Here is a 230,686-nt window from a genome sequence, read left to right as displayed (position 1 = left end):
CCGCCCGGCCCCATCACCATGCGAAGAGGTTGGCACCGCTTCGAGCAGATGGCTCTCGGTTGGAGGCTCCGAGAAGTGTGCACGCCTTAGCCTGGAGGGGGAGGGTAAGAAAGCTACGACCCGCCCCCCGCCGTCCCCGAGCTCACCGGGGCCAGCGCATCTTCCCGGCAGCGCCAGCCGTCGGCGGCTTTCACGAAAGCGAACGTCCGCTGGATCCTCAAGCGACGCGTGACGTTGAAGGCCTCGCCGGAGCGCTCCTTGGTGCCGGCGCCTGCCTGCGGGCGGCCCGTCCCGGCGTCCCAGCAGGTGCCGGTGCAGGTGGTCGCGACCTTGCTGCAGGTGGTGAAGGGCGCCAGCACGGCCATCTCGATCTCGCCGGTGACTTGCGCCTCCTGCTCGCTCATCTGGCTGTCGAGCGCATAGACGCGGTTGATGCGGAGGAAGTTGCCGCAGGAATTGGCCGCATGGATTCGCGCGGCGCAGAAATCGACCGCATCGGTATCGGGCGAGCGCGCCGCAACCTGACGGCCGAACACCTTTTTGGGATCGCCCTTCGCGCTACGGATCTCCTCGCTCTTGTGCTTGAGATAGTCGGCGAGACAGCCTTCCGCGGATTCGAGCTCGGCAAGCGGCACGTTCTCCTTGCCGACCAGATTGCACATGCGGTCGCGCTCGCGCGTCCAGCGGCCGTATTCGGCGAAGGCAAAGCGTGCCGCGGTCGGGTCGAGCTTGCCGATCAGGCCGAGCACCTGGCCGTTGAGCTCGGTCTCGGTGAGCGCCAGCGCCGGGTCCGCGCAGATCAGCGCGCCGGCGGCAGTGTTGGCCGCGAGACAGTCGAAATCCGCGTCGCGCAGGATCGCGGCACGCTCCTCGGTCACCTTGAGCAGGCACGCCTTCACCCGGTCGAAATCGTCGGTGCGGACCGCGGTCTGGCCGACGATGCCGCAGCCGAGGTTGCGCTGTCGGATCCAGATCGCGTTTTCCTCGATCGCGGGCAGGCGATCGGGCAAGCGGGCGAGCCGCGCCTCGATCGCCGCGCTCAGCCTTTCGGCGGCGGCGGCAAGCTCGGCATCGCCGCAGAACAATTGGTTGCCGGGGTCGCGAATCGACTGGCAATTGTTCCTGGCGAAAAGCGGCAGCCGGCCGGCGATGGAGCGGTCGGAGGGGCCGGATTGCGCCAAGCCTGGCGCCGCGGGCAATGCCAGCAGCGCAAGCACAGACAGCACGATGAACCGCATTCCAGTCGCCCCCGCACAGACGGTGCCATGCTAGCGTTCCCGAGCGTGCAGTGGAATGGGGTTGTGGGGAAATCTACGTACGGCCCGTTACCCCATCTACGAGGCTACAGGATCAATCAGGGCGCCTCGGCGGCGACCATCGAGAACCGCACCGGCTCGTCGACATATTTCAACACGGCCGACTGGTAGAGCACGAACAGCGGCTGGTAGCTCCGCGCGGCGTCGTCCTCGACCATCGCCATGCGGCGGTTGTCGAGCATCAGCCAGTGGCCGTCGCGCCTTGCGGCGACAACCGCGTGCTCTTCGCCGGCCCTGACGTCGCGCACCACGACGATGCGGAGGTCGTCGGCTGCAACGCCCGCAAGGCGCAGCGCGGCAAGCTTGGCGATGGCGTAGTCTTCGCAGTCGCCGGCGCCGCGCGCGAAGGTCGCCAGCGGCGAACTCCAGACATCGTCTGCACCGTCGTCGGCGGGGCGGATGGCGAGGTTGATGGCACGGTTGGTCTCGCCGAGCCGGGCGCGGCCGTCGCGGGCGCGGGCCTGGTCGACGATGGCGAGCAGCTTCAGCGCCGCGGGCGAGGCGCAATTGTCGCGGTCGCCGTCGCAGAGCGCGAGCTGCACCATGTCGTCATCGAGGTTGTCTTTCAGCGCCGCCCATTTCTGCCGCAGGCTGCCGCCGGAGATGGCGAACGCGAATACGCCGAACGGCTCGGCGGATTTGCGGACGAGTACGCCCGCTCCGGGCGACAGCAGCGTGCCGGCGCGGAGCTCGGCGGCCGATCCGAGCAGGACCAATCCGCACAGGATAAGGATTGCGCGCCAGGCGCGCGAGCGAGCAGCGGTCTCCATCTGACATCCCCTTCCGGCTTCGCGAGGTCCCCTCGACCTCGACGCGCCAGGCTTTGTTGCTTTCGCGGAGATAGTGCGAGGCGGGCCGTTTTGTTCTGCTTAACGCGCGCGGCAAGGCCCCCAAAACCGCGGGACAGGCTGAAATCCGTCTGCCCAAATTGCGTAAAATTTGACGATTCGCCCGTCAGGAGGGCGCCCGCTGCCGCGAAATGGAAGCAATTGCGGACAGAAGTTGCGCGGCTGCCGATTCTGCGGCCTATGGCTAACAGCCCGTTATTTCGCGGGTTCTGTTAGTTAGATCACAGATTTAGCTCCGTATTTGCCGCAGGATGCTGCAGAGCATCACGAACAAAAGATGACGAGAGTATCTACTGTCAGACCTATACGACAGATTACTTTGGATGACTGGAAATGCAGGCAGATGAGCCCAATTCGACTTTTGGATGCTTCGAGAATTACTTCAGCTTCTCTGTGCCGGCGCTGCGCGCATGGGTTCCTATGGCCAAGTGACGCGAAATCACACAAGCAATAGATGGTTTCGCTAACGACTTGGTAATGCTAAGCAAGCTTAGACGGTCGATACTTTCATAAATATTAACCTTTTTACGGTGCCCGTTGAATTACCCTGGCAAGTTTGACGCCGCGATCTCCATTGACGGTCAGGGTTCCCACTCGCCCGCCGACCCTCATGTCGATTCCTTTACCGGCAAGCCCTTCATCGCCAAGGCGCATGGCCACGTGCCTGACGGTGCGGTCGTCGTTCCCGATGCCAGCCTGATCTTCAACGGCGACTTCAAGCGCGCCGGCCTCGATCTCGTGCTGTCCCACGACGGGCACGAGTTCGTCGTTCACGACTATTTCAGAGGCGACAAGCGCGCGGCGGTAGCTTCGCCCGATGGCGCCCACCTCACCGGCGACGTCGTCAACGCGCTCGCGGGGCATGTGCAATACGCGCAGGCCGCGTCCGGCATTGCCGCGGCCCAGGTCATCGGCCACGTCACCAAGCTCGTCGGCAGTGCGACCGCGATCCGCAATGGCGTTTCCGTCATTCTCAACAACGGCGACAATGTCGAGAAGGGCGACGTGGTCTCGACCGGCGCCGATTCGACCCTCGGCATCACCTTCATCGATGGCACCGTGTTCGGCCTGTCCTCCAATGCGCGGATGGTGCTGAACGAGATGGTCTACGACCCCAACGGGTCGAGCAATTCCTCGCTGCTGAGCCTCGTCGCCGGCACCATCACCTTCGTCGCCGGCGAGACCGCCAAGCACGGCGACATGAAGATCGACACGCCGGTCGCCACCATGGGTATCCGCGGCACGGCCGTGCTGACCCAGATCAACTTCGTCGTTCCCGCCGGCGGCGGCGATCCGCAGCCGCAGGCCAGCTTCCAGGTGCTGGTCGAGCCGAACGGCACCACCGGCTCCTACATCCTGTTCGACAAGGTCACGCTGCTGCCGATCGCGACGGTCAACCAGGCCGGCCAGATGATCCAGATCAGCGGCGGCAACGTCTCGATCGGCAACGCGCTGATGTCGCCGGACATCCAGAAGCTGATCACCGACGTGTTCACGCTGAAGTTCACCGACAACAACACCAACACCAAGCTGACCACGAACTTCACCGACACGATCACGCAGACCGGCAATATTGTCGTGATCAAGACGGACACCGGCGCGACCGCGACCGCGACCTTCACGAACCTCAATCCGCAGCCCTCGACGGGGCCCGGCCAAAGTACGCCGACCAGCAGCCGCTTTCCCGGCCCGCCGGATGCGCGCAGCCTCGATGCCAACGGCAACGTGAAGACGGCATTCGCGCTGACCGAGCGTGCGGACACGACCGGCGATAGCACGCATTCCGACACGGTCTCCGGCCGGATCACCTTCGTCGATCAAAACCTCGGCGATCGGCCGACGGTGTCGATCAGCCTCGCCGACGCGCCGAACTACGTCTACAAGAACGCCGGCCAGCAGGACGTCACCGGCACGCTCTCCGCGCTCCAGAAGCAGGACATCGCGGCGACGCAGATCGATATCAACGTCGCGGCCGACGCCGGCAACAACAACAACGGTTCGGCGGTCTGGACCTACACGATCCCCGACCACGTCTTCGACTTTCTCGCGGCCGGCGAAACGCTGACGCTGACCTACAGGGTCCGCGTCAACGACAATTTCGCGGTCAACCCCGAATCCTCGTTCATCGACATCACCATCACCATCACCGGCACCAACGACAAGCCGGTGATCACCACCAGCGTGCCGGTCATCACCTTCGAAGGCGGCACCAGCGTGCCCGGCGGTCCGCTCAGCAGCGACGTTCCGACCTCGGGCACACTGAGCTTCAAGGATGTCGACCTCACCGACACGCATACGGTGTCGGTGAAGCTCACCAGCGCGACCATGCCCGACGGCACCGTGCCGCCAGGCCCGCTCGCGGCGTTCGAGAAGGCGATGTCGGTCTCGATCGCGGCGGGCGCCGACAGCACCGGGGACGGCACCGGCACGATCGACTGGTCGCTGGCCGATCTGCCGGTCTATCTCGCCGACTTCATCCCGAAGGGCGAGGTGCTGACACTGGTCTACACCGTGACGCTCACGGACGCGCAGGGCGCCACCTCGCAGCAGACCATCACCGTCACGATTACGGGCACGGACGCGCCCGCGGTGGTGTGGATCGCGACCGACAGGGCCGGTGCGCCCTCGGGCGGGTTCTGGAAGGATGCGGCCAATTGGGAAACCGGGACGGTCCCGACCATCAATGACGACGTCATCGTCATCACCGATCAGCTGCACGGCCTCACACCGTCCTATCCGGTGACGATCGACGCGGCGGCTTACGCCAAGTCGATCACGATGAACGACTTTGGCGGCCCGCCGCCGGAAGTGATCAACAAGAGCTCGCTGACCGTCGCGGGCGCGCTCAACATGAGCGCGGACTCGATCCTCACCAACGCCGCGGCCGGCACGATGTCGGTCGGCGGCAAGGCCGAGATCCTCGATACCAGCGTGCTCACCAATGCGGGCTATTTGACGCTCGCGGGCGGCGGCGATCTCGCTGCCGGCACCACTATCACCAATTCCGGCATGATCGAGCTCTCCGCCGGCACGCTGAAGACGCTCGCCACGATCCACAATGCCGGCGGCACGCTGAAGGCCGACGGCGGCACGACGCTGATCGTCGACGGCGCAACGGTCGACGGCGGCACCGTCACCATTCTGGGCACGCTGGAGCTCGACGGCGCCAGCCTGATCGAGCACGGCACGCTCAATAATTCCGGCGCGGTCAACGTCAAGGGCACGGCCGAGTTCGCCCACGAGACCGTCTCCAACACCGCCACCGGCACGATCAAGGTGCTGGCCAATGGCTGGCTGACCATCGATCAGGGCTCCGTCGTCACCAACACCGGCAACGTCACCGTCGACGCCAGCGGCAAGCTGACGGTCAACGGCGCGAGCATCAGCGGCGCCGGCACCGTCACCGGCAATGGCGAGATCGACCTGACCGGCGGCGCCGTGCTGAGCGGCGGCATCCTGAATAACAACGCGGCCCTCAACGTCAGCGGCGCCGACAACGCGCTGGACGATGAGACCGTCGCCAATGCCGGCACCATCGAGGTGCTGGCCAACGGTGCGCTCGCCATCGGCCAAGGCTCGACCGTCGACAATGCGAGCGGCAACCTCATCGTCGACGGCAATGCCGCGCTGACGCTGGACCACGCCACGATCAGCGGCGGCGCCATCAAGGGCGCCGGCACGATCGACGTCACCGGCGCCAGCAGGATCGACGGCGGGGCGACGCTCAGCATCAGCACGGTCACCGCCGACGCGGCCCTGACGCTGGACGGCGTCACCGTCTCCGGCACGGATATCACCGACAAGTCCAGCGTCACCATCGACGGCACCGTCAAGCTCAAGGACGGCGCCACGATCAAGGGTGGCCCGATCACCAACAATGGCACGCTCGAGATCGCGGGCGCTGCGACGCTGCTCAATGATCTCGTCACCAATACCGGCCACACCATCACGGTCGACGGCGGCCAGACGCTGACGCTGTCCGGCACCGAGATCTCGGGCGGCACCATCGACAATTACAGCGGCGTGCAGGGTGGCACCATCGACCTCGCCGGCAACAGCAAGATCGACGGCAATGCCACCTTGAACAAGGGCGCTGTCACGGTCGGAAACGGCTTCACGCTGACGTTCGGCGATGCGACCATTGCGGGCAGCGCGATCGCCAACCACGGCACCGTGAAAGTCGATGCGAGCAAAAAGCTGACGCTCGTCGGGGCGAGCCTCACCGGTGGAGCACTCGCCGTCACCGGCACGCTGGCCTCGTCCGGTACCAGCACGGTGACCGATGCGTCCGTCATGAACAACGGCCTGATCGAGGCGATTGGCGGCGTGCTGACGCTTGCCGCAACGACCTCGGCCAGCATCGCCAATGCGGACACGCTTCGCGCCAATGGGGCCGAGCTCGACATCGACCATGAGGCCGTCACCAACACCGGCACGCTGGCGGCGATCGGCGGCGGCACGCTGAAGCTGACCGCGCTGACGGTGACCAATACCGGCGGCACGGTGTCGGTCGAATCGGACTCCACGCTCGATCTCGTCGGCGCGACCGTCGACGGCGGCACGGTGACGATCGCGGGCACGCTGGAATCGACCGGCACGAGCGCCATCAACGATGCCGATATCTCCAACACCGGCACGATCTCGGTCACCAGCGGCACGCTGACGATCGATCCTGCCGTGATTCACACCATCACGAATCGCCACCTGCTTCAGGCGAGTGGTGGCGTGCTCGATATTTCAGGTGATCTGGTCGTTAGCACCGCCGATATCAAGGCGGTCAACGGCGGCACCCTGAAACTTGCGACGGTCACGGTCACCAACACCGGCGGAACGGTCACGGTCGACGGCACGTCAAAACTCTATCTGACCGACGTCTCGATCAATGGCGGCAGCCTGAGCAATGCCGGCAATCTCTACAGCGTCTCCGGCTCCAACACGGTCTCGGCGGCCGTCACCAACACCGGCACCGGCACCATCGAAGTGCAGGCCGGCACGCTCAACCTGTCAGGCGGCCTCAGCGGCGTCGGCACGCTGATTATCGACGACGGCGCGACGCTGGAGCTTGCCGGGGCGACGGCGCAGACCATCACGTTCGCCGGCGGCACCGACACGCTTCAGCTCGACAAGGTCGCGGGCCAGAGCTTTACCGGCACCATCGCCGGTCAGTCGTCGACAGGCGGCACGTTCACGATCACGGGCGGAGCCGACATCACGACGTCGAGCGGCAACGCGCTCGGCTTCACCGCGTCGGGCGGCACGGTGGCGAGGCCTGCCGACATCATTCTTACGCCCATGGGAACGCTGACCGGCGCGGCTAGTGGCGTCGTCGTGACGCAGAACGGCACCGGCGACATCTCGCTGGCCGCGCGCGGAAACATCACGGGCCTCGCCGGCAACGGCATCACGCTGCGCGACAGCGCCACCGGCGTCGGCAACATCACGGTCGACAATCACACCGGCAAGGCGACCGGCACCGGCGCGAATTCGGCCGGCATCCTCGTCGAAAATCTGAACAGCGGCAACGGCGGCGACATCTCGGTCACCCAGATCGAAGGCGCCGAAGGCGGCGGCTACGGCATCGACGCCACCACGCAGGGCAACGGCAACATCCGCATCGACGCCGGCGGCGCGATCAAGGGCGGCTTGGTCTACGGCATCCGGTCGCGCAGCTACGGCAGCGGCAATCAGACGGTCGCCACCGAGGCCGGCAGCGTCATCACCTCCGCGAGCTCCGGCATCGTCGCCGTGAATCGTGCGACGTCGATCGATGCGTCCGACAACAGTACGATCACGATCAACGCCTACGGCACCATCAATTCCGGCAGCAGCCTCAATCTGAGCAACAATGCGCCAGCCGGCATCCAGACCGGCTACACTGGCGCCACGAACGGGACCAATGCGAACACCGATGTCAACGGCACGGTCGTCGTCAACAACCACGCCAACATTACCGCGGCGGCCGGCTACGGGATCCACGCCTATAATTACGGGAACGGCGACGTCACGGTGACGAGCTTTGCCGGCACGACGATCTCCGTCGCCGGCACCGGAAGCATGGGCATCAACGCCACGGCCCTGAGCGGCGGCGCCGGCAACGTGACGGTCACGCTCGGAGAGAACGTCACGATCTCGGGTGCGACGAGCTACGGCATCAGGGCCTTCAGCCTCGACCAGGGCGACACCAGCGTCACCCTGGCAAAGGGCGACAACATCACCTCAGGCAGCTCCGGCATCGTCGCCGTCAACTTTGCGACTGCGATCGCGGATGGCGTCGACAGCACGATCTCGGTCGAGGCGCATGGCACAATTCATTCCGGCGCGACACTGAACAACGACGGCACCACGCCGGGCGGCATCATCGCCGGCTACAAGCCCGGCGGGACCGGCGCCTTCTCGAATGCGGTCAACGGCGACGTCATCGTCGACAGCGATGCGAAGATCACCGCGGATGCGGGCTATGGCATCGAGGCATTCACCTGGGGCGTCGGCGACATCACGGTCACGACCGGCCAGAATTCGGAAGTCACCGCCGCCGGCACGGCGATCGGCGCGTTCGATCACGGCGGCGGCGATGTGAGCGTCACCAATCACGGTTCGGCGACTGGCGCGGTTGCTCTGGGCGTCGTGGCGGTCGGAGCGGGCGACGTCACCATCCTTAACGACGGCAAACTCACCGCCACGGGGACAGCTGGCATCGTCGTCACCCAGAACGACACCGGCGAGTCGGGCAATCCGGCCGCGACCGGCTCGACTCACATCACCAATAGCGGGTCGGTCGTCGGAGCGAGCGGCCATTACGCGATCTTCATCCAGGAGAACACGGCCGGCGGCGCCGCCGTGATCGACAATTCCGGCACGATCGGCCCGGACGGCACCGCTGGCGTCACGGCGACGACCTATGCCATCGCCGAGACCGGCGGCCCCATCACGATCAACAACTCCCACCACATCAACGGCAACATCTCGGTTGCGCATGCCACCTTCAACAACGGTGCGCACGGCACCTGGACCGTCGCTGGAACCAGCGTGTTCGGCAAGCTGTCCTCGATCGTCAACGAGGGTGTCATCGACCTGCTCAATGGCGCCAAGATTTCCGGGGCCGGCCTGAGCATCAGCAACTCCCATGAGATCGACAGCTGGGGCACCGCGTCGATCTCGGGCACCATCGCCAACACCGGCACCATCGAGGTCCATGACGGCGCCCTGACGCTGTTCGGCTCGCTGTCCGGCACCGGCTCGGTCACCGTCGATGCCGGCGCCTTGCTGAAGCTCGATGGCACGGTCTCGCAAACGATCACGCTTGCCGGCGACGGCGCCGAGCTTCAGATCGACACGGCGAGCTTCGGCGGATCGATCGCGGCGTTGTCGGCGACCGACACGATCGATCTGTCGACCATCAAATACGGGCTCGGCACCAGCGCGGTCTATGCCGCCAATGCCGACCCCTCGACCGGCGGCGTGCTGACCGTGACCGACGCCGACGGCCACCACATCAGCCTGACCCTGACCGGCGCCGACTACAGCCATGCCCATTTCGCCGGCAGCGACGACGGCACCGGGCACACGCTGATCACGCTGAACGCCGCTGACGACGCACCGGCGCTCGACACGGCCGCGGCGACGCTGACCGCGAGCTTCCCCGAGCGCGAGAACACGACCGACGATTCCACGCCCAACCCGGCCCCTGCCGCGACCGGCTCGATCCACTTCACCGACATCGATCTGACCGACCGGCCGGCCGCGACGGTCATCGAGCAGACCGTGACCCTGCTCGCCGCGGATGGCACCACCGACCTCACGGCCTCGCTCACGACCGACGAGATCGCCGCGTTGAAGCACGCGCTGACCTATCAGCAGACCGGCAACAACAACGGCACCGTCACCTGGAACTATTCGATCGCCGACAACAAGCTCGATTTCCTTGGGTCGGACCAGAAGGTGAAGGTGGTCTCCACCATCACGCTCGATGACGGCTCCGGCCAGACGGTTGCGGCCGATGTCACCGTCACGATCTCAGGCAAGAACGACGCGCCCACCGTGGCAGCGGTGACCACGGGGCCGCTCGTGGACACGCCCGCGACCGACAGCTTCTCGAACATCACGGGGACGCTGGTCGGGACCGATGCCGACCATGGCGAGACGGCGACGCTGAAATATGCCGTGCTGGATGCGGCCAGCCACGCCGTGACGACGGTCGAGGGCCACTATGGCGCGCTGACGGTCTGCGACGACGGCAGCTACAAATACGTCCCCGACCCAGCGGCGATCAACGCGCTGTCGGAAGGCGAGTATACCGATACTTTCATCGTCCAGACCAAGGACGCGCAGGGCGCCACCGGCACGGCCTCGTTCAAGGTGAACGTGACCGGCGCCAACGACGCGCCGGTGATCACGGTCGAAAGCGGCGACAGCGCCTGCGCTACCACGAACGAGACCAATGCGGGGCAGGCCGTTCACGGCACGCTGACCTTGTCGGATGCCGACACCGCCGATCACGTGAGCGTCGCGCTCGATCACGTCACCGTCTCTCTCGACGGTGTCCTGCAGACCGACGGTATCGGCGGGCTTTCAAACGCGGACCTGCTGAACTATCTCACTTTGCCGCCCGGCGACATCCTGAACGGCACCGCCACGCACGCCCAGTTCACCTGGGACTTCAATTCGGGCAGCCAGGCCTTCGACTTCCTCGCCGCCGGCCAGACGCTGTCGCTGCAATACACCATCGTGCCCAATGACGATCACACGACCGGTGCGGGTGAAACCATCACCATCAACATCGCCGGCAGCAACGACGCACCGACGCTGGACGATGCCACGCTCGCGTCCGTCGCCGGCAACGAGAGCGATCCGCACGGAAGCGCGATCGGCGATCTGTTCGCGGACAAGTTCCACGACGTCGACGCCGGTGCGAGCTTCAAGGCGATTGCGGTCAGCGCCGACAACGCCACCTCGGACCAGGGCGTCTGGCAGTACGAGATCGCCGGCACCGACCAGTGGGTCGATATTTCCGGCGTCAGCGATGCCAGCGCGCTGGTGCTGAGCACCGACACGTTGATCCGCTTCGTCCCGGCGACGGGCTTTAGCGGTACGCCGGGCACGCTCGACGTCCACGCGCTCGACGATACTTATTCCGGTGCCGTCACGGGCGATGTAGCGGTTTCAATCGACATCAGCGGCGCCGGGCACGGCGGCACCACGCCGGTGTCGGACCAGGCCGCCTCGATCGGCACCGACGTCACGGTGCCGTCGGCCGCGGTCACGCTCGACGGTGTCGACCGCGATGGCAACGCGGTCGAGAACACCACGCTGGTCGCGCATGTCAACGACGTCGATGCGCCTACCGGCAGCGGCATTGTCTACAATTTCGAGGTGTTCGAGGCGGACCACTCCGGCTGGGTCTCCGTCCAGCACGGCAACAGCAACAGCTATACGCCGACGGAATCCGTCGAAGGCGAGCAGATCCGGGTCGAGGTCACCTATACCGACACGCACGGCCAGCCGCAGGACTTCATTGTCCCGGCCGGCACGGTGCAGGACGACCCGAACGAGAGCGCCCATGTCGACCTCACCGGACTCGACGGCGACAATGCGGTCGACGGCACGCCGGTGGTCGCGACGGTGACCGACGATGATGCGCCGAGCGGCAGCGGAATCACCTATATTTTCCAGACCTACGATGTGAACACGTCGAGCTGGAGCATCGTGCAGCAGGGCGGCGGCAACAGCTACACGCCGGGCGAATCCGATGACGGCAAGTCGCTCAAGATCGACGTGCAGTTCACCGATACGCACGGCAATTTCGAGACCGGCACCGCCTCGGCCGGAATAGTGCAGGCTGCCGCTCCCGAACCGCCGCCGGTCGTGCAGGACTTCACCGCGGACGCGCAAGTCTCGTCGGGTTTGGACTCGATCAGCGGCACGCTGCCGGGCACGGTCGACCAGACCGTGATCGGCGTCAGCACCGACGGCGTCAACTTCACGCCGGTGACGCTGGATATGTCCGGCAAGGTCACGGGCACCTACTTCAATTTCACCGTCGGCGCGGACGGAACCGATACGCTGCAGGTCGGCGTGCCCTCCTATCCGGACGCGGCCTCGCTGATCGCGGCGATCGAGGGCAACGAGCACAATTCAACGCCGCTGACTGAAACCTTCTATTACGAGCTCAAGGATGGGGACGGCAATCTCACCATCGACGATATCACCTTCAATCTCACCGACCTGACCTTCACCGGCGAAATTGCGTCGCACACTACGGTCGGCACGCCGGTGTCGCTCGGTTCACTCCAGGTGCATGATTGGGGCGTGACGCAAGGCTTCGACCCGTCGATGCTGTCGGTGACGGTGCATGTCAGCGCCGGCGTGCTCTGGTCCTCGCAGTTCCCGACGCCCGGCAGCTCGGAGACCTTCGCCGACGACCAGACCGTTACCATCACTGGCGACCAGTTCCAGATCGAAGCCGATCTCGCCAATCTCAACCTGACGAGCTTCGCTCCCGGTGAGATCGACGTCCTGATCAGCGGCGTCGACGGGCCGGCGCGGACCCCGACCTACTCCGCGGGTTCGATCGATGTGTCGAGCCCCGGCTACATCAACATCTGGACCGGCGCCGCCGCTGACCAAAGCTGGAACACCAACGGCAATTGGAGCCTCGGGCATATCCCAACCGCATCCGAAACCGCCGTCCTCGACGCCAATGGCACGGTCCAGCTGGCCCTGGACGACAACGGCTACATCATTGGCGGCCTGTCGCTGAGCTTCACCACGGAGCTCGATATCGCCGGCACCGGGTACAATGCCGATGCTGGCGGCGTCGACAGCTATCTGCTCGTCAATGGGCAATTGACCAACGCGTCCACGATCCACGTTGTGGACGGCACCCTGGAGGCCTTCGGTCACGTCACCAACGTGGGCACCATCGTGGCCGACGGATCATATGCCATGCTCGATTTCGCCAACCTGACCGGTAGCGTCATCGACGGTGGTGACGACGGCGTCATCATGGCCGAAAACGGCGCGCAGATCGAGTTCGGCTACAACACTGTCAACGGCGGCGCGATCCTTTCCACGGGCGATGACTCCATCGTTCATTTCCAGCAGACGACCCTCAACGGCACCGAGCTCTACAGCAACGACAGTTCCAATTTCGAAGTCGACGGCCCGACGACCTTCAACGGTTCCGACAGCCCCATCTCGATCAGCGGCGCACTCGTCGTCGAGACCTACGGCAAGCTGGTGCTGGACGGCGCCGTGAACGACTTCGGCTGGATCGACAATGACGGCACGATGGTCGTCGAATCCGGCCTGACGGAGGTCAAGTTCGGCATCAGCGGTTCAGGTACCGTCGAGATCCTAGCCGGCACGCTCGAGGTCGGCGCCGATTCTGCCATCGCCGTCCAGTTCGTCGGCTCCGGCGCCGGCACGCTGCGCGTCGACTACGCCGCGCACTTCACGGGAACGGTGACCGGCTTCGGCTATGGCGACACCATCGATCTCGCCGTCAGCCCGGACAAGGTCTCGTTCGAGAGCAGCGAGGGCGGGCTCAAGGTCCATTACGGATCCGGCGACGGCGACTACTTCACCGTCACCGGCGGCTACGACGCGACCGGCTTCACGACGGCTGATGACGGCAACGGCGGCACTGACATCGTCTGGAGCCATCAGTCGCCGGTGATCGACACCACGCATTTCACGCATGTGCACGACGAGGCCACTAACACCGACACGCTGACGGACCTGTCGGTCGCGGGCTCATCGTCGGAAACCTACACGGTAAGCGCGGTGACGGCCGGCCTCGCCGACGGCACCGGCGTGACGCCATCCTACCTCGACGACCTCTCGCTGGATCAGCTCAACGACGATCTCGACAGCGGCGTCACCTATGATCCCGGCAGCACGCCGCCGACCAACGACAAGATCGCCTTCACGGTCACTGACAGTTTTGGCGCGAGCGACACCGTCAATTTCATCTTCAACGAGGGCGGCTCGGGTCCGGTGTTCCTCACCGGCACCACCGGCAAGGACATCATGTTCGCCTCCGAATCCAGCGATACGCTGGACGGCAATGGCGGGCAGGACCAGTTCGTGTTCACGCCGGGGGCCTCCTCGGACTCCGTACAGCACACCATCCTCGGCTTCGACACCACGCTCGACAAGATCGACCTGCGGCAGTTCGACAACATCAATTCGTTCAGCGACATCATCATCACCCAGCAGAACGCCGATGCGCTTGTCACGCTGGACAATCACGAGTCGATCCTGTTGAAGAACGTCGTTATCGGCAACCTTCACGCCAGCGACTTCATCGTCACGAACCATTCTGGTGGCGGCATCATCTAGAGCCGGGTGCCGGGCGGTCCGGGCGCGCAGATCCGCGGCAAAAAACCTGCGCCTTTCGGGAAACGGGGCATGGCCATTTGCTCGGCTTCGATCCAAGATCGGGCCAGCACGCGTGATCCAAGGCAAAAAGTCCGATCCAAATGAAGCGTCTCCAGATCCTGCGGCGGTGGTTTGCGCGCAAGCTCGGCTTTGCGCGGGCGATGTGCCTCGTGCTGCTGGTCGTGTTCGCCGGGCTGCGCCTGTGGGATCCGCCGCCGATCCAGGAATTGCGGCTGCGCACTTTTGACATGTTCCAGCTGATCGATCCGCGCCACAAGGCGGCGCGGCCGGTCACCATCGTCGACATCGATGACAAGAGCCTAGCAAAGCTCGGCCAGTGGCCGTGGCCGCGGACGCGGATCGCGGACATGATCCAGAACCTCACCAGCAACGGCGCCGTGGCGATCGGCTTCGACGTGGTGTTTTCGGAAGCCGACCGGCTCAATCCGGATCTGGTCGCGAGCCAGATGCGCTATCTCGACGATGCCACCCGCACCAGGCTGCGCGAGCTGCCAAGCAACGACCAGATCCTCGCCGAGGCAATCAAGCGCTCCCGCGTGGTGCTGGGCGAGACCGGGCAATCGGCGATCACCGCCGAGGTCGACAAGACGCTTCCCTTCACCGGTGTGGCGACGGTCGGTGAAGCGGAGGCCGAGCGCTTCCTGTTCGAATTCCCGGGTCTCTTGCGCAACGTGCCCGTCATCGAGAAGGTCGCGGCCGGCCGCGGCCTGTTCACCATCAGGACCGAGCGCGACGGCCTGATCCGGCGCGTGCCGATGATCATGCGCGCCCAGGGCAATATCATGCCCTCGCTCAGCCTCGAGATCCTGCGGGTGGTCACGGGGACGCCGACGCTGCTAGTGCGCACCGACAAGACCGGCATCCGCGCCGTCCGCATCAAGGGCGTCGAGATCCCGACCGACGAAAACGGTCAGCTCTGGGTGCATTATGCGCGGCAGGATCCCTCGATCTACGTCTCGGCGGCCGACGTGCTCGACAACGCCGTGTCGCCGAGCAAGATCGCCGGCAAGCTGGTGCTGATCGGTACCTCCGCCGTCGGCCTGAACGACATCAAGACCACGCCGGTGTCGCGGGCGATGCCGGGTGTCGAGATTCACGCTCAGGTGCTCGAAAGCGTGCTGACGGGCGCGGCGATCTCCCGGCCGAACTATGCGCTCGGCGTCGAGCTGATCACCGCGATGATCATCGGCCTGCTCGTCATCATCTTCACGCCGAATCTCGGTCCCGTCCGCCTCGTGCTCGCGGGGGCGATGTTCGCCGCCATCCTGATCGGCGTGTCCTGGTTCTTCTACGCGAAGTACCGCTACCTGATCGACTTCACCTATCCGCTGCTGTCGACCACGGCGATTTACCTGACGCTGATCTTCGCCAGCTTCGTGCGCGAGCAGCGCCAGCGCGTGCAGATCCGCGGCATGTTCGCGCAATACATGTCGCCGGTGCTGGTCGAGCAGCTCGCGCAGTCACCGGAGAAGCTGGTGCTCGGCGGCGAGGAGCGCGAGATGACGATCATGTTCTCCGACGTGCGCGGCTTCACCACGATCTCGGAGAGTTACAAGCACGATCCGCAGGGACTGATCGCGCTGATGAACCGCTTTCTGACCCCGCTCACCGACGTGATCATCGAGCGGAAGGGTTACATCGACAAGTACATGGGCGATGCCATCATGGCGTTCTGGAACGCGCCGCTCGACGATGCCGAGCACCAGGTCAACGCCTGCGAAGCCGCGATCCGGATGCTCGAGAAGATCGACGTCGTCAACAAGGAGCGCGAGCAGGAAGCGGCCGACGGCGGCCACGTCTACATCCCGCTCAATGTCGGCATCGGCCTCAACACCGGCATTGGCGTGGTCGGCAACATGGGCTCCGACCTGAAGAAAAACTATTCGGTGCTCGGCGACAGCGTGAATCTGGCCTCGCGCCTGGAAGGCCAGACCAAGGAGTACGGCTTTCCCATCATCGTCGGCTCCCGGACCGCGCTCGCTGCCAAGGACAGGTTCGCGATCCTCGAGCTCGACTTCATCATGGTCAAGGGCAAGACCGAACCGGAGGTGATCTACGCCATCGCCGGCCGCGAGGACGTGATGCATTCGGGCGCCTTCCAGCGCCTGCGCAACATCACCATCGAGATGCTCGGCTGCTACCGCAACCGCGACTGGCAGGGCGCGCTGGACGCGATCGAACGCGGCCGCAAGAGCGAGGATGCGGATACGCTGGAAAAGCTGTTCAAGCTCTACGAGGTGCGGATCAAGGATTTCCAGATCGATCCGCCGCCGGCGGAATGGAACGGCGCCTATGCGCTGCTGACCAAGTAGCCGGCCAGGACAATGACCGGCACGTCCGCCAGCCTGCAGGCGAAATTCCGCCAAGGACTCTCGCTTCATCGCCACGGTGACCTCGAAGGCGCCGAGCGCATCTATCGCGACGTGCTCGAAAGCCAGCCGGCGCATTTCGATTCCCTGCACATGCTGGGCCTGGCGGCGCTGCAGCGGGCCCGGACGGAGGCCGGCATCGCGCTGATCCAGCGCGCGATCGGCATCAATGATCGCGTCCCGGCTGCGCACAACAATCTCGGCAAGGGCTTTCTCGACCTGCAGCGGCCCGAGGCGGCGCTGCCGTGCTTCGACCGCGCGCTCGCACTCGACGCCGGTCATCGCGAGATCCATCTCAACCGCGCCAAGGCGCAACTCGCGCTGGGACGGTCGGACGAGGCCTTGGCGAGTTATCAGGACGCCCTGGCGCTGCAGCCGGACGCCGAGATCCATCGCAATTGCGGCAACATCCTCTATCGGCAGAAGCGCTACCGTGAGGCGCTCGCCGCCTACGACAGCGCCTGGCGGCTCAAGCCTGACCTGCTCGGCATCGAAGGCCATCGTCTCGACACCAGGCTGCATCTCGCCGACTGGAATGATCTCGACCAGGATGCCGCGTCTCTCGTGGCGTCGGTGAGGGCAGGAAAGCCCAGCACCCAGCCGTTCATCTTCCTCGCAGCCCCCGGCCAGGCCGCCGATCAACAGCAATGTGCGCGGCTGTGGGCGGAGCGCCTGCATCCACCGGCTGCAACGCCGCTGTCGCGCGGCGAGCGCTACGCGCACGAGCGTATCCGCATCGCCTATCTCTCGGCTGATTTTCGCGTGCACCCGATGGCGTTCCTGTTCGCCGGTCTGATCGAGCATCACGACCGGTCGCATTTCGACATCATCGGGATTTCGTTCGGCACCGACGACGGCTCCGAGATTCGGGCGCGCATCGAGACGGCGTTCGAGACCTTCGTCGATGCGAGGGCGATGAGCGAGCGGGAGATCGCGGCTTTGATCCGCGCGCGCGAGATCGACATCGCCGTCGACCTGATGGGCTACACCACGAATTCACGAACAGGCATTTTTGCGCAGCGCCCGGCGCCGGTGCAGGCGCAATATCTCGGTTTTCCCGGCACGATGGGCGCGCCCTATATCGATTACGTCATCGCCGATGGCGTCGTGGTACCGGCAGACGAGCGCGGCTTCTATTCGGAGAAGGTGGTGACGCTGCCTGACTGTTACTTCGTTAACGACGACAGGCGCGCCGTGGCCTCGCGCATTTTCAGCCGCGCGGAATTGGGGCTGCCGCCGGAGGATTTCGTGTTCTGCTGCTTCAACAGCACGCACAAGATCACGCCTGCGCTATTCGATCGCTGGATGCAGTTGCTCGCGGTGGTCGACGGCAGCGTGCTCTGGCTGCTGCGCGACAATGCCGATGCCGTGGACAATCTCAGGCGGGAAGCCTCGCATCGCGGCATCGATCCCGCCCGGCTGGTGTTTGCGGACCGCCTGCCGGCGCCTGAGCATCTGGCGCGGCATCGCGCTGCCGACCTGTTTCTGGACACGCTGCCCTACAATGCCCACACCACTGCGGCCGACGCCTTGTGGGCCGGCCTGCCGGTATTGACCTGTCTCGGCGCGACGTTTGCCGGGCGGGTCGCCGCCAGCATGCTGCGTGCGGTCGGCCTGCCCGAGCTGATCGCGCCGTCGCTCGACGATTACGAGCGGCTTGCGATCGCACTTGCGGTCGACCGGGAACGGCTCGCCGAGATCAGGGCGCGGCTCGCCCGTAACCGCCTGACGAAACCGCTGTTCGACACCGCGCTCTTCACCCGCCGCATGGAAGCCGCCTTTGCCGCGATGCACGCCCGGCACCAGGCAGGGCTGCCGCCGGATCATATCGAAATTCACCGCGCCGGATAGAATGGGGCCCGAGACCGCGTGCGCTGGCCAGGGAGGAAACTGCATGACGAGACCGACACCGAAAGAGATCAAGCCGATCGCGCAACTCGCGGGCGTTCCCGTAGACGATGAGATCGCAACGCGAATCTCCAACTCCATCGGGCCGGCATTCGAAGGCTTTGCGGCCATCGCCGGCACGCTGCCGTTCGATCTCGAGCCCGCGCTCTATCCGATCGCGCAAGCCACCAAGGTGTCGAAATGAGCCGTGAGCCCGCATTGATGACGCTCGCCGAGGTCGCGCGGGCGATCGCGATGAAACAGGTGTCCTCGCATGAGGTGACGCGCGCGCTGCTGCAGCGCATCGCGCTATGGCAGCCGCATCTCAACGCCTTCATGTCGATCGAACAGGAAGCCGTGCTGCAGGCGGCCGCCGCCGCCGACGCCGAGCTCGCCAAGGGTAATGTCCGCGGTCCGCTGCATGGCGTACCGCTTGCGCACAAGGATATGTATTACGACGCCGGCCATGTCGCGACCTGCGGCTCGCTGATCCGCCGCGATTTCGTCCCGACGGTGACGTCCACCGCCTTGCAGCGCCTGAAGGACGCCGGCCAGATCCGCCTCGGCACGCTGCATCTTTCCGAATTTGCTTACGGCCCGACCGGGCACAACGCCCATTACGGTCCAGTGCACAATCCCTGGAATGTCGCGCACATCACCGGCGGCTCCTCCTCCGGCTCCGGCTCGGCGGTCGCCGCACGGCTGACCTATGCGGCGCTGGGCTCGGACACCGGCGGCTCGATCCGCATGCCCGCGCATTTCTGCGGCGTCACGGGCCTGAAGACCACTGTCGGCCGCGTCAGCCGCGCCGGTGCGATGCCGCTGTCGCAGTCGCTCGACACGGTCGGCCCGCTCGCGCGCACCGCCGAGGACTGCGCGCTGCTGCTGGCGCTGATGGCCGGTGCCGATCCGGAAGATTCGACCTGCAGCCGCGAGCCGCTGTCGGACTATGTCGGCGCGACCAGGGGCTCGCTGAAGGGCCTGAAGATCGGTGTCCCCTCGTCGTTCTATGTCGACGATCTCGACAGCGAGGTCGCGCGCGTGCTGGACGAGACCATCGCGGTGCTCAAACGCGAGGGCGCCGACATCGTCACGGTTGAGCTACCGGATCAGCGGCAGCTCTCAGCGGCGAGCCAGCTCGTGCTCGCCGCGGAAGCTGCCGCCTTTCACAAGCGCTGGATGATCGAGCGCCCGCAGGATTACGGCGCGCAGGTCTTGATGCGGCTTCAGAACGGTCTCGCCGTGCCCGCCGTCACCTATCTCGAGGCGATGCGCTGGCGTGGCCCCGCGCTCGCCGCGCACAATGCGGCGACATCGGGCATCGACGCGGTCATCGCACCGGCCTCGCCCGTGCCGGCGCCGACGATCGAGGAGAGCGATGTCGGCGGCGGGCCGAATGCGCCGGCGCTGTTGCAGCGGCTGACGCTGTTCACCCGCCCGGTGAACTTCTTGGGTCTGCCGTCGCTCACTGTGCCCTCCGGCTTCACCAGGAGCGGCCTGCCTGTGGGCATGCAACTGATCGGCCGCTGCTTCGATGAGGCGACCCTGCTCACCATCGGTGCCGCCTTCCAGCGCGTCACTGACTATCACGATCGACTGCCGAAACTGCCGTCATGACAGCGGGGAGAGGGTGAAGAGCGGCGCGCGCGATTTTTCGAAAATCCTCTGCGTCAGCACGCAGTTGTCACAATCCGCCGCGAGCACCCTGGTAGAGACCATTCTACTGTGCATGGGGTTGTTTTCGATAATTTTGTCTTCGCAGCCGCAAGCGGGGCGCGGGGAACAGCATTCAGACCCCGTTCATCCCGGTTCCCGTTCCATGCGGCGTTCACGCCAGAGGGACTTAACTGATGTACATTTCCAACGAAGGCCTGCTTGTCATCCTGTTCGTCGGCCTCGTCGCCGGCTGGCTCGCCGGCAAGGTGGTGCGCGGAACCGGGTTCGGCATCATCGGCGACATCGCGATCGGCATCGCCGGCGCGCTGGTGGCGAGCTTCCTGTTTCCGAAGCTCGGCATCCGTCTCGGCACGGGTCTGGTGTCCGAGATCGTCTATTCCGCCATCGGCGCGGTGATCCTGCTGCTGGTGGTGCGGCTGGTTCGCGGCGGCGGCAGGTTCTAGCCGCCCCGTTCGGAACCTTCCGCCTCTCCCCGGGCTGGGGGAGGCGGAGACCTCTGCCATAAAAAGCCGCAAAGACTGTGAAATACCGGACTTGCGCGGCGCGCCACCAGGGGTAGATGTGACCCATCAGGGGCCGGGATTAATTCGGCTGTGCGCGTTGCAGGGAGAACACGATGTTAATCCTGGTCGAGTACCCCTGAACCGCCTGTGAAATCAGGGGCCGTGCCCCTTACCCGAAAGAGATCAGACTGATGGCAGCCATACCTGGCGTCCGCCGTTCAGAGCTCGGTGACGCCTTGCGCGCTTGTCGCACGGCCTTCATCGGCGTCGGCTTGATGAGCTGCATGATCAACCTGCTCTATCTGACCGGCTCGATCTTCATGCTGGAGGTCTATGACCGGGTGCTGCCGAGCCGCAGCGTTCCGACCCTGGTCGGCCTCATCATCCTCGCCAGCTTCCTCTACATGGCGCAGGGCGTGCTCGACATGATCCGCAACCGCATCCTGGGGCGGGTCGGTACCGCGTTGGATGAGGCGCTCAACAAGCGCGTGTTCGAGACTATCGTCCGCCTGCCGCTGCTGGTCGGCAGCCGCAACGAGGGCCTGCAGCCGCTGCGCGACCTCGACAATGTCCGCTCCTTCCTCGGCAGCATGGGCCCGAGCGCGTTCTTCGACCTGCCCTGGCTGCCGCTCTACCTCGCCATTTGCTTCGCCTTCCACGTCATGATCGGCGTCACCGCCTTGATCGGCGCCGTCATCCTGGTCGGGCTGACGCTGGTCACCGAATTCATGTCCCGCCAGCCGGCGAAGGAGGCGATGGGCCTTGCCGCCCAGCGCAACGATATCGCCGCTTCCAGCCGCCGCAACGCCGAAGTCATGGTGTCGATGGGCATGGCCGGCCGCATGAACCAGCGCTGGAGCGAGGCCAACGAAAAATATTTGGCCGGCAATCAGCGTGCGAGCGACGTCGCCGGCGGCCTGGGGGCGGTCGCAAAGGTGCTGCGCATGATGCTGCAATCGGCCGTGCTGGCGGTCGGCGCCTATCTCGTCATCAATCAGGAGGCGACCGCCGGCATCATCATCGCCGGCTCGATCCTCTCCGCCCGCGCGCTGGCGCCGGTCGATCTCGCCATCGCGCACTGGAAATCCTTCGTCGCGGCCCGCCAGAGCTGGCAGCGCCTCACCCGCCTTTTGGAGCAGATCCCCGCGCAGGCGATGCCGACCCAGCTGCAGGCGCCCGTCAGCCGCCTATCGGTTGAAGGCGTTGCCATGGTGGCGCCGGGCGACCAGCGCCTGATCGTGCAGGACGTCACCTTCGCGCTCGAAGCCGGCCACGGTCTCGGCGTGATCGGGCCGAGCGGTTCCGGCAAATCCTCGCTGATCCGCGCGCTGGTCGGGGTCTGGCAGCCCGTCCGCGGCAAGGTGCGGCTGGACGGCGCGGCGCTCGACCAATGGTCGTCCGACGCGCTCGGCCGCCACATCGGCTATCTGCCGCAGGACGTCGAGCTGTTCGGCGGCACCATCGCGCAGAACATCTGCCGGTTCGATCCCGAGGCGACGTCTGACGGCATCATCGCCGCGGCCAAGGAAGCCGGCGTGCACGAGATGATTATCAAGATGCGCGAGGGCTACAACACGCAGGTCGGCGAGCAGGGCACAGCACTCTCCGCCGGCCAGGCGCAACGGGTGGCGCTGGCGCGCGCGCTCTACGGCAATCCGTTCCTGGTCGTGCTCGACGAGCCCAATTCTAATCTCGACACCGAAGGCGACGAGGCCCTGACCCGCGCCATCCGTGGGGTGCGTGAGCGCGGCGCCATTGTCATCGTGGTGGCGCACCGCCCCATCGGCGTCGAGGCGGTCGACCAGATCCTGGTGCTGCGCGACGGCCGCATGCAGGCCTTCGGCCCGAAGGAGCAGGTGCTCGCACAGGTGCTCCAGCCGCGCGCGGTGCCGGTGGCGCCGATCAAGGTGGTCAGTGAAGCCGGAGCCAAGGCATGAGCACGATGGCCATTGGCGGCGGCAAGCCCGCTGCGAACAAGACCGTGCGGCAGTCGATCCGGTTTCATCTGATGCTCGGGCTTGGGATCGTGCTGGTCCTGGCCGTCGGTCTCGGCGGCTGGTCGTCGACCGTGATGATCTCCGGCGCGCTGATCGCGCCTGGCCAGATCGTGGTCGAATCCAACGTCAAGAAGGTGCAGCATCCGACCGGCGGCGTGGTCGGCGAGCTGCGCGCCCGCGACGGCGACGTGGTCAAGGCCGGGGACATCGTGGTGCGGCTCGACGATACCGTCACCAGGGCCAATCTCGCCATCGTTACCAAAAATCTCGACGCCGCGCTGGCGCGCACCGCGCGGCTTCAGGCCGAGCAGCGCGGTCTCGACAAGATCGAGTTCCCGCAATCTCTGCTCGATCGCGGCGACGATCCCGACGTCAGGGCGCTGCTCTCCGCCGAAACCAAGCTGTTCGACGTCCGCGTCAACGGCCGTGCCGGCCAGAAGGCGCAGCTCCGCGAGCGCGTCCTGCAGCTGAACGAGGAGATCGCGGGCCTCGCCGCTCAGGAGAAGGCCAAGGACAGGGAAATCGCCCTGGTGCAGCAGGAGCTCACCGGCGTGCGCGACCTCTACGACAAGCATCTGGTGCAGATCTCGCGCCTGACCACGCTGGAGCGCGACAGCGCCCGCCTCAACGGCGAGCGCGCGCAATACATCGCCTCGCGGGCCCAGGCCAAGGGCAAGATCACCGAGACCGAGCTTCAGATCATCCAGGTCGACAAGGACATGGTGAGCGAGGTCTCCAAGGATCTGCGCGAGACCAACGACAAGATCGGCGAGCTGATCGAGCGCAAGGTCGCCGCCGAGGACCAGCTCCGCCGCGTCGACATCCGCGCGCCGCAGGACGGCATGGTACTGCAATCGACGGTGCATACCGTCGGCGGCGTCGTCACCGCCGGCGACACACTGATGCTGATCGTGCCGCAGGCCGACGATCTCCAGGTCGAGGCCAAGGTCAATCCGGTCGACATCGACAAGCTCCAGATCGGCCAGAAGACGCTGCTGCGGCTGTCCGCCTTCAACCAGCGCACCACGCCGGAGCTCAACGGGGTCGTCAGCCGCGTCTCGCCTGACGTCACCACCGACCAGCGCACCGGGCAGAGCTATTACACCATCCGCGTCTCGATGCCGGCCGCAGAGATCGCCCGTCTCGGCGATGTTAAGATGATCCCCGGCATGCCCGTCGAAGCCTTCGTCCAGACCGGCGACCGCACCATGCTGTCGTATCTGATGAAGCCGCTGCACGACCAACTGATGCGGGCGTTCAGGGAGAAGTAACGCGCGACTTACCCTCCCCTGGAGGGGGAGGTCGATCGCGCAAAGCGCGAGCGGGTGGGGTGATGGTCTATCCACGCAGGAGGTGCTTGCGTGGAGGGTCATCACAACCCTGAGCGCGTCAGCTGGACCGTTTCCGTGGCTTCACCCCACCCCGCTACGCATTTCGCTCCGCTTCATGCGCAGCGACCCTCCCCCTCCAGGGAAGGGTAAGAAGCGCCGCAATGACGGCGTGGCTGCGAGTTTGCTATACTTGCAGCAGCAAACAGCAACCCGGCGGTCGACCCATGCAATCTCTCCCCACCATCGCGACCGAGTCCTTCAGCGATGCAGCGGGCGCGGTCGCCCGGCTCGAAGAGATCTACGAGCGCAACACCAAATTCCTGCGCGACCGGTTCGAGGCCTATGTCGGCGGCGAGGCGGTCACGGTGCGGGTGCGGGCCTATTATCCCTTCGTCCGTGTCACCACCGCGACGCATGCGCGGCTGGATTCGCGTCTGTCATACGGATTCGTCGCCGGCCCCGGCGTGCACGAGACCAGCGTGACGCGGCCGGATCTGTTCCGCGCCTACCTCACCGAGCAGATCGGCCTCCTGATCCAGAACCACGGCGTGCCGGTCGAGATCGGCGAATCCGCCGAGCCGATCCCGATCCACTTCGCCTATCGCCGCGACATCAACATCGAGGCCGCGATCACCACCAGCGAGAACTCACTCATCACGCGCTCGCTGCGCGACGCGTTCGACGTGCCGGATCTTGCCACCATGGACGATTCCATCGCCGACGGCACTTTCGAGCTCAAGCCCGGCGCGCCGGAACCGCTGTCGCTGTTTCGCGCCGCCCGCGTCGATTACTCGCTGCGCCGGCTCTATCACTACACCGGCACGGACCCCGAGCATTTCCAGAACTTCGTGATCTTCACCAACTACCAGTTCTATGTCGATGCCTTTGCGCAGCTCTGCCAACAGCGGCTCCAGTCCGGTGAGGCCGGTCTCGACTCCTTCGTCGCGCCAGGCAACGTGATCACCCGCAGCGGCGGTGCGACCAGCGGGGTGGCGCCGGTACGCGCACCGCAGATGCCGGCCTTTCATCTCGTCACGCCGGGCTATCGCGGCATCACCCTGATCAACATCGGCACCGGTCCTTCCAACGCGCGCAACGTCACCGATCATGTCGCGGTGCTGCGGCCGCATGCCTGGCTGATGCTCGGCCATTGCGCCGGCCTGCGCAACACGCAGCGGCTCGGCGACTATGTGCTCGCGCATGGCTATGTGCGGGAGGACCATGTGCTCGACCGCGAGCTGCCGCTCTGGGTGCCGATCCCGGCGCTGGCCGAGATGCAGGTTGCGCTCGAAGAAGCGGTGGAGGACGTCACTGGCCTCCAAGGCTTTGAGCTCAAACGCCTGATGCGCACCGGCACGGTGGCAAGTGTCGACAACCGCAATTGGGAAATTTCGGGCCCCGACGTGATCCGCCGCCTGTCGCAATCGCGCGCGGTCGCGCTCGATATGGAATCGGCCGCGATCGCCGCCAACGGCTACCGCTTCCGTGTCCCCTATGGCACGCTGCTCTGCGTCTCCGACAAGCCGCTGCACGGCGAAATCAAGCTCGCCGGCATGGCCAGCGAATTCTATCGCCGCCGCGTCGGCCAGCATCTCGAGATCGGCATGAAGGCGCTGGAGCGGTTGAAGCAGCAGGAATCGGAGCGTCTGCATTCGCGCAAGCTCCGCAGTTTCGCCGAGGTCGCGTTTCAGTAGGACGACGACGATCCTCTTTGCTGCTGACAAGCCGCGATATTTTCAGCATTGTCCGGCGCGGGGCTCGACCGGGACGATTTGATGCCGCTGACGCGCGACAGGATCATTGGCCATGACCTCGAACGGCTGGCCTTTCGCTTCACCATGCTGAACGATGGTGACGTCGTGGACTGTCAGATCAGCGACGCCGCGATGGATGAACTCGCGGGCATGCAGGGCACCGAAAGCAGCGCGCGCCAGGCGCAGTTCCTGTCGCTGCGCGAGACCATCGAGCGGATCGCATCGGATATCTATGACGAGGCGCCGCGGGTCCCCGGATATGTGGTGCGGATTTTCATGCGGCATTTGGCAATGTAGCTGCCGCTCCACTCTCCGCTGTCATGCCCCGGCTTGTCCGGGGCATCCAGTACGCCGCGGTCTATCAATTCAATCGCGACCGCCTCGGAGTGCTGGATCGCCCGGTCAAGCCGGGCGATGACAGCAGTTGGTGGCAAAGCTGTCCCGACTCACTTGAGCGGTGCAGCGGGATCACTCCTCCAGCTTCCTCAGCAACAGCCGCATCGCCGTCGTCGCGAACACCTGCATGTTCGCGAACCGGTCGCCGTTCGCCGTCTCCAGCGTCATCACCTCCGTCGCGGGGCCGGCGACTGCCATGCAGCTGTGACCGGCGGCATCGCCGTAGCGGTTGCCGGTGGGGCCGGCTGCGCCGGTCTCGGAGAGGCCCCAGTCCGAGCTGAAGCGGCTGCGCATCCGCTCGGCGAGCAGTTTCGCGTAGGGCTCCGACGAGGAGCGGAGGTCCTTCATTGCTTCATCCGAAATATCCATCAGCACGCGCCGCGCGTCGCGGGTGTAAACGACCGCGCCACCGAGGAAATAGGCGGACGCGCCAGGTACGGCGAGCAGGCTCGCCGCGATCAGGCCGCCGGCGGAGGATTCGGCGACAGCAATGGTCTGTTTGCGCGCGATCAGTTTGGCGGCAACCTGTTCGGCAATGCCGATGAGCTCTTTCATCCCTTTGACCCCTCATGCCTTCGCAACTGAGCTAAGCCTTCCTAGCATATGACAGAAGCTTTGCCTGAGTTGCAGGCGGCGGGCAGGCCTGCTTCAATGGCAGACAAGAAGAGACATGCGAAGAAGCGTGAGAAGGGAGACGTGATGGCGTCCCTGATCGCCGGTGGGGTGGATTGCGACGTGCATCCGGCCGTGCCGCATCTGACAAGCCTGCTGCCGTACCTGAACGACTACTGGCGCGATCAGGTGACGACCCGCGGCATGGTCGACCTTGTCTCGCAATCCTATCCGCAGAATTCGCCGATCGTGGCGCGCCCCGATTGGCGGCCCGAGAAGGGCAAGCCGGGCGAAAGCCTTGAGGACATGCAGCGCCATGTGCTCGATCCCTTCCAGCTCGACCTTGCCATTTGCAATCCGCTCTATGGCGTGCAGATGGTGTTTTCGGAGGACATGCAGGCGGCCTTCTGCCGCGCGCTGAACGACTGGCTTGTGAAGGAGTGGCTGGATCGCGATTCTCGGCTGCGCGGCTCGATCGTGATCCCGACGCAGAGCGTCGAGAAATCAGTCGCCGAGATCGAGCGCTGCGCACCGGACAAGCGCTTGGTGCAGGTGCTGATGCTTGTCATGGGCGACATCCCGCTTGGCAAGCGGGCGCTATGGCCGATCTATGAGGCCGCGGAACGCTTGGAACTTGCCGTCGGCATCCACGCCGGTTCCGCCTATCACAATCCACCGACTGCTGTGGGGTGGGGTTCCTATCACATCGAGGATTATGTCGGTCAGGCCCAGGCGTTCCAGACGCAGCTCACCAGCCTGATCGTCGAGGGCGTGTTCGCCAAATATCCGCGGCTGAAAATGGTGATGCTGGAATCCGGCGTGTCCTGGATCTCGCCTTATCTCTGGCGCCTGCACAAGTTCTGGCGCGGGGTGCGGATGGAGACGCCCTGGGTCGATCGCGCGCCGCTCGACATTGTGCGCAGCAACATCCGCTTCTCGTTGCAGCCATTTGATGCGCCGTCGGAACCTGAGACATTAATTCGCCTGTTTGAGCATATGCAGTCGGACGAATTGGTCCTATTCTCCACGGACTATCCGCACTGGCAGTTTGACGGCCAGGACGCGCTGCCGGAGGGTCTGTCCCCCGATCTCGTGCGCAAGATCATGATCGATAATCCGCATGCAACCTATCCCCGCCTGACGTGAGCCCGCTGCCAAAGGAGGCAAGGCGATGAATATCCAGTTCCGCGAGAGCCAAGAAGCCGCTTCCCCCCTGACGACAAAGACCGCGATTGCGGACTGCGACATCCATCCGGCACGCGCCACCCGCACCGAGCTTTATCCCTATCTCGCCAAACGCTGGCAGCATCACCTCGAAGTCTACGGTGTCCATGCCTATCAGGGCATGATGGAAGGCCCGCCCTATCCAAAAGCCCAGCCCAACGCCTCGCGCCGCGACGCCTATCCGCCGGAAGGCGGTCCACAGGGCTCTTCGCTCTCCTTCATGCAGCAGCAGCTGCTCGATCCCAACAACGTGCAACTCGGCGTGCTCAACCCGCTCAACACCGGGCAGGGCATCCGCAACCACGAGCTCTCGGCTGCGCTGTGCTCGGCGATCAACGACTGGCAGATCGACAAATGGACCAGCAAGGACAAACGGCTGAAGGCGTCCATCGTCGTCGGCAACGAGGACGGGCTGTCCGCCGCCGCCGAGATCCGCGAACGCGCCGGCGACAAGAATTTTGTCCAGGTGCTGCTGCTCAGCCGCAATGTCGAGCCGCTCGGGCAGCGCCGCTACTGGCCGATCTACCAGGCTGCGGAAGAGGCGGGACTTCCGGTCGGCGTGCACGCCTTCGGCTTCGGCGGCAATCCGATCACGCCGTCGGGCTGGCCGAGCTACTACATCGAGGAGATGGTCGGCCATTCGCAGTGCCAGCAATCGGCACTGGCCAGCCTCGTGCTGGAAGGCGTGTTCGAGCGCTTCCCGAAACTGAAGATGGTGATGATCGAGGCCGGCTTCGGCTGGGCGCCGTCGCTGGCCTGGCGGCTCGACAAGACCTGGCAGCGGCTGCGCAGCGAGGTGCCGCACGTCAAGCGCCCGCCGTCGGAATATATCCGCGAGCAGGTGTGGTGGACGACGCAGCCGATGGAAGACCCGGAGCGGCGCGAAGATCTGTTCGACGTCATCAAGTGGATTGGCTGGGACCGCCTCTTGTTCGCCACCGACTATCCGCATTGGGACTATGACGAGCCGTCGCGTGTCTTGCCGGCCGGCGTGAGCGAAGCCAATCGGGAGGCGTTTTACCTCGGCAATGCGAAGAAGCTGTACGGCATTTCCTGATGGCAAGACATGTCATCGCCCCGGTAGACGAAATGCCGCCCGGCACGCGAAAATTCCTGGAGATCGACGGACGGCCGATCGCGGTCTTCAACATCAAAGGCGAATATTTCGGCCTGATGAATCGCTGCCCGCATCAGGGCGCGGCCCTGTGCGAGGGCCCGCTGATCGGCCTCGCGCAATCGAAGGACCCCGGCGAGATCGAATATACCAAGCTCGGCGAGATCATCCGCTGCCCCTGGCACGGCTGGGAGTTCGACATCCGCACCGGCCAGTCCTACTGCGATCCCCGCCGCTTCCGCGTGAAGGCCTATCCGGCCCATGTCGAGCCCGGCGCGAGCGTGGTGAAGGGCCCGTATGTTGCGGAGACGATCCCGGTGAAGGTCGAGAGCGATTACGTGGTGGTGGAGTTGTAGTCCCCGCTGTCATTCCGGGGCGGTCCGCAGGACGGAATCCGGAATCTCGAGGTTCCGGGTTCGATGCTTTGCATCGCCCCGGAACGACACCGACATCAAAGCCCCGCCACCGGCTCCGCCACCGGATCATACGTCGGCACCGCCTTGCCGCCGCCGCGATAGACGATCAGCGCGGCGATGATGCCGAGCACGGCCGCGAACATCAGCCAGACGCCGGGCGCGGCCTTGTTGCCGGTGTAGCCGATCAGCAGGGTCGAGGCGAACGGCGTGAACGTGCCGAACAGGGCGGCCGCGAGCGCGAAGGCTAGCGAGAAGCAGGTCGTGCGCACATGCGCCGGCACGATCTCGACCAGCGCGCCGAGCATGGTGCCGCTGTACATGCCGAAATAGAACGAGAACATCATCTCGACGGTGAGCAGCTTGCCGAACGTCGGCGCAGCCACCAGCCAGCTCAGCGCCGGATAGGCGGTGAGCAGTGACAACGTGGCGATGCCGATCAGCACCGGCTTGCGGCCGATCCGGTCGGACAATGCGCCGCCGACCGGATTCCAGATGAAGTTGGTCACGGCCACGAGCAGCGTCACCAGCAGCGCATCCTGCGTCGACAGTTTCAGCACGGTCTTGCCGAAGGTCGGCGTGTACACCGTGACGAAATAGAACGTCGTCGTGGTCAGGATCGCGATCATCATGCCGAGGAGCACGATGCGCCAGTTGGCGAGCGCGGAGGCGAACACTTCGCTTGCGGTCGGATGCTTCTTCATCGCGAGGAACGCCGGCGTCTCCTCCAGCGTCCGCCGCAGGAAGAAGATCAGGGGAATGATCAGGCAGCCGACGAAGAACGGAATGCGCCAGCCCCAGGCGGCCACGGTGTCGGCCGGCATCACCTCGGAGAGGAGATAGCCGAGGATCGAAGCCACGAAGATCGCGACCTGCTGGCTCGAGGACTGGAACGAGGTGTAGAAACCGCGATTGCCGGGCGTCGAGATTTCCGCGAGATATACCGACACGCCGCCGAGCTCGACGCCGGCGGAGAAGCCTTGCAGCAGACGACCGATCAGCACGATGACCGGCGCCGCGATGCCGATGGTCGCATAGCTCGGGCAGAACGCGATCACGACCGTGCCGATGGCCATGATGCCGAGCGTGACGATCAGGCCCTGGCGGCGGCCGATGCGGTCGATGTAGGCGCCGAGCACGATCGCCCCGACCGGCCGCATCAGGGCGCCGAGCCAGAACACGCCGAAGGTGTTGAGCAGCGAGGCGGTCTCGTTGGTCGAGGGGAAGAACGCCTTGCCGATCGCGGCGGCATAGAAGCCGAACAGGAAGAAGTCGAACTGCTCGAGGAAATTGCCCGATGTGGCGCGCAGGATCGCGCCGATGCGCGACTTGATTGCGGGCGGATTGGTTGCTGGTCCAGCCATGGCGTTGCTCCCCTTCAAGACGTGGCCGGACCGGAACTGATTTCACGGCAAGGCGACAGATTGATGCTGCGACAATCTGCCGTACCCCTTCCCGCGCGAAACGCTGGGAGTCAATTGAATTTGCCGCGGAAGCTGATGATTTTCAGGTCTTATTTTGCGTTGCAGCGACGATCCATTGGCGGAACGCGGCGAGCTTCGGCGCCTCGCGGCGGCCTTCCGGCGCGACCAGGTAGAAGCCGGCATCGGCCGGCAGCGCGATCTTGAAGGGCACGACCAGCCGGCCCTTGGCGATATCGTCCTGGACGTAGGACGTCCGTCCCATCGCCACGCCGATGCCGTCGATCGCGGCCTGGATGGTCATGAAGATCATGTCGAAGGTGATGCCGGGCTGCCTGGCGATATCGGACGGCAGGCCCGCCGCGGTCAGCCACAGCCGCCAGTCGTCGCTATTGGCGTTGGAGGTGTGCAGCAGCGGGTAGCCGCGGAGATCCTCGGGTTGCCGGAGCGGCTTGTCGCCGCGCAGCAGTGACGGGCTGCACACCGGAAACAGCTCGTCGGCCATCAACCAGTCGGCGCGCAGGCCCGGCCACTGACCGCGGCCATAGCGGATCGCGGCGTCGACATTGTCGCGCTGGAAGTCGACGAGGCTGGTCGACGTCGTGATGCGGACGTCGATGCCGGGATGCTGCTCCTGGAAATCGGTTAGCCGGGGCAGCAGCCATTTGGCCGCGAGCGAAGCGAGGGTCGAGACCGTCAGCACCTTGTCGTCGTCCTTGCGCAGCAGGCGGTCGGTGGCAAGGCGCAGGTCGTTGAAGGCGGCGCGGACGCCCGGGAGGTAGTCGCGGGCCTCCGGCGTCAGGGCCAGCGCGCGGTTCTGCCGGATGAACAGGCGGATGCCGAGCTCCTCCTCGAGCCGGCGGATTTGATGGCTGATCGCGGTCTGCGTCACGTTCAGCTCGCTCGCCGCCAGCGTGAAGCTGAGATGGCGCGCGGCGGCCTCGAACGCCCGCAATCCGTTCAGGGAGGGCAATCTGGCAGTCATCTGGCAGCAGGATGCATGAGCTTATTTCATGCGAAAAGGTACAAATTGTCGTTTGTCGCAGCGCACTCACAGGCAGATATTAGCGGTCAAGTTAGCTCGAGGAGCTGAAAATGTCTACGCTGACCCAGAATTCAATGACAAATCATCATGCACCCGGCCTGATCCAGCAGGTCAGTGAGACGCTTCATGTCTGGCACGAGCGCTACCGCACCCGCCGCGAGCTCAGCAACTGGACCGCCCGCGATCTCCAGGATGTAGGCGTGTCCTGGACCGACATCGCCTTCGAGGCTGAAAAACCCTTCTGGCGGGCCTGATTGGCCGCCAGGCCGGCGCCGCCTAAACAGGGGCGCCGGCGGTCCTTTTTGCCCGGTCCTTTTGGGGCACGTGTCATGAGCACCCTCCGCCTGGACGACCTCAAGCAACATCGGGATGCGCTGCGCACCCGGCAGGGCGAGGCCCTCAACCTCCGCTTCGTCGAGCCGCGCGACACCGAGGAGTTCCAGCACTATTTCCGCTCGCTCTCGACCCGCTCCCGCTACAACCGCTTCTTTGGCGCGATCAGCGAATTGCCGAAGGGCCTGCTGAGCGAATTTCTCGACATTGGAGCGCACGACCGCTTCACGGTGGTTGCGACCATGATGGTCGATGATTTCGAGACCATTGTCGCCGAAGCGCGCTATGCCCTTCATGCCGAGACGTTGACGCTCGAGTTCGGCCTCTCGGTCGGCGACCGTTGGCAGGGCCACGGCATCGCCACCGCGCTGATGAAGAATCTGGAATGCCGCGCCGCCGCGCTCGGCGCCGAGCACATGTTCGGCGAGACGCTGCGCTCCAATGAAACCATGATCTCGCTCGCGCGCAAATCCGGCTTCGCCTTCATCAATCATCCTGACGACTGGAAGCTGGTGCGCTTCGACAAGGAGATCGACGTCGCGCCGAAGGACATTCCCTGCGCCAGCTGGCGCCTCGCCGCCCTTTCCCGTCAGGCCGCAAGCCCCTCAGCCTCGGCCTGACACCACTCCGAGCCCGGCCTGGCCAAGCCAGAGCCGGGCTTTTTTTCCGCCAGTGGTTCATTCCGGGGCGCGCGTAGCGCGAACCCGCAATCCATTTCACCGCGCGTCTTGCGGTCCAATGGATTCCGGGCTCGATGCTGCGCATCGCCCCGGAATGACAGCCGGTTAGGTCTGCCTGTCCTTGAGCATGGGCGCGTCCTACTTCCCCGTGAACACCGCCTTGCGCTTCTCGATGAAAGCCTGCACCGCCTCCTTGTGGTCGGCCGTCGTGGTGAGGCGGACCAGCCGTTCCGCTTCGTGGTCGCGGGCGGTCTCGAAGTCGAACAGCAGGGCCTCGTCGAGATTGTCCTTCATGTAGCGCAGCGCGAGGCGCGGGCCTTCGGCGAGCGACTTTGCCAGCGCGAAAGCCTCAGTCTGCAATTTGTCGTCGGGGACGACGCGGTTGACGAGGCCGATCGCCTCGGCCCGCGCGGCATCGACGCGATCGCCGGTGAACATTAATTCGCGCGCCCGCGCGGTGCCGACGAGCCGCGTCAGCAGCCAGGCGATGCCGTAATCGCCTGACAGCGCGACGCGGGCATAGCCGGTGGCGACGAACGCCGATTGCGCAGCGATGCGGATGTCGCAGGCCATGGCGATGGCGAGGCCGGCGCCGACCGCGGGACCCGGCAGGGCGGCAATGGTCGGCTTGCGCACCGACACCAGCGCGCCGGTGAGCAGCCGCTGCCGCTCCTGGAGATCGGCGACCTTCTCGTCAAAGGACATTTCGAGCTTCTTCGGGTCGCGATGCGCGCCCATGCCCTTGACGTTGCCGCCGGCGCAGAACGCCTGGCCCGCGCCGGTGATGAGCAGCGCGCCGACATCCGGGCTTTCGCCGCAGCTCCGGATCATCGTACGCAGCGCCGGCGTCAGCGTGTCCGACAGCGAATTGCGCGCCTCCGGCCGGTTCAGCGTGATCACCGCGACGCGGTCGCGGATGACGCAGAGCAGTTCGCTGGTGCCAGTGTCGATGGTGGTTTCCGTGGTCATGTCGCCTCCCTTTTTCCCGTCATTGCGAGCGAAGCGAAGCAATCCAGAACGTCTCCGCGGAAATAGTCTGGATTGGTCGCTTTGCTCCTCGCAATGACGGTTATTGTGACATTATCGTCTCAAAACTTCTCCACCCAGGGCCGCAGCTCCAATTCCCAGCTCCAGGCGCTGCGCGGCTGCTGCAATACGTTCCAGTAGCTCTCCGCAATGGCATCGGGATCGAGCATCGAATCCGGCTTGTCGGCTGGTTCGCCGCGCGCCGCGCTGCGGATGCCGCCGTCGATGACGAAATGCGCGACATGGATGCCTTGCGGCGAGAGTTCGCGCGCCATGCTTTGGGCGAGACCGCGCAGCGCGAACTTGCCCATCGCGAACGGCGCGGACTGCGCATAGCCCTTGACGCTGGCGGACGCGCCGGTGAACAGGATCGCGCCGTGCTGGTTCGGCAGCATGCGTTTGGCGGCCTGCTGCGCCACCAGGAAACCGCCATAGGCGCTGACTGCGATTGCGTTCGCGACGTCGGCCGGGACCAGGTCGACGAAGGGACCGCGCGAGCGGCCGCTGGCGTTGTAGACGACGAGGTCGGGCGTGCCGATCTCGCGCTCGACGAGGCCGAACAGGCGCTCGACCTCGTCAGGCTCGGCGGCGTTGCAGGCATAGGCTTTCGCACCGGTCTCGGTGCAGAGCGCGCCCAGCTTCTCGACCTTGCGTGCGGCCAGCGCGACGCGGATTCCTTTCGCGGACAACAGCCGCGCCAGCGAGGCGCTCAGGCCTTCGCCGGCGCCGACGATGAGGGCGATCTTGTATTTCGGATGTTCCATGGTGTGATCTCTGGCGTGATCTCTTGGGACGGGAAGCCGCTGATCTATGCATGGTCCCTACGGACAACCAGCCGGAGCGCCGGTCGGCCTGATCACAATTCCGCAGAGCGAATTGCTCTTTCAGGGCGATCATGCCTCCCTGACAATTTGCGGCTTTATCCGCCCTTGCGCCTGGAGCATGATCGACATCATTCAACGCGGCAAGCGATAAGAATTGCCGCCGGGCGGAAACGAAGAGGACGATCATGCACAAGCCGGTCACCGCGCAGCCAAACCGTGTCGCGGCCGAGCCATCCGGCCTGCTGGCGCCCGATACAACGGGCATGAACTTCTACCGCGCAGATCCCGCGTTGACGGATCTGCTTCGCATCCATCTGTCGGACAATCTGTTCCGTCACATCGAGCCGCATCTCGATCGCCTCGGCCAGCTTGCGGGAGGACGGCTCGATGAGTGCGCGCGGCTCGCCGATCGGCATACGCCGGTGCTGCACCAGCGCGACAAGTTCGGCCGCGACGTGCAGTGGATCGAATATCACCCGGCCTATCGCGAGCTGGAGAATGCCGCGTTCGGCGAATTCGGCATCCACGCGCTGTCGATCCGCAAGGGCATCATGGGCTGGCCGGACAAATATCCGGTCGTGGCCAAGCACGCCTTCACCTTCCTGTTCAACCAGACCGAATTCGGCATGGGCTGTCCGATCAACGTCACCGACGGCTGCGCAAAGCTGCTTGCGAATTTCGGCAGCGAGGCGCTGAAGGAAAAGTATCTCGACGGTCTCACCCAGACCGACATGAGCAAGCTGACGCAAGGAGGCCAGTTCATGACCGAGAAGGAAGGCGGCTCCGACGTCGGCACCCTCATGACGACGGCGGTGCAGGAGGGCGACCATTGGCGCCTCCACGGCGAAAAATGGTTCTGCTCGAACGCGGACGCCAAGGTCGTGATGCTGTTGGCGCGCCCCAAAGGCGCCGGCCCCGGCACGCGCGGCGTCGGCCTGTTCCTGATGCCGCGCTTCCTCGATGACGGCGCGCAGAACCACTACCGGATCGTGCGTCTGAAGGACAAGCTCGGCACCCGCTCGATGGCCTCGGGCGAGATCAAGCTTGAAGGCGCGATCGCCTACGCGGTTGGCAAGCTCGACCGCGGCTTCGTGCAGATGGCCGAGATGGTGAACTCGTCGCGGCTCTCCAACGGCGTCAAATCCACGGCGCTGATGCGCCGCGCCTATCACGACGCGATGACGGTGGCGAAGAACCGCGTCGTGTTCGGCAGCCGCATCATCGACCTGCCGCTCGGCCGGCGCCAGATGCTGAAGATCATGCTGCCGGTCGAGCAGGCGCTGTCGATGAGTTTCCTCACTGCCGACGCGCTCGACCGTGCCGAGGCCGGCAGCCAGGATGCCGCGGCGCTGCTGCGCATCCTCACCCCGACACTGAAATTCCGCGCCACGCGCGATGCGCGAAAGGTCTGCGGCGATGCGCTCGAGATGCGCGGCGGCATCGGCTATATCGAAGAATTCGCGACACCCCGGTTACTCCGCGATGCGCATCTCGGCTCGGTCTGGGAGGGCACTGGCAACATCGTGGCGATCGATGCGCTCCGCCGCGCGGTCGGCCGCCACGGCGCCGAATCTGCGCTGGCGGCCGATCTGCATGCGCGGCTCGACGACAGCGCCTCGGTGCCGCAGGTCTGGCGCGATAAATTGCGCGGGCTCGCCGATCGTGCCGTCGGCTTTGCGCGCGAAGTCGCAGGGAAGTCGGAGAACGAAGCCGACGCGCGTCGCGCCACCAGCCTGTTCTATCACGTTGCAAGCGCGGTGGCGCTGGCCTGGGAAGCGCATCGCATCCACGCCATGCGCGGCGATGCGCGCCGCCTGCTGCTGTCGCGGCTCGTGATTGACCATCGCGTGGCGCCGACCGATCCGTTCCGGCTGACGGAAAATGCCGCGCAGGCGAAGATCGCAGCACTGCTGCTCGGTGATCGCGATGCCGGGATGAGCGAGGTTGGCGAACTGGTTCTGGCAGCGTAGGCTCTTCACCTCTCCTTGTGGGAGAGGTGAAGAGCCGCACACAACGAAACAAAAACAACGAGGAAACATCGATGAAGGCCGCTGTCCTCCATGAAGTCAACCAGCCGCTCGTGATCGAGGATGTCAGCCTGCCGAAGCCTGGCCCGCGCGAGGTGCTGATCCGCACGGCGGTCGCCGGGCTCTGTCACTCCGACCTGCATTTCATGGAAGGGCTCTATCCGCATCCGCTGCCCGCGGTGCTTGGCCATGAGTCCGCCGGCATCGTCGAGCAGGTCGGCTCCGACGTCACCTACGTAAAGCCCGGTGACCACGTCGTCACCTGCCTGTCCGTATTCTGCGGCACCTGCGACAATTGCACCACGGGCCGCACCGTGCTCTGCACCGACACGACCGTGAAGATGCTGCCGGGGGTCTCCGACCGGATGCAGTGGTCGAAACCGGAGAAGCTGCACCAATTCTTCAACCTGTCGTCCTTCGCCGAGCAGATGCTGGTGCACGAGAACGCGATCGTCAAAATCAGGAAGGAGATGCCGCTCGATCTCGCCGCGCTGATCGGCTGCGGCGTCATCACCGGCTATGGCGCGGTGGTGAACACCGCGAAGGTGACGGCCGGCGAGACCGTGGCGGTGATCGGCTGCGGCGGCGTCGGGATGGCCGCGATCAACGGCGCGCAGATCGCCGGTGCCGGCCGCATCATCGCCATCGACACCAATCCGGCCAAGCTCCAGCTCGCGACCAAGCTGGGCGCGACCGACATCGTCAATCCGGCCGACGGCGACGTCGTGAAGCAGGTCCGCGATCTCACCAATGGCGGCGTGCAGCACTCCTTCGAAGTGCTCGGCCGCAAGGAGACCGCCGAGCAGGCCTTCGCCATGCTCGCCTCCGGCGGCACCGCCACCATCGTCGGCATGATCCCGTTCGGCCAGAAGATCGAGCTGCACGGTTTCGATTTCCTCAGGGAGCGCCGGATCCAGGGCTCCTCGATGGGCTCCAACCACTTTCGCGTCGACATGCCGCGCCTGGTCGACTTTTATCTTCGTGGCCGGCTGCACCTGGAAGACTGGATTTCGGCCAAGCTGAAGCTCTCCGAGATCAACGAGGGCTTTGCCAACATGAAAGCCGGCAAGACGCTGCGCAGTGTGATTGTGTTCGATAGCTGACGCTGGTGCTCGCGGCCGCCATTGTCGCTCCAAAAGAAATGTCATCGCCTGCGAAGGCGGGCGATCCAGTATTCCGCGGCGGCAGTTGTGTGAACTAACGCTCGCCGCGGAGTACTGGATGCCCCGGCCAAGCCGGGGCATGACAGCGGAGGGGGCGCGGCATCAATCGTCAAACATCTTCGGCGGCACGAAGCCGCCGAACTCGCGCTCGATCAGCTCGGCGAGCTTCAAGGGCGTGCGGTCCTCCAGCCAGGGGCCGACGATCTGGACGCCCACAGGCAGTCCGTCCGGCGCAAAGCCGGTCGGGATCGCGGTCGAGGGCAGGCCGGGAAGTGTGGCGATGCCGGGCCAGGCGAGCTGGTCGGGATAGACATGCTCCTTGCCGTCAATCTTGATCCGCCGTTGCTCCTGGTCGGGCAGATGGTCGTGCGGATAGGCCGGCGTCGGCATGATCGGGCAGATCACCGCGTCATATGTCTTGAACAGTTCCCGCCATTGTGCGCGCAGCCGCGTGCGCCCTGCGTTCGCGATCACCCAATCGCGATGGCTCAGCGCGGCGCCGCGCAGCCGCTCCGCCGCCAGGCTGTTGTCGCTTTCAGGGAGCGCGGCGGCGGCGGCCTTGGCATTGGCATACACATCAGGCGCAAAACTTGCGGCGAGGAACGACATCAGCATGCGCATATAGAGCCGTGACGATGCCGCGAAGTCCGGCAGCACTGGGCTGCTGCGCTCGATCTTGACGCCGGCCCTGGCCAGATTGTCCGCGAGCGTGTTGATGGTGCCCCGCACCGCCGTGTCGGTCGGCAGCACCGGATCGGTGTCGATCACCAGCACGCGAAAGTCCTTGAACGCGGCGTGCCGCGCAGCGGGCAGCTCGAGCTTGTAGGCAATGCCCGCCTCGATCGGATCGGGCCCGGCCATGACGTCGAGCAGCAGCGAGAGGTCGGCAGCGCTGCGCGCCATCGGACCGATCACCGAGAGATCGCGCTCGAACGGCAGCGGCGGCGCCGGCGGCGCGACATGGCCGCGCATCGCGACGAGGTTGAAGGTCGGCTTGTGCGCATAGATGCCACAGTGAAACGCCGGCACGCGCAGCGAGCCGCCGATGTCCGAGCCGATCGACAGCGGGCTGTAGCCTGCGGCGAGGGCGGCCGAGGAGCCGCCGGAGGAGCCGCCCGGCGTGCGGCCGAGATCATAAGGGTTGTTGGTGGTGCCGTAGATGTCGTTGTAGCTCTGCCAGTCGCCAAGCCCGAGCGGCACGTTGGTCTTGCCGATGACGATGCTGCCGGCATCCTTCACCCGCGTGATCGGCAGCGCGTCTTCTTTGGCGATGAAATCCTTCTGCGCGGGGATGCCCCAGGTGGTCGGCAGGCCGGCGACATTGTAGGATTCTTTTACGGTCATGGGCAGGCCGAGCAGCGGCTTGCGCTCGCCGCGCGCCAATGCGGCGTCGGCGTCACGCGCCGCACTCAGCGCGCGATCGAAATCCCGCACGCAGATCGCATTGATCTTGCCGTCGTGTCGCTCGATGCGGTCGATCGCATCCTGCGTGAGCTCGACCGCCGAGACCTTCCTTGCGGTCAACGCGGCCGACAGCTCGACCGCGCTCTTGAAACTCCATTCCGATTTGGCCACGACATGCTCCTGCGCTTCACTGGAGGGATGATGCGCAGTTTGGCGGAGGGCCGCAACTGCCGTTTGATGGCGATTGCCATGCGGAAAACTATCCCGGTAGCATCCGTTGCATCACGCGATCGCGATAGACGAAGATGTGCGCCAACGCGGCGGCGACGTGAATGCCGATCGTGACCAGCAGTGCCAGCTCCATGGCCTGGTGCAGGCCGTCGATTGTTCTTCCGGCGGCGGCGTTGTCGGACGCCAGCATCGGGAGCGGCACGAGGTAGAAGAACGACATAGACCAGCCGCGGAAGGACGCGAACAGCCAGCCGGACAGCGTGGTCGCGAGCACCAGCGCGTAGAGCAGCCAGTGCACGACTTCCGAGCTCAATCGCTGCCAGGCAGGCAGAGAGCTTTCCGGCGCGACCGGATGAGTGAGCCGCCAGACCAGGCGGATGGCGGTCAGGGCGAGGACCGTGATCCCGAACGATACATGAAATGTCATCGGGGCGCCGGGCGCCATGCCGCGGTGCAAATCGGGCATGAGCCATCCGATCGGGTATTGCACGGCCAGCAGTGCGACGATGAGCCAGTGGAAGACCTTGGCAGGCGTGCCGTAGTGCAGTCGGGCCGTCATGTGCTTGCTCGCGTCAAGAATCGAGGTCGATCAGGGTTGGAAGCTGTGCGCCGCATGCGGCGAGGCTCGCGGCAGCGACGGCGGATGCAAGACGCTTCATTACCGCCTACGCCGCCCCGATCAAGATCCCCACCGCCAGCACGATGACGCCGCCGAGCACGATCTGGAACACGGCCTGGAGGAACGGCGTGTCCATGTAGCGCGAGCGGATGAAGGCGATCGCCCAGAGTTCGAAGAACACGACGACGCCGGCGATCGCGGTCGCGATCCAGAACGCGTTGGGCCAGCTGTCGGGCACGAGATAGGGCGCGGTGTGGCCGAGACCGCCGAGCGCCGTCATCAAGCCGCAGGTGAGACCGCGCAGCCAGGGCGAGCCGCGTCCGCTGAGCAATCCGTCGTCGGACAGCGCCTCGGCAAAGCCCATGCTGATGCCGGCGCCGATCGAGGCGGCAAGGCCGACCAGGAATGTCTGCCAGTTCTGGTGCGTGGCGAAGGCGGCCGCGAACAGCGGCGCCAGGGTCGAGACCGATCCGTCCATCAAGCCGGCAAGGCCGGGCTGCACATATTGCAGCACGAACATCCTTCGCCGGGTGCGGTCTTCCTCGGCGCGCACGTCGGGTTTGAGGATCTCGTCGGTGAGCGCTGCCGCGCGGTTCTCGTGGTGCTTCTCTTCCTCGGCGAGATCGCCGAGCAGGCGACGCACGCCGACATCCTCGGCCTGCTCGGCGGCGCGCGCGTAGAAGCGCTCGGCCTCGAGCTCCATGGTCTCGACCTCTTTGCGGATCGTGTCGAGCGGCAGGTTTTTCGTCAACCAGATCGGGCGCCGGCGCAGGAAGCCTTTGACGTCCTCGCGGCGGATCGGCGGCAGATGCTGGCCGAACCGCTCCTCGTAGAGCTTCAGCAGCCGGTGCCGGTGGCCGCGCTCCTCCTCGGCCATCTCCTCGAAGATTTTTGCCGTGTCCGGGTAACGCTCGCGCAGGTCCTCGGCGAATGTCACGTAGATGCGGCTGTCCTCCTCCTCGGAGGAGATCGCGACCGCCAGCACCTCACGCTCGGTCAAATCGGCAAAATTCTTCACGGCGGCCCCGTCTGCATAGTTTAGAATAATTCTAAACTATATAGGACGCCGTGGTTCTGGGTCAAATCAGGCGGCTCTAGCCTTCGCCAGGAAGTCGAGCAGCAACCGGCTCACCTTGGCGGGTTGCTCCTGCTGCACCCAATGGCCGGCGCCGTCGACGAGATGGCAGCCCAGCAGGTTCGTGCAGCCGCGCCCCTGCATCGCCTCGAACACGCCGGGGCGCTGATAAGTGCCCCAATCCTGCTTGCCCGAGATGAAGCAGGAGGGCACGTCGATGCTGCGTCCCGCAAACAGCTGCATCTCGTTGTTGAGCATGCCCGAGGTGCCGTAGCGGTACCATTGCAGCCCGCCCTGAAATCCGGTGCGGGCGTATTCGGCGCTGTAATAGGCAAGCTCGTTGTCCGGCAGCCAGCGATTGGCGGCGATTGCGGCGGGCGAGGGCATCTCCTTCGCAACCGTCTCGGCCATGGTCTCGTGGAGGTCCATCACATAATAGGTCGGCAGCTTTGCCAGCTCACCGGCCGACCATGATTTCAGCGGATAAGGCTTATTGCCGGTCCAGTCCGCGCTCTTGTGATGATAATAGGCGCGCAGGAAATCATGCACGCCCTGCGGCGCATGCTGCATGTCGTCATTCGCTTCGCGTGTCGAATAGTACCATTGATAATGTTTGCGCGGGCGCGGCAAGGCCGCGAGCTCGCGATGCACGGGGTCTTCGATCGGCGGCTTCGCCGGTGCGTCGACCGTGCCAAATGGCAGCGGCGGCGCTCCGCCGAACGGCGCGCTCATCAGCGTCACCGAACGAAACACGTCGGGCCGGATCAGCGCGCACCAGGCCGCGACCGGGCTGCCGAAATCATGTCCGGCGAGATCAACCTGCCTGTAGCCGAACGCCGATACCAGGGCGAGCGCATCGCGCACCAGGTTGAGCAGCGAGAACGGCGTGAGATCGCCGTCGTAGTCAGCGCTCCATCCGGTGGTGCGGCCATAGCCGCGCTGGTCGGGCGCGATCACGTGATAACCAGCATCGGCGAGTGCGGGCATCACCTTGCGCCAGGAGAAGGCGAGCTCCGGAAAGCCGTGCAGCAGCAGGAGGCAGGGGCGGCCCCTGGTTTCGAAGCCGGCTTCCAGCACATGCATGCGCAAGCCGTTGACGCCGTCGACGTAACGCGAGCGGATGCCGGCGGGCAGGGGGATTTCGGGGAGCGCTGTCATCGTTTCCTCCGTGAGGCCGTTGTCACCCTCCCCTGGAGGGGTCCGGGACGAGCGTAGCTCGCCCGTGGTCGATCGCGCGCAGCGCGAGCGGGGTGGGGTGATCTCTCAGCACGGGCAGTATTGGATGAGGAGAGACCGTCACCCCACCTCGGTTCGCATTCCGCTTCGCTGCATGCGAACCGATCCTCCCCCTCCAGGGGAGGATGGGAGTTCGCGGCACGGCCGGCGCCAAATCACACCGCCGCGCAGACGAAGCCGTTGCCCTTGCGCCGGATCTTCCCCACCGACGGCGAGGGGAAATGCGCGGTGCAGCACAGCGTCTCGGTGTCGCAATAGCGCTCCAGAAAGCTGCGGCGCGTTTTCGCCGACTGCGCGGGATCGACGTCAAACTTCACCGATATCTCCGGGTAGAGGGTTTGGATCGGCGAGTGCATGAGGTCGCCGGAGAACACGGCATCGTCCTTGCCGCGGCCGAAGGCGAAGGCGACATGGCCCGGCGTGTGGCCCGGGGTCGGCAGGATGCGGACGTGATCGCCGATCTGGTGGTCATTGCCGACGATTTCGTGGCGTTTTGCCTCGACCACCGGCAGTACACTGTCCGCGAACGGCGGCACCTCCGCCTTCGCGTTCTGCTCGGACCAATAGTCGAATTCAGTCTTCGCGAACACATAGCGTGCCTTGGGGAAGGTCGGCACCCAGCGACCGTTCTCGAGCCGCGTATTCCAGCCGACGTGATCGACATGCAGATGGGTGCACATCACGAAATCGATGTCGTCGACGGAGAAGCCGGCGGCGCCGAGTGCGCGCAGGTAGGTGTCGTCGGTCTTCATGTTCCAGTTCGGTCGCGGCCGCGGCTTGTCGTTGCCGATGCAGCTGTCGACAAGGATGGTATGATGCGGCGTCTTGACCACATAGGACTGGAAGCAAAGCAGCAGCACATCGCTGTCGTCGAGCGCCTTGGCCTGCCGCATCCATGCGCGGTTCTCGGCCAGCACCTCGGCCGACAGTCCGGGGAGCATGTCCAGCGCCGGCAGGAAGCTGGTTTCCTGCTCGATGACGCGGTGGATGGTGAGATCGCCGGCCGCGTATTCTAGGCTCATGAGAACTCCCGCGATTACCGCATGATCCGGACCCGGAGGGCCGCGTTAGCGCAAAGTGTGGAGCGGTTTTCCGAAAAGATCATGCTCAAACTAAGTCGCCGGCGGCACCGAGATCTTCACGGAGGGCCGCTCCAGCATCTTCTGATGGAAGGCGTCGAGCTTCGGATAGGCCTTGCGCCAGCCGCAATCGGCGAAGCGGAAGTCGGCATAGCCGAGCACGCAAACAAGGCCGATCTGCGAGATGTCGAACGGGCCGTTCAGCACGTCAGGCATGTTCTCGAAGCGCGCCATGCCGGTCCAGGCCCGGTTCCAGTGATCGTCCGACCAGGCCTGCCATTGCAGGCCCTGCGGCCGCACCATCTTCTCATAGCGGCACAGCAGCATGGAATCGAGCATGCCGTTGATCAGCGCGTGATTGGTCTTGGCCTTCCAGCGCCGCGGGCCGTAATCGGGGATCAGGCTGCCGCCGGCCATCTCGTTGAGGTATTCGACGATGACGTAGGAATCCAGAATCACGTCGCCGTCATTGGTGATCAGCACCGGCAGCTTCTTCAGCGGTGTGATGCGCGAATAGTCCTCGTTGGCTGTGCCCGGCGCCACGGTGGCCGGCATCAATTCGATCTTGTCGATCAGTCCGAGCTCGATGGCGGCGATGCGCACCTTGCGGGCGAACGGAGAGGCTTGGGAGAACGAGAGTTTCATCGGAAATAACCTCTATCCAGACAGATGGTCCTCATCCTGAGGAGCGCGCCACTCGGCGCGCGTCTCGAAGGATGGCAGCGGGGAGGTGTTCTCTCGTCACCCGGCGTGAACGCCGGGCGACCGTGCTTGTGGCGCATCCTTCGAGACGCGCGCGTTGCGCGCTCCTCAGGATGAGGGCGATGACCTTACGCCGCCACGATCTCCTGCCTCTGCTCGCCGAGGCCCTCGATGCCGAGCGTCACGACGTCGCCGACATTGAGGAAGGTCGGCGGCTTCATGCCGAGGCCGACGCCGGGCGGGGTGCCCGTGGTGATGATGTCGCCCGGCAGCAGCGTCATGAACTGCGAGACATAGGACACGCATTTGGCCATCGAGAAGATCATGGTCGCGGTCGAGCCGGTCTGGCGACGCTGGCCGTTGACGTCGAGCCACATCGACAGGTTCTGCACGTCCTTGATTTCGTCCTTGGTGGCAAGCCACGGCCCGAGCGGGCCGAACGTGTCGTGCGACTTGCCCTTGGTCCATTGGCCCAGCCGCTCGGTCTGGAAGTTGCGTTCGGAGACGTCGTTGCAGACGCAATAGCCGGCGACATGGTTCAGCGCGTCGGCTTCCGACACATACTTGGCGCGGGTGCCGATGATGGCGGCGATCTCGACCTCCCAGTCGAGCTTGGTCGAGCCGCGCGGCTTCTCGACCGCGTCGTTCGGGCCGGACAGCGACGTGTTCGCCTTCATGAAGATGATCGGTTCGCTCGGGATCGCAGCGCCGGTCTCCTTGGCGTGGTCGCTGTAATTGAGGCCGATCGCGACGAATTTCGAGATCCCAGTGACCGGCGCGCCGAGGCGCGGCTTGCCGGTGACGGCCGGCAGCGAGGCGGGGTCGAGGGCGGCGAGCTTCTTCAAGGACTCGGGCGAATAGGCGTCGCCGGTCAGGTCCTTCAGATGCGCGGACAGGTCGCGCAATTGGCCGGATTTGTCGATCAGGCCGGGCTTTTCCGCACCCTTTTCGCCATAACGAACTAGCTTCATTCTCGTTTCTCCCTGAGATGGACCGATCGGTTAAATAGCTTCATGGAACAGGGCGGCGGGAAATTCAACCGCTCGAAGGCGTGCGTTTCCGCATTACACCCCCTCATCCTGAGGGCCCGCCGAAGGCGGGCGTCTCGAAGGATGGCCCGCGCCACAGTGGGGCCTTCATGGTTCGAGACGCGCGAAGACGCGCTCCTCACCATGAGGGTCGACGTCGTCACCCCAACGCCTCGAACCTGAACGCATCGCCGGCCCGCTTGATATGCCCGGCCGAAAAATGCCCGCCGATCACCAGCGTCGGCGTATCGGCAAACCGGGCGAACAATTCGCGCCGCGTCGCGGCCGACTGGGCCTGGTCGGAATCCGCAGTCGAGGACCAATCGAGATGCGCCATCTGGCAGGGATGGTGGGCGACGTCGCCGGTGAGCAACCCCTGTTCGCCGTCGGACTGGATCAAAATGCTCATATGGCCGGGGCTGTGGCCCGGGGTCGGGATCATGCTGATCTCGTCAGAGAGCCGATGGTCGCCCGGAATCAGATCGGCCCTGCCGGCATCGACGATCGGCTGTACGGAATCGCCAAAAACCGCCGCCTTGTCCGGCGCGGTGGAATGGTCGCGCCAGTGCTCGTATTCGATGCGGCCGAAGACGTAGCGCGCGTTCGGAAAGGCCGGCACCCATTTGCCGTCCACCAGCTTCGTATTCCAGCCGACGTGATCGACGTGAAGATGCGTGCACAGCACGGTGTCGATGCTGTCAGGGGGAAAGCCTGCCGCAATCATGGTCTCCAGAAACGGCGTGCTACGATGATTCCAGGTCGGGACGCTGCGGCCCTGCTTGTCGTTGCCAAGGCCGGTGTCGACGACGATACGGCGCGCCGGCGTCTCCACCACCAGCGAATGGATCGACATTTTCAGCCGGCCCTCTTCGGTGGCGAAGTGCGGGATCAGCCAGGGCAGCTTCTGGATTTCCGCGTTGCTCGCCAGCGGCAGGATGAAGCGGGTCGAGCCGACCGTCTCCAATTCCACGATCCTGGTGATTTTGACCCTGCCGACCGTCCAGCGCATGCGGTGTGCCCCATGTTCTTGTTTGGTGCCGAAAGATGCGCATTTTCCGGCTCGAAGCGCAATGGATCATCTGTCGTGATGTTGCGTTATCGAAGGAACCGGAACCACCAAGGGGAGCCCATGCCAGAGCTTGCCATTTCCGCCGACAAGGTCGCCTTCATCATCGAGAAGGCGCGCGAATTCGACGTCAAGGAATTGGACTCCGATCCGGAGTCCGGCTCGAATCCGACCGATGACGACGCGGTCGATGTTCTCGAGGACAACGGCTCCGATCCCGTGGGCAGCGAGCTCCGCAGCTTCATCGCGGCCCTGAACGAGGACGAGCAGGTCGATCTCGTCGCGCTGACGTGGCTCGGTCGCGGCGACGGCACGCTCGATGATTGGGACGATTTGCGCGCCCGCGCCGTGGAAGTGCGCGGCGAATATCGCAAGCCCCGGCACGAGACGGTGCAATACCTGCTCGGCGAGCCGATGCTGGGCGATCTGCTCGCGGACGGGCTCGACGAGTTCGGCATCGATTGGACCGACGAGCGCACGACGGCCGATTCGTCCGATCCCAGCGAGCGGGACGAGGACGAGATCACCAAGCGGTGAATGAACTTGCCTCCCCGCAAGAGCGAGGGCTATCGCATGTGACTTGCGGCAATGCCTCGCCGCACGCCTCTTCCTTCGAGACGACCGCTTCCAGCGGTCTCCTCAGGATGAGGCTGAGCAGCATTGGCGCTCGCTAGAATTGCTGCCGCATACTCCGCCCTCATCCTGAGGGCCCGCCGCAGGCGGGCGCCTCGAAGGATGGGCTGCGGGCGAGATGTCCCGCCCGCGAGAGCGGGGAGAAGCAGATCCTCAGAGCGTGCCCGGGAAGGCGCCACCATCCAGCAAAATATTCTGCCCGGTGATGAAGCCGGCCTTGGCGCCACAGAGGAAGGCGCAGGCATAGCCGAACTCGTCGGGCTGGCCGAAGCGGCCGGCCGGATTGAGCTTGGCGCGCTCGGCCAGGATCTGTTCGGGTGTCGTGCCGCGCTTATCGGCTTCCGCCTTGGCGGTGCCGGTCAGGCGATCGGTCTCGAACGGCCCCGGCAGCAGGCCGTTGATGGTGACGTTGTTGATCACGGTCTTGCGCGACAGGCCGGCGATGAAGCCGGTGAGGCCGGCGCGCGCGCCGTTCGAGAGGCCGAGGATGTCGATCGGCGCCTTCACCGCGGCCGACGTGATGTTGACGATGCGGCCGAACTTGCGCGCCATCATGCCGTCGACGGTTGCCTTGATCAGCTCGATCGGGGTCAGCATGTTGGCGTCGATCGCCTTGATCCAGTCGTCGCGGGTCCAGTTGCGGAAATCCCCGGGCGGCGGGCCGCCGGCATTGTTGATCAGGATGTCCGGCTCGGGGCAGGCCTTCAGCACGGCCTCCCGTCCCGCCGGCGTCGTGATGTCGCCGACGATCTCGGTGACGGTTACGTCGGGATAGGCCTTGCGGATCTCGTCGGCCGTCTTCTTCAGGGCCTCGGCGCCGCGCGCGGTCAGGGTAACGTGAACGCCGGCATCTGCCAGCGAGATGGCGCAAGCGCGGCCGAGGCCCTTGCTGGATGCGCAGACGATGGCGCGGCGACCTTTGATCCCAAGATCCACTGTTTCACTCCCGTAAATGTCAGGCAGGTTTTGGACGGCGGCGACTTTAGCCAACCTCGAAGCCTCTGATAAGGGACGGGCTCGCACCAAAATGCATGCGCGCCCGCGCGGCGATGCAAATGCGCCTGATCAGATGCGCCGTTCCTGCTTGAGGCGGTCGATCGCGGCGGCGGCTTCGGGCGGCAGCGATTTGAAGCCCATCTGTCCGACCGCCGAGAACAGCGGCCGCAGCTGCGAGCCGGCGAGGAAAGGCGGCTGCCGGTTGGACGGCACGATCTGATCGAACACCAGCACCAGTGTTGTGGCGACGAGACCGACCCTGATCGCGCCGAGCGCGGCGCCGCCGAGCCGGTCGCCGATGCCGGCCTCGCGGATGGTGTCGCTCAGCGCCAGCCGGCCGATATATCCGAACAGCATGCCGACGATCACGAAGATGCCGAAGAACCAGATCCAGTTCTGAAACTGCGGCGGATTCGGATTGTTGGCAAGCTGCGGCACGATCAGCGGCATCAGCGCAACCGCCATCGGCGCGGCCAGGAGATAGGCGAGGATGGTTATGGCACTGCCGAGCAGCCCGGTCCTGAAACCGAAGCCGATCGCAATGGCGAGCGCCGCATAGACCGCCAGATCAAAACTGTTCATGAGACCCGAGCCCTGCCTCAATGGAACGAGTGAACGCCGAACCGATCATTCCGGTTTCAGATCGTTAAAATCGTCTGTATTGATGGCTCCAAAAGCCCAAGGAAATTGCTCGAGGACCGCGCCATGTCAGACCTATTCGACCTCAGTAAAGAAACCATCCTCGTAACAGGCGCGAGCCAGGGGCTGGGGCGGCAATTTGCGCGGGTTCTGGCGGCGCATGGCGCGGCTGTCGCGCTCGCCGCGCGCCAGACCGACAAGCTCAGGAGCCTGGAGGAGGAGATCCGCGGCAAGGGCGGGCGCGCCGCCGCAGTCGCGCTCGACGTCACTGACACCGCCTCGATCGCGAAGGCCGTGGATGCCGCGGAAGCCGCGCTCGGCCCGGTCACGGTGCTGATCAACAATGCCGGCATCGCCATCGAGAAGCTCGCGACCGAGCAGACCGAGGCCGATTGGGACGCCGTGATCGGCGCCAATCTGAAGGGCGCCTATTTCCTCGCGACCGAAGTGGCGCGGCGGATGATCGCGCGCAAGCAGGACGGCAACATCGTCAACATCGCCTCGGTGCTCGGCACCGGCGTGCTCAAGGCGCTGTCGCCTTATGCGATCTCCAAGGCCGGCATCCTCCAGGCGACCAAAGCGATGGCGCTGGAGCTCGCCGGACAGAACATTCGGATCAACGCGCTCGCGCCCGGCTACATCGACACCGAGATGAACCACGCGTTCTGGTCGACTCCGGCAGGAGAGCGTCTGGCCAAACGCATCCCCCAGCGCCGCATCGGCGCCGAGTCCGATCTCGATGGCGCGATCCTGCTGCTCGCCTCAAAGGCGTCGCGCTACATGACTGGGAGCGTCGTCACTGTCGACGGCGGTTTCCTGCTGAGTTGAGCGCGCCTTCGCCTCTCCCCGCGTGCGGGGAGAGGCCGGAATTTGCGAGAGCTTCGCTGCGCTCGCAATGACGGGCGAGGGCGGCGAGCGTCTGGCCCTCACCCAAATTCTCACCCTCAGGCGGGAGGCTGGATCTCCGCGGAACTTCTGGCAAGAGCGGCCAAACCGGCCGGAAACCGGTCCGCCGCGCTGTCATAAAGTCGAAAAAAAACGTTCCCGCGGCCCTTTCCAAAGCCGGCCCGCCTTGTTACATACGCCCCGCACCCGACGGGCTTTGCCCCGGGGTTGCCTTCCAAGGAAGCCTTTGGGACGGTTGAAGCAAGCCACGCGAACAGCGCCGGCGTCACCTCATCGTCCCCGGGATTTTGCTGAAGGCTTGCAACGGTTTAACGCGGGGTGGAGCAGCCCGGTAGCTCGTCAGGCTCATAACCTGAAGGTCATAGGTTCAAATCCTATCCCCGCAACCAAATTCGGATTTTAACCGGTTCCGATACGAAAGTGGCCCGCTTGATGCGGGCCACTTTAGTTTTGAGGGATCGTTGCCCATCTCAGGCCACAACAAGGCTGCGGCGGTGCCATCCCGCTCAAACAGGTCGGCAGCGCGGCTGTGAACCATGCCGAATTGGCTGGTTGGGCGAGCCACATTGAGTGCACTGTCACCGTAATGCCAACCATGCAGTGCTGGCTGTGCCCAGGCCCGACCACCTCGCACTCATCGGTCCGTCGCTATTTTTTTGTGATCACGCGCGATCCTGAGCGCGACAGCGATAAAGTTGCCAAGCGCGACCGATCGCCCATCGGCCCGAGAGGCCAATCCCAGGGTCGCCTGCGGCGCGTCGCCGCTCAGCCGAAGATAAGCGATGTCGTTTGCTCTGAGATGCCTCAGGGATTCCGGCACGATCGCAACACCAAGCCCGGCTGCCACGAGATTCAGGGTCGAGGTCAGTTGCGGTGCTTCCTGGCTTACCCGGGGGCGGAAGCCTGAACGCTCGCAGGCAGCGATCACGGCATCGGTCAGCCCCGGCCGCACGTCTCGATGATAGAACACGAAGACCTCATCGGCGAGACCTGCGAGCGTTGTTGCCTTACGCGACGAAAGTCGATGTCCCTTCGGTACAGCGACCACCATTTTCTCGTGCAGCAGCGGTGTATAGGCCACGACCTCATCCTCCTCGAACGGCGGTCGGATGAAGGCGGCATCAACCGTACCCTCCCGTATCATGGCCACGAGACTGGTCGACTTATTCTCTTGCAAGGTGACGTGAAGGGCAGGATAGGCCTGACGAAATTCGAGCAGGGTCCGGGTTACGGCAGGGTGAAAGCAGCCTGACTCCGTGAAGCCAACACAGACGTGGCCTGACATGCCGCGCCCGACCTGCTGCGTCACCACGACGGCCTCCTCGATGCGGGAGAGGATGAAGCGCGCCCGCTCCGCGAAGACAGTACCAGCCTCGGTCAACGCCACACGGCGCGGGGTTCGGTCCACGAGTCTGACGCCGATCTCCTGCTCGAGCGCCTGAATCCGTTGGGAGAATGGCGGCTGCGCGATGCCGACGCGCTCGGCACCGCGGGTAAAACTCAGTTCCTCGGCAAGCGCGAGGAAATAACGCAGGTGTCTCAACTCCATATCTATATCCGGCACATATGGATTAGCCCTTATCTAGATATTTGACTCGCAGCATTGATGGGCCAATTTGAACTGGCAAGTGATTTGTGCGGCGAATGCACGAAATGCCGGAGGGAGCTCAATGTCATTCAAGCAAAAGCTGCAACAGAAGCGAGCCATCCTCGTGCCCGGTGCGCCCAACGCGCTGGCCGCCCGCGTGATCACCGATCTCGGCTTCGAGGCGATCTACGTAACCGGCGCGGGGGTGACCAATATGTCGCTCGGGCTTCCCGACTTGTCCTTCGTCGATCTGACGCAGATCGTTCAGCACACCATGGCAATCCGAAACGTGACCGACCTGCCGCTCGTCGTCGACGCCGACACCGGCTTCGGCAACGCCGTCAATGTGGCACATACGGTTCACATGCTCGAACGGGCGGGCGCCAGCGCCGTCCAGATCGAGGATCAGAAGATGCCCAAGCGCTGCGGTCATTTCGCCGGCAAGGAGCTGGTTGCGCCGCAGGAGATGGCCGCGAAGGTGAAGGCGGCGGTCGATGCCCGCCGATCCAATGAACTCCTGATTATCGCCCGCACAGATGCGCGCGCGACCGAAGGTTTCCAGGCCGCGCTCGATCGGGCCTCGCTTTATGTCGAGGCTGGTGCCGATCTGATCTTCATCGAAGCGCCGGAGAGCGAGGACGAGGTTCGACGGATTCCCGCCTCGCTGCCGGTCCCGCAGTTGGTCAATCTTGTGGTCGGTGGCCGAACGCCGATCTTTGACCAGGCCGAATTGGCGGAGATCGGCTTTGCCATGGTGCTTTATGCGAATGTGGCGTTGCAGGGCGCCATCCTGGGAATGCAGAACGCACTGGGGGCTCTGGTCCGGGACGGGCGCATGGATGAGGACGGTGCCCTCGTGACGAGCTTCGCCGAGCGGCAGCGTCTGGTCCGGAAGAGCCACTATGACGAACTCGAGCGTCGCTACGCGACGTAATTCGGCAATAGAGCCGCAAAGAGCAAAAATCTGACACGGGAGGAAATGATGACCAGCACTGCGCATGATGTGCCGATGGATGCTGTGTCCGAAAAGCGGTTCGCTGTGACAACACTCCAGCTGCGATCTATCATCGGTGGATGCGCCGGCAATTTGATCGAGTGGTACGACTTCCTCGTCTACTCGATATTCTCCGTCTATTTCGCCAGTTCGTTCTTTCCTCAGGGCGACCAGACCGCTCAATTGCTCAACGTCACTGCGGTAGCGGCAGTCGGCTATGTTGCGCGCCCGCTCGGCAGCTGGCTGATGGGCCGCTACGCCGACCGAAGGGGACGGCGGGTGGCACTTGCAGTGTCCGTCTCCCTGATGTGCTTTGGTTCCCTTCTGATCGCGGTGACGCCGACATACGCAACGATCGGCGTTGCTGCACCGGCTCTTCTGGTGGTGGCGCGGCTGCTCCAGGGTTTGAGCATGGGCGGTGAGTACGGGACCAGTGCCACATACCTGAGCGAGATGGCGCCAAGGGAGCGTCGCGGCTTTTTCGTTGGATTCTTGCAGGTCAGCGTCGTATCCGGCCAGCTCGCGGCACTTGCTCTTCTCCTGCTCTTGCAGCACGCGATCCTTCGTCCCGGGCAGATGGAGGCTTGGGGCTGGCGTATTCCGTTCGTCATCGGCGGCATCTTCGCGCTCTTTGCCCTCTACCTGCGACGCGGCATCGCCGAAACCGATGCCTTCAGGGAGACTGGGATAAACGAGCAGAGCCGCGGATCAATGACGATCCTTCTCGGGCATTGGAAGCTGATCCTGCTGGCGATCGGAATCACTGTGGGTGGAACAATCTCGTTCTATACTTACACTGTCTACATGCAGAAATTCATGGTCAACACCGTCGGCATGACGAAGGAAGCGGCCTCGCTCACCACCGCAGCGGCTCTTTTGTGTTATCTGCCGCTCCAGCCGTTGTTTGGCTTGGTATCCGACCTCATCGGACGCCGCCCGGTGATGATTTTCTTCGGTGCCGCCGGTACGATCCTGACCGTTCCGCTTCTGACCGCCATGAGTCACGCTGGCAGCGCGTGGGAAGCATTTGCTCTAAATTTTGCGGCTCTCTTCATTCTCAGCGGATTCACCTCGATCCACATGCTGGTCAAGTCCGAACTCTTTCCCGCCGGGATTCGCGCCCTTGGCGTCGGGCTGCCATATGCGATTACCACGGCGATCCTCGGAGGGACCACCGAATGGGTTGCGCTCCAGTTCAAAGCCATGGGTCGGGAGGAATGGTTCTACTGGTATGTGACGGGCGCCATCCTGATCTCGCTCGTCGTTTACCTGATCATGCCCGAAACGCGTCGAACAGCGGGACTTGATGGCGCAACCTCGCAACCATGAGCATTGCGCACCGTCAATCTCTTCAACTCGACGGAGCATGTCTGGATTGAGGGGGAGGGGCGACGCACAGATGCGTCCTGAGCGGGCAGCGAACGGAAAACGAGCGGCGAGGCTATCGCCATCCTGACAAAGAGGAATTCTGTCGTGATCCTAATGGCCAAGAACGCCTAAAGCGTCAGAACGGCTTTTGAAAACACGACGGTTTTTCGAGCCTTCCAGGCTGAATACAGCCCGTCCTGTCTCAAATGGCTACCATGAGCGAATGTCCGTATCGGCGGTTGCGAGTCCCCCCAACCAAAATCGGATTTTAACCGGTTCCGGTGCGCAAATGACCCGCGACGCGGGCCATTTTTGTTTCGTGAGATGATCACCGTCAGCAAGGTCGCAAACAGGATTCTGCCAATTTTTGGGAACGGTGTGGCGAGGTCCGTCGAAGGGTTTTCACGTCTATGATTGCTACGGCCTCAGCTTTCCGATCAGCGGCATCATTCCAGCCTGGTCCGGCTTGAAGCCGCGCGGAAAAACAGTTCGGCGATCGTATGTCGCGCCGCTTAGCCTTGCCCCCGCAAGGCGTGCATCAGTCAAATCAGCACCTCTGAAGCATGTGAGACGCCAGTTGGGCAACTCACTGACGGCATTGGCACCGCGAAGGTCAGCTCGGCGCAGATTGGCGTCATTGAACGTCGCGCCGCGCAGATCGCAACCCGCCAAGATGGCGTCCTCGAGCACGGCCTCGTGAAACATTGCCCAGTAAAAGTCGGCTTCGGTCATGTCGACCCCGGCAAGCTCAGCGAACATCATGTCGCCACCTTGCTGCACCGTCCTCGCCAGCGAGCAGTCGTTGGGGGGAAGGCGTACCGTACGGTCCAGAGGTTCATCCCGACCAGGCAAAGCATTCTCAGGATCATCAGATGTAGTCATACAACTTCGTCGCGCGATCTGACGCTTTCGTTCGATCCGGTCACGGAGGGGCGTATTGGAGTGCCTGCCGAGTCGCTCGATTGGGCCTGCCGACCGGGTTGTCTCTGAAGACGAGCCCCGCGAGCCGGCCCCGCGCCGTTCAGAACCCGGTAATCGGCTTCCCGTCGGCCCCGACCAGGCTCGACGGCGCTTCGCCGAACACCAGGCCATCAGGCTGAAACTTGATCGTCTTGCCGCCCTCGACGAACTCCGCGAAATTGCGCGGCGTCGCCGAGTGCACGCCATTGGCGAGGAAGTCGGCGGTCTCGTAGCAGGTGTCGGGCTTGCCGCCCGATCCCGCCTCGAGGAATTTCTGGAAATTCTGGCTGGTCACCTTGGCCTTCTTGCGCGCGGACCAGTTGGTGTAGCGGCGATAGAGTTTTGGCAGGATCACCGGGCCCTTGTCGGTCGCGAGCACGTCGGTCTCGTTGACCTTCGGCTCGCGCAGATCGAAGTCGAAGGCGGGAACGGTCCTGGCGAGATGCTTCCAGACCAGCGTCTTCTTCGATCGCGCGGTCTTGGCGAGCGCGAGGAAAGCCTTGATCTCGTCGTCGTTCATCGACGAGTAGAATGTCGGATAGGCAAAACCCTGCTCGACCAGCCAGTGGTTGATGTCGACCTTGTTGCCTCCGACGGTCACTTCGATGTCGCCGACCAGCCGTCCATAGGTATCGAATACCTCGTTTGGCGTATCGACATGGGTGAACACCCGGCAGTCGAGCGTCGCCTCGCCAGTCGAGGCGAGGAAATCATGCAGCGCCTTGCTCGTGGTGGCGCCGAGGAATTGCCGGTAGGAATGCGTGACGTCGTGATAGGCCTGCTTCTTGACATCGGTCAGGCCCTTCTTCTCCCTGGTCGAGAGCGGCGACGGCATGTAGTGCAGCTCGGGCGCGTCGATGCCCTGGAGGCGAATGGTGAGCTTGCCGTTCTTGATCGGCGGGGTCGCGGTGCGGCCCTTGACCTTGGCGTTGTCGAAGACATGGGTCGGATGGAAGGGCGCCGTGTCGCTCTTGCGGAAGCGGATGGCGTCGGGTGCGACGTTCACCGCCACCTTTGTGGTGTCGGCGTCCGACCGGCCCTCCGGCCAGAACTGGCTGACATCGATGGTGCCTTCGACTTCCAGCAGTCCAACGGGCATCGGCCACTCCTTCCTATGAGCGCGTCGGCCGCTTCGACAAGGCGTTTCGCGCACGATCAGAAGCAGCGGATCATCTTCATGCGACAGCCCCGTGACGGTGGATAGGACAGGCGCGACACGTTGGTGGCGCGCAGCGCGCATTCCCGGAGGTCTCCTGTCGCGCCGCTCCGGGCCGGCCGCCGTCAGGCCGACCGCCCGCCGCTTGTGCGGCGCAAGGTAAGTCCGCAGTAACGGCCGCGGTCGTGCCCACAAGTCCCTTACGCGGCTGTCAAGGTCGGCTACCGTTGGCGCGCTAGCCGCAGGGTTAGGTGACGTTTTGATTGCGATTTTTTAGCATCCGATTTTTCGGCGCCGCGACGGCGCGACGCCCAGCAGCGAGGCGGGGCTATGATCGCGCGGGACCAGTCAGCTCTGTCGGCGCCGATCGAGCGCGACCTGCGGCTCGATCTCTTCCGCGGCATCGGCCTGTGGATGATCTTCCTCGACCACATCCCGCACGACGTCGTGGCCTGGCTGACATTGCGCAATTACGGCTTCAGCGATGCCGCCGAGTTCTTCGTCTTCATCTCGGGTTACCTCGTCGGCCGGATCTACGGGCCGATCGTCGCCGGCGGCTGGTTTCTCGCCGCGGTCAAGCGGCTGTGGCGGCGTGCGGCCGAGATGTATGTCGCCCATATCATGCTGTTCCTCTTGTTCACCGCGCAGATCGCGCGCACCGCGCGCCGCTTCGACAATCCGATGTACGAGCATGAGTTCAACGTGTTCAGTTTCCTCGCGCATCCGGACGGATGCTCTGACGCAGGCGAGCGCGCGCAAGTGAGCCAGGACGTCAGCCAGAACGGCCGACGAATTGAAGCAGCGCCTGATCGAGGCGCTACGGCAGAAGGGGCACAAGCTCTGAGAGCGGGGAGGCGGCACGCGAGGGGACGCCCCCTCAATACTTCTTCACGTGCGCCCCGAACGCCAGCCACAATGCCATCGATGCAAGGCCGAAGCCGCCGAGCAGCAAAAACGTCGGGCCGTAGCCGATCCATTGCGCGATCCAGCCGCCGAGTGCGGGGCTGAGGCTGGCGCCGACACCCTGCACCGTGATTACGGCGCCCTGGCCGAGGTTGATGCGGCCAGTGCCGTCGAGCGAGCGCGCCACCATGCCGGGGACGGCAACGGTCTGAAGTCCGGTGCCGATGCCGTCGAGCACCTGCATCGGCACGACGCCCCACCATCCGGTGACGAAGAAGGCGAGCACGCCGCGGACAGGTAAGAACATGAAGGACGCCAGGATCACCGGCCAATAGTTGCGCTTTCCCGCGACCTGCATGGCGATCAGCGACGTCACGATCATGACGCCCTGCGCAATGACGACGGTGGTGGCAACGAAGCTCGGGCCATTCGCCTGTCTCTCGGCCACCGCCGCAAGGCCATAGAGCGGGACGATCGCGGCATTGCCGAGATGGAAGATGGCCAGCGCCAGCGCCAGCACCAGGAGTGGCTTGTGCTTGAGGAGGACGGACACCGCATCCGGAGGGTTCTTGCTCTCGTCCTCCTTGCTTCCGCGGGCCTGGCGATCGTCGATGGCCTTGGCGGGGATCATCAGTACGCAGGCAACCGCAATGGCGCCGAACGCGGCCGCGAGCACGAACACCGCGACATAGCCGAACTTGTAGCCGAGATAGCCCGACAGTGCGGCGCCGACCATGTTGCCGGCGTGGTTGAAGGCCTGGTTGCGTCCGTTCAGCGCGTTGAAGCCTTTTTGCTTGGCGATGCCGAGCGTGATGCCGGTCACCGCCGGCACGATCGCGGCGCTCGCCAGCGATTGCGCCACTTGCGAGAACGTCACTGCCCAGAAGTCTTGCGAGATCAGGATGATCGCGGAGGCGAGCACGACGCAGATGCCGGGAATGACGACCCACAGCCGCTTGTTGCGGCTGGAATCGATGAAGCCGCCGATCGGCGTCGTGACCAGCATGCCCGCGACATTGCCGATCGTGAGCGCCGTGCCGATCAGTCCAGCCGCCCAGCCCCGCTCCTGGAGGAATACGCCGACGAACGGCCCGATCCCCGACTGCATGTCGGCCATGAAGAAGTTCACGGCGTAGAGGGGCCAGATGCGGGACGGGGAGCGAGATGTCATCGAGACGCTGAACGTGATGCTGCCGATCGAACGAGGTCTCGTGCAGATGGCGATGGCCGGACGAAGGCGCCGGGGCGGACCTCAAAGTAACCTGTGCTCGTCGGGTTGGTTCCTCCGCCCTTGCGGTTGGAAGGCTGGGATGTCATCTCACGGCTGTCCCGCACCCCTTTCTGGATCACGGCCATGCCTTTTTGGACCTGCGAAACCTGCGGCGCGCAATTCCCGGCCAGCGAAAAACCGCCGACCGTCTGTCCGATCTGCGAGGACGAACGGCAATATGTGAACTGGAAGGGCCAGACCTTCCTCACCCGCGAGGCGCTGGCCGGCAGCCATCGCCTGGTCTGGCGTGATGATCTCGGCCTCACCGGCCTTGCGCTCGAGCCGAGCTTTGCCATCGGCCAGCGCGCCCTGCTGGTGCCGCTCAGCGACGGCTGCATGATGTGGGACTGCGTGCCGCTGGCGACACCGGAGGCGATCGCACATGTGCGTTCGCTGGGCGGATTGAAAGCCATCGCGATCTCGCATCCGCATTACTATGGCGCACTCGCCGACTGGAGCGAGGCGTTCGGCGGCATTCCGGTCTATTTGCACGCCGATGACCGCCAATGGGTGACGCGGCCGCATCCATCGATTGTGCACTGGACCGGCGATCAGCATCGCATCTCCGACGACGTGCTGCTGCTCCGCACCGGCGGTCATTTTGCCGGCGCCACCATGCTGCATCATGCGCGCGGCGCCGATGGCAGGGGCGCGCTGCTCACCGGCGATATCGCGCAGGTGACGATGGACCGCCGCTTCGTCAGCTTCATGTATTCATATCCCAACTACATGCCGCTTAACGCCGCCGCAGTGCGGCGGATTGCGGCGGCCGTCGAGCCGCTCGCCTTCGACCGCATCTACGGCGCCTGGTGGGGCCGCAACATCGCCAGCGGTGCGAAGGCTGCGTTCGCGATGTCGGTGCAGCGATACATCGCCGCCATCGCCTGACGCGCGATGGTCAAAATCCGCATTGCCGTTCCCTAATAAATGTACGATAAGTACACTTATTAGGCGTCGCGCAACGATGCGTTTGCCGGTCCGGCACGATCGATGCATCGTTGGCTCGGCGGGCGCGTTTTGCGGCCGCGAGGGAGTTGTGCATGACCGGGCAGCGTGACTACGAAATCTTCGAGGCCGGAGACGTCACGCTTCAGTCCGGCGCCGTCTTCCCCGCCATGAAGCTCGCCTACAAGACCTGGGGCACGCTGAGCCCGGCGAAAGACAACGTCATCCTCTATCCGACCTCGTTCAGTGCGCAGCACTTCGACACCGAATGGCTGATTGGACCCGAGGGCGTGCTCGATCCCACGCGCTACTTCATCATCATCCCGAACCTGTTCGGCAACGGACTGTCGTCATCGCCGTCGAACACGCTCGTGCCGTTTCCCGAGATCACCTATTACGACGCGGTCGCGGTCCAACATCGCCTCCTCACCGAGCGCTTCGGCATCACAAAGCTCGCGCTGGTGTATGGCTGGTCGATGGGCGGCATGCAGGCCTATCACTGGGCCGCGCTGCATCCTGACATGGTCGCGCGTGCGGCTGTGGTCTGCGGCAGCGCGCGCTGCGCGCCTTACAATCATGTCTTCCTCGAAAGCGTGAAGGCTGCATTGTCAGCCGATCCCGCCTTCCGCGACGGCCGCTTCGTCGAGAAGCCCGTCGCCGGCTATCGCGCCATGGGGCGCGTCTATGCCGGCTGGGCGATGTCGCATGGTTTCTATCGCGACGAGCTCTGGCGCGAGGCGGGCTTTACCTCGCTCGAGGATTATCTCGTCCGCAACTGGGACACGACCTTCGCCCGCCGCGACGCCAACGATCTCCTGGCGCAGGCCGGCATCTGGCAACGCGGCGATATCAGCAAATGCGCGGCCTTCGGCGGCGATCTCGATCGCGCGCTCGCCGCGATCAAGGCGCATGTGCTGCTGATGCCGGGCGCGACCGATCGCTATTTCGACGCCCGCGACAACGAGGACGAGCTCGGCAAGCTGGTCAATGCGAAATCAGCGGTGCTGCATCCGATTCCGTCCCTGCACGGCCATCGCGCCGGCAACCCCGTCAACAATCCGCACGACCAGGCTTTTCTCAAGGCCGAGATCGCCGCGCTGCTCAGCTAGCAAGACAGGTCCCCAATCATGACTGACGCGACCGTTTTTGAGCCCGACCATCGCCTGAAGCCGCTCAGCCCGGCCATGCTGCGCAAATTATCGGTGCGCTCGAATCTGAGAGGTGCCGCGCAGAGTCTTGGCCATTACGGCATGATTGTCTTGGTCGGCGTACTGACCTGGATGGTGACCTCGCGCTATGGCGTACTCTGGGCGCTGCCGCTGATGGCGGCGCAGGGCTATCTCGTCGCGTTTCTGTTCATGGCGGTCCACGAGACCGCGCACAAGACCGCGTTCAGGAGCCGCGGCCTCAACCTCGCGGTCGGATATCTCTCCGCCTTCATCATCGGATTGCCCTACGAATATTACTGCCTGTTCCACTGGGACCATCACCGCTACACGCAAGACCCTGAGAAGGACCCGGAGCTGATCGTCGGCGTCAAGCCGAGATCCGATACGCAGCTTGCGATCGCCTATAGCGGCCTGCTTCAGGTCGCCGGGCGACTCCGGCTGATGCTCGGCCATGCCGTCACCGGCAAGGTCGTCGTGCCCTGGATACCGGAGAGCAAGCGCAGCACCATCGTGACCGAGGCGCGCGCATATGCCACGCTCTATGCGCTGTTGCTCGCGCTCTCGCTGTGGTTCGCCTCGGCGCTGCTGCTCTGGGTCTGGATCGTGCCGCTGATCATCGGGCAATTTTTCCTGCGGCCCTATCTCTATGCCGAGCACACCGGTTGCGAGCGCACCCGCAGTGCCTTCCACAACACCCGCACCACCTACACCGGGGCGATCGTCAAATGGTTTGCGTGGAACATGCCTTATCACGTCGAGCACCACGCCTATCCCTCAATTCCGTTTCACGCGCTGCCGAAGCTGAACGCGATGGTCGACGGCGAAATCGTTTATCGCGGCCACGGCTACATCAGGACGACGCGCGAGACCTGGGCCTGGTTTCGCCGGCATCGGAAGAGCATCTAGGTCAACGCAAAACTCCGGCCGCGACGCGACCGGAGCTTTGTCGAAGAGGCGGCTATCAGTAGATCCCGTAGGCGCAGACATTCACCACGCGGACGCGCAGGCCGCGACGGGTCTGGACCACGCGCTCCTGATAGCAGTTGTTGATGCCGGTGTTGACGTAGAGGCCGCCGTAGCCAAAGCCCCAGCCGGGACCCCAGTGATGATGGAAGCCGTGAGCCGAAGCGGCGGTGGGCGCAATGGCGGCAGCACCGAGCGAGCCGGCAGCAATCAGACCAAGAGTAAGCTTACGAAGCATTTTCATTCTCCAGTGTGGCGCGAGGCCGTTGTGATGTCCCTGCATCTCGGTCGGCCTGAGCCGCGAATGCGTTCATGCCGCGGGCGAGAATCATGTTTTCAGGATTGTTTCGTGGGCGGTGGCGAGGTGCGCCGATGTCAGGCTTTCCGCGCCGCGCGATAGCGCGCGGCCATCGCCTCTGTCATTTCGGCCATCTTCTCGCGGAGATCGGCGGGCTCCAGCACCTCGGCCTCCGGCCCGAGCCGCAGCAGCTCGGCCGCGGCATGCCATGAAGTCTTGCCGGTCGGCACCCTGGCGAGCCGCCAGCCGTCGGCATCGACGGCATCTTCGATCTGCGTGCGTGCCCTGACATAAGGCTGGCTCAGCGCCTCCAGCAGCTTCACGCCGAACGGCGACAGCCTGACAACAGCGACATTGGGATGCATCTCGGCTTCGAGGCGCAACGTCGCAGCCTGCCAATAGGCGGCGAGATCGAAATCGGCCGGACGCTCGAAGCGGTCGTCGAGCGTGGTGCAGTCGAGCACGCGCGCGATCCGATAGGTGCGCACGCTGCCGTCGACTTGCCCGGCGAGATACCAGCTGCCGCCCTTCAGCACGAGGCCGAGCGGCGCGACGCGGCGCTGCTTCTCGGCGCGCCAGCTCTGGTAGCGGATCTTGATCAACGTCCCGCGCAGTGCCGCGCCGGCAATGGCGCGCAGATGCTTTGGCTCTTCCGCCTCGCCGAACCATCCCGGTGCGTCCAGGTGAAAACGCTCCTGCATCCGCCCCGCATCCTCGCGCAAATTGGCGGGCAGCGCGGCCATCAGCTTGTTCTGCGCCGCGATCATCGCCGCATCGAGGCCGAGCGCCGCGGCCGGGCCCGGGAGCCCCGCGAGGAACAGCGCGCCCGCTTCGCTCTGCGACAAGCCGTTCAGCCGCACCCGATAGCCGTCGAGCAGGCGATAGCCACCCTCCGCGCCCCGGTCGGCATAGACAGGGACGCCGGAGGCCGCGAGCGCGTCAATGTCGCGATAGATCGTACGCACCGAGACCTCGCAGGCCTCGGCAAGCTCGGGCGCAGTGACCTGCCCCCTGGCCTGGAGGGTGGTGAGGATCGACAGCATCCGGCTCGCACGCATGATCCCTTAAACCATACCTGACACAGGATGTCAGGTATGTTCCCTTACAAGATGCACCATCGCCAGCCGGCCAGATGGAGACCTGCCATGACCGATTCCCCCCGCATCACACTGTATTATTCACCGCAGACCCGTGCCACCGGCACGCGGGTGCTGCTGGAGGAGCTGGGTGCGCCCTACGATCTCCACGTTCTCAACATGAAGGCGGGTGAGCAGCGCAAGTCGGCCTATCTCGCCATCAATCCGCTCGGCAAGGTGCCGGCGATCTCTCACCGCGGGGAACTCGTGACCGAGCAGGTTGCGATCACGATCTATCTCGCCGACCTGTTTCCGCAGGCGGGGCTGACGCCCGCGCTGAACGATCCGCTGCGCGGTCCTTACCTGCGCTGGATTGCCTATTACGGCGCATCGTTCGAGCCGGCTCTGATCGACAAGTTCATGCAGCGCGAGCCGGCGCCGATCACGCAGTCGCCCTATGCCGATTACGACACCATGCTGGGCGCGCTCGAGGCGCAGCTCTCGAAGGGCCCCTATCTGCTTGGCGAGCGCATGACGGCCGCCGACGTGCTGTGGGGCGTCGCCTTCAGCTGGACCATGATGTTCGGCATCGTGCCGAAGAAGGATGTGTTCGTGCGCTACGCCGAGCGGATGACTTCGCGGCCAGCGTTCCAGCGGATCACTGCGGCGGATGCGGAGATGGCGGCGCAGCATGCCGCGGCGGTTGGCGGTTGAGGGGCGCGCGCCTCAAAACTTTGGCGGCCGCTTCTCCGCAAACGCCTTGATGCCTTCCTTGATCTCGTCGCCGCGCATGCTGTCGCGGTGGCGCTGATCGGCGGCCAGCTCATCGAGCTCGCCGCGGGCGAATTCGTTGATGGCGCGCTTCATGCCCGCCATCGCCAACGGCGCGTTGCCGGCGAGGATATTGGCGAGCCTGTCGACCTCTTCGTCGAGCAGCTCAACCGGCACCATCGCGGTGAGATAGCCGATCCGCAGCATCTCCGGCGCGCTAATCTTCTGCGCCGTCAAAAACAGTTTTTTCGCGTTGTCGACGCCGAGCCGCGTCACATAGCGTTTGATGCCGCTGCGGTAATAGTGCAGCCCGAGCCGCGCCGCCGGCATGAACATCTCGGCGGTGTCGACGCCGATGCGGAAATCGCAGGCGAGCGCGAGGTCGGTCGAACCGCCATAGACGCCGCCGTTGAGCCGGCAGATCGTGGGAACGCCGAGATCCTCGAGCCGGTTGACGACCGCCTCGAACGCCGAGCCCGCGCTCTGCTGTTCGCTGGCGCTGACCGCGCGCTCGGCGACCGAATTGAGGTCATAGCCGGCCGAGAAGGCCCGGCCTGTGCCGGTCAGCACCAGGACGCGGATGGCGGGATCGGCCTCGACGGCGTCGAACAGTTTGACGAGCTCGCCGAGATCCTCGGACTGGAGCCGGTTGAGATGTTTTGGACGGTTGAGGCGGATGGTGGCGCGCGGGCCGCTGATTTCGAGCACTGGGCTGGAAGCCGCCTCGGCATTGTCCGACATTCCTGTCTCCATTCACTTGTTTTCGAGCGCGCGGCGCTTTGCTTCCGCGTCGATGGTCTCGGCGAGCTCGGGATGCCGGGCCATCAGCACGCGGAAATCGACGAGGTCGAGCACCAGGAGCCGCGACACTTTCGTGGTCGAGACATTGGCAGCGCGCATGTTGTTGCCGAGCAGCGCCATCTCGCCGAAGAAGGCGCCTTCGCCGAGCTGCACCTTCTTGCCGGGCAAGTCGACCTCGACCTCGCCGGCGGCGATGAAATACATGCAGTCGCCCTGCGCGCCCTTGCGGATGATCAGGGTGCGCGCCGGCAGCTCCATGGTGCGGAGCATGTGGGTGACGTCGGCAATCGCGGCAGGTCCGAGCGCGGCGAAGAAGGGCACCTTGCTGACCGATTCCCAGGTCTTGAGGAAATTGTCACGCCGCGTTTCCGCCGCGAACCCGGTCGCCAGAATACCGGTCCAGAGGCCGAACACGCCGAGACCGGAGATCATCACCAGCGCCGCCACCATGCGCCCGAGCGGCGTCACCGGAACGACGTCGCCATAGCCGGTGGTCGTCAGTGTCACCACCGCCCACCACAGTGCGGCCGGCACGCTGCCAAAGGTCTGCGGCTGCACGTCCCGCTCCAGAAAATATTCGGCGACCGAGGCGAGGAAGACCACCATCAGGAAGATCACGAGCACGCTGAGCAGCGGCCCGGATTCCAGCACCAGCACGCGGCGAAGCTGCCGCAGGCCGGGAATGCCGGGCACCACTTTCAGCACCCAGAGCACGCTGAGCAGCCAAGCCGTCTTTGGCTCGACGCCGAGCATCAGCGCGGCGGGCACGGCGAGCGCGCCGGCCGCATCGACGATGCCGGCGGAGGAGGACAGGTAGAGCGATAGACGCCCGGTTCGCGCCATGTGGCGCAGCCGGACCACCCATTCGAACACGAAATAGGCAAGGCAGGCCCACAGCAGGACGTGAGCCCAGCGATGCGCTCCTTCATAGGCCGCATTGACCGTCAGCAGGACCATGCTGAGCACGCCGACGGCCACGGCGACATAGGCCGCCTTGGTCATGTTGCGGCCGGCCGTGGCGGCCGCGAACTGGGCCAGAGCGGAGATCAGCGGCTTGGACATGCGGGAGGGCGGCTCGGTTGGCTTTGGCGGCCCCAGCTGGGACCTTGACGCCAAAGTGCCTGCCCCGGCCGGGGCCGTCAACGACGCCGCGGCACGGCCGAAGGGGGCGAAGGTGGGGGGACCGCGCCGTTACCTGAAATGCGGAGGCTCGTCGTAGCCCCGGCGGCTGCTGAAAAACAGCAGGACCATCAGGCCGATGCCGACGATGACGGAAAATCCGGCCCCCAGCGCCACATAGCCTTCCGTCGGGATCGGTTCACCTTCCACGGCCATCGCGGAATAAGCGAAATAACCGACCGCCGCCAGCATTCCCAGCAGGAAGATGATGAGGAGTATACGCATCATGCGTTCTCCGGTTGTATCCCGGGGCCAACGGTTGCGGACGGAGAGGGTTCCCGGGGCGTTGGGTCAGTCTCGTGCCCTGGACGCAGCGCAGCACGTGGTGATGCGCTGCAGAGCCGGAGCCCATGCAGCAGCGTACGGTGGGGTTCCTGGGGCCCGGCTCGGCGCCGCAATGCCCGTGGCATTGCAGCTTGTCCGAGACACGAGAGTGTGAGTGCCGCGCCCTCGGATCAGGCGCTCTGTGCGGTCTTCACCACCACGATATTGCTGTCGTCGTGCTGGGGAGGGGCGGCATCGCGGGCCGTCGCTTCGGTCTCGCCGCCATGCCGCTTGAGATAGTCGCGGCGCATGCCGATCTCGTCGCGCACGAATTCATAGCCGAGCTTGAAGGTATCGAGCCCGTCGGTGCTGATGGTGCCGTCCCTGAGGCCCACGACGGCGCCGCGTAAGATGCTTTCCAGCTCGTCCTGGAGACATTCGAGCTGGTCCAGCGAATGGGCGTGCTCGATGCGCTCGCCGATGTCGAGGATAGCGGTGGAGAGCTCGCTGGCCTTCTCCGGCGCGATGCGGGTGATCTTGGCGTAGATGGCCGCGAAGATCGAGCCGATGACGCTGAGCGCGGCGGCGCCCAGATACATCAGGTCGCTGTACTTATCCATGAACGACTTGGTGTCGTCGTTGATGTAGTCGGCCGCGCCCTGATGCGCCATTACGAAGGCGTCCTTCTCGACCGACGCCGGCTCGATCCTGCTGGCGAAGCCGCTGTCGAGCCCGAGCGCCGGCTTGTTCTCGTAGACGATGCGCGCCAGCTCGCCCGCGGTCGTCGCCGACATCCTGGATTGCGCGACGAGCAGCCATTCGAGGCCGATCGTGTCGAGATCGTCGTCGGGAATCTCCGGCGCGGCCGACAGCGTACCGGCCGTCAGCGTCTCGCTGGAAATGCCGGGGAACTTGCGCGCCAGCGTCTTGGCCTCGTCGATTGCGTTCAGCGTGAAGCCGCCGCGTTTGGCGGCCTGCTCGTAAGCCTTGTCCCGCACCGCCCTCGAGCCGTGAACCACGGCGATCACCGCGCCAAAGCCGCCCGCCGGCGCAAACAGCCTGTCGAGCGTCGCGCCTTGCGGCGCCATCTGGATCATCCTGGCCACGTCCGGAGTATCGGGGATGTCAAGGATGCTGCGGACAAAGGCGAGTGAGGCGTCGTTCTCGGCGACGACCGCGACCTTCTTCTTCTTCAGCTCGGCGAGCGACTTGATCTTCTTGTTGCCGGGCCCGAGCAGGAGCACGAGATCGTGCTCGAGAATCGCCAGCGTGCGCGCCCGCAGCGGCACCTTGGCATCGGTGCGCAGCACGGCGAGGTCGGCCTGCTTGCGGTCGAACTGTGCAAGCGCCTTGGCATTATCAGGGTTGTTGACGATCTTGATCCGGAAGCGCGAGGCGTTGTTCTTCAGCACCGCGGCAAGCTTGGCCGCGAACAGCGCTTCATCGCTGTTGGGCGCGCCGACGGCAAAGGTCAGGGTCTCCGAATTGTGCAGCAAGGCGCGGCCGCCCCACACCGTGGCGAACGACAGCAGCAGGGTCAGCACGACGTAGAGAATGACCTGCTGCTGATTGGTCTTGATCACCTTGGGACGCCGCGGCTGCGGCTCTGATGGTGACGAGGCGGGGCCTTCAGTACTCACGTCAGTACTCATGGCAGCACTCTGGCCTTATTCTGGGGCGGCAGGCGGCTCGCGGATGTGATCTGCGGCGCGCCCTGCAATTTCTAAGCGAATGAAAAAAGAACGATATTCTCTGAGCTCGATGATAGCGCGCGGCGGCCGGAATGCAAATTTCGAGCCGGAGGTAACCTTACTCCTCCGGGTCGCGGCGATTGGTCATCCTATCGCCGGTTAGCCACAGTTGACGATTTTCCGGTTCCCCCCGGCTGCATTCTGCCGCGAGAGATGTCATAAATTGGCGGTCCCGGCGATTTGACCGGTCCAAGAAGAAGTTGCGCTGAACGCTCCAGTTTTTCTTGTCACGTCAATGAGGGCGTCAGCTTGTCGTTTCCACCCATGTCATCGGCGGTTCCGGTCGAAGCGCTCATTGGCTGGATGTTGCTGCTCACCTTCAAGCACATCATCGCCGATTTCGTCCTCCAGACCGCCTGGATGGCGCAAGGCAAGGACCAGAAGCACGGTTGGGCCCTGCCGCTTCTGGTGCACTGCCTCGTTCACTTTGCGGTTGCGCTGCCGCTGATCGTGATCGTGGCGCCGCGGTTCTGGTTCGTCGCCTTCATCGATTTCGTGATCCACATCACCATCGATCGCGCCAAGGGGTTCGTCTCCGCCAATTTCGGTGTCGACCAGGCGCACCCCTGGTTCTGGACCCTGATCGGCATCGATCAGGCCCTGCACCATCTGACCGGCTTCGGCCTCTCCATCTTCATGGCGGCGAACTGAGGGTAGCTGCGGCGGGCTGCTTGGCCTTCATGGTTCGAGACGCGCCGTAAGGCGGCGCTCCTCACCATGATGGTCTGGCATTTCGCCGCGACGCAAGACCTCATCCTGAAGGCCCGCCAAAGGCGGGCGTCTTTAAGGATGGCCGCAGGGGAAACTGCCCGCCCGCCGCCATTGATTCGCGACCCACGCGCAACCACCCCGGGTGACTACCGGGCAGCGTGGTTAACCTTTCATTAGAGAATTGCACTGCATCTTCCGAGCACGAGGGAGAACTGCAATGTTTTCAAGCCGCGACGCTTTTGAAAGCGATTTCTGCCCGGTTCGCGACGAACTCCTTGGCGAGATGTATCGCGCCAGCGAGAGTGGCCTGCCGAGGCTGGTTGAGAGTGTTTCCCCTGATGCACGCGCCCGTCTGGCGCTGTTCTGCTACCGCCGCAGCCATCTGCACTCGCTGGCAGTCGCCATTGCTGCAAGCTGCAGCGAGCGCGACCTGATCGAGAACGGCGGCCGCGTCGGCTCGACGCTCTACGCGCTGTCGCGCCAAAGCGCGGCCAAGTCGTCGCCGGCGCTGTCGGGGAGCCGCAAGCCGATCACGCTGTCGACCAAGCCGCTCTCGGTGCTCGCGCCGCTGGACGACGAACTCGACGACGAGATCGGTGAGGCCGTTCCGGCTTAAGTTGGTTCGAGCGCGGGAAGCCCGAACTTCCGCCGCGCCATCGCGCATTCGGCATCGCCAGGCATGCAGGTGCGGCACACCTCCGGCCGCACGGCGTAGATGCCGCATGCGGTCGCCTTGCCGATCTCTCCCTGTAACGCCGCACAGCGATCGCCCTCGCAGCGCATGCCGGATTGACGCGCGTTGACGAACGCTTCCGGGATAGCTGCAAGCTCCTCGTCGCTCTCGATCGAGAAGCGCGGCCAGTTCTGCGAATAGCCGCAGCACGCGCCGCAACTCTGGCAGCAGCTCGACAGATCGATCTCTTCCATCCTCGTCACGTATCCCTTGTCACGTATCGTCGTCATGTATCCTTGGGCGGACCCCAGACCAGGCTCTGCCGCCATCTCGCGCGCAGCACGTCGCGTCGTTCAGGATATCTCTCGTCGAGATAATTCGCCTCCACCACGCGATCGGTGCGGAAGCTGCGGAAGTCGCCGCGCAGTTCGCACCAGGCCGCGAGCAGGCGCACGGCTTCGAGATAGCCGACCGAGATCGGCCAGATCATGCGCTCGCTGGGCCGGCCCTGCTCGTCGCGATAGCGCAGCATGATCTTCTTGCCTTCGTGGATCTGGGTCCGCGTGCGCGCCATGTCGAGGCGGTCCGGCTCCCTGTTCCAGCTCGGCCGGGCGCGGCTCGCGGGCTCCAGCACGAAGGGACGCAGGCGCTCCGGCACGGTGTCGGCGATCTTGGCCATCAGATCTTCGGCGGCGCGCGCCAGCGCGGAATCGGCATGGCCCGCGACCCATTGTGCGCCCAGCACCGCCGCCTCGATCTCGTCGGGTGTCAGCATCAAGGGCGGCAGGTCGAATCCCTTCTCCAGGATATAGCCCATGCCGGCTTCGCCGCGGATCGGCACGCGCTGGCCGATCAGCGTTGCGATGTCGCGATAGATCGTGCGCTTCGAGGTCTCGAGCTCGGCCGCGATCGCGTCCGCCGTCAGCGGCTTCCGCGTGCGCCTCAGCACCTGGATGATCTGAAACAGCCGGTCGGCGCGTCTCATGACAGTTTCTCTTAGCAGTGGTCGTTTTCAAAAAGCAGCGCGCGGCTGCTGACAGGATGTTGGCAGCAGGGGAGTTCTATATCGGGACAACGCATCGACTGAAGGGGATTTTGTCCATGATCATTCCAACCCATCTCGGCCTGGCCGGTCCGCTGTGGCGGGCGCAGATGCGGAACGCCCGGGCGTTCGACCGCCTCGTTTCGCTCGATCTCATCGCCGTTGACCTCCGATTTGCATTCGCAAGCGCAGTGGCACGCCCGCTGAGCCGGGCTGCGGACGCGCTGGTCCACCATGTCATGAGCCGGGCCTGGCGAGGGGCTCGTTTCGCAGAAGATATCACGGCTGCTGCCACCATGGTGGCAGCAGCCCGGCACTAGGTTCCGTCAAGTTTTCGGTAGACCAGGAGAACGCGCATGATCACGCTTTATGGCTTTGGCACCGGCTTTGGCCTGCCGGAAATCAGTCCCTTCGTCACCAAGACCGAGGTGCAGCTCAAGATGGCAGGATTGCCCTACCGGAAGGAGCGCGCGATGCCGCCCGCGTCCCCGAAGGGCCAGCTGCCCTTCATCGACGATGGCGGCGAGGCGGTGGCCGACTCCACCTTCATCCGCGCCCATATCGAGCGCCGCTACGGCTTCGATTTCGACGCCGGCCTGTCGCTGACCGAGCGCGCGCAGGCCTGGGCGTTCGAGCGCATGATCGAGCACCACGTCTACTGGGCGCTGGTCGGTGCGCGCTGGGTCGACCCGGTCAATTTCGCCAAGGGCCCGTCGCATTTCTTCGACGGCGCACCGGAGCACAATCGCGAGAAGCTGCGCGAGGACGCTCAGTTCCGCGTCGCCGAGAACTATCTGCTCTCCGGCCTCGGCCGCCACGCGCCGGATGACGACGTCGATCTCGCCGTGCGCTCGCTGTTCGCGCTCTCGGTGCAGCTCGGCGACAAGATCTATCTGATGGGCAACAAGCCCTGCGGCGTCGATGCCACCGCCTTCGGCGCGCTCGCCGGAATTCTGACGCCGTTCTTCGAATCGGCCTTGCGCCAGCGCGCCGAGGGATTTCCGAATCTCACCGCCTATGTCGATCGTATGATGGACAATTACTATCCGGAGTTCGCCTGGACCCCGCTGCGGCAGGCGGCGTGACGGTGTATCCGCGAGCTCGGTGCACCTCTCCCGCTTGCGGGAGAGGTCGGCGCGAAGCGCCGGGTGAGGGCTTTCTCCTCTAGGGGGCTTTCTCGATATGCGGAGACAATCCCGCTGCAGAGGCACCCTCCCCAACCCTCTCCCGCAAGCGGGAGATGGGGCGCAGCGACATTCGGGCTGCGATCTCAACCCAAGAACAAAAGAGCCGGCCCCATGGGCCGGCTCTCGTCGTCTCAAACTGCTCGCAGCTCTCACCGCACCAGCGAGTACTTGCCGTTCTTCACCGTGAGCAGGATGCGGGCGCGCTCGTCAACGCCGTAGCGGTCCTTTTCGGTGAAGTTATAGACGCCCTGGCTTGCCGCCATCTCCTTTTCCGACAGCAGCGCCTGGCGGATCGCTTCGCGGAATTCCGGCGTGCCGGGCTTGGCCGTCTTCAACGCCACCGGGATGACGCGCTTCAAGAGCTCGAACGCATCGTAAGAATGGCCGGCGAACTGGCTGCGGCTGTTCGGGCCGTACTTGGCCTCATAGGCCGAGTTCAGCGCGAGGCCCGGCTTCTTGGTGGCGGCTTCATCCGGCTGGTCCTCGGGGTCCATGACGGGGCCGGAGGCCATCAGCACGCCTTCCGCCGCTTTGCCGGCGATGCGGATGAAGTCCATGCTGGCGGCGCCGTGGGTCTGGTAGATCAGGCCCTGATAGCCGCGCTCGCGCAGCTCGGTCTGCGGCAGCGCGGCCGCGGTGCCGGAGGCGCCGACCAGGATCGCGTCGGGATTGGCGGCGACAAGCTTGAGCACCTGTCCGGTTACCGAGGTGTCGGGGCGGGCGAAGCGCTCCTCGTCGACAATGGTCATGCCCATCGGCACGGCCTGCGCCTTCAGATCGTTGAACCAGAGGTCGCCATAGGAGTCGGAATAGCCGATATAGCCGAGGGTCTTCACGCCCTTCGACTTCATGTGGTCGTACAGCACCTTGCCCACGATAGGTATCGGCTGCGGCATCGCGACCGACCACTTCATCCGTTCCGGCGTGATCGGGAACGGCGCGAGGCCGAAATGCGGAATGCCGGCTTCGTTGGCGACATTGGAGACCGCGATGGTCGGCGGCGTCAGCGCCGAGCCCATGATGATGTCGGCCTTGGATTCGGTCACGAAGCGGCGGGCGTTGGTAGTCGCAGTGGTGGGATCGCCGCCGTCGTCGAGCACGATCACCTTCAGCGGCACGCCGCCGATCTCTTTGGGCACGAATTCCAGCGCGTTGCGCTCGGGAATGCCGAGCGCTGCGCCCGGGCCGGTCGTGGTGGTGGTGATGCCGATGGTGATTTCGGCGGTCTGGGCCAGCGCAGGAAGTGCCGGCAGGGCAAGTGTCGCCGCGGTGATGGCGGCGGTCAGGCAAAAGCGTTTCATTCAGTCCTCCCTTGACGTGTTTCCTTGAAAGCAGAAATCGGGGGGTAATTCAGCCCCCTCTTTTGGTGATGCGGCGATCTAGCTTCCCGTGAATTTGGCGACCATTTCCGCCGGGAACGGCGCCGATTTCAGCTTGTCGGGGTTGTCAGGATCGCGGCCGACGAGGACGCGCGTCTCGAACCCTTCGAGCGCCAGCGACTCGCCCTTGTAGACGTTGTGCTTCACCTCGAAGCTCGAGCGCTTGATGCTCTCGATCCTGGTTTCGATGGTGACCCAGTCGCCGTAGGTCGAGGGGATGTAGAACTTGGCCCGCGTGTCGACCATGGGGATGCCGACGAGGCCGTATTTGCGGACCAGGTCCTGCTTGGAGAAGCCGGCGACCTCGAACAGGGTCGAGGTCGAATCGTCGAACATCGCGAAATAGCGCGGATAATAGACGATGTTGGCGGGATCGCAGTCGCCCCACTGGATCTGGACGTCGCGCCGGTTCACGAACATGCGTTTCGCCTTACTTCGGCGCCATGCGCAGCGAGCCGTCGAGGCGCACCACTTCGCCGTTCAGGTAGGAATTCTCCACCATGTGCAGCGCGAGCGCGGCGAACTCGTCGGCGTGGCCGAGCCGGCGCGGGAACGGGATCGCAGCGGCGAGCGAGTCCTGCGCTTCCTGCGGCAAATTGGCGAGCAGGGGCGTCAGGAACAGCCCGGGCGCGATGGTCAGCACGCGGACGCCGAATTGCGCCAGCTCGCGCGCGATCGGCAAGGTCATGCCGACAATGCCGCCCTTGGACGCCGAATAGGCCGACTGGCCGATCTGGCCGTCATAAGCCGCGACCGAGGCGGTGTTGATGATGACGCCGCGCTCGCCGCTCGCCTGAGGCTCGAGCTTGGACATCTCGGTTGCGGCGAGGCGCAGCATGTTGAAGGTGCCGATCAAATTGACCTTGATCACCTTGTCGAAATCGGCGAGCGCCATCGGGCCGTCGCGCCCGACGACACGTTTGGCAACGCCGATGCCGGCGCAGTTGACCAGCACGCGCGCCGGGCCATGGGCCTTGGTCGCCTGCGCGATCGCGGCTTCAGCCGCGGCGGCATCGGAAACGTCGCAGGTCACGGCGACGCCCTTGATCTCGGCGGCGACAGTCTCCGCGAGCTTGGCATTGAGATCGCACACCGCGACCTTCGCGCCCTGCGCCGCCAGCTTTCGTGCGGTGGCGGCGCCAAGGCCCGATGCGCCGCCGGTGACGATGGCTGCCTGATCCTTCAACAACATGGCGTTCTCCTGTGACGATGATTTTCTAGCCGACCGATATCACACGGTCCGATGGATGGGCAGCGTAGAGCTCCTCGATCAACTCGTTGCGATGCTCCAGCACCGCGCGCTGGTTGATCGAGCCCTTGTCGGTGACCTCGCCCTTGTCGATCGAGAGCGGCGTATCCAGCAGGATCGCGCGCGTGATCCGGGTCGAGGATCCCGTGGCTTGGCTGAGAAAGCGGGTCAGACGCTCGCGGAACGCCTCGCGCACCAGGCGGTCGCGCGTCGCGACGACGAGATCGTCGGCCGGCAGCGTCGGGTTGACCAACCGGCAGCCGTCGAGGTCGAGCACGACCAGCGCGGAGATCTCGTCGCGGTTGATGCCGGCGATGACGACGTCGCGCACCAGCGGCGCGCAGGCCGCTATGAGGCGCGCACGCAGCGGGCCGACGCTGACCCAGGTGCCGCTGGCGAGCTTGAAATCCTCACCGATGCGGCCGTCGAAGTCGAAGCCGGCGTTGAGATCGTCGGGGTCGACCGGCTTGAGGGCATCGCCGAGCTTGTAGAAACCTTCTTCGTCAAAGGATTTTGCGGTGATGTCGCCCTGGCGCCAGTAGCCCGGCATCACGTTCGGCCCCTTGCAGCGCACCTCCAGCTTGCCGTTATTCGGCACCAGCTTGGCATCGTTGCCCGAGACCGGAAGCCCGACATGGCCGGAACGGCTGGTGCGCGGATTGACCGACATGAAGAACGGCGCGGTCTCGGTTGCGCCAAGACCGGTCAGCATCGGCACGCGATAGCCTTTTTCCTTCACCGCAAGCTCGTCGAGGCTGTTCCAGACGAACGGCGAGAGCGCCGCGCCCGAGAAGAACATCGCGTGCAGGCGGTCGAAGAACCTTGCGCGCAGGCCCTGGTCGTCACGCAAATAGGGCAGCAGCGATTCATAGCCCTTGGGCACGTTGAAATAGACCGTCGGCGAAATCTCCTGGAGATTGCGCACGGTCTCCTCGATGCCGCCGGGCACCGGCTTGCCGGCGTCCAGATACATCGAGCCGCCATTGTAGAGCGTCAGCCCGATATTGTGGTTGCCGCCAAAGGTGTGATTCCACGGCAGCCAGTCGACGATGACCGGCGGCTCGTCCTTGAGGAAGGCGAGCGTCTCGCGCAGCATGACCTGGTTGGCGCAGAGCATGCGCTGGGTGTTGATGACCGCCTTGGGATTGCCGGTCGAGCCCGACGTCAGCAGGAATTTTGCGATGGTATCAGGACCGATCCTGCCGTGCACCGCGTCGAGATCGCCGCGGATCGGCGCCGCCATGAGGTCGGCGAGCAAGGTGACGTCGCGTCCCGGGACGCTGCCATAGGACGCGGCGATCTCGGTGCCGAGCGACACGTTGGCGGCGAGCGCGTCTGCGAACTTGCCGGCGTCCTCGGCGAAGACGAGGCCGGGCGTCAGCAGCTTCATCAGATAAGACAGCTTGCTGTAATCCTTCGACACCAGCGAATAGGCCGGCGACACCGGGCAGAACGGAACGCCGGCATAGAACGCGCCGAAGGCGAGCAACGCGTGGTCGATCGAATTGCCGGAGAGGATCACGACCGGCCGCTCCGCCGACAGGCCGCGGTGGATCAGTGCGGAGGCAATGTGCCGGCTCGCGGTGAGCAGCTCGGCATAGGTGATCTTGCGCCAGTCGCGGCCGCCGTCGCGCTCGGCCATGAAGACGCGGTCCGGCGTCGTCGCCGCCCAGTGGTGCAGGCGGTCGGTGATGCGGGCGGGATAATCGCCCAGCGGCTGTTTTGGCCTGAGGTAAATCGTGCCGTCGTCGCGCCGCTCGATCTTGACCACGGGGTCGCCGAACGAGATGGGCCGCAGCGGGAAAGTGCTCGCGCCGCGCTCCATGCTGGAAGAAGAGGACGGCTGCGCGCTCATGGCTTCGGCTTTACCTTGGCGGTCTTGTGCTCGAGGAATTCGCGGATCCTGCGCTTGGCCTCCTTGTCGCTCTGCGCGACCGTGGCCATCAGCGACTCCATCAGCAGGCCGGTCTGCGGATTGGCCTCCGCGATCATCGGCAGCGCCTGGAGCACGGCGAAATTCGTCAGCGGCGCGTTGGAGGCGATCTTGGTGGCAAGCTCCAGCGCCTTGCCGAGCCCGTTGCTGGCCTCCGTCAGATATTGCGCAAAGCCGTACGAGGCGCCTTCGGTTGCGCTATAGACGCGGCCCGTCAGCATCATGTCCATCATGCGTGCGACGCCGATCAGCCGCGGCAGCCGCACCGAGCCGCCGCCGCCGACGAAGATGCCGCGCTGCCCCTCCGGCAGCGCGAAATAGGTCGATGGCTCGGCGACGCGGATATGCGCGGCGCAGGCGAGTTCCAGCCCGCCGCCGATCACGGCGCCCTTCAGTGCGGCGATCACGGGCACGCGGCTGTACTGGATGCGGTCGAACACGCGGTGCCACATTTGCGAGTGCAGAAGGCCGCCGGTGGCGTCGTGGTCCTGGAGTTCGGAGAGATCGAGCCCGGAGGAGAAATGATCGCCGATGCCGTGGATGACGACCGCGCCGATGTCCTCGGGGAGGGACGCGAAACATTCGCCGATTTCCAGGATGATGCCGTCGTTGAGCGCATTGCGCTTGGCCGGCCGGTTCAGACCCACGGTCAGAACCCGGTCGGCGCGCTCGATTCTCAAAAGCCCGGCGGCGCCGGCGTCAGCGGTCTCGGCGTTTCCCTGTGTCATTTGCGTCCTTGTCAGAATAGTTATGTTGTATAACGAATTCTGGGGGAGTCAAGATGGGGGTAGGCGCCAGCCGGGTGGGCAAGGCGGCTCTCCAAATTCGATGTCGTCCCGGCGAACGCAGGAATCCATAACCCCAGGCTGTGGTTTGGCGAAGACGCATCGTTCGGTACTCCGACCCTCGGCAATCGGTAGATTCCGCGGTATGGGCCCCGGCGTTCGCAGGCACGACCATGAGGTTCGCTGTGCCTATGTCGGCCTCACATCACCTGATGCACGTCGATCACCACGCGATCGGCATGCCGCGCCGCCGAACCGATGAAAATGTGCTCCATCAGCCAGCGGTACTTCCCGTGCCCCGTCTCGAATTTCGGGACGGTGCGGAAATAGATCAGCTTCGGATTGACCGGCTCGCCGCGCTTGAGCTTGTGCAAGAGCTCCACGGGGCCGAAGCGCATGCCCTTGTTCTCGACATAGACGGTCGCGCCGTCGTCGGTTTCGAAGGCGTATCTGGCTTCGAGATCGATCAGCTCGTTGGGACGTATGGTCTGGAAGTCGGCGCCGAACGGCAGCACTTTTCCGGTGATCGCGCCCATCACCTCGCCGCCGATGATCGGAATGATGCGGCGAACGCCGATGCCGGTCTCGCCGGCGGTGATGACGTCGCCGATGCGGGCGGTGATGGTGAGGACGTATTTGGTTTCGAGGGCAGGTGTGGTCATCGCTTCACCTCTCAATGCGCCATCATCCGTGTCGGCAGCCAGGTCGCCAGCAGCGGGAAGGCGATCAGGATGATGAGGCGCACGAGGTCGGTCGCCACGAACGGGATCACGCCCTTGAAGATGGTGGAGAAGGAGACGTCCTTCACCACACTCTTGATGACGAAGACGTTCATGCCCACAGGCGGGTGGATCAGGCCGAGCTCGACCGTCATCACGATGATGACGCCGAACCAGATCGGGTCGAAGCCGAGATGCGTGATGACGGGGAAGATGATCGGCACGGTCAGGATGATCATCGCCATGGCGTCCATCAGGCAGCCGAGCACGAGATACATCACCATGATCAGCGCCAGCACGCCGTAGGGGCCGAGGCCGAGACCGGTCAAAAATTCCGTCACCTTCTGCGGCGTCTGCGTCACCGTGAGGAAATAGCCGAAGATCAGTGCGCCGATCAGCACGGTGAACACCGCAGCCGCAGTGCGCGTCGCCTGCAGCAGCGACGCCAGCACCTTTTCGCGATCGAGCCGCCCGGTGACGACGCCGATGATGAACGCGCCGGCGGCGCCGACGCCGCCGGCTTCGGTCGGGGTGAAGCGCGGCAGGAAGGGCAGGCCGTAGAGGCCGCCGATCACGAACACGAACAGCAGCACCGGCGCCCAAATCTCCTTCAATCCGGCAAAGCGCTCGCGCCACGGCAGCACCTTGCCCTTGGGCAGGAAGTCGGGGCGGAAATAGCCGATCAGGAAGATCGTGATCATGTACATGCTCATCGCCAGCAGGCCCGGGATGATGCCGGCGATGAAGAGCTTGCCGATGTCCTGCTCGGTGATGATGCCGTAGACCGCAAGCACGGTGGAGGGCGGCAGCATCGCGCCCAGCGTGCCGCCGGCCGCGATCACGCCGGTCGCGAACGACTGCGGATAGCCGAAGCGGCGCATCTCGGGATAGGCGACCGCGGAGAAGGTCGCGGCGGTCGCGACGGAAGAGCCGCAGATCGCGGCAAAGCCGCCGCAGGCGCCGACGGTAGCTATGCCGAGCCCTCCGCGCAAATGCCCGACAAAGCCGTTGGCGGCGCGGAATAGCTCGCGGCTCATGCCGGAATGGCTGACGAAGGAGCCCATCAGCAGGAACATCGGGATCACGCCGAAGGTGTAGTCGGTGACCGTACGCATCGAGGTCTGGCCGACCAGCTTCAGCGCCGCCGTCCCGTTGACGAGATAGGCGAAGCCGGACACGCCGACGAGGCCCATGGCCATGCCGACCGGCACGCGCAGCAGCATCAAGACGAATAAGGAAACGAAGCCGATTAAGGCGACGGCATCGGTGCTCATGATCACTCCGTCGCCTTCAATTTGGGATCGTGCATGTCTTCGGGATGGAAGATCAGCCGGTAGGTGCGGATCGCGATCAGCAGCACGGCCGAGACGTCGCCGATCCAGGCAACCGCGAAGAACGGCCAGGTCGGCATGTGCATGTCGAAGGTCTGGACATTGTCGTTGTAGGTGCCGCGCACCTTGTCGAACAACGTCCAGGTCTGCACGGTGACGACGAACAGCAGCACCAGCGTTGCGAACACGTCGATCCAGCGCTGGTAGCGCGGCCCGACATTGCCCCAGACGAGGTCGACCGTGATGTGGGTGCCGCGATACGAGGTCGCGGCGATGCCCCAGAAGATCAGGATGCCGAGCAGCATGCGGCCGATGTCGAAACTGTCGGGGATCGAATAGTTCAGCGTGTTGCGCAGCAGCACCGATAGGAAGATGTCGAGCGCGACGATGCCGACGAAGCCCGCCGCGATCCATTCGATCGTGTCGATGATGCGGTCCATCCAGGCGCGCTTCATGGGAGAGGAGTCCTAATCAAAATCCAGCGAAGCTGGGTTGAGCAATGTCCGCGAGGAAGGTGCGCTCCCTCCCCCGCTTGCGGGGAAGGGTCGGGGAGAGGGTGCTTCCACAATCGAGAACCCCCAAGAGGAGAGAGCCCTCACCCGATCGCTTCGCGATCGACCTCTCCCGCAAGCGGGAGAGGTACAGCGAGTGCGCGGCCACTGCTGAGGCTACTCCGCCAGCGCGTTGTATTTCTTCAGCGACGCCTTCAAATCCGCCAGCGCGGCGTCCGGATCGGCGCCGGCCTTCTTGGCACCGTCACTCCAGGTCTTCACCAGCGGCTCGGCCGCCTTCTTCCAGGCGGCGGTCTGCTCGCCCGTCAGCTTGTAGACCTCGTGATCGGACTCGGCCTTCACCTTGTCGATGCCGGCGTCCTCGAACTTGCCCCAGTGCTCGCCGACGATTCCGGCCATTTCCGTCGAGCAGTTCTTGTCGATCGCGGCCTTCTGCTTGTCGGACATCGCATTGTACTTGTCCTTGTTCATGACGAACACGAACGTCGTGGTGTAGAGCGGCGCCTCCATGTCGTACTTGGTCACCTTGTCGATGCCGAACAGCACCAGCGAGCCCCAGGGGAAGGTGACGCCGTCGGCGACGCCGCGCTCGATGATGTCGCGCACTTCGGGCGCAGACGACTGCACATTGGTGCCGCCGAGCGAGGTGACGAAATTCGCCATGGTGGCGTGCGCCGGGCGGATCTTGAGGCCCTTCACGTCCTCCGGCATCACGATCTTCTTGGTGCGGGAGTGGAAGGAGGAGGGCGAGTGGACGAAGGCGAGACAGTATTTGACGTCCTTCATCTCCTTCTCGGCATATTTGCGATACCAGGCGTCCAGCCCCATCGAGCCGCCCTTGGCATCCGAGATCAGGAACGGCAGTTCGCCGGCGCCGACGATCGGGAAGCGGCCGGGCTGGTAGCCGGGATTGACATAGGTGACGTCGGCAATGCCGTCGCGCGCCATGTCGTAATGATCGAACGCCTTGCCGAGCTGCTGGGCCGGAAACACCTTGCCCGTGATGGTGCCGCCGGAATCCTTGTTCACCGCGGTCACCCAGTCTTCGAGAGACTTTTGCAATGGGTGCGACGCCGGCACCCAGTGCGAGACCTTCAGGTCGAAGGTCTTGTCCTGCGCGTACGCAGGCGTCACGCTTGCTGCCAGCAGCAAAGCCAGACAGGCTTGTCTCATCACGCGTCTCTCCCTCTTTTCGACGGTGGGCTTCGTTGGCCCTGTCTCGTTAGTTAACATGTTATCTAGATGGCCGGCGTGTTCAAGCCGGAACTGACGCGTAGCTTGTCGCGTCATCTACGTCAGCCATGTTGCATGGATTTGTCGCCGCCAGCGCGACCAGCAGTCCCTTTTTGCCAGACCGTTATATGATATAATTATCGTCTGCGGATCAACGCGACAAGCGCCGCGACGAAAGCCTACAGGATCGAGAGGAGCAAGTATTGCGGACAAAAGTCGCAATCATCGGGGCCGGGCCGGCCGGATTGTTGCTAGGGCAACTTCTGCACACCTACGGGATCGACAACGTCATCCTGGAGCGGCAGAGCCCCGATTACGTGCTGGCTCGCATCCGCGCCGGCCTGCTGGAGGAGGGAACCGTCGGACTGCTCGACCAGATCGGTGCCGGCGCACGGGCACATGCCGAGGGCTTGGTGCATGAGGGCATTGAGCTGGCCTTTTCCGGCCGCCGCCATCGCATCGATATGAAGGGCGCGACCGGCAAAACGGTCATGATCTACGGCCAAACCGAGGTCACGCTCGACCTGATGCATGCGCGCAAAGCCGCCGGCCTGACCACGGTCTATGAGGCGAAGGATGTGCAGCCGCATGATTTCGACGGCAGTCACCCCCGCGTAACCTACAGCAAGGACGGCGTCACCCATACGCTGGATTGCGATTTCATCGCCGGCTGCGACGGTTTCCATGGCGTCAGCCGCGCCAGCGTGCCGGCCTCGGCGATCGAGGAGTTCGAGCGGGTCTATCCGTTCGGCTGGCTCGGCATTTTGTCCGAGACGCCGCCGGTCAGTCATGAGCTGATCTATTCCAACCACGCCCGCGGCTTTGCGCTCTGCACCATGCGCTCGATGAAGCGCAGCCGGTATTATGTGCAGTGCCCGCTCGACGACCATATCGACAAGTGGCCGGACGACCGTTTCTGGGACGAACTGAAGCGCCGCCTCGACCAGGAGGCGGCCGACAGCCTCGTCACCGGTCCTTCGATCGAGAAGAGCATCGCGCCGTTGCGCAGCTTCGTCGCCGAGCCGATGCGCTTCGGCAGGCTGTTCCTGTGCGGCGATGCCGCCCACATCGTGCCGCCGACCGGCGCCAAGGGCCTGAACCTCGCCGCTAGCGATGCGCATTATTTGTCGAGCGCGCTGCGTGAGTTCTACGACGAGAAATCCAGTGCGGGCATCGACGCCTATTCGGCCACGGCGCTGGCACGGGTCTGGAAGGCCGTGCGCTTCTCCTGGTGGATGACCTCGATGCTGCACAAATTCCCCGACACCGGCACCATCGGCGCACGCATCCAGCTCGCCGAGCTCGACTACGTCACCCAGTCGCAAGCCGCGATGACGTCGCTGTCGGAGAATTACGTGGGACTGCCGTTTTAGGCACAGATGTCATGCCCCGCGAAGGCGGGGCATCCAGTACGCCGCGGCCCATCGATTGAACCACGACCGTCTCGGAGTACTGGATCGCCCGCCTTCGCGGGCGATGACAATCGTTGTGAGGCGGGCGCCGCGCTCGTTTCAAACACCCGCGCAAACCCCGTTTAAAACTTTGTAGGCGGTGAAACTGTCATCCACATCGCGTTCAATGCTGGCGACATAGCAACGCGAGATATTCATGACCAGCACCGACATCCCCGACGGTTTCGAGCCGCTCCTTCGCAAGAGCCCTCTCACCGAGCCCTGGGAGCCGCTCTACGCGAAGACCACCGACAAGGCCGTCATTATCGGCCTGCGGCTGGCGAGGCCTCATACCAACGGCCGCGGCCTGATCCATGGCGGCCTCATCACCGCGCTCGCCGACAACGCCATGGGCTATAGCTGCGCGCTGGTGACGAAATGGACCACGTCGTTCGTGACGGTCTCGCTCTCGGTCGATTTCGTCGGCTCCGCCGAGATCGGCCAGTGGTGCGCGATCGAGAGCGACGTGATCAAGACCGGCAAGACGATCTGCTTCGCGCAGTGCCTGATCAAGGCCGACGACGTCGTGATCGCGCGGGCCAGCGGCACGTTCCGCGTTGTGCCGAAGAAGGGGTGACGCTCTCTGGTGCCCCGGACGCAGCGCGGCGCTTCTTCAGCGGTGCGCTGCAGAGCCGGGGCCCATGTGTCCACATGATGCGGTGCCGCCTTCTGGGTCCCGGCTCTGCGCGGCAACGTTCCACGCTGCAGCGCGTCCGGGACATGAGACCATCACCCAAACCGCCACTTCGCCGTCTCCACCACGAGATCGATGAACGCGCGTACCTTGGCCGAGAGCAGGCGTGAAGTCGGGTAGACGATGTGGATCGGCAGCGCCGGCTGCTCGTATTTGGCCAGCAGGATCTTCAGCCGGCCGCGCCTCAGCCCCTCGGCGGCTTGATAAGCCAGCACGCGCGTGACGCCGCCGCCGGCCTCGGCATATTGCAGGGCGGCATCGGCGCTGTTGCTGGTGAAGCGCGGCGTCGGCGTCACCTCGATGTCGCCGCCGTCCTGCATGAAGTGCCAGCTGGCGGACGGGCCGAACTGGATGGTCTGATGGTCGAGCAGCGCCTCCGGCGTCTTCGGCTCGCCGTGGCGCTTGAGATAGCCGGGCGCAGCCACCACGATCCGCCGCATCTCGCCGACCTGGCGCGCGACGAGTGAAGAGTCGACGAGATGGCCGATGCGGACGGCGGCGTCGACGGCGTCTTCCACCAGATTGACGAGATGATCCGACAGCCGGAGTTCGCAGGCGACTTCGGGGTAGCGCTTGAGATAGGCCGTCATCACCGGCCCGACGTGGAGCCGACCAAAACCGACCGGCGCCGACACCACGAGCCGTCCGCTCGGTCGGTTGCGCTCCTCCCGCGCCGAGCCGTCGGCCTCCTCGACGTCGGCGAGGATGCGCCGGGCGCGCTCGAGATAGCGCGTGCCGACATCAGTCAGCCGCACCTGCCGGGTGGTCCGCTGCAGCAGCCGGGCCCCGAGATGGTCCTCCAAGGCCGCGATCATCCGTGTCACCGCTGACGGCGACAGCCGCAGTTTTCGCGCCGCCGGTGCAAAGCCGCGCAGATCGGCGACGGTGACGAAGACATGCATAGCTTCGAGGCGGTCCATGGATATTATTGCATATATTGCAACGATGAAGTGTCAAGCGGCGAGATTGTTTTAACCGCCGGCAAGTCCATGTTTGCGGACGGAAGACGCAGGGGATGCGCCGGAATTTCAGGAGATGTTCCGATGACGACCGCAGCTCACACCTACGCCAGCGACGTGGCCTTCACGCCCGCCGTGAAGGCGATCCAGGCCCGCAAGGGCTCGCGCGAGGCGTATGCCCAGGCCGAGCAGCGCGGCTGGCGCACCGAGGTGGACGACAACCTCGCCGCGTTCCTGGCTGACGCCAACAGCTTCTACTTTGCCACGGCCTCAGCCGACGGCCAGCCCTACATCCAGCACCGCGGCGGGCCGAAGGGCTTTCTCAAGGTGCTGGACAAGCAGACGCTCGCCTTCACCGACTACGCCGGCAACCGCCAATTCGTCACGCAGGGAAACCTGTCGGAGAACCCCAAGGCCTACATCTTCGTGATGGACTACGCCCATCGGCGCCGCGTGAAGATCTGGGGCGAAGCCCGCGTCGTCGAGGACGACGAGGCGCTGACGACGGCCCTGATGCCGAAAGGCTATCGCGCCCGGCCGGAGCAGGTGGTCCTGTTCAACATCGCAGCGTGGGACACCAACTGCCCGCAGCACATTCCGCAGAAGTTCGATGCGGGCGATGTGGCGGCTGCGCTGGCGGCAAGGGACCAGCGCATCGCGGAGCTGGAGGCCGAGGTCGCGGCGTTGAAAGGGCAGAGGGCGGTGACCTAATTCTCCAGTGTCATGCCCTGCGAAGGCGGGGCATCCAGTACGCCGCGGTATCTCGGTTCAAGCACAGCCGTCTCTGGAATACTGGATCGTCCGCCTTCGCGGACGATGACAGTTGAGTTTGAGGAGGCGCCTCAAACCTAAAGCACACTCTCGCCTTCGTGCTGAAATCCCAGATAACTCGCCGCCACCCGCTCATTCGCGGCGATGTCGCTCGCCTTGCCGCTGAGCACGAACTCGCCGAGCTCCATCACATAGGCCTGGTCGGCAATCTTCAGCGCGGCCTGCGCGTTCTGCTCGACCAGCAGCACGGAGACGCCGCTGGTGCGCAGCTCGGTGACGATGCGGAAGATGTCGGCGACGATGATCGGGGCAAGCCCGAGGCTCGGTTCGTCCAGCATCAACAGCTTCGGCTCACCCATCAGCGCGCGTCCCATCGCGAGCATCTGCTGCTCGCCGCCGGAGAGCGTGCCGGCAAGCTGCTTGCGCCGCTCCTTCAGGCGGGGGAACAGCGTGTAGACCCGTTCCATCGAGGCTTTCGCCTTGCTGCGCTCGATGCGGAAGGCGCCCAGCTCGAGATTGTCCTCAACATTCATGGTCACGAACAATTCGCGGTGCTCGGGGACGAGGCCGAGGCCGATCGCGACGCGATCCTCGATATCGAGCCGCGCGAGGTCCTGCCCGGCAAAGGCGACGCGGCCCTTCAGCGGCAGAATGCCCATGATGGCCGACAGCAGCGTGGTCTTGCCGGCGCCGTTGGCGCCGACGATGGTGACGATCTGGTTGGCGCCGACCTCGAGCGAGACCGAGCGCACCGCCTCGACCTTGCCGTAGGCGACATGCGCGTCGGTGACGGACAACAGCGCGCTCATGCCGCCACTCCGAGATAGGCCTTGATCACTTCGGGATTGGTCTTGATCGTGGCGGGCGTGCCCTCCGCGATCTTGGTGCCGAAATCGAGCACGACAATGCGGTCGGCGAGGTTCATCACGAAGCCCATGTCGTGCTCGACCAGCAGCACGCTCATGCCGCCGTCGCGCAGCTCGCGCAAGAGCGTTGCGAGGCGCTGCTTCTCCATGTGGCGCAGGCCGGCGGCCGGCTCGTCGAGCAGCAGCAGCATCGGATCGACGCACAGCGCACGGGCGATCTCGACGATGCGCTGCTGGCCGAGCGAGAGTGAGCCTGCGAGCTGATGCATCTGGTCGGCAAGACCGACGCGCTCGATCTGGCGCGCGGCTTCCGCAAGCAATTTGGCCTCATCGGCGCGGTCGAGCCGCAGCATCGATGAGAGGGGCCCGGAATGGCCGCGCAGATGCGCGCCGATCGCGACGTTCTCCAGTACGGTCATATCAGGCACCAGCTTGACATGCTGGAAGGTCCTGCTGATGCCGAGCTTGACGATCTCCTGCGGCGGGGCCTTGTCGACTTTCCTGCCGAGCACCGAGATCGAGCCTGACGTCGCCGAGAGCACGCCGGTGATCAGGTTGAACGTCGTGCTCTTGCCGGCGCCGTTCGGTCCGATCAGCGCGACGATCTCGCGCGCCTGGACGTCGAAGGAGACGTTGTTGACCGCAACCACGCCGCCGAACTGTTTTCGCACCTTCTCGACCTGGAGCAGCACGCCGGCCTCGCCAGCCGCGCGGGTGCGGTGTTGCAGCTTCAGCGAGGTATCGGGCTTCTTGCCACGGGTCCGCTCAGGCAGGAACGAGATCAGCCAGGGCCAGACGCCGCCGGGCGCGAGCTGGAGCAGCGCCACCAGCATGATGCCGAACACGATGGTCTCGACCTGGCCCGAGCCCGGCAGGATCAGCGGCAGATAGCTTTGCAGCACCTCTTTCAGCACCACGACGATCGCCGCGCCCAGCACGCCGCCCCAGACATAGCCGGCGCCGCCGACCACCGCGATGAACAGATATTCGATTCCCGCCTGTGCGCCGAACGGCGTCGGGTTCACCGCGCGCTGAAGATGAGCGTAGAGCCAGCCGGAGAGACCGGCGAGCACGGCGGCATGGATGAACACCAGGAGCTTGGCGCGCGGCGTGTGCACGCCGAATGCTTCCGCCGCGACGTGGCCACGCCGGAGCGCGCGGATGGCGCGGCCGGTGCGGGAATCGAGCAAGTTCATCGTCAGCAGCGCCGAGACGATCACCGCGACCCAGATCGCGTAATAGATCGAGCCGGGCGAGAGCATCCTGAACGAGCCGATCGACAGCGGCGGGATTGCCGAGATGCCGTCGTTACGGCCGAGAAACTCCAGTTTGCTGAACAGATAGAACAGCCCGAGCCCCCAGGCGAGCGTGCCGAGCGGCAGATAATGGCCGGAGAGGCGGACGGTGACGAGGCCAAGCAGCACCGCCAGCGATCCGCTGACCAGGAGCGACAGCGGCAGCGTCAGCCAGGGCGACAGGCCGTAGGCCGTCGACAGCACTGCGGTGGTATAGGCGCCGAAGCCGACGAAGGCCGCCTGACCGAACGAGGTCAGGCCGCCGACGCCGGTCAGCAGCACGAGGCCCATCGCGACGAGGGCAGCAAGGCCGATGTTGTCGAGCAGCACGATCCAGAACGGCGGCATGCCAGGTACGAACGGGATTGCCGCCATCAGAAGAGCAAAGACGAGGATAGGAAGCCGGCTCTGCATGCGCTCAGTCCTTCTCTTCCTCGACCGCGGGCGCGGCGAGCGAGCGCAGCAGCAGCACGGGGATCAAGAGCATGAAGACGATCACTTCCTTGTAGTTGGAGGCATAGAAGGACGAGAACGCCTCGACGATGCCGACGACCAGCGCCGCGACGGCGGTGAGGGGATAGCTGACGAGCCCGCCGATGATGGCGGCGACGAAACCCTTCAGGCCGATTAGGAAGCCACTGTCATAGTAGAGCGTCGTGATCGGCACGATCATGATGCCCGACAACGCACCGATCACGGATGCCAGCAGGAACGCGATCTGCCCCGACAGCGTGGTGCGAATGCCGGCCAGCCGCGCGCCCAGCCGGTTCACGGCGGTGGCGCGCAGCGCCTTGCCGTACAGCGTCAGGCCGAAGAATAGCCAGAGACCGACGATGAAGGCGATGGTGATGGCGTAGACCGTGATGCTCTGGCCGGTGAAGCGCAGTGCGCCGGCGGTGAAGGCGCCGGACAGCACCGCAGGTCCGCGCTGGCCTTCGGCGCCGAAGAACAACAGGCCGAGGCCTTGCAGCGCGAGATGGACGCCGACCGAGGCAATCAGCAGCACCAGCACGGAGGTGTGCGCTAGCGGCTGGAATGCGATGCGGTAGAGATAGACGCCGATCATCGCCACGATCACCAGCGCCAGCGCGATGCAGACCGCGACCGGTGGCTTCTCCGCGACGAAATAGATCGTCAGCGCCAGCACGACGGCCGGCAGCACGATGTTGATGATGAAGCTGCGCAGGATCAGCCGCCCATGCAGCGCCTTGCGCGCCACGAACAGGTCGAAGCCGAAGGCGCCGATGCCCAGCGCCAGCGCGAGCTTGGCCGTGCCCGGCATCTGGCCGGCGGCCAGCGAAGCATAGGTCAGCGCGCCATAGGTGACGAACTCGCCCTGGGGAATCAGGATCACGCGGGTGACGGCGAACACCAGCACCAGCGCCAGGCCGAGCAGCGCGTAGATCGCGCCATTGGTGATGCCGTCCTGAACCAGGAACAGCATGATGGTGGTATTCAAGACCGGACGCTCCCCCTCAAGATTAAGGACCGGTCTCCGCAATTACGGTGGACGGTCCGCTCACAGCCATTGAAACGCTGACGATATTTGATATGGTCCATAACAATTATCGAATATAACTTCAAGGGTGGGCGGACGACCCGTCCCGAATTTAGCGGGATCACGAGCACGAGGCGATGACCGTTTCTAAAACCGCTGAAAAGTCTTCCGAAAAGGCCGCCGACGCGGGCAAGGGCCGCAAGGATGCCGCCGAGCCGCAGGGGCAGGGGTCTGCCGAAGCGCTCCAGCTCGGCGAGCTCTCCGAGCAGCTCGGCTATGTGCTGAAACGGGCGCAGCTCAAGGTGTTCGAGAACTTCTTGCGCTGCATGGCCTCGCTCCAGCTGACGCCGGCGCAGTTCTCGGTGCTGCTGCTGGTCGAGAAGAATCCCGGCCGTAACCAGACCGAGATCGCCTCCACGCTCGGCATTCTCAGGCCGAATTTCGTGGCCATGCTCGACAACCTCGAGAGCCGCGACCTTTGCGCGCGGATCCGCTCCACCAACGACCGCCGCTCGCATATCCTGGTGCTGACCGACAAAGGCAAGGCCGTGCTGACGCGGGCAAAGAAGCTCGTCGCCACCAAGCACGAGGCCCGGCTGAACGACCTGCTCGGCCAGGCCAACCGCGAAGCCCTGATCACAATGCTCGCGAAGATCGCGAATGAATTTTAGAGCATGATCCAGACAAGTGCGCAGCGGTTTTCCGAAAAGATCATGCTCAAACAACAGCCTAAAGCGCGACGGCGATTCATCCTAATCTCATCGCGCCTTAAGGACTCGTCGCTCCGGCGGCGGCCCGTCGAAGCTGCGATCCCGCCCGGGTCGGCGGCGGTTACGCCGCAGCGAACCGATCGGGCCTGAGAGGCGCTTCCGCGGACAGGAAGCGACGCTCGATCTCTGCTGCGGGCAACGGACGGCTGAACAGATAGCCCTGCATTTCCGTGCAGCCCTCCGCCGTGATCCGGTCGCGCTGCTCGTTGGTCTCGACGCCCTCGGCCGTGGTTGTCATGCCCAGCCCGCGCGCCATCGCCGCCACCGCCCGCACGATGCTGAGGGATCCCGCATCGTTGCCGACGCCGCTGACGAAAGACCGGTCGATCTTGATCTTGTCGAAAGGGAAGCACTGCAGATAGGTCAGCGAGGAATAGCCGGTGCCGAAATCGTCCATGGCGATCCGGATGCCGAGCGCGCGGAGCTGGTGCAGCGTCGCCAGAGTGCCGTTCCGGTCCTGTAGCAGGACGCTTTCCGTGATCTCGATCTCCAGCCGTTGCGGATCGAGCCCGGAAGCGGCCAGCGCGCCCACGACCACCTCCGTGAGGCCCGCCTGGCGGAATTGCACCGCCGAGATGTTGACCGCGACGTGCAGATGGCTCGGCCAGCGGCTTGCGGTGGCGCAGGCCTGCCGGATCACCCATTCGCCGATCGGCACGATCAGGCCAATCTCCTCCGCGAGCGGGATGAAGCTGCCGGGCGCGATGAGCCCGCGCCGCGGATGTCGCCAGCGGATCAGCGCTTCGAACCCGGTGATCTCGCGGCCGTCGGTCTTCACAATCGGCTGGTAGTGCAGCTCGAACTCGCCCGCCGCGAGGCCGTTGCGCAAATCCTGCTCCAGCGCGCGACGGCTTTGGGCCTCGTCGTCCATGGCCGGCTCGAAGAAGCGGTACATGCCGCGGCCGTCGCTCTTGGCGCGATACAGCGCGAGGTCGGCATTGTGCAGGAGCTGCTCGGGCGTCGCCCCGTCACCCGGCGCAATGGCGATCCCGATGCTGGCGCTTGCAACGGCCTGGTGTCCGTCAAGCCCGAATGGCGCGCTCAGTCTGCTGACGACGTCACGCGCCAGCGCATCCGCCTCGCTTCGGTCGGAAATCGGCGTCTGCAGGATCACGAATTCATCACCGCCCATGCGCGCGATCGTGTCGCAGTCGCGCGCGAGCAGCCTGAGGCGGCGGCTGACATCCTGCAGCAGGATGTCGCCCGCCTGATGGCCCAGCGTGTCGTTGACGGCCTTGAACTTGTCGAGGTCGATGTGATGGACCGCGAACATCAGGTCCTGGTCGAGCGCCTGCTTGAGGCGCTGGCCGAGCAGGACGCGGTTGGCAAGGTCCGTCAGTGCATCGTGATGCGCCATATGGGCGATCCGCAGCTCCGCCTTGCGCTGCTCGGTGATGTCTTCGTGGGTCGCGACCCAGCCGAGATCGGGCATCGGCCGGTGCCTGATCTTGAAGGTGCGTCCGTTCTGCATCTCGACGATGCTGTCGGAGGGCTCGGCGGACGTCGCGACATTGGTCCGCCACCTGGCGTATTCCTCGCGCGTCATCGCCGGCACGCTGCCGGCCTCGAACCGCAGGTCCAGGATTTCCGAGAGCGGTGTGCCGGGACGAACGCGGTCGGGCGGCAGGCCGTACATGTCGATGTAATGCGTGTTGCAGACCAGCAGGCGATGGTCCGCGTCGAAGAAGCAGAGCCCGTGCGACATGTTGTTGATCGCGATGTCGAACTGAAGATTGCGTTCCTGCAGCCGTGCACTGAGCTCTTCGCGTTCGGTAATGTCTTCGTGGGTCGCCATGCCGCCGCCGTCGGGCAGGGGGTGGATGGTGTAGGCGATGATCCTTCCGTCGGCGAATTGCTGGACGGTTTGCTCTCTGGCGACGGCACCTTCGGTGCGGGCGCGGACATAGGCGCCGGCGTCTCCGCGGACGTTGAGGCCCAGTTTGAGCCGATGCTCGATCAGGTTCTTGATCGGCGTGCCTGGGCGCACCTGCGCGGGCGCGAGCGCGTACATTTCCGTGTAGCGCCGATTGCAGAAAATGACCTTGCGGTCGCTGTCGAAGAGGATGATCCCGAGCCACAGATTATTGGCGGCGCAGGTCAGCAGCTCGCCGAGCACGAGCGGGTCAATCCCTGTGGCCTCCTGATCACCCTTCATGCGCGCTGTCCCCGAACCAGCGCGGATTAGAACAGGCGGTGGTGAATGAGCCCAATAATTTGCCTGGTTCCAGGGCATGTTCCTGAAACTGCGGCGAACGCGAGGTTAAGGGCGGCGCCGCCGGCCACGGGAATGGCGGGCGCCGGCTCAGACATCGTTAACCATGCTCGCGCGGGAAGCCGTCAGCGAGCCAGTGGCGCTGCCGCGATGCGCCAGGTCAATCGACGAGAATCACCCTGATGTCGTTGACGTTGGTCAGCGTCGGGCCGGGCTGTAGCAGATCCCCGGTCGCCTCGAAGAACGTGGTCGCGTCGTTGTTGTCCAGATAGGCCTGCGGCTGCAGCCCCTGCGCCTTCATCTTCGCGAACGTCGCCGCGTCGATCAGCGCGCCGGCGGGGTCGGTGGGATGGCCGGCGCCGCCATCGGCGCCGTCGGTGTCGCCCGCGAGCGCCGAAATGTTCGGCGTGTCCTTCAACAGAGACGCCAGCGCCAGTGCGTATTCCTGGTTGGGACCGCCGCGCCCCTGGCCGCGGACGGTCACCGTGAGCTCGCCGCCGGAGAGGATCGCAACGCGCCTGCCTTGCGCGCGGGCCGCAAGCGCCAGCCTGGCGTGATCGGCCGCGACCTCGCGGGCTTCGCCCTCGAGATCGGCGCCGAGATCGATGGTCTCGTAGCCGGCCTCGCGAGCGAGCTTGACCGCGGCGTCGAGCGACTGTTTGGGACGCGCGATCAATTCGAACGAGGCACGGGCGAAGGCGGCATCGCCGGGTTTGCAGCTTTCATTGGCGGGATCGTCGAGCGCGCGGCGCACGGCATCGTCGATGGCGAGGTTGTATTTCGCCACGATCGCGCGCGCGTCCGCTAGCGTGGTCGGATCGGGCACGGTGGGGCCGGAGGCGATCGCGGAGGGATCGTCATGCGGCACGTCGGAGATCGCGAGCGTCACGATCTCGGCGGCGTTCCTGCCGGCGCGCGCCAGACGGCCGCCCTTGATCCGCGACAGATGCTTCCTGACCGTGTTCATCTCGCCGATCGGCGCGCCGGAGCGCAAGAGCGCCTTGTTGACCGCCTGCTTCTGCGCAAAGCTGATGCCGTCGCTAGGCGCAATCCAGTTCGCCGAACCGCCGCCCGTGAGCAGCACCAACAGGAGATCGTCGGGGCCGGCTTCGCCTGCGAGCGCGAGCGTGTCCGCGGCGCCCTTCAGACCGGCTTCATCAGGCACGGGATGGCCGGCCTCGACCACACGGATGCGCCGCGTCGGCACGCCATAGCCGTGGCGGGTGGTGGCGATGCCCACGAGGCGCTCCGGCGCGAGCCCCAAAGTGTCGAGATAATGCCGCTCCGCGGCGGCGGCCATCGCGCCGGCGCCCTTGCCGGCGGCAAGGCAGATCACGCGCCCCTTCGGCGCCGGGCGCAAATGCGGCGCCAGAATCGTGCTCGGATGGGCGGCGGCAACGGCGGCATCGTAGAGCGCGCGGAGCAGGGGGCGTCGGTCGGTCATGTCGAAATGCCCTAGGCGGACTGAAGCTATGGCGACGAGGTCGCCGGTCACCTGCCTACCGCATCGGGCGCGAAAGCGTAAGCAGGCTTTACCATCATTCGATTGTGCAATCGCGTAACCATAATCGAATAGCAGCAAGCCCCCTGCGATGTTCTCGCAGGGGGCTCGCTGTCGTCGCAAGGCGGAGAGATCAGCCGCCCACATCGGCGCTGATCACATCGCCGAACAGTTCCCAGCGCTCGCCCTTGAACCGTTCGAGCTGGAGCTGGCTGATCGGCGCGAAGTCGGTCGGGGAGGTGTTGATCTGGATGCCCGGCAGCAGCGCCTCGGTGCGGAAGTTCTTGAGGTTGGCGGCCTGCTTCATGATGTTCGCGCGGGTGAGATCGTCGCCGCATTGCTTCAGCACCTGGACCAGTGTCTGCGCGACGGCGAAGCCGACGATGGTGCCCTTGTCGAGCTTGTCGCCTTCCGGAAAGTACTTGGTCATGAAGGCGAGGAATTCCTTCATGCCGGGGTCGTCCTTCCATTCCGGATCCGAGACGTCCTTCAGATAATCGGCCGAGATGATGTCCTGGCCGTTCTCGAAACCCGCGGGCTTCATCACGCTGCCGACCGAGGCCGAGACGTTGTTGAGGAAGTGCAGCGGCTTCCAGCCGATCTCGGCGTTCTTCTTGATCGCCTGCGCGGCGAATTTCGGCGTCGTGATGTTCATGAACACGTCGGCGCCGGTCGACTTCAGCTTGACGATGTGGTTGTCGATGGTCGGCTCGGAAGTCTCGTAGCTTTCCTCCATCACGATCATCGAGGCGGCTTTCGAGCCGAGCCCGTCCTTCAGACCCTTGAGGTAGTCCTTGCCGTAATCGTCGTTCTGGTAGAGCACCGCGATCTTGGCATCCGGCTTGTTCTTGAGCAGCCACTTCGCGTAGATCTGCGTCTCGCTCTGGTAGTTGGGCTGCCAGCCCATGGTCCAGGGGAAGTTCTGCGGATCATTCCACTTGGTGGCACCGGTGGCGACGAACAGCTGCGGCACCTTCTTCGAGTTCATGTATTTGTGGATCGCCGAGTTCGGCGGCGTGCCGAGCGAATTGAAGATGAACAGCACCTCGTCGCTCTCGACCAGCTTGCGCGCCTGCTCCACCGTCTTCGGCGGCGAATAGGCATCGTCATAGCTGATGAAGTTGATCTTGCGGCCGTTGATGCCGCCCTCGTCGTTGATCTTCTTGAAATAGGCGGCCTCGGTCCGCCCGATGATGCCGTAGGCGGAAGCCGGTCCGCTGTAGGGCATGATGTTGCCGATCTTGATCTCGGTATCGGTCGCGCCGGTATCGTATTTCTTCTGGGCCGATGCAGTGGAGGCCGAGGCCGCAATGAGCGCGAGCGCCAGTGACGCGGCCGCAAGTTTGCCGGTGACAGCGGGCATTCCTATCTCCCTATTTTCTTGGTGTGTCTGCGTGTCCTTTTCTTGTCTTGCTTGTTCTTGGCGACGCGACCGCAATTCAATACGATTTGCATGACGTCTTCAACAGAAAGCCCCTGCGACGGCGTCGCAGGGGCTGCTTCTTTAGTAGTCATTTGGGGGACGGACGGCCTTCACCCGCCGACATCGCCGCTGATGACGTCGCCGAACAGTTCCCAAGTCTCGCCCTTGAACCGTTCCAGCTGCAACTGCGAGAGGGGCGCGAAGTCGGTTGGACTGGTGTTAACCTTGACTCCCGGAAGCAGTCCGCCGGGTTCGAAATCCCTCAAGCTCGCGGCCTGCTTCATGACGTTCGCGCGGGTGAGATCGTCGCCGCAAGCCTTCAACACGTGCACCAGCCCCTGCGAGACGATGTAGGCGTACATGACCGAGGCATCGGCCCGGTTCGCCTCGGGATAGTATTTGTCCAGAAATTCGTTCCAGGCCTTCATGCTCGCGTCGTTCTTCCATTGCGGATCGGTAGGGTCCTTGAAATATTGGGACGAGATGATGCCCTGCGCGTTCTCGAAACCTGCCGGCTTGATCACGCTGCCGATCGATGCCGACACGTTGTTGAGGAAATGCAGCGGCTTCCATCCGATCTCGGCGTTCTTCTTGATCGCCTGGGCCGCAAATTTCGGCGTGGTGATGTTGAAGAACACGTCGGCGCCGGTCGACTTCATCTTGACGATGTGGGAATCGATCGTCGGTTCGGAAACTTCATAGCTTTCCTCGATCACGATCATCGAGGCGCCCTTGGCGCCAAGTCCATCCTTGAAGCCCTTGAGATAGTCCTTGCCGTAGTCGTCGTTCTGATAGAGCACGGCGATCTTCGCATCCGGATGGTTCTTCAGCATGTATTTGGCGTAGATCTGCGATTCACTCTGGTAGTTGGGTTGCCAGCCCATCGTCCAGGGGAAGTTTTGCGGGTCGTTCCACTTGGTGGCGCCGGTAGCGACGAACAGCTGCGGCACCTTCTTCGAGTTCATGTATTTCTGAATCGCGGAGTTCGGCGGCGTGCCAAGCGAGTTGAAGATCAGCAGCACTTCGTCGCTCTCGACGAGTTTGCGGGCCTGCTCGACCGTCTTCGGTGGCGAGTAGGCGTCATCATAGGAGATGAAGTTGATCTTGCGGCCGTTGATGCCGCCTTCCGCATTGATCTTGCGGAAATAGGCTTCCTCTGTCTTGCCGATCACGCCGTAAGCGGACGCAGGACCGCTGTAGGGCATGATGTTGCCGATCTTGATTTCGGTATCGGACGCGCCGGTGTCGTATTGCTTCTGTGCGGTTGCTGCCGTGGATAGGGTAACAGCCACAACGAGGGCGGCAGAGAAGGCCCCCAATCGCATGTCGATGGCGGGCATCGTGATCTCCCTAGAGCCGGTTGAATGTGTCGATTGTTTTTAATTGGGGGCGGTCGTTTACGCCGCTCCGCCCCGTATTCAATACCCTTCGCGGGCTGCCAGCAAACAAAAACGCTCGCTCCGGAGCAGTCGCAGGGCGCGATTTTATTGCAGCGATGCGGAATATCCAGCCGGAGAGGCTTCGCTCCGGGTTTGGAGCAAGATGCGCTTGAGTTGAACGTCGACGCGCAGAATTATTTTGAGTTGCGCGGCCTCAGTGGCCGGAGTCGCTCGAGATGATGTCGCCGAACAGCTCCCACTTCTTGCCCTTGAAGCGCATCATCTGGAGCTGTTCGATCGGGGCGAAATTGTCCGGAGCGGTGTTGATCTTGATCCCGGGCAAGAGCGTGTCCGGCTCGAAATCCTTCAGGGAGGCCGCCTGCTTCATGACGTTCTCGCGGGTGAGATCGTCGCCGCACATCTGCAGCACCTTCACCATCGTCTGCGCCGCGGCGTAGCCGAACACCACGCCGGCATCGAGCTTGTTGGCCTTGGGATCGTATTGCGCGAGAAAATTATAGAATTTCTTCATGCCGTCATCGGCGTTCCACTGCGGGTCGGAGCTGTCCTTGGTGTAGGTGGCCGACAGGATGCCTTGCGAGATTTCGAGCCCCGCCGGCTCGAGCACGCCGCCGACCGAGGCCGAGACGTTGGAGATGATGTGCATCGGATGCCAGTTGATCTCGGCCGCCTTCTTGATCGCCTGCGCGGCAAATTTCGGCGTGGTGATGCTGATGAAGACGTCGGCGCCCGAAGCCTTCAGCTTCACGACGTGCTCGTCGACCGCGGGCTCGGACGTGTCGTAGCCGTCCTCCAGCACGATCATCGACGCCTTCGCGCCGAGGCCGTCCTTCAGACCCTTTAGATAGTCCTTGCCGAAATCGTCGTTCTGATAGAGCACGCCGATCTTCGCGTCCGGCTTCTCCTTCATGATGTACTTGGCGTAGATCTTCGCCTCGCTGGCGTAGCTCGGCTGCCAGCCCATGGTCCACGGATATTGCTTCGGATCGTTCCACTTCGAGGCGCCGCTCGCCACGAACAATTGCGGCACCTTCTTCTCGTTCATGTATTTGCGGATCGCGCCGTTGGTGGAGGTGCCGAGCGAGCCGAAGATCAGCAGCACCCCGTCGCTTTCGACCAGCTTGCGCGCTTGCTCCACCGTCTTGGGCGGGGAGTAGGCGTCGTCATAGGAGATGAACTTGATCCTGCGGCCGTTGATGCCGCCCTCGGCATTGACCTTGTTGAAATAGGCTTCCTCGGCCTTGCCGATCGCGGCATAGGCGGAGGCCGGCCCGCTATAGGGCATGATGTTGCCTATTCTGATCTCGGTGTCGGAGGCGCCGGTGTCGTATTTCTTTTGCGCCAGCACGGGGCCGGTCATCGCAATGCACAATGCGAATGCGGCGAAGAAGGCCGCAACCTGAAAACGAACGGCAGTCATTGGTCTCCTACCCCGGGGCTGGATCGGCTGCATTGAACAAGATTAACGCCCGGCGTCAACAAAAAGCCCCCGCGGTTGTCCGCGGGGGCTTTCGTGTTTTGGACGATTGCTCAGCGTATCACTCGGTGGCGACGTCGCCGCTGATGATCTCGCCGAAGAGTTCCCATTTCTCGCCCTTGAAGCGCTGCATCTGAAGCTGCGAAATCGGGGCGAAGTCGGTGGCGCTGGTGTTGATCTTGACGCCGGGCAGCAGCGTGTCCGGTGCAAAGTCCTTCAGCGAGGCCGCCTGCTTCATGAGGTTGGCGCGGGTGAGATCGTCACCGCACATCTCCAGAACCTTGGCCAAGGTCGACGCCGCGCCATAGCCGTAGACCATGCTGGTGTCGGACTTGTCGGCGCCCGGCATGTACTTGTCGACGAACTCGTTCCACTTCTTCATCCCGGGGTCGTTGGCCCACTGCGGATCGGTGGAGTCCTTGGCATAGGCCGCCGATAGCACGTCCTGGGAGGCTTCGAAGCCGGCCGGCTTCATGACGCTGCCGACCGAGATCGAGACGTTGGTGAGGATCTGGAGCGGCTTCCAGCTGAGCTCGGCGGTCTTCTTGATGGTCTGAGCGGCGAATTTCGGCGTCGCATAGATCAGCAGCACGTCGGGATTGGCGGCCTTGATCTTGACGATGTGGCCGTCGATCGACGGCTCGGACACCTCATAGCTCTCCTCCATGATGATCATGGAAGAAGCCTTGGCGCCCAGACCGTCCTTGGTGCCCTTGAGGTAGTCTTTGCCGAAATCGTCGTTCTGGTAGAGGATCGCGATCTTGGCGTTCGGCTTCTCCTTCATCAGCCATTTCGCGTAGATCTGCGCTTCGCTCTGGTAGGAGGGTTGCCAGCCCATGGTCCAGGGGAAGTTCTTCGGGTCATTCCACTTGGTGGCCCCGGTCGCGACGAACAGCTGCGGGATCTTCTTGGCGTTGAGGTATTTCTGGATCGCGCTGTTCGAGGGCGTGCCGAGTGGATTGAACACGGCCAGCACCTCGTCGCTCTCGACCAGCTTGCGGACCTGCTCGACGGCCTTGGGCGGCGAATAGCCGTCGTCATAGGTGACGAAGTTGATCTTGCGGCCGTTGATGCCGCCCTTGTCGTTGATCATCTTGAAATAGGCTTCTTCGGTCTTGCCGATGATGCCGTAGGCCGACGCCGGACCGCTATACGGCATGATGTTGCCGATCTTGATCTCGGTATCGGACGCGCCGGTGTCGTATTTCTTTTGGGCGAGTGCAGCGCCTGAGGTGAGAGTGATGACCGCCGTTGCCGTGACCAGCGCGGCGGTTCGCAGTGTTCTTTCAAAAAGCAATTCGGTCTCCTTGGTTTAACGAACGGGTTTTCAGTTCTTCCTGAGCCTACCGGCGAGCTGCTGGCCCATGATCGCGACCTGCCTTGCACCGTGCGGCACGAGGTAGATGACGAGGAACAGGAGCACGCCGAACACTGCGCCGGAGAGGCCCTTGGAGATGCCCTCCGCGATGTTCGGCACGAAGATGATGAAGGCGGCACCGACGATCGAGCCGGGCAGCCAGCCGACGCCGCCGACGACCATGCCGAGGAACAGCGAGATCGCGAGCGTAATGGTGTAGCTGTCGGGCGCGACGAACTGCACCGCGATGGCGCCGAGCGAGCCGGCAATGCCGGTGATCGCCGCGGAGACGCCGAACGCCAGTGTCTTGTACAGCGCGACGTCGACGCCCATGGCGGAGGCCGCGATCTCGTTGTCGCGGATCGCCATGAAGGCGCGGCCGGAGCGGGAACGCAGCAGGTTCACCGAGAAGATGTAGATCGCGATCACGACGACCAGCGTGAAGTAGTACAGCCACATGTCCTGCGACATCGGCAGGCCGAACGGCGCGTCCGGCTTGGTGACGACGAGACCCTGCACGCCGCCGGTCCAGTGCTCGAGGAAATTCAGCTTGAGCAGCTGCGGCATCGCGGTCGCGAGCGCGAAGGTGGCGAGCGCGAGATAGACGCCGGAAAGCCGCAGTGCCGGCTGACCGAACAGGAACCCGAAGGCGAAGCAGACCACGCCGGCAATCGGCAAGGTCAGTGCGTAGTTGACGTTAAAGTGCTCCATCAACACCGCCGTCGTGTAGGCGCCGACGGCGTAGAATGCGCTCTGGCCAAGCGAGAACTGGCCGCTTCCGCCCGTCAGGATGTTCAGCGCCAGCACCGCAAGCCCGTAGATCAGCAGCATGGTCATCTGGAAGATGATGAAATTCTTGACGAAGACCGGCGCGATCAGCAGCGCAGCCAGCACCACCAGCGAGGTGCCGGTGCCCAGCGTCATGGCCCGCTTCGGAACGGCCTCGATGGCGGGGGCTTCCGTGACGACTTCTTCTGCGGCGCTCATGATCAAACTCGCTTGACGATGTGCCGGCCGAACAGGCCGGCGGGTTTGACGACCAGGACGGAGATGATCAGCGCGAGCGCGATCGGGAGTTTCAGCTCGTTGCCGACACCGGGAATGTAGGTGCCGGCGAGGTTCTCGAAGATGCCGACCAGGAAGCCGCCGACCACCGCGCCGAACGGGCTGGTCAGTCCGCCGAGCACCGCGGCGGCAAAGCCGTAGATCAGGACGCCGCCCATCATGTTGGGCTCGAGGAACACGACCGGGGCGATCAGCATGCCGGCGATCGAGCCGATCGCGGTCGCCATGCCCCAGCCAAGCGCAATCATCCAGCTCGTGTTGATGCCGACGAGACGGGCCGATTCAGGCACCGACGCGGCGGCACGCATGGCAAGGCCGATCCTCGTGTACTGGAAGAAGAAGTAGAGGCCGAGCAGCAGCAGCACGGTGACGCCGATCATGCCCGCCTGGTGGGTCGAGATCAGCTGGCTGCCCAGGAACGGCGCGGAGCCGAACGGGGTCGGATACTGCTTGATGGTGAAGTCCCAGATCAGACCGGCCGAGGAGTTGATGATCGCGAACAGCGCGATGAAACCGGCGACATTGGTCAGCACCGGCGCCTTCGTCAGCGGCTTGAACAGGATGCGCTCGATCGCGATGCCAGCGACGAACGAGAACGCCAGCGTGATGACGAAGGCGGCCCAATAGGGTACGCCCCACTGCATCAGCTGCCAGGAGATGAAGGTCGAGAACATCGCCATCTCGCCTTGCGCGAAGTTGAGATGGTCGATGGCCTGGTAGATCATGACTACGGCGAGGGCCATACAGGCGTAGATCGCACCCGTGGCAATGCCGGCCAGCACTTGGTTGGTGAACAGCTCCATCGTGCCGGCTCCCTCAGTAACCCAGATAGGATTTGCGGATTTCTTCGTTGTTCGCGATGTCCTTGGCGTTGCCCGACATCACGATGCGGCCGGTCTCGATCACATAGGCCTGGTCGGCGAGCTCGAGCGCGAGCTGGGCGTTCTGCTCGACCACCAGGATCGACACCTTGTCCTCGCGGTTGATCTTGCCGAGGATACCGAACAGGTCGCGCACCACCAGCGGCGCCAGTCCGAACGACGGCTCGTCGAGCAGCATCAGGCGCGGCCGCAGCATCAACGCGCGGGCGACCGCGAGCATCTGCTGCTCGCCGCCGGAGAGCGTGCCGGCCTGCTGGGTATGGCGCTGCTTGAGCACCGGAAAATGCGCGTACATGCGCTCGATGTCGGAGACGATGCCGGCGCTGTCCTTGCGGGTGATGGCCCCGAGCTGGAGGTTCTCCTCCACCGTCATGGTGGTGAAGGTGCCGCGGCCCTGCGGCACGTGGGCAATGCCGAACCGCACAATGCTCTCGGTGGAGCGGTTGTTCAGCGGCTTGCCGTCGAACTCGATGCCGCCGGTGGAGCGCACCATGTTGCAGATCGCCCGCAGCGTGGTGGTCTTGCCGGCGCCGTTGGCACCGAGCAGCGTCGTCAGCGAGCCCTCATTGAGCGAGAAGGAAAGGCCATGGAGCGCCTGGACCTGGCCGTAATAGGCGCGCAGGTCCTTGACGTTGAGCAGCGTCGTCATTGGTCCTTGCTCCCGAGATAGGCCTTGATCACGTCGGGGTCCGCCTGCACCTGGGCGGGCGTGCCTTCGGCGAGCTTCTTGCCGAAGTTCAGCGCGACGACGTGGTCGGCGATCGACATTACGAGGCCCATGTGGTGCTCGACCAGCAGCACGGTCATGTGACGCTCGTCGCGGATGCGGCGGATGAGATCGCCGAGGACATGGACTTCCTCGTGGTTGAGGCCGCCGGCGGGCTCGTCGAGCAGCAGGATCTTCGGATCGGCGGCCAGTGCGCGCGCCAGCTCGACGCGCTTCTGCGTGCCGAAGGGCAGGCCGGACACCGTGGTGTGGGCAACGTCATCGAGGTCGAGATAGTTGAGGATCTCGTGCACCTTCTTGTTGACGTCGTTCTCGCTGCGCCGGACCCAGGCGAGCCTCAGGGAGTCACTGATGATGTCGCTGGAGGTCTTCGAATGCGCGCCGACGCGGACATTGTCCATCACCGAGAGGTTCGGAAACAGCGCCACGTTCTGGAACGTGCGGCCGATGCCGATCTCGGCGATCCGGTGCGGCGGCCGCGTCAAAATGCTCGCGCCTTCCATCAGGATGTCGCCGGACGACGGCTGGTAGAGCCGCGAGAGACAATTGAAGAGCGTGGTCTTGCCGGCGCCGTTGGGGCCGATGAGCCCAAGGATCTGGCCCTTGTGCATGTCGAAGGACACGCCGTTGAGCGCGACGATGCCGCCGAACACGACGCTGACGTCGCGAACCGCGAGCAGGGGCGATGTTCCCTGCGCGAGCTGTGCCTGCGTCATCTCGTCTCGCCCACTTTGTTCAGTGGGCGAAGGGGCGATGCGGACCGCTCCCGATGATGACAAAGACTATCTGATCCCCTCGGCCACACGCGCAACTTTTCCTCCTGGTTTCAGCTTTTTGCTGACGTCTTTTTTGGATTGCGGCATCAGTCCCCCGAGTGCCGCTTCGATGTTCCTTACCATCGCAAGCAGACGCGGTCCAATGTCGTTGATCAAACGCTCTTCCGTGAAACGGAATGCGGGCGCACCGCAGTTGAATGCGTAAGGTCCGGTTCCGTCGTTGAGCTTGAGCGCGACGCCGGCCGCGCCGATGTCGTCGTGCCAGTCGCCGACCGAAATCGCAAAGCCGTATTTCGCGACGGTCTCGCCGGAACGTTCCAGCCCGTCGCGCATCTTCGGCCAGCGGCTGCCGTAATGTTCGCGCAGGATGCGGGACACGTCGGCGCGATCGGCGTCGTCGAGCGCCCAGAAATAGGCGCGGCCCATCGCGGTGGTTGCAATCGGCACGCGGGAGCCGACGTCAAGTTGAACTCCGACGGTCTCGCTGCCGCGGCTCTGCCCGAAATAGATCATGCTGTGACGGTCGCGGCCGCCGATCGCGACGGCGCCTCCGGTCGCGCGCATCATCTCCTCGCGAAACGGCTCGGACAAATGCCGAACGCCGAGATTGGCGAGCGCGGCGTAGCCGAGCGACATCGCGGCGGGGGTGAGCTGGTATTTCTCGAAGCGAGGAACCGGTGCAAGATAGCCGAGCTTGGTCAGCGTATAGGTCAGCCGCGAGACGGTCGGCTTGGGCAGGTTGGTTCGGGCCGCAATCTCCTGATTGCCGAGCAAGCCGTCATTGGGTTGGAATGCGCGCAATACGTCCAGTCCGCGGGAAAGCGCGACGACGAAATTCCGGTCGGTCGCAGTCTTCTTTCCTGTACGCTTCATCCCTGATCTGCTTCTTGCGCGGAGTCGTTGACAAGCCACGTGCTTCAAAATAACCCTGCCGTCAAGATGCGGAATTAAATTCCGCACCGCGAAATCGAAATAAAAGTAAATCCCACCAAGGAGGGACATCGTGAGCGAAGTGGTCAAGCTTGAGCGTCATGACGAAATCGGGATCGTCACGGTCGACAGCCCTCCGGTCAATGCGCTGAGTGCCGCAGTCCGCGGCGGTATTCTGGAGTGCATCAAGGCCGCAATCGCCGATCCCGCGATCAAGGGCATCGTGCTGACCTGCGCCGGCCGCACCTTCATTGCGGGTGCCGACATCACCGAGTTCGGCAAGCCGCCGAAGCCACCGGCGCTGAACGACGTCCTTGCCGAGATCGAGAATTCGCCCAAACCCGTCGTGGCCGCGATCCACGGCACTGCGCTCGGCGGCGGCCTCGAGGTCGCGCTGGCCTGTCATTTCCGTGTTGCGGTGAAAGAAGCCAAGCTCGGCCTGCCCGAGGTGAAGCTCGGCCTGTTGCCGGGCGCCGGCGGCACCCAGCGCCTGCCGCGCGCGGTCGGTCCTGAGCTTGCCGTCAAGATGATCGTCGGCGGAGATCCGATCGGTGCCGCTGAAGCGCTGAAGAATGGCCTGATCGAGGAGATCGTCGAAGGGCCGACCCTGGGCGCTGAACTGTTCGTCCGCAAGCTGCTCGCCGAGAAGCGTCCGCTGCGCCGTCTGCGCGATGATGATTCCAAGCTTGCGGCGGCCAAGGCCGACCGCTCGATCTTCACCAATGCGGTCGCCGCCATGACCAAGAAGTCGCGCGGCCTGGAAGCGCCATTCGCGGCGGCCGACGCCGTCGGCTACGCCATCGACCTGCCGTTCGACGAGGGCCTGAAGAAGGAGCGCGAGGGCTTTTTGAAGCTCGTCGCCAGCGACCAGTCCAAGGCGCAGCGCTACGCCTTCTTCGCCGAGCGCGAGGCCAGCAAGATCGCAGGCGTGCCTGAAGGCACCAAGCCGCGGCCCGTGAACCGTGTTGCCATTCTCGGCGCCGGCACCATGGGCGGCGGCATCGCGATGTCGTTTGCCAATGCCGGTATTCCCGTCACCCTGATCGAAACCGGCGAGGAGCCGCTCAAGCGCGGCATGGGCGTGATGCAGAAGAACTGGGAAGCCACCGCCGCGCGCGGCGGCATTCCGGCCGATGCACCCGCCAAACGCATGGCGCTGATCAACGGCGTCGTTGGCATCGAGAATGTCGGCGATGCCGACCTCGTCATCGAGGCCGTGTTCGAGACCATGGCGGTAAAGAAGGAGGTGTTCGGCAAGCTCGACCAGTTCGCCAAGCAAGGCGCGGTGCTCGCCTCCAACACCTCCTATCTCAACATCGACGAGATCGCGAAATCGACCAGGCGTCCGCAGGATGTGCTCGGCATGCATTTCTTCTCGCCGGCCAACGTCATGAAGCTGTGCGAGATCGTGCGCGCCGACAAGACCGCGCCGGATGCGCTGGTCACTGCGGTTACTATCGCGCGCAAAATTGCAAAGGTGCCGGCGGTGGTTGGCGTTTGCGACGGCTTTGTCGGCAACCGCATGCTGGCCCAGCGCGGCAAGCAATCGGAAAAGCTGCTGTTCGAAGGCGCGCTGCCGCAGCAGGTCGACGCCGTCGTCACCAAATTCGGCATGCCGATGGGACCGTTCGCGATGGGCGACCTCGCCGGCCTCGACATCGGCTGGCGCTCGCGCAAGGACCGCGGCATCAAGTCGGAGATCGCGGACGCGCTGTGCGAAGCCGGCCGCTTCGGCCAGAAGACCGGCAAGGGCTACTACAAGTACGAAGCCGGCTCGCGTTCGCCGCTGCCGGATCCGGAGGTCGAGAAGCTGATCGACGAGACGCTGCTGCGCCTGGGACGCAAAAAGCGCGTCGTCAGTGACGACGAGATTTTGGAGCGCATGATGTACCCGATGATCAACGAGGGCGCAAAAATCCTCGAAGAGGGCATCGCAGCACGTCCCTCCGACATCGACGTGGTCTGGCTCTACGGCTATGGCTGGCCGATCTATCGCGGCGGCCCGATGTACTGGGCCGACAGCGTCGGCCTCAAGCACATCGCCGATCGGCTGTCGTTCTACGCCAAGGAGACCAATGACCCCAGCCTCGAGCCCGCCCCGCTGCTGAAGAAGCTCGCCGATGAGGGCAAGACGTTCGCCTCGCTCGCGGCGGCGTCGAAGGCGGCGTGATGGCGACTGGCACACTCTCTCCGTTCCCTCCCCCCTTGTGGGGGAGGGTTAGGGAGGGGGGTAGCCCCAAGCGAGGTCAGCGTTCGTGGCACCCCCTTCCCCAACCCTTCCCCACAAGGGGGAAGGGAGCCCATTCGCCGGTGCCCGCCTCACGCGACCCGCTTACTAGCGCTTTGCAGAGTATCAATCGCCTATGATCCATCCCGGCGAACAGTTTTATCCCGAGGGCGTGCGGTGGGACGACACCATCGTCCAGGGCACGCTGCCTGACCTGCTGGCGAAAGCCGCCGCCGATTACGGCCCGCGCACCGCGCTGGAATTCCGCGATCGCCCGATCACCTATACAGAGCTCGCCGCGATGGCCGAGCGCGCCGCCGCGGCGTTCCTGCGCGAAGGCATCGGCAAGGACAGCTCCGTCGCGCTGTTCCTCGGCAACACGCCGGATCACCCCGTCAACTTCTTCGGCGCGCTGAAGGCAGGCGCCCGCGTCGCGCATCTCTCCCCGCTCGACGGCGAGATCGCGCTGACCCACAAGGTCTCCGATTCCGGCTCGCGCCTGCTGGTCACCTCGAACCTCGCCGCGCTGCTGCCGACCGCGCTGAAGTTTCTGGAGAAAGGCCTGATCGACCGCCTCGTCGTCTGCGAGGACGACGATTGGGGCAAGGTCGGCACGCCGCAGGCGGCGATCCCCGACGATCCCCGCATCGTCACCTTCAAGACCTTCGTTGAGGGCGCGACTGCGCCGGCGCAGTGGCCGCAGGTCACCGCCGACGACGTCGCACTGCTGCAATATACCGGCGGCACCACCGGCCTGCCCAAGGGCGCCATGTTGACGCACGGCAATCTTACTTCGGCGGTGTCGATCTACGACGTCTGGGGCAAGCCGTCCCGCGCCGCGCGCGGCGATGTGATCGAGCGCGTGATCTGCGTGCTGCCGCTGTTCCACATCTATGCGCTGACCGTCGTGCTGCTCTCCGCGCTCCGCCGCGGCCATCTGATCTCGCTGCATCAGCGCTTCGACGTCGAAGCCGTGATGCGCGATATCGAGGTCAAGCGCGCCACCTACTTTCCAGGCGTGCCGACGATGTGGATCGCGATCGCCGCGCTCCCGGATCTCGACAAGCGCGATTTCTCCTCGCTCGCCACCATCGGGTCCGGCGGTGCGCCGCTGCCGGTGGAAATCGCGAGCTTCTTCGAGCGCAAGGTCGGCAAGAAGCTCAAAAGCGGCTGGGGCATGACCGAGACCTGCTCACCCGGCACCGGCCATCCACCTGTCGGTCCCGACAAGCCGGGCTCGATCGGCCTGATGCTCCCCGGCATCGAGATGGACGTCGTCGCGCTGGACGATCCGACCAAAGTGCTGCCGCCCGGCGAGGTCGGCGAGATCCGCATCAAGGGCCCGAACGTCACCAGGGGCTACTGGAACAAGCCGGAGGGATCCGCGGAGGCTTTCAGCGACGGCCGCTTTCTCACCGGCGACATCGGCTACATGGATACGGACGGCTACTTCTTCCTGGTCGACCGCAAGAAGGACATGATCATCTCCGGCGGCTTCAACGTCTATCCGCAGATGATCGAGCAGGCGATCTACACCATCCCGGGCGTGCACGAGGTGATCGTGCTCGGCATACCCGACCCGTATCGCGGCGAGGCCGCAAAAGCCTTCATCAAGCTGAGGCCGGACGCAAAACCGTTCTCGCTCGACGAGTTGCGCGCGCAGCTCACCGGGAAGCTCGGCAAGCATGAGCTCCCGGCCGCGGTGGAGTTCGTCGCCGACCTGCCGCGCACGCCGGTCGGAAAATTGTCGCGCCACGAATTGCGCCAGCAGCAGAAATCCTCACAATCCACTCCACTTGCATCAGGAGGTCGCTCTTGACCGACGCCGTCATCGTTTCCACCGCCCGCACCCCGATCGGCAAGGCCTATCGTGGTGCGCTCAACGCCACCGAAGGCGCGACGCTGCTCGGCCACGCCATCGGCGAAGCCGTCGCGCGCGCCAAAGTCGATCCGAAGGAGGTCGAGGACGTCGTGATGGGCGCGGCGCTGCAGCAGGGCGCGACCGGCGGCAACATCGCGCGCAAGGCGCTGCTCCGCGCCGGCCTGCCCGTCACCGTCGCCGGCACCACCATCGACCGGCAATGCGCCTCGGGACTGCAGGCGATCGCGCTCGCCGCGCGCTCGGTGATCTTCGACGGCGTCGAGATCGCGGTCGGCGGCGGCGGCGAGTCGATCAGCCTCGTGCAGAACGACAAGATGAACGGCTTCCACGCCCAGGATCCGGCACTGCTCAAGATCAAGGGCGAGGTCTACATGCCCATGATCGACACCGCGGAAGTCGTCGCCAAGCGCTACGGCATCTCGCGCGAGAAGCAGGACGAATATTCGCTGGAAAGCCAGCGCCGCACCGCCGCCGCGCAGCAGGGCGGCAAGTTCAGGGACGAGCTGGCGCCGATCACGACGCAGATGGCGGTCACCGACAAGGCGACCGGCGCGGTGTCGATGAAAGAGGTGACCTTGTCGCAGGACGAGGGCCCGCGCCCCGAGACCACCGCCGAAGGCCTCGCCGGCCTCAAGCCGGTGCGCGGTGAGGGCTTCACCATCACCGCCGGCAATGCCAGCCAGCTCTCCGACGGCGCCAGCGCGAGCGTGATTGTGAGCGACAAGGAAGCCGCCAAGCGCGGCCTCAATCCGCTCGGCATCTTCCGCGGCTTCGTCTCGGCCGGCTGCGAGCCGGACGAGATGGGCATCGGCCCCGTCTTCGCCGTGCCGCGCCTGCTCAAGCGCCACGGCCTCACCGTCGACGACATCGGCCTGTGGGAGCTCAACGAAGCCTTCGCGGTGCAGGTGCTGTATTGCCGCGACAAGCTCGGCATCGACCCCGAGAAGATCAATGTCGATGGCGGCGCAATCTCGGTCGGCCATCCCTACGGCATGTCCGGCGCGCGCCTGACCGGCCACGCCTTGATCGAAGGCCGCCGCCGCAAGGCGAAATACGCTGTCGTCACCATGTGCGTCGGCGGCGGCATGGGCGCAGCCGGCTTGTTCGAAGTGTTGCAGTAATTCACAGGAGGATCCGATGGATCTCGCATTCACGAAAGAAGAGCAGGCGTTTCGCGAGGAAGTGCGATCATTCTTCCGCGACAACGTGCCGCCGGATACGCGGCGCAAGCTGGTCGAGGGCCGCCATCTCAGCAAGGACGAGATGGTGACCTGGTGGCGCATCCTCAATAAGAAGGGCTGGGGCGTCAGCCACTGGCCGACGCAATATGGCGGCACCGGGTGGACCTCCGTGCAGCACTACATCTTCAACGAGGAGCTGCAGTCCTATCCGGCGCCGCAGCCGCTCGCCTTCGGCGTCAGCATGGTTGGCCCGGTCATCTACACCTTCGGCAACGAGGAGCAGAAGAAAAAGTATCTACCGCGCATCGCCAATGTCGACGACTGGTGGTGCCAGGGTTTCTCCGAGCCCGGCTCCGGCTCGGACCTTGCTTCGCTGAAGACCAAGGCCGAGCGCCGTGGCGACAAGTGGATCATCAACGGCCAGAAGACCTGGACCACGCTCGCCCAGCACGCCGACATGATCTTCTGCCTCTGCCGCACCGATCCGAGCGCCAAGAAGCAGATGGGCATCTCCTTCATCGTGTTCTCGATGAAGTCGAAGGGCGTCACTGTGCGCCCGATCCAGACCATCGACGGCGGCGCCGAGGTCAACGAGGTGTTCTTCGACGACGTCGAAGTGCCGATCGAGAACCTGATCGGCGAGGAGAACAAGGGCTGGGACTATGCCAAATTCCTGCTCGGCAATGAGCGCACCGGCATCGCCCGAGTCGGCGTCTCCAAGGAGCGGCTGCGCCGCATCCGCGATCTCGCCGGCAAGGTCGAATTCGGCGGCAAGCCGATCATCCAGGACGCTGCCTTCCGCGAGAAGCTCGCCGCGTGCGAGATCGAGCTCAAGGCGCTGGAGCTGACGCAGCTCCGCGTCGTGGCCGACGAAGGCAAGCACGGCAAGGGCAAGCCCAATCCGGCGTCCTCGGTGCTGAAGATCAAGGGCTCCGAAATCCAGCAGACCACCACCGAACTCCTGATGGAAGTGATCGGCCCATTCGCCGCGCCCTACGACGTGCACGGCGACGACGGCTCGAACGAAGCCATGGACTGGACCGCCCAGATCGCGCCGAGCTACTTCAACAACCGCAAGGTCTCGATCTACGGCGGCTCCAACGAGATCCAGCGCAACATCATCGCCAAGGCGGTGCTGGGGCTTTGATTCAACAAGACGGTGTCGTCCTCCGCGAAGGCGGGGGACCCAGTACGCCGCGGCAGTCGTGAGTACGGCAGGCGGCTGCGTTTACTGGATCCCCGCCTTCGCGGGGATGACGTCTGAGGGTGAGGCGACGGCAGGGCAATTCCCGCCGATTTGGAGAGAAACATGGATTTTGACCTGAACGAGGAGCAGCGGCTTCTCAAGGATAGCATCGACGGCCTGCTGACCGATTCCTACGATTTCGAGAGCCGCAAGAAATACATGAAAGAGAAGGGCGGCTGGAGCAAAGCCGTCTGGCTCAAGCTCGCCGAGCAGGGCCTGCTCGGTCTGCCCTTCAGCGAGGCCGATGGCGGCTTCGGCGGCGGCGGCGTCGAGACCATGATCGTGATGGAGGCGCTCGGCAAGGCGCTGGTGCTCGAGCCGTATCTGCCGACGGTGGTGATCGGCGGCGGCTTCCTGCGCCATGCCGGCACCGACGCGCAGAAGGCCGCGCATATGCCCGGCATCATCGACGGCAGCAAGACGCTGGCCTTCGCCCAGCTCGAGAAGAACTCGCGCTACGATCTGTTCGACGTCACCACGACCGCGAAGAAGAAGGGCGACGGCTGGGTCATCGACGGCGAGAAATTCGTCGTGCTGAACGGCGAGAACGCCGATACGCTGATCGTCACGGCGCGCACCAGGGGCGAGCGCCGCGACACGACCGGCATCGGCGTGTTCCTGGTCCCGGCGGATGCCAAGGGCGTGACCAAGAAGTCCTATCCGACCCAGGACGGCTTGCATGCGGCCGACATCACCTTCACCGGTGTCGAGGTCGGCGCCGACGCCGCGCTCGGCAATCCCGACGACTCGCTCGCTTTGATCGAGCGTGTGGTGGACGAGGCCCGCGTCGCACTGTGCGCCGAAGCCGTCGGCCTGATGGACGAATCGCTCAAGACCACGGTCGAATACATCAAGACCCGAAAACAGTTCGGTGTGCCGATCGGCTCGTTCCAGTCGCTCCAGCACCGCGCCTCCGACATGTTCGTCGCCACCGAGCAGGCGCGCTCGATGTCGATGTTCGCGACCATGGCGAACGATTTCGAGAACGCCAAGGAGCGCAGCAACGCCATCGCCGCGGCCAAGGTGCAGATCGGCAAGTCGGCCAAATTCGTCGGACAGCAGTCGATCCAGCTCCATGGCGGCATCGGCATGACCATGGAGGCGAAGATCGGCCACTATTTCAAGCGCCTCACCATGATCGAGAACACCTTCGGCGACACCGACTACCACCAGCGCCGCGTCGCGGATGCGGGCGGGTTGATCTAACCACACGACGACTGTCATCCCCCGCGAAAGCGGGGGATCCAGTACGCCGCGGCCTCACGACTCCAGCCGCGCCGACTCTGGAATACTGGATCGCCCGGTCAAGCCGGCCGATGACACCGAACAAGCCGACGCAACGGAGCAACACCAATGAAAAACACCCCGTTCGATCTCACCGGAAAAGTCGCCGTGGTCACCGGCTCCAGCCGCGGCATCGGCCGCTCTTCCGCGGAACTGCTGGCCAAGCTCGGCGCCAAGGTCGTGGTCTCCTCCCGCAAGGCAGAGGCCTGCAAGGAGGTCGCCGACGGCATCATTGCATCAGGCGGTGACGCCATCGTCATCCCCTGCAACATTGCGCGCAAGAACGAGGTCGAGGCGCTGATTGCGGGCGCCACCAAGCACTACGGCAAGATCGACATCCTCGTCTGTAACGCCGCGGTGAACCCCTATTACGGCCCGTTGCTCGACATCACGGACGAAGCCTTCGACAAGATCATGGGCAGCAACGTCAAGAGCAACATCTGGCTCTGCGCGCTGGCAATCCCGCAGATGGCCGAACGCGGCAGCGGCTCCGTCGTCATCATCTCCTCGATCGGCGGCTTGCGCGGCTCGACCGTGATCGGCGCCTACGGCATCTCCAAGGCCGCCGACTTCGCGCTGTGCCGCTCGCTCGCCGGCGAATGGGGCCCGAAAGGCGTCCGCGTCAATTGCATCGCGCCCGGCCTCGTCAAGACCGACTTCGCCCGCGCGCTGTGGGAAGACGAAGCCAACCTCAAGCGCCGCACCGCCACCACGCCGCTCCGCCGCATCGGCGAGCCCGACGAAATCGCCGGCGCGGTAGCCTATCTCGCCTCCGACGCCTCCAGCTTCATGACCGGCCAGACCATCGTGATCGACGGCGGCGTGACGACGGCGGCAGTGTAGGCACCACTTGCAATTGCATCAAGGCGACGCTTCCCTTGCCCTCCCCTGGAGGGGGGAGGGTCGCTCACGCGAAGCGTGAGCGGGGTGGGGTGAAGCCACACAAATGGTCTCAACATCAATCCAACGCGCCGCCGCAAAGAAGCTGAGGGTGAACACCACCCCGCATGAACGGACGCTGTGGCGCGCCCTCAAAGACCTCCCGATGGACGGCTCACACTTCCGCCGCCAAGCTCCAATCGGTCCCTACGTCGTCGACTTCTTCTGTCCAGCCAAGCAGCCCATCATCGAACTCGACGGTGGCCATCACAACGAAGATGATGTCGCTGCGCGAGACATCGAACGCCAACGCTGGCTCGAGAACAAAGGCTACCGCGTCATCCGCTTCTGGAATTCGGAGATCACGAGCGACCTGACGGCCGTGCTCGAACGCATCTACGTCGAGCTGTACGGATCGCGCGAGGCGGAAACGACACCCCTGAAGCACCGCCGAACGTAGCCGCTTGTCCAGCGGATGGATGGGTAACAAAACAGACCGGATGGATAGGTAACAATCGTTCATGGTTTGGTCGGCTGCGGCGCTGCGCTAGCGCAGCGCCGCAGCCTGCGTGTTTTCTGGTCGATGATGCCGATCGGTATGTGGAAGAAGCGCACTTGCCATTGCCCATCGGCGGCCTCCTCGACGGCAACGGCCTCACCAATGAGAGCGCTGGAGATGTGAATGAGTTCGCCGCGCCACTTGATCTCGCCGTTGGAGCGGACCTGGCGCACCGCGGCTTCGGCTGGATAATCCGGCTCCGGAAGCCGCCTCGGCATCGCACGAGACGAAGGCTGATAGACGCTGGCAGGTGGGCGCTGGCCAAGTGACTCGTGCGGTCGTTCTTCGTTGTAGTCGCGCACGAATGCCGCGAAGCGACGAGCCTGCGCGGCCTGGGTCGGCGGCGGCGGCTGCATGGCCTCCAGAAGCGTGAGGTGAAAACGCTCGTGGCGGCCGTTCTGCTGTGGATGGCCGGGATCAATCCGTTCATGGCGGATGCCAAGCTTGATCCACCATACCGACAGTGCCGTCAGGCCCGTGGTTCCGGTCGAGGCGAACGGCGAGCCGTTGTCGGAGCGGATGATCTGCGGCAAGCCGTACTCGCGAAACGCCCGCTCCAGCAGCGGTTGGCACTCGGCATGTTGCGTGCTGCCCGTCGCCGCCAGGCTAATCAAATAGCGGCTGAAGCCATCGGTCACCGTGAACGGTTCAACGCGAGATCCGTCGCCCAGGCGGATCCAGCCCTTGTGATCGAGCGCCCATACATGGTTGGCATGCTGAGGCACCGTCAGTTGCCCCATGCGCGGCGGCGCACGCCGCCGGGTCCGACGGTTGCTCACCAGTCCCGCCCGTTTGAGAATCCCGCCCGCCGTCGAGGCCGACGGCCAATCGACGTCCCCTTGGCGAGCCTCAAGTTTGCTGACGATCTTGCGCGGTCCCCAGCTCGGCCGCTCAAGCCGCAGCCCCACAATCGCATCCACGATGTGCTGTGGTGTCGCCCGTCCATGAACCCGCGCGGCATGGGAGCGATCCGCCAGCCCGGCAGGTCCTTCCAACCGGTAGCGCTCCAGCCACTTATAACCGGTCTTGCGGCTAATCTCGTAGCGCTCGCAAAGCTCCGTCATCGTCCACAAGCCGGTTCGCTGATCCGAGATGAAGCGAACTCGTTCGTCCATTGTACAGCTCTCCCGCCAAGGCATCGGCTGATCCTCCCAGCCGACAGAGAACTGTCACCCATCCATCCGGTCTACTCTGTTACCTATCTATCCGGTCTGGACACGCTTCTCTTGCCCTCCCCTGGAGGGCTAAGGCGTGCACACTTCTCGGAGCCTCCAACCGAGAGCCATCTGCTCGAAGCGGTGCCAACCTCTTCGCATGGTGATGGGGCCGGGCGGCCGCTCGGAGGCGTAGCCGGTCCATCCTCCGAGCCGAGCAATGATCCATGCAAGCCAAGCGATGGAGTGCTCGGGATGAGGGTTCTTTTGCTTGACGGTTTTGCCTTCGAGCTTGACCTGCAAGGTTTTGAGTATCGGCAGCTGGTCCGCCGGCACTACGTCAGTGGCCGGACGGTCGACCGTGCCGTCGCGGGCGAGGACGAGTTGCATGATCTTGATAGCTGCCATCACCGCGATGGCGGCGAGCTTGAACAGCGCCTCGGCCGCCTCGACCTGGCTGCTCTCGATGTCGAGCCCTTGGCTTTTGCTGGTGCGGAACAGCTGCTCGATGTGCCAGCGCTGACGGTACCAAGCGACAATCTGCAGCGCTTGCTCAACCGTCGTCACCGCATGAGTAGTAACAAGGCGCCAGTGGATCGGCTCTTCGACAGAGGGATCGAGTTCCTTCACCTCTACCAAACGCAACGTCAATTGATGCGCCGCTTTCCGGTCGCTGCAGTTGGCCGGGCGCTTGATGGTCACCTCGCCAAAGCGCAGTGCGATCTTGGCCGTTCGGGCCGGACGGCCGGGCTGTGCCCGAACCTCCAAATCGAAGCGATGCTGGACCGGCCAGTTCTGGGCAATATCAAACAACCTTCCGCCACCCACCAAGGCGCGATCGCGACAGACGCGCGTGAGCAAATGGGTCCGAGCGTCAGGAATCCGGTCAAATTCTTCGTAAATGTCGCTCTCACGGTCGCCAATCACCGTGATCATCGCCGCCGCAGCAAGCGCACTCTTGGCGCCCGCAGCGCCCTTGATCCAACGATAGGACTCCTTCTCTTCGATCGGCTGGTTTCGGTAATCAGGCGATGCAGGCCCCCGGCGCGTCCAAATCTGCATCCCAGCGAGCCCGAGCAAGGCTCCGCTCCCGGCGTCAACTGCCAATACCGGATGCACAAACAAGCCCGGGTCAATCCCGTTACCGGAAGGGCCAAGGCCCCGGACCCGGCCGGCATGCCTCGCATAGTTCAGTTCCGTCGTGTCCTGGATCGCAAGCGCATGCAGCCCTGCAACCCGCTCCGACAGCACCTCTGCGCCATGCCCGGCGATCTCATCCACTGTCACGCTCGGATTGTTCAGCCAGCGGCTGAACCCCACCCATTCGGCACGGCCATCGGCGGCTGCGCGCAGGTTCATCGTGACGCGTTCGACGGCGCGCTGCAACAACAGCGCCCCCTTTTGGCCAGTCGAACGTCACCAAAACGGCCGACTGACCAATCCATTCCTGCCTTCAATGCGGTTATCCTTCTTGCAAACCGCACCGCAAGGAATCAGACTCGATTCCCTCAAGGCAAGAAAAATCGTGTGCACGCCTTAGCCTGGAGGGGGAGGGTCGGTTCGCATGCAGCGAAGCGGAATGCGAACCGGGGTGGGGTGACAGACCATCCGCGAATCCAGTGCTTCCGGATTTGTGGCATGGTTCGGCCGTGAGAAGGTGAGACCATCCGTGCGGCTTCACCCCACCCCGCTCGCGCTGCGCGCGATCGACCCTCCCCCTCCAGGGGAGGGTAAGCGCGTGCCAGCTTGACCTTCCCGCACCAATCCCGTTTCTTTGGCACGACGCCATAATCTCCCCCGGGACACGTCAAAGGTCACTTCCATGTCTTTCGTCCTCGCCATCGACCAGGGCACCACCTCTTCGCGCGCGATCGTATTCCGCGGCGACATTTCCATCGCCGCGAAAGCGCAAGCCGAATTCCCGCAGCATTTTCCGGCCTCGGGCTGGGTCGAGCACGAGCCCGAGGACATCTGGACCTCGACCGTGAACGTTTGCCGCGAAGCGATCGCGCAGGCCGGCATCACCGCAAAGGACATCGCCGCGATCGGCATCACCAACCAGCGCGAGACCACCGTGGTGTGGGACCGCGCCACCGGCCAGGCCGTGCACCGCGCCATCGTCTGGCAGGACCGCCGCACCGCCGACATCTGCGCCAAATTGAAAGCCGACGGCCGCGAGCCCGTGATCTCGCAAAAGACCGGCCTGATCATCGATCCCTATTTCTCCGGAACGAAGGTCGCCTGGATCCTCGACCACGTTCCCGGCGCACGCGCGCGTGCCGCGCGCGGCGAATTGATGTTCGGCACTGTCGATTGCTATCTGCTCTGGCGGCTCACCGGCGGCAAGGTGCACGCCACCGACGCCACCAACGCCTCGCGCACGCTGCTGTTCAACATCCACACCGGCCAGTGGGACGACGAGCTGCTGGAGATCATCGGCGTGCCGCGCTCGATGCTCCCGGAGGTGAAGGACTCCTCCGCCCGCTTCGGCGAGAGCACGCCCGATCTGTTCGGCGGCCCGATCGCGATCTCGGGCATCGCCGGCGACCAGCAGGCCGCCACCATCGGCCAAGCCTGCTTCCGCCCGGGCATGATGAAGTCCACCTACGGCACCGGCTGCTTTGCGCTGCTCAACACCGGCACCACGCCCGTGGTGTCCAAGAACAAGCTGCTCACCACCGTCGCCTACCAGCTCGCGGGCAAGCGCACCTATGCGCTCGAAGGCTCGATCTTCGTCGCAGGCTCAGCCGTGCAGTGGCTGCGCGACGGCCTCGGCATCATCAAGCACGCCGCCGAGACCGGCCCGCTCGCGGATCAGTCCGATTCCATGCAGAGCGTCTATCTGGTCCCAGCCTTCGTCGGCATGGGCGCGCCCTACTGGAATCCGCGCGTGCGCGGCGCGCTGTTCGGCCTCACCCGCAACACCGGCCCCGCCGAGCTCGCCCATGCCGCGCTCGAAAGCGTCTGCTACCAGACGTTTGACCTCTGGGCCGCGATGCGCGCGGACTGGCCGAGCTCGGAGGTCGCCAGCGTCGTGCTCCGCGTCGACGGCGGCATGACCGCCTCCGACTGGACCATGCAGCGGTTAGCCGATTTATTGGATGCGCCGGTCGACCGTCCCGTGATCCAGGAAACGACGGCGCTGGGGGCCGCCTATCTCGCCGGCCTCGAGGCAGGCGTCTATCCCGAGCCGACCAAATTCGCCGACAACTGGCGCCTCGAGCACCGCTTCAAGCCGAACATGAGCCAGGCGACAAGGGAGCGGAAGCTCGCGGGCTGGGCGCGCGCGGTGAAGGGCGTGCTGGCGAGCGACGAGGGGGAGGGGTGAACAATAGTGAATTAGCGCAACACAGCACTCTCTAGCTCGTGCTCCAACAGCAGCTTAAGTTCCTGTAAAGATTCGTTGCTAAGATGCCGGTCCCTCTCGAAGACATCTCGGCTGTTGTCAGCCAACAAAGATGATCGTTCCGACGCTTCAAGAAGTATCCTTGTTATCTTTGCTATCTGTGGAACTTCACTCCACAGGCGACTCGCCCGTGACGCCCACGAGTTAATGGCGTCGATCGTCATTCCAGCAAGCGGAGCCGATGCGCCAAATACGGAGTTAACACGGCCAAGAAACTCCCGCTCGGTGGATATCCGGATTTCAAAGCGCGTCCTTCGTACTTGACCGTCCATTTCTACGATTTCCTATCGATCAATAGCGTTCGAATGTCCTGTACCCATGGTTCAAGTTTGTTGAATAAGTCCATTACCTTTGCGTTGATCATTCCTTTTGGAGGAGGCAGTCCGCGCTGCCCCGCCATACGACAATTCATAATCGTTTCGTATTGTGCGACCGAAATTGGACATCGCGTCTTCAGCGGTAGTTTAAATGGAGAATAGCGCGAGAAGTCTGGCCTGGTGCACAATTCGGAAGAAGCAGCCATCGCGATATTTCTCAAGCAAACATAGATCAATCCTGCCTCGTAGACGGCATTGTTGTTGTTTTCGGCAAGCTGTTTTGGAATCCCGCGCAGCACATTTTGAAATGACACTATATCCTGATAAGCGTCGCGATACTCATTTGGTGCGCCAATCCTGTGTATTGCTTGTCGCGATCAGTGCCGTGGTTCATTTGCAATCTCTCCGCCCCGGTCCAGATCGGCGCGCGCTGCAAGTCCGGTTTCCTGTGCCCTCTGACTTGTATCGACAGATAAGTTCCTTGTCATTCCTCAAATCATCGCATTGAAGCACGTCGATCCCGTCTACTCCGACCGGCAGGTGAATCCCGCGTGCTGCCACACCTCGCCATAGGCGAGGACCAGCAGCGAGGCGTCCATCCTGGTGTCGCGGGCAGATGCGCCCCGCGCTGCCGTTGGGGCTGATCTCGAAGGCGCAGTCGAGCTCGCAATCGGAGGGGCGGCGCGGCAGCGTGTCGGCCACCATGACGTCGCACCGAAGCACGGCTTGTTTATTTTCTCGGCCGTTATCGGCAAAGAGCTGGCAGACGACGTTGCGCGACGGCGTCAGGAAGTCGATCGGCAGGTCCTGCGCTTGAGCGTGGCCAAGGGGCAATGCGAGCAAGATCGACATCAGGAAGACGGCGCCCGGCATGCAACCCCCCGCTAGCCATCGAAACTCACCGCCGTCGTGTTGGCGCCGCAGAGCAGCACCGCGACGCGCTCGCCCGGCGAGGGACGATAGCGGCTGGAGAGCAGCGCCGCAAACGCGGCCGCGCCGCCGGGTTCAGTGACGAGACGCAGGCGCGACCACAGCGCGGCCTGGGCCTGCCGGATCGCGTCGTCGCTGACCAGGAAGACACGCTCGACATGCGCCCGCGCGATCGGAAACATCAGGTCACCGACTCGCCGCGGCGCGAGGCTGTCGGCGGCGAGGCCGCCGGCCGGCGCGTCGGCCGGAGCGCCCGCCGCAAACGCTGTGTGCAGGGTCGGCGACTGCTCCGGCTCGACCGCGACGATGCGGGTTCTGCCGGCGTACCAGGCCGCGATGCCGCCGATCAGCCCGCCGCCGCCGACCGCCACCAGCAGCGTGTCGATATCAGGAGCATCCTGCTCCAGCTCCAGGGCGACGCTGCCCTGGCCGAGCAGGGTTTCGGACTGGTCGTAGGCATGGACGGCCATGGCGCCGGTCTGCGCGACATGCGCTTCGCTGGCGGCGAGCGCATCGGCGTAGCGGCTGCCCGCGATCACGAGCTTGGCGCCATAGCCATTGATGCGCTCGGCCTTGGCGGGTGAGGTGATGTCGGGAACGAAGATCGTGGCACGGATGCCGAGCCGCTGCGCCGCATAGGCGACGGCTGCGCCGTGATTGCCGCCGGATGCGGCGACCACGCCGGTCTCCGGCACCTGCCGCAGCAGCAGGTTGGCGAAGGCGCCCCGCGCCTTGAACGACCCCGAGTGCTGCAGCAGCTCGAGCTTGAACGTGACAGGCGCGGCCGGCAGGCCGAAATCGGCGAGATCGGCCTGAACCAGCGGCGTGCGCCTGATATGCGGACGGATGACGGTCTCGGTCGCCGCGATCCGCTCCCGCGTGATGTCGGTGGTCATTGCCATGCTGGCATCCTTGATAGCGCGTCCGGGAGTTGACATCAATTAGGTATTTAGCAAAATGGCTAAATGAAGTTCGACGCCGCATTGCGCGCGCTGGCCAATGAGCGCCGGCTCCGGATCCTGGAATGGCTGCGGGATCCGCGGCGGCATTTTCGTGAGCAGGCCGACGGCGACCTGGTCGAGGACGGCGTCTGCGGCTTGCTGATCGCCGAGAAGCTCGGCGTCAGCGCGCCGACGGTGAGCGAGCACATGCGGGTGCTGACGGCCGCCAAGCTGGTGCGCGCTAAGCGCATCAAGCAGTGGACCATGTACAAGCGCAACGAGGCCGCGATCGCGGCGATCAAGCGTTCGATTCAGGATGGCCTTTGAGCGCGCGGCGTGTGACAGCATCGCTGGCGCTGTTGCACCCGACGCAATGCTCCATTTCCAAGATATTCCTTGCGCGGCAGCGGTCTTGTCACCGACACTGATCGGCCCTGCCCTAGCCAACGACTGACAAGAGCGAGACCCATGTTTCTGATCGGCCAATACGATTCCCCCTTCGTCCGCCGCGTCGCGATTGCGCTGAAGCTTTACGGGCTCGCCTTCGAGCACAAGCCGTGGTCGACCTTCGGCGATGCCGATCAGATCGCGCCCTACAATCCCCTGCGCCGGGTGCCGACGCTGGTGCTCGATGACGGCGAGGCGTTGATCGAGAGCACGATCATTCTCGATTATCTCGACGAACTCGTCGGCCCAGGGAAGGCGATGCTGCCGCGCGGCGGCGCCGAGCGACGGCGTCACTTGCGCATTTGTGCGCTCGCCACCGGCCTCGGCGACAAGGCGGTGAGCCTGCTCTACGAGCGCGTGTTGCGGAAGGAGCAGCTTGCGCTATGGGTCGAGCGTTGCCAGGCGCAGATCGGTGACGTGCTCGCCGTGCTGGAGGCCGAGCGCGCCAAGGTGACGACGCCGTTCTGGCTGGGCGAGCGCATTGGCCACGCCGATATCGCCGCTGCCTGCGTCGTCCGCTTCACCCGCGAGGCGCATCCGCAGCTGTTCGACATCTCGCGCTATCCGGCATTGTCCGCGCATGCCGAGCGTTGCGAGGCGCTGGCGCCGTTTAAGGAAATCGTGCAGCCGCTCGCCCCGCCGAAAGGGTGAGACGCCTTTTACCCTCCCCTGGAGGGGTCCGGGACGAGCGTAGCTCGCCCGTGGTCGATCGCGCGCAGCGCGAGCGGGGTGGGGTGATCCCTCCGCTCGGGCACCGCATCCGTGGAAAGACCGTCACCCCACCTCGGTTCGCATTGCATGCGAACCGATCCTCCCCCTCCAGGGGAGGATGGGCACCGCGCGCGTGGGCAAGAGATGGGGAACAGCCGCACGACACCGACGCTGCGGGCGATGATGGAATATTACAGCTGTCTTGCCCGACGGCGCAAGCGAATTCGGCAAGACCGAAATTGCTCAACCCCTTCAACCCCATCGCTACTGTGCATGGGGTTGTTTTCTCACTTTTTCGTTTGAAGGCGCGCCTATCCGGCCCCCGCGCGCTTCTTCTGCCACACCAGGTGCACCGCGCAGGTACAGCCGGGCGGATGTGAGGCGAGGTCGTTCGGCGTCTCGTCGTTCGCGGGCTTCGCCGCCAAAGCCTTGTCGGCGTCCTGTTGCTGCGGAATGTAGTTCAGCACCGGCGCCAGCCAGCGCTCGGTCTCGGCCACACTCATGCCCTTGCGGGCGGCATAGTCCTCGACCTGGTCGCGCTCGATCTTGCCGACGCCGAAATAATAGCTCTCGGGGCTGGCGAAATAGAGCCCTGATACGGATGAGCCCGGCCACATCGCAAAGCTCTCGGTCAGCTTGACGCCGGCCGTCGCCTCCGCATCGAGCAGCTCGAACAGCGTCGCCTTCTCGGTGTGGTCGGGCTGCGCGGGATAGCCGGGCGCGGGGCGGATGCCCTGGTACTTCTCCAGGATCATCTCGTCGTTGCTGAGGTTCTCGTCCGGCGCATAGGCCCAGAACTCGCGGCGCACGCGGGCATGCATGCGCTCGGCGAAGGCTTCCGCGAGGCGGTCGGCCAGCGCCTTGCACAGGATCGAGGAGTAGTCGTCATTCGCCTTCTTGAAGCGGTCGGCGACCGCGTCCTCGCCGATCCCGGCGGTGACGACGAAGCCGCCGATATAGTCGGGCACGCCGGCGGGCGCGATGAAGTCGGCCAGCGCCGCGTTGAAGCGGCCCTCGCGCTTCTCGAGTTGCTGGCGCAGCGTGTGCAGCGTTGCGATTGGCTTGCTCCGGCTCTCATCGGCATAGAGCACGATGTCGTCGCCTTGCGCATTCGCCGGCCAGAAGCCGATCGTCGCGCGTGCCCGGAACCATTTTTCCTTGACGATCAGGTCGAGCATCTTGCGCGCGTCATCATAGAGCGAGCGCGCGACCTCGCCGACCTTGGCATCGTCGAGGATCGCGGGGAAGCGTCCGGCGAGCTCCCAGGTCTGGAAGAATGGCGTCCAGTCGATATAAGGCACCAGCTCGGCGAGGTCGTAGTCGTCAAAGCTCCTGGTGCCGAGGAAGGTCGGCTTCACCGGCTTGCTCTTGGCAAAGTCGACTGGCACGCGGTTGGCGCGGGCGTCAGCCAGCTTCAGCCGTTTCTTGTCGGCCTGCGCGCGCAGATGCGCCTCCGAGATCTTTGCGTATTCCGCCCGCACCTCGGCGGCATAGGCCTCCCGCTTCTCCGGCGAGAGCAGCGCGGAGGCGACGCCGACGGCGCGGCTCGCGTCATTGACATGCACCACCGGACCGGCGCGATAGCTCGGGTCGATCTTGACCGCCGTGTGCACCCGGCTCGTGGTTGCGCCGCCGATCAGGAGCGGCAGCTTGAGGCCTTCGCGCTGCAATTCGCCGGCGAAGAACGCCATCTCGTCGAGCGAGGGCGTGATCAGGCCTGAGAGCCCGACGATGTCGGCCTTCTCCGCCTTCACGGTCTCGACGATCTTGGCGGCCGGCACCATCACGCCGAGATCGATGACCTCGAAATTGTTGCACTGGAGCACGATGCCGACAATGTTCTTGCCGATGTCGTGGACGTCGCCCTTGACGGTCGCAAGCACGATCTTGCCGGCGGACGAGGAGCCTTCCGTGCCGATGCCGTTGGCGAGGTTGCGCGCCTTCTCTTCTTCCATGAACGGCATTAGCCAGGCCACGGCCTGCTTCATGACGCGCGCGGACTTCACCACCTGCGGCAGGAACATCTTGCCGTCGCCGAAGAGGTCGCCGACCACGTTCATGCCGGCCATCAGCGGTCCTTCGATCACGTCGAGCGGACGCGAGGAGGCCTTGCGGGCTTCTTCGGTGTCCTGCTCGATGAACTCGGTGATCCCATGCACCAGCGAGTGCGACAGCCGCTTCTCCACCGGCCATTCTCGCCAGGCGAGGTCGGCTTCCTTGGCCTCCGTCTTCTTGCCGCGGAATTTCTCCGCAAGCGCCAAGAGGCGCTCGGACGCGCCCGGATCGCGGTTGAGGATGACATCCTCGCAGGTCTGGCGCAATTCGGGGTCGATGTCGTCATAGACGATCATCTGCCCGGCATTGACGATGCCCATGTCCATGCCGGCCTTGATGGCGTGATACAGGAACACCGAGTGCATGGCCTCGCGCACCGGCTCGTTGCCGCGGAACGAGAACGACAGATTGGAGACGCCGCCCGAGATGTGGGCGCCCGGCAAGTTCTGCCGGATCCAGCGCGTCGCCTCGATGAAGTCGACGCCGTAATTGTTGTGCTCCTCGATGCCGGTCGCGATCGCAAAGATATTCGGATCGAAGATGATGTCCTCAGGCGGGAAGCCGACCTTGTTCACGAGGATGTCGTGGGCGCGCTTGCAGATCTCGGTCTTGCGCGCGAAGGTATCGGCCTGGCCGATTTCGTCGAACGCCATCACCACGACCGCCGCGCCGTGCCGGCGCGCGATCTTGGCCTCGTGAATGAATTTCTCCTCGCCTTCCTTCATCGAGATCGAATTGACGACCGGCTTGCCCTGCACGCATTTCAGCCCCGCCTCGATCACGGAGAATTTCGAGGAGTCCACCATCACGGGGACGCGGGCGATGTCGGGCTCGGCTGCGACGAGGTTGAGGAAGGTCACCATCGCTGCTTCGGAATCGAGCAGACCCTCGTCCATGTTGACGTCGATGATCTGCGCGCCGTTCTCGACCTGGTCGCGCGCGACTTGCAGCGCCGCGGTGTAGTCGCCGGCGGTGATCAGCTTGCGGAAGCGGGCCGAGCCCGTGACGTTGGTGCGCTCGCCGACATTCACGAACGGAATCGCATCCGTCAGCACGAACGGTTCGAGGCCGGAGAGCCGCAGGCGCGGCTCGATCTCCGGCACGATGCGCGGCTTGTGCGAGGCGACCGCAGCCGCAATCGCGGCGATGTGGTCCGGTGTGGTGCCGCAGCAGCCGCCGACGATGTTGACCAGACCGTCACGGGCGAACCCGCCGATCAGCCGGGCCATGTACTCCGGGGTCTCGTCGTACTGGCCGAACTCGTTGGGCAGGCCGGCGTTGGGATAGGCGCAGACGAGCGTGTCGGCGACGCGGCCGATATCGGCGATATGGGCGCGCAGATCTTCGGCGCCGAGCGCGCAGTTGAAGCCGATCGTGATGGGCCTCGCGTGCCGCACCGAATTCCAGAATGCTTCCGGCATCTGGCCGGAGAGCAGGCGGCCGGATTTGTCGGTGATGGTGCCCGAGACCATGACGGGCACGTCGATGCCGCGCGCCTCGGTGATCTCGGCGATCGCATACAGCGCCGCCTTGGCGTTCAGCGTGTCGAAGATGGTCTCGACCAGCAGCAAATCGACGCCGCCGTCGAGCATGCCATTGATCTGCTCGCCATAGGATTTGCGCAAATCGTCGAAGGTGACGGCGCGGTAGCCAGGATTGGACACGTCGGGCGAGATCGAGGCGGTGCGGTTGGTCGGGCCGATGGCACCCGCGACGAAGCGCGGCTTGCCGTCCTCGGCCTCGACGCGCCGTGCGGCGTTGCCGGCGAGGCGGGCGCCTTCGCGCGCCATCTCGTAGACGATGTCGGCGAGCTCGTAATCGGCCTGCGCAATCGAGGTCGTCGAGAACGTGTTGGTCGCGACGATGTCGGCGCCGGCGCGCAGATAGGCCGCGTGGATGTCCTCGATCGCTTGCGGCTGGGTCAGAATCAGGAGATCGTTATTGCCGCGCAGGTCGCGGTGGAAGTTCTTGAAGCGCTCGCCGCGGAAGGCGGCTTCGTCCAACTGGAGGTTCTGGATCATCGTGCCCATGGCGCCGTCGAGCACGAGGATGCGCTCGCGCGCGGCGGCGAGGAGGGCGGATCGCTTGGGAGAGGGAGATATGGGCATGTTGTCTTAAGCCGCCTTCTGCGCGCTCTTGGCGCGAATGCCGAGCAAATGGCTGATCGCGAACACGAGATCGGCACGGTTCATGGTGTAGAAATGGAAGGTGTCGACGCCGTGCTTGGCGAGCTTCTGCACCTGGCCGGCGGCAACTGTGGCGGCCACCAGCTTGCGGGTCTCGGCGTCGTCATCGAGGCCCTCGAACTTCGCGGCGAACCAGTCCGGCACGGTGGTGCCGGCGCGGGTGACGAAATTGCGCGCCTGTTTGAAATTGTGCATGGGCATGATGCCCGGCACGATCGGGATGCTGATGCCGCGGGCGCGGACGCGGTCGAGATAGCGGAAGTAGAGATCGTTGTCGAAGAACACCTGGGTGATCGCGCGCGCCGCGCCGGCATCGACCTTTGCCTGAAGCGTGTCGATGTCGGCATCGAAGTCGCGCGCCTCGGGGTGTTTCTCGGGATAGGCCGAGACGGACACCTCGATATCCGCGTGGCGCTTCTTGATGCCCGCGACGAGGTCGGCAGAGCTCTGATAGCCCTCGGGATGGCTGGCATAGGGCGTGCCGATGCCGCCCACGGGATCGCCGCGCAAGGCCACGATGTGGCGGACGCCGACCTCGTGATAGCGGTCGACGATCTCGTCGATCTCGCCGCGCGAGGCGCCGACGCAGGTCAGGTGCGCGGCCGGCAGCAGCGCGGTTTCTTTCAGGATCCGCGTGATGGTCGAATGGGTGCGCTCACGGGTCGAGCCGCCGGCGCCATAGGTCACCGAGACGAATTTCGGCTCGAGCGGGGCGAGCCGGTTGATGGTCTCCCAGAGATTGCGTTCCATATCTTCCGTCTTGGGCGGAAAAAACTCGAACGAGATCGCAGGCCGCTTCAGATGCCCGTCTTGCCCGTTGGCTTGGGCAGGAATCGTCAGATCGGTCATGGCACCATTCACTCCAGATTTCGGCGGCCGGCGGTCGGTCTAGGATCGAGAGAGCCCAAGATAAGCCAAAGCGGTCGCACTCGACAGCCCATCGGATGTGGGAAATAGCCCACTTTCGGCGTCAGTATGCGGATTACAGCGAATAGGCGGGCGCGAGTGGGAAGGGTGTGTTCTGGTATTTGTATAAATAAATCAAGGCAGTGATGAGGAGCTGTGGTCACCAGAGACGATAGAATCGGATGGGCAATATGAAAATGGTGTTGCCAAGGCCAAATTTGTCCCATCGCCCGACCCGACTGCCGTGGCGCCAGCGCTCATGGGCAGCACACGCCAGACCTGCGCAGTCAGCCCATTGCCGCCGCGCCGGCCTCCACTACGTTAACGCGCCATGATCCCGCTCTCAGTCCTCGACCTCTCGGTCGTTACCACAGGCACCAAACCCGCCGCGGCGCTGCGCAACAGCATCGATCTGGCGCGCCACGCGGACGGGCTCGGCTATGTCCGCTACTGGCTCGCCGAGCATCACAACCTCGCCTCGGTGGCGAGCCCGGCGCCCGACGTGATGATCGGGCAGATCGCGGCGGTGACCAAGCAGATCCGCGTCGGCTCCGGCGGGGTAATGCTGCCCAACCACGCGCCGCTGGTCGTGGCCGAGCGCTTCAAAATGCTGGAGGCGCTGTTTCCCGGCCGCATCGATCTCGGCCTTGGCCGCGCGCCTGGCACCGATGGTGCCACGGCCTATGCGCTCCGCAGCAGGCTGGATCGCCGCGAAGGCGATGATTTCCTGGAGCGGCTGCACGAACTGATCCTGTGGGAGACGCGGGAATTTCCCTCGGGTCATCCCTATCACAACGTCGTCGCGATGCCCGACGATACGCCGCTGCCGCCAATCTGGCTGCTCGGCTCCAGCGACTATTCCTCGGAGCTCGCGGCGCAAGTCGGCATGGGCTTCGCCTTCGCACACCATTTTGCGTCCCACGATGCGATCGAGGCGATGGTGCACTATCGCAATCACTTCCAGCCCTCGGCCTGGAGCGCGAGCCCGCACGCGGTCCTCGCGGTCGCAATTATCGCGGCGGATACCGACGAGGAGGCCGAAAAGCTCGCCTCGTCATTCGACCTCAACCGTCTGCGCCGGGACCGCGGCCAATATCTGCCGCTGCCGAGCGTCGAGGAAGCGCTGGCCTATCCCTATACGGATGCCGAGCGGACCTCGATCCTGCGCAACCGCTCACGGCTGTTCGTCGGCAATCCGGCGACGGTGCGGAATAAGCTTCAGCCGTTGATCGAGGCCAGCAAGCCGGACGAACTCATGGTGATCACGGCGGTCTACGACCACGAGGCGCGGAAGAAGTCGTATTCGCTACTGGCGGAGGCGTTTGGGCTGGTGAAGCCCGCGACGTAACTTACCCTCCCCTCCAGGGGAGGGTGGCAGATCAATCCTGCGCTTCGCTAAACGTCGCGCGGAACGGGTGACCGGGATACACGCCGACGATGCGGAATTCGCGCGAGAAGAATTTCAGCTCCTCGATCGCAAACGCGAGGCCCTTGTCATCGGGGTGGCCGTCGACGTCCGCGTAAAACTGCGTGGCGAAGAAATTGCCGTCGACCATGTAGCTCTCGAGCTTGGTCATGTTGACGCCGTTGGTGGCAAAGCCGCCCAGCGCCTTGTAGAGCGCGGCCGGCAAATTGCGCACGCGGAAGACAAAAGTGGTGACCAGCGGGCCGGAGCCCTGCGCCGCCCATTTCGGCTCGCGCGCCAACACCACGAAGCGCGTGGTGTTGTGGGCTTCGTCCTCGATGTCCTCGGCGAGGATGTCGAGGCCGTAGATCTTGGCGGCGAGGCGCGAGGCGATGGCGGCGACGGTCTTGTCGTTGCGCTCGGAAATGTCGCGGGCGCTGCCGGCGGTGTCGGCGTGCACGATCGGCTTGATGCCGAGCTTGCGGATGATGCGCCGGCACTGCCCGAGCGCATGGACATGGCTCTCGACGCTCTTGACGTCGTCGATCCTGGTCCCCTTCACCGCCATCAGCTGATGCCGGACCGGCAAGAACCATTCGCCGATGATGAAGAGGCCGGAGGCCGGCAGCAGGTGATGGATGTCGGCAACGCGGCCCGCGACCGAGTTCTCGATCGGGATCATGCCGAGATCGGCCTCGCCGGACGAGATCGCCGACAGCGCGTCTTCGAAGGTGGCGCAGGGCATTGGCTCGGCGTCTGGATAGGCCTCGACGATGGCGATGTGGGAGTTGGCGCCGGGCTCGCCCTGGAATGCGATCTTCATCTTGCTCATGCTCGGCCTTGTAGCAGCGGCTCAGGATTTGGAAAGGATGCTGCGCGCGGTTTCGAGATCGGGCGGCGTGTCGACGCCGCGGGGCACGCTGTCGACGATGATGATGTCGATGCGCATGCCGGCTTCCACCGCCCGGAGCTGCTCCAGGCTTTCCTGACGCTCCAGCGGCGAAGGCGGCAGCGACACGAAACGCTCCAGCGCAGCGCGTCGATAAGCATAAAGACCAATATGGTGGTAACGCGGTCCGTCGCCGTGGGGGGCAGTGGCGCGGGTAAAATAGAGTGCCCGCAGGCGCCTCGGGCCAATCGGCGAGCCGATCGCCTTCACGACGCTCGGCGCGAGGTCTTCCTCCTCGGTATGGATCTGCGAGGCCAGCGTCACGATGTCGACCGCCGGGTCGTCAAAGGGTGGCAGCACCTCGCGGATGGTCTGCGGCGTGATGGTCGGAAAATCGCCCTGGAGATTGATCACGATCTCGGCCCTGCCGTCCGGATCGAGCTTCTGCATGGCCTCGTGAATGCGGTCGGAGCCGGAGGGGTGTGTGGAGCGGGTCATCACGGCCTCGCCGCCATGGGCGGTCACCACCGCGGCGATCTCGCCCGTATCGGTGGCGACCGCGACCCGGCCGATCCCCGCGGCCTCGGCGCGCCGCATCACGTGCACGATCATCGGCAGGCCGGCGATGTCGGCGAGCGGTTTGCCGGGCAGACGGGTGGCGGCCATGCGGGCCGGGATCAGCACCAGGATGCGGGGATCGATCATCGGTTCAAGAGCCTGGAAACGGGGCGTTTTCCGCCGCGAGAAATGGGGTGGGGATGGGTTCGAAGCCGGCTCGCTTATACGGGTTGCCAGAGCACGGGCAAACCGATATCTCAATGGCAAAACTCGGGGAAACAACAAGGAACGTCTTGATTCTCCCGAGGCTCGTCCTGGCGGCCGCTCGGCCGCTGTTTCCTTCTTGCGGTGTGGGGCCTGGCCGGAAATGGACTCTTTCGAACTGAACAAGATTCTCGGTGCCGTGCTCGGCACCTGTCTCGTCCTGCTGGTGACGAGCTTCACCGCCCAGGCGCTGTTCTCGCCCAAGATGCCGGAAAAGCCGGGCTTTGAGATCGCCGTGAAGGAAGAGGCCGGCGACAAGGGCGGCGCCGCCCCGGCGGCCGCTCCGTCCGAGCCGATCGAAAAGCTGCTCCAGACCGCATCGGTCGAGAAGGGCGCCGCCGCCGCCAAGAAGTGCGGCGCCTGCCACACCTTCGAGAAGGGCGGCCCGAACCGCGTCGGTCCGAACCTCTATGGCATCGTCGGCGAGCCGAGGGGCGAAGGGCGCGGCTTTAACTTCTCAGCCGCCATGAAGGCCAAGGGCGGCACCTGGACTTTCGACGAGCTGAACAAGTTCATCGCTAATCCGAAGGGCTATATCCCGGGCACCGCGATGGGCTTCGCCGGCATTCCGAAGGACTCCGAGCGCGCCGACGTCATCGCCTATCTGAATTCGCTGTCAGATCATCCCGAACCGCTGCCGACGGCCTCGAAATAAGGCGTCAAAAAACCAGACGTGGAATGTGCGGCCAGGCTGAAAAGCCTGGCCGTTTCCTTATGCAGGCCTCGCGATGACGCTATCGGGGCGTTTGGCCGCATCCGACAGGCCGTCCGGCCTTCCAAGATGAGGAAAAAGCAACATGTTCCGTCGAAACCTCGCCTATATTGGGAACTTAAAGGAGTAGCCTCCTTCAAGACAGGGATGTTGATTTGGCCATTACCCGACGCGATCTCCTGCTCACCGGCGCGGCCGTTGCCGCGCTCCCCGCTCTCGGTTCCGGCGCGGGCGTTCCCGTCATTGGCGCGGCCGAGGCGCAATCGGCGAGTGAGCTGACTTCAAGTGAGCTTCCCTGGCGCCACGCGCTGTCGCTGTTCGGCGACATCAAGTACCCCGCCGATTTCAAGCGCTTCGACTACGTCAATCCGGACGCGCCCAAGGGCGGCGTCGCCCGTATGATCTCGCTCGGCACCTTCGACAATTTCAACATCGCGGTGGCCGGCATCAAGGGCTCGCTCGCGCCGGCCGCGGCCATGATCTACGAAACGCTGATGACGCGGGCGCAGGACGAGGTCGCGACCGAGTACGGCGAACTGGCCGAAGCCGCGCAACATCCGGATGATTTTTCCTGGGTGACCTATCGCCTGCGGAGAGAAGCGCGCTGGCACGACGGGAAGCCGGTGACGCCGGAGGACGTGATCTTCTCGCTGGAGAGCCTGAAGAAGCTGAGCCCGATGTATGCCTCCTACTACCGCCACGTGACCAAGGTGGAGAAGAGCGGTGAGCGCGACGTCAAATTCACGTTCGATGCGCCCGGCAATCGCGAACTGCCCACCATCGTCGGCGAGCTCACGGTGCTGCCAAAACACTGGTGGGAGGGCACCGACGCCCAGGGGCGCAAGCGCGATATTGGCACGACTACGCTGGAGCCGCCGCTGGGCTCCGGCCCGTACAAGATCAAGGAATTCGTTGCCGGGCGCTCGATCAGGCTCGAACGCGTCAAGGACCATTGGGGCGCCAATCTCCCGAGCCAGATCGGCACCAACAATTTCGACGAGCTGCGCTTCGAATTTTTCCGCGACAATCTCGTCGCGTTGGAAGCTTTCAAGGCCGACCAGGCCGACTGGATCGCGGAAAACTCCGCCAAGCAATGGGCGACGGCCTACGACTTTCCGGCGGTGACCGAGAAGCGGGTGATCAAGGAGGAGTTTCCGATCAACGATTCCGGCCGCATGCAGGCCTTCGTCGTCAACATCAGGCGTCCCCAGTTCAAGGACGCGCGGGTGCGGCGCGCCTTCAACTATGCCTTCGACTTCGAGGAGATGAACAAACAGCTGTTCTTCGGTCAGTACAAGCGCATCAACAGCTATTTCGAAGGGACCGAGCTGGCCGCAAGGGGGCTGCCGCAGGGCGAGGAGCTGCAGATCCTCGAGACCGTCAAGGACAAGGTGCCGCCGGAAGTCTTCACCACGCCTTACCAGAATCCGGTCGGAGGCAGTCCCGAGGCCGTGCGAGCCAATTTGCGCGAAGCGGCGAAGCTGCTGAAAGAGGCGGGCTTCGAGGTGCGCGACCACAAGCTGGTCGACGCCTCGGGCAAGGTTCTGACGGTCGAGATCCTGGTGCAGGACCCCTCGTCCGAGCGCATCGCGCTATTCTACAAGCCGTCACTGGAGCGGATCGGCGTCAATACGTCGGTTCGTGTGGTCGATGACGCGCAATACCAGAACCGGCTGCGCAGCTTCGACTTCGATATGATCATCGATCAATGGGGCGAGTCGCTCTCGCCGGGCAATGAGCAGCGCGAGTTCTGGGGCTCGCAGACGGCCGACGTGCCCGGCGCGCGCAATACCATCGGCATCAAGAATCCTGCCGTGGACGCCCTGATCGAGAAGGTGATCTTCGCCAAGAACCGGGCCGGTCTCGTCGCCGCAACGCGCGCGCTCGATCGCGTCCTGCTGTGGAATTTCTACGTGGTGCCGCAGTTCACCTATCCATTCTCGCGCTACGCCCGCTGGGACCGCTTCAGCCATGCCGAGCCGCTGCCGAAATACGGCCGATCCGGCCTGCCGACGCTGTGGTGGTATGACGCGGAAAAGGCGGCGCGCATCGGAAAACGCTCTTGAGGAAGCAATTGCGCATGGCGCAGCTTTCACGCCGGCATGTGCTGGCTCTAGGTGTCGGCGGTGCGCTGAGCGCCGCGGCACTGCGTGGCGCGGCGGCGTCGGAAATGCCCACCGAGGCCCACGGCATCTCGGCGTTCGGCGATCTGAAATATCCCGCCGACTTCCATCATTTCGATTATGTCAATGTGGACGCGCCGAAGGGCGGCACGTTCTCGCTGATTCCCTCGGTGCGCGCCTATAACCAGTCCTACCAGACCTTCAACTCGCTCAACGCCTTCATCCTGAAGGGTGACGGCGCGCAAGGCATGGACATGACGTTCGCGCCGCTGATGGTGCGCGCCAGCGACGAGCCGGACGCGATGTACGGGCTGGCTGCCAGATCGGTGCAGATATCGCCGGACAGGCTGGTCTATCGCTTCACGATGCGGCCCGAGGCGAAATTCCACGATGGCACCAGGCTCACCGCGCACGATGCGGCGTTTTCGCTGACGGCATTGAAGACCAAGGGCCATCCGCTGATCATCGTGCAGATGCGCGACATGGCCAGCGCGGAAGCTCTCGACGATGCGACACTCGTCGTCACCTTCGCCAAGGGACGGGCACGCGACGTGCCGCTCTATGTCGCGGGCCTGCCGATCTTCTCCAAGGCGTATTACGCCACGCGGGCCTTCGATGAATCGACGCTGGATATTCCGCTCGGCTCGGGGCCCTATAAGGTCGGCAGATTCGAGGTCAATCGCTACATCGAATACGAGCGGGTCAAGGACTGGTGGGCGGCCGATCTGCCGGTTTGTCGCGGCAGCTACAATTTCGACGTCGTGCGCTACGAGTTCTATCGCGACCGCGATGTCGCCTTCGAAGGGTTTACCGGCAAAAGCTATCTCTATCGCGAGGAGTTCACCGCCCGCATCTGGGCGACTCGCTATGACTTCCCGGCCGTGAAGGACGGCCGCGTCAAGATGGAGGTCGTGCCCGACGATACGCCGTCCGGTGCGCAGGGCTGGTTCATCAACACGCGGCGCGACAAGTTCAGGGATCCGCGCGTGCGCGAAGCCTTGATCAATGCGTTCGACTTCGAGTGGACCAACAAGACGATCATGTACGGTGCCTATGCCCGCACCGTGTCGCCGTTCCAGAATTCCGACCTCATGGCTGGCGATGGTCCGCCTTCGCCGGAAGAGCTGAAGCTGCTGGAGCCGTTCCGCGGCCAGGTCCCCGACGACGTGTTCGCTGCGCCGTTCTCGCCCCCCGTCACGGATGGCTCCGGACAGGACCGCAGCCTGCTGCGCAAGGCGCAGCAATTGCTGAACGAGGCCGGCGTGCCGATCAAGGATGGCAAGCGGGTGCTGCCGAATGGCGAGCCATTCAGGATCGAGTTCCTGCTGGACGAGCCTTCGTTCCAGCCGCACCATGCGCCCTACGTCAAGAATCTTGGAACGCTTGGCATCGAGGCCAGCGTGCGGCTGGTCGATGCCGTGCAATACAGAGCGCGGCAGGAAGATTTCGACTTCGACATGACGATCCAGCGTTTCAGCATGTCGGCGACGCCGGGCGATGCGATGCGCTCGTTCTTCTCCTCGCAGGTCGCGAACACCAAGGGATCGTACAATCTGGCGGGCGTCGCCAGCCCGGCGATCGATGCCATGATCGAGAAGATCATGGCGGCCGACAGCCGCGAGGAATTGACCGTCGCCTGTCGTGCCTTCGATCGCCTGTTCCGTGCCGGCCGTTATTGGGTGCCGCAATGGTACAACAAGACACACCGGCTGGCTTATTGGGACCAGTTCGGTCATCCGCAGAAGCTGCCGCGCTACGCCAATGGCGTCGGCGCCCCCGATATCTGGTGGCATGACGGCACGAAGGCAGCCAAGCTCGAGCAGGCGAAATAGTCATGAGCGCTTATATCGCCCGCCGCATCCTGCTGATGATCCCGACCCTGCTCGGGATTCTCTTCGTGTCCTTTGTCGTGGTGCAGTTCGCGCCGGGCGGCCCGGTCGAGCGCGTCATCGCGCAGCTCTCGGGCGCCGATACCGGCGGCAGCTCGCGCATTTCCGGCGGCGGAGACTTCGCCCAGCGCGCGCCGGGACAGTTAGGGGCCGGCGGCGATGCCATCAACTCGAAATATCGCGGCGCCCAGGGTCTCGATCCTGACTTCATCAAGAAGCTGGAGGTGCAATTTGGCTTTGACAAGCCGGCGCCGGAACGCTTCGCGCTGATGGTGTGGAATTTCGCCCGCTTCGATTTCGGCAAGAGCTATTTCCGCGACGTCAGCGTGCTCCAGCTCATCAAGGAGAAGCTGCCTGTCTCGATCTCGCTCGGAATCTGGCTGACGCTTCTGACCTATCTGATTTCCATCCCGCTCGGCATTCGCAAGGCCGTGAACGACGGCGCGCGGTTCGACACCTGGACGTCGACCGTGCTCGTGCTCGGCTATGCGATTCCGGGCTTCCTGTTCGCCATCCTCCTGATCATCCTGTTTGCCGGCGGCTCGTTCTTCAACTGGTTTCCGCTGCGCGGGTTGACGTCGGACGGCTGGTCGCAATTTCCCTGGTACTGGAAGATCATCGATTATTTCTGGCATCTGACGCTGCCGCTGATCGCCATGGGGTTAGGTGCGTTCACCACCATGACGTTCCTGACCAAGAACTCGTTCCTGGACGAGATCCGCAAGCAATACGTCATGACTGCGCGCGCCAAGGGCTGCAGCGAGAACCGGGTGCTCTACGGCCACGTGTTCCGCAACGCCATGCTGATCGTGATCGCCGGCTTCCCGGGGACCTTCATCCACGCCTTCTTTTCGGGCTCGCTTCTGATCGAGACCATCTTCTCGCTGGACGGGCTGGGACTGCTCAGCTTCGAGAGCGTGCTCAACCGCGACTATCCGGTGGTGTTCGGTACGCTCTACATCTTTTCGCTGGTCGGACTCGTGATCAACCTGATCTCCGACCTGACCTATATGTGGATCGATCCCCGGATCGATTTCGAGGCGCGGGAGGTCTGATGACGATCACCGCACCGACGCCGATCGAGACCACGACCCAGTCTCCGCTGGGAGAGGTCGTTCCGATCACGGGCAAGCCGTTCGCGCCTTCGCCGCTCAACCGGCGGCGCTGGCAGAACTTCAGGGCCAACCGGCGCGGCTACTGGTCGTTCTGGATCTTCATTGCCCTGTTCGTGATCTCGCTGTTCGCCGAGCTGATTGCCAACGATCGGCCCTTCCTGATCAAGTTCGACGGCCGCCTGTATTGGCCCGCCTTTGTGACCTATTCGGAAACCACGTTCGGCGGCGATTTCGAGACCGCCGCCGACTATCGCGACCCCTACCTGCAGAAGCTCATCAAGGATAAGGGCGGCAGCATCGTCTGGCCGCTGATCCGTTACTCCTACGACACGCACAATCTCGATCTGCCGACGCCGGCGCCGTCGCCACCGACCTGGATGCTGACGGAAGCGCAATGCAAGCCGGTGGTGGAGAAGAAGGGGCTGAAGAGCTGCCGCGATCTCGAATACAACTGGCTTGGCACCGACGATCAGGGCCGGGACGTGGTGGCGCGGCTGATTTACGGCTTCCGCATCTCGGTGCTGTTCGGTCTTTGCCTCACCATCATCTCGTCGGTCATAGGCGTCGCGGCGGGGGCGGTGCAGGGCTATTTCGGCGGCTGGGTCGACCTCATCTTCCAGCGCTTCATCGAGATCTGGACGGCGATTCCCTCGCTCTATCTTCTCCTGATCCTGTCCTCGGTGCTCGTGCCCGGCTTCTTCGTGCTGCTCGGCATCTTGCTGCTGTTCTCATGGGTCTCGCTGGTCGGTCTGGTGCGGGCCGAGTTCCTGCGCGGGCGCAACTTCGAATATATCCAGGCGGCGCGGTCGCTCGGCGTCTCCAACCCCGTCATCATGTTCCGTCACCTGCTGCCGAATGCGATGGTCGCGACCATGACGTTCCTGCCGTTCATCGTGTCGAGTTCGGTGATGACGCTGACGGCGCTCGACTTCCTCGGCTTCGGTCTGCCGCCCGGATCGCCCTCGCTCGGCGAGCTGCTGTCGCAGGCCAAGTCCAATGTGCAGGCGCCCTGGCTCGGCTTCTCCGGCTTCTTCTCGGTCGCGATCATGCTGTCGCTGCTGATCTTCATCGGCGAAGCCGTGCGCGACGCCTTCGATCCGCGCAAGACGTTCAGGTAGGCCGATGGACGCGATCAACCAGCCCCTGCTCAGTGTGCGCGACCTGTCGGTGGCCTTCCACCAGGGCGGCGCGACGACGCTTGCGGTCGACAAGGTCTCGTTCCAGATCAAGCGCGGCGAATGCCTGGCGCTGGTCGGCGAATCCGGCTCCGGCAAGTCGGTCAGCGCGCTCTCGATCCTGAAGCTGCTGCCCTATCCGAACGCCTCGCATCCCTCGGGCAGCATCCGCTTCAAGGGTCGTGAGCTGATCGACCAGTCGGAGCGAGAGATGCGGGAGGTTCGCGGCAGCGACATCTCCATCATCTTCCAGGAGCCGATGACCTCGCTCAATCCGCTGCACACGATCGAGGCGCAGATCGGTGAGATCATCCAGCTGCACAATCCGACCAGCAACGCAGAGGCGCGCCGGCGGACGCTGGAGTTGTTGACGCAGGTCGGCATCCCCGAGCCCGAAACGCGGCTGAAGAGCTATCCGCACCAGCTCTCCGGCGGCCAGCGCCAGCGCGTGATGATTGCGATGGCGCTTGCCAACGAGCCGGACCTGTTGATCGCGGACGAGCCGACCACCGCGCTCGACGTCACCGTGCAGGCCCAGATCCTGGCGCTGCTCGCCGGAATCCGCGCCCGGCTCGGCATGAGCCTGCTCTTCATCACCCACGATCTCGGCATCGTGCGCCGCATTGCCGACCACGTCTGCGTCATGAAGAATGGCGAAATCGTCGAGCAGGGGCCCGTCGAGCAGGTCTTCAAGAGCCCGAAACATCCCTATACGCGCGACCTGCTCGCAGCCGAGCCGAAGCCGGATCCCGCGCCGCCGCAGCCGGATGCGCCGGTGGTGATGTCGGCCGATGATCTGAAAGTCTGGTTTCCGATCAAGCGCGGCCTGATGCGCAAGACGGTCGGCCACATCAAAGCGGTCGACGGCGTCAGCGTCGCCGTGCGCAAGGGGGAGACGCTTGGCGTCGTCGGCGAATCCGGCTCGGGCAAGACCACGCTGGGGCTGGCGCTGCTGCGGCTGATCTCCTCCAACGGGCGCATTGTCTTCCTGGGAAACGATATCCAGGGTCTGCGCTTCAAGGAGATGCGGCCGTTCCGGCGCGACATGCAGATCGTGTTCCAGGATCCGTTCGGCTCGCTCAGCCCGCGCATGTCGGTTGCCGATATCATCGCCGAAGGGCTTACCGTGCATCAGCCGAAGCTCTCGCGCGAGGAACGCGAGGCGCGCGTCGTCAAGGCGCTCGAGGACGTTGGGCTGAAGCCAGATACCCGCTATCGCTATCCGCACGAATTCTCCGGCGGCCAGCGCCAGCGCATCAGCATCGCGCGCGCGGTGGTGCTGGAGCCGAATTTCGTCGTACTGGACGAGCCGACCAGCGCGCTCGACATGCTGATCCAGGCGCAGATGGTCGATCTGTTGCGCGAGCTTCAGCGCAGGCGCGAGCTCACCTACATGTTCATCTCGCACGATCTGCGCGTCGTTGCCTCGCTCGCCAGCCATCTCATCGTGATGCGCGGCGGCAAGGTGGTCGAGGAGGGGCAGGCGGCGGAGCTGTTCAAGAATCCGAAGACGGATTACACCCGTGCGCTGTTCGCGGCAGCGTTCCGGCTGGAGACCGCCGCGGATGGGTCGGTGGCGACGTAGCCCGTCATTCCAGGCGTGCGGCAACGAGCCCCCGGGAAAGACGCTTCTGCCAGTGCCCAAAGCGGGCTTACGCCCGCCAGTCGCGTTGATCTACGCGGCGCGTTCCTGGTCTCGTTCCTCGATCGTGGTCGCTGTTTCTTCCAGCTTCTTCTCGTAGTTGCCCGCGAGCTTCTCAATACTATCCGCCCACATTCTCAGCATTGAGACCTGAAAGCGGATCATCGGCTTCAAGGCATTCATGCCGATTGCTGTCGCTGCGGCGATGCGCCGTTGTGGCTCGTTGTGGTCTGCCATGGTGCTCGCTCCTTCGCTCTGTGTTAGACCCAAGGTCACCTCTCGGGTTGTGAATTGCGTGCTTCCAAGCACGCGGCAAAAACTTGATCGGCCGCGAGTCGCGCACGTCGGTCGTCATGCAGTTCATCCAGTTTCTTCAAGTAGGCGACCGCGGCGATTTGCATGAGGTCGAAATCGTCTTCGCCGGCGCGAAGATTGGCGATGTAGCGGTAGAGGGCGGAACGCCTGTTATCATTCTCGCTGACGCCACTGTGGAGCAGCAAATAGTTCCGCCAAGCGAACGCGCACGCGCCTTCTCTGGCCTGAGAACTCATGGGCACCTCCCGAGTGCAGAGAAAGACTGACGACGCGTTTCGTTCCGCAAATTCGCAGTTTGTAACGTTGTTCCGTGGCTGCGCCGAGGTGCCTATCCGCCGAGGGCGGGTTGCCTTTCGAGTGACGGGTTGCCCGAATGACCGTGCGTCTGTTCCCCCGGAGCAACGTACGAGACTTCAGAGTCTATTTGCGTTGGAGTGTCGCAGCCGGCTTGGCACCAACGATGAGGTCTTCGCATCTCGAGTTGTGGCCGATTTGGTCGCAGGAGCTGGATTGAAGTTCGAAGATCGTGGCGCGTTCGATCTCAAGGGCATTCCTGGCTTATGGGAATTGTTTGAGGCGGCGCAATAGCAGGCGCGTTCTCTGTTCGCGATCCAAGCCCTCAGTCCACTTGCATTGGCAGAGATTAGGCAAAGTCTGGTCGGCTCTTGGCCCAAGTAGACTTGCGCCGCGGCGGCTTTGATGTCGCCTTCCGACAGTAAAGCAGACGCGACGCATTTTCGACGACGCGTGCTACAGCCGCCTGATCGCGACGACTTCGCTGCCGGCTTGCTTGATCCGCGCGACCGCCGGCTCGATCGGCTCGATCACCGTTGCCATGTGATGCGCGTTGGCGTGAACCATGGTGATGGCATCGCGAACGATGGCGACGTGCCCCTTCCAAAAGATCAAATCGCCGCGCTGTAGCTTACTTCGCTCGTGCGGTTCGAGCGAGCGGCCGAGGCCCGCTTGTTGCATGTCGCTGTCGCGCGGGCAGCCGGTGCCGGCCGATGTCAGCGAGATCTGGACGAGGCCGGAACAGTCGATGCCGAGGCTGGTCTTGCCGCCCCAGAGATAGGGCGTGCCGACGAAACGCTCCGCCACTGCGACGAAATCCGGCTCGCGATGGTCGAGTGGCGCGAGATGGGTCTTCGGCAGGAACGTACCCTCGCGCGTCACGACGAAAATGCCATCCTCCCGCGCGACCGTGAGCTTAGATCCTAGCCCCAGCGAACCGGTTGGCGGCAGCTTGATCGAGGGGCCGGGGAAAGCGAGCGTCCGCAGCGCGCTCACCTTGTGCGTTGGCGCGGCGGTCGGTGTCGCGAGAGCCGCATCTGGCAGCCAGCCGACATAGCCGTCGCCGCCAAGCTGACCCCAGGCCCAGCCCTCGCCGTTGCGGTCGTAGACCGTCACGCGCTCGCCGCGCAGCGCCTCCGTCATCAGCATCGCGCCGGATGACGGCTGCTCGCGCATCGGCGCGACCGAATCGACCACCTCGAATTCCTCGCCGGTGACGAAGCGATCGGCCTGCACCTTGCCTTCGAGATATTTTGCGGCGAGATCGCCCCGCGCCGGCGTCAATCTTGGATCGTGTCTTGGATCATGCATAGCGCTCGCTCAGCACCCTGTAGATGGCGCGCGCGGCCTGGCATTCGCCGCCTTCGGGGCGCGCGGGCTTCGCCGTCGGCGTCCAGCCGTAAATATCCACGTGAAGCCAGCTCTTGGCTTGCTCGACGAAGCGCTGCAGGAACAGCGCGCAGGTGATCGAGCCGGCAAAGCCGCCGGAAGGCGCGTTGGTGATGGTGGCGGTCTTGGAGTCCAGCCACGCATCATAAGGCGGCCACAGCGGCATGCGCCACAACGGATCGTTCTCCTGCGCCGCGCAGCGCGCGACGTCGGCGGCCAGCGTCTCATCATGGGTGTAAAAGGGCGGCAAGTCCGGTCCCAGCGCGACGCGTGCCGCGCCGGTCAGCGTTCCCAGATCGATCAAGAGATCGGGGTTTTCCTCGTCGGCCAGCGCCAGCGCGTCGGCGAGCACGAGCCGCCCTTCCGCGTCGGTATTGCCGATCTCCACCGTGATGCCCTTGCGCGAGGTGAAGATGTCGAGAGGACGGAAGGCGTTGCCGGCGACCGCGTTCTCCACGGCCGGAATCAGCACGCGCAACCGCAGCTTCAGCTTGGCGTCCATCACCATGCGCGCCAGCGCCAGCACGTTGGCGGCGCCGCCCATGTCCTTCTTCATAATCAGCATGCCGCTCGACGGCTTCAGGTCGAGCCCGCCGGTGTCGAAGCAGACGCCCTTGCCGACCAGTGTCACTTTCGGATGCGAGGGATCACCCCAGCCGATGTCGATCAGGCGCGGTGCGCGGCTGGAGGCCATGCCGACGGCATGGATCAGCGGAAAATTCTTCGCCAGCTCTTCGCCGATGGTGCAGGCAAAGCTGGCTCCGAATTCGGTGGCGAGCTCTTGCGCCGCAGCAGTGAGTTCCTCCGGCCCCATGTCGTTGGACGGCGTGTTGATGAGGTCGCGCGCCAGCATCGCGGCATCCGCCATGCGGGTGATCTCGGCGGCATCGACGCCGTCGGGCGGCACCAGCCTGACGTCGGGCCGATCGGCCTTGCGGTAGCGCGCGAAGCGGTAGCATCCCAGCGCGAAGGCAAGCGCCGCCAGCCGCGCATCGTGCGGTGCATTGGCGAAGCGGTAGGTGCCCGGCGGCAGCAGGCCGGGCAGGGCACCCGGCCGGAACAGGTCTCGCGATCGTGTGCCGTGGTCCTCGAGGCCGAACAGCACCTGTGCGATCGCGCCATCGGGTGCGGGCAGCGCCAGGTAGCCGCCGGGCTTGCCGGAAAACGCGCTGGCTGTGGCGAACTGACGCTGTGCCGGCCGCAGTGTCTCGGCGACCTGATCCCAGCTCGACTTGGTGACGAAGGTGATCGGGATGGCGGTGGACGACGTCTCGAAGACTGAAGGCATTGGCGGGTCCGGATCAGCAGATCATGCGAGCCCACGAGACTTCGCAGAGTTTTGCCGCGGCCGCAATCGGCTTTGCTGTCACCGTTCAGCGAGGCCGCTACTCGCCGCAAGGAGGCCATGCTAGGTTCCGGAGAGCGGCCGTCAGGTGTGCAGAGATCGCCGCCGGTCGACGACGAAGCCTGCCGGAGGACGTGCGATGGACTTTGTGTGGAGTGTGGTCACATTCATCGGCCAGGCCGTCGAAGCGGTTTTTGGTTATGTCGAGCATCACCACTGGATCTTCGCGTTTCTCGCCGGCGGCTACGTCTTCTATCTGCACGACCGCTCCGTTCACGCCCGGTTCGATGCGCTCGACAAGCGCATCGACGAAATCCGCAAGCGCCTGACCATCGAATATTGATCACATCAGGCGAAACTTCCGGCAGGCGGCTCTCGTATCTCGTGCGGAGAACTGCCGTGCAGGAGCGCGCGGCCGCAGGGCTTTACTAGCGCCGCGGTTGTGGCATTATTGACGAATATTTTAGATTGTGCCGCGCGGCACGCGGTGTCTGCCCGGGGCATCCCGCCGGATCTGATACCGGCCTGATCTGTTCGTCCTTGATCCTGTTCGAAGGCATTTTTCTCATCGTTTGGGCGGCGCAGCATTCGCGGATTAAGCGGCGCAAAATGGATAGATCGTTCGTTATTGCGCACATCTCCGACCTGCATCTGGACGGGTCTGGCCGCCTGTTGGCAACGATCGAGGCGCTCAGCGTCGCAATACGCAAGGCGCTGGCTGATGTCGCTGATGTTCCCGACCGCATCCTGCTGATCACGGGCGATCTCGTCGACGCCCCGACGCCGCGCGCGCTCGACGAAGCGCTCGCCGTCATCGCCACGTTCCGGCAGACCGGATTGTTCACCGACATCCAGGCGGTTGCGGGCAATCACGACGTCAAGCGTCCAAGCCAGCGTGCGGGCCGCCACGACATCTATGATTATCTGCATCTGCCGCGAACTTCGAAGAGCATCTACTACCGTCAGGCCGGCCTCGACCTGCTGCTGCTGGATTCCAACCGCGCCAGCATCACGAAGCTGGCGAGCGGCATCGAGAACACCTACCACGCGCTGGTCGCGGATTCGGCCCGGCTGAGCGTCGAACTCGCCGGCAGCATGGGTTCGGCGGGACGCGCCGACTATGCCGAGCCGGCGGAAAACCTGGTGCGCGTGCTGGCGCTGCATCATCATCCGTTGCCGCAGGCGACCGGCGAAGGAAAGCGGTTTCTCGGCGCGCCAGACGAGCCGCTGATGTATCTCGCGGCGCCTGCGACCTTCCTTGAAGCTGCGACCTCGCTCAACGTCAATCTGGTTCTGCATGGGCATCGCCATGTCGAGGGGCTGACCCGCTATTCGATCCCCGATCCGCGTGCGGCGCGGGGCGGAGGCGGCGAGGCGTTCTGGCGCACGATCTACGTGCTCTCCTGTCCGTCCTCGACCGGACAGGCGGGAGACGATGCCGGCTTCAACATCGTCCATTTCGGCCCGTAGTCCGATGCAGGCCGGACGGAGTATCGCTTCGCGATCACCCGCTATTCGCGCTCGCGCAATGACGGCGTATTCGCGCCGCTCGATTCCAACCTGGCGGATGGCGTCATCAGCCTGCCGGCGGGCCGGGATTTTTCGCGCGATCCAGCCGTCCAATCGGCGATCGAGATCGGCTCATGCACGACGCTAACGCGGGGGCAGGTCGCAGCATTGACCCGCCGGCTGCTGATGCGCCGCGTTTTTTATTCTGACAGCGAGGCGTCGTGGGCGAACGCGCTGCACACCTATCTCGTCACCGCCAATGCCTGGGCCGATATCGAGAACAAGTTCGCGAGGTCGGCGCGCAAGCACGAGCTTGAGGCGGTGGCCGCGGTAGGGCTTCTGTTGCAGCGGCTGATCGCGCAATCCGCCGCAGCTCTCGGCATCGAGAACGATCAGCTCATTGAGCTCCGCGCCAGGCGTTTCGTCCATCGCGACGATCTGCATTGCGGATTGCCGGGGGTCTCGCGCGCCGACATCGATGTCGCCGCGGAGGCGCGCAAAAGGGGTCAATTGCTGCGGGATCTGAATGAGCAGGTGAAACGGCTCGGCCTCGATCTTGGCCTCGGCGGAGAGACGCCGCCGCAGACGCTGGCATGAGGGGCAGCCAGGCTGTCGTTAACCGGCTGTTAGGGTTAACAGTCTATTGCTGACGCGTTCGGCTCGATCAATCGGCTCGAGAGTCAAAGCGGCATGCGTCATCGGTTCAGTCTTGCCCGGCTTCTCGCGTCCACCTCGCTGGTCGCGGTGGTGGCGATTAGCCTCGGCGGCTGCACGGCCATGTCGAAGCTCTCCGAGGCCACCGGCTCGGTCGGGCCGCGGGCGGAAGCCGCCCCCACCGATCCCGCGCGCGCCGTCGAAGTCTATGGCGAGCGCTACCGCGCCAATCCCAAGGATCCCGACGCCGCGCTCCGCTATGGCCAAGCCTTGCGTGCCAACGGCCAGCGCGCCCAGGCCGCAGCCGTGCTGGAGCAGGCGACCATCGCCAATCCCGGCAACAAGGCGTTGCTCGCCCAGTATGGCCGCGCCCTCGCCGACAACGGTAATTTCCAGCAGGCCTTCGACGTGTTGTCGAAGGCGCATTCGCCCGATAATCCGGACTGGCGCCTGCTCTCGGTGCAGGGCACCGCGCTCGATCAGATGGGACGCCACGAAGAGGCGCGCTCCTATTACGCGAGCGCGCTGAAGATCGCACCGGGTGATCCCGGCGTGCTCTCCAATCTCGGCCTGTCCTACATGCTCTCGAAGGATCTGCCCAAGGCCGAAGAGGCACTGCGGCAGGCCAATGCCTCGCCGCGCGCGAGCAGCCGGGTGCGGCAGAATCTCGGCCTGGTCGTCGGTCTCCAGGGCCGTTTCGCTGAAGCCGAGACCATCGTGAAGGCGGACCTGCCGCCGGACCAGGCCGCGGCCAATGTCGCCTATCTGAAGGACATGCTGAGCCGCAGCGACGCGCCGCGCAGCGCGCCGAAGCGCACGCCGGTCGCCTCGCTCAGCCAGCCCGACTGATCCGGCCGATCTTCCAATCCTGAACGCTTCTTGCGGACCGCATGCGGTCCGCGTTGCGTCAGTGCAGCTCGGAGATCTTGATACCGGTCGGTCCGAGAATGACCACGAACAGCACCGGCAGGAAGAACAGGATCATCGGCACCGTCAGCTTCGGCGGCAGCGCGGCGGCCTTCTTCTCGGCCTCGTTCATGCGCATGTCGCGGTTTTCCTGCGCCATGACGCGCAGCGAGTGGCCGAGCGGGGTGCCATAGCGTTCCGCCTGCTGAAGCGCCAGACATACCGATTTGACGCCTTCGAGCCCGGTGCGCTTTGCCAGGTTCTCATAGGCGACCTTACGGTCCTGCAAATAGGACAGCTCGGCCGTCGTCAGCGTGAACTCTTCCGACAGCGCGATCGACTGGCCCACGATCTCGGTAGCGACCTTGCGGAATGCCATTTCGACCGACATGCCGGATTCGATACAGATCAGCAGCAGGTCGAGCGCGTCGGGAAAGGCGCGCTTGATCGAGAGCTGGCGCTTGGAGATCGCGTTCCTCAGGAACAGCATCGGCGCCTGGAGGCCGAGATAGGCGGCGCCGACGCAGATGCCGATCTTGATCGGCATCGACTGCTCCATATGCGCGATCACGAAGACGTAGAGGACCGAGCCGACGAACAGCACCAGCGGGGCGACCATGCGTGCGAACAGGAAGGTGATGTAGGGCGCCTGGCCGCGATAACCCGCCATGATGAGCTTGTCGCGCGCGGTTTCCTGCGCCAGCCATTTGGTGAGGTTGAAGTCCTCGACGACCTTGGAGACGATCTGCTTCGGTGTCTGCCGCAGCGAGACCTTCTCGCTCTTGTTGAGGCGGTCGCGCTCGCGCTGCCGGATGCGTTCGCGTTCGCTCGCGACCGCCTTCATGCGTTTGGCGAGGCCCTCGCCCGCGAACAGCGGCATCACCAGCGTGTAGACGGTGGCGCTGGCGGCGATGGCCGCCAGCAGCATGGTCATGAAGTGGGCGTCATGCAGCTTCGTAACGAGAAACTCAACCATAGGGCACCGTCAGAAGTCGAAGTTGATCATCTTTTTCATCACCATGATGCCGATCGACATCCAGATGAGGCAGCCGACCAGCATCAGCTGGCCGGTCGGATGAGTCCAAAGCAGGGAGATGTATTGCGGCGTCGTGAGATAGACCAGGAACATCACGATCGGCGGCAGCGAGCCGATGATTCCGGCGGAAGCCTTGGCTTCCATCGACATCGCCTGGATCTTCTCCTTCATCTTCTTGCGGTCGCGCAGCACCTTGGAGAGGTTGCCGAGCGCTTCGGAGAGATTGCCGCCCGATTTCTGCTGAATCGACACCACGATGCCGAAGAAATTGGCTTCCGGCAGCGGCATGCGCTCATAGAGCCGCGAGCACGCCTCGCCGAGCGGCATGCCGATCGCCTGTGTCTCGATGATGGCGAGGAACTCGCTGCGCAGCGGCTCGGGGGAATCGGCGGCGACGACCTTGATCGATTCGAACAGCGGCAGGCCCGCCTTGATGCCGCGCACGATGACGTCGACCGCGTCGGGCAGCGCCGCCAGGAACTTGTTTTCGCGACGCTTCTTCAGGAAGCCGAGCGCCCAGCGCGGCAGGCCCAAGCCGCCGGCGAAGGCGAGGCCGGTCGCGCCGAGCAGGCCGCCGCCGCCGAACAGAACGGCCGCGAAAAACACGCCGGCGACGACGCCGGATACGATCCAGAATTTCTGCGGCGTCCAGTCGAGCCCCGCTTGCGACAGGCGCACGGTGAGCGAGACGCTCTTCTCCTGGAGACGCCGGGCTTCGAGGTCCTTGAGCGTGGTCTCGACCTGCTCGCGACGCGAGCGCTGGCTTTTCTCGGTCTGCCGGATCGTAGGCGCCTCGGCGCGCGCGATCGAGGCGCGGCGGTTTTCGGCCTTCCGCTCCCCGGACAGCAGCGGATAGAGAAAGACCCAGGCAATGCCGCCGACGGCGGCGGTGGCGAGGAAGGCCAGGGCGAGGACCTGCATGTTCATGGTGTTGCTGACCTGCTCACGTCTTCGGCGCTACTTCCGCCGCGTCGAGCGCAGCGGCAAGGCGCTTCTCGTCGCCGTAATAGCGGGCGCGTTCCCAGAACTTCGGCCGGCCGATGCCGGTCGAGCGGTGCCGGCCGATGATCTTGCCGTTGGCGTCCTCGCCGATCATGTCGTAGAGGAAGATGTCCTGGGTGATGATGGTGTCGCCCTCCATACCCATCACCTCGGTGATGTGGGTGATACGGCGCGAGCCGTCGCGCAGGCGCGCCGCTTGGATGATGACGTCGATCGAGGCGCAGATCATCTCGCGGATGGTTCGTGACGGCAGCGAGAAGCCGCCCATCGTGATCATGGATTCGCAGCGCGACAGCGCCTCGCGCGGATTGTTGGCGTGCAGCGTGCCCATCGAGCCGTCGTGGCCGGTGTTCATGGCCTGGAGCAGGTCGAACGCCTCGGGTCCGCGGACCTCGCCGACGATGATGCGTTCGGGACGCATACGCAGGCAGTTGCGCACCAGTTCGCGCATGGTGACCTGGCCTTCGCCCTCGATGTTGGGCGGGCGGGTTTCCAGCCGCACCACATGCGGTTGCTGGAGCTGAAGCTCGGCGGCATCTTCGCAAGTTATGACGCGCTCGTCGTGCTCGATATAGTTGGTGAGGCAGTTGAGCAGCGTGGTCTTGCCCGAGCCGGTACCGCCGGAGATCAGAACGTTGCAGCGGACGCGGCCGATGATCTGGAGGATCTCGGCCCCTTCCGGCGAGATCGCGCCGAACTTGACCAGCTGATCCAGCGTCAGCTTGTCCTTCTTGAATTTGCGGATGGTGAGCGCGGGGCCGTCGATCGACAGCGGCGGCACGATGGCGTTGACGCGGGAGCCGTCGGCGAGACGCGCGTCGCAGATCGGCGAGGATTCGTCGACGCGCCGGCCGACCTGGCTGACGATGCGCTGGCAGATGTTGAGCAGCTGCTGGTTGTCGCGGAAGCGGATGCCGGTGCGCTGGATCTTGCCGCCGACCTCGATGTAGACGGTGTTGGCGCCGTTGACCATGATGTCGGCGATGTCGTCGCGCGACAGCAGCGGCTCGAGCGGGCCGTAGCCGAGCACGTCGTTGCAGATGTCGTCGAGCAGCTCTTCCTGCTCGGCGATCGACATCACGATGTTCTTGATCGCGATGATCTCGTTGACGATGTCGCGGATTTCCTCGCGCGCGGACTCGGAATCCAGCTTGGCGAGCTGGGCGAGGTCGATCGCCTCGATCAGCGCGCCGAAGATGGTTGCCTTGACCTCGTAGTAATTGTCCGAACGGCGGGACTCCATGGCCGGCGCGGGCTTCGCCGGGGCAAGCGGCGGCGAGGCGACAGCCGGCGGGGGCGGCGCGCGCGACACGGCGGGCGCCGGAGCCGCTGCAGGCTCTGGCGACACGGCACCGGACTTGGGAGCCCGAAGGTCGGTGTCTGTTCCGCTACGCTTACCGAACACTTAACAACTCCATGCGGCGGCTTATCTTCCCCGCAACTTCTCAATCAGCGGTGAAAGCAGGGACGACTTTTGTTTCTTGGTCTCGCTGCGACCGGTCAGGCGCTGGGCGATCTGAAGGAACATCTCGATCGACTTGTGGTTGGCGGAGATCTCCGCGATCATCTGGCCGTTGTTGGCCGCCGAGCCGAAAATCTGCGGCTCGAACGGGATCGACACGACCGGCTGGCTTTCGATCGCCTTGGCAAACTCCGCGGCGGCGATTTCGGGCCGCTTTGGCACCCCGACTTGGTTCAGGCAGTACAGCGGCGGCCGATCGTTGGGCCGCGCGGCCTTCAAAAGATCGAACAGGTTCTTGGTGTTGCGCAAATTGGCGAGGTCGGGCGCAGCGACGATCAGGATGTCGTCGGCCCCGATCAGGGCGCGCTTGGTCCAGCCCGACCATTGGTGCGGGACGTCGAGCACGATGCAGGGCATGGTCGAGCGCAGGGTGTCGAACACGGCATCGAAGGCGTCGGTGCCGAAATCATAGACCCGGTCGAGCGTCGCCGGCGCCGCCAGCAGGCTGAGATGGTCGGTGCATTTCGACAGCAGGCGGTCGATGAATGCGGTGTCGACGCGATCGGGCGAGAACACGGCGTCGGCGATGCCCTGCGGCGGGTCCTGGTTGTAGTCGAGCCCGGCGGTGCCGAAGGCGAGGTCGAGGTCGGCGACGACCGCGTCCATCGCAAGGTCGCGCGCGATCGCCCAGGCGACGTTGTGGGAGATGGTGGAGGCGCCGACGCCGCCCTTGGCGCCGACCACCGCGATGATGCGGCCGACCGCCTTGGCTTCCGGCGCCGAGAACAAATTGCAGATCGAACGCACGACGTCGATCGGGCCGACCGGCGAGAGCACGTAATCGCTGACGCCGCGGCGCACGAGCTCGCGGTAGAGCATGACGTCGTTGATGCGGCCGATCACGACCACGCGGGTGCCGGCGTCGCAGACGGTGGCGAGCTGGTCGAGCCCGGTCAACAGGTCGTTGCGGCCGTCGCTCTCGAGCACGATCACGTTCGGCGTGGGCGCGGAGCGGTAGGCTTCAATCGCGGCCGCCATGCCGCCCATCTGGATCTTCAGATGGGCCTTGCCGAGACGGCGATCCTCGCCGGCAGACTGCACGGCAGCGGCGGTCTCCACGGTCTCGCAGAAGGCCTGGACCGAGACGCGCGGCGCCGGCGCAATATGCTCCTCGACCGGCGGGGGCGGGGCCTCCGGCTGCTCTTCTTGGGTCTGGCGAGCGTAGCTGATCATTTGCCGGTGTCGCTGAGTTTGGCCTTGTCGGCTTCAGGATAGGTAACCGCCGTCGACGTTCCCTTGCGGTACTTTTCGAGGAGGGTGGTGCGACGCGCCGTGTAGGACGGTGTTTCGGGCCGCGGCTGCTCGAGGTCCGACGGATTGTCGACCATCGCCGCCATGTTGCGCTGATAGGCGCAGCCGTAATTGTAATAGTCCTTGTTCTCGAACCAGCTCTTGTTCTTCATCGAGGGGCCGATGTCCTCCGGCCACAGGCCGCAGGGACCTGCGACAGCGGCGATCCTGGAATAGGTGAGCCGGATCGGCGGCAGGAAGCGCCTGTCTTCCGGCTGGTAGGGACTGATGGTGATGCCGCGCGGCGGAACGCCGGCGCCGGCCAGCATCGCCTGGATCTCGCGCATCGTGTCCGCAACCGCGCGCGCGTTGGGCGTCCCGGACGGCGCGTCGATACGGATGGCGCCGGTGCCTTCGTGCAGCCAGGCCGACGCGACGCCCATCACGTCGGCGCGCTGGGCAGCGGTCAATCCGCCGCGGGCGTGACCGACGAAGACGACGATCGAGCGGTTCTGCTCCTCGATCGCGATCGGATGGCGCTGCTTGTAGTCGTCGGGAATCGAGGCGGTCGTCACTTCGTCGTGCTGGCAGCCGCCGAGCGCGAGCGCGATACCGACCAGCGCGCCACCGAAGCCGATGGCGCGTTTGCGAAGCTGGGGCAGTCTTGTGATCATCGTGAAGTCCCCGTTCCGCTCAGTCGGTAATGAAGCCGTAGGTGCCGCGGTAGTTCTTGGCCGGTTCGGTCCGGCCCGGCACGCCGTAGATGCGGTTGATGTTGCCGATCAGCTCGGCCTGCGGATCGGCGGGCGCGGCGAAGCCGTCATCCGGCCGCGACAGGTCCTTCGGCGCTGCTGCGCGCACGACATAGGGCGTCACGATCACGACCAGCTCGGTCGCGTTGTTGACGAAGTCGCGGCTGCGGAACAGCGTGCCGAGGATCGGGAGCTGCATCAGTCCGGGCAATCCGCTGACCGCCTGCTTGGTCTGCTGCTGGATCAGTCCGGCCATCGCCATCGCGCCGCCGGAGGGAATTTCCAGCGAGGTTTCGGCACGGCGGGTCTTGATCGACGGCACCGTCAGCGAATTCACCGAGGTCGAGGTCACCGCCTGCGACAGCGTGATCGCATTTTCGTTCGAGAGTTCCGAGACCTCGGTCATCACGCGCAGGCTGATCTTGCCTTCGCTGAGCACGACCGGGGTGAAGTTGAGCGAGATGCCGAACTTCTTGAAGCTGATCTGGGTGGTACAGACATGTGTGGTTGGGTCGCACGCATAGCCCGCCGGCACCGGGAATTCGCCGCCGGCGACGAAGGTCGCGGACTCTCCGGAGATCGCGGTCAGGTTCGGCTCGGCCAGCGTCCGGATCACGCCCGCGGTCTCCATCGCGCGCAGGGTCGCCTGCACCGACGGGGTGGCGCCGAACTTAGTGGTCAGAGCGTTGCCGTCTACGAGATTTTTGCCAAGCGCCGTGAAGGGATTGGCATTGCTGAAGGTCACCACCGAGGTGCCGTAGTTCAGGTTGGCGGTGAGGTCGATGCCGAGCTGCTTGATGATGGTGCGCGCGACTTCGGCGACCGTCACCTTCAGCATCACTTGGTCGCGGCCGCGAACGACGATCGAATTCACCACCTTTTCGGGGCCGCCGGCAAGGCGTGCGGCCAGATCGTTGGCCTGCTGTGCTTCCAGCGGGTTCGCGGCCGAGCCGGTCAGGACGACGCCGTCGCCGAGCCCGTCGATCTGGATGTCCGAATTGGGCAGCACCTGCTTCAGCGCGGCTCGCAAGCCGTTGAGGTCACGCTTCACCGCGATGTCATAGGCCGCGATCTGTTGGCCGGCGGAATCGAAGAACACGATGTTGGTCTGGCCGACTGAGGCGCCGATGATGTAGGCGCGCTGCGCCGAGCGGACCACGGCATTGGCGATCTTGGGATCGGCGACCAGCACGTCCTTGATGTCGCGCGGCAGGTCGATCACGATCGACTTGCCGACGCCGAGCGAGAGGAAGCGCGCATTCATCTGGCCGTCGGCCGCGACCGGCGCCACCGGGCGATAATCGGCGGCGACCACGGGGGTGAGCACCGGGTTCAGCGTCAGCGCGAAGGCCGCCGAAAACGACAGGGCGCGGACCAGTGAGGTTCGCATCGTCGCCAAATCTGCCCTGCATTTCATATCGACAGTCCTCATCGCGCCTTCGCCGTCGAGCTTGGGATTCCGTAGCGAATGATCGAAACGCCGTCCCGCTTCTGCGCGGAATCATCGAGCGTGATCTCGCTCAGCTTGACGTCGGCGATACTGCGCAGCGCCAGTGACAGCGTGCCGGCCTGGCGGCCTGACGACAGCACCTGGGTCTGTGCCGGATTGAGTTCGAGGGTCACGGTCTTGCCGACCACCGCGTTCTGCCCGTCCTTCTCCTTCGGCGCCTGGTCGATCGCCAGCACGCGGACATTGGTCAGGATGATCTCGGACGTGACGATATCGGGAGCGCCACTGTTCTGGTCGGGGTTTTTGAGGCGGCGCGTCAGCAGCACGTCGACGCGGTCGTTGGGCAGGATGAAGCCGCCCGCGCCGGTCTCCGGCGAGATTTCGGTCGAGATCGCCCGCATGCCGGTCGGCAGGATGGCGGCCATGAAGCCGGAGCCCTCGGCCTTGACCAGCTTCTGGTCTCGGATCGGCTCACCCTGGATGAAAGGAGCGCGCGCGATCGAGCCGGTCACCTGGGAGGCGCCCTCGGGGCGTTCGTTGCGGCGGATGAAGGTGGCGCTGGCGGTCGCGGCTGGCCAGGTCTGCCACTGCACGTCTTCCGCCTTCACGGTCTGGCCGAGGCCGATGTCGTTCTTGGCCACCAGGACGTCGACGGTCGGAAGCTGCGGGGCTTGCGTCACTGGAGGCGGCGCAGAATTGTCCGAGCCGCTCGCCAGATACGCGGCGACGCCGCCGGCGCAGATGGCGACCGTCAGGACGACAATGCGTGCCCTATTCATACGCTTCACTTTCCAACAAAACGCCGCGACGTTGCCGCCGCCGTAATCGGCAGTTGACCAGCTATTCGTCAAAGCATGGTTAATGAGGCGTATCTAAATCGCCTTAACGCCGGGTTTACCCGGTGTTTTCAGCGCAGTGCGAGGTGCGCAAGATCGATCGCCTTGACCCACTCGGTCTCCGGATAGACCGTCAGCGCGCCAAGCGTGAGCGCGATGCCGTAGGGAATGCCGGTTTCCTTGTCGTGCAGCCGTGCGAGCCAGGCCTGGCCCGCGAGGCCATAGGGCAGCGGCCATTGCCGGAACTGCAGGAGAAGCAGCGTCAGCGCCCCGCCGAACAGCGAGGCATAGAGCAGGAAATCCATCAGGGGCGCGAAGCCGAACCACAGTGCGACGGAAGCCGCGACTTTGGCGTCGCCGCCGCCCATCCAGCCCATCGCAAAGCAGGTGAAGGCCACGACCAGCAGCAGGGCGCCGGCGCCCACATGGCTGAGCATCTCGTAAGGTGCCATGCCACCGGCGAAGGCGAGCACGAAGAAGCCCGCGACCAGCGCCAGCGACACGCGGTTCGAAATCGTCATCGTGAAGAGATCGCTCGCAGCGGCGAAGGCCATCAGGGCCGGGAAGAGCAGAAGGCGCGCAAGGTCGAGGATCATGGGCTGCGTCTTGAGGCCTGGTCTTAAGCCTGGGTTCGTCGCGGGATCGGCTGTCGCGCGATGCTAGCCGGCAGTACTAAACAAACCGACAACGGCGGCAGCGGCGTTGGGGGCACGACTCCGCCGAAAGCGCGCTCACCAGAGGCTGGCAATGCGCATGGCGAGCGCGGCCGTCGCGAGCAGCAGCGCAAGGCAGACCCAATAGGCCGGCGAGCCGGCCTGCGCCGCCTCCGCCTCATTCGCCGCGACCGCGGCATCGGTTCTGGACTTGCGCAACGCCACTGGAACTCGCCGTCGTCAGAAAAACAAAGGCCCCGGAGGTCCGGGGCTTTTGCCGTCGTGTCTCGGTGGCTTACTTCAGCGACGAACTGATCGAGCCGAACTTGGCGTTCATCGTGCTGCCGAGGTTGTTGACGACGGTGATGATGGCCAGCGCGATGCCGGCGGCGATCAGGCCGTATTCGATGGCGGTGGCGCCGGATTCATCCTTCGCGAAACGCGCAATCAGGTTCTTCATGAACGTAACTCCGTCTGGGGTGTGTGATCGCCTCGTTCGGCGCTGTCGTTGACGCGCCGAACATGAAAGCCGAGCTCTTTCGGTAGAGTTAATTTGATCGTGCAAACGCGCATCCTGCGCGACGCTTTTGGCGAGAGTGAATGTCGCCTTAAGGCGCAAGTTGCAATTCGCCCCGGTTCCGGACCTGGGGCCAAGCGCAGCATCGGCTTCACCGTCCCTTAAATTTAGCGGAGTAGGCCTAGACGGGATTAGATTCAGAAGAGGCGACGATGTCGAGCCTGCCCATGCAAGTCGCCCTGATGCTCGGCGAGACCATCGAGAAGGTGATCCCCGTCACCTTCATGCTCGCCGTGGTTTTCACGGTGCTCGAACATTTCTGGGCCTGTAATCCTGGTCCGTCGTGGTGGCGCAAGCGGGAGATCATCACCGACATCTGCTACTGGTTCTTCGTTCCGGTGTTCGCCCGCACCATGCGGATCGGACTCCTGATCGTCACCGCCGGCATCGTCTTCAACATCCACGACGCCGACGAGCTGATCGCCTTCTACGACAACGGCCATGGGCCGCTGTCGCAATTGCCGCTATGGGCGCAAGGCGTGTTGTTCCTGGTGCTGGCCGATTTCATGCTCTATTGGCTGCACCGGCTGTTTCATGGCGGCGAGTTCTGGAAATACCACGCCATCCATCACTCCTCCGAGGAGATCAGCTGGATTTCGGCGGCCCGCTTTCATCCGGTCAATCTGGTGCTCGGCACGATCGGCGTCGACGTCGTGCTGCTGATGGCCGGCATCTCCCCGAACGTGATGATATGGGTCGGCCCGTTCACGACCTTCCATTCGGCCTTCGTGCACGCCAACCTGAACTGGACCTTCGGGCCGTTCAGATACGTGCTGGCAACGCCGGTCTTTCACCGCTGGCACCACACTGCGCTCGAAGAGGGCGGCGACACCAATTTCGCCGGGACCTTCCCGGTCTGGGACGTGCTGTTCGGCACCTTCCGCATGCCAAGGGGTGAGTTGCCGCAGGATTACGGCAAGGACGAAGCGACCATGCCGAAGGAGATCGCCGGCCAGCTCGCCTATCCATTCCGCCGCTAGAAGCGGGCCCTGCGCCTTCGAACGCCGCGAAATGCTGGTACGTTCAAACAATAGTCGGCGAATTTGCGGAACGTTCACGAATTAAAGGCAGGTTAGTCGGGTCGGGCACCGGCTCGGCTGTCATCTCATCGCTTCTGCCGGTTTGTGACGTCCCGGGGGTAAGAGTATGCGTAAAGAGTTGCTGCGCCGTCATGCGCGCGTCTGTGTTCTGGTTGCTGCTGCGGTGCTGGCATCGCCTTCTGCCGGCGTTGCCGAGCCGAGCGCCGATACCATCGCGGTCAATGTCGATCAGGCCAAGCTGGTCCGGCTTCCGGGCAAGGTGTCGACCATCGTGGTCGGTAATCCCCTGATCGCGGACGTCACGCTCCAGCCCGGCGGCATGATCGTCGTGACCGGGAAGGGTTACGGTGCCACCAACTTCATCGCACTCGACCGTGGCGGCGAGATCCTGGTCGACCGCCAAATTCAGGTCGAGGGCCCGAGCGATCGGCTCGTCACCGTCTATCGCGGGATCGAGCGCGAGTCCTACAGCTGCATGCCGCTGTGCCAGCGCCGCGTGACGCTCGGCGACAGCGACACCTATTTCAACAACACCATGAGCCAGGCCGGTTCGCTGAGCAGCAGCGCCAGCGCCAGCGGCGGCGCCGGTGGTGGTGGCGCTGGTGGCGGCGGTGGCGGCGGCGGTGGCGGTGGCGGTGGCGGCCCCGCCAAGCCCAACTAGCCAGACCAACTAGCAAGGCGAACTGGCACGATTGGCCCCGGGCAGGATCGCTGGTCCTGCCGCCAACGCTTCGTTGTGGCAAGCCTCGTCGCTGCGAGTTGCTCGTGGTTAACGCAGCGTTAACGCTGCGGTCCGGTGGGTGCGGATCGCCTGAAACACTTAAACAATCAGTTTCCGCTATTGAACGGGACAATATGATCGGCCGCTGCCGGGGAATTTGACGCGATGCCATCGCCTGCATCTACGAGGTTCACGCTGCTCGCCGCGCTGCGCCGGTTTCGCCACAACCGACGCGGCTCCGCGGCCGTCGAGTTTGCGCTGGTCGCACCCGTTTTCTTCGCGCTGCTGTTCGCCATCATCGAAGTGGCGCTCATGTTCTTCGCAGGGCAGGTGCTCGAGACCATCACGCAGAATTCTGCGCGCGTGTTGCTGACTGGGCAGGCGCAATCCGGCACGGTGACAGCCTGCGCGGTATCCGGCGTGAGCACGCCCTGTTCGCAGGCGACGTTCAAGAGTTACGTCTGCAGCCAGATCCCCGCGCTGTTTGATTGCAGCAAGCTGTCCATCGACGTTGTTAGCGGAGGCTCCTTCGGAGCCTTGAGCCTTGTCAATTTTGGCGATTCCTGCAGCTTCAATCCAAGCGGCACGCAATACGGCCCGGGAGGCTCCGGCCAAGTTGTCGTGGTGCGGCTGTTCTATCAGTGGCCGCTCATCGTCACCGGCCTCGGCTTCAACATGGGGTGCAACAACAAGCGGTTGCTGGTGGCGACCGCCGCCTTCAAGAACGAACCCTACTGAGACAGATGGATCCGAGCTGACCGATGCAGGCGATTGCGAATATCTGGAGGAATGCCCGCAGCTCCGTGCGCGAGTTCGGCGCCGACAGGCGCGCGCTCGCCGCGACCGAGTTCGCCATCATCGTTCCGGTCATGCTGGTGATGTTCTTCGGCACGGTCGAGTTTTCCACGGCCGTGGCGATCGATCGCAAGGTCACGTTGATTGCGCGAACCCTGTCCGATCTGACGTCGCAGTCGATCAAGCTCGCCGACAGCGACATGCAGGACACGTTCACCGCGAGCATATCGATCGTCCAGCCCTACGACGCTACGCGCGTGAAGGGCACGATCTCGCAAATCTATATCGACACCAACAGCATTGCCACGGTCCAATGGAGCAAATCCGGCACTATTGCGAGCGGCGCGACGCAGGCGACACTGGCGACCTCCGCCCGGAAGGCCGGCGACAAGGTCACCTCGATCATCCCCGCGACGCTCCTGATTCCGTCGACCTACCTCATCCTCGGCGAGGCGAGCTACACTTACTCACCTACGATAGGTTACGTGTTGAAGTCGAGCCTGCCGCTGAGCGATGTCTCCTACACGCGGCCGCGGCAGACCACATGCGTTCCCTACAACAGCGTACCGTCGTCGTGCTGAAATCTGCGAGCAGGGGCGGATATGAAAAAAGGCCGTGCGCTGCGCCCGGCCTTTTCTTTTGACTTGTCGATTTGCTGACTTGTTCGCTTGAGCCTTTCGGGCCGGAAGCGGTAACTCAGCCGGCGGCGCGCAGGTTGTCCGCAGCCGACTTGCCGGAACGGCGGTCGGCCACGATCTCGTAGGAGATCTTCTGGCCTTCGCGCAGCGAGCCGAGGCCCGCGCGCTCAACGGCGCTGATGTGTACGAAGACGTCTTGGCCGCCATCGTCTGGCTGGATGAAGCCAAAGCCCTTGGTCGCGTTAAACCACTTCACGGTTCCCATGCTCACGGGGGTAGTTCCTTCTCAGATAAGTAGTGTCGAAGCCCGCTTTCGCAGGCGGTTAGATCGAGTTTCTGGAAGGGTCGTCAGCGTGTCTGAACCGGCTGTACCGGTGGATGCTAAAGTCGTCCGGCCGAAAATCGATAAGCCCATTTTATTGGAAATAAGGCGCCAAAACAATCCTGACGTGCACGACTTTTTGATCCGCCGTGACGTCCACGGCGGATCAGCATACAGGTCGGAATTTCAAGTCCGCGCGTGCGCAGCCGCTTCGCTTAGCGGCGGCGGAACTGGCCACCGCGCTGTCCGGGGCGCGGAGGTCCACCCACCCCGCTGGGACGTTCGTCCTTGTGGCGGAAAATCAGTCGGCCCTTCTCGAGGTCATAGGGCGACATCTCCACGGTCACGCGGTCACCCGCCAGCGTCTTGATGCGGTTCTTCTTCATCTTGCCGGCGGTGTAAGCGACGATCTCGTGTCCGGCATCGAGCTGCACGCGGTAACGGGCGTCGGGGAGGATTTCGGTGACCAGTCCTTCGAACTGGATCAGCTCTTCCTTAGCCATGTGGTTGTCTCCAGTCGTGGACGGCTAGTGCGAATGAGGATTGCGGTTCGGTCGACCGGCGGGACGACTCTCGCGACGCAAAAAGGCAACGCCTTGTATTCCATCAGGCTTGCCGGCGCTATGCGCGGGACGCTGTTCCGACCGATCGGTAGGTGAGGAATTCATCTTACCACCGGAACGGCGGCGTCGGCGAGGCCCCTTCGAGGCATTGTGGCCTTCGCCGGGCCGGCCATCAACAGGTCTGCCCTCGATATGGCGTCCTTCGCCGGGCCGTCCGTCGCAGTGTCTGCCGGCGCTGTGGTGGCGTCCGTCGGCATGCCTGTCGTCGCCGCGCCGTCCCTCACCATGCCGTGCGCCCTGTGGGCGCTGGCCCGGGCGGCCGCCCGGCCGGCCCTGCCGCTGTTGCTGGGGGGGAGGACCCGCATCGCGGCGGCCGGCGTCGGTGCGGTGGTCCTCACGCGGCAGCGCGACGCGGATCAGCTTTTCGATGTCGCGCAGATAGGCGAGTTCCTCGCCGCCTGCGACCAGCGAGATCGCGGTGCCGTCGGCGCCGGCGCGCGCGGTGCGGCCGATGCGGTGGACATAGGTCTCCGGCACGTTGGGCAGGTCGAAATTGATGACGTGGGTGATGCCGTCGACGTCGATGCCGCGGGCGGCGATGTCGGTGGCGACCAAAGTGCGGATCTCGCCGGAGCGGAACTGCGCCAGCGTCCGTTCGCGATGGTTCTGCGACTTGTTGCCGTGGATAGCGCTGGCAGGGATGCCGGCCTTCTCAAGCGTCTTCACCACCTTGTCGGCGCCGTGCTTGGTGCGGGTGAAAACCAATGCACGGTTGACCGGCTCCTGCTTCAGCAGCTGGGCGAGGAACGCGGGCTTGGCCGAGAAGTCGAGCTGGATAATGCGCTGCTGGATGCGCTCCACGGTCGAGGAGACCGGGGTCACCGCGACGCGGGCGGGATCGCGCAGCATCGAGTCGGCAAGCTCGGCGATGTCCTTGGGCATGGTGGCCGAGAAGAACAGCGTCTGCCGCTTGATCGGCAGCTTGGCGACGATTTTGCGGATGTCGTTGATGAAGCCCATGTCGAGCATGCGGTCGGCCTCGTCGAGCACGAGGAACTCAACGCTGCCAAGCTTCAGCCCGTTGCTCTGCACGAGGTCGAGCAGGCGGCCGGGGGTCGCGACCAGCACGTCGACGCCCTGCATCAGCGCGCGGACCTGACGGCCCATCGGCACGCCGCCGATGGCGAGCGTCGAGGACAGGCGGACGTGACGGCCATAGGCGTTGAAGCTGTCGAGGATCTGCCCCGAAAGCTCGCGAGTGGGCGAGAGCACCAGGACGCGGGCCGTCTTCGGCTGCGGCTTGATGCGGTTCTCGAGCAGGCGGTGCAAGATCGGCAGCGCGAAGGAGGCGGTCTTGCCGGTGCCGGTCTGGGCAATGCCGACCACGTCGCGACCGGTCAGCGCCAGCGGAATGGTTTGGGCCTGGATCGGGGTGGGGGTGACGTAATTCTCTTCGCGAAGAGCGCGGGCGATGGGTTCGGCGAGGCCGAAATCCTGAAACGAAGTCAAAAGATGGGTTCTTTCCATGTCAAAAGCGGTCGCCCGGCGCATTCGGCGCGGCGCGCGCATAAGGGTGTCGAGAAGACACCTGCGTGTTTGGGGTGTCGGATGGCTTGGGAGATATGGGGCAAGCCAGAGGCCCGAAAGGGCTTAAGAACACGCGGCTCGCAACGACCTCTTGATTCGCAACAGGTCTCGGATGCTCATATGGAACATTGAGCGGGCGCTTTCAAGGCAAGCGTGCCTCAAACTACGATTGCAGTGCAGAAATAGTTATGCCGGAAATTTAGCCAGAGGCGGCAATTTGCTCACAAAATAACCTGCCTGCCGCATTCGCATACATTTCAATTGCCTGATATTTAGGCGGCGCAAGCGCGACGAAGCTTTGATTTACGGCGATTCATTTAGCGAAAACAAAGGGTTGGCTGACATCTCGCCCATGGCACGGTTCTTGCGATTCCGTTAAGCGCAGGCGGCCGTGGGGCCGTTTCGCAGCGTTTTCACGCCTGCGTCAGGGAGACGAGACACTCATGTTCAACAAATCCACTCACGATATAGCGGCGTCATTTAGCCGCCGCGGCGTGCTCGCCGCGACCGCCGGTCTGATGCTCGGTCTGGCGTCCATTTCCGCCGCCAAGGCCGCGGACGACACCATCAAGGTCGGCGTGCTTCACTCTCTCTCCGGCACCATGGCCATCAGCGAAACCACGCTGAAGGACACCATCCTCTTCCTGATCGACGAGCAGAACAAGAAGGGCGGCGTGCTCGGCAAGAAGCTCGAGGCCGTCGTCGTCGACCCCGCCTCGAACTGGCCGCTGTTCGCCGAAAAGGCGCGCGAGTTGATCACCAAGGACAAGGTCTCGGTCGTGTTCGGCTGCTGGACCTCGGTGTCGCGCAAGTCGGTGCTGCCGGTGTTCAAGGAGCTGAACAGCATCCTGTTCTACCCCGTGCAGTATGAGGGCGAGGAGAGCGAGCGCAACGTGTTCTACACCGGTGCCGCGCCGAACCAGCAGGCGATCCCCGCCGTCGACTATCTGATGAAGGAAGAGAAGGTGAAGCGCTGGGTGCTCGCGGGCACCGACTACGTCTATCCGCGCACCACCAACAAGATCCTGGAAGCCTATCTGAAGTCGAAGGGTGTCGCCCAGGAAGACATCATGATCAACTACACGCCGTTCGGTCACTCCGACTGGCAAACGATCGTGGCCGACATCAAGAAGTTCGGCTCGGCCGGCAAGAAGACCGCGGTGGTCTCGACCATCAATGGCGACGCCAACGTGCCCTTCTACAAGGAGCTCGGCAACCAGGGCATCAAGGCCAAGGACATTCCGGTGGTTGCGTTCTCGGTGGGTGAGGAAGAGCTCGCCGGCATCGACACCAAGCCGCTGGTCGGCCATCTCGCCGCCTGGAACTACTTCGAGTCGATCAAGAACCCGGCGAACGAGAAGTTCATCAAGGACTGGCAGACCTACACCAAGAACCCGAAGCGCGTGACCAACGACCCGATGGAAGCGCACGTGATCGGCTTCAACATGTGGGTGAAGGCGGTCGAGAAGGTGAAGTCGACTGATCCGGACAAGGTGATCGACGCGCTCCCCGGCATCGAGGCGCCGAACCTGACCGGTGGCACCTCGAAGATGCTGCCGAACCACCACATCACCAAGCCGGTGTTCATCGGCGAGATCAAAGGCAACGGCCAGTTCGACGTGGTTTGGAAGACCCCGAGCCTCGTTGCCGGCGATGCCTGGTCGAAGGAGCTCGACGGCTCCAAGGACCTGATCGGCGACTGGGTCGGCAAGAAGTGCGGCAACTTCAACACCAAGACCAACAAGTGCCTCGGCTCCGGCTCCTGATCCGGATCTGACGCTTGATCGCACGACGGGAGAAGACGGCTATTCCGCCGTCTTCTCCCCACTTCTGCCGGGGTGATCCACAGTGCCAACCAATCTATGCGCTCGTCTCTGTACGTTTGTTCTCTCGCTATTTCTGATCGCGTTCGCGCTGCCGGCCTTGGCCGGCCCATTCGAGGATGCGGTCGCCAAATTCGCCAATGACGAGTTTTCCGACACGGAGGAGGCGATCGGCGTGATCGCCAGCAGCGGCAACAAGCTGGCGTTTCCGATCATCAGTGCGCTCCAGGACGGCCGGCTGATGGCCGACGCCGACAGCAAGAAGGTTTATGTCACCGGCGTCGACGGCAAATCGATCGACGCCGCGACCGGCGAGGCGGTCGCCAGCGTTCCCGACAGCGCGAGCGCGGTGCGTCTCAACAACCGCCTGCGCCGCAGCGTTGATGCCGCGCTCGGCAGCCTGACGCTGCAGTCGCCGGATCTGGCGACGCGCCTCCAGGCCGCGCAATCCGTCTTCAAGTCGCACGAAGAGACCGCGCTTGAGCCGGTCGATGCCGCGCTTGCCAAGGAAACCAACAAATCGGTCAAGGCTGCGCTCGGCGAAGCCCGCGCGGCGATCCTGCTGTTCAAGCCCGATGCCACCGAGCTCGAGAAACTCGATGCCATCGGCACGCTCAGGGCGCGCGGCGATCAGGAGGCCCTGGCGCTGCTCACCGGCATGGGCGACCAGCCGGCCTCGGTGATCAAGGCCGCGGCCAGTGCAATCAGCTCGATCCAGTCTTCGCTCGCGGTCTGGTCCATGGTGCAGAACGCCTGGTACGGCCTCTCGCTCGGTTCGGTGCTGCTGCTCGCCGCGATTGGCCTTGCCATCACCTTCGGCGTGATGGGCGTCATCAACATGGCCCATGGCGAGATGGTGATGATCGGGGCCTACACCACCTTCGTGGTGCAGGAGGTGATCCGTACCCGCTATCCCGCCCTGTTCGACTATTCGCTGCTGATCGCGGTGCCGCTCGCTTTCCTGGTCGCCGGCGCCATCGGCGTTTTGATCGAGCGCAGCATCATCCGCTTCCTCTATGGCCGGCCGCTGGAGACGCTGCTGGCGACCTGGGGTCTGTCGCTGGTGCTCCAGCAGGCGGTCCGCACCATGTTCGGCCCGACCAACCGCGAGGTCGGCAACCCCTCCTGGATGAGCGGCGCGTTCGAGCTCGGCCAGATCACCATCACCTATAACCGGCTCTGGATCCTCTGCTTCACGCTGGCGGTGTTCGCGATCCTGCTGGCGATGCTGCGCTACACCGCACTCGGGCTCGAGATGCGTGCGGTGACGCAGAACCGCCGCATGGCGGCCTCGATGGGCATCGCGACCTCGCGCGTCGACGCGCTGACCTTCGGGCTCGGCTCCGGCATTGCCGGCATCGCCGGCGTGGCGCTGTCGCAGATCGACAATGTCAGCCCCAATCTCGGCCAGAGCTACATCATCGACAGCTTCATGGTCGTGGTGTTCGGCGGCGTCGGCAATCTCTGGGGGACCCTTGTCGGTGCGTTCACGCTCGGCAGCGCCAATAAGTTCCTGGAGCCGGTCGCCGGTGCCGTGCTCGGCAAGATCGCCATCCTGGTTCTGATCATCCTGTTCATTCAAAAGCGCCCGCGCGGCCTATTCGCGCTCAAGGGCCGTGCGGTGGAAGCATGACCCCTCACATGCTGACCCGATCGCTGGACCGCAGCGCGGCGATCTTCCTGTTGGTCGTCGCCGCGCTGGGCGTGCTGATTCCGCTGTCGAACCTCTTGCTGCCCGCCGGCTCGTTCCTGCAGGTGCCGACCTATCTCGTCGCGCTGTGGGGCAAATATGTCTGCTACGCGATCCTGGCGCTCGCGATCGACCTGATCTGGGGCTACTGCGGCATCCTCTCGCTTGGCCACGGCGCCTTCTTCGCGCTCGGCGGCTACGCCATGGGCATGTACCTGATGCGGCAGATCGGCACCCGCGGTGTCTATGGCAACCCGGTTCTGCCCGACTTCATGGTGTTCCTGAACTATTCGAAGCTGCCCTGGTACTGGTACGGCTTCGACATGTTCTGGTTCGCTGCGCTGATGGTGCTGGTCGTGCCCGGCCTGCTCGCCTTCTGCTTCGGCTGGCTCGCCTTCCGCTCCCGCGTCACGGGCGTTTACCTTTCGATCATCACGCAGGCGATGACCTATGCGCTCCTGCTCGCCTTCTTCCGCAACGATTTCGGCTTCGGCGGCAACAACGGACTCACCGACTTCAAGGACGTCCTCGGCTTCAACGTCCAGGCCGAAGGCACCCGCGCGGCCTTGTTTGCGCTGAGCTGCCTGGCCCTGATCCTCGGCTTCCTGATCTGCCGGGCCATCGTCACCTCCAAGCTCGGCAAGGTGCTGATCGCGATCCGCGATGCGGAATCGCGCACGCGCTTCCTGGGCTATCGTGTCGAATCCTACAAGCTGTTCGTGTTCACGGTGTCGGCCTGCATGGCCGGCGTCGCCGGCGCGCTCTATGTGCCGCAAGTCGGCATCATCAATCCCAGTGAGTTCGCGCCGGGCAATTCGATCGAGGCGGTGATCTGGGTCGCGGTCGGCGGCCGCGGCACGCTGGTTGGCGCGGCGCTCGGCGCCGTCGTGGTCAACTACGCCAAGACATTCTTCACTTCGGGCATGCTGGCGCCGTACTGGCTGTTCATGCTGGGCGCGCTGTTCATCCTGGTGACGCTGCTGCTGCCCAAGGGCATCGTCGGCACCTTCAATGCCTGGTGGGATCAGTCGAAGGAGAAGCGCACCGCTGCGACCATTGCGAGCGCCGCGGCCGAAGACGGTGTCACCGAACCCAAGATGGCGGAGTAGACGCGATGAACGTCATGGATACCCGCGCGACCTCCGCGATGCTCTATCTCGACGGCGTGCATGTCTCGTTCGATGGTTTCCACGCCATCAACAACCTGTCGCTGACGCTCGAGCCCGGCGAGATGCGCGCCATCATCGGCCCGAACGGCGCCGGCAAGACCACGATGATGGACATCATCACCGGCAAGACCAGGCCCGACGAGGGCACCGTGCTGTTCGACGGCGTCACCGACCTGACGCGGCTCGACGAAACTCGCATCGCGGAGCTCGGCATCGGCCGCAAGTTCCAGAAGCCGACGGTGTTCGAGAGCCAGACCGTGCAGGACAACCTCCTGCTCGCGCTCAATGTCGATCACTCGGTCCGCGGTACGCTGTTCTGGCGCGGCAGCAGGGCGGAGTCCGAGCGCATCGACAAGGTGCTGGAGACGATCCGCCTCACCGAAGCGTGCAACCGCCTCGCCGGCAGCCTTAGCCACGGCCAGAAGCAATGGCTCGAGATCGGCATGCTGCTGGCACAGGATCCGAAACTGCTGCTCGTGGACGAACCCGTGGCCGGCATGACCGACGTCGAGACGCATCTCACCGCCGAGCTGCTGAAAGAGATCAACAAGACCCACACCGTGATGGTGGTCGAGCACGACATGACCTTCGTGCGCGAGCTCGGCGTCAAGGTCACCTGCCTGCACGAAGGCACCGTGCTGGCGGAAGGCACCATCGACCAGGTCTCGTCCAACGAGCGGGTCATCGAAGTTTATCTGGGGCGCTGAGCGATGCTTGAGGTCAAGGACATCAACCTGTTCTACGGCGCGGCGCAGGCGCTGCGCGGCGTCTCGATCGCGGCCGAGCCCGGCAAGGTGACGTGCGTGCTCGGGCGCAACGGCGTCGGCAAGACCTCGCTGTTGCGCGCCATGGTCGGCCAGTACCCGATCTCCTCGGGCGCGATCGTATTTGACGGCAGCGACATCACTGGCTTGAAGCCCTATGAGCGGGCGCGCAAGGGCATCGGCTTCGTGCCGCAGGGCCGCGAGATCTTTCCGCTGCTGACGGTCGAGGAGAATCTCAAGACCGGCTTTGGCCCACTCAAGCGCGAGGACAAGCACATTCCGGACGACGTGTTCTCGCTGTTTCCGGTGCTGCAATCCATGCTTGGCCGGCGCGGCGGCGACCTCTCCGGCGGCCAGCAGCAGCAGCTCGCGATCGGCCGCGCGCTGGTGATGCGGCCGAAACTGCTGCTGCTCGACGAGCCGACCGAAGGCATCCAGCCCTCGATTATCAAGGACATCGGCCGTGCCATCTCTTACCTGCGCAACCTCGGCAACATCGCCATCGTGCTGGTCGAACAATATCTCGACTTTGCCTGCGAACTCGGCGACAGTTTTGCCGTGATGGATCGCGGCGCGGTGAAGTTCAGCTGCGACCGCTCCAATCTCGACCCGGCCGAAATCAGCCGCCAGATGGCGCTGTAGTTCCAGGATTTCTGCCGCGACCGGCTGGGGAGACGGATGCGCAGCGAGCTGTCAGCTACATCGTCGGTGTTCGAGGCCAACCGCGCCCGCGGCGCGGTGCGGTTCGATGTGCATGCCCGCGATGGTGTGACGCGGCGCGGCGCCTTGCACGAATCCGGCTCCCTGCGTGTGCGCTTTCCTTCGCCGGAGGGCGAGGGGCTCTCCGGCGTGTTCGTCAACACGGCCGGCGGCGTCGCCGGCGGCGACCGCTTTGATATCGAGATTTCGGCCGCCGATGCCGCGCGCCTGACATTGACCACGGCGGCCGCCGAAAAGGTCTACCGTGCCCCCGGCACGCCCGCGCAGCTCAATATTTCCTTGAAGATCGCCGCAGGCGCGCATCTCGGCTGGCTGCCCCAGGAGACGATCCTGTTCGATCGCGCCCGGGTCCATCGCCGCTTCGACATCGAACTCAATGATGCCGCCTCGCTCCTGCTTTGCGAAATTGTCGTATTCGGCCGCACCGCCATGGGCGAGCGGATGGAGCAGGGCGAATTCATCGACAGTTGGCGGCTGCGGCGTGGCGGCAGGCTGGTGTTCGCCGAGACCGTCAGGCTCGACGGCAATATTGGCGCGAAGCTCGCGCGATCCGCCGTCGCCAAGGGCGGTGCCGCAATTGGCACGGCGCTGATCGTCCCCGGCGACGAAGCCCTGGTCGAAAAAATCCGCGAGGCCTCGGATTCGTTCTCCGGCGAGGTCGCAATCTCCGCCTGGAACGGCTTTGCAATCGCGCGTTTCTGTGCCCAAGATGCCGCCCGCTTGCGCGCCGATATGATAGCCGTGCTGGTGCGCACTGGTGCGGCGCTGCCGCGACTCTGGCTGAATTGACCGGCTGAATTGATGTGTTGAACGGAAGAGATTCTGCATGAACCTGTCTCCCCGCGAAAAGGACAAGCTCCTGATCTCGATGGCAGCCATCGTGGCCCGCCGCAGGCTGGATCGCGGCGTCAAGCTCAACCATCCGGAGGCGATCGCGATCATTTCCGATTTCATCCTCGAAGGCGCCCGTGACGGCCGCACCGTCGCCGAGCTGATGCAATCGGGCGCCCAAGTGCTCACCCGCGACCAGGTGATGCCCGGGATTCCCGAGATGATCCACGACATCCAGGTCGAGGCGACCTTCCCGGATGGCACCAAGCTCGTCACCGTGCACGAGCCGATCAGGTAGGAGCGCAATATGATCCCCGGCGAACTCTTCATCCAGGACGGCGAAATCGAGCTCAACGCCGGCCGCAAGACCGTGACGCTGACCGTCGCGAACACCGGCGACCGCCCGATCCAGGTCGGCTCGCACTACCATTTCTTCGAAACCAACCCGGCGCTGAAATTCGACCGCAAGAAGGCCCGCGGCATGCGCCTCGACATCGCCGCCGGCACCGCCGTCCGCTTCGAGCCCGGCCAGACCCGCGACGTCCAGCTCGTCGCCATGGCGGGGAAGAAGACGATCTACGGTTTTCGTGGCGAGGTGCAGGGCAAGCTGTGAGCAGCTGTGAGGGAGCAGGAACGGATTGGGCAGCGCCTTGGTTGAGGCAAAAACGGAGGTTCTTGCCATGCTGACCCCCATCCGTCTCGTTTCGGAAGCTGCCGAGTTCGCAGCGCATCGTCACACTGGCACACCGCGCAAGGCGCGGCCGGATCAGCCCTATGTCAACCATTTGGCCGAAGTCGCGAACCTGCTCGCCGATGCGACCGATGGCGCCGATGCAGAGCTGGTCGCGGCGGGCTGGTTGCACGATACGATCGAGGACACCGGCACCACGCGCGAGGAGCTTGCGCAGAGATTTTCCGAGCGTGTCGCCTCTCTCGTCGCCGAATGCACCGACGACATGAGCCTGTTGCAGACCGAACGCCGGCAGAAGCAGATCGAGGACGCCCCGCACAAATCGCCGGGCGCAAAGCTGATCAAGATCGCCGACAAGGTCAGCAACATTCGCGCGCGCATGGTGCCGAACCCGAGCGATGCGCAGCGCAACGATCTCGCGGCTTACGCGATCTGGGCGAAGCAGGTCGTTGCGGGATGCCGCGGTGTCAATACCAGGCTGGACACGATGTTCGATGAGACCGTGGAAGCGGCAAAACGCCTGTTTCGATGATGTGGGGAATTGGGGGCTGAGATGTCCGTGAAGATCAAGCGTTCCGTCTACGCCGACATGTTCGGCCCGACCACCGGCGATAGGGTCCGGCTGGCCGACACCGACCTCATCATCGAGGTCGAGAAGGATTTCACCACCTACGGCGAGGAGGTGAAGTTCGGTGGCGGCAAGGTGATCCGCGACGGCATGGGGCAGTCGCAGGTCACCAACAGACAGGGCGCGGCCGATACTGTCATCACCAACGCGCTGATCGTCGACCACTGGGGCATCGTCAAGGCCGATGTCGCGATCAAGGACGGCATGATTTCCGCGATCGGCAAGGCCGGCAATCCCGACATCCAGCCGGGGGTCACCATCATCATCGGCCCGGGCACCGACGTGATCGCGGGTGAGGGCAAGATCCTCACCGCCGGCGGCTTCGACAGCCACATCCATTTCATCTGCCCGCAGCAGATCGAGCACGCGCTGATGTCGGGCGTCACCTCGATGCTCGGTGGCGGCACCGGCCCGTCGCACGGCACCTTCGCCACCACCTGCACGCCGGGCCCCTGGCACATCGCGCGGATGATTCAGTCGTTCGATGCCTTCCCGGTCAATCTCGGGATTTCCGGCAAGGGCAACGCCTCGCGCCCGGCTGCGCTGGTCGAGATGATCAAGGCCGGCGCCTGCGCGCTGAAGCTGCATGAGGACTGGGGCACCACGCCGGCGGCGATCGACAACTGCCTGTCGGTGGCCGACGATCACGATATTCAGGTGATGCTGCATTCCGACACGCTGAACGAGTCGGGTTTCGTCGAAGACACGATCAAGGCGTTCAAAGGCCGCACCATCCACGCCTTCCACACCGAAGGCGCCGGCGGCGGTCACGCGCCTGACATCATCAAGGTTGCCGGCCTGAAGAACGTGCTGCCGTCCTCGACCAACCCGACGCGGCCCTTCACGCGCAACACCATCGACGAGCATTTGGACATGCTGATGGTGTGCCACCACCTCGATCCCTCGATCGCGGAGGACCTCGCGTTCGCCGAGAGCCGCATCCGCAAGGAGACCATCGCGGCCGAGGACATCCTGCACGATCTCGGCGCGCTCTCGATGATGTCCTCGGACTCGCAGGCCATGGGCCGCCTCGGCGAGGTCATCATCCGGACCTGGCAGACCGCCGACAAGATGAAGAAGCAGCGCGGGTCACTGACGCAGGACAAGGGCAAGGACAACGACAATTTCCGCGTCAAGCGCTACATCGCCAAATACACCATCAATCCCGCGATCGCGCACGGCGTGTCACAACTGATCGGCTCGGTGGAGAAGGGCAAGCTCGCCGATCTCGTGCTGTGGTCGCCGGCCTTCTTCGGCGTCAAGCCGGATTGCATCGTCAAGGGCGGCATGATCGTCGCAGCGCCCATGGGCGATCCCAACGCCTCGATCCCGACGCCGCAGCCGGTGCACTACCAGCCGATGTTCGGCGCCTTCGGTAAGGCGCGCACGGCGTCCTCCGTCGTGTTCACCTCCAAGGCTGCGGTGACCGGAGGCCTCGAGCGAAAGCTCGGCATCGAAAAGAAGCTCTATGCCGTCCAGAACACCCGCGGCAAGATCTCGAAGAAGAGCATGATCCACAACGATGCCACGCCCGATATCGAGGTCGATCCGGAAACCTATGAGGTCCGCGCCGACGGCGAGCTGCTCACCTGCGTCCCCGCCGAGGTGCTGCCGATGGCGCAGCGATATTTCATGTACTGAAATAGCCTGTGCCGCATGCCTCGGGATTGTTTTCCGGCCTTGAGTTCGACCCTGCCTGGTCTAATGTCCCGCCCGATATCTTGAACCCAGAAGAAAAGCCGGGAGGATTTCTCGTGATCTACGTCGTTGCCACCCTGACCATCAAGCCCGAGACGCGCGCCGAATTCATTGCGGCCGCCACCGCCTGCATCAAGGAGACGCGGAAGGAGCCCGGCAATATCGCCTATGATCTGCATGAGAGCGTCACCGACCCCAGCAAGATGGTGTTCGTCGAGCAGTGGGAGAATGCCGAGGCGCTGGTGCCGCATCGTGCCATGGAACACATGAAGGCGTTCGGCCGCGTGGCAGTGAAGTGCTTCACGGCGCCGCCGAAGATCGAAGTGATCACGCCCGAGAAGGTCGAGACACGGTAGCAGGATAGAAGCGAATGATCCGGGCGACGCAGGTTAAAGGACAGCACCGCTTCACGGAAGCGCCGGCGGATACGGTCGTGCTCGATTTCGACGATCGGCACCGCCGCCGCATGGCGATGACTGGCACGCGGGGGCTGAATTTCCTGCTTGATCTGGAGAACGCCATTGCGCTGCGCGGCGGCGATGCGCTGGTGCTGGAGGACGGAAGGCTAGTCGAAGTAGTCGCGGCGCCCGAGCCGCTGCTCGAAATCCGCGGCCGCGATCCGCATCACCTCATCCGCGTCGGCTGGCATCTCGGCAATCGTCATCTGCCGACGCAGATCATGGCGAAGGCCTTGCGCATTCGCCGCGACCACGTCATCGAGGCCATGGTGAAAGGCCTCGGCGCGCGCGTGGTCGAGATCGAGGCGCCGTTCGATCCCGAAGGCGGGGCGTATGCTGACGCCGGCCACGCACACAGTCACGACAACCATGCGCATCACGACCACGGCCATGGTCACCACGGCCATGGTCACCACGATCATGGTCACGACCAGCATGATCATCACGGCCACGAGCATCATGATCATGCCGCCCATGATCACGGCCACCATCATCACCACGACGAGCATTGCGACCACCCCGACCATCACCACGGCCACAAGCATGCTCATGACCACAAATGAGCCGGTCGCTGCCGCTGACCTCGCCGAGTACGAGGCGGCGGCGCTGTACCGGCTGATGACCTGGCTGTCGCCGGCGTTTCCCGTCGGCGGCTTCTCCTATTCCAGCGGCATCGAATGGGCGGTCGAGGCGGGCGATATCACGGACATCGTGACGCTCGCCGACTGGCTCGACGCGATGCTCGCCGATGGCTCCGGCTTTTGCGATGCGATCTTTCTGGTCCACGCCTATCGTGCCGCGGAGGCCGGTGAAGACGCCGCCCTGAACGACATTGCCGAACTCGCCGCAGCCTTCGTGCCGTCGCGTGAGCGGCAGCTGGAAACGACCTCGCAGGGGCGCGCCTTCGTCGACATCGCCCGCGCCGCGTGGGATACCGACGGCCTGGATGCCATGGTCGCGGCATGCCGCACGCCACTGGTCTATCCCGTCGCTGTCGGCGTCGTCGCCGCAATGCACGGCGTTCCGCTGGCGCCGACTTTGCACGCCTTCCTCCATGCGCTGGTCTCGAACTGGATTTCCGCGGCGAGCCGCCTCATCCCGCTCGGCCAGACTGACAGCCAGCGCGTGCTGGTGAAGCTGGAAGCCGCCGTCGCCGCCACCGCCAATCGCGCGCTGAATGCGACACTGGACGATCTCGGCAGCGCGACGTTTCGCGCCGATCTCGCCAGCCTGCGGCACGAGACACAATATACCCGGCTGTTTCGCTCGTGAGCGCTGCGGGCCCAAGCCAATCAAGAGAGAGCAAGTCGCATGTCGAAATCCCATGGTCCCTTGCGTGTCGGCGTCGGCGGCCCCGTCGGATCGGGCAAGACTGCGCTGATGGACCTGCTCTGCAAGACCATGCGCGAGCGCTATGACATCGCTGCGATTACCAACGACATCTACACCAAATGGGATGCGGAATTCCTGGTGCGCTCGGGCTCGCTGACGCCGGACCGCATCGCCGGCGTCGAGACCGGCGGCTGCCCGCACACCGCAATCCGTGAGGACGCCTCGATGAATCTCGCCGCGGTTGCCGACATGCGCGCCAAATTTCCCGAGCTCGACCTCGTGCTGATCGAATCTGGCGGCGACAATCTCGCTGCCACTTTTTCCCCGGAGTTGGCCGATCTCACCATCTACGTTATCGACGTGGCCGCGGGCGACAAGATCCCGTCCAAGGGCGGCCCCGGCATCACCCGGTCGGACCTGTTGGTCATCAACAAGATCGACCTGGCGCCCCATGTCGGCGCCTCCCTGGAGAAGATGGACACGGACGCGCGGCGCATGCGCGGCGAACGGCCCTTCGTCATGACCAACTTGAAGAAGAGCGAGGGACTCGACCGCATCGTCGGCTTCATCGAGGCCAAAGGCGGCCTGAGACGGACGGGCTGACGCGACGACATAGCGCAGGCGGTTTCACCGTTAATACATGGGGCAGGGGCACACCCTGCGGAACAAATTTCGGACACGGCGATTAACTACCTCCGGTGCCCGGGGCAAATCGATCCCGGCCAGACCATCGGCCGGACGGATTAAGCTTTTCAGGCCACCCAAGTTGCGTACTGATGCCTCCTCCTTCATTATCTCCGCCACTGGGGTTCACCCTGTTTCGGCACATAGCCGTTCGAGCGGCGTTCATATGCTCCGTGTTTATTGCCGACCTGTTTTCGCCTGAGTAGTCGCGTGGTCAGGCTGGGATTCATCATCGGCTTCATCGCTCTGCTCGGAGCCGTGCTCTCCGGGCTGGCAGCCTATCGCGTCCACGACCAGGAGCTGGCGCTGGACCGGATCGCGCTGGCGCGTGCCATCGACGTTCATGCAAGCCTGGTTCAGGACCGGCTCACCGAGCGCGAGCTGCTCGCGCGTGTCGCCTCAGGCCTGTTCCGCGCGCCGTCGGTGCTCAAGCCGAACATGCTGGAGCCGCTGCGCTCCGCCATCTACGCCTTCAAGACCGATTTCGTCGTGGCCGGCTGGATCGCCCGGCTTCAGCCGAATGAACTGGCCGCAGCGCAGGCTGCGATCGCAGCCGCCGGCTTTCCGAAACCGCAGATCCGCGATACCAACGACAAGCCGATCACCCCTGCAAGCCTCACCCAGCCCATTGACGTGCTGATGGATCTCGAGCCGCGCAGCGACGAGACCAAGGCGCTACCCGGCCGCAGCTATGATCAGGACCCGGTGCAAAGCGCGATGCTGAACCGCGCCCGGGTCGAGAAGAGGTCGGTCGCCTCCGATCCGGTGCCGCTGCTGCGCGCGAACGGGCCGGTTGGCGTGATCGTCGCCGCTCCCGTCATTCCCGAAGGCGCGACCGAGCCCGTCGGCTTCGTCACGTTTTCCTACGAGCTCGCCTCGCTGATGCTGACCAATGACGACATGTCGTTGTTCTCGGTCGCGCTCAAGGACCCGCGCAAGGAGGGCAGCGAGCTGACCGCCAACGACCAGGGCGCGGTCTCGACGCGAAGGGCTGCGGACGGACCGCCGCCGTCGGCGACTCGCACGGTGAGCTTCGGCGGCCGTGACTGGCAGCTCGGCTATTACGCCAAGACCAACTCGGCGCGGCGTGCCGAGCAAACCGCGATCATCGTGGCCGCGATCGGCTTTGCCATCACAGCGATGGTCTGCGGCCTGTTCGGCTATGTCGCCTACAACAATCTAAGGCTCAGCCGGGAAATCCAGGTGCGGATCGGCTTCGAGCGCCGGCTAACCGCCGTCATCGACGAGCTCAACCACCGGGTCAAGAACATCCTCGCCGTGATCCAGTCGATCGTGACGCGGACGCTGCGCCACGGCTCGGACATCGACATCGCGCGCGAGCTTTTGATCGGCCGCATCCACGCTATGTCCAACGTGGTCTCGCTGCTCAGCGAGAGCCAGTGGCAGGGCGTCAAGCTGAAAGGCTTGTTCGAAGCGCGCGCCATTCCGCACGCAGATCGCATCGCGGTCACCGGTCCTGATATCGCGGTCAGCGCGCGCGCGGCGCAGAGCCTGTCGCTGCTGTTCTTCGAGCTCGCCTCGCATTCCGACGAGGGCCTGTCGCTGGTCGGCAAGCATCCGCACATCACCGCCAACTGGACGGTGACGGGCGAGCAGGGCAACGAGGTGTTCCACTTCCGCTGGGAGGAGTTCAACACCAGCGAGGCGACGCGGCGCCCGGATTCCGATTTCGGCCTGATCCTGCTCGATCGCGTCGCGCCCGAGGCGCTGGGCGGCACCGCCAAGCGCTTCTTCACCGACGTGTCCTACGTCTATGAATTGACCGCGCCGATGGAGACGGTGGTCGACATGACCGAGCGCGACCGCACTGACAAGATCTCGGCGCCGGTGCGGCCAGCGAAGTAAGAGTTAGAGCATGATCCGGAAAAAGTGTCCTGCGGTTTTCGGAAAAGATCTTGCTCAAACAACAACCTAAAGCGATGACGATTCATCCAATCTCATCGCGCTTTACTCCTTCGGCCGCAATACCAGATCGACCAGGTTGCGCGCATAGCCAGGTGTGATCGGCGCAATGCCGAAGACGTAGCGGTAGAACAGGCTGCCATAGATCGCGTCGTAGAGATCCTCGGGCGGCGCGTCCGCCTGGATGCTGCCGTCGGCCTTGCCTGCCGCGATCATCTCGACCAGCGCGTCGCGGCGGAATTGCAAATAGCGGGCGTAGAACAGCTCGGCCGAGCCGGTCTTCGAGATGCATTCGGAGATGACGGCAAGCTGCACCTTGCCAAACTCGCCCTGGAGCGCTTCGGCATAGGCGGCGGCATGGCGGCGGGCGCGCGCCGCGGGGCTGCCGGAGCTCATTGGGGGCAGCGGCAGCATCTGCGCGGCATGGTGGAGGAAGGCGTCGATCAAAAGCGCCTCGCGGGACGGCCACCATTTGTAGATGGTCATCTTGGAGACGCCGGAATGGCGCGCGACGGCATCAATGGTGGTGGCGGCAAGGCCGGCGGCGGCCATCAGCGCATAGGCGCTTTCGAGGATGGCGTTGGTGGTTTCGATCGACCTTGGCCGGCCGCGCCGGGGCGCGCTGCCGGCCTCTTCACCCCCGCCTTTCACCATCGCCACGCCCGGTCTCCTCACGATACCCGGCATAGCGCAGCGGCCGCTTTCGGCCTAGCAGAATCGCGCGATTCTTTAGCTAAAGCATGATCCGGAAAAGTGCGCCGCGGTTTTCCGAAAAGATCATGCTCAAACAACAACCTAAAGTGCGATCACGATTCATTCCAATCTCATCGCGCTTTAGGCCTGCTGCCGCAGTGCGGCGGGCAGGTCCTGCCGTCTCGACCAGGAGATATAGTAGGCAACCGCCGTCATCGCGGCGAAGCCGATGATGCTCACCACGATCTGCATCACGACCAGATTGGGGCCGGTGATCAGGACGAGATGGCCGGCAAAGGACAGGAACACGCCGACGCAGAACACGGCGAGCCATTCCTCGCCGCAGGTGATCACCGCCTGAAGCGGCCGCCAGTTCAGGCCGGGATGATCGGCCGGAACGAGATGGGTCGCCAGGAACGCCAGCGCGAGGAAATGGACCACGCGATAGGGTGCGAGGTTTTCCTTGTCGGTCGGCGTGATGCCGTTGAGGAAGACGTCCGGCAAATAGGCGGACAGCGTCGGCGAATGGCGCATCAGGGTGACGGCCATCGCGAAGATGAGATAGGCGCCGGCGAGGATCCGCAGCCAGGACATGCCGCGCAGCGACCGCCCGGGCGCGCCTGTCACGGCGAACCAGCCGCCCAGCACCATCAGCATCTGCCAGCACAGCGGATTGAAGGTCCACTCCTGATCGGGATAAACGCGGAAATTCCAGTCGAACCAGCGCGCCGCCAGATACAGGGCGATCGATGCGGCGAGCGTCACGTTCGGCCGCCGCAACAGGCCCCACAGCGTGAAAGGAAGGAGTGCCATCAGCGGGATCATCAGCTGCAACAAGTCGAGGTTCAGCGGCTCCTCCTGCAGCACGAGGCCGCGCACCAGGATGCGCAGCGGGTGCTCGAGAATCCCGGAGATGTTATAGTCGTGGATGATCTCGGGCGCCATCGATTGCGAGGCGACATAGGCGATGGTGTCGATATAGATCACGAACAGCACGATGTAGGCGGCGTAGAGCCGCCAGACCCGGCGGAAAATGCGCGTGGCCGCGACGACATAGCCGCGCTCCAGCACCATCCTGCCGTGGATGATGACGACACCATAGCCGACCACGAATACGAACAAATCGGCCGCACCGCTGAAGCCGAAATTGCGCAGCGTCAGCAGATTGACGACGTTGTTCGGAATGTGATCGACGAACACCGACCAGTTGGCGATGCCGAGCGTCAAATACAGCCTGGGGTCGTGACGGAATGCGGCGAGATTCGCCTTGACGGACATTTTCATTGAGTAAAATAGCTTTTGGAATCAGGGTGATGCTTTTAGCGGCAACCGCCTGCTCATCCGAGTAGCGTTTGCGTGAGGGGCAGATTTTTCCCGGCTGCCGAAAAATGGCGCCGGACCAATCCCCCTGAATTCCAATGGATTCGTTTGTCTGACTTGCGATAAATTCTCTGACGGCTCCGCCCTTACTCGGCCGGTTCAGCCGAGGCTTCGTCGGAGACGCCGGCACGGCTCGCCATGATTCCGAGCGCGACGCCGCCGATTGCCAGGATCGGCCAGAGCCGCTTGATGCCGACGGCGCGGACGATCTGGAGTCCCGTGGCGAGCAGCATGGGGTCCGCGAGCATGCTGTGCGCCGCCGACTTCGCGGCGCGCTCGGCAGCGATGTGGGCTTCCTTGCGAAGCTGCCGCTTGTAGGCCCAATAGCTCGCCGCCGCGGTCAAGGTCAGCAGGAAGAAGACGCCGGCGCCGGCAAGGCACGCCTGCACGGGACCATATTTCTCGAGCACCGAGATGAACGCCGCCGCGCACAGGAAGCAGGTGGTGATGAAGAGCGCGAATGCGGCGCCTGCGGCAAGCGAGGTCAGCCGCACCGTCGTGCCGGTGGATGCACTGATCCCATCGATGATGCGCTGAAACATGGCCTTGCTCCTCAAATCCCCACAAGCCCGCGCGGCAGCGCCGGCGCGGTGCCGGCATCTCGATCCGTTGCGCGGGCCTTACCGCCGCCAGGCGGCGCCGATCAGGAAGCCGATGCCGAGCGCGAGCCCGACGGTCGCGAGCGGCCGCTGCGTGATCGCGTCTTCGAGCGTCTCCTCGATCGAGCCATAGGCGTCCTGCGCGGCACCCATCATGGCGCTACCGCGCTCCGACATGTCGTCGATCGCCGAATCCATGTTCTCGCGCGCCTGGCGATAGCCGCGCCGGGCCTGCTTGCTGGTGGAATTGGCAAAAGTATTGAGCGCGTCGGTGATCTGATCGGTGAGGGCGGCGATATCGCTTTTCACGGCTGCTACATCCTTCTCGAGGCGTTCTCTGGTGGCTTTGTCGGTCCAGTCTCGCATCCCGGCTTCGGCATTGGGCGTGGACATCAGGAGCTCCGAACTGTTGACGGCTGAGATAGCCGGAAAACGTTTCGTCGCCGGGGAAGTTCCGTTCGCGGAAACCGGTCATCCCTGCGGTAATTGCGGTGCATCCGCCGGCAGCAGATGCTCTTTCAGGATCAGCGCGACGATCAGCAGCGGCGACGACAGGAACGCGCCCATCGGCCCCCACAGCCAGGTCCAGAACGCGAGCGCGAGCAGCACGGCGAGCGCGTTCAGCGCCAGCCGCCGCCCGATGATGGTCGGCGTGACGAAGTGTCCCTCCAGGAACGTGATGCCGCCGAAGGCAAGGGCGGCCAGCAGGCCGCTGCCGATGGTCGGAAAGGCGACGAGCCCCACCACGACCAGGATGGCGAACATCGCGATCGGCCCGATGATCGGGATGAAGTTGAGGGTCGCTGCCAACGCGCCGAGACCGGCGGGATTGGGCATGTGAGTGAGCGCGCAGACGATGCCGGTAGCGACGCCGACGCCGATATTGATGAGCGTGACGGTCAGGAGATAGTTGCCGAGATGGACCTCGATCTCGTTGAGGATCCGCAGTGTCCGCAGCCGCGCGTCGTGATCGCTGAAGGTCATGATTAGCGCTCGCCGCAGATCGCGCCAGCTCGCGATGAACAGGATCAGCGTGACGAAGAACAGCAGGAATTCGGTGAAGGTCGGCGACAGGAATTCCAGCGTCGGCTGCACCCATTCGAATTTCGGCAGCTGGACGCTCGGCAGCCCGTCGGCGCCGCCGACCATGGCTTGCAGCTCCTGCCACAGCGCCAGCGGCCGGTCGAACACGTGCAGCTTGTCCTTCAGCTGCGCGCCGAGCTCCGGCAGGCGCGAGCTCCACTCCATCACCGGTGAGGCGATCAGTGCCACGACGAAGGCGACCACGGTCGTCACGGCGACCACGATCAGGACGGCGCCGAGCCCGCGCGGCACCCTCCGCTGCTCCAGAAAGGTCGCAGCCGGCGACAGCATGGTGCCGATGACGAAGGCCATCACCACGGGGAGGAAGAACGCCTTCCCAACATAGAGCACGGCCACGATTGCGATCAGCAGCAGGCCCGCGAGCGCGAAGGCGACGAACTCGGTGCGGCGGATCACCGGCGGTAGCTCGCTATGGCTGTCGGGAAGCGGGGCGCCTTCGCTGTTGCCGGAAATCAGACGTTCACCGGGAAGGACGCGCACAATCTTTCTCTCCCGCACGGAAGCCTCCGCGCGCCCACTGCTGACCATTCCAACGCTCCAGAAGGGCGGCGGTTCCATCGCGGCTTCGTGAAGCCGTGCTCGCTTGACTGTGACGTTGCTGCCGCAGGAGGCGGTGGAACTTGAGTCGCCTCGGCTGCGTTTGTTGGCAAGCCGCATCACCCTGATGCACACATCCAACGGGGCAGCACATGACAACGTTCCTTGCCGTCCGCCGCCGCTTCTCGCCGCGCGCCGCTACCGCTTTTGCCTTTGCGGCCACTCTGCTCGCGATGCCCTTCGGCGCCGCCGGCGCGCAAACCTTCGGCTATGCGCCGATGCAGCCGCAGCTCTATCCCCAGGACCAGACCTATTCGCGAGGCTATGCCGGCCAAGGCTACGTCACCGATGAGCCGCAGGCCACGGACGAGGACGCCGCGTTGCCCGACCGGCTGCGCCGGCAGATCGTCAGCTTCGACCGCGGCGAGCCGGCCGGCACCATCGTGATCGATACCGCCAACACTTATCTTTACTATGTGCTCGGAGGCGGACGCGCCATCCGCTACGGCGTCGGCGTCGGCCGCGACGGTTTTACCTGGTCGGGCGTGCAGAGCATCAGCCGCAAGGCCGAGTGGCCGGACTGGCATCCGCCGGCCGAGATGATCGCGCGCCAGCCTTATCTGCCGCGCTTCGTCGCCGGCGGCCCCGGCAATCCGCTCGGCGCGCGCGCGATGTATCTGGGCAGCAGCGAATACCGCATCCACGGCACCAACGATCCAACCACGATCGGAAAGTTCGTCTCCTCCGGCTGCATCCGCATGACCAATGAGGGCGTCATTGACCTGTTCAGCCGCGTCAATGTCGGCGCCAAGGTCGTGGTACTGCCGAAAAACGCCCCGCTGATGGCCAAAGGCGGCGATCCCGTTCGCAAGCGCCCGGCGGTGACGACGCTGCCCTCGGGACGGCAGGCGCTGAACATCCCGACGTCGGCCGTGAACTAGGAGTGCGAGAGGTCACATGAACAGACGTTCGATCGGCAAACTGGCCGGTGGCGTGGCGGCATTGTTTGCGGTCGCTTCTCTTGGCCTAGCGGTGACGCCGTCCGCGCATGCGGAGGATTTCTTCTCGGCCCTGTTCGGCGGATTCCGGATGCGTCCGCCGCCGCAGATCCGTATGCCGTTCCCGAACGACGACATGCCCCGCTATGAGGCGCCACGTTCGCGTTCCAGCTATGGCGGCGGCACGGCCTATTGCGTGCGCGGCTGCGATGGCCGCTACTTCCCGGCGCAGGGAAATGATTCCGAGAGCAAGGCCCAGTCCTGCAAGAGTTTTTGCCCGGCGTCCGAGACATCGCTGGTCTATGGCAGCAACATCGACGATGCCGCGACGGAAAACGGAAAATCCTATTCCGACCTGCCCAACGCCTTCCGCTACCGCAACGAGCTGGTTGCCGGCTGCACCTGCAACGGCAAGGATCCGGTCGGGCTCGCCCAGGTCAAAGTCGAGGACGACCCCACCTTGCGCAAGGGCGACATCGTCGCGGGCGCCGGCGGCCTGGTGGTCGCGGGCCGCAACGCCAACGATGGCCGCGGCGTCGCCATGAACTTCTCCCCGCTGCCGGAATCGGTCCGCGCCAAATTCCGCCAGGTGCCCGTGGTGGCGAAGGAGTAGGAGGCTTCAAGAGGCTCGCGGCACTTGCTTGCGCATACCCACGACCTACGCTGCGCGGATCTTCCCCAGGAAATCGCTGACCTGCTGGCCGAGCTGACGGCTTTGCGTCTCCAGCATCTCGGACGCCTGCTTGACGTTCTCCGCCGCGCCGGCCGCGGTGTCGGCATCGGCCTTCACGCCGGTGATGTTGTCGGAGACGTTCCTGGTGCCTTGCGCCGCGTATTGCGTGCTGCGGGTGATTTCCTGCGTGGCGGCGCCCTGCTCCTGCACGGCCGCGGCGATGGCGGTGGCCACTTCATTGACCTCGCCGATGATGCCGCCGATCGCCTGGATCGCGCTGATCGCATCGCCCGCGACCTTCTGGATGTCGGCGATCTGCTCCGAAATATCCTCCGTCGCCTTCGCGGTCTGGCTCGCCAGCGACTTCACCTCGGAGGCGACCACGGCGAAGCCGCGACCGGCGTCGCCGGCGCGTGCGGCCTCGATCGTCGCGTTCAGCGCCAGCAGATTGGTCTGCGCTGCGATCGTGTTGATCAGGCCGACGACCTCGCCGATGCGGCTGGCCGAGCTGGCGAGGCCCTGCACGGTGCCGTCGGTGTCGCGCGCCTGGCTGACCGCGCGGCCGGCGATGCCCGCGGCATGGGCGGCCTGCTGGCTGATGTCGTTGATGGAGGCGGAGAGTTCCTCGGCGGCGGCCGCAACGCTATCGACACTGCCGGAAGCATCGCTCGAGGCCTTTCCGGCGGTCTGCACCCGCTCGTTAGTTTTTTGCGAGACGGCGGAGAGCTCCGCGGCTGTCTGGCGCATCGTGCCGGAGGCCTGGCCCAATTGCGCGAGTGTGCCGCGCACCAGGACCTCGAATTCGCCGATGGAGGCCTCGACCGCGCGCTGGTGCGCCACCGCGCCGGCATTGTGCTCGCGCTCCTGCGCCTCGATCTGGAGCTTGTCCTGCGCTTGCTGCTTGAAGGTTTCGAGCGCGCCGGCAAGCGCGCCGATCTCGTCCTTGCGGTCGAGATAGCCGCTGTCGACGGTGAGGTCGCCGCCGGCAACCTTGAGCATGGCGTCGCGGATATTGTGCAGCGGGCGGATGACGCGGCGCGTGACGGTGAGCATCGCCCCGGCCGTCAGAAGCGTCGCGAACACCAGCATCGCGATCTGGACCGCGAGCGCACGGCCCGCCGACGCGTACTGGACGGCCGCATAGTCGCGCGCCTCGTCGAGCGCGCGTTCGGCCACCGCCACCGCGGTGCCCATGCGCTGTGCGGTCAGCTGCGTCCACTGGTCGGCGCTCATGTCGGTCTTCGATCCCACCATGATCTGGTCGATCAGCCGGTCGCGCAGGGCGAGATAATCAGCGTTGAAATAAGCGCCCTTGGCCGCATTCATCGCATTTGCGAGCTCTGGCGACAGCTTCATGCCGAGCGTTGCGGACTCGAGCCCGCTCCAGGCATTCTCGATCGCGCCGACGAATTTGGTGTAGGTCTGCTGTGCTTCCAGTGGCAGGCTGCCGGTTGCCACAAGGCCGGTCGAGACCAGGTCCGAAGCCTCGCCCGCGGAATTGCGCAGCAGCCAGGCCGCCTGCTTGATCGACAGCAGCTGGTCGATCAAGGGATCGTTGTGGTTGACGACCCCGGTCAGGCGCGCCGAGATCTCCTCCAGCGTCGCAAGCAGCGCGCCGGTGTGGTCGGTATAGTCTTTCGACAGGGCTGCCCGCCGCGCCTTTTTCGGCTTGCGCATCTCGTCCCAGGCTTCGCGCTGGAGCGTCACCAGTCGGTCGACCTGCTGGTTCAGATTGACGAGCAAGGTGGCCTGTTCGGTGAATGGAATCGTGGGCAGCAGCGCTGCGGTGGCGCGGATCGCCGGCATCCCGGCGTCCTGAATGCCGCGCAGGAATTTTTCGATTTCGGGCGATGCCGGCGCTTCGCCGTTCAGCACCCGCGGGGTCGAGGAGCGATCGGTGCGAAGATTGTGCATCGCCTTGAACGCGTTCGCCGAAGCCTCGGCCACGGCCGCGATGTGGCCCGTTGCCCGCAACCGCTCCCAGGACTGCCAGGCGCTCGTCACCAGCAGCGCCACCACGCAGGCCGCAAGAAGGGCGATCACGGACTGCAGCAGCGCCGAGACGGTCAGACGTCGAAGCATGATGAAATTCCCCCTACTCACGCATTTTTTGCAGAAAGGGATAAATAGACTGGTAATGCGCGTTGATGGTGCGGCACGAAAGGCGGCCAACCCGCGGATCAAAGTCTGCATTGCTTAGGGAGTCTAAAGGGTTGCATGAGCGGAACCGGCGCGGCGGTCAGGCGTTAGGACATCATTAGCAATTTGGCTGGAGGGGGCTGCCATGCTCGTCGGCGTACTCGTCACCTTTCTCGTCGTCATTCTCGTGCTCTACCTCATCAACATGCTGCCGATGGACGGACGCGCCAAGCAGATCGCGCGCGTGATCGTGATCATCATCGGCATCGTGTCGCTGCTGAAATATCTCGCGGTGTTCTAGCGGGCTCGGAAGCCCAACAAAAAAGCCCCGGCTTGAGCCGGGGCTTCGTCTGTGCCGCCTTAGTGTAGCGACTTGAGCCAGTCGTCGACATCCTGGCGAACCTGGTCCTTGGCCTTGCCGTAGCGTTCCTGGAGCCGGCCCTCGAGCTGCTCGCGGCGGCCCTCGATTAGCCGGAGATCGTCATCAGTGAGCTTGCCCCATTTCTCCTTGGCCGATCCCTTGAACTGCTTCCAGTTTCCTTCGATGCGATTCCAATCCATGACCATCTCCCGTTGGTTGATGGCCCGACAACGCGGGCGCGCTGCAGCCAGTTCCGCGACGCGGCGCGACGTTTCGTTCAACAAAAAGCCCCGGCTTTGGCCGGGGCTTTTGACATTCGAGTGACTTCGCTCAGCCAGCCGATTTGGCCTCGCGGCGGCGCGCGGTGAGGATGTATTCGGTGTAGCCGTTCGGCTGCTCGCGTCCCCTGAAGATCAGGTCGCTGGCGGCCTTGAAGGCGACGCCGTCGAAGCCGGGCGCCATCGGCTTGTAGATCGGATCGCCCGCGTTCTGCTTGTCGACGATGACGGCCATGCGCCTCAGCGATTCCATCACCTGCGCCTCGGTGATGACGCCCTGGTGCAGCCAGTTGGCCAGATGCTGGCTGGAGATACGCAACGTGGCGCGGTCTTCCATCAGCCCGACATCGTGAATATCGGGCACCTTGGAGCAGCCGACGCCCTGGTCGATCCAGCGCACGACGTAGCCCAAAATGCCCTGGCAGTTGTTGTCGATCTCCTGCTTGACGTCGTCGGGCGCCCAGTTCGACTTCGACACCGGAATGGTGAGGATGTCCGAAAGCTTGGCGCGCGGACCACCCTTGGCGAGCTCCTGCTGTCGCGCGATCACGTTGACCTGGTGGTAGTGCAGCGCGTGCAGGGTCGCGGCGGTCGGCGAGGGCACCCAGGCGGTGGTGGCGCCGGCCTGCGGATGACCAAGCTTCTGAGCCAGCATGTCGGCCATCTTGTCGGGCGCCGCCCACATGCCCTTGCCGATCTGAGCGTGGCCGGGCAGACCACAGCTCAGGCCCATGTCGACGTTCCAGTCCTCATAGGCCTTGATCCAGGCCTGCGCCTTCATCTCGTTCTTGCGGATCATCGGGCCCGCTTCCATCGAGGTGTGGATCTCGTCGCCGGTGCGGTCGAGGAAGCCGGTGTTGATGAACATGATGCGCTTGGAGGCGCGCTGGATGCAGGCCTTGAGGTTGACGGTGGTGCGCCGCTCTTCGTCCATAATGCCGACCTTGAGCGTGTTCTCGGGCAGGCCCAGCATCTTCTCGACGCGGTCGAAGATCTCGCAGGTCAGCGACACCTCGTCTGGCCCGTGCATCTTCGGCTTGACGATATAGGCCGATCCGGTGCGGCTGTTCCTGACTTTGGAGTTGCCCTTGAGGTCGTGAATGGCGAGCAGGCCGGAGACGGCGGCATCGAGTAGGCCTTCCGGTATCTCCTCGCCGTTCTCGTCCAGCACCGCGTCGGTGAACATGTGGTGACCGCAATTGCGCATCAGGAGCAGGCTGCGACCGTGCAGCTTCACTTCGCCCTTGCCATCAGGTGTCTTGTAGAGACGGTCGGCGTTGAGCGAGCGCGTCAGCGTCTTGCCGCCTTTTTCGAAGTCTGCCGACAGCGTGCCGTTCATCAGGCCGAGCGTGTTGCGGTAGACCAGCACCTTGTCCTCGGCGTCGACCGCGGCGACGGAGTCTTCCATGTCGAGAATGGTGGAGACCGCGGCCTCCATGATCATGTCGGCGACGCCGGCGGGATCGTCCTTGCCGATCGCGCTACTGCGGTCGATCTTCACCTCGACATGCAGGCCGTTGTTGACGAGCAGCACCGCTGATGGTGCCGCTGCATCGCCCTGGAAGCCCGCGAACTGCGCCGCGTTCTTCAGCGCGGTGGCATTGCCGCTCTTCAGCTTGACCGCGAGCTGGCCCGCGACGACGCTGTAGGCGGTGACGTCGGTGTGGCTGCCGGTCGCCAGCGGCACGGCGGCATCGAGGAACGCTTTTGCCTTCGCGATCACCTTGTCGCCGCGCGCCTTGTTGTAGCCCTTGCCGCTCTCGGACGGATCGTGCGGGATCGCATCGGTGCCGTAAAAGGCGTCATAGAGCGAGCCCCAGCGCGCGTTCGCCGCGTTCAGCGCGTAGCGCGCATTGGTGAGGGGCACGACCAGCTGGGGGCCGCAGATCTTGCCGATCTCCTCGTCGACGTTTTCGGTCTCGACCTTCTGCGTCGCCGGCTCCGGGACGAGATAGCCGATCTCCTTCAGGAAGGCGGTATAGGCCTCGAGGTCGAACGCCTTGCCTTTGTTGGCGCGATGCCAGTCGTCGATCTTGGCCTGCAGCGTGTCGCGGAATGCGAGCAGTTCGCGGTTCTTCGGCCCCAGCTCCCTGATGATGCCTGCAACCCCGGCCCAGAACGCATCCGGCGCGATCCCGGTTTTCGGGGCCGCTTCCTTGGCGATGAAATCGAACAGGACGGGAGCGATCTTCAATCCGTGGGCATCGACGCGTTTCATGATGGGCTTTCTTGTTGGAAATGGCTGTTTTTGGCTGCTTTTGACCCGACAGCAGCAAAATGCGCTCCAAGGAGCGGCTTTCGGGGCTCTATTAGCCTCAAAATCGAGGCGGTGAGAAGGCCCCTAACATCTGTCAAAATGTCAAGTGAGTGGCGGCCCAGCGCACTGCCGTCATTCCCCGCGAAAGCGGGGAATCCAATACGCCGCGGCTTCTCCGTGTCCCAGTACTGTCTCTGGAATACTGGGCGGATTCGCCCGGTCAAGCCGGGCGATGACAGTGGGACTAAGACAGGCTCAAATATTCGCCGCGAGGTCCACGAGTTCGTCGAACAGCACGCCTGATGTCTTCAGCATGCGCTCGATCTCGTCTGCCGCCTCGGCCACGGTCCGCTTCGAGGTGTCGATCACGAACTCGGCTGCCTGCGGCGCCTCGTAGTCGTTGCCGATGCCGGTGAAGGAGGCGAGCGCGCCGGCGCGAGCTTTCTTGTAGTGGCCCTTGGGGTCGCGCTCCTCGCAGACTTCGGCAGGTGTCGCGACATGAATCTCGCGGAACAGGGTGTCGGCGATACGGCGTGCGGTAGCGCGGTCCTCGCGCGCGGGCGAGACTGCGGCGACGATGGCGATGTGGCCGTTGCGGGCGAGATGCGTCGCGACCTCGGCGAGGCGGCGGATGTTCTCGCTGCGATCGGTGGCGGAGAAGCCGAGATCGCTGTTGAGTCCGGCGCGCAAGGTGTCGCCGTCGAGCAGAATCGGCGAGCCGCCATTGCTGAACAGCCGCCGCTCCAGCGCCTTGGCCAGCGTCGACTTGCCGGAGGCCGGCAGGCCCGTGAGCCAGACCACGGCGCCGTTATGGCGATAGCGCGCGGAGCGCTCGTCAGGCCGCAGCGCCGATTCCACCGGCACGATGTCAACCGGCACGGCGCGCTGGCCGGCGTCGACCGACAGCACGAGGCCGCCGCCGGCGATGCGTCCGGAGACCTCGATCACCAGGCGGCCAGTGCGCGGATTTTCCGTGTAGGGATCGGTCGCGATCGGATTGGACAGCGAGATGTCGATCTCGCCGACATGGTTGCGGCCGATCGCCTTGTTCTCGCTGCTCGAGAGCTCGCCGGGATCGACCGCCTTCTCGATCGCCACCACGGTGGCGCGGCTTTCCTTCGGCCCGCAGCGCACCAGCAGCTGGTCGCCCTTGGCGAGCGGCTTGTCGTGCAACCAGAAGATGCGCGCGCGCAGCCGCCGCGTCTCGCGCGGGGCAGTGCCGGCATGCGCGACGATGTCGCCGCGCTCGAGGAACAATTCGCGGTCGAGCGTGATACCGACCGAGCGGCCGGCGCCTTGCCGTCCTGCGACCGGCGTCGCCGGCCAGCTCTCGACGGTCTTGATCCTGGCGATCTTGCCGGCCGGCATGATCACGATTTCGTCGCCGGCAATGAGACTGCCGGATTCGATGCGACCCGCGACGATGCGGCGGTCGTCGAACTTGTAGATCGCCTGCACCGGCAGCCGCAGCGCCAGGGCTTCCAGCGGCCGCGCCGGCTCGAGGGCGTCCAGCGCCTCGACCACGGTCGGTCCCTTGTACCAGGAGATGCGGTCGGTGCGCTCGGCGACGCCGTCGCCGTCGCGCGCGGAAATCGGGATCACCGCCGTCGGCGTCACGCCGAGGCCATTGAGATGCGCGGAGATCTCGTCGCCGATCGCCTTGAAACGGTCGGCGCTGAAATCGACGCGGTCCATCTTGTTGACGACGACCGCGACCTGCTTCACGCCGAGCAGATGCAGCAGATAGCCATGCCGCCGGGTCTGGTCACGCACGCCCTCGAGCGCGTCGATGATCAGCACCGCGCCGTCGGCCTGCGAGGCGCCGGTGATCATGTTGCGCAGGAATTCCGCATGGCCGGGCGCATCGATCAGCACGATGTCGCGCGAATTGGTGCGGAAGCGGATCTGCGTGGTGTCGATGGTGATGCCCTGGTCACGCTCGGTCTGGAGCGCGTCGAGCAGGAACGACCATTCGAACGGCATGCCGCGCCGCGCGCTGACGGCTTTCAGCATGTCGAGCTTGCCGTCGGGCAGGCTGCCGGTCTCGTGCAGCAGGCGGCCGACCAGCGTCGACTTGCCGTGGTCGACATGGCCGACGATGACGATGCGCACTTGCGGACGCGTGGTGCCGTTCGGCGTGGCAGGCGAAGCGGGGGTGACAAGCATGTTCATATCGCGCTCGCGTCCTTGAAATCAGAGATAGCCGGCGACGCGCAGGCGCTCGAAGGCGTCCTCGGTCTCGTGGTCGAGCGCACGCCCGGCACGCTCCGGCACCTTGGTCTGCTCGAGCTCGATCAGGATCTCGTCGATGGTCGACGCGTTCGAATTCACGGGATTTGTGATGTCCTGGTCGCCCAGCGAGCGATAGCGCTTGCCGTTCTTGGCGAGGTACAGCGGAATGATCGGGATGTTCTCGCGCTTGGTGTAAGCCCAGATGTCGGCCTCGGTCCAATGCAGGATCGGGTGGATGCGCAGATGCGCGCCCTGCGGCGGCGAGGCGTTGAAGTGATCCCAGAACTCGGGCGGCTGGTCGCGCACGTCCCAATTGCCTTCGAGACCGCGCGGCGAGAACACGCGCTCCTTGGCGCGGGTGGCTTCCTCGTCGCGGCGGATGCCGGCGATCAGGCCGTCAAAGCCGTATTTGCCCAGCGCCATCTTGAGCCCTTCGGTCTTGCGCGCGGCGGAGCGCGCCGCCGGCGGCAGCGTCGGGTCGACGGCATCGATCGGCGGGCAGGGCTCGACGCGCAAATCGAGCTCCCACTCCTTGCCGTAGTGATCGCGGAAGCGATACATCTCCGGAAACTTCTTGCCGGTGTCGACATGGAGCGCGGGGAACGGCATGCGGCCGAAGAACGCCTTGCGCGCCAGCCAGATCATCACGTTGGAATCCTTGCCGAGCGACCACAGCAGCGCGATCTTCTTCAGGCGGGCGAAGGCTTCGCGGAAGATGTAGATGCTCTGCGCTTCCAATTGATCGAGGTGGTCCATGCTGGGAGCGAGATCAGCGGAAAATTCTTGCGCGTGCGCTCGCTCGGCCAGCGCCGGGCTGCTCAGTCCGCCAGCAGCGGAATCGTCCTTGAGAAGATGCATCTCTGCCACTTTGCGTTTGGAGGCGAAAATTCTATAGTTGCAGTGCAGAAGAGAAGAAAAAAATTTCTCTTTGCGCGCTCGAAACGACACATATATAGAAAATAATTCCAGTCAACCCCGAATTGGGGGAAGCGAGTATCGCATGCGGTTCTTGCCGGTGTTTCTCGATCTCAGGTGCGGCCCGGTGGTCCTCATCGGCGCGGGCGAGCTTTTGCGCGCCAAATTGCGCGTGCTCGCGGCTGCCGGCGCGCGCGTCCGCGTGCATGCGATCGACGACAATCATGAGCTGGGCCTCACCCCGGAGGATGCGGCGCGCATCGAGATCGCGACAGGCGATCCGCTCACAGCTGACCTCTCAGGCGTCATCGCCATTGTTTGCGCGGGCGCGGGCGATGTCGGCGTCGCGATGTCGGTCCGTGCCAAGGCGCTCGGCCTTCCCGTCAACGTGATGGACGATCTCGAACATTCCAGCTTCATCTTCCCGGCGATCGTCGATCGCGGCGATGTCGTGGTCGCAGTCGGCACCGGCGGCACCTCGCCAGTGGTGGCGCGGCGCGTGCGCGAGAAGATCGAAGCGCTGCTGCCGGCGCGCATCGGCGAACTCGCCGAGTTCATCGGCAGCTTCCGCAAATCCATCAACGAGCTCATTGCCGAGTTTGCGTTGCGTCGCCGCTTTTGGGAGCGCGTCATCGACGGCCCGATCGGCGCTGCCGTGCTCGCCGGTCGCAAGAGCGAGGCGGACGACGCGATCAAGGCGATCGCCGATCCCTCCGAATTCGCGCGTGCGGACAAGCCGGAAGGCTCGGTCACGCTGGTCGGCGCCGGACCCGGCGATCCTGACCTTCTCACCATCAAGGCGCTGCGCGCGCTCCAGGATGCCGACATCGTCTTTCATGACGAGCTGGTCTCGCCTGAAATTCTCGACCGCGTCCGCCGCGACACCGCGCGCGTTGCGGTCGGCCGCCGCGTCGGCAAGCCCGGTATCGGCCAGGATGCCATCAACAAGCGGATGATTGCGGCCGCGCAAGCCGGCCAGCGCGTGGTGCGGCTGAAGGGCGGCGATCCCTTCGTGTTCGGCCGCGGCGGCGAAGAGGTCGAAGCGCTGCGCGCCGCCGGCGTTGCCTATTCGATCATTCCCGGCATCACCGCCGGTCTCGGCGCCGCTGCCGATTTCGAGGTGCCGCTCACCTACCGTCATGAAGCGACCCGCATCACCTTTCTCACCGCGCACAAGGCGCGCGATGCCGAAGTCGTGGACTGGTCGGCGCTGACCGACACCAGCATGACAGTCGTGGTCTACATGGGCATGACCGCTGCGCCCGCGATCCGCGCCGGCCTGTTTGCCGCCGGCCGTTCGCCGGAAACGCCGGTCGGCGTGTTCGCCCGCGTCACCCGCCCCGATGCGGAAGGCGCGATCGGCATACTGCGCGATCTGCCCGAGCTGGTGCGGCGAACCCATGGCGGTCCCGCCATCCTCATCATCGGCGACGCGGTCCGGCATGCCGGCTCGCTTCGTCGCCAAACACCCAACCAAATCATCTCTGACCTATTGGATGCAGCCGAATGACCTCCCCGCTCGAACAGAAGAAGATCAAGATCGCCGGCCCCTCGGTCGTGACCGCCAACCGTACCTGGGATGGCATCGTGGTTTACCGCACCGCCGGCAAGAGCTGGTCCGCGGACCTCTCGGAAGCCGCGATCGTGCGCAACTCCGATGAGGCGAAAGCGTTGCTTGCCGATGCCGCTGCGGATGACGTCGGCGCCGTCGGCGCCTATATCGCCCCGGTGCAGATTGGTACCGACGGCAAGATCGAGCCCGGCAATCTGCGCGAACAGATCCGCCGCACCGGCGTCACCATTGGTCAGCCGGCCCAGGTTTAAGGCATCCACCTATGTACGCTTACGACGAAATTGACCGCACGCTCGTCAACGAGCGCGTCTCGGAGTTCCGCGATCAGGTGAAGCGCCGCCTCTCCGGCGAACTCACCGAGGACGAGTTCAAGCTCCTGCGGCTCCAGAACGGGGTCTATTTGCAGCTGCACGCCTACATGTTCCGCGTCGCGATTCCCTATGGGACGCTGGCATCAAAGCAATTGCGGGCGCTGGCGCATGTCGCGCGCAAATACGACCGCGGCTACGGCCATTTCACCACGCGGCAGAACATCCAGTTCAACTGGATCAAGCTCGCCGAACTGCCCGATGCGCTGGCCGATCTTGCCAAAGTCGGCATCCACGCGATGCAGACCTCCGGCAACAACATGCGCAACGTCACCTCGGACCAGTGGGCCGGCGTCGCGCCGGGCGAGATCGAGGACCCGCGCATCTGGTCGGAGCTGATCCGCCAGCACACCACGCTGCATCCGGAATTCTCCTTCCTGCCGCGCAAATTCAAGATCGCGATCACCGCATCGGATCACGACCGCGCCGCGATCAAGATCCACGACATCGGTCTGCGCCTGATCAAGAACGAGAAGGGCGAGACCGGCTTCGAGGTTCTCGTCGGCGGCGGTCTCGGCCGCACGCCGTTCATCGCCAAGACCATCAAGCACTTCGTGCACGGCCGCGACATCCTCAGCTATATCGAGGCGATCCTGCGCGTCTACAATCAGTACGGCCGCCGCGACAACATCTACAAGGCGCGCATTAAGATCCTGGTGCACGAGCTCGGCATCGAGAAATTCTCCCGCGAGGTCGACGACGAGTGGCAGCACATCCGCAACTCCTCGCTCCAGATCGACGACGAGGTGATCGAGGACATCCGCTCGCGCTTCACCTATCCCGCTTACGAGAAGCTGCCGCACATGCCGGACGAGCTGCGCCAGGCCGCGGCCGATCCTGACTTCGAGGCATGGCGCAAGAACTCAGTGGCCGCGCATAAGGTGCAGGGCTATTCCATCGTCACCATCTCGCTGAAGCCGATCGGCAAGCCTCCGGGCGATGCCACCGCCGAGCAGATGGATGCGCTTGCCGATCTCGCCGACAGATATTCCTTCGGCGAGATCCGCGTCGGCCACGAGCAGAACCTCGCACTGCCGCACGTCGCCAAGCGCGACCTGCCGGCGCTGTGGAAGGCGCTCGACAAGCTTGGCCTGGCAACGCCCAACGTCAACCTGATCACCGATATCATCGCCTGCCCCGGGCTCGACTATTGCTCGCTGGCGAATGCGCGCTCGATCCCGATCGCGCAGGAGCTGACGCGGCGCTTCGCCAATCACGAGCTCGCCAATCTGATCGGCCGGCTCCACATCAACATCTCCGGCTGCATCAATGCCTGCGGCCATCACCATGTCGGCCATATCGGCATTCTCGGCGTCGAGAAGAACGGCGAGGAGGTCTACCAGATCACCATCGGCGGCCGTGCCGACGAAAACGCCGGGCTCGGCACTCTGATCGGTCCCGGCGTCAAGTTCGACGAGGTCGCCGACGTCGTCGAGGATATCGTGGAAGCCTATCTGGCGCTGCGCGAGCGGCCCGAGGAGCTGTTCATGGACACCGTGAAGCGGCTCGGCGTCGAACCCTTCAAGGAGCGCGTCTATGCCACTCGTTAACGGCGGAAAGATCGCCGACGACAGCTTCGTCAAGCTCGCCGTCGACACGCCGCTGCCCGAGAGCGGCGACATCCTGGTGCCGGCCGAACGCTTCCTGGGCGAGGCCGAAGGCTTGCTCAAGCGCGCCGGCAAGGTCGGCGTGATCTGGCCGAACAACCGCGACATCGACGAGCTCGTGCCGTATCTCGGCAAGGTCGCCGCGGTGGCGCTGGTATTCCCGACCTTCCGCGACGGGCGTGCCTACAGCCAGGCGCGGCTGCTGCGCGAGCGTTACGATTATCGCGGCGAATTGCGCGCCACCGGCCAAGTGCTGCGCGACCAGTTCGTGTTCATGCTGCGCGCCGGCTTCGATTCCTTCGACGTCAAGAAGCAGGCTGACGCAGAAGCCTTCATGCAGACTGCAAAACGCTACTCGGTGTTCTACCAGCCGACCGGCGATGGCCGCATCACGGCGCTGCACCGGCGCATGCAGCTGCGTCATTCCGAAGGTGTTGGCACGTGAACGCGATCTCGCCTCAGGTCTCGACCGTCTCTGCGCTGCCCTCAGCGGCGGAGCTCGATCGCGCCTTGCGCGCTGCCTCGCCCGCAGAGATCATCGCCGCGGCGCTGAAGACGGTCGCGCGCGACAAGCTCGCGCTGGTGTCGTCGTTCGGCACGGAATCGGCGACGCTGCTCAAGGTGATGGCGGACGTCGATCCCGCCATCCCCGTGATCTTCCTCGACACCGGCTGGCTGTTCGAGGAGACGCTGGCCTATCGCGACACCCTGATCGAAACGCTGGGCCTGAAGGACGTCCGCTCGATCAAGCCGGCCGTGGAAACGCTGTCGCGGGAAGATCCCGACCGCGACCTCTGGTTCTCCGATCCCGATGCATGCTGCCGTATCCGCAAGGTGGAACCGCTGGCGCGCGCATTAAAACCGTTCTCAGCCTGGCTCAACGGGCGTAAGCGTTTCCAAGGCAATGCGCGCGCCCACATTCCGGTGGTCGAGGACGACGGCGCGCGGTTGAAGTTCAATCCGTTCGCCAACGTCTCGCGCGAGGAACTCGAAGCGATTTTCGTCCGCGCCAAATTGCCGCGGCATCCTTTGGCTGCGTCGGGATTTCTCTCTGTCGGGTGCATGCCCTGCACGAGCAGAACGGCCGAGGGCGAGGATGCACGCGCGGGCCGCTGGCGCGGCCGGGCCAAGACAGAATGCGGCATCCACACGATGAAGACTTCGTAGCACAGTCGATCTGCCCGGCTACGAACAAGAAAATCCGGTTCCGTTGACTTGAGAGCGTTTCGCCACGAGTTTCGCCTGCATGCCTTCGCCGACATTGAGGTCGTCGAAGTGAATGGAGATGGACATGATGCGCCGTATCGTTCCGCTCGCTGCAGGACTGCTCGTAACGGCTTTGGTGGCAAGCGCGGCTCTCGCTGCTGACATCAACCTGTTGAACGTGTCGTACGATCCGACGCGCGAGCTCTATGCCGAATTCAACAAGGCGTTCGCGAACGCCTATCAGAGGGAAACCGGCAAGAGCGTCGAGATCAAGCAGTCGCATGGCGGCAGCGGCTCGCAGGCGCGCGCCGTGATCGACGGGTTGCAGGCCGACGTGGTGACGCTCGCACTCGCCTATGACATCGACGCCATCGCAAACAAAGGCCTCACCGCGGCCGACTGGCAGAAGCGCCTGCCGCAGAATTCATCACCCTACACCTCGACCATCGTGTTCCTGGTGCGCAAGGGCAATCCCAAGGCCATCACGGATTGGGACGATCTGCTCAAGCCCGGCGTTGCCGTGATCACGCCGAATCCGAAGACCTCGGGCGGCGCGCGCTGGAATTATCTGGCGGCTTGGGGCTTTGCGCAGAAGAAATACGGCTCGGCTGACAAGGCCAAGGAGTTCATCGGCAAGCTCTATCAGCAGGTGCCGGTGCTCGACACCGGCGCGCGCGGCGCCACCGTGACCTTCGTCGAGCGCGGCGTCGGCGACGTGCTGCTCGCCTGGGAGAACGAGGCGCATCTCGCGCTGAAGGAATTCGGCCCCGAAAAATTCGAGATCGTGGCGCCGCCGCAATCGATCCTCGCCGAGCCGCCGGTCGCGATCGTCGACAAGGTTGCCGCCAAAAAAGGCACCCGCAACGCCGCCGATGCCTATCTCCAGTACTGGTACACCAAGGAGGGGCAGGAGATCGCAGCGCGCAACTTCTACCGTCCGCGCGATGCCGAGATCGCTAAAAAGTATGAAAACGCCTTCGCAAAGGTCGAGCTGTTCACGATCGACGATGTGTTCGGCGGCTGGACCAAGGCGCAGAAGGAACACTTTGCCGATGGCGGCGTCTTCGATCAGATCTACAAGAACTGATCGCGCGCTGTCGAGGGGGCTTCAACAGAGGACAGTGTGAGCGCAATCGCAGTACGACGCCGGACGTTGCCGGGCTTTGGTCTCACGATGGGACTGACGCTGTCCTGGCTGTCGATCATCATTTTGATTCCGCTGGCCGGCCTGTTCCTGAAGTCGCTCGAGCTCAGCCCCGAGCAGTTCTGGAACATCCTTTCCAGCCGCCGCACCCTGAATGCGCTCCGCGTCTCGTTCGGCCTTGCCTTTGCGGCGGCCTGCGTCAATCTCGTGATGGGCAGCATCATCGTCTGGGCGCTGGTGCGCTACCGGTTTCCCGGCCGGCGTTTGTTCGACGCCATCGTCGATGTGCCGTTCGCGCTGCCCACCGCGGTCGCCGGCGTCGCGCTGACGGCGTTGTTCGCCGAAAAGGGCTGGCTCGGCGCGCCGCTCGCCGCACTCGGCATCAAGGTCGCCTTCACGCCGGTCGGCATCTTCATCGCCATGATCTTCATCGGCATTCCCTTCGTGGTGCGCACCGTGCAGCCGGTGCTGCAGGACCTCGACCCCGAGATCGAGGAGGCTGCGGGTAGCCTCGGCGCCAGCCGCTGGCAGACCATCATCCGCGTCATCCTGCCCTCGCTCGCGCCGGCGCTGCTCACCGGGCTTGCGCTCGCCTTCGCCCGCGCGGTTGGTGAATACGGCTCGGTGATCTTCATCGCCGGCAATCTGCCGAATCTTTCCGAGATCGCACCGCTGCTGATCGTGATCCGGCTCTCCGAATTCCGCTACGCCGATGCGACCGCCATCGCGGTGGTCATGCTCGTCGTGTCCTTCGTCATCATCTTCGCCGTCAACCGGCTCCAGCGCTGGGCGCAGCGCCGGATTCCGGCGCGCTGAGGGCGGATCATGACGATGCAGATCGCAGATTCTCTCTCGCTGTCGTCGCCGGATGCGCGCGCACGTGCACACGCGGCCGCGGCGCGCGACAGCCTGCGCACCGAGCCGCGAGCGGTGCGCGCGATCATCATCGCGCTCGCGGTGCTATTCCTGTCCGTCTTCGTTGTGCTGCCGCTGGTCGTGGTGTTTGCGCAGGCGTTCTCGCGAGGCGCTCTGGCTTATTTCGCCGCACTCGCCGAGCCGGAAGCGTTGTCCGCGATCAAGCTGACGCTGGTGGTGGCGGCAATCTCGGTCGGCCTCAATCTCGTGTTCGGCCTCGTCGCCGCATGGGCGATTGCGAAGTTCGAATTCAGGGGAAAGACCTTCCTGATCACGCTGATCGACCTGCCGTTCTCGGTCAGCCCGGTGATTTCCGGCCTTGTCTTCGTGCTGCTGTTCGGTGCGCAGGGCTATTTCGGCAGCTGGCTGCGGGATCATGACATCCAGATCCTGTTCGCGGTACCCGGCATCGCGCTCGCCACCACCTTTGTCACGTTCCCGTTCGTGGCGCGCGCGCTGATCCCCTTGATGCAGGAGCAGGGCACGCAGGAGGAGGAGGCCGCGATCTCGCTCGGCGCCTCCGGCCTGCAAACCTTCTTCCGCGTCACGCTGCCCAACATCAAATGGGGCGTGCTCTATGGCGTCCTGCTCTGCAATGCGCGCGCGATGGGCGAGTTCGGCGCGGTCTCCGTCGTCTCCGGCCACATCCGCGGCGAGACCAACACCATGCCGCTGCTGGTCGAGATTCTCTATAACGAGTACCAGTTCGTCGCTGCGTTTGCGATCGCCTCGCTGCTGGCGATGCTGGCGCTGATCACGCTGATCGCCAAGACCATTCTTGAACGCCACCTCGACGAAGGACACGACGTCAATGACCATTGAAGTCAGAAATCTCGTCAAGACGTTCGGCAGCTTTAAAGCGCTCGACGGCGTCGACCTCAAGGTCGACAATGGCGAGCTGCTGGCGCTGCTCGGTCCCTCCGGCTCGGGCAAGACCACGCTGCTGCGGATCATCGCCGGACTCGACTGGCCGGATTCCGGCGACGTCTCCTTCAACGGCGAGGACGCGCTGGCGCAGGGCGCGCGCGAACGTCACGTCGGCTTCGTGTTCCAGCACTACGCGCTGTTCCGCCACATGAGCGTGTTCGAGAACGTCGCGTTTGGCCTGCGCGTACAGCCCCGCGCGGTCCGCAAGGATGAGTCCGCCATCCGTGTACGCGTCAAAGAGTTGCTCGACCTCGTGCAGCTCGACTGGCTCGCCGACCGCTATCCGAGCCAGCTTTCCGGTGGCCAGCGCCAGCGCATCGCGCTCGCCCGCGCGCTCGCGATCGAGCCGCGCATCCTGTTGCTCGACGAGCCGTTCGGTGCGCTCGACGCGAAGGTGCGGAAAGAACTTCGCCGATGGCTGCGCTCGCTGCATCACGAGATCAACGTCACCTCGATCTTCGTCACCCACGACCAGGAGGAGGCGCTGGAAGTCGCCAACCGCGTCGTGGTGATGGACAAGGGAAGGATCGAGCAGATCGGCTCGCCCGACGATGTCTACGAGACCCCGGCGACCGCGTTCGTCCACGGCTTCATCGGCGAATCCATCGAGCTCCCGGTGCAGATCGAAGGCGGCGTGATCAGGCTCGGCGACCGGCCGCTGCTGCTGGCAGCGGACGGCCTTGCGCCTGGCGCGTCAAGACTGTTCGTGCGGCGACATGACATGCTGGTCGGTCCGCCTGGCAGCGGCGCCTTCGAGGGCACGGTTCAGCACGTGCGCAATTTCGGCCCGGTGCAGCGCGCCGAGATCGGCCTGTCGGGCGGCGAAACCATTGAGATCGACGCCCCTCGCGACAAGGAACTGCGCACCGGCGACACCATCGGCCTCGAGCCCCGCCGCTACCGGATCTTTGCCGGCTAGAAATCTTCCGTCGTTCCGGGGCGCGCGTCAGCGCGAAGCCGGAATCTCGAGGTTATGGCGCAAGATTCCGGGTTCAGTGCTGCGTACTGCCCCGGAATGACAGCTACGATTTTCCTCAAAATTCACCTTTCAGCCACGGTTGGTATGCAACAACGGCCCCTCATTTGGGGGTCCCGATTCATGCGCGCTGCGGCCGCAATTCTCATTCTTTTGCTGCTCGCCGGCTGCGCCGGCAATGAGCCGCCGGTCCAGCAGCCGTCGATGTATGCCGATATGGCTGTGCCCGGCGCCCAGCTCGATGCGCAGGCCGCCGCGGTGATGATCTCGCAATACCGCCAGAACAACATGCTCGGTACCGTCGTGGTCGATCCCGATTTGATGCGGCTCGCCGAATCCCAATCCCAGGCCATGGCGGCGGCCAACAAGATGGACCATGACGTCCGCGCGCCCCTGGCCAAGCGCCTTGTCGCCGGCGGCTACCCCGCGACCGTGGCGGTCGAGAACATCTCGGCCGGCTATCATACGCTGGCCGAAGCGTTTTCCGGCTGGCGCGACTCGCCTCCGCACCGTGCCAACATGCTCAAGAGCGGTGTCACAAAACTGGGAATAGCGGCGAGCTATGCTCCGGGCACCAAATACAAGGTGTTCTGGACCATGATCCTGGCCTCGACGGAACGATAAGCCAGACTTGATGCCGGGATGCATTGACGCCGCCGCGAAACTGTCGCCACGGTGGCTTGCCATTGCTATTGTTCCCTTATGACCGATCATAGCCCGGAATCCGCCAGCGTCCCCGCGAATGCGCAACGCGTCCTGGTCCTCCAGGGCGGCGGCGCGCTCGGCTCGTACCAAGCCGGCGCCTATCAGGCGCTGTGCGGCTCCGGTTTCGAGCCGGAATGGGTCGCCGGCATCTCGATCGGCGCGGTCAACGCCGCCATCATCGCCGGCAACGAGGGCCACACCCGCGTCAAGCGCCTGAAGGAATTCTGGGAGATGGTGTCCGCGCCGGTGCCGTGGAAACCGATCGGCAAGAGCGACCACAGCCGCGAGCTGTTCAACTCGACCAGCGCCGCACTGATCGCGACCTTCGGCGTACCCGGCTTCTTCGTCCCGCGCGTCCCGCCCGCGCCGCTCTGGCCGCCGGGCCATCCCGAAGCCGAAAGCTATTACGACACTGCGCCGCTGAAGAAGACGCTGGAGCGCCTGGTCGATTTCGACCGCATCAACGACGTCAAGACCCGCCTGTCGGTCGGCGCGGTCAGCGTCACCTCGGGCAACTTTAGATATTTCGACAATTACGAGTTCAAGAAGCTCGGCAAGAAAATCGGCCCCGAGCACATCATGGCTTCCGGTGCGCTGCCGCCAGGCTTCCCGTCCGTGGTGATCGACGGCGAGCATTACTGGGACGGCGGCATCGCCTCCAACACGCCGCTCGACTACGTGCTCGATGCCGAGGTCGATCGCGACATGCTAATCTTTCAGGTCGACCTGTTCAGTGCGCGCGGCGACCTGCCGAATTCGCTGCTCGAGGCCGCCGAGCGCGAGAAGGACATCCGCTTCTCCAGCCGCACGCGGATGAACACCGACAAGAACAAGCAGATCCACAATGCCCGCCGGGCCGTGCGCGACCTGATTTCCAAACTGCCCGATTATCTCAGGAACGACCCTTCCGTCGAGTTCCTTGCGAAGGCATCTCGTGAGAGCACGGTCACCGTGGTGCATCTGATCTACCGCAGCAAGAACTACGAATCCTCGTCCAAGGATTACGACTTCTCGCATGTCGCCATGGTCGAGCATTGGGAGGCCGGCGTGCGCGACGTGCATCTGTCGATGCGCCACAAGGACTGGCTCGAGCAGCCGCAATCCGGCGAGACCATGGTGACCTACGATCTCACGGGGGACGTCACCCCGGCAAAAAGGAGCGAATAAGATGGGTACTCTCTCAGGCAAGAACGCCGTCGTGACCGGTTCGACCAGCGGCATCGGGCTTGCTTATGCGCGCGCCTTCGCCGCCGCCGGCGCTAACGTCGTCATCAACGGCTTCGGCTCCCCTGAAGACATCGAGAAGGAACGTTCGAAGATCGAGTCCGATTTCGGTGTGAAGGCGGTCTACTCGCCCGCCGACATGACCAAGCCGGCCGAGATCGCGCAGATGATCGCGCTCGGCGAGAAGACCTTCGGCTCGGTCGACATCCTCGTCAACAATGCCGGCATCCAGTTCGTCTCGCCGATCGAGGAATTCCCCCCGGAGAAGTGGGACCAGATCATCGCGATCAACCTGTCTTCGGCCTTCCATGCCATCCGCGCCGTCGTCCCCGGCATGAAGAAGAAGGGTTGGGGCCGCATCATCAATACCGCCTCGGCGCACTCCCTGGTCGCGTCGCCGTTCAAGTCGGCTTACGTGTCGGCCAAGCACGGCATCGCCGGCCTGACCAAAACCGTGGCGCTGGAAGTGGCGACCCACAAGATCACCTGCAACTGCATCAGCCCGGGCTATGTCTGGACGCCGCTGGTGGAGAAGCAGATTCCCGACACCATGAAAGCGCGCAACCTGACGCGCGAGCAAGTCATCAACGACGTGCTGCTCGACGCGCAGCCGACCAAGGAGTTCGTCACCTCCGAGCAGGTCGCCGCGCTCGCTTTGTTCCTGTGCGGCGACGATGCCGCGCAGATCACCGGCACCAACCTGTCAATCGATGGTGGTTGGACCGCGGAGTAATTTCGCACTCTGTCATGCCCCGGCTTGCCGCCTTCGCTGAAGCTTCGGCGTGCCGAGCGCTCGTGCAGGCCTTGGCGGAGCCGGGACCGGGGCATCCAATACGCCGCGGCGGAAGTTGCAAGAGCGAGTTCACCAACGTGAGCCTCCGGAATACTGGGCGGATTCAACCGCTCGTCGCAACACTTCAGCAAAGGAGGTTGCGATGGAGAACTATGTGCGATCAGGTCGGCCCGAGAGGCCCTACGAAGGCATTACAGACCGTTCTGGGCTGCGATTGCTTCGGGACGATCGAGCGAGGATGCTGCGGTTGAGGCCGGGGTGTCGCCGGCGATCGGAGTACGCTGGTTCCGGAGGGCAGGCGGTATGCCGCCAACACATTTATCGCGGTCGTCCAAGCCTGCATCGGAGCGCTACCTCTCGTTCGCGGAACGTGAGGAGATTGCCATCCTGCGTGCACAGGGTCATGGGGTGCGAGCCATCGCTCGTCGGCTCGATCGGCTTCCATGCACGATCTCTCGTGAACTCCGGCGCAATGTGGCGCGCCGCCACGGTGCTCCAGAGTACCGAGCGACCACAGCACAATGGCACGCTGATCGGTCTGCCCGACGGCCCAAGTTGGCGAAGTTGGTAGTCAATCCGGCCCTGCGGGATTATGTGCAGGACAGGCTTGCCGGTATGATCGCCAAGCCGAACGGGGAACTCCTCGTTGGCCCGAAGGTCGTGTGGAAGGGACGCCGGGCTGTGCATCGGCAAAACCGACGCTGGGCGAGGGCATGGAGCCCCGAACAGATTCCTCGGCGACTTCGGCTCGACTTTCCCGAGGATGAGGCGATGCGCATCAGTCACGAGGCGATCTATCAGGCGCTTTATGTGCAGGGTCGAGGAGCTTTGCGCCGCGAACTGACGGCCTGCTTGCGCACCGGGCGGGCATTGCGGATGCCGAGAGCGCGCGTCCGTAAAGGCCGAAGCTTCATTCCTTCCGAGATCATGATCAGTCAGCGTCCGGCGGAGGCCGCTGATCGAGCGGTGCCGGGCCACTGGGAAGGTGACCTCATTATGGGTCTGGGAAGCTCCGCGATCGGCACCCTGGTGGAGCGTACGACCCGTTTTACCATCCTGTTGCATCTGCCGCGTATGACGGACCAGGAACGGGAAGCTGGGGTGAAAGGATCTGCACTCGCCGGACATGGCGCTGAAGCCGTGCGCGACGCCATCACCCGCGCAATCTTCACCATGCCCGAGCAACTGCGCCGGTCGCTGACCTGGGATCAAGGAGCTGAGTTGGCTCAGCATGCACGTCTGAGAATTGACGCAGGCGTGCAGGTCTACTTCTGCGACCCTCATAGCCCATGGCAGCGCGGCACCAACGAGAACACCAATGGGTTGCTGCGCCAGTACTTTCCCAAAGGGACCGATCTCAGCATGCACAACGCCGATGACCTTGAGGGCGTCGCTCTTGCTCTCAATACCAGGCCTAGGAAAACCCTGGGCTGGAAAACACCAGCGGAAACTCTCGACCAATTGCTCCGAGTGAGCGATACACAGCATGTTGCGACGAGCGATTGAATGCGCCCTGGATCGCCCGGTCAAGCCGGGCGATGACGGGAGAACGGGGCGGCCGTTTTCCGACTCAATGGCCCCAGGCCAGTGCCGTCACGAATGCCGAGGACAGGTTCAGCTCTGCAAACATGATCTTGCCGGCGACCAGGAACAGCACGCAGGCAAGCGTCAGGCGCAGCACTGTCTCGGGGACGCGCGTCGCGCTGAAGCTGCCGACGACGATGCCGGGCAGCGAGCCCAGCAGCAGCACGCCCATCAGCCCCCAATCGACATCGCCGAGCGCCCAATGTCCCATGCCTGCGACCAGGGTCAGCGGCACCGCGTGGGCGATGTCGGAGCCGACGATGGTTGCAATCGGCTGACGCGGGTAGAGCAGCAGCAGCACGCTCACGCCGACCGCGCCGGCGCCGACCGATGAGATCGAGACCAGCACGCCGAGCACGATGCCGGTGACCACGGTTGCGATCGCAGTGGTGCGCTCGTCGACCTGCTCGAGACGATTGCGGTAGCGCTCCATGATCGACTTGCGGAAGATCAGCGACGTCGCGGTCAGCACCAGCGCGAAGCACAGCACGAGATTGACGAGGCTGCGCTCGGAATCGTTTTTGAGGTCGAGCTTCCACAGCACCAGCAGCGTCAGCGCGCTGGCTGGAATGCTGCCGCCGGCCAGCCGCAGCACCGCCGGCCAGTGCACGCTGCGCGACCAGCCATGCACCACGCTGCCGCCGGTCTTGGTGGCAGCGGCATAGAGCAGGTCGGTGCCGACGGCTGTTGCGGGATGGACGCCGAACAGCAGGATCAGCAGCGGCGTCATCAACGAGCCGCCGCCCACGCCGGTCATCCCGACAAGCAGGCCGACGCCAAATCCGGAGGCGACATAGAGCGGATCGATCATGTCCGGGGAATCTTAGGTTCATCTCGTCGGTTGGGCAATACGACGTAGAATAAACTTTCCCTGGGGCGCAACTGGTTGGGACGGAATAAGAAAAATCGTGCTGTCGGCTATGAACGGGTGGGAGTTTCGTCTCCTTCTCCAGCATGCCGCAAAGGAACCGTTCCCCAGCCAGCAGGCGAGCGCAGGCGCGTGGCGGCTAGTTCCCAAACGCCAGCACGTGCAGGCCCAGCCGTTGCCGCACGATCCAGAACAGCAGCACCGTCTCGAAGGTGAGCGAGATCGAGGTCGCAGCCGCGGCGCCATGGCCGCCGTAGCGCGGCACCAGCGCGACGCAGAGCACGACATTCATCGCGAAGGCGAACGCGTAGGCGAGCGCGCAGATCTTCTGCTGGCCGAGCATGTTGAGCAGGCGTTCGACCGGGCCGATCGCGGCGCGCACGACGAGGCCGATCGCGGCGACGAACATGATGTCGTAGCCGACCACAAATTGCGGCCCGAACAGCCAGAGCAGTGGCTTGCCGAGCCCGAGCAGCACGGCGGTCGCGGCCAGCGACGGCCAGAACGTCCAGTTGATGGCGTGCGCCACGTAAGCCGACAGGCGCGCCTTGTCGCCGCTTGCATTGTACTCGGCGAAGCGATGCGCCGTCGTCGCCGACATCGCGTAGTGGATGAAGGACACCAGCGCCAGCGTCTTCACCACCGCGAAGTAGACACCAACCTCGTCGGACGGGCGGAATTGCTGCAGCACCAGCACGTCGGTGTAGGACAGTAGCAGGTAGAAACTCTCAACCAGCAGGATCGGCAGCGACACCGCGAGCCAGCCGCCGACGTCGTAGGCCTTGGGGCCCGGCTCGATGTGATCGGCGAGCTTGCGGTTCAGCACCACCATCTGCCCGGCCATCGCGATCCACACGGCGCCGGCGCTCGCGACCATCGCGGCGACCGCGCCGAGATGATAGCCGAGCAGGAAGGCGCTGGCCGTGATGCCGATGATCAGCGCCTGGCGGATGATGAATTGCGGCATCAGGCCGAGTTGCATCCAGTCATGCGAGCGCGCGATGCCGTCCTGGGTGTTGGCGACCACGAAGGCGGGCAGCGTCATGCAGCCGATATAGAGCGGCAGTTCCTCGGCGGGGTTGATCCAGGGCGACAGCAATTTCACGACGCCGGCAAGGGCGAGCGACACCAGTGCGGAGACAGCAAAGGTCAGCCAGCGGCTGCCGGAGAGAAAACCCCGCAGCAGCGCGTGCTCGCCGCTGGTGCGGTACTCCGGGATGATCTTTTGCGCGGAGGCGGAGATGCCGAAATCCATCATGCTGCCGAGCAGCAGCACCCAGGTCCAGACATAGACATAGATGCCATAGTCGGAGGTGCCCATCCAGCGCGCGAGCAAGACCTGCGACAAATAGGCGAGCCCTGCGCTGATCACGCGGATGATGAAGATGGTGCCGGCCAGCCGCCGCGTCAGCGATGCCTCGCTCGATCCGCCCGAAAGCCTGGCCCGCAGCCGCGCGATAAGCCCGGCCGGTCCGGTCGTTGCGGGTTCTGCATCCATCACGGCCAAGTCGGGATCCCCACGGCGTCGCGCATGCTGCGGCAGGCTTGATGCGGTCGCCTTGGGGAATAGCAACCATTCGTTAAGATTCGGTTGGGTGAGGGAACGCTATCGGCCATCCCCCGCTGTCGTCCCGGACAAGCGCGCCTCAAGCGCGCGCCGATCCGGGAGCCATAATCCCAGGGAGAAGTCGCGGCGCGAGCTGGTAACCCCGGGTCTTCGCCAAACCCAATCCTGTGGCTATGGATCCCGGATCGGCGCTCCGCTTCGCTACGCTTGTCGGGGACGACAGCGGAATGTGGGGAGCCGGAGAGCGACTCGTCTCCCTGGCGTCCTGACTCGGTCGGCACGACAGCTCGGCCTCACTCCAAATTCGTGTTGAACTCGTACGATTTCTCCGGCCCGACCAGCGTGAATTTCAGCGCCGCACCGTCGGCCTTGGCGCCGGGCGGCAATCCGTCGAGCTCGAACGTAAATCGCTTCACGCCCGGCGGGCTCTGGTCGACCGGGACCGGAATCGGTAGTGCCCAATCCGGCGTTGGCCCTTCCACGAACAGATTGACCTTGCGCGTATCGGGCACGGCCACGTCGACCACCACGTTCTTGGGCCCGTCGCGCTTGACGTCGCGAATGGTCAGCGGATTGGGATCGCCGACATTGGCCGGCTTCGGCACCGTGTCCAGCGCAGCACGCAGGTTCGCGTCCTCGGTCGAGGCGACGTTGTTGAAGCCGAGCTCGGCATGGGCCTCGACGGGAATGCAGAGCTTTTCGCACACCGCGTAGTTGATCTCGGCGCGCAGCGTCACCGGCTTGTCGGCCGCCTTGGGCACGATGCGCAACGGCAGCACGACCTGGCCGTGATAGCCGATCGAGTGGCCGCCCGCGCCGTCATCGAATTTTTCCGGCGCCGGCCACATCACTGTCACCGCATCGACATTATCCGATTTCGAGAAGTCGAACCGCGGCGGAACGCCGGAATCGCCCGGCATGCGCCAATAGGTCTTCCATCCCGGCTGGATCTGGAAGGCGATACCGCCGAGCAGGACCGTGCCGCTGCGCGATCCCGCGAGCAGCCGCACCGCGGAATGTCCGTCGCGCTGCCAGGGCGAAGCGTCATCGGCTTGGGCTGCCAACGCCAGCGTCGACGCAAGCAGGGTTGTCGCGACACCAATCGCCGCACGCAGGGGAACTCTTGTCAGCATGGCACGTCTTTACAGGGTCACCCCAGGGCAAACCATTGAATTGCTTGTGATGGATGCACTTCAATCAGGCCTCTGCAAGTCTTGGCCTACAAGCCTTGATTTGACAGCGGCCCGGCCCGACATCAGGATAGGAATTGAAACCGGAGTGCTTCACCGATGGCTCCTACAGGCAAAAGGACGGGCGAAAGCACCCGCAGCGCGAGCCCCGGGCTCCCCAGTTCGGCCGGTTATCTTGACGGCCGGCTTCTGATCGCCATGCCCGTGATGGGCGATTCCCGCTTTGAGCGCTCGGTGATCTATCTCTGCGCGCATTCGGCCGAAGGCGCGATGGGCATCATCGTCAACCAGCCGGCCGGCAGCATCGACTTCCCCGAGCTCTTGCAGCAGCTCGGCATCATCAAGAAGGGCGAGCACATCAAGCTGCCCGGCAACGCCGAGACCATGAAGGTCCTGCAGGGTGGCCCCGTCGACACCGGCCGCGGCTTCGTGCTGCATTCGAGCGATTTCTACATCGAGAAGGCAACGCTGCGCATCGATGACGGGGTCTGCCTCACCGCGACCGTCGACATCCTGCGCGCGATCGCCAACGGCTCCGGCCCCAAGCACGCCATCCTCGCGCTCGGCTATGCCGGCTGGGCGCCGGGCCAGCTCGAGACCGAGATCCAGAGCAACGGCTGGCTGCATTGCGACGCCGATGCCGACCTGATCTTCGGCGACGACGTCGAGGAGAAGTACGGCCGCGCCCTGCGCAAGATCGGCATCGACCCCGGCATGCTCTCGAACGAGGCGGGGCACGCGTAGCTGGCGCTGTCCCGACGTATCGCGTGTCCTGCGCCACCCTCCACTGTCATGCCCGGCTTGTCCGGGGCATCCAGTACGCCGCGGCCCATCGATTCCATCACAATTGTCTCGGAGTACTGGATCGCCCGGTCAAGCCGGGCGATGACGCCGGTTGCTAAGGGGGGAGCCTACTCCGCCGCCTGCTGCTGCACCGTCGGCTCGGTTCCCGCCACCGTCGCCCGGCGCATGTCGCGCGGCTGGGACTGGTCGTAGCGGCGGACGCGGTGCATGGTCTGGCGGTTGTCCCACATCACGAGGTCATGCAGCTTCCATTGGTGGACGTAGACGAACTCTGCTTGCGTCGCGTGCTCGTTGAGATCGCGCAGCAACAGCCGTCCTTCGGGCACGCTCATGCCGACGACCTTGCCGGCATGTGAGGACAGATACAGCGACTTGCGGCGATGCACCGGATGCGTCCGCACCAGCCGCTGCAGCACCGGCTTGAACATCTCCTTCTCTTCGTCCGTGTACTCGGTGAAGCCGAGCGATCCCCGCGAATACATCAGCGAGTGCTCGCAGACGAGATCCTCGATCTCCGCCTTGGTTTCATCGTCAAGCGCGTCATAGGCGGCGCGCATGTCGGCGAATTCGGTGTTGCCGCCCTTCGGGTTCACCACGCGCGCCGACAGCAGCGAGAATTTTGCCGGGATCGGGCGGAACGAGCTGTCGGAATGCCACAGGCAGTTGCCGAGATTGAACAGATGCGTGCGGCTGTCTTTCGCAAGCGGCTTGCCGTCCTTGCCGAGATTGGAGACGTCGTTGAGGCCGGACTGGAGCCGGTAATCCTTTTCCTTGGTGATGTTTCCGCCGCGCGCGTCCTCGCGCGGGCCGAAATTCAGCGCAAAGGCCATCTGCTGCTCGTCGGTGATGTCCTGGTCGTGGAAGACGAGCACGGCATATTTGTCCATGGCGGCCTCGACGTCTCGCGCCTCATCCGGCGTAAGCGGCTTTCGCAGGTCGAGGCCCGAAACCTCGCCGACAAAATGCTTTTGAAGCTGCCGGATGGCGATCGTCATGGTGTTTTCTCCCGCAGGGTGCGAGCGGTTGGTCCCGCTCTGTCGGTGAAAAAGCTACTCCGGCACTAGCGGATGTCAACGCTCGGCGTGCATAGCTCTCACGCGTTGCGTGCCATCAACCCGCCGTCGACGGGGATCACCGCGCCCGTCAGGAACGACGCCGCCGGCAAACAAAGGCTCAGCGTCATATGCGCGACCTCTTCCGGGTCGCCGTAGCGGCCAAGTGCAGTGCGGCGCTTGGCGTAGATGGTCTTGTGCTCCTCGGAGATGCGGTCGGTTATGGCGGTGCGGATCGGCCCCGGGCATATGCAGTTGACGGTGATACCTTCGCGGCCCAGCTCGACGGCAAGCGAACGCGTGAGGCTCGCGACGCCCCCCTTCGCCGCCGAATAGGGGCTGTGCAGTGCGGTGGCGCCGAGCGCCTCGGTCGAGGCGATGTTGACGATGCGCGGGCTCTTCGACTTGCGCAAATGCGGCAGCGCGGCGCGGATGATGCGCGGATGCGCCGTCAGCATCACCGCGATGCCCCTGGCCCAGGCGTCCTCATAGGTCTCGTCGTCGATCGCGACGCGCACGGAGAGGCCGGCATTGTTGACGACGACATCGAGCCCGCCGAAATGCGCGGCGACATCATTGACCACGCGCTTGATCTCGCTCGCATCGGCGACGTCGAGCTTCCAGGCCTTCGCGGCTCCGCCGCTCGCCGCGATCTCCTTGGCCACGGCTAGCGCGCCTTGCTCGTCAAAATCGGTGACGGCGACGTTCGCGCCTTCGCCCGCAAACACGCGCGCGGTCGCGCGCCCCATGCCGCTGGCCGCGCCGGTGACGAGAACGGTCAGGCCCTTCACGGACCGGCTGAGCTGTTTGAACCCGGACATGCTGTTTCCCCGCGGCGTCTTGCTTCTTGTTCTGAGATCGATGAGGCTGGCATCGATCCGCAGACAGGTCAAACCAGCACAACAAAGGGGAGGCTGCGATGGCGAACGAGCTCGATTTTTCAGGCAGGCAGGTGCTGGTCGTCGGCGGTTCCAGCGGCATCGGCAACGGCATCGCGCAAGCGTTTCGTGCGAGGGGCGCTAGCGTGGCGGTTTGCGGCACGCGTGCTCACGCAACGGAATATTCAGCCGGCGAAGGCTCCGATCTCACCGGCCTTGCTTACGCGCAGCTCGATGTCAGCAACGCGAGCGCGATCGAAGCATTCAAGCCGTCGTTCGAGCGGCTCGACGTCCTCGTGCTCGCGCAGGGCGCGGTGATCTATCGCCGCGGCGAATTCGAGATGGCTGGCTTCCGCAAGGTCGTCGAGGTCAATCTGATGAGCCTGATGGCGTGCGCAACCCGTTTCCATTCCATGCTGCGGGATGCCAAGGGCGCGCTGATCATGGTGTCCTCCACCGCGGCCTATCATTCCACCATGGGCAATCCCGCCTACAATGCCTCGAAGACCGGCGCGGTCGGATTGACGCGGACGCTCGGCGAGGCTTGGGCCGAGGACGGCATCCGCGTCAACGGCATCGCGCCCGGGCTCGTCGATACCAAGATGACGAAGGTGACCACCGACAATCCCAAGCGGCTCGAAGGTGCATTGTCGCGCATTCCGCTGCGGCGATTGGGCACGCCCGCTGACATGGCGGGCGCCGCGCTGTTCCTGGCCTCGCCGCTGTCGTCCTATATCATCGGCCAGACGCTGGTCGTCGACGGCGGGCTCATTCTCTGAGGGAATTACAAGGAACCGCGCTGCTTCTGATCGGTTACTTCGGCTGATCACCGAGGAGGATTATCATGGACGCGGATCGGATCATTGGGTCGGCCAAGGAAATGGCAGGCGGCGTGGAAGGCACCGTGGGCGAGATGGCGGGGGATGCAAAGACGCAGGCCTCAGGCAAGGCGCGGGAAGCCGCAGGTACGGTGCAGAACCTGTACGGCCAGGCAAAGGACGCGGCGCGTGAAGCCGCAGACACCGCCACCAGCTACGCCAAGGATGCCTATGAGGCGAGCGGCGATACCTTCCGCGACGGCACTCAGGCGCTGTCGAAGAAGGTGCAGGACAATCCGCTCGGCTCGCTTCTGGTCGCCGGCGGCATCGGCTTCGCACTTGCGCTGCTGATGTCGCGCCCGGCACGCCGGCCGCCGCCGTCGCGCTGGCGCTATTACGGCTGAGCCAAAGCTCACGTCTCTCGTGCCCCGGACGCAATGCGGCCTAGGCGATGCGCAGCATCGTCCGGAAACGCTGCATTGCTGAGCCGGGGCCCATTCTTTTCCGAATGCCGTGAGAGGAGCTGAGTCCCGGCTCAGCAGCCTTGCACGCTGCAGCGCGTCCGGGACACGAGACTAGCGGAACATCTCCGCCGAGCGTCCGACATTGCCGGGCGGGCGTGGGATCGCCGGATTGGGATTCGGATTGCGCGGCGCCGGCGCCAATTGCCGCGGCTGCGGCGAGCCGAAGCCGAAGAAATCGCGAATTGACGGCGTGGCCTGCGCGGGCTGCTGCACAACCGGCGGCTTCTTCGGAGCGGGTTTCGGCGGCGCGATCGCCGCGGCGGCACCCGTGCCTGCCGAAGGCGACGCAGCACCGCCATCAGGCGTCGTTGCCGCCATCGGCGTATCGCCCTTGGCCTGCTCGCGGCCGACTTCGCGCCGCGGCCAGGCATAATCGTCGGCACGGCCGGCGGGAGCCGTCAGCGGCTCGCCCTTCACCATGGTCTTTGCGGCGAGCGCATCGACGGCGGCGGGACGCGAGCCCGGTCCGCCCAGCAATTGATCGGTCGAGATCGAGGCCGCGACCAGCGGCACGATCGGGCCGGCCAGCGGCCGCGGCGCCGGCTTGCCGGGCTCGGCGCTGGTGTCGGGCGTCGCCGGCTCGCTCGGCAGCGCGATCGGGCCGGAGCGCCCCGCCAGCAGGCGCGTGATCTCGCGCTCGACATAATGCGCGAGCTTGCGCGCGCCGGCCTTGGTGAAATAGACGCCGTCATAGCTGCGCAGCTGGCGGATCTGGCCTTCGAAGTCGGGGCCCTTCTGCAGGAAGCGGCCGGCTTCATCGACGAAACCGTCCCAAACGTCGACATAGGTGATGCCGGCCTTGGCCGCGCCCTCGCGGTAGAGCGAATCCAGGAACAGCATGTCCGCCGTGCCCCTCGGGCCGCGGATCGCAGGCAGGCCGACCCAGAGCACCGGCGCGCCCTTGGCCTTGAGGACGTTCGCGAGCTCCTCGATCTTCTTGGCGTAGAGCTCGATCCAGCGCTCGTCGCGGAACTCATAGACGCCGCTCGGATTGCGCGCCGTCTTTTCCGGCGCGGCCGCAGGCGTATCGGCGTTGTCGGCATCGTCCTGCGGCAGATCGGTATCGGCCGGCTTGTCGTCGGGTTTGGCGGCGGTGTCCGGCTTGGCATCGCCGGGCTTTGCGTCACCCTGCTTGGCCGATTGCTTGGCGCGCGCGCCCTTGTCGTTCTTCTTGTCTTTGTCTTTGTCGGACTTGTCGGCGACCGGCTCGCGGATCGAGATGCGGTCGTTGAGGCCGAGCATGACGACGATCACGTCAGGCTTCTCGGTCTCGAGGATGCCCTTCGCTGCGGCCGCCCAGTCCGAGGGCTCACCCTTCGGCTGATACTTGATCAGGCCGGACGTCGTCTTGTGCTTACGGATCACGCCCATGTCGGGCTGCTCGTTGTAGGCGTCCTCGAGACCATAGGCGAGCCAGTCCGCCATGGCGTCGCCCATCACCAGCACGTTCTTGTCGGGAATGGCGTCGCGCTTGGCCGGGGCCGGCGCGCGCGAAAAATCCTGGCGCGGCGCCTGCGGCTGTTGCTGCTGGAATGGCGCGAAGAAGTCGCCGCCGAACCAGCCGCCACCGCCGTGGCGCGGGGGCGGAGCCTGGCGCTGCGGCGGTCCGCCGAAACCGGGGAAGTTGAAGAATTGCGCCGAGGCGGGTCCCGCAATCGAGACCAGGATCGCAAGCGCCGTCCCCAGCGCGATCAACGGGCCGGTCTCGGTCAGCGCCTTGAACAGGGACTTCTTCGACATGCGATCTCGGGCACGCGCAATGAGGATCGGGATAGGCTCGATATAGTAACGGAATCAGGCGCCAAACGGGCAGCTTTGGTCGCAGATTCTTTGACCATACACCGGGGAACGGCCATCCCCGTCAAGGCTGCCTGCCAAAATCCCTGTTCAGGGTTACTTTCGGCGCGATTTCAGCGCCCGCGCAGCCGGTCCAGCACGTCGGAGGAGGCAAATCCGTCGGCGGGGACCCCGATCGAGGCTTGGAAATTGCGCAGGGCCTCCCGGGTTTGGCCGCCGAACTGGCCATCCGGCGTGCCCTTATAGAAGCCGCGCTGGGCCAGGAGCTGCTGGAGTTCCAGGCGTTCGTTGCGGGACAATTCGCGCTCCTGCCGGGGCCAGGGCTGCACGAAGGGCGCCCCGCCGCGCAGCCGGTCGGCGAAATGCCCGATCGCCAGCGCATAGGCCTCGGCCGGGTTGTATTTCATGATGACGCGGAAGTTCTGCAGCATCAGGAAGCCGGGGCCCTGCGCGCCCGCCGGCGCCAGCAGATAGGCCTTCTCGGCCGGATGCGGAAAGGGCTGGTTGGTTGCGCGCTTGAGCCCGAGCTTCTCCCATTGCGCGATCGTCATCGCCTTGGCGCGATCGGCCAGCATGTAGTTGAAGCCCTGGGGCACCACGACCTCAAAGCCCCAGGTCTGGCCGGCCTGCCAGCCGTCCTTCTTCAGATTGTTGGCGGTCGAGGCGATCAGGTCGGCGGGATTGTCGACGACGTCGCGCCTTCCGTCGCCATCGCCGTCCACGGCAAAGCGCTTGAACGCGGTCGGCATGAACTGGGTCGGGCCGAACGCGCCGGCCCAGGAGCCTCGCATCTGTTCGGGCCCGAGATCGCCCCGGTTGAGGATCTCCAGCGCCGAGAGGAACTCGTCCTTGAAATAGGCTTGGCGGCGGCCGATGCAGGCGAGCGTCGCGGTCGATTGCAGCACGCTGCGGTCGCCCATCTGCGTCGAGTAATTGGACTCGATGCCCCAGATCGCGGCGATGATATAGCGATCGACGCCAGTGGCCTTCTCCGTGGCGTCGAACTGCGCCTTGTATTGCGCGAGCACCTCGCGGCCTCTCGCGAGGCGGTTGTCGTTCACGAGGATGTCGAGATAGTCCCAGATCGATTTCGTAAATTCCGGTTGCGAGTCCATCAGGTCCATAATGCGCAGGTCAGGCGAGAGCCCGGCCGTGAAGCGCTGGAAATTCTCCTGCGTGATGCCGCGCCGCGCGGCATCGGGCCACATCCCGGCGACGCAATTGTCAAAATTGGAGGCGGCCTCGCGGATCGCCGCGGCCGTCATCAGCGGATGGCCGGAGGCGCCGTCCTCGCCGCTCCAGGGCAACGCTCCCGTCTGGGCGCCGCCGGGCGCAGGCTGCGATGGCGCGGGATCGGAGCCGGAGAAAATGCCGCCGAACAGGTTGGAGAGGCCGTTTTGCGACTGGGCGTTCACGCTGGTTGGCATCAGCAAGACGGCCGCGACGATTGTCGCGTTGGTCACAAATCCAGCACGCTTCGCCAGCGCTGCCATCGATTGCATCATACCTCACGCGTCCGGCCAGAAATCCGTCCTCAGAAGGCCCGGTACCGGTTGCCAATAGCTTAACAAAGGTGAAATTTTGTTGGCTGCTTTTTTCTTAACTCTGTGCGCGAGAGGCCCCACATCCGCCTTTGTTGGCGGCTGCAAACAGGCTAGCAAGGTGCCATTGCTCCCGCCACAGATGTCCTCAGGTATTCGATCGCTCCCATGAAAATTCGCAAAGCCGTATTCCCCGTCGCCGGCCTCGGCACCCGCGTGCTGCCCGCCACCAAGGCGATGCCGAAGGAAATGCTGACCATCGTCGACAAGCCGCTGATCCAGTACGTCTATGACGAAGCGCGGGAAGCCGGCATCGAGCACTTCATCTTCGTCACCGGCCGCAACAAAAATGTCATCGAAGATCATTTCGACAAGATGTTCGAGCTCGACGCAACGCTCGCTGCACGCGGCAAGAAGGCCGAGCAGGAAATTCTGGCGCAGAACCAGCCGGAAGCCGGCGCGGTCAGCTTCACCCGCCAGCAGGCGCCGCTCGGCCTTGGCCATGCGGTCTGGTGCGCGCGCGACATCGTCGGCAACGAGCCGTTCGCGGTGGTGCTGCCCGACGAGCTCGTGCTCAACACGCCCGGCTGCCTGAAGCAGATGATCGAGACGGCGGCCTCGCTCGGCGAGAAATCCAATCTGATCGCGGTCGAGGCGGTGCCCGACCATCTCACCCACCAATACGGCATCTGCGGCGTCGGAAAACGCAACGGCAAGATGTTCGAGGTCGAGGGCATGGTCGAGAAGCCGGCCAAGGGCACCGCGCCCTCCAATCTCTCGATCACCGGCCGCTACATCCTCCAGCCGGAGATCTTCAAGATCCTGGAGACCCAGGAGCGCGGCGCCGGCGGCGAGATCCAGCTTACCGACGCCATGATCGGCCTCGCCAAGTCGCAAAAGTTCTACGGCGTCGAGTTCGAGGGCGAGCGCCATGATTGCGGCTCCAAGCCCGGCTTCCTCCGCGCCAACATCGCCTACGGCCTGAAGCGGCCGGAGCTGCGCGATGGGCTGATCGCGGAGATGAAGAAATATCTGGGGCAGTAGCCGCTGCACATTCCGCTGTCGTCCCTGCCTAGTGCGCAATTGCGCACGGGGCGCAGGGACCCCATACCGCGGAATCTATCCATTGTGTTCGGTAGCAGTATCGAACGACGAGTCTTCGCCAACCTCTTCCCTGTGGTTATGGGTCCCTGCGTTCGCAGGGGCGACACCGATGCTGTGTTCGTTGCCCCTGGCAACGACAGCCTAAATCACGCCGCCAGCGACAGGGCCGGCAGGCTCGCCACAACCGATTGGTTGCGCCCATTCGCTTTCGCGGCATAGAGCGCCTTGTCGGCGGCGGCGACCAGGATCGACCACTCCATGCCGCTCGTGGGGACGAGGCTCGCGATGCCGCAGGAGACCGTCGAGGTCGCCTGGTCGTCGGACCAGCCCTGCACCTTGGCGCGGATCGTCTCGGCGACCTTGAAGGCATCGGTGGCCGACGTGTTCGGCAGCAGCACGGCGAACTCCTCGCCGCCATAGCGCGCGGCGCAGTCGCCGGCGCGGCTCACCGAATCCGAGATGCAGATGGCGATGCCGACCAGCACCTGGTCGCCGGCCTGGTGGCCGAACGTGTCGTTGTAGGCCTTGAAGTGATCGGCATCGATCATCAAGAGCGCGATCGGCGTCCTCTGGCGCATCGCGCGCCGCCATTCGACGTCAATGACGGCATCGAACTTGCGGCGGTTCTTCAGCCCGGTGAGCGCATCCGTCGTCGCCATCTCCTCGAGCTTGCGCTCGGCCGCGGCGCGCCGGCCGATCTCGCGCGCGAGCACGAGCGTCGATGCCAGCACGAACACCACCAGCGCCAGCACCACCGCGCCGATCCGTAACGCCTCCTTCTGCCAGAGCGCGAACACCGCGGCGAGCGGCTTGCCCGCGACCACGAACAGCGGTCCGGCATCGCCGCTGCGGACATAGAGCCGTGCCGTCGGATCGATCGGGCCCTGTCCCGAATAGGCAGTGCCGACCTGGAGATTGTCGGCCTTCCAGCTCTGGCGGTCGTTCAGGTTCCTGCCGATGATGTCGAGGTCGAACGGCCGCCGCATCATGATGGTGCGGTCGCGCCTCAGCACGGTGATGGTGTCGTCGGGGTCGAGGTTCAGCCGCTCGAACAATTCGTGGAAATAGCTGAAGCGGATCGAGCCGGCGACGACCCCCATGAAGCCGCCGTCGGTGTCGCTGATGCGCCGGCTCAGCACGATCGAATAGGCGCCGCGGAACAGCATCGGCCGGCTGATGAAGAGACCGGCGTCGGGATTGTCCCGATGGATTTTGAAATAATCCTCATCGCTGCGGTTCTCCGGCACCGGGTCGAGCGTGGAGGCGTCGATGCTCAGCCCGCCGTCGGCATCGTACACCTGGATCGCGCCGAAATGCCTCGCCGTGGTCGCATGGTCGAACAGGATCAGCTGGCGGACCGGCTTGGAGACGGTGACGAGCTCCGGCACGAGCATGTTGCTGGCGACCGCCTTTAGCGACAGATCGTAGATCTCGATATTGCGGCTGATGTCGGCTTCGATGGAGGTCGCGAGGTTCTCCAGCGTCTGGCTGGCGAGCGCCTCCTCGCCCCGGCGCATGTCGAGCATGACGTTGACGCAAATGGCGGAAAAGCCGATCACCGTCACCACGGACGAGATGATCAGCAGCTTCGCCGAAATCCGCCACGGCTGGCGGGCCGTGACTTCGCGCCATCCAGACGGCATCGTTTGTTCCCTCGATCCCGATGGATGCGCCCGAAAGCTTGCATAGTGTTTAAGCCGCGACGGCGATGCCGCGATGAGTTAAGAACCGGTTGATGCGGCTGACGGTTTTCGGCGGTCCAGCGGGCAGGCTCAATGGGGCAGATTTCGCTTTCGACGAGAGGACAATCGTGAACGACTACGACGCGTTGCGCGACTATCTGATGCGGCAGAAGCAGGCGGAGTTCGTGCTGAGCTTCGAGCAGATCGAGGAGATCATCGGCGCAGCCCTGCCACGCGCGGCGAACCGTGCCTCGTGGTGGGACAGCCTGCGCAGCCCCGACATCCAGATGCCGCAGCGCGAAGCCTGCCTCGCCGCGGGTTTCAAGGCGATGCGGATGCCGGATGGCCAGAGCGTGCGGTTCACGAAGCTGAAGAGCGATCGGCGGCGCTAACGGCGTGCCTTGATGCTTACCCTCCCCTGGAGGGGGAGGGTCGATCGCGCGCAGCGCGAGCGGGGTGGGGTGATCTCTCCACAGGGGCAGTGTTCGAGGCGGAGAGACTGCCACCCCACCCCGCTACGCATTTCGCTCCGCTTCATGCGTAGCGACCCTCCCCTGGAGGGGCCCTTCAGGGCAGATTAAGAGAGCCTAGCTCGCAGCTTCCAGCCGCACTTCCGTCAAGAGCCGCATCGCGGCGTCGGCATCCATGGGCTCGCCGAAGGCGAAGCCTTGCGCGTATTCGCAGCCCATCTGGTAGAGCTCGACCGCATCGGAATCGGTCTCGGCGCCTTCCGCGACCACGTCCATGCCGAGATCGTGCGCGAGCGCGATGATCGACTTCAGGATCACCGGGCGCGTGCCGCGGCTGGTGGTGCGCACGAAGGACTGGTCGATCTTGATGGTGTCGAACGGGAAGCGCTGCAGATAGGCCAGCGAGGAATGGCCGGTGCCGAAATCGTCGAGCGACAGCCCGGTGCCGAGCTCGCGGATCCGCGTCAGCATTTGCGCGGCGTGCTCCGGATTCTCCATCACCAGCGATTCCGTCAATTCGAGCTTGAGCGTGCCGCGCGCCACCGAGGAGCGCGACAGCACGGTGCGCACGTCGTGGATGAGGTCGTGGCGGAGCAACTGCCGCGAGGACACGTTGACCGAGGCGAAGATCGGCTCGCGCGAGCGCATCGCGCGCTGCCACACCGAGAGCTGTTTTGCGGTCTGGTCGAGCACGAACATGCCGAGATCGACGATCAGGCCGGTCTCTTCGGCGATGGTGATGAATTCCGAGGGCGCCATGCGCCCGAGCTTCGGATGATCCCAGCGCGACAGCGCCTCGAAGCCCGCGATCGAGCGATCCTCCAGTCGCACGATCGGCTGGTACAGGATGGAGATCTCCTGCCGCTCGATGGCGCGGCGCAGCTCGCTCTCCAGCGTCAGCCGGTCGGTTTTTCGCGCGCGCATCGCGGGCTTGTAGACGTCGATGCGGTCGCCGCCGATGCGCTTGGAATGATACATCGCAAGCTCGGCGTCCTTGATGATCTCGTCCGTCAGTTGCGTCTGAGGATCAGACAGGGCAAGGCCGATCGAGGCGGTGAGGAAAATCTCGCGCTCGTTGAAGGCGATCGGGGCGCGGATGGTCTTGCGGATGGTCTCGGCGAAGGCGGTGATGCGGGCCGGGTCCTGCTCCGACAGCAGGATCAGGCCGAACTGGTCGCCGGCGAGCCGCGCCAGCGTGTCCTGCGGCTTCAGGATGCGAGTGAGGCGGCGGGCCAGCGTCAGCAGGATGGAATCGCCGACCGCGATGCCGACGGAATCGTTGACCTGCTTGAAGCGGTCGAGGTCGATCACCATCAGCGTCGGCCGCAGCGTCGGCATGGTCTTGGCGAAGTTCGCGACACCGCCGAGCCGGTCCATGAACAGCTTGCGGTTGGGCAAGCCGGTGAGGTTGTCGTGCACGGAATCGTGCAGCAGGCGCTCCTCGGCGTTGCGCAGCTCGGTTACGTCGGTGAGCGTGCCGACCACGCGCGAGACCTCGCCGTCCGAGCCGACCACCGGCCGGGCCTTCAGCGCGAACCACATGAAATGGCCGTCCGGGGTGCGCAGGCGGAAATCCTGCACCAGGCGGCCGCGGCGCTGGTCGAGCACGCTGTCGAGCGCGGCGCGGAAGCGGTCCTGGTCGAGCGGATGCAGCACCTCTAACCAGGACGCGGCCGGGCCTTCCAGCGTGCCGCGCTTGAGGCCGAGCAGGGCTTCCGTCTCCGGGCTGGTAAAAACCTTGTCGGCGGACACGTCCCAGTCCCAGATCAGATCGCCGGACCCGGCGAGCGCCAGCGCGCGCCGCTCGATGTCGGAGACGACGCCGGTGGTGGCGCCGCCGCCGGCAAAGGCGTGCTGCATCACCGTGAAGCCGATCAGCATCACGATCAGCACGAGGCCGCCGAGCAGGGCCGGGCCGACGATGTCATTGGTGACGGAGCCGGCCACCGTCATACCGGCCGCGACCACCCAGACCACCAGGAGAAACCAGGTCGGAATCAACAGCACCGCGCGGTCGAAGCCGTGGGTGGAGAGATAGACGATCAGCGCGAAACCGGCGAAGGCGATCAGCACCAGCGAGATGCGCGCGATGCCGGAGGCGACGGCCGGATCGAACAGAGCGAGCGCGACGAGGGAGCCGAGGAACGCCAGCCAGCCCACCGTGATGTGCGAATAGCGCACGTGCCAGCGGCTGAGATTGAGATAGGCGAACAGGAACACCAGCAGCGTCGCCGCCAATATCGCCTCGCCCGCCGCGCGCCAGATGCGCTCGGCGTTGTTCGACATGTCAAGCACCTTGCCCCAGAAGCCGAAATCGACGCCGATATAGACCAGCACCGCCCAGGCCAGCGCCGCGGCGGCCGGGAACATGATGCTGCCTTTGACGACGAAAAGGATGGTCAGCACCAGGGCCAAGAGGCCGGAAATGCCGATCACGATGCCCTGGTACAGCGTGAACGAGTTGACCTTGTCCTTGTAGGCTTCAGGTTCCCACAGATAGAGCTGCGGCAGCTTGTCGGTGCGCAGCTCTGCGACGAAGGTAACCACGGCGCCGGGATCGAGCGTGATGCGGAACACGTCCGCGGTTGCGCTTTCCTGCCGCTCCGGCCGGTCGCCGATCGAGGGCGTGATGGTCGCGATGCGCGACAGGCCGAGGTCGGGCCACAACAGGCCCGAGGAAACGATGCGGTAGTGCGGGGCGACGATCAGGCGATCGAGCTGGTCGTCGGTGTTGTTGGCGAGCGCGAACACCACCCAGTTCACGCCGCCCTCCCGGGCGCGCACCTCGATGCGGCGGACTATGCCGTCGGTGCCGGGCGCAGTGGAGACCTGGATGCGATCGGCGTCGCTGCGCTGATGCTCGAGCACGCCGGTAAGGTCGATCGCGGGCGCGTCACTGCGGACGCTGACGGCGTCGAGCGCACGCGCGGGATACGCGGCGACAAGAATCATGAGACCCAGCGCGATGGGCGCGAGGCACCTGATCAGACGCAAGGTCAGTTCTCCGCGTTCGACGCAAACTGCGAGTGCAAGGCGTCTTGAAAAGACGATGTCAGACCGGACCGCAAGTGGTTCGGCGCGTCGCGATAGATGCCACGAAAGCAAGGAGAATCAAAGGGTTTCCGCCGTCCCCTGTGGGCCGCTGGCCTAGACCTCCAACACAATTTTGCCAATATGTGCTGACGTCTCCATGCGCCGGTGCGCGTCGGCTGCCTTTTCCAGCGGGAAAGAGCTGTCCATCAGCGGTTTGACGCGGCCTTCGCGCAAAAGCGGCATCACTTTCGCTTCGATTGCGGCGACCATCGCCGCCTTGTCCGCATTACTACGGGGGCGCAGAGTCGAGCCGGTATGAGTCAACCGCTTCACCATCACCTTGGCGATGTTGGCGGTGATCTTGGGGCCGTTCAGGGTTGCGATCTGCACGATGCGGCCGTCGATCGCGGCGGCATCATAGTTGCGGTCGACATAGTCGCCGGCGACCATATCGAGGATCAGATTGACGCCGGCCTTGCCGGTCTCTTCCTTGACCACGGCGACAAAGTCTTCCGTCTTGTAGTTGATGGCGCGGTCAGCCCCGAGCTTGAGGCAGGCGTCGATCTTGTCCTGCGATCCCACGGTGACGAACACTTTTGCGCCGAACGCCTTGGCGAGCTGGATCGCCATGGTGCCGATGCCGGAGGAGCCGCCATGGATCAGCAGCGTCTCGCCGGCTTTGAGGCCGCCGCGCTCGAACACGTTGTGCCAGACCGTCATCAGGGTTTCCGGCAGCGCGCCGGCTTCCTTGATCGACAGCGAAGGCGGCACGCTCATGGCCTGGGCGTCCTGGGCGATGCAGTACTGCGCATAACCGCCGCCGGCGACCAGCGACATCACCTTGTCGCCAATCTTGTGCCGCCTGGCGTTGCTGCCGACGGCGACCACCTCGCCGGCGATCTCGAGGCCGGGCAGGTCGCTGGCGCCGGGCGGCGGCGGATAGGCGCCGGAGCGCTGCGCCACGTCGGGCCGGTTGACGCCGGCGGCCTCGACCTTGACCAGGATCTCGTCGGGACCGGGCTGCGGCAGGCCGCGTCGTTCCGGCACCAGCACCTCCGGTCCGCCAGGAGTGGAGATGGCAACCACGGTCATTTGCGCGGGCAGCTTGTCCATGATGGGTCCTTGAGCGAAAATGCGGGAACGAGGCATTTGATTAGCCAGCCCCGATTGCGCTGGCAACGGGTTCAACTTGGTTTGACCGCCTGGCGGACCTGGAGGAACGATGATGGCCATTGAAGACGAGGACCGCCCGCGCAAGAAGGTCAGCCACGAGATCGGACAGGATCTCTCACTGTTGTCAGTGGAGGAACTGACCGAACGCGTCTCCCTGCTCAGGACCGAGATCGCCAGGCTGGAAGAAGCCGCCAGCAAAAAGCGCGCCTCGCGCGATGCGGCCAACAGTGTGTTCAAGTCCTAGGACTTCCAGAGAGAGCAGCGCGAGCCGCCTCCACGGCGTCCTGGCCGGGCTTGACGGAGAGCCCTGCCGAGGCCCGTCGGCCACTGACCGACATGGCTAACGAACCCTCAAAAAATTAGCTCGTTTACTTCAGATTAAGCTTTTCGCTTTATGACTGGAACTGTCCTCGTTTGGACACCGAGTGGCTCCTGTCCACTCTGTTTGACGCCTCCCTGTTATCAACTTTCAAAGCCGCCGGTCTCCGGCGGCTCTTTTTTGCTTCTCCCTGCGGTTGAATTCCCTGGGAAAGACGCGCGGAAACCATATCCGCGCTTGTCGCTGGACTCCGCGCCCCGCCCGCGCAATGATTTGTTCATCATAATCCGGCGGCCTAAGCCGGTGGTAAACAGTTGCGTAAGGGGCGTTAACCATGGAACGTTTGCAGGCCGACGGCGCTCTCGTTCAACTCAGCGAGCGGTTCACCAATTCTGCGGCCTTCGGCGCCCTGTTCCGCGAGGGCATGGACCTCGTCGAAGAGACCGCCGCCTATCTCGACGGCGCCGGCCGCAGCGAGGCCAAGGCGCTCGACCGTGCCGTCAGCCTCACCTATGCGACCGAGAGCATGCGCCTCACCACCCGCCTGATGCAGCTCGCCTCTTGGCTGCTGCTCCACCGCGCGGTGAAGGAAGGCGAGATGACGCTGGTCCAGGCCAATCGCGAGAAGACCAAGGTCAAGCTCACTGCCGCCGATCCCGGCCCCGCCGATACCATCGAGAAGCTGCCGGCCCAGCTCCAGGACCTGATCCACCGCTCGATGAGCCTGCAGACCCGCGTCCGCCGTCTCGACACCACCATCCACATGCCGCCGGCCGAACTCCCCGCGATCGGCAACCCGCTGGTGCCGCATCTCAACGCGCTGAAGGCCGCGTTCGAGCGGTAAGGCTTCTCGCTGTCATTGCGGGGCGCGCGAAGCGCGAACTATGGCGCGCACTTGCGCACCAGAGAATCTCCAGGTTCCGGATTCGATGCTTCGCATCGCTCCGGAACGACAGTTGCACAAACAAAAACGCCCCCGGCTCTCCGGGGGCGTTTTTCGTCTCCAGCCTTGCGGGCCGGATCAATCCTTTTTGAGGAAGCCCGAAAACTTCTTCTGGAAGCGCGAGACGCGGCCGCCGCGGTCCATGATCTGGGCATTGCCGCCGGTCCAGGCCGGGTGCGACTTCGGGTCGATGTCGAGGTTCAGCGTGTCGCCTTCCTTGCCCCAGGTGGAGCGGGTCAGGTACTCGGTTCCGTCGGTCATGACGACCTTAATCGTATGATAATTCGGATGAATGTCGGCTTTCATGGCAAATTCCTCGGCGCCCGCGCCTATCGCTAGAGTGATGATCGATGACGGATTTGGGCGGCTCTATACCCCACAGTCCCCCCTAAAACAAGCCATTGTAGGGACTTGAGAACCGGGCCGTCACTTAAGTGACATCCCGGATTTGCCACTCCTCCCGCGCCGGCCTATGTGGAGCGGACGTCTCCCTTTTGGTCGGATCTTATGAGCGCAGTTGAACGGCTTGAAACCGGGCCCGCGGAAGCCCCGTCGATCGAAGCCGACCTGATCGAGCAGCCCGCCAAGGGCCGCGCCAGGCTGCGGCCGCTGCTGGCGCTCGCGCCCTATGTGGCCCGCTATCGCGGCCGGGCGGCGCTGGCTTTCGTGGCGCTGACGATCGCGGCGCTGACCACGCTGCTGGTGCCGGTCGCGGTGCGCCGGATGATCGATTTCGGCCTGACGCCCGAAGGCATCGCGCTGATCAACAGCTACTTCTCGGTGATGATCGCGGTTGTCGCCGTGCTCGCGCTGGCCAGCGCTGCGCGCTACTACCTCGTGATGACGATCGGCGAGCGGATCGTCGCCGACCTCAGGCGGGACGTCTTCGCGCATCTTTTGTCGCTCTCGCCAGCCTTCTTCGATTCCGCGCGCAGCGGAGAGTTGGTGTCGCGGCTCACCGCCGACACCACCCAGATCAAATCCGCGGTCGGCGCCTCCGTCTCGATCGCGCTGCGCAATCTGATGATGTTCTTTGGTGCCGCGGCGATGATGGTGATCACCAGTCCGCGCCTCTCCGGCTTCGTGCTGCTCGCCATACCGCTGATCGTGCTGCCGCTGGTGGCCTTCGGGCGCTGGGTGCGGCGTCTGTCGCGCAACGCGCAGGATACGCTGGCCGACGCCTCGGCCTATGCCGGCGAGCTGGTCGGCGCGATCCGCACCGTGCAGGCCTATACCAGCGAGGAGCTGGCCGCGACGCGTTTCGGCGGCGAGGTCGAGCAGGCCTATGAAGCCGCGCGCACCTCGACGCAGGCGCGCGCCGTGCTGACCGCCATCATCATCTTCATCGTGTTCGCCAGCGTAGTCGCGATCCTCTGGATCGGCTCGCATGACGTCTTGACCGGCGCGATCACGCCAGGCCGGCTCGGCCAGTTCGTGCTCTATGCGGCGTTCGCCGCCGCGGGCCTCGGCCAGCTCAGCGAGGTCTGGGGCGAGGTGTCGGCCGCCTCCGGCGCTGCCGAGCGCCTGTTCGAGATCCTGCACGTGCAGCCCGAGATCGCAGCGCCCGCATCGCCGCGCGCGCTGCCAGTCCCGGCCCGCGGCGAGGTCGGCTTCGACCGCGTCAGCTTCGCCTATCCCGCGCGCCCCGACGTCAACGTGCTCGACGCTGTCTCGTTCGCCATCCGCCCCGGCGAGAAGGTTGCGATCGTCGGCCCGTCCGGCGCCGGCAAGAGCACGATCTTTCACCTGCTGCTGCGGTTCTATGATCCGCGCAGCGGCGTGATCTCGCTCGATGGCGTGCCGGTCAAGGCCGCCGACCCGCGCGATTTCCGCGCCCGCATCGCGCTGGTGCCGCAGGAGTCGAACGTGTTCGCCGCGAGTGCCCGCGAGAACATCCACTTCGGCCGGCCCGATGCGAGCGATGCCGAGGTTGAGCGTGCCGCCGAGCTCGCGCATGCCGCCGAATTCATCCGCCGCCTGCCCGAAGGTTTCGAGACCCCGCTCGGCGAGCGCGGCGTGACGCTCTCAGGCGGCCAGCGCCAGCGCATCGCGATCGCCCGCGCCATCCTGCGCGACGCGCCGCTGCTGCTGCTCGATGAAGCCACCTCTGCGCTCGACGCCGAAAGCGAGACGCTGGTGCAGACCGCGCTGGAAGAGCTGATGCGCCATCGCACCACGCTGGTCATCGCGCACCGCCTCGCCACCGTTTTGTCCTGCGACCGCATTCTGGTGATGGATCAGGGCAGGATCGTCGAGCAGGGCACGCATGCCGAGCTTGTGGCCGCGAACGGGCTTTATGCGCGGCTGGCGAGATTGCAGTTCGAGGGGGCGTGAGGCCCGCTTGTTTTCCCACAACAGGCGTCATCACCCGCAAAAGCGGGTGATCCAGTATTCCAGAGGCGATGGTGGGATACGGAGAAGCCGCGGCGTACTGGATGTCCGCCTTCGCGGCGCATGACAGCGGAGAGTGGAGGCGGCAGCAAATCCCTACGGCTTCCATTCCATCTTCAGCACCGGCCGTCCCGACGTCGGATTCACATCGTCGCCGGCATGCGCAAAGCCGTTGCGTTCGTAGAAGCGGATGGCGCGGGCATTGTCCTTGTTGACGAGCAGGGTGATGTGTGATGGCGACAGCCGCTTGGCTTCATTCACCAGCAGCCGCGCTGCATCCGAGCCCCAATGATCCGGATCGACCACGAGCTGGTCGAGATAGCCGTCGTCGTCGATCGTGACGAAGCCGGTCAGCGCGCCGTCCTGTTCGGCAACGACGATCTGGGCCTTGGGCACCAGATCCCTGCGCCAGCGCTCGCGCCACCATGCGAGCCGTGCGGCGAAGTCGATCTGCGGATAGGCCTGCTGCCATGTGCGATGCCAGAGGTCGATCGCGGCCCCTTCGTCCTCGGGCCGGTAGGGGCGAAGGTGGAGGACGCCGCTCACTACCGCTCCGTCAGCTTCAGCTCGATGCGGCGATTGCGCTTGTACGCCTCTTCGGTGTTGCCGGTGTCGAGCGGCTGGAATTCGCCGAAGCCGGCGGCGACGAGACGCTGGGCGGGGACGCCGAGCGAGATCAGGTACTGCACCACCGAGATCGCGCGCGCCGCGGACAGGTCCCAGTTCGACTTGAAGTTCGGGCCGTTGACCGGGCGCACATCGGTGTGGCCGTCGACGCGCAGCACCCAGGGAATCTCGCTCGGGATCTTCTTGTCGAGGTCGATCAGCGCGGCCGCCAGCGTGTCGAGCTCGGCGCGGCCCTCGGGCAGAAGCGTTGCTTGTCCGGTGTCGAAGAACACTTCGGACTGGAACACGAAGCGGTCGCCGACGATGCGGATGTCGGGGCGATTACCCAGGATGGCGCGCAGGCGGCCGAAGAACTCCGAGCGGTAGCGCGACAATTCCTGCACGCGCTGCGCCAGCGCGACGTTCAGGCGGGAGCCGAGATCGGCGATGCGGTTCTGCGATTCCTTGTCGCGCTTCTCGGATGCATCGAGCGCCTCTTCCAGCGCCGCCAGTTGCCGCCGCAGCGCGCTGATCTGCTGGTTCAGCACCTCGATCTGCGCCAGCGCCCGTGCCGAGACCGCCTTTTCTGAGTCCAGCGCCTTGCCGAGCTCGGCGGTCTTGCCCTGCGCGTCATTGCCGGCATTGGCGAGGCCTTCATAGAGGCCCTTCATGCGGTCGCGCTCGGACTCCGCCGAAGCGAGGCCCGCCTTCAGTTGCGAGACCTGGTCGTCGAGCGAGAGCTTGCCGAGCTTCTCCAGCGAGAGCAACTCGTTGAGCTGCGCGATCTTGGCGTTGAGCTGCTCCAGCGCCTTGTCCTTGCCCGTCACCTCCTGCGACAGGAAGAACTGCACGACGAGGAAGACCGAGAGCAGGAACACGATCGACAGCACCAGCGTCGACAGCGCGTCGACGAAGCCGGGCCAGTAGTTGAAGGCGCCTTCGCTGCGGCGGCCGCGCGCTAGAGCCATTTACGTCTCCGTCCTTTCGTGTCCCGGACGCGCCGCAGCGTGCAACGCTGCTGCGCAGAGCCGGGACCCATTCCTGGTTTCCCTGGGCCCCGGCTCAGCGACGCATCATTTCATGCTGCGTCGCGTCCGGGGCACGATGCCGTCTCAACTCTTCTCCGGCTGGCGCGCGATGCGCTCCAGGAGGCGGCGGATCTCGCGGTTCTGCTCGCCCTGGCCGTCAGCCCATTCGCGGATCATCTGCTGCTCGGTGCGCATGTGCGAGACCAGCGCCTGGATCGCCTCGGCAAGGCTCGCCATCGCCGCGGTGGTGCCGCGGCTGGCGCTGCCTTCCTCCAGCACGGAGCGCAGACGCTCGACGACGGCCTGAAGCTCGCCGCTGGCAACGCCGCCGCCTGTGGCGGCCACGGCGACGTCGCCGCTGCCATATTCGCGCACGGTGGTGGCGAGCCAGTCTTCGAGGTCGGTGTAGAAGCGGTTCTGGGCCTGGCTCGATTGCAGATCGAGGAAGCCGAGGATCAGCGAGCCGGCGAGGCCGAACAGCGAACTCGAGAACGAGATGCCCATGCCGCCGAGCGGGGCGGCGAGGCCCTCCTTCAGCGTGTCGAACAGCGCGCCGGAATCGCCGCCGACCTTGAGCCCATCGATCACCTTGCCGACCGAGCCGACCGTCTCGATCAGGCCCCAGAAGGTGCCGAGCAGGCCAAGGAAGACGAGCAGCCCGGTCATGTAGCGGGAGATGTCGCGGGCCTCGTCCAGGCGGGTCGCGATCGAATCGAGCAAATGCCGCATGGTGGTCTGGGTGATCGTCATCCGCCCGGATCGCTCGCCGCCGAGGATGGCGGCCATCGGCGCCAGCAGCTTGGGGTGCCGGGACGGGGCGAGGCCGGGATCGGCGATGCGGAAATTGTTGACCCAGGACACTTCCGGATAGAGCCGGATCACCTGGCGGAAGGCCAGGATGATGCCGATGAACAGCACGCCGCCGATCAGGGCATTGAGTCCGGGATTGGCGAAGAAGGCCTGGATGATCTGCTTGTAGAGCACGACGCCCACCAGCGCGCACAGCACCAGGAAAACCAGCATCCGCACCAGGAAGACGCTGGGCGAGGACAGCTTTGTATACTCGATATCCATGGGGGAGCGGGGCGAGGCGCCAGACGGCATGGCCGGTGTCATCCATTACGAAAGCTTGGTTGCGGTGCGCACTATGGCACAGCGCCAGCCCAAAAAAAGCGCCGGATGCGCCGATTTCGGGGCTGGGCCGCGGAACCCAACATCGAAACCGGACTTTCTTTCCATGGCCGCCCAAGGAAAAACCGGCAAGGGGGGAGGGCACGCATGAGCGTCATGTCCGCGATCATCGGGACTGCCGAACGCGTGCCGCTGCCTGACGTCGTGATCCGCGCCGCGATCCAGCGCCTCTGCTCGCGCACGGCGGCGCGCCTGTCCGCGCTTGGGGCCGCGGACGATGCCGCCTTCGCCGGACGGATGATGCTGCGGCCGATCTCTGAGGTAGCGGATGCCGGCCATGACGAGGTGCCCGCGTCTTTCTTCGCGCAGGTGCTCGGCCCCAACCTCAAATATTCGTCCTGCTTCTACAAGACCGATGCGACCACCTTGCGGGAGGCCGAGGAGGAGGCGCTGCGCCAGTCGGTCGAGCATGCCGGCATCGCCGATGGCCAGACCATTCTCGAGCTCGGCTGCGGCTGGGGCTCGCTGTCGCTGTGGATGGCGCGGCAGTTTCCGCATGCGAACATCACGGCGGTGTCGAACTCGCAAGGCCAGCGCGCCTATGTCGAGGAGCAGGCGCGGCTGCGCGGCTTGCCGAACCTGCGCGTGATAACCGCGGACATGAATGCATTCGCACCCGACGGCCAGTTCGACCGCATCGTCTCGATCGAGATGTTCGAGCAGATCATGAACTGGCGCAAGCTGATGACGCGCCTGCGGTCGTGGCTCGCGCCCGAGGGGCGCTTCTTCATGCACATCGTCACCCATCGCTGCGGCTCGCATCTGTGCGACCGGACCGATCGCGACGACTGGATCGCGCAGCACATCTTCACCGAAGGGATGATGCCGAGCCATCACCTCGTCAGGCAGTTCGACGGCATCTTCGCGGTCGAGAAGGAATGGTGCTGGAGCGGCACGCACTATCAGCGCACGGCGAACGACTGGCTCGCCAATTTCGACGCCCATCGCGACGCGATCGAGGCGAGTCTGCAAAGGATCTATGGCGAGGAGACCGCACTCTGGATGCGCCGCTGGCGCTGGTTCCTGCTCGCCACCTCGGGCCTGTTCGGCTATGCCGGCGGCACCGAATGGGGCGTCAGCCAGTACCGGATGAAGGCTGCAGAGTAGTTGCGATGTTCCGTCGCAGCAACGATGCGATGGAACCCGACTCACAATCCGGTGAGCCTGAAAAGCGCACTGAACTCAGCGCCCTAGGCACTGTGACATTGAGCCGCCCACGCTGTGCGTTGCGCCGCAGCAAGTCCCCTCTATGTTGGCGGCATCATCGGCGCGGAATGGTTCAGAACGGGCGTTGCGCGGCGCGTGATCAGTTTCAACAATTCTGGGGCATCCCACTTCATGTCAGGACTTCGCGCGCGATCGGCATGCGTTGCAATGATGCTCGCGGCCTTTGCGCCGCTGCTTGTTGCTTGCGAGGAATCCAGCTCCGCCGTGTCCGCGGTGCAGGCTCCCGAACCCGACGTCAGCATCGTCATCGTGAAGCCGCAGGCGCGCGCCGTGGTGCGCGAGCTGCCGGGCCGCATCGCGCCGACCCGCGTCTCCGACGTGCGGCCGCGTGTCTCCGGCATCGTGGTCGAGCGCCTGTTCCGCCAGGGCAGCGAGGTGAAGGCGGGCGATCCGCTCTACCGCATCGATCCGCGTCCGTTCGAGGTCGAGGTGATGGCCAATGAGGCCGCGCTCGCCAAGGCCGAGGCCGCGCTGATGCAGGCAAGGCAGCAGGCGCGTCGTATCGCCACGCTGACCAGCCAGCGCGCCGCGCCCGAAGCCGAGAACGAGAAGGCGATCGCGGCCGAACGCCAGGCCCATGCCGAAGTCGAAGGCCGCAAGGCGGAACTCGCACGCGCAAAACTCAATCTCGACTATGCCACCGTGCGCGCGCCAATCGACGGCGTGGTCGGTGCCGCCCTCGTCAGCGAGGGTGCGCTCGCGGTGCAGAACGAGACCAATCTTGCCACCATCCAGCAGCTCGATCCGATCTATGCCGACTTCACCCAGTCGGCGACTGAGCTCAACCAACTCCGCCGCTCCTTCGAGAGCGGCGACCTCGAGCGCATCGCGGCCGATGCGGCCAAGGTGCGCCTCGTGCTCGACGACAACACGCTTTATTCGCTCGACGGCAAGCTGCTGTTCTCCGATGCCAAGGTCGACGCCCATACCGGCCAGGTGACCTTGCGCGGCGAGTTCCCCAATCCCAGGCGCGAGCTGCTGCCAGGCATGTATGTCCGCGTCCGCATCGACCAGGGCCTCGATAGCGACGCCATCGCGGTGCCGCAGCAGGCGATCCAGCGCAATGGCGGCGGCGGCAGCGAGGTGTTCGTCGTCAAGGACGACAACCACATTGCCGTGCAGCCGGTGCGCACAGGATCGGTGCAGGACGGTGTCTGGTTCGTCACCGAGGGCCTGAAGGCCGGCGACAAGGTCGTGGTCGAAGGCTTCCAGAAGTTCGCCGCCGGCGACAAGGTCAAGCCGCAATCCTGGTCGGAGGCGGATGCGACGGCGGACAACCGGCACGCCCAGAAGCTCACGCGGTAAGCCGCCATGCCGAGTTTCTTCATCGACAGGCCGATCTTCGCCTGGGTGGTTGCGCTGTTCATCTGCCTGATCGGCGCGATTGCGGTGCCGCTGCTGCCGATCGCGCAATATCCGATCATTGCGCCGCCCTCGATCTCGATCTCGACCAGCTATCCCGGCGCCTCGCCGGAAAACCTCTACAACAGCGTCACGCGGCTGATCGAGGAGGAGCTCAACGGCGCCTCCGGCATCCTCAATTTCGAATCGACCAGCGACTCGCTCGGCCAGGTCGAGATCATCGCCAACTTCCAGCCGGGCACCGATACCAGCGCCGCCTCCGTCGAGGTGCAGAACCGCATCAAGCGCGTCGAGGCGCGCCTGCCCCGCGCAGTGATCCAGCAGGGCATTCTGATTGAGGAGGCGTCCAGCGCGGTGCTCCAGATCATCACGCTGAACTCGACCGACGGCAGCCTCGACGAGGTCGGTCTCGGCGACTTCATGATCCGCAACGTGCTCGGCGAAATCCGCCGCATTCCCGGCGTCGGCCGCGCCACGCTCTATTCGACCGAGCGTAGTCTGCGCGTCTGGGTCGATCCCGCCAGGCTGGTCGGCTATGGCCTGACCGCCGACGACGTCAACAAGGCGATATCAGCGCAAAACGCGCAGGTCGCCTCCGGCAGCATCGGTGCCGAGCCGTCGACCGCGACGCAGCGCACCTCCGCGCTGGTGCTGGTCAAGGGCCAGCTCTCGTCCCCTGATGAATTCGGCGCCATCATCCTGCGCGCCAACGCCGACGGCTCGACCGTGCGCCTGCGCGACATCGCGCGCATCGAGGTCGGCGGCCTCAGCTACCAGTTCAACACCCGCCTGAACGGCAAGCCGACCGCCGGCCTCTCCGTGCTGATGTCGCCGACCGGCAATGCGCTGGCGACCGCGAGCGCGGTCGAGGCGAAGATGAAGGAGCTGTCGCGCTTCTTCCCGGCCAACATCTCCTACGAGATCCCCTACAACATCACGCCTGTGGTCGAGGCCTCGATCAGGAAGGTGCTCTCGACGCTGGTCGAGGCCGTGGTGCTGGTGTTCGTGGTGATGTTCCTGTTCCTCCAGAACATCCGCTACACCATCATCCCGACCATCGTGGTGCCGGTGGCGCTCCTGGGCGCCTGCACCACGCTGCTGCTCGCCGGCTACTCCATCAACATGCTCTCGATGTTCGGCATGGTGCTCGCGGTCGGCATCCTCGTCGACGACGCCATCGTCGTGGTCGAGAACGTCGAGCGCATCATGAGCGAGGAGGGCCTGCCGCCGAAGGAGGCGACGCGCAAGGCAATGTCGCAGATCTCCGGCGCCATCATCGGCATCACCCTGGTGCTGATGGCGGTGTTCGTGCCCATGGCATTCTTCCCCGGCTCGGTCGGCATCATCTACCGCCAGTTCTCGGTGACCATGGTCGCCGCGATCGGCTTCTCCGCCTTCCTCGCGCTGTCGCTGACGCCGGCGCTGTGCGCGACCTTGCTCAATCCCGTCGCGGCCGGTCACGGCCATGCGAGGCGCGGCGTGTTCGGCTGGTTCAACCGCGTGCTCGAAGGCGGCAAGGAGGGCTATTCGCGCACCGTCGGCTTCTCGCTGAAGCGGACCGGCCGCCTGATGCTGGTCTATGCCGCGCTGCTGGTCGGTCTGTCCTGGGCGTTCGTCAATCTGCCCGGCGGCTTCCTGCCCGTCGACGACCAGGGCTTCGTCACCACCGACGTGCAGACTCCGTCGGATTCGTCCTATCCGCGGACAGAGGCCGTGATCGAGAAGGTCGAGAAGTATCTCGCCGAACGTCCTGGCGTGAAGGATGTCACCTTCCTCACCGGCTTCAGCTTCTCCGGCCAGGGCATGAACACCGCGCAGGCCTTTATCACGCTGAAGGATTGGTCGGAGCGCGGGCCGAAGGATTCCGCCGCCGCGATCGTCAATGACATCAACCGCGATCTGGGATCCTCGATCCGCGACGCCAAGATCTCCGCGCTGCAGCCGCCGCCGATCGACAATCTCGGCAACTCGTCGGGGTTCTCGTTCCGCCTCCAGGATCGCGGTCAGAAGGGCTATCAGCAATTGATGCGCGCCGCCGACCAGTTGATCGCGGAGGCCAATGCCAGCCCCGTGCTCCAGAAGGTCTATATCGAAGGCCTGCCCGAGGCGGGCGTGGTCAACCTCATGATCGACCGCGAAAAGGCCGGCGCGTTCGGCGTCACCTTCGAGGACATCAACAACACGATCTCGACCAATCTCGGCTCGAACTACATCAACGATTTCCCGAACCGCGGCCGCATGCAGCGCGTGGTGGTGCAGGCAGATAGCCGCGACCGCATGCGGACCGAGGACATCCTCAACTACAACGTCAAGAACAGCCACGGCCAGCTGGTGCCGTTCTCCTCCTTCGCAAGCGTCGAATGGGCGCGCGGCCCGACGCAGATCGCCGGCTTCAACTATTATCCGGCGGTGCGCATCTCCGGCGAAGCAAAACCCGGCTTCACCTCGGGCGATGCCATCGCCGAGATGGAGCGGCTCGCCGGCAAATTGCCGCGCGGCTTCGGCTATGAATGGACCGGCCAGTCGCTCCAGGAGAAGCTGTCGGGCTCGCAGGCGCCGTTCCTGCTGGCGCTGTCGGTGTTCGTGGTGTTCCTGTGCCTGGCCGCACTCTACGAGAGCTGGACCATTCCGCTCGCAGTGCTGCTCACCGTGCCGCTCGGCATCGTCGGTGCGGTGGTCGCCGCACAGCTGCGCGGCCTGCCCAACGACGTCTATTTCACCGTCGGCCTGATCACCATCATCGGCCTCGCGGCCAAGGACGCGATCCTGATCATCGAGTTCGCCAAGGATTTGCGCAAGGAAGGCAAGCCGCTGGTGGACGCCACCATCGAGGCCTGTCGCCTGCGCTTCCGCCCGATCCTCATGACCGGCCTTGCCTTCATCTGCGGCGTGCTCCCCATGGCAGTCGCCCACGGCGCCGGCGGCGCCAGCCAGCAAGCGCTCGGCACCGTCGTGATGGGCGGCATGATCGCCGTGGTGATCCTGGCGCTCTTGATGGTGCCGGTGTTCTTCGTCTCGGTGCAGCGCGTGCTGGCGGGGGACCGGGAGAAGGTGGCGGCGAAGGAGGGCGAGGCGTACGGACCGCCGGCGCCGGCGAGGCCATAAGGCACACTGTCATGCCCGCGAAGGCGGGGCATCCAGTACGCCGCGGCCTATCCATCTATCACAACCGTCTCGGCGTACTGGATCGCCCGGTCAAGCCGGGCGATGACGGCGGAGTGTGGCGCGTAATCTCTCCGCGCTACGCAGCCTTCCGCAAAATCTTCACCAGCTCCCCGTGCACGAACTCGTTGCCGCACACGACATGCCCGGTGACCAGCGCATCACCCGGCGTGTTGATATCGCTGATCGTCCCGCCGGCTTCCCGCACCATGATCTGTCCTGCCGCGATGTCCCAGGGTTGCAGGTCGCGTTCCCAATAGCCGTCGAGGCGGCCGGCGGCGACGAAGGCCAAATCGAGCGAGGCGGCGCCGAAGCGGCGCAGGCCCGCGACGCGGTCCTGGATCGCAGTCATCTCGCGGCGGAATTCCTCGTGGTCGCCGCGGCCGATATGCGGCAGGCCGCACGCCACCACGCATTCGTTCAGCTGGCGGCGGCCGGCGACGCGCAGGCGCTGGTCGTTGAGGAAGGCGCCCTTGCCGCGCTCGGCGATGTAGAGCTCGTCATTGGCGGGATTGTAGATCACGCCGGCGATCACCATGCCCTCGCGGGCGAGGCCGATCGAGATCGCGAATTGCGGGATGCCGTGCAGGAAGTTGGTGGTGCCGTCGAGCGGATCGACGATCCAGGTGTGGCTCTTGTCGCTGCCCTCGCGGTTGCCGCCTTCCTCGCCGATGAAGCCGTAGCCGGGCCGGGCCTTGGCGAGGTCCTGATAGAGGATCTCCTCGGCGCGCTTGTCGGCGAGCGAGACGAAATTCGCCGGCCCCTTCAGCGAGACCTGGAGATGCTCGATCTCGCCGAGATCGCGCTTGAGGCTGCGGCCGGCGCGGCGCGCAGCCTTGACCATGACATTGATAGTGGCGGAGTACAGCATGAGCTTTCGGTCTGGATCGGAGGGGAGGGGC

204 protein-coding genes, 1 tRNA gene and 2 pseudogenes (1 of these 207 cut by a window edge) are annotated in these 230,686 nt (G+C 64.5%); 104 read left to right on the top strand and 103 right to left on the bottom strand.

Annotation, left to right across the window (positions count from 1 at the left end):
* Positions 1–90, top strand: the 3' end of a protein-coding gene (locus JJB99_RS34025) for an IS4 family transposase (RefSeq protein WP_200496377.1). Its footprint begins 1,209 nt before the window's first position; only the last 90 of its 1,299 coding nucleotides appear in the window; its start codon lies beyond the left edge, outside the window; its stop codon occupies positions 88–90.
* Positions 91–113: 23 nt separating this feature from the next.
* On the opposite strand, the gene JJB99_RS34020 is transcribed toward JJB99_RS34025, so the two are convergent.
* Both JJB99_RS34020 and JJB99_RS34015 read right to left on the bottom strand, forming a co-directional pair.
* Positions 114–1,238: a hypothetical protein gene (locus tag JJB99_RS34020; RefSeq protein WP_200496461.1), complete on the bottom strand. Its 1,125-nt coding sequence runs from the start codon at positions 1,236–1,238 to the stop codon at positions 114–116.
* Between the two features lie 116 nt (positions 1,239–1,354).
* Positions 1,355–2,086: a transglutaminase-like cysteine peptidase gene (locus tag JJB99_RS34015; RefSeq protein WP_200496460.1), complete on the bottom strand. Its 732-nt coding sequence runs from the start codon at positions 2,084–2,086 to the stop codon at positions 1,355–1,357.
* Between the two features lie 615 nt (positions 2,087–2,701).
* On the opposite strand from JJB99_RS34015, the gene JJB99_RS34010 reads away from it, so the two are divergent.
* The 10 genes from JJB99_RS34010 (at position 2,702) to JJB99_RS33965 (ending at position 26,378) form a co-directional block, all read left to right on the top strand.
* Positions 2,702–14,503 carry a beta strand repeat-containing protein gene (locus JJB99_RS34010; RefSeq protein WP_200496459.1) on the top strand — a complete coding sequence of 3,934 codons (11,802 nt, stop codon included), beginning with the start codon at positions 2,702–2,704 and terminating at the stop codon, positions 14,501–14,503.
* A 140-nt stretch (positions 14,504–14,643) separates the two neighbouring features.
* Positions 14,644–16,875, top strand: a complete 2,232-nt coding sequence (locus JJB99_RS34005; RefSeq protein WP_200496458.1) for a CHASE2 domain-containing protein — start codon at positions 14,644–14,646, stop codon at positions 16,873–16,875.
* A gap of 12 nt (positions 16,876–16,887) precedes the next feature.
* Positions 16,888–18,783, top strand: coding sequence for a tetratricopeptide repeat protein (locus tag JJB99_RS34000; RefSeq protein WP_200496457.1), 1,896 nt, complete (start codon positions 16,888–16,890; stop codon positions 18,781–18,783).
* A gap of 43 nt (positions 18,784–18,826) precedes the next feature.
* Entirely contained in the window at positions 18,827–19,024 is a 198-nt protein-coding gene (locus JJB99_RS33995) for a hypothetical protein (protein WP_200496456.1), read from the top strand.
* Positions 19,021–20,436 (top strand): amidase, encoded by a 1,416-nt coding sequence (locus JJB99_RS33990; RefSeq protein ID WP_200496455.1) that lies wholly within the window; start codon positions 19,021–19,023, stop codon positions 20,434–20,436. Before JJB99_RS33995 ends, JJB99_RS33990 begins: the two co-directional genes overlap by 4 nt.
* A 233-nt stretch (positions 20,437–20,669) precedes the next feature.
* A complete protein-coding gene (locus JJB99_RS33985) occupies positions 20,670–20,939 on the top strand; it encodes a GlsB/YeaQ/YmgE family stress response membrane protein (protein WP_200496454.1) in 270 nt (89 codons plus the stop codon).
* Positions 20,940–21,190: 251 nt separating this feature from the next.
* Positions 21,191–22,936, top strand: a complete 1,746-nt coding sequence (locus JJB99_RS33980; RefSeq protein WP_200496453.1) for a type I secretion system permease/ATPase — start codon at positions 21,191–21,193, stop codon at positions 22,934–22,936.
* Positions 22,933–24,267, top strand: coding sequence for an HlyD family type I secretion periplasmic adaptor subunit (locus tag JJB99_RS33975; RefSeq protein WP_200496452.1), 1,335 nt, complete (start codon positions 22,933–22,935; stop codon positions 24,265–24,267). Before JJB99_RS33980 ends, JJB99_RS33975 begins: the two co-directional genes overlap by 4 nt.
* 284 nt (positions 24,268–24,551) lie before the next feature.
* Positions 24,552–26,021, top strand: a complete 1,470-nt coding sequence (locus JJB99_RS33970; RefSeq protein ID WP_200496451.1) for an AMP nucleosidase — start codon at positions 24,552–24,554, stop codon at positions 26,019–26,021.
* Between the two features lie 81 nt (positions 26,022–26,102).
* Entirely contained in the window at positions 26,103–26,378 is a 276-nt protein-coding gene (locus JJB99_RS33965; protein ID WP_200496450.1) for a DUF1488 family protein, read from the top strand.
* Between the two features lie 171 nt (positions 26,379–26,549).
* Here JJB99_RS33965 and JJB99_RS33960 read toward each other — a convergent pair whose 3' ends face one another.
* On the bottom strand, positions 26,550–27,032 hold the full coding sequence (locus JJB99_RS33960) for a CinA family protein (RefSeq protein WP_200496449.1): 483 nt from the start codon (positions 27,030–27,032) through the stop codon (positions 26,550–26,552).
* A gap of 144 nt (positions 27,033–27,176) precedes the next feature.
* Here JJB99_RS33960 and JJB99_RS33955 point away from each other — a divergent pair, with 144 nt between their 5' ends.
* The 3 genes from JJB99_RS33955 to JJB99_RS33945 are packed head-to-tail and all read left to right on the top strand — an operon-like array spanning position 27,177 to position 29,783.
* Positions 27,177–28,235, top strand: a complete 1,059-nt coding sequence (locus tag JJB99_RS33955) for an amidohydrolase family protein (RefSeq protein ID WP_200500427.1) — start codon at positions 27,177–27,179, stop codon at positions 28,233–28,235.
* Between the two features lie 25 nt (positions 28,236–28,260).
* A complete protein-coding gene (locus tag JJB99_RS33950) occupies positions 28,261–29,370 on the top strand; it encodes an amidohydrolase family protein (RefSeq protein ID WP_200496448.1) in 1,110 nt (369 codons plus the stop codon).
* Entirely contained in the window at positions 29,370–29,783 is a 414-nt protein-coding gene (locus JJB99_RS33945; RefSeq protein ID WP_200496447.1) for a Rieske (2Fe-2S) protein, read from the top strand. The genes JJB99_RS33950 and JJB99_RS33945 overlap by 1 nt, the downstream gene beginning before the upstream one ends.
* A 95-nt stretch (positions 29,784–29,878) precedes the next feature.
* Here the strand turns inward: JJB99_RS33945 and JJB99_RS33940 are convergent, their stop codons facing one another.
* Positions 29,879–31,204 (bottom strand): MFS transporter, encoded by a 1,326-nt coding sequence (locus JJB99_RS33940; protein WP_200496446.1) that lies wholly within the window; start codon positions 31,202–31,204, stop codon positions 29,879–29,881.
* 142 nt (positions 31,205–31,346) lie between these two features.
* Complete coding sequence (locus tag JJB99_RS33935; protein WP_200496445.1) at positions 31,347–32,246, bottom strand: transcriptional regulator GcvA; 900 nt, start codon at positions 32,244–32,246, stop codon at positions 31,347–31,349.
* Between the two features lie 110 nt (positions 32,247–32,356).
* Here JJB99_RS33935 and JJB99_RS33930 point away from each other — a divergent pair, with 110 nt between their 5' ends.
* Positions 32,357–32,560, top strand: coding sequence for a DUF1127 domain-containing protein (locus tag JJB99_RS33930; protein WP_200496444.1), 204 nt, complete (start codon positions 32,357–32,359; stop codon positions 32,558–32,560).
* A 75-nt stretch (positions 32,561–32,635) separates the two neighbouring features.
* A complete protein-coding gene (locus tag JJB99_RS33925; RefSeq protein WP_200496443.1) occupies positions 32,636–33,259 on the top strand; it encodes a GNAT family N-acetyltransferase in 624 nt (207 codons plus the stop codon).
* Positions 33,260–33,457: 198 nt separating this feature from the next.
* Here JJB99_RS33925 and JJB99_RS33920 read toward each other — a convergent pair whose 3' ends face one another.
* Together JJB99_RS33920 and JJB99_RS33915 are read right to left on the bottom strand one after the other, a co-directional pair.
* Positions 33,458–34,288, bottom strand: a complete 831-nt coding sequence (locus JJB99_RS33920; RefSeq protein WP_200496442.1) for an enoyl-CoA hydratase — start codon at positions 34,286–34,288, stop codon at positions 33,458–33,460.
* Positions 34,289–34,407: 119 nt separating this feature from the next.
* Positions 34,408–35,109 (bottom strand): SDR family NAD(P)-dependent oxidoreductase, encoded by a 702-nt coding sequence (locus JJB99_RS33915; protein ID WP_200496441.1) that lies wholly within the window; start codon positions 35,107–35,109, stop codon positions 34,408–34,410.
* A gap of 245 nt (positions 35,110–35,354) precedes the next feature.
* On the opposite strand from JJB99_RS33915, the gene JJB99_RS33910 reads away from it, so the two are divergent.
* A complete protein-coding gene (locus JJB99_RS33910; protein WP_200496440.1) occupies positions 35,355–37,139 on the top strand; it encodes an acyl-CoA dehydrogenase family protein in 1,785 nt (594 codons plus the stop codon).
* Positions 37,140–37,210: 71 nt separating this feature from the next.
* Positions 37,211–38,299: a Zn-dependent alcohol dehydrogenase gene (locus JJB99_RS33905; RefSeq protein WP_200496439.1), complete on the top strand. Its 1,089-nt coding sequence runs from the start codon at positions 37,211–37,213 to the stop codon at positions 38,297–38,299.
* Positions 38,300–38,461: 162 nt separating this feature from the next.
* Here JJB99_RS33905 and JJB99_RS33900 read toward each other — a convergent pair whose 3' ends face one another.
* The 8 genes from JJB99_RS33900 to JJB99_RS33865 all read right to left on the bottom strand — a co-directional run bounded on the left by JJB99_RS33900 (position 38,462) and on the right by JJB99_RS33865 (position 46,742).
* A complete protein-coding gene (locus JJB99_RS33900; protein ID WP_200496438.1) occupies positions 38,462–39,934 on the bottom strand; it encodes an amidase in 1,473 nt (490 codons plus the stop codon).
* A gap of 88 nt (positions 39,935–40,022) precedes the next feature.
* A complete protein-coding gene (locus tag JJB99_RS33895; RefSeq protein WP_200496437.1) occupies positions 40,023–40,553 on the bottom strand; it encodes a cytochrome b in 531 nt (176 codons plus the stop codon).
* Positions 40,554–40,659: 106 nt separating this feature from the next.
* Positions 40,660–41,631 carry an iron exporter MbfA gene (gene mbfA / locus JJB99_RS33890; protein WP_200496436.1) on the bottom strand — a complete coding sequence of 324 codons (972 nt, stop codon included), beginning with the start codon at positions 41,629–41,631 and terminating at the stop codon, positions 40,660–40,662.
* Positions 41,632–41,697: 66 nt separating this feature from the next.
* Positions 41,698–42,846, bottom strand: coding sequence for an alpha/beta hydrolase (locus JJB99_RS33885; RefSeq protein ID WP_200496435.1), 1,149 nt, complete (start codon positions 42,844–42,846; stop codon positions 41,698–41,700).
* Positions 42,847–43,079: 233 nt separating this feature from the next.
* Positions 43,080–43,946: an MBL fold metallo-hydrolase gene (locus tag JJB99_RS33880; protein ID WP_200496434.1), complete on the bottom strand. Its 867-nt coding sequence runs from the start codon at positions 43,944–43,946 to the stop codon at positions 43,080–43,082.
* Between the two features lie 90 nt (positions 43,947–44,036).
* Entirely contained in the window at positions 44,037–44,648 is a 612-nt protein-coding gene (locus tag JJB99_RS33875) for a glutathione S-transferase family protein (RefSeq protein ID WP_200496433.1), read from the bottom strand.
* A 185-nt stretch (positions 44,649–44,833) separates the two neighbouring features.
* Positions 44,834–45,676 carry a fumarylacetoacetate hydrolase family protein gene (locus JJB99_RS33870; protein ID WP_200496432.1) on the bottom strand — a complete coding sequence of 281 codons (843 nt, stop codon included), beginning with the start codon at positions 45,674–45,676 and terminating at the stop codon, positions 44,834–44,836.
* A 217-nt stretch (positions 45,677–45,893) separates the two neighbouring features.
* A complete protein-coding gene (locus JJB99_RS33865) occupies positions 45,894–46,742 on the bottom strand; it encodes an MBL fold metallo-hydrolase (protein WP_200496431.1) in 849 nt (282 codons plus the stop codon).
* Between the two features lie 120 nt (positions 46,743–46,862).
* Here JJB99_RS33865 and JJB99_RS33860 point away from each other — a divergent pair, with 120 nt between their 5' ends.
* Positions 46,863–47,336 carry a DUF3775 domain-containing protein gene (locus JJB99_RS33860; RefSeq protein WP_200496430.1) on the top strand — a complete coding sequence of 158 codons (474 nt, stop codon included), beginning with the start codon at positions 46,863–46,865 and terminating at the stop codon, positions 47,334–47,336.
* Positions 47,337–47,585: 249 nt separating this feature from the next.
* Here the strand turns inward: JJB99_RS33860 and JJB99_RS33855 are convergent, their stop codons facing one another.
* Positions 47,586–48,368 (bottom strand): SDR family oxidoreductase, encoded by a 783-nt coding sequence (locus JJB99_RS33855; RefSeq protein WP_200496429.1) that lies wholly within the window; start codon positions 48,366–48,368, stop codon positions 47,586–47,588.
* Between the two features lie 129 nt (positions 48,369–48,497).
* A complete protein-coding gene (locus tag JJB99_RS33850) occupies positions 48,498–49,010 on the bottom strand; it encodes a CvpA family protein (protein ID WP_200496428.1) in 513 nt (170 codons plus the stop codon).
* A 123-nt stretch (positions 49,011–49,133) separates the two neighbouring features.
* Between JJB99_RS33850 and JJB99_RS33845 the strand changes: the two genes are divergently transcribed.
* Together JJB99_RS33845 and JJB99_RS33840 are read left to right on the top strand one after the other, a co-directional pair.
* Positions 49,134–49,895, top strand: coding sequence for an SDR family oxidoreductase (locus JJB99_RS33845; protein WP_200496427.1), 762 nt, complete (start codon positions 49,134–49,136; stop codon positions 49,893–49,895).
* Positions 49,896–50,285: 390 nt separating this feature from the next.
* Positions 50,286–50,362 (top strand) — tRNA-Met (locus JJB99_RS33840).
* A gap of 245 nt (positions 50,363–50,607) precedes the next feature.
* On the opposite strand, the gene JJB99_RS33835 is transcribed toward JJB99_RS33840, so the two are convergent.
* The gene (locus JJB99_RS33835) at positions 50,608–51,522 is read right to left on the bottom strand and encodes a LysR family transcriptional regulator (RefSeq protein WP_200496426.1); all 915 of its coding nucleotides are present in this window, start codon (positions 51,520–51,522) and stop codon (positions 50,608–50,610) included.
* A gap of 67 nt (positions 51,523–51,589) precedes the next feature.
* Between JJB99_RS33835 and JJB99_RS33830 the strand changes: the two genes are divergently transcribed.
* Both JJB99_RS33830 and JJB99_RS33825 read left to right on the top strand, forming a co-directional pair.
* The gene (locus JJB99_RS33830) at positions 51,590–52,495 is read left to right on the top strand and encodes an isocitrate lyase/PEP mutase family protein (protein ID WP_246775096.1); all 906 of its coding nucleotides are present in this window, start codon (positions 51,590–51,592) and stop codon (positions 52,493–52,495) included.
* Positions 52,496–52,570: 75 nt separating this feature from the next.
* Positions 52,571–53,884: an MFS transporter gene (locus JJB99_RS33825; RefSeq protein ID WP_200500425.1), complete on the top strand. Its 1,314-nt coding sequence runs from the start codon at positions 52,571–52,573 to the stop codon at positions 53,882–53,884.
* 456 nt (positions 53,885–54,340) lie between these two features.
* Here JJB99_RS33825 and JJB99_RS33820 read toward each other — a convergent pair whose 3' ends face one another.
* Both JJB99_RS33820 and JJB99_RS33815 read right to left on the bottom strand, forming a co-directional pair.
* On the bottom strand, positions 54,341–54,685 hold the full coding sequence (locus JJB99_RS33820; protein ID WP_200496425.1) for a pentapeptide repeat-containing protein: 345 nt from the start codon (positions 54,683–54,685) through the stop codon (positions 54,341–54,343).
* 259 nt (positions 54,686–54,944) lie between these two features.
* A complete protein-coding gene (locus JJB99_RS33815; RefSeq protein ID WP_200496424.1) occupies positions 54,945–55,982 on the bottom strand; it encodes a thermonuclease family protein in 1,038 nt (345 codons plus the stop codon).
* 387 nt (positions 55,983–56,369) lie between these two features.
* On the opposite strand from JJB99_RS33815, the pseudogene opgC reads away from it, so the two are divergent.
* A pseudogene (opgC, locus tag JJB99_RS33810) lies at positions 56,370–56,768 on the top strand (OpgC domain-containing protein); the annotation flags it as partial.
* Positions 56,764–56,883 (top strand): annotated as a pseudogene (locus JJB99_RS37080) (DUF2059 domain-containing protein); the annotation flags it as partial. The pseudogenes opgC and JJB99_RS37080, both read left to right, overlap by 5 nt.
* Before the next feature lie 33 nt (positions 56,884–56,916).
* Here the strand turns inward: JJB99_RS37080 and JJB99_RS33805 are convergent.
* On the bottom strand, positions 56,917–58,113 hold the full coding sequence (locus JJB99_RS33805) for an MFS transporter (protein WP_200496423.1): 1,197 nt from the start codon (positions 58,111–58,113) through the stop codon (positions 56,917–56,919).
* A gap of 183 nt (positions 58,114–58,296) precedes the next feature.
* On the opposite strand from JJB99_RS33805, the gene JJB99_RS33800 reads away from it, so the two are divergent.
* The 3 genes from JJB99_RS33800 to JJB99_RS33790 all read left to right on the top strand — a co-directional run bounded on the left by JJB99_RS33800 (position 58,297) and on the right by JJB99_RS33790 (position 61,232).
* Positions 58,297–59,100, top strand: coding sequence for an MBL fold metallo-hydrolase (locus tag JJB99_RS33800; protein WP_200496422.1), 804 nt, complete (start codon positions 58,297–58,299; stop codon positions 59,098–59,100).
* A gap of 152 nt (positions 59,101–59,252) precedes the next feature.
* A complete protein-coding gene (locus JJB99_RS33795) occupies positions 59,253–60,266 on the top strand; it encodes an alpha/beta fold hydrolase (protein ID WP_200496421.1) in 1,014 nt (337 codons plus the stop codon).
* 18 nt (positions 60,267–60,284) lie between these two features.
* Positions 60,285–61,232 (top strand): fatty acid desaturase, encoded by a 948-nt coding sequence (locus JJB99_RS33790; protein WP_200496420.1) that lies wholly within the window; start codon positions 60,285–60,287, stop codon positions 61,230–61,232.
* A 55-nt stretch (positions 61,233–61,287) separates the two neighbouring features.
* On the opposite strand, the gene JJB99_RS33785 is transcribed toward JJB99_RS33790, so the two are convergent.
* Entirely contained in the window at positions 61,288–61,527 is a 240-nt protein-coding gene (locus tag JJB99_RS33785) for a hypothetical protein (RefSeq protein WP_200496419.1), read from the bottom strand.
* Between the two features lie 137 nt (positions 61,528–61,664).
* On the bottom strand, positions 61,665–62,645 hold the full coding sequence (locus JJB99_RS33780; RefSeq protein ID WP_200496418.1) for a helix-turn-helix transcriptional regulator: 981 nt from the start codon (positions 62,643–62,645) through the stop codon (positions 61,665–61,667).
* Between the two features lie 87 nt (positions 62,646–62,732).
* Between JJB99_RS33780 and JJB99_RS33775 the strand changes: the two genes are divergently transcribed.
* On the top strand, positions 62,733–63,377 hold the full coding sequence (locus JJB99_RS33775; protein ID WP_200496417.1) for a glutathione S-transferase family protein: 645 nt from the start codon (positions 62,733–62,735) through the stop codon (positions 63,375–63,377).
* A gap of 12 nt (positions 63,378–63,389) precedes the next feature.
* Here JJB99_RS33775 and JJB99_RS33770 read toward each other — a convergent pair whose 3' ends face one another.
* The 4 genes from JJB99_RS33770 to JJB99_RS33755 form a co-directional block, all read right to left on the bottom strand.
* On the bottom strand, positions 63,390–64,175 hold the full coding sequence (locus tag JJB99_RS33770) for an enoyl-CoA hydratase/isomerase family protein (RefSeq protein WP_200496416.1): 786 nt from the start codon (positions 64,173–64,175) through the stop codon (positions 63,390–63,392).
* Positions 64,176–64,187: 12 nt separating this feature from the next.
* Positions 64,188–65,297, bottom strand: a complete 1,110-nt coding sequence (locus tag JJB99_RS33765) for a cyclic nucleotide-gated ion channel (RefSeq protein ID WP_200496415.1) — start codon at positions 65,295–65,297, stop codon at positions 64,188–64,190.
* A 129-nt stretch (positions 65,298–65,426) separates the two neighbouring features.
* A complete protein-coding gene (locus tag JJB99_RS33760; protein WP_200500424.1) occupies positions 65,427–65,639 on the bottom strand; it encodes a hypothetical protein in 213 nt (70 codons plus the stop codon).
* Between the two features lie 230 nt (positions 65,640–65,869).
* Positions 65,870–67,318, bottom strand: coding sequence for a TAXI family TRAP transporter solute-binding subunit (locus JJB99_RS33755; protein ID WP_200500423.1), 1,449 nt, complete (start codon positions 67,316–67,318; stop codon positions 65,870–65,872).
* A gap of 414 nt (positions 67,319–67,732) precedes the next feature.
* On the opposite strand from JJB99_RS33755, the gene JJB99_RS33750 reads away from it, so the two are divergent.
* Positions 67,733–68,080 carry a DUF3307 domain-containing protein gene (locus JJB99_RS33750; protein WP_200500422.1) on the top strand — a complete coding sequence of 116 codons (348 nt, stop codon included), beginning with the start codon at positions 67,733–67,735 and terminating at the stop codon, positions 68,078–68,080.
* A gap of 277 nt (positions 68,081–68,357) precedes the next feature.
* Entirely contained in the window at positions 68,358–68,756 is a 399-nt protein-coding gene (locus tag JJB99_RS33745) for a hypothetical protein (RefSeq protein WP_200496414.1), read from the top strand.
* Here JJB99_RS33745 and JJB99_RS33740 read toward each other — a convergent pair.
* Positions 68,753–69,067 carry a YkgJ family cysteine cluster protein gene (locus JJB99_RS33740; RefSeq protein ID WP_200500421.1) on the bottom strand — a complete coding sequence of 105 codons (315 nt, stop codon included), beginning with the start codon at positions 69,065–69,067 and terminating at the stop codon, positions 68,753–68,755. The two genes, JJB99_RS33745 and JJB99_RS33740, sit on opposite strands and share 4 nt — an antisense overlap.
* Positions 69,068–69,099: 32 nt before the next feature.
* The gene (locus JJB99_RS33735; RefSeq protein ID WP_200496413.1) at positions 69,100–69,798 is read right to left on the bottom strand and encodes a helix-turn-helix transcriptional regulator; all 699 of its coding nucleotides are present in this window, start codon (positions 69,796–69,798) and stop codon (positions 69,100–69,102) included.
* 116 nt (positions 69,799–69,914) lie between these two features.
* On the opposite strand from JJB99_RS33735, the gene JJB99_RS33730 reads away from it, so the two are divergent.
* Together JJB99_RS33730 and JJB99_RS33725 are read left to right on the top strand one after the other, a co-directional pair.
* A complete protein-coding gene (locus tag JJB99_RS33730) occupies positions 69,915–70,175 on the top strand; it encodes a hypothetical protein (protein WP_200496412.1) in 261 nt (86 codons plus the stop codon).
* A 36-nt stretch (positions 70,176–70,211) separates the two neighbouring features.
* On the top strand, positions 70,212–70,940 hold the full coding sequence (locus JJB99_RS33725; protein ID WP_200496411.1) for a glutathione S-transferase family protein: 729 nt from the start codon (positions 70,212–70,214) through the stop codon (positions 70,938–70,940).
* Between the two features lie 251 nt (positions 70,941–71,191).
* Here the strand turns inward: JJB99_RS33725 and JJB99_RS33720 are convergent, their stop codons facing one another.
* The 9 genes from JJB99_RS33720 to JJB99_RS33680 form a co-directional block, all read right to left on the bottom strand.
* Positions 71,192–72,343, bottom strand: coding sequence for an ABC transporter substrate-binding protein (locus tag JJB99_RS33720; protein WP_200496410.1), 1,152 nt, complete (start codon positions 72,341–72,343; stop codon positions 71,192–71,194).
* 78 nt (positions 72,344–72,421) lie between these two features.
* Complete coding sequence (locus tag JJB99_RS33715) at positions 72,422–72,841, bottom strand: acyl-CoA thioesterase (RefSeq protein ID WP_200496409.1); 420 nt, start codon at positions 72,839–72,841, stop codon at positions 72,422–72,424.
* A 10-nt stretch (positions 72,842–72,851) separates the two neighbouring features.
* A complete protein-coding gene (locus tag JJB99_RS33710; protein WP_200496408.1) occupies positions 72,852–73,613 on the bottom strand; it encodes an SDR family NAD(P)-dependent oxidoreductase in 762 nt (253 codons plus the stop codon).
* Between the two features lie 25 nt (positions 73,614–73,638).
* Positions 73,639–75,525, bottom strand: coding sequence for a feruloyl-CoA synthase (locus JJB99_RS33705; RefSeq protein WP_200496407.1), 1,887 nt, complete (start codon positions 75,523–75,525; stop codon positions 73,639–73,641).
* The gene (locus tag JJB99_RS33700; RefSeq protein ID WP_200496406.1) at positions 75,522–76,331 is read right to left on the bottom strand and encodes a crotonase/enoyl-CoA hydratase family protein; all 810 of its coding nucleotides are present in this window, start codon (positions 76,329–76,331) and stop codon (positions 75,522–75,524) included. Before JJB99_RS33700 ends, JJB99_RS33705 begins: the two co-directional genes overlap by 4 nt.
* Before the next feature lie 257 nt (positions 76,332–76,588).
* On the bottom strand, positions 76,589–77,050 hold the full coding sequence (locus tag JJB99_RS33695) for a DUF3237 domain-containing protein (RefSeq protein ID WP_200496405.1): 462 nt from the start codon (positions 77,048–77,050) through the stop codon (positions 76,589–76,591).
* A gap of 11 nt (positions 77,051–77,061) precedes the next feature.
* Positions 77,062–78,381 (bottom strand): TRAP transporter large permease, encoded by a 1,320-nt coding sequence (locus JJB99_RS33690; protein WP_200496404.1) that lies wholly within the window; start codon positions 78,379–78,381, stop codon positions 77,062–77,064.
* 2 nt (positions 78,382–78,383) lie between these two features.
* Positions 78,384–78,893: a TRAP transporter small permease gene (locus JJB99_RS33685; RefSeq protein ID WP_200496403.1), complete on the bottom strand. Its 510-nt coding sequence runs from the start codon at positions 78,891–78,893 to the stop codon at positions 78,384–78,386.
* A gap of 213 nt (positions 78,894–79,106) precedes the next feature.
* Entirely contained in the window at positions 79,107–80,123 is a 1,017-nt protein-coding gene (locus JJB99_RS33680; RefSeq protein WP_200500420.1) for a TRAP transporter substrate-binding protein, read from the bottom strand.
* Between the two features lie 263 nt (positions 80,124–80,386).
* On the opposite strand from JJB99_RS33680, the gene pobA reads away from it, so the two are divergent.
* Both pobA and JJB99_RS33670 read left to right on the top strand, forming a co-directional pair.
* Positions 80,387–81,556: a 4-hydroxybenzoate 3-monooxygenase gene (pobA, locus tag JJB99_RS33675; RefSeq protein WP_200496402.1), complete on the top strand. Its 1,170-nt coding sequence runs from the start codon at positions 80,387–80,389 to the stop codon at positions 81,554–81,556.
* Between the two features lie 235 nt (positions 81,557–81,791).
* On the top strand, positions 81,792–82,211 hold the full coding sequence (locus JJB99_RS33670; protein WP_200496401.1) for a PaaI family thioesterase: 420 nt from the start codon (positions 81,792–81,794) through the stop codon (positions 82,209–82,211).
* 152 nt (positions 82,212–82,363) lie between these two features.
* Here JJB99_RS33670 and JJB99_RS33665 read toward each other — a convergent pair whose 3' ends face one another.
* Positions 82,364–83,248, bottom strand: a complete 885-nt coding sequence (locus JJB99_RS33665; RefSeq protein ID WP_200496400.1) for a LysR family transcriptional regulator — start codon at positions 83,246–83,248, stop codon at positions 82,364–82,366.
* A 123-nt stretch (positions 83,249–83,371) separates the two neighbouring features.
* On the opposite strand from JJB99_RS33665, the gene JJB99_RS33660 reads away from it, so the two are divergent.
* A complete protein-coding gene (locus tag JJB99_RS33660) occupies positions 83,372–83,998 on the top strand; it encodes a pyridoxamine 5'-phosphate oxidase family protein (protein ID WP_200496399.1) in 627 nt (208 codons plus the stop codon).
* A 137-nt stretch (positions 83,999–84,135) separates the two neighbouring features.
* Here the strand turns inward: JJB99_RS33660 and JJB99_RS33655 are convergent, their stop codons facing one another.
* From JJB99_RS33655 to JJB99_RS33645, 3 genes are read right to left on the bottom strand one after another with little or no spacing between them, the layout of a single operon-like run.
* Positions 84,136–84,867: an ABC transporter ATP-binding protein gene (locus JJB99_RS33655; RefSeq protein ID WP_200496398.1), complete on the bottom strand. Its 732-nt coding sequence runs from the start codon at positions 84,865–84,867 to the stop codon at positions 84,136–84,138.
* Positions 84,864–86,633 carry a branched-chain amino acid ABC transporter ATP-binding protein/permease gene (locus JJB99_RS33650; RefSeq protein ID WP_200496397.1) on the bottom strand — a complete coding sequence of 590 codons (1,770 nt, stop codon included), beginning with the start codon at positions 86,631–86,633 and terminating at the stop codon, positions 84,864–84,866. Before JJB99_RS33650 ends, JJB99_RS33655 begins: the two co-directional genes overlap by 4 nt.
* Before the next feature lie 4 nt (positions 86,634–86,637).
* Positions 86,638–87,678, bottom strand: coding sequence for a branched-chain amino acid ABC transporter permease (locus tag JJB99_RS33645; RefSeq protein WP_200496396.1), 1,041 nt, complete (start codon positions 87,676–87,678; stop codon positions 86,638–86,640).
* Positions 87,679–87,854: 176 nt separating this feature from the next.
* Between JJB99_RS33645 and JJB99_RS33640 the strand changes: the two genes are divergently transcribed.
* Entirely contained in the window at positions 87,855–88,388 is a 534-nt protein-coding gene (locus JJB99_RS33640) for a MarR family winged helix-turn-helix transcriptional regulator (RefSeq protein WP_200496395.1), read from the top strand.
* A gap of 160 nt (positions 88,389–88,548) precedes the next feature.
* Here the strand turns inward: JJB99_RS33640 and JJB99_RS33635 are convergent, their stop codons facing one another.
* The 11 genes from JJB99_RS33635 to JJB99_RS33585 form a co-directional block, all read right to left on the bottom strand.
* A complete protein-coding gene (locus tag JJB99_RS33635; protein WP_200496394.1) occupies positions 88,549–90,642 on the bottom strand; it encodes a putative bifunctional diguanylate cyclase/phosphodiesterase in 2,094 nt (697 codons plus the stop codon).
* 217 nt (positions 90,643–90,859) lie between these two features.
* A complete protein-coding gene (locus JJB99_RS33630) occupies positions 90,860–92,143 on the bottom strand; it encodes a glycerate kinase type-2 family protein (RefSeq protein WP_200496393.1) in 1,284 nt (427 codons plus the stop codon).
* 190 nt (positions 92,144–92,333) lie between these two features.
* Positions 92,334–93,563 carry an ABC transporter substrate-binding protein gene (locus JJB99_RS33625; protein ID WP_200496392.1) on the bottom strand — a complete coding sequence of 410 codons (1,230 nt, stop codon included), beginning with the start codon at positions 93,561–93,563 and terminating at the stop codon, positions 92,334–92,336.
* Positions 93,564–93,733: 170 nt separating this feature from the next.
* Positions 93,734–94,948: an ABC transporter substrate-binding protein gene (locus tag JJB99_RS33620; RefSeq protein WP_433995804.1), complete on the bottom strand. Its 1,215-nt coding sequence runs from the start codon at positions 94,946–94,948 to the stop codon at positions 93,734–93,736.
* A gap of 268 nt (positions 94,949–95,216) precedes the next feature.
* Complete coding sequence (locus tag JJB99_RS33615) at positions 95,217–96,443, bottom strand: ABC transporter substrate-binding protein (protein ID WP_200496390.1); 1,227 nt, start codon at positions 96,441–96,443, stop codon at positions 95,217–95,219.
* Positions 96,444–96,561: 118 nt separating this feature from the next.
* Complete coding sequence (locus tag JJB99_RS33610) at positions 96,562–97,797, bottom strand: ABC transporter substrate-binding protein (protein WP_200496389.1); 1,236 nt, start codon at positions 97,795–97,797, stop codon at positions 96,562–96,564.
* A gap of 30 nt (positions 97,798–97,827) precedes the next feature.
* Positions 97,828–98,844, bottom strand: a complete 1,017-nt coding sequence (locus JJB99_RS33605) for a branched-chain amino acid ABC transporter permease (RefSeq protein WP_200496388.1) — start codon at positions 98,842–98,844, stop codon at positions 97,828–97,830.
* A 2-nt stretch (positions 98,845–98,846) separates the two neighbouring features.
* Complete coding sequence (locus JJB99_RS33600; RefSeq protein WP_200496387.1) at positions 98,847–99,725, bottom strand: branched-chain amino acid ABC transporter permease; 879 nt, start codon at positions 99,723–99,725, stop codon at positions 98,847–98,849.
* A 13-nt stretch (positions 99,726–99,738) separates the two neighbouring features.
* Positions 99,739–100,452 carry an ABC transporter ATP-binding protein gene (locus tag JJB99_RS33595; RefSeq protein WP_008135694.1) on the bottom strand — a complete coding sequence of 238 codons (714 nt, stop codon included), beginning with the start codon at positions 100,450–100,452 and terminating at the stop codon, positions 99,739–99,741.
* Positions 100,449–101,246, bottom strand: coding sequence for an ABC transporter ATP-binding protein (locus tag JJB99_RS33590; RefSeq protein WP_200496386.1), 798 nt, complete (start codon positions 101,244–101,246; stop codon positions 100,449–100,451). Before JJB99_RS33590 ends, JJB99_RS33595 begins: the two co-directional genes overlap by 4 nt.
* A 66-nt stretch (positions 101,247–101,312) precedes the next feature.
* Positions 101,313–102,179: an IclR family transcriptional regulator gene (locus JJB99_RS33585; protein ID WP_200496385.1), complete on the bottom strand. Its 867-nt coding sequence runs from the start codon at positions 102,177–102,179 to the stop codon at positions 101,313–101,315.
* Between the two features lie 130 nt (positions 102,180–102,309).
* Between JJB99_RS33585 and JJB99_RS33580 the strand changes: the two genes are divergently transcribed.
* From JJB99_RS33580 to JJB99_RS33550, 7 genes are all read left to right on the top strand, one after another.
* Positions 102,310–104,406: a 3-hydroxyacyl-CoA dehydrogenase NAD-binding domain-containing protein gene (locus JJB99_RS33580; protein WP_200496384.1), complete on the top strand. Its 2,097-nt coding sequence runs from the start codon at positions 102,310–102,312 to the stop codon at positions 104,404–104,406.
* A 193-nt stretch (positions 104,407–104,599) separates the two neighbouring features.
* Positions 104,600–106,282, top strand: coding sequence for a dicarboxylate--CoA ligase PimA (gene pimA / locus JJB99_RS33575; protein ID WP_200496383.1), 1,683 nt, complete (start codon positions 104,600–104,602; stop codon positions 106,280–106,282).
* Positions 106,279–107,466, top strand: a complete 1,188-nt coding sequence (locus JJB99_RS33570; protein WP_200496382.1) for an acetyl-CoA C-acyltransferase — start codon at positions 106,279–106,281, stop codon at positions 107,464–107,466. Before pimA ends, JJB99_RS33570 begins: the two co-directional genes overlap by 4 nt.
* A 16-nt stretch (positions 107,467–107,482) precedes the next feature.
* Complete coding sequence (gene pimC / locus JJB99_RS33565; protein ID WP_200496381.1) at positions 107,483–108,673, top strand: pimeloyl-CoA dehydrogenase large subunit; 1,191 nt, start codon at positions 107,483–107,485, stop codon at positions 108,671–108,673.
* 162 nt (positions 108,674–108,835) lie between these two features.
* Positions 108,836–109,978 (top strand): pimeloyl-CoA dehydrogenase small subunit, encoded by a 1,143-nt coding sequence (pimD, locus tag JJB99_RS33560; RefSeq protein ID WP_200496380.1) that lies wholly within the window; start codon positions 108,836–108,838, stop codon positions 109,976–109,978.
* Between the two features lie 147 nt (positions 109,979–110,125).
* Entirely contained in the window at positions 110,126–110,899 is a 774-nt protein-coding gene (locus JJB99_RS33555; RefSeq protein ID WP_200496379.1) for an SDR family NAD(P)-dependent oxidoreductase, read from the top strand.
* A 148-nt stretch (positions 110,900–111,047) separates the two neighbouring features.
* Complete coding sequence (locus tag JJB99_RS33550) at positions 111,048–111,395, top strand: endonuclease domain-containing protein (protein WP_246775094.1); 348 nt, start codon at positions 111,048–111,050, stop codon at positions 111,393–111,395.
* A 59-nt stretch (positions 111,396–111,454) separates the two neighbouring features.
* Here JJB99_RS33550 and JJB99_RS33545 read toward each other — a convergent pair whose 3' ends face one another.
* A complete protein-coding gene (locus JJB99_RS33545) occupies positions 111,455–112,609 on the bottom strand; it encodes an IS481 family transposase (RefSeq protein ID WP_200493737.1) in 1,155 nt (384 codons plus the stop codon).
* Positions 112,610–112,738: 129 nt separating this feature from the next.
* Positions 112,739–114,037: an IS4 family transposase gene (locus JJB99_RS33540; RefSeq protein WP_200496377.1), complete on the bottom strand. Its 1,299-nt coding sequence runs from the start codon at positions 114,035–114,037 to the stop codon at positions 112,739–112,741.
* Between the two features lie 433 nt (positions 114,038–114,470).
* Here JJB99_RS33540 and glpK point away from each other — a divergent pair, with 433 nt between their 5' ends.
* On the top strand, positions 114,471–115,976 hold the full coding sequence (gene glpK / locus JJB99_RS33535; protein WP_200496376.1) for a glycerol kinase GlpK: 1,506 nt from the start codon (positions 114,471–114,473) through the stop codon (positions 115,974–115,976).
* 785 nt (positions 115,977–116,761) lie between these two features.
* On the opposite strand, the gene JJB99_RS33525 is transcribed toward glpK, so the two are convergent.
* Both JJB99_RS33525 and JJB99_RS33520 read right to left on the bottom strand, forming a co-directional pair.
* The gene (locus JJB99_RS33525) at positions 116,762–117,244 is read right to left on the bottom strand and encodes a hypothetical protein (RefSeq protein ID WP_200496374.1); all 483 of its coding nucleotides are present in this window, start codon (positions 117,242–117,244) and stop codon (positions 116,762–116,764) included.
* A gap of 11 nt (positions 117,245–117,255) precedes the next feature.
* Positions 117,256–118,203: a threonine/serine dehydratase gene (locus JJB99_RS33520; protein ID WP_200496373.1), complete on the bottom strand. Its 948-nt coding sequence runs from the start codon at positions 118,201–118,203 to the stop codon at positions 117,256–117,258.
* A 63-nt stretch (positions 118,204–118,266) separates the two neighbouring features.
* Here JJB99_RS33520 and JJB99_RS33515 point away from each other — a divergent pair, with 63 nt between their 5' ends.
* Positions 118,267–118,569: an ArsR/SmtB family transcription factor gene (locus JJB99_RS33515; RefSeq protein WP_200496372.1), complete on the top strand. Its 303-nt coding sequence runs from the start codon at positions 118,267–118,269 to the stop codon at positions 118,567–118,569.
* Between the two features lie 141 nt (positions 118,570–118,710).
* Positions 118,711–119,340 carry a glutathione S-transferase family protein gene (locus tag JJB99_RS33510; RefSeq protein WP_200496371.1) on the top strand — a complete coding sequence of 210 codons (630 nt, stop codon included), beginning with the start codon at positions 118,711–118,713 and terminating at the stop codon, positions 119,338–119,340.
* Between the two features lie 371 nt (positions 119,341–119,711).
* On the opposite strand, the gene metH is transcribed toward JJB99_RS33510, so the two are convergent.
* The gene (gene metH, locus JJB99_RS33505; protein ID WP_200496370.1) at positions 119,712–123,563 is read right to left on the bottom strand and encodes a methionine synthase; all 3,852 of its coding nucleotides are present in this window, start codon (positions 123,561–123,563) and stop codon (positions 119,712–119,714) included.
* A 6-nt stretch (positions 123,564–123,569) separates the two neighbouring features.
* Complete coding sequence (gene metF, locus JJB99_RS33500) at positions 123,570–124,490, bottom strand: methylenetetrahydrofolate reductase [NAD(P)H] (protein WP_200496369.1); 921 nt, start codon at positions 124,488–124,490, stop codon at positions 123,570–123,572.
* A 388-nt stretch (positions 124,491–124,878) separates the two neighbouring features.
* On the opposite strand from metF, the gene JJB99_RS33495 reads away from it, so the two are divergent.
* Positions 124,879–125,895: an LLM class flavin-dependent oxidoreductase gene (locus JJB99_RS33495; protein WP_200496368.1), complete on the top strand. Its 1,017-nt coding sequence runs from the start codon at positions 124,879–124,881 to the stop codon at positions 125,893–125,895.
* 31 nt (positions 125,896–125,926) lie between these two features.
* On the opposite strand, the gene JJB99_RS33490 is transcribed toward JJB99_RS33495, so the two are convergent.
* The gene (locus tag JJB99_RS33490) at positions 125,927–126,784 is read right to left on the bottom strand and encodes a prephenate dehydratase (RefSeq protein ID WP_200496367.1); all 858 of its coding nucleotides are present in this window, start codon (positions 126,782–126,784) and stop codon (positions 125,927–125,929) included.
* A 21-nt stretch (positions 126,785–126,805) separates the two neighbouring features.
* Positions 126,806–127,546 (bottom strand): 3-deoxy-manno-octulosonate cytidylyltransferase, encoded by a 741-nt coding sequence (locus tag JJB99_RS33485; RefSeq protein ID WP_200500419.1) that lies wholly within the window; start codon positions 127,544–127,546, stop codon positions 126,806–126,808.
* A gap of 220 nt (positions 127,547–127,766) precedes the next feature.
* On the opposite strand from JJB99_RS33485, the gene JJB99_RS33480 reads away from it, so the two are divergent.
* From JJB99_RS33480 to JJB99_RS33455, 6 genes are all read left to right on the top strand, one after another.
* Positions 127,767–128,318, top strand: coding sequence for a c-type cytochrome (locus JJB99_RS33480; RefSeq protein ID WP_200496366.1), 552 nt, complete (start codon positions 127,767–127,769; stop codon positions 128,316–128,318).
* 212 nt (positions 128,319–128,530) lie between these two features.
* Positions 128,531–130,441 (top strand): ABC transporter substrate-binding protein, encoded by a 1,911-nt coding sequence (locus JJB99_RS33475; RefSeq protein WP_200496365.1) that lies wholly within the window; start codon positions 128,531–128,533, stop codon positions 130,439–130,441.
* Positions 130,442–130,455: 14 nt separating this feature from the next.
* Entirely contained in the window at positions 130,456–132,330 is a 1,875-nt protein-coding gene (locus JJB99_RS33470) for an extracellular solute-binding protein (protein WP_200496364.1), read from the top strand.
* 2 nt (positions 132,331–132,332) lie between these two features.
* Positions 132,333–133,442 carry a microcin C ABC transporter permease YejB gene (locus JJB99_RS33465; protein ID WP_200496363.1) on the top strand — a complete coding sequence of 370 codons (1,110 nt, stop codon included), beginning with the start codon at positions 132,333–132,335 and terminating at the stop codon, positions 133,440–133,442.
* Positions 133,442–134,620, top strand: a complete 1,179-nt coding sequence (locus tag JJB99_RS33460; protein ID WP_200496362.1) for an ABC transporter permease — start codon at positions 133,442–133,444, stop codon at positions 134,618–134,620. The genes JJB99_RS33465 and JJB99_RS33460 overlap by 1 nt, the downstream gene beginning before the upstream one ends.
* A 4-nt stretch (positions 134,621–134,624) precedes the next feature.
* A complete protein-coding gene (locus JJB99_RS33455; protein ID WP_200496361.1) occupies positions 134,625–136,262 on the top strand; it encodes an ABC transporter ATP-binding protein in 1,638 nt (545 codons plus the stop codon).
* A 90-nt stretch (positions 136,263–136,352) separates the two neighbouring features.
* On the opposite strand, the gene JJB99_RS33450 is transcribed toward JJB99_RS33455, so the two are convergent.
* The 4 genes from JJB99_RS33450 to JJB99_RS33435 all read right to left on the bottom strand — a co-directional run bounded on the left by JJB99_RS33450 (position 136,353) and on the right by JJB99_RS33435 (position 139,605).
* The gene (locus tag JJB99_RS33450) at positions 136,353–136,556 is read right to left on the bottom strand and encodes a hypothetical protein (protein ID WP_200496360.1); all 204 of its coding nucleotides are present in this window, start codon (positions 136,554–136,556) and stop codon (positions 136,353–136,355) included.
* 35 nt (positions 136,557–136,591) lie between these two features.
* Positions 136,592–136,870, bottom strand: a complete 279-nt coding sequence (locus JJB99_RS33445) for a hypothetical protein (RefSeq protein ID WP_200496359.1) — start codon at positions 136,868–136,870, stop codon at positions 136,592–136,594.
* A 514-nt stretch (positions 136,871–137,384) separates the two neighbouring features.
* A complete protein-coding gene (locus tag JJB99_RS33440; protein ID WP_200496358.1) occupies positions 137,385–138,239 on the bottom strand; it encodes an NlpC/P60 family protein in 855 nt (284 codons plus the stop codon).
* Entirely contained in the window at positions 138,232–139,605 is a 1,374-nt protein-coding gene (locus JJB99_RS33435; protein ID WP_200496357.1) for a leucyl aminopeptidase family protein, read from the bottom strand. The genes JJB99_RS33440 and JJB99_RS33435 overlap by 8 nt, the downstream gene beginning before the upstream one ends.
* Positions 139,606–139,801: 196 nt before the next feature.
* Between JJB99_RS33435 and JJB99_RS33430 the strand changes: the two genes are divergently transcribed.
* The 4 genes from JJB99_RS33430 (at position 139,802) to JJB99_RS33420 (ending at position 142,674) form a co-directional block, all read left to right on the top strand.
* The gene (locus tag JJB99_RS33430; RefSeq protein ID WP_200496356.1) at positions 139,802–140,005 is read left to right on the top strand and encodes a hypothetical protein; all 204 of its coding nucleotides are present in this window, start codon (positions 139,802–139,804) and stop codon (positions 140,003–140,005) included.
* Between the two features lie 266 nt (positions 140,006–140,271).
* Positions 140,272–141,132, top strand: coding sequence for a metallophosphoesterase family protein (locus tag JJB99_RS36615; protein WP_246775093.1), 861 nt, complete (start codon positions 140,272–140,274; stop codon positions 141,130–141,132).
* A 207-nt stretch (positions 141,133–141,339) separates the two neighbouring features.
* The gene (locus tag JJB99_RS36610; RefSeq protein ID WP_246775092.1) at positions 141,340–141,768 is read left to right on the top strand and encodes a hypothetical protein; all 429 of its coding nucleotides are present in this window, start codon (positions 141,340–141,342) and stop codon (positions 141,766–141,768) included.
* Between the two features lie 93 nt (positions 141,769–141,861).
* On the top strand, positions 141,862–142,674 hold the full coding sequence (locus JJB99_RS33420; protein ID WP_200496355.1) for a tetratricopeptide repeat protein: 813 nt from the start codon (positions 141,862–141,864) through the stop codon (positions 142,672–142,674).
* Positions 142,675–142,732: 58 nt separating this feature from the next.
* Here JJB99_RS33420 and JJB99_RS33415 read toward each other — a convergent pair whose 3' ends face one another.
* The 10 genes from JJB99_RS33415 to JJB99_RS33370 all read right to left on the bottom strand — a co-directional run bounded on the left by JJB99_RS33415 (position 142,733) and on the right by JJB99_RS33370 (position 151,672).
* Positions 142,733–143,707: a type II secretion system F family protein gene (locus JJB99_RS33415; protein ID WP_200496354.1), complete on the bottom strand. Its 975-nt coding sequence runs from the start codon at positions 143,705–143,707 to the stop codon at positions 142,733–142,735.
* Between the two features lie 9 nt (positions 143,708–143,716).
* The gene (locus JJB99_RS33410) at positions 143,717–144,694 is read right to left on the bottom strand and encodes a type II secretion system F family protein (protein WP_200496353.1); all 978 of its coding nucleotides are present in this window, start codon (positions 144,692–144,694) and stop codon (positions 143,717–143,719) included.
* 16 nt (positions 144,695–144,710) lie between these two features.
* Complete coding sequence (locus tag JJB99_RS33405) at positions 144,711–146,174, bottom strand: CpaF family protein (protein ID WP_200496352.1); 1,464 nt, start codon at positions 146,172–146,174, stop codon at positions 144,711–144,713.
* Between the two features lie 21 nt (positions 146,175–146,195).
* Positions 146,196–147,464, bottom strand: a complete 1,269-nt coding sequence (locus JJB99_RS33400) for an AAA family ATPase (protein ID WP_200496351.1) — start codon at positions 147,462–147,464, stop codon at positions 146,196–146,198.
* Positions 147,461–148,195: a CpaD family pilus assembly protein gene (locus JJB99_RS33395; RefSeq protein ID WP_200496350.1), complete on the bottom strand. Its 735-nt coding sequence runs from the start codon at positions 148,193–148,195 to the stop codon at positions 147,461–147,463. Before JJB99_RS33395 ends, JJB99_RS33400 begins: the two co-directional genes overlap by 4 nt.
* A gap of 19 nt (positions 148,196–148,214) precedes the next feature.
* Positions 148,215–149,690 (bottom strand): type II and III secretion system protein family protein, encoded by a 1,476-nt coding sequence (locus tag JJB99_RS33390; RefSeq protein ID WP_200496349.1) that lies wholly within the window; start codon positions 149,688–149,690, stop codon positions 148,215–148,217.
* Positions 149,691–149,701: 11 nt separating this feature from the next.
* The gene (gene cpaB, locus JJB99_RS33385; protein WP_200496348.1) at positions 149,702–150,502 is read right to left on the bottom strand and encodes a Flp pilus assembly protein CpaB; all 801 of its coding nucleotides are present in this window, start codon (positions 150,500–150,502) and stop codon (positions 149,702–149,704) included.
* A gap of 128 nt (positions 150,503–150,630) precedes the next feature.
* Complete coding sequence (locus JJB99_RS33380; RefSeq protein ID WP_200496347.1) at positions 150,631–151,155, bottom strand: A24 family peptidase; 525 nt, start codon at positions 151,153–151,155, stop codon at positions 150,631–150,633.
* A 135-nt stretch (positions 151,156–151,290) separates the two neighbouring features.
* Complete coding sequence (locus JJB99_RS33375; RefSeq protein WP_200500466.1) at positions 151,291–151,431, bottom strand: hypothetical protein; 141 nt, start codon at positions 151,429–151,431, stop codon at positions 151,291–151,293.
* Between the two features lie 76 nt (positions 151,432–151,507).
* On the bottom strand, positions 151,508–151,672 hold the full coding sequence (locus JJB99_RS33370; protein ID WP_200496346.1) for a Flp family type IVb pilin: 165 nt from the start codon (positions 151,670–151,672) through the stop codon (positions 151,508–151,510).
* A gap of 269 nt (positions 151,673–151,941) precedes the next feature.
* On the opposite strand from JJB99_RS33370, the gene JJB99_RS33365 reads away from it, so the two are divergent.
* From JJB99_RS33365 to JJB99_RS33350, 4 genes are all read left to right on the top strand, one after another.
* The gene (locus tag JJB99_RS33365; RefSeq protein WP_200496345.1) at positions 151,942–152,769 is read left to right on the top strand and encodes a sterol desaturase family protein; all 828 of its coding nucleotides are present in this window, start codon (positions 151,942–151,944) and stop codon (positions 152,767–152,769) included.
* Between the two features lie 166 nt (positions 152,770–152,935).
* On the top strand, positions 152,936–153,490 hold the full coding sequence (locus JJB99_RS33360; protein ID WP_246775091.1) for a pilus assembly protein N-terminal domain-containing protein: 555 nt from the start codon (positions 152,936–152,938) through the stop codon (positions 153,488–153,490).
* Between the two features lie 225 nt (positions 153,491–153,715).
* Entirely contained in the window at positions 153,716–154,288 is a 573-nt protein-coding gene (locus JJB99_RS33355; RefSeq protein WP_200496344.1) for a TadE/TadG family type IV pilus assembly protein, read from the top strand.
* A gap of 23 nt (positions 154,289–154,311) precedes the next feature.
* Positions 154,312–154,926, top strand: coding sequence for a TadE/TadG family type IV pilus assembly protein (locus JJB99_RS33350; protein WP_200496343.1), 615 nt, complete (start codon positions 154,312–154,314; stop codon positions 154,924–154,926).
* A 115-nt stretch (positions 154,927–155,041) separates the two neighbouring features.
* On the opposite strand, the gene JJB99_RS33345 is transcribed toward JJB99_RS33350, so the two are convergent.
* From JJB99_RS33345 to JJB99_RS33335, 3 genes are all read right to left on the bottom strand, one after another.
* Complete coding sequence (locus tag JJB99_RS33345; protein WP_014439634.1) at positions 155,042–155,254, bottom strand: cold-shock protein; 213 nt, start codon at positions 155,252–155,254, stop codon at positions 155,042–155,044.
* Between the two features lie 266 nt (positions 155,255–155,520).
* Entirely contained in the window at positions 155,521–155,808 is a 288-nt protein-coding gene (gene infA / locus JJB99_RS33340) for a translation initiation factor IF-1 (protein WP_008131890.1), read from the bottom strand.
* Between the two features lie 24 nt (positions 155,809–155,832).
* Positions 155,833–157,419: a DEAD/DEAH box helicase gene (locus JJB99_RS33335; protein WP_200496342.1), complete on the bottom strand. Its 1,587-nt coding sequence runs from the start codon at positions 157,417–157,419 to the stop codon at positions 155,833–155,835.
* Between the two features lie 479 nt (positions 157,420–157,898).
* Between JJB99_RS33335 and urtA the strand changes: the two genes are divergently transcribed.
* The 15 genes from urtA to JJB99_RS33260 all read left to right on the top strand — a co-directional run bounded on the left by urtA (position 157,899) and on the right by JJB99_RS33260 (position 171,809).
* Positions 157,899–159,221: an urea ABC transporter substrate-binding protein gene (urtA, locus tag JJB99_RS33330; protein ID WP_200496341.1), complete on the top strand. Its 1,323-nt coding sequence runs from the start codon at positions 157,899–157,901 to the stop codon at positions 159,219–159,221.
* A gap of 82 nt (positions 159,222–159,303) precedes the next feature.
* Entirely contained in the window at positions 159,304–160,911 is a 1,608-nt protein-coding gene (gene urtB / locus JJB99_RS33325; protein WP_200496340.1) for an urea ABC transporter permease subunit UrtB, read from the top strand.
* Positions 160,908–162,077, top strand: a complete 1,170-nt coding sequence (urtC, locus tag JJB99_RS33320; RefSeq protein WP_200496339.1) for an urea ABC transporter permease subunit UrtC — start codon at positions 160,908–160,910, stop codon at positions 162,075–162,077. The genes urtB and urtC overlap by 4 nt, the downstream gene beginning before the upstream one ends.
* A 5-nt stretch (positions 162,078–162,082) precedes the next feature.
* Positions 162,083–162,844: an urea ABC transporter ATP-binding protein UrtD gene (gene urtD, locus JJB99_RS33315; protein ID WP_200496338.1), complete on the top strand. Its 762-nt coding sequence runs from the start codon at positions 162,083–162,085 to the stop codon at positions 162,842–162,844.
* A 3-nt stretch (positions 162,845–162,847) separates the two neighbouring features.
* Positions 162,848–163,543: an urea ABC transporter ATP-binding subunit UrtE gene (gene urtE, locus JJB99_RS33310; RefSeq protein WP_200496337.1), complete on the top strand. Its 696-nt coding sequence runs from the start codon at positions 162,848–162,850 to the stop codon at positions 163,541–163,543.
* Positions 163,544–163,579: 36 nt separating this feature from the next.
* Positions 163,580–164,410 (top strand): urease accessory protein UreD, encoded by an 831-nt coding sequence (locus JJB99_RS33305; RefSeq protein ID WP_200496336.1) that lies wholly within the window; start codon positions 163,580–163,582, stop codon positions 164,408–164,410.
* A 37-nt stretch (positions 164,411–164,447) separates the two neighbouring features.
* Positions 164,448–164,750, top strand: coding sequence for an urease subunit gamma (locus tag JJB99_RS33300; protein ID WP_007605424.1), 303 nt, complete (start codon positions 164,448–164,450; stop codon positions 164,748–164,750).
* Between the two features lie 9 nt (positions 164,751–164,759).
* Complete coding sequence (locus JJB99_RS33295) at positions 164,760–165,065, top strand: urease subunit beta (RefSeq protein ID WP_027530202.1); 306 nt, start codon at positions 164,760–164,762, stop codon at positions 165,063–165,065.
* 67 nt (positions 165,066–165,132) lie between these two features.
* The gene (locus tag JJB99_RS33290) at positions 165,133–165,675 is read left to right on the top strand and encodes an HD domain-containing protein (RefSeq protein ID WP_200496335.1); all 543 of its coding nucleotides are present in this window, start codon (positions 165,133–165,135) and stop codon (positions 165,673–165,675) included.
* 21 nt (positions 165,676–165,696) lie between these two features.
* Positions 165,697–167,412 (top strand): urease subunit alpha, encoded by a 1,716-nt coding sequence (gene ureC / locus JJB99_RS33285; protein ID WP_200496334.1) that lies wholly within the window; start codon positions 165,697–165,699, stop codon positions 167,410–167,412.
* Between the two features lie 113 nt (positions 167,413–167,525).
* Complete coding sequence (locus JJB99_RS33280) at positions 167,526–167,825, top strand: putative quinol monooxygenase (RefSeq protein ID WP_200496333.1); 300 nt, start codon at positions 167,526–167,528, stop codon at positions 167,823–167,825.
* A 14-nt stretch (positions 167,826–167,839) separates the two neighbouring features.
* Positions 167,840–168,490 (top strand): urease accessory protein UreE, encoded by a 651-nt coding sequence (gene ureE, locus JJB99_RS33275; RefSeq protein ID WP_200496332.1) that lies wholly within the window; start codon positions 167,840–167,842, stop codon positions 168,488–168,490.
* A complete protein-coding gene (locus JJB99_RS33270) occupies positions 168,471–169,199 on the top strand; it encodes an urease accessory protein UreF (protein WP_200500418.1) in 729 nt (242 codons plus the stop codon). The genes ureE and JJB99_RS33270 overlap by 20 nt, the downstream gene beginning before the upstream one ends.
* Positions 169,200–169,238: 39 nt before the next feature.
* Entirely contained in the window at positions 169,239–169,862 is a 624-nt protein-coding gene (gene ureG, locus JJB99_RS33265; RefSeq protein WP_200496331.1) for an urease accessory protein UreG, read from the top strand.
* A 291-nt stretch (positions 169,863–170,153) separates the two neighbouring features.
* A complete protein-coding gene (locus JJB99_RS33260; RefSeq protein WP_200496330.1) occupies positions 170,154–171,809 on the top strand; it encodes a CHASE domain-containing protein in 1,656 nt (551 codons plus the stop codon).
* A gap of 102 nt (positions 171,810–171,911) precedes the next feature.
* On the opposite strand, the gene JJB99_RS33255 is transcribed toward JJB99_RS33260, so the two are convergent.
* From JJB99_RS33255 to JJB99_RS33235, 5 genes are all read right to left on the bottom strand, one after another.
* Complete coding sequence (locus JJB99_RS33255; protein WP_200500417.1) at positions 171,912–172,520, bottom strand: TetR/AcrR family transcriptional regulator; 609 nt, start codon at positions 172,518–172,520, stop codon at positions 171,912–171,914.
* 180 nt (positions 172,521–172,700) lie between these two features.
* The gene (locus JJB99_RS33250) at positions 172,701–173,843 is read right to left on the bottom strand and encodes an OpgC domain-containing protein (protein ID WP_200496329.1); all 1,143 of its coding nucleotides are present in this window, start codon (positions 173,841–173,843) and stop codon (positions 172,701–172,703) included.
* Positions 173,844–174,025: 182 nt separating this feature from the next.
* Positions 174,026–174,481, bottom strand: coding sequence for a hypothetical protein (locus JJB99_RS33245; RefSeq protein WP_200496328.1), 456 nt, complete (start codon positions 174,479–174,481; stop codon positions 174,026–174,028).
* A gap of 78 nt (positions 174,482–174,559) precedes the next feature.
* Complete coding sequence (locus JJB99_RS33240) at positions 174,560–174,931, bottom strand: DUF883 family protein (RefSeq protein ID WP_200496327.1); 372 nt, start codon at positions 174,929–174,931, stop codon at positions 174,560–174,562.
* Positions 174,932–175,009: 78 nt separating this feature from the next.
* Positions 175,010–176,122: an AI-2E family transporter gene (locus JJB99_RS33235; protein ID WP_200500416.1), complete on the bottom strand. Its 1,113-nt coding sequence runs from the start codon at positions 176,120–176,122 to the stop codon at positions 175,010–175,012.
* 209 nt (positions 176,123–176,331) lie between these two features.
* Between JJB99_RS33235 and JJB99_RS33230 the strand changes: the two genes are divergently transcribed.
* Positions 176,332–177,120, top strand: coding sequence for a L,D-transpeptidase (locus JJB99_RS33230; protein ID WP_200496326.1), 789 nt, complete (start codon positions 176,332–176,334; stop codon positions 177,118–177,120).
* A gap of 16 nt (positions 177,121–177,136) precedes the next feature.
* Positions 177,137–177,790 carry a DUF2865 domain-containing protein gene (locus JJB99_RS33225; RefSeq protein ID WP_200496325.1) on the top strand — a complete coding sequence of 218 codons (654 nt, stop codon included), beginning with the start codon at positions 177,137–177,139 and terminating at the stop codon, positions 177,788–177,790.
* Positions 177,791–177,835: 45 nt separating this feature from the next.
* Here the strand turns inward: JJB99_RS33225 and JJB99_RS33220 are convergent, their stop codons facing one another.
* Positions 177,836–179,932: a methyl-accepting chemotaxis protein gene (locus JJB99_RS33220; RefSeq protein ID WP_200496324.1), complete on the bottom strand. Its 2,097-nt coding sequence runs from the start codon at positions 179,930–179,932 to the stop codon at positions 177,836–177,838.
* Positions 179,933–180,134: 202 nt separating this feature from the next.
* Here JJB99_RS33220 and JJB99_RS33215 point away from each other — a divergent pair, with 202 nt between their 5' ends.
* Positions 180,135–180,290 carry a Thivi_2564 family membrane protein gene (locus JJB99_RS33215; RefSeq protein ID WP_008546817.1) on the top strand — a complete coding sequence of 52 codons (156 nt, stop codon included), beginning with the start codon at positions 180,135–180,137 and terminating at the stop codon, positions 180,288–180,290.
* A 59-nt stretch (positions 180,291–180,349) separates the two neighbouring features.
* On the opposite strand, the gene JJB99_RS33210 is transcribed toward JJB99_RS33215, so the two are convergent.
* The 4 genes from JJB99_RS33210 to cysD all read right to left on the bottom strand — a co-directional run bounded on the left by JJB99_RS33210 (position 180,350) and on the right by cysD (position 185,873).
* The gene (locus JJB99_RS33210) at positions 180,350–180,550 is read right to left on the bottom strand and encodes a CsbD family protein (protein WP_164934719.1); all 201 of its coding nucleotides are present in this window, start codon (positions 180,548–180,550) and stop codon (positions 180,350–180,352) included.
* A gap of 130 nt (positions 180,551–180,680) precedes the next feature.
* On the bottom strand, positions 180,681–182,846 hold the full coding sequence (locus JJB99_RS33205) for a malate synthase G (protein ID WP_200496323.1): 2,166 nt from the start codon (positions 182,844–182,846) through the stop codon (positions 180,681–180,683).
* A gap of 294 nt (positions 182,847–183,140) precedes the next feature.
* Positions 183,141–185,057, bottom strand: coding sequence for an adenylyl-sulfate kinase (cysC, locus tag JJB99_RS33200; protein WP_200496322.1), 1,917 nt, complete (start codon positions 185,055–185,057; stop codon positions 183,141–183,143).
* Positions 185,058–185,078: 21 nt separating this feature from the next.
* Positions 185,079–185,873 (bottom strand): sulfate adenylyltransferase subunit CysD, encoded by a 795-nt coding sequence (cysD, locus tag JJB99_RS33195; protein WP_200500415.1) that lies wholly within the window; start codon positions 185,871–185,873, stop codon positions 185,079–185,081.
* Positions 185,874–186,117: 244 nt separating this feature from the next.
* Between cysD and cysG the strand changes: the two genes are divergently transcribed.
* From cysG to JJB99_RS33130, 13 genes are all read left to right on the top strand, one after another.
* Positions 186,118–187,542, top strand: coding sequence for a siroheme synthase CysG (gene cysG, locus JJB99_RS33190; RefSeq protein WP_200496321.1), 1,425 nt, complete (start codon positions 186,118–186,120; stop codon positions 187,540–187,542).
* Positions 187,539–187,856: a DUF2849 domain-containing protein gene (locus JJB99_RS33185; protein ID WP_200496320.1), complete on the top strand. Its 318-nt coding sequence runs from the start codon at positions 187,539–187,541 to the stop codon at positions 187,854–187,856. Before cysG ends, JJB99_RS33185 begins: the two co-directional genes overlap by 4 nt.
* An 11-nt stretch (positions 187,857–187,867) precedes the next feature.
* Positions 187,868–189,523, top strand: coding sequence for a nitrite/sulfite reductase (locus JJB99_RS33180; protein WP_200496319.1), 1,656 nt, complete (start codon positions 187,868–187,870; stop codon positions 189,521–189,523).
* Positions 189,510–190,025, top strand: coding sequence for a DUF934 domain-containing protein (locus tag JJB99_RS33175; protein ID WP_200496318.1), 516 nt, complete (start codon positions 189,510–189,512; stop codon positions 190,023–190,025). The genes JJB99_RS33180 and JJB99_RS33175 overlap by 14 nt, the downstream gene beginning before the upstream one ends.
* Positions 190,022–190,747 (top strand): phosphoadenylyl-sulfate reductase, encoded by a 726-nt coding sequence (locus JJB99_RS33170; RefSeq protein ID WP_200496317.1) that lies wholly within the window; start codon positions 190,022–190,024, stop codon positions 190,745–190,747. Before JJB99_RS33175 ends, JJB99_RS33170 begins: the two co-directional genes overlap by 4 nt.
* Before the next feature lie 124 nt (positions 190,748–190,871).
* Positions 190,872–191,873, top strand: a complete 1,002-nt coding sequence (locus JJB99_RS33165; protein WP_200496316.1) for a sulfate ABC transporter substrate-binding protein — start codon at positions 190,872–190,874, stop codon at positions 191,871–191,873.
* Positions 191,874–191,960: 87 nt separating this feature from the next.
* Entirely contained in the window at positions 191,961–192,746 is a 786-nt protein-coding gene (cysT, locus tag JJB99_RS33160; protein WP_246775352.1) for a sulfate ABC transporter permease subunit CysT, read from the top strand.
* A gap of 9 nt (positions 192,747–192,755) precedes the next feature.
* The gene (cysW, locus tag JJB99_RS33155; RefSeq protein ID WP_200496314.1) at positions 192,756–193,667 is read left to right on the top strand and encodes a sulfate ABC transporter permease subunit CysW; all 912 of its coding nucleotides are present in this window, start codon (positions 192,756–192,758) and stop codon (positions 193,665–193,667) included.
* On the top strand, positions 193,657–194,691 hold the full coding sequence (locus JJB99_RS33150) for a sulfate/molybdate ABC transporter ATP-binding protein (RefSeq protein WP_200496313.1): 1,035 nt from the start codon (positions 193,657–193,659) through the stop codon (positions 194,689–194,691). Before cysW ends, JJB99_RS33150 begins: the two co-directional genes overlap by 11 nt.
* Positions 194,692–194,871: 180 nt before the next feature.
* Complete coding sequence (locus JJB99_RS33145) at positions 194,872–195,372, top strand: CAP domain-containing protein (protein ID WP_200496312.1); 501 nt, start codon at positions 194,872–194,874, stop codon at positions 195,370–195,372.
* 78 nt (positions 195,373–195,450) lie between these two features.
* On the top strand, positions 195,451–196,620 hold the full coding sequence (locus JJB99_RS33140; protein WP_200496311.1) for a DUF3734 domain-containing protein: 1,170 nt from the start codon (positions 195,451–195,453) through the stop codon (positions 196,618–196,620).
* A gap of 1 nt (position 196,621) precedes the next feature.
* Positions 196,622–197,410, top strand: coding sequence for a 3-hydroxybutyrate dehydrogenase (locus tag JJB99_RS33135; RefSeq protein ID WP_200496310.1), 789 nt, complete (start codon positions 196,622–196,624; stop codon positions 197,408–197,410).
* A 219-nt stretch (positions 197,411–197,629) separates the two neighbouring features.
* Entirely contained in the window at positions 197,630–198,976 is a 1,347-nt protein-coding gene (locus JJB99_RS33130) for an IS30 family transposase (RefSeq protein ID WP_433995803.1), read from the top strand.
* A gap of 64 nt (positions 198,977–199,040) precedes the next feature.
* On the opposite strand, the gene JJB99_RS33125 is transcribed toward JJB99_RS33130, so the two are convergent.
* The 3 genes from JJB99_RS33125 to JJB99_RS33115 form a co-directional block, all read right to left on the bottom strand.
* Positions 199,041–199,865 (bottom strand): sulfite exporter TauE/SafE family protein, encoded by an 825-nt coding sequence (locus JJB99_RS33125; protein ID WP_200496308.1) that lies wholly within the window; start codon positions 199,863–199,865, stop codon positions 199,041–199,043.
* Between the two features lie 196 nt (positions 199,866–200,061).
* Positions 200,062–201,429, bottom strand: a complete 1,368-nt coding sequence (locus tag JJB99_RS33120) for an oligosaccharide flippase family protein (protein ID WP_433995743.1) — start codon at positions 201,427–201,429, stop codon at positions 200,062–200,064.
* 353 nt (positions 201,430–201,782) lie between these two features.
* The gene (locus tag JJB99_RS33115) at positions 201,783–202,622 is read right to left on the bottom strand and encodes a protein-disulfide reductase DsbD domain-containing protein (RefSeq protein ID WP_200496306.1); all 840 of its coding nucleotides are present in this window, start codon (positions 202,620–202,622) and stop codon (positions 201,783–201,785) included.
* A gap of 156 nt (positions 202,623–202,778) precedes the next feature.
* Between JJB99_RS33115 and JJB99_RS33110 the strand changes: the two genes are divergently transcribed.
* Positions 202,779–203,423 carry a YqgE/AlgH family protein gene (locus JJB99_RS33110; protein WP_200496305.1) on the top strand — a complete coding sequence of 215 codons (645 nt, stop codon included), beginning with the start codon at positions 202,779–202,781 and terminating at the stop codon, positions 203,421–203,423.
* Positions 203,424–203,590: 167 nt separating this feature from the next.
* Here the strand turns inward: JJB99_RS33110 and JJB99_RS33105 are convergent, their stop codons facing one another.
* Positions 203,591–204,478, bottom strand: a complete 888-nt coding sequence (locus JJB99_RS33105; RefSeq protein WP_200496304.1) for a TauD/TfdA dioxygenase family protein — start codon at positions 204,476–204,478, stop codon at positions 203,591–203,593.
* A 98-nt stretch (positions 204,479–204,576) separates the two neighbouring features.
* Positions 204,577–205,356 carry an SDR family NAD(P)-dependent oxidoreductase gene (locus JJB99_RS33100; RefSeq protein WP_200496303.1) on the bottom strand — a complete coding sequence of 260 codons (780 nt, stop codon included), beginning with the start codon at positions 205,354–205,356 and terminating at the stop codon, positions 204,577–204,579.
* A gap of 98 nt (positions 205,357–205,454) precedes the next feature.
* Here JJB99_RS33100 and JJB99_RS33095 point away from each other — a divergent pair, with 98 nt between their 5' ends.
* Positions 205,455–206,192 (top strand): SDR family NAD(P)-dependent oxidoreductase, encoded by a 738-nt coding sequence (locus JJB99_RS33095; protein ID WP_200496302.1) that lies wholly within the window; start codon positions 205,455–205,457, stop codon positions 206,190–206,192.
* A gap of 65 nt (positions 206,193–206,257) precedes the next feature.
* Entirely contained in the window at positions 206,258–206,635 is a 378-nt protein-coding gene (locus tag JJB99_RS33090; RefSeq protein ID WP_200496301.1) for a CsbD family protein, read from the top strand.
* A gap of 171 nt (positions 206,636–206,806) precedes the next feature.
* On the opposite strand, the gene JJB99_RS33085 is transcribed toward JJB99_RS33090, so the two are convergent.
* Both JJB99_RS33085 and JJB99_RS33080 read right to left on the bottom strand, forming a co-directional pair.
* The gene (locus tag JJB99_RS33085) at positions 206,807–208,495 is read right to left on the bottom strand and encodes an SGNH/GDSL hydrolase family protein (RefSeq protein ID WP_200496300.1); all 1,689 of its coding nucleotides are present in this window, start codon (positions 208,493–208,495) and stop codon (positions 206,807–206,809) included.
* Positions 208,496–208,665: 170 nt separating this feature from the next.
* Complete coding sequence (locus tag JJB99_RS33080) at positions 208,666–210,054, bottom strand: lytic murein transglycosylase (RefSeq protein ID WP_246775090.1); 1,389 nt, start codon at positions 210,052–210,054, stop codon at positions 208,666–208,668.
* Positions 210,055–210,261: 207 nt separating this feature from the next.
* On the opposite strand from JJB99_RS33080, the gene JJB99_RS33075 reads away from it, so the two are divergent.
* Complete coding sequence (locus JJB99_RS33075; protein WP_200496298.1) at positions 210,262–211,137, top strand: UTP--glucose-1-phosphate uridylyltransferase; 876 nt, start codon at positions 210,262–210,264, stop codon at positions 211,135–211,137.
* Positions 211,138–211,343: 206 nt separating this feature from the next.
* Here the strand turns inward: JJB99_RS33075 and JJB99_RS33070 are convergent, their stop codons facing one another.
* Entirely contained in the window at positions 211,344–212,840 is a 1,497-nt protein-coding gene (locus JJB99_RS33070; RefSeq protein WP_200496297.1) for a sensor domain-containing diguanylate cyclase, read from the bottom strand.
* A 167-nt stretch (positions 212,841–213,007) separates the two neighbouring features.
* Between JJB99_RS33070 and JJB99_RS33065 the strand changes: the two genes are divergently transcribed.
* On the top strand, positions 213,008–213,271 hold the full coding sequence (locus JJB99_RS33065) for a DUF7662 domain-containing protein (protein ID WP_200496296.1): 264 nt from the start codon (positions 213,008–213,010) through the stop codon (positions 213,269–213,271).
* A gap of 195 nt (positions 213,272–213,466) precedes the next feature.
* Here the strand turns inward: JJB99_RS33065 and JJB99_RS33060 are convergent, their stop codons facing one another.
* Together JJB99_RS33060 and JJB99_RS33055 are read right to left on the bottom strand one after the other, a co-directional pair.
* Positions 213,467–216,343, bottom strand: a complete 2,877-nt coding sequence (locus JJB99_RS33060; RefSeq protein WP_200496295.1) for an EAL domain-containing protein — start codon at positions 216,341–216,343, stop codon at positions 213,467–213,469.
* 153 nt (positions 216,344–216,496) lie between these two features.
* Positions 216,497–217,495: an NAD(P)H-quinone oxidoreductase gene (locus JJB99_RS33055; RefSeq protein WP_200496294.1), complete on the bottom strand. Its 999-nt coding sequence runs from the start codon at positions 217,493–217,495 to the stop codon at positions 216,497–216,499.
* A gap of 112 nt (positions 217,496–217,607) precedes the next feature.
* Here JJB99_RS33055 and JJB99_RS33050 point away from each other — a divergent pair, with 112 nt between their 5' ends.
* The gene (locus tag JJB99_RS33050; protein ID WP_200496293.1) at positions 217,608–217,799 is read left to right on the top strand and encodes a DUF1192 domain-containing protein; all 192 of its coding nucleotides are present in this window, start codon (positions 217,608–217,610) and stop codon (positions 217,797–217,799) included.
* A 409-nt stretch (positions 217,800–218,208) separates the two neighbouring features.
* Positions 218,209–218,718, top strand: coding sequence for a DUF1465 family protein (locus tag JJB99_RS33045; protein ID WP_200496292.1), 510 nt, complete (start codon positions 218,209–218,211; stop codon positions 218,716–218,718).
* A 177-nt stretch (positions 218,719–218,895) separates the two neighbouring features.
* On the opposite strand, the gene rpmE is transcribed toward JJB99_RS33045, so the two are convergent.
* Positions 218,896–219,123 (bottom strand): 50S ribosomal protein L31, encoded by a 228-nt coding sequence (gene rpmE, locus JJB99_RS33040; RefSeq protein ID WP_200496291.1) that lies wholly within the window; start codon positions 219,121–219,123, stop codon positions 218,896–218,898.
* A 201-nt stretch (positions 219,124–219,324) separates the two neighbouring features.
* Here rpmE and JJB99_RS33035 point away from each other — a divergent pair, with 201 nt between their 5' ends.
* The gene (locus JJB99_RS33035) at positions 219,325–221,151 is read left to right on the top strand and encodes an ABC transporter ATP-binding protein/permease (protein ID WP_200496290.1); all 1,827 of its coding nucleotides are present in this window, start codon (positions 219,325–219,327) and stop codon (positions 221,149–221,151) included.
* A 153-nt stretch (positions 221,152–221,304) separates the two neighbouring features.
* On the opposite strand, the gene JJB99_RS33030 is transcribed toward JJB99_RS33035, so the two are convergent.
* The 3 genes from JJB99_RS33030 to JJB99_RS33020 all read right to left on the bottom strand — a co-directional run bounded on the left by JJB99_RS33030 (position 221,305) and on the right by JJB99_RS33020 (position 223,946).
* Positions 221,305–221,754, bottom strand: a complete 450-nt coding sequence (locus JJB99_RS33030) for a GNAT family N-acetyltransferase (protein ID WP_200496289.1) — start codon at positions 221,752–221,754, stop codon at positions 221,305–221,307.
* Entirely contained in the window at positions 221,754–222,782 is a 1,029-nt protein-coding gene (locus tag JJB99_RS33025) for a peptidoglycan -binding protein (protein WP_200496288.1), read from the bottom strand. The genes JJB99_RS33030 and JJB99_RS33025 overlap by 1 nt, the downstream gene beginning before the upstream one ends.
* Positions 222,783–222,926: 144 nt before the next feature.
* On the bottom strand, positions 222,927–223,946 hold the full coding sequence (locus tag JJB99_RS33020; RefSeq protein WP_200496287.1) for a flagellar motor protein MotA: 1,020 nt from the start codon (positions 223,944–223,946) through the stop codon (positions 222,927–222,929).
* 174 nt (positions 223,947–224,120) lie between these two features.
* On the opposite strand from JJB99_RS33020, the gene JJB99_RS33015 reads away from it, so the two are divergent.
* The 3 genes from JJB99_RS33015 to JJB99_RS33005 all read left to right on the top strand — a co-directional run bounded on the left by JJB99_RS33015 (position 224,121) and on the right by JJB99_RS33005 (position 229,727).
* Positions 224,121–225,140: an SAM-dependent methyltransferase gene (locus tag JJB99_RS33015; RefSeq protein ID WP_200496286.1), complete on the top strand. Its 1,020-nt coding sequence runs from the start codon at positions 224,121–224,123 to the stop codon at positions 225,138–225,140.
* 231 nt (positions 225,141–225,371) lie between these two features.
* Complete coding sequence (locus JJB99_RS33010) at positions 225,372–226,565, top strand: efflux RND transporter periplasmic adaptor subunit (protein ID WP_200496285.1); 1,194 nt, start codon at positions 225,372–225,374, stop codon at positions 226,563–226,565.
* 6 nt (positions 226,566–226,571) lie between these two features.
* Positions 226,572–229,727 (top strand): multidrug efflux RND transporter permease subunit, encoded by a 3,156-nt coding sequence (locus tag JJB99_RS33005; protein ID WP_200496284.1) that lies wholly within the window; start codon positions 226,572–226,574, stop codon positions 229,725–229,727.
* Positions 229,728–229,863: 136 nt separating this feature from the next.
* On the opposite strand, the gene JJB99_RS33000 is transcribed toward JJB99_RS33005, so the two are convergent.
* A complete protein-coding gene (locus JJB99_RS33000; protein ID WP_200496283.1) occupies positions 229,864–230,655 on the bottom strand; it encodes an inositol monophosphatase family protein in 792 nt (263 codons plus the stop codon).
* Positions 230,656–230,686: the final 31 nt, after the last annotated feature.

Source organism: Bradyrhizobium diazoefficiens (assembly GCF_016616235.1).
Classification (GTDB): Bacteria; Pseudomonadota; Alphaproteobacteria; order Rhizobiales; family Xanthobacteraceae; genus Bradyrhizobium; species Bradyrhizobium diazoefficiens_H.
The sequence above is the reverse complement of the archived record's forward strand: the minus strand, read 5'-3'. Positions and strand labels throughout refer to the sequence as shown.

Bases quoted from the DNA above. Each gene is read 5' to 3' on its own strand.
- JJB99_RS33845 (WP_200496427.1), top strand. From the start codon at position 49,134: ATGTCAGACCTATTCGACCTCAGTAAAGAAACCATCCTCGTAACAGGC.
- JJB99_RS33695 (WP_200496405.1), bottom strand. From the start codon at position 77,050: ATGACCACACCTGCCCTCGAAACCAAATACGTCCTCACCATCACCGCC.
- JJB99_RS33525 (WP_200496374.1), bottom strand. From the start codon at position 117,244: ATGCCGGGCGCCGTCTTCCTGATGTCGATCTTGCTCGCATTGCCCCTT.
- JJB99_RS33230 (WP_200496326.1), top strand. From the start codon at position 176,332: ATGACAACGTTCCTTGCCGTCCGCCGCCGCTTCTCGCCGCGCGCCGCT.
- JJB99_RS33630 (WP_200496393.1), bottom strand. From the start codon at position 92,143: ATGACCGACCGACGCCCCCTGCTCCGCGCGCTCTACGATGCCGCCGTT.
- JJB99_RS34000 (WP_200496457.1), top strand. From the start codon at position 16,888: ATGACCGGCACGTCCGCCAGCCTGCAGGCGAAATTCCGCCAAGGACTC.
- JJB99_RS33355 (WP_200496344.1), top strand. From the start codon at position 153,716: ATGCCATCGCCTGCATCTACGAGGTTCACGCTGCTCGCCGCGCTGCGC.
- JJB99_RS33715 (WP_200496409.1), bottom strand. From the start codon at position 72,841: ATGTTCGTGAACCGGCGCGACGTCCAGATCCAGTGGGGCGACTGCGAT.
- JJB99_RS33305 (WP_200496336.1), top strand. From the start codon at position 163,580: ATGCGCAGCGAGCTGTCAGCTACATCGTCGGTGTTCGAGGCCAACCGC.
- cysT (WP_246775352.1), top strand. From the start codon at position 191,961: ATGGGACTGACGCTGTCCTGGCTGTCGATCATCATTTTGATTCCGCTG.
- JJB99_RS33360 (WP_246775091.1), top strand. From the start codon at position 152,936: ATGCGTAAAGAGTTGCTGCGCCGTCATGCGCGCGTCTGTGTTCTGGTT.
- JJB99_RS33590 (WP_200496386.1), bottom strand. From the start codon at position 101,246: ATGACGCAGGCACAGCTCGCGCAGGGAACATCGCCCCTGCTCGCGGTT.
- JJB99_RS33090 (WP_200496301.1), top strand. From the start codon at position 206,258: ATGGACGCGGATCGGATCATTGGGTCGGCCAAGGAAATGGCAGGCGGC.
- JJB99_RS33930 (WP_200496444.1), top strand. From the start codon at position 32,357: ATGTCTACGCTGACCCAGAATTCAATGACAAATCATCATGCACCCGGC.
- JJB99_RS34015 (WP_200496460.1), bottom strand. From the start codon at position 2,086: ATGGAGACCGCTGCTCGCTCGCGCGCCTGGCGCGCAATCCTTATCCTG.
- JJB99_RS33975 (WP_200496452.1), top strand. From the start codon at position 22,933: ATGAGCACGATGGCCATTGGCGGCGGCAAGCCCGCTGCGAACAAGACC.
- JJB99_RS33690 (WP_200496404.1), bottom strand. From the start codon at position 78,381: ATGAGCACCGATGCCGTCGCCTTAATCGGCTTCGTTTCCTTATTCGTC.
- JJB99_RS33620 (WP_433995804.1), bottom strand. From the start codon at position 94,948: ATGCGATTGGGGGCCTTCTCTGCCGCCCTCGTTGTGGCTGTTACCCTA.
- JJB99_RS33965 (WP_200496450.1), top strand. From the start codon at position 26,103: ATGCCGCTGACGCGCGACAGGATCATTGGCCATGACCTCGAACGGCTG.
- JJB99_RS33470 (WP_200496364.1), top strand. From the start codon at position 130,456: ATGGCGCAGCTTTCACGCCGGCATGTGCTGGCTCTAGGTGTCGGCGGT.
- JJB99_RS33665 (WP_200496400.1), bottom strand. From the start codon at position 83,248: ATGGACCGCCTCGAAGCTATGCATGTCTTCGTCACCGTCGCCGATCTG.
- pimC (WP_200496381.1), top strand. From the start codon at position 107,483: ATGGATCTCGCATTCACGAAAGAAGAGCAGGCGTTTCGCGAGGAAGTG.
- JJB99_RS33820 (WP_200496425.1), bottom strand. From the start codon at position 54,685: ATGATGTTCGCTGAGCTTGCCGGGGTCGACATGACCGAAGCCGACTTT.
- JJB99_RS33990 (WP_200496455.1), top strand. From the start codon at position 19,021: ATGAGCCGTGAGCCCGCATTGATGACGCTCGCCGAGGTCGCGCGGGCG.
- JJB99_RS33250 (WP_200496329.1), bottom strand. From the start codon at position 173,843: ATGAAAATGTCCGTCAAGGCGAATCTCGCCGCATTCCGTCACGACCCC.
- ureG (WP_200496331.1), top strand. From the start codon at position 169,239: ATGTCGAAATCCCATGGTCCCTTGCGTGTCGGCGTCGGCGGCCCCGTC.
- ureC (WP_200496334.1), top strand. From the start codon at position 165,697: ATGTCCGTGAAGATCAAGCGTTCCGTCTACGCCGACATGTTCGGCCCG.
- JJB99_RS33740 (WP_200500421.1), bottom strand. From the start codon at position 69,067: ATGGAAGAGATCGATCTGTCGAGCTGCTGCCAGAGTTGCGGCGCGTGC.
- JJB99_RS33780 (WP_200496418.1), bottom strand. From the start codon at position 62,645: ATGCGTGCGAGCCGGATGCTGTCGATCCTCACCACCCTCCAGGCCAGG.
- JJB99_RS33485 (WP_200500419.1), bottom strand. From the start codon at position 127,546: ATGATCGATCCCCGCATCCTGGTGCTGATCCCGGCCCGCATGGCCGCC.
- JJB99_RS33850 (WP_200496428.1), bottom strand. From the start codon at position 49,010: ATGAACAGTTTTGATCTGGCGGTCTATGCGGCGCTCGCCATTGCGATC.
- JJB99_RS36615 (WP_246775093.1), top strand. From the start codon at position 140,272: ATGGATAGATCGTTCGTTATTGCGCACATCTCCGACCTGCATCTGGAC.
- JJB99_RS33140 (WP_200496311.1), top strand. From the start codon at position 195,451: ATGACCGATCATAGCCCGGAATCCGCCAGCGTCCCCGCGAATGCGCAA.
- JJB99_RS33875 (WP_200496433.1), bottom strand. From the start codon at position 44,648: ATGAAACTCTCGTTCTCCCAAGCCTCTCCGTTCGCCCGCAAGGTGCGC.
- JJB99_RS33100 (WP_200496303.1), bottom strand. From the start codon at position 205,356: ATGTCCGGGTTCAAACAGCTCAGCCGGTCCGTGAAGGGCCTGACCGTT.
- JJB99_RS33980 (WP_200496453.1), top strand. From the start codon at position 21,191: ATGGCAGCCATACCTGGCGTCCGCCGTTCAGAGCTCGGTGACGCCTTG.
- JJB99_RS33705 (WP_200496407.1), bottom strand. From the start codon at position 75,525: ATGAGCGCGCAGCCGTCCTCTTCTTCCAGCATGGAGCGCGGCGCGAGC.
- JJB99_RS33795 (WP_200496421.1), top strand. From the start codon at position 59,253: ATGACCGGGCAGCGTGACTACGAAATCTTCGAGGCCGGAGACGTCACG.
- JJB99_RS33390 (WP_200496349.1), bottom strand. From the start codon at position 149,690: ATGAAATGCAGGGCAGATTTGGCGACGATGCGAACCTCACTGGTCCGC.
- JJB99_RS33350 (WP_200496343.1), top strand. From the start codon at position 154,312: ATGCAGGCGATTGCGAATATCTGGAGGAATGCCCGCAGCTCCGTGCGC.
- metH (WP_200496370.1), bottom strand. From the start codon at position 123,563: ATGCCCATATCTCCCTCTCCCAAGCGATCCGCCCTCCTCGCCGCCGCG.
- JJB99_RS33940 (WP_200496446.1), bottom strand. From the start codon at position 31,204: ATGGCTGGACCAGCAACCAATCCGCCCGCAATCAAGTCGCGCATCGGC.
- JJB99_RS33905 (WP_200496439.1), top strand. From the start codon at position 37,211: ATGAAGGCCGCTGTCCTCCATGAAGTCAACCAGCCGCTCGTGATCGAG.
- JJB99_RS33880 (WP_200496434.1), bottom strand. From the start codon at position 43,946: ATGAGCCTAGAATACGCGGCCGGCGATCTCACCATCCACCGCGTCATC.
- JJB99_RS33370 (WP_200496346.1), bottom strand. From the start codon at position 151,672: ATGAAGAACCTGATTGCGCGTTTCGCGAAGGATGAATCCGGCGCCACC.
- JJB99_RS33655 (WP_200496398.1), bottom strand. From the start codon at position 84,867: ATGAGCGCGCTGTTGTCCGTCACCGACGCGCATGTCGCCTACGGCAAG.
- cysW (WP_200496314.1), top strand. From the start codon at position 192,756: ATGACGATGCAGATCGCAGATTCTCTCTCGCTGTCGTCGCCGGATGCG.
- pimD (WP_200496380.1), top strand. From the start codon at position 108,836: ATGGATTTTGACCTGAACGAGGAGCAGCGGCTTCTCAAGGATAGCATC.
- JJB99_RS33790 (WP_200496420.1), top strand. From the start codon at position 60,285: ATGACTGACGCGACCGTTTTTGAGCCCGACCATCGCCTGAAGCCGCTC.
- JJB99_RS33075 (WP_200496298.1), top strand. From the start codon at position 210,262: ATGAAAATTCGCAAAGCCGTATTCCCCGTCGCCGGCCTCGGCACCCGC.
- JJB99_RS33220 (WP_200496324.1), bottom strand. From the start codon at position 179,932: ATGCTTCGACGTCTGACCGTCTCGGCGCTGCTGCAGTCCGTGATCGCC.
- JJB99_RS33520 (WP_200496373.1), bottom strand. From the start codon at position 118,203: ATGGCAATGACCACCGACATCACGCGGGAGCGGATCGCGGCGACCGAG.
- JJB99_RS33770 (WP_200496416.1), bottom strand. From the start codon at position 64,175: ATGTCGGACAATGCCGAGGCGGCTTCCAGCCCAGTGCTCGAAATCAGC.
- JJB99_RS33555 (WP_200496379.1), top strand. From the start codon at position 110,126: ATGAAAAACACCCCGTTCGATCTCACCGGAAAAGTCGCCGTGGTCACC.
- JJB99_RS33070 (WP_200496297.1), bottom strand. From the start codon at position 212,840: ATGCCGTCTGGATGGCGCGAAGTCACGGCCCGCCAGCCGTGGCGGATT.
- JJB99_RS33015 (WP_200496286.1), top strand. From the start codon at position 224,121: ATGAGCGTCATGTCCGCGATCATCGGGACTGCCGAACGCGTGCCGCTG.
- JJB99_RS33085 (WP_200496300.1), bottom strand. From the start codon at position 208,495: ATGTCGAAGAAGTCCCTGTTCAAGGCGCTGACCGAGACCGGCCCGTTG.
- JJB99_RS33185 (WP_200496320.1), top strand. From the start codon at position 187,539: ATGACCTCCCCGCTCGAACAGAAGAAGATCAAGATCGCCGGCCCCTCG.
- JJB99_RS33885 (WP_200496435.1), bottom strand. From the start codon at position 42,846: ATGACAGCGCTCCCCGAAATCCCCCTGCCCGCCGGCATCCGCTCGCGT.
- JJB99_RS33545 (WP_200493737.1), bottom strand. From the start codon at position 112,609: ATGGACGAACGAGTTCGCTTCATCTCGGATCAGCGAACCGGCTTGTGG.
- JJB99_RS33735 (WP_200496413.1), bottom strand. From the start codon at position 69,798: ATGAGACGCGCCGACCGGCTGTTTCAGATCATCCAGGTGCTGAGGCGC.
- JJB99_RS33685 (WP_200496403.1), bottom strand. From the start codon at position 78,893: ATGAAGCGCGCCTGGATGGACCGCATCATCGACACGATCGAATGGATC.
- JJB99_RS33455 (WP_200496361.1), top strand. From the start codon at position 134,625: ATGGACGCGATCAACCAGCCCCTGCTCAGTGTGCGCGACCTGTCGGTG.
- JJB99_RS33510 (WP_200496371.1), top strand. From the start codon at position 118,711: ATGTTTCTGATCGGCCAATACGATTCCCCCTTCGTCCGCCGCGTCGCG.
- JJB99_RS33300 (WP_007605424.1), top strand. From the start codon at position 164,448: ATGAACCTGTCTCCCCGCGAAAAGGACAAGCTCCTGATCTCGATGGCA.
- JJB99_RS33290 (WP_200496335.1), top strand. From the start codon at position 165,133: ATGCTGACCCCCATCCGTCTCGTTTCGGAAGCTGCCGAGTTCGCAGCG.
- JJB99_RS33445 (WP_200496359.1), bottom strand. From the start codon at position 136,870: ATGAGTTCTCAGGCCAGAGAAGGCGCGTGCGCGTTCGCTTGGCGGAAC.
- JJB99_RS33335 (WP_200496342.1), bottom strand. From the start codon at position 157,419: ATGCGCCGGGCGACCGCTTTTGACATGGAAAGAACCCATCTTTTGACT.
- JJB99_RS34020 (WP_200496461.1), bottom strand. From the start codon at position 1,238: ATGCGGTTCATCGTGCTGTCTGTGCTTGCGCTGCTGGCATTGCCCGCG.
- JJB99_RS33450 (WP_200496360.1), bottom strand. From the start codon at position 136,556: ATGGCAGACCACAACGAGCCACAACGGCGCATCGCCGCAGCGACAGCA.
- JJB99_RS33860 (WP_200496430.1), top strand. From the start codon at position 46,863: ATGCCAGAGCTTGCCATTTCCGCCGACAAGGTCGCCTTCATCATCGAG.
- JJB99_RS33710 (WP_200496408.1), bottom strand. From the start codon at position 73,613: ATGTTGTTGAAGGATCAGGCAGCCATCGTCACCGGCGGCGCATCGGGC.
- JJB99_RS33110 (WP_200496305.1), top strand. From the start codon at position 202,779: ATGGCTCCTACAGGCAAAAGGACGGGCGAAAGCACCCGCAGCGCGAGC.
- JJB99_RS33815 (WP_200496424.1), bottom strand. From the start codon at position 55,982: ATGCCCGTTGGACTGCTGGAAGTCGAAGGCACCATCGATGTCAGCCAG.
- JJB99_RS33095 (WP_200496302.1), top strand. From the start codon at position 205,455: ATGGCGAACGAGCTCGATTTTTCAGGCAGGCAGGTGCTGGTCGTCGGC.
- JJB99_RS33020 (WP_200496287.1), bottom strand. From the start codon at position 223,946: ATGCCGTCTGGCGCCTCGCCCCGCTCCCCCATGGATATCGAGTATACA.
- JJB99_RS33495 (WP_200496368.1), top strand. From the start codon at position 124,879: ATGATCCCGCTCTCAGTCCTCGACCTCTCGGTCGTTACCACAGGCACC.
- JJB99_RS33805 (WP_200496423.1), bottom strand. From the start codon at position 58,113: ATGACATCTCGCTCCCCGTCCCGCATCTGGCCCCTCTACGCCGTGAAC.
- JJB99_RS33115 (WP_200496306.1), bottom strand. From the start codon at position 202,622: ATGCTGACAAGAGTTCCCCTGCGTGCGGCGATTGGTGTCGCGACAACC.
- JJB99_RS33240 (WP_200496327.1), bottom strand. From the start codon at position 174,931: ATGTCCACGCCCAATGCCGAAGCCGGGATGCGAGACTGGACCGACAAA.
- JJB99_RS33870 (WP_200496432.1), bottom strand. From the start codon at position 45,676: ATGAAGCTAGTTCGTTATGGCGAAAAGGGTGCGGAAAAGCCCGGCCTG.
- JJB99_RS33670 (WP_200496401.1), top strand. From the start codon at position 81,792: ATGACCAGCACCGACATCCCCGACGGTTTCGAGCCGCTCCTTCGCAAG.
- urtE (WP_200496337.1), top strand. From the start codon at position 162,848: ATGCTTGAGGTCAAGGACATCAACCTGTTCTACGGCGCGGCGCAGGCG.
- cysC (WP_200496322.1), bottom strand. From the start codon at position 185,057: ATGAACATGCTTGTCACCCCCGCTTCGCCTGCCACGCCGAACGGCACC.
- JJB99_RS33765 (WP_200496415.1), bottom strand. From the start codon at position 65,297: ATGTCCAAGCCGCTGATCTCCGCTCTGGCCCAGTTCGCGGCCGCCACG.
- JJB99_RS33410 (WP_200496353.1), bottom strand. From the start codon at position 144,694: ATGAACATGCAGGTCCTCGCCCTGGCCTTCCTCGCCACCGCCGCCGTC.
- JJB99_RS33995 (WP_200496456.1), top strand. From the start codon at position 18,827: ATGACGAGACCGACACCGAAAGAGATCAAGCCGATCGCGCAACTCGCG.
- JJB99_RS33050 (WP_200496293.1), top strand. From the start codon at position 217,608: ATGGCCATTGAAGACGAGGACCGCCCGCGCAAGAAGGTCAGCCACGAG.
- JJB99_RS33895 (WP_200496437.1), bottom strand. From the start codon at position 40,553: ATGACGGCCCGACTGCACTACGGCACGCCTGCCAAGGTCTTCCACTGG.
- urtD (WP_200496338.1), top strand. From the start codon at position 162,083: ATGAACGTCATGGATACCCGCGCGACCTCCGCGATGCTCTATCTCGAC.
- JJB99_RS33135 (WP_200496310.1), top strand. From the start codon at position 196,622: ATGGGTACTCTCTCAGGCAAGAACGCCGTCGTGACCGGTTCGACCAGC.
- JJB99_RS33865 (WP_200496431.1), bottom strand. From the start codon at position 46,742: ATGCGCTGGACGGTCGGCAGGGTCAAAATCACCAGGATCGTGGAATTG.
- JJB99_RS33005 (WP_200496284.1), top strand. From the start codon at position 226,572: ATGCCGAGTTTCTTCATCGACAGGCCGATCTTCGCCTGGGTGGTTGCG.
- JJB99_RS33205 (WP_200496323.1), bottom strand. From the start codon at position 182,846: ATGAAACGCGTCGATGCCCACGGATTGAAGATCGCTCCCGTCCTGTTC.
- cysD (WP_200500415.1), bottom strand. From the start codon at position 185,873: ATGGACCACCTCGATCAATTGGAAGCGCAGAGCATCTACATCTTCCGC.
- JJB99_RS33635 (WP_200496394.1), bottom strand. From the start codon at position 90,642: ATGAAGGGTGATCAGGAGGCCACAGGGATTGACCCGCTCGTGCTCGGC.
- JJB99_RS33920 (WP_200496442.1), bottom strand. From the start codon at position 34,288: ATGACCACGGAAACCACCATCGACACTGGCACCAGCGAACTGCTCTGC.
- JJB99_RS33465 (WP_200496363.1), top strand. From the start codon at position 132,333: ATGAGCGCTTATATCGCCCGCCGCATCCTGCTGATGATCCCGACCCTG.
- JJB99_RS33775 (WP_200496417.1), top strand. From the start codon at position 62,733: ATGACCGATTCCCCCCGCATCACACTGTATTATTCACCGCAGACCCGT.
- glpK (WP_200496376.1), top strand. From the start codon at position 114,471: ATGTCTTTCGTCCTCGCCATCGACCAGGGCACCACCTCTTCGCGCGCG.
- JJB99_RS33165 (WP_200496316.1), top strand. From the start codon at position 190,872: ATGATGCGCCGTATCGTTCCGCTCGCTGCAGGACTGCTCGTAACGGCT.
- JJB99_RS33925 (WP_200496443.1), top strand. From the start codon at position 32,636: ATGAGCACCCTCCGCCTGGACGACCTCAAGCAACATCGGGATGCGCTG.
- JJB99_RS33295 (WP_027530202.1), top strand. From the start codon at position 164,760: ATGATCCCCGGCGAACTCTTCATCCAGGACGGCGAAATCGAGCTCAAC.
- JJB99_RS34005 (WP_200496458.1), top strand. From the start codon at position 14,644: ATGAAGCGTCTCCAGATCCTGCGGCGGTGGTTTGCGCGCAAGCTCGGC.
- JJB99_RS33000 (WP_200496283.1), bottom strand. From the start codon at position 230,655: ATGCTGTACTCCGCCACTATCAATGTCATGGTCAAGGCTGCGCGCCGC.
- JJB99_RS33615 (WP_200496390.1), bottom strand. From the start codon at position 96,443: ATGACTGCCGTTCGTTTTCAGGTTGCGGCCTTCTTCGCCGCATTCGCA.
- JJB99_RS33650 (WP_200496397.1), bottom strand. From the start codon at position 86,633: ATGCAGAGCCGGCTTCCTATCCTCGTCTTTGCTCTTCTGATGGCGGCA.
- JJB99_RS33700 (WP_200496406.1), bottom strand. From the start codon at position 76,331: ATGACACAGGGAAACGCCGAGACCGCTGACGCCGGCGCCGCCGGGCTT.
- JJB99_RS33595 (WP_008135694.1), bottom strand. From the start codon at position 100,452: ATGACGACGCTGCTCAACGTCAAGGACCTGCGCGCCTATTACGGCCAG.
- JJB99_RS33125 (WP_200496308.1), bottom strand. From the start codon at position 199,865: ATGATCGATCCGCTCTATGTCGCCTCCGGATTTGGCGTCGGCCTGCTT.
- JJB99_RS33640 (WP_200496395.1), top strand. From the start codon at position 87,855: ATGACCGTTTCTAAAACCGCTGAAAAGTCTTCCGAAAAGGCCGCCGAC.
- urtC (WP_200496339.1), top strand. From the start codon at position 160,908: ATGACCCCTCACATGCTGACCCGATCGCTGGACCGCAGCGCGGCGATC.
- JJB99_RS33785 (WP_200496419.1), bottom strand. From the start codon at position 61,527: ATGCTTCGTAAGCTTACTCTTGGTCTGATTGCTGCCGGCTCGCTCGGT.
- JJB99_RS33515 (WP_200496372.1), top strand. From the start codon at position 118,267: ATGAAGTTCGACGCCGCATTGCGCGCGCTGGCCAATGAGCGCCGGCTC.
- JJB99_RS33225 (WP_200496325.1), top strand. From the start codon at position 177,137: ATGAACAGACGTTCGATCGGCAAACTGGCCGGTGGCGTGGCGGCATTG.
- JJB99_RS33600 (WP_200496387.1), bottom strand. From the start codon at position 99,725: ATGGAGCTGTTCACCAACCAAGTGCTGGCCGGCATTGCCACGGGTGCG.
- infA (WP_008131890.1), bottom strand. From the start codon at position 155,808: ATGGCTAAGGAAGAGCTGATCCAGTTCGAAGGACTGGTCACCGAAATC.
- JJB99_RS33080 (WP_246775090.1), bottom strand. From the start codon at position 210,054: ATGCAATCGATGGCAGCGCTGGCGAAGCGTGCTGGATTTGTGACCAAC.
- JJB99_RS33255 (WP_200500417.1), bottom strand. From the start codon at position 172,520: ATGGTGAAAGGCGGGGGTGAAGAGGCCGGCAGCGCGCCCCGGCGCGGC.
- JJB99_RS33025 (WP_200496288.1), bottom strand. From the start codon at position 222,782: ATGGCTCTAGCGCGCGGCCGCCGCAGCGAAGGCGCCTTCAACTACTGG.
- pimA (WP_200496383.1), top strand. From the start codon at position 104,600: ATGATCCATCCCGGCGAACAGTTTTATCCCGAGGGCGTGCGGTGGGAC.
- JJB99_RS33910 (WP_200496440.1), top strand. From the start codon at position 35,355: ATGCACAAGCCGGTCACCGCGCAGCCAAACCGTGTCGCGGCCGAGCCA.
- JJB99_RS33105 (WP_200496304.1), bottom strand. From the start codon at position 204,478: ATGACGATCGCCATCCGGCAGCTTCAAAAGCATTTTGTCGGCGAGGTT.
- JJB99_RS33420 (WP_200496355.1), top strand. From the start codon at position 141,862: ATGCGTCATCGGTTCAGTCTTGCCCGGCTTCTCGCGTCCACCTCGCTG.
- JJB99_RS33730 (WP_200496412.1), top strand. From the start codon at position 69,915: ATGATCATTCCAACCCATCTCGGCCTGGCCGGTCCGCTGTGGCGGGCG.
- JJB99_RS33625 (WP_200496392.1), bottom strand. From the start codon at position 93,563: ATGCCCGCTGTCACCGGCAAACTTGCGGCCGCGTCACTGGCGCTCGCG.
- JJB99_RS33585 (WP_200496385.1), bottom strand. From the start codon at position 102,179: ATGAAGCGTACAGGAAAGAAGACTGCGACCGACCGGAATTTCGTCGTC.
- JJB99_RS33435 (WP_200496357.1), bottom strand. From the start codon at position 139,605: ATGCCTTCAGTCTTCGAGACGTCGTCCACCGCCATCCCGATCACCTTC.
- urtA (WP_200496341.1), top strand. From the start codon at position 157,899: ATGTTCAACAAATCCACTCACGATATAGCGGCGTCATTTAGCCGCCGC.
- JJB99_RS33800 (WP_200496422.1), top strand. From the start codon at position 58,297: ATGCCTTTTTGGACCTGCGAAACCTGCGGCGCGCAATTCCCGGCCAGC.
- JJB99_RS33680 (WP_200500420.1), bottom strand. From the start codon at position 80,123: ATGAGACAAGCCTGTCTGGCTTTGCTGCTGGCAGCAAGCGTGACGCCT.
- JJB99_RS33365 (WP_200496345.1), top strand. From the start codon at position 151,942: ATGTCGAGCCTGCCCATGCAAGTCGCCCTGATGCTCGGCGAGACCATC.
- JJB99_RS33415 (WP_200496354.1), bottom strand. From the start codon at position 143,707: ATGGTTGAGTTTCTCGTTACGAAGCTGCATGACGCCCACTTCATGACC.
- metF (WP_200496369.1), bottom strand. From the start codon at position 124,490: ATGACCGATCTGACGATTCCTGCCCAAGCCAACGGGCAAGACGGGCAT.
- JJB99_RS33835 (WP_200496426.1), bottom strand. From the start codon at position 51,522: ATGGAGTTGAGACACCTGCGTTATTTCCTCGCGCTTGCCGAGGAACTG.
- JJB99_RS33660 (WP_200496399.1), top strand. From the start codon at position 83,372: ATGACGACCGCAGCTCACACCTACGCCAGCGACGTGGCCTTCACGCCC.
- JJB99_RS33825 (WP_200500425.1), top strand. From the start codon at position 52,571: ATGGATGCTGTGTCCGAAAAGCGGTTCGCTGTGACAACACTCCAGCTG.
- JJB99_RS33490 (WP_200496367.1), bottom strand. From the start codon at position 126,784: ATGAGCAAGATGAAGATCGCATTCCAGGGCGAGCCCGGCGCCAACTCC.
- JJB99_RS33960 (WP_200496449.1), bottom strand. From the start codon at position 27,032: ATGAAAGAGCTCATCGGCATTGCCGAACAGGTTGCCGCCAAACTGATC.
- JJB99_RS33720 (WP_200496410.1), bottom strand. From the start codon at position 72,343: ATGAAACGCTTTTGCCTGACCGCCGCCATCACCGCGGCGACACTTGCC.
- JJB99_RS33935 (WP_200496445.1), bottom strand. From the start codon at position 32,246: ATGACTGCCAGATTGCCCTCCCTGAACGGATTGCGGGCGTTCGAGGCC.
- JJB99_RS33180 (WP_200496319.1), top strand. From the start codon at position 187,868: ATGTACGCTTACGACGAAATTGACCGCACGCTCGTCAACGAGCGCGTC.
- JJB99_RS33760 (WP_200500424.1), bottom strand. From the start codon at position 65,639: ATGCGTATACTCCTCATCATCTTCCTGCTGGGAATGCTGGCGGCGGTC.
- JJB99_RS33430 (WP_200496356.1), top strand. From the start codon at position 139,802: ATGGACTTTGTGTGGAGTGTGGTCACATTCATCGGCCAGGCCGTCGAA.
- JJB99_RS33915 (WP_200496441.1), bottom strand. From the start codon at position 35,109: ATGGAACATCCGAAATACAAGATCGCCCTCATCGTCGGCGCCGGCGAA.
- cysG (WP_200496321.1), top strand. From the start codon at position 186,118: ATGCGGTTCTTGCCGGTGTTTCTCGATCTCAGGTGCGGCCCGGTGGTC.
- JJB99_RS33725 (WP_200496411.1), top strand. From the start codon at position 70,212: ATGATCACGCTTTATGGCTTTGGCACCGGCTTTGGCCTGCCGGAAATC.
- ureE (WP_200496332.1), top strand. From the start codon at position 167,840: ATGATCCGGGCGACGCAGGTTAAAGGACAGCACCGCTTCACGGAAGCG.
- JJB99_RS33400 (WP_200496351.1), bottom strand. From the start codon at position 147,464: ATGATCAGCTACGCTCGCCAGACCCAAGAAGAGCAGCCGGAGGCCCCG.
- JJB99_RS33150 (WP_200496313.1), top strand. From the start codon at position 193,657: ATGACCATTGAAGTCAGAAATCTCGTCAAGACGTTCGGCAGCTTTAAA.
- JJB99_RS33605 (WP_200496388.1), bottom strand. From the start codon at position 98,844: ATGAGCGCCGCAGAAGAAGTCGTCACGGAAGCCCCCGCCATCGAGGCC.
- JJB99_RS33035 (WP_200496290.1), top strand. From the start codon at position 219,325: ATGAGCGCAGTTGAACGGCTTGAAACCGGGCCCGCGGAAGCCCCGTCG.
- JJB99_RS33175 (WP_200496318.1), top strand. From the start codon at position 189,510: ATGCCACTCGTTAACGGCGGAAAGATCGCCGACGACAGCTTCGTCAAG.
- JJB99_RS33750 (WP_200500422.1), top strand. From the start codon at position 67,733: ATGTTGCTGCTCACCTTCAAGCACATCATCGCCGATTTCGTCCTCCAG.
- JJB99_RS33145 (WP_200496312.1), top strand. From the start codon at position 194,872: ATGCGCGCTGCGGCCGCAATTCTCATTCTTTTGCTGCTCGCCGGCTGC.
- JJB99_RS33970 (WP_200496451.1), top strand. From the start codon at position 24,552: ATGCAATCTCTCCCCACCATCGCGACCGAGTCCTTCAGCGATGCAGCG.
- JJB99_RS33010 (WP_200496285.1), top strand. From the start codon at position 225,372: ATGTCAGGACTTCGCGCGCGATCGGCATGCGTTGCAATGATGCTCGCG.
- JJB99_RS33480 (WP_200496366.1), top strand. From the start codon at position 127,767: ATGGACTCTTTCGAACTGAACAAGATTCTCGGTGCCGTGCTCGGCACC.
- JJB99_RS33270 (WP_200500418.1), top strand. From the start codon at position 168,471: ATGCTCATGACCACAAATGAGCCGGTCGCTGCCGCTGACCTCGCCGAG.
- JJB99_RS33055 (WP_200496294.1), bottom strand. From the start codon at position 217,495: ATGGACAAGCTGCCCGCGCAAATGACCGTGGTTGCCATCTCCACTCCT.
- JJB99_RS33210 (WP_164934719.1), bottom strand. From the start codon at position 180,550: ATGGATTGGAATCGCATCGAAGGAAACTGGAAGCAGTTCAAGGGATCG.
- JJB99_RS33380 (WP_200496347.1), bottom strand. From the start codon at position 151,155: ATGATCCTCGACCTTGCGCGCCTTCTGCTCTTCCCGGCCCTGATGGCC.
- JJB99_RS33950 (WP_200496448.1), top strand. From the start codon at position 28,261: ATGAATATCCAGTTCCGCGAGAGCCAAGAAGCCGCTTCCCCCCTGACG.
- rpmE (WP_200496291.1), bottom strand. From the start codon at position 219,123: ATGAAAGCCGACATTCATCCGAATTATCATACGATTAAGGTCGTCATG.
- JJB99_RS33460 (WP_200496362.1), top strand. From the start codon at position 133,442: ATGACGATCACCGCACCGACGCCGATCGAGACCACGACCCAGTCTCCG.
- JJB99_RS33395 (WP_200496350.1), bottom strand. From the start codon at position 148,195: ATGATCACAAGACTGCCCCAGCTTCGCAAACGCGCCATCGGCTTCGGT.
- JJB99_RS33945 (WP_200496447.1), top strand. From the start codon at position 29,370: ATGGCAAGACATGTCATCGCCCCGGTAGACGAAATGCCGCCCGGCACG.
- JJB99_RS33045 (WP_200496292.1), top strand. From the start codon at position 218,209: ATGGAACGTTTGCAGGCCGACGGCGCTCTCGTTCAACTCAGCGAGCGG.
- JJB99_RS33245 (WP_200496328.1), bottom strand. From the start codon at position 174,481: ATGTTTCAGCGCATCATCGATGGGATCAGTGCATCCACCGGCACGACG.
- JJB99_RS33215 (WP_008546817.1), top strand. From the start codon at position 180,135: ATGCTCGTCGGCGTACTCGTCACCTTTCTCGTCGTCATTCTCGTGCTC.
- JJB99_RS33955 (WP_200500427.1), top strand. From the start codon at position 27,177: ATGGCGTCCCTGATCGCCGGTGGGGTGGATTGCGACGTGCATCCGGCC.
- JJB99_RS33440 (WP_200496358.1), bottom strand. From the start codon at position 138,239: ATGCATGATCCAAGACACGATCCAAGATTGACGCCGGCGCGGGGCGAT.
- JJB99_RS33745 (WP_200496414.1), top strand. From the start codon at position 68,358: ATGTTTTCAAGCCGCGACGCTTTTGAAAGCGATTTCTGCCCGGTTCGC.
- JJB99_RS33985 (WP_200496454.1), top strand. From the start codon at position 20,670: ATGTACATTTCCAACGAAGGCCTGCTTGTCATCCTGTTCGTCGGCCTC.
- cpaB (WP_200496348.1), bottom strand. From the start codon at position 150,502: ATGAATAGGGCACGCATTGTCGTCCTGACGGTCGCCATCTGCGCCGGC.